148 protein-coding genes, 3 tRNA genes, 3 pseudogenes and 1 riboswitch (1 of these 155 running past the window's edge) are annotated in these 170,041 nt (G+C 67.6%); of the genes and pseudogenes, 62 read left to right on the top strand and 92 right to left on the bottom strand.

The genetic code is table 11. From position 1 onward, the window contains the following. Both BMX29_RS19575 and BMX29_RS07525 read left to right on the top strand, forming a co-directional pair. Positions 1 to 176: pseudogene (locus BMX29_RS19575) on the top strand (MerR family transcriptional regulator); the annotation flags it as partial. Continuing rightward, positions 176 to 499, top strand: coding sequence for a YnfA family protein (locus BMX29_RS07525; protein WP_092811611.1), 324 nt, complete (start codon positions 176 to 178; stop codon positions 497 to 499). The pseudogene BMX29_RS19575 and the gene BMX29_RS07525, both read left to right, overlap by 1 nt. A 301-nt stretch (positions 500 to 800) precedes the next feature. Here BMX29_RS07525 and BMX29_RS07520 read toward each other — a convergent pair whose 3' ends face one another. Then, positions 801 to 1,052 (bottom strand): hypothetical protein, encoded by a 252-nt coding sequence (locus BMX29_RS07520; protein ID WP_139196956.1) that lies wholly within the window; start codon positions 1,050 to 1,052, stop codon positions 801 to 803. 230 nt (positions 1,053 to 1,282) lie between these two features. After that, positions 1,283 to 1,546, bottom strand: a complete 264-nt coding sequence (locus BMX29_RS18780) for a hypothetical protein (RefSeq protein ID WP_139196954.1) — start codon at positions 1,544 to 1,546, stop codon at positions 1,283 to 1,285. 347 nt (positions 1,547 to 1,893) lie between these two features. Here BMX29_RS18780 and BMX29_RS18775 point away from each other — a divergent pair, with 347 nt between their 5' ends. Then, positions 1,894 to 3,084, top strand: a complete 1,191-nt coding sequence (locus BMX29_RS18775; RefSeq protein ID WP_139196952.1) for a PIN domain-containing protein — start codon at positions 1,894 to 1,896, stop codon at positions 3,082 to 3,084. A 197-nt stretch (positions 3,085 to 3,281) separates the two neighbouring features. Here BMX29_RS18775 and BMX29_RS07515 read toward each other — a convergent pair whose 3' ends face one another. The 4 genes from BMX29_RS07515 to BMX29_RS07500 form a co-directional block, all read right to left on the bottom strand. Then, positions 3,282 to 4,400, bottom strand: a complete 1,119-nt coding sequence (locus BMX29_RS07515) for a tyrosine-type recombinase/integrase (protein WP_092811607.1) — start codon at positions 4,398 to 4,400, stop codon at positions 3,282 to 3,284. A gap of 732 nt (positions 4,401 to 5,132) precedes the next feature. Then, positions 5,133 to 5,594, bottom strand: a complete 462-nt coding sequence (locus tag BMX29_RS07510) for a hypothetical protein (RefSeq protein WP_092811605.1) — start codon at positions 5,592 to 5,594, stop codon at positions 5,133 to 5,135. Positions 5,595 to 5,596: 2 nt separating this feature from the next. Continuing rightward, positions 5,597 to 6,007: a hypothetical protein gene (locus tag BMX29_RS07505; protein WP_139196950.1), complete on the bottom strand. Its 411-nt coding sequence runs from the start codon at positions 6,005 to 6,007 to the stop codon at positions 5,597 to 5,599. Positions 6,008 to 6,232: 225 nt separating this feature from the next. After that, positions 6,233 to 6,487 (bottom strand): hypothetical protein, encoded by a 255-nt coding sequence (locus tag BMX29_RS07500; RefSeq protein WP_139196948.1) that lies wholly within the window; start codon positions 6,485 to 6,487, stop codon positions 6,233 to 6,235. 266 nt (positions 6,488 to 6,753) lie between these two features. On the opposite strand from BMX29_RS07500, the gene BMX29_RS07495 reads away from it, so the two are divergent. Beyond that, the gene (locus tag BMX29_RS07495; RefSeq protein ID WP_092811599.1) at positions 6,754 to 7,488 is read left to right on the top strand and encodes a hypothetical protein; all 735 of its coding nucleotides are present in this window, start codon (positions 6,754 to 6,756) and stop codon (positions 7,486 to 7,488) included. Between the two features lie 34 nt (positions 7,489 to 7,522). On the opposite strand, the gene BMX29_RS07490 is transcribed toward BMX29_RS07495, so the two are convergent. Continuing rightward, entirely contained in the window at positions 7,523 to 8,818 is a 1,296-nt protein-coding gene (locus tag BMX29_RS07490) for a MobA/MobL family protein (RefSeq protein WP_092811597.1), read from the bottom strand. A gap of 215 nt (positions 8,819 to 9,033) precedes the next feature. Here BMX29_RS07490 and BMX29_RS07485 point away from each other — a divergent pair, with 215 nt between their 5' ends. Beyond that, on the top strand, positions 9,034 to 9,399 hold the full coding sequence (locus BMX29_RS07485; protein WP_092811595.1) for a hypothetical protein: 366 nt from the start codon (positions 9,034 to 9,036) through the stop codon (positions 9,397 to 9,399). On the opposite strand, the gene BMX29_RS07480 is transcribed toward BMX29_RS07485, so the two are convergent. The 5 genes from BMX29_RS07480 to BMX29_RS07465 are packed head-to-tail and all read right to left on the bottom strand — an operon-like array spanning position 9,374 to position 16,652. Next, entirely contained in the window at positions 9,374 to 10,576 is a 1,203-nt protein-coding gene (locus BMX29_RS07480) for a GIY-YIG nuclease family protein (protein ID WP_092811593.1), read from the bottom strand. The genes BMX29_RS07485 and BMX29_RS07480 overlap by 26 nt on opposite strands. Beyond that, entirely contained in the window at positions 10,569 to 12,629 is a 2,061-nt protein-coding gene (locus BMX29_RS07475; RefSeq protein WP_092811591.1) for a DEAD/DEAH box helicase, read from the bottom strand. Before BMX29_RS07475 ends, BMX29_RS07480 begins: the two co-directional genes overlap by 8 nt. Then, on the bottom strand, positions 12,626 to 13,162 hold the full coding sequence (locus BMX29_RS07470; RefSeq protein WP_092811589.1) for a hypothetical protein: 537 nt from the start codon (positions 13,160 to 13,162) through the stop codon (positions 12,626 to 12,628). The genes BMX29_RS07475 and BMX29_RS07470 overlap by 4 nt, the downstream gene beginning before the upstream one ends. Then, a complete protein-coding gene (locus BMX29_RS18770; RefSeq protein WP_139196946.1) occupies positions 13,159 to 13,785 on the bottom strand; it encodes a hypothetical protein in 627 nt (208 codons plus the stop codon). The genes BMX29_RS07470 and BMX29_RS18770 overlap by 4 nt, the downstream gene beginning before the upstream one ends. Continuing rightward, positions 13,782 to 16,652 carry a class I SAM-dependent DNA methyltransferase gene (locus tag BMX29_RS07465; protein WP_244889174.1) on the bottom strand — a complete coding sequence of 957 codons (2,871 nt, stop codon included), beginning with the start codon at positions 16,650 to 16,652 and terminating at the stop codon, positions 13,782 to 13,784. The genes BMX29_RS18770 and BMX29_RS07465 overlap by 4 nt, the downstream gene beginning before the upstream one ends. Positions 16,653 to 16,976: 324 nt before the next feature. Here BMX29_RS07465 and BMX29_RS07460 point away from each other — a divergent pair, with 324 nt between their 5' ends. Next, entirely contained in the window at positions 16,977 to 17,828 is an 852-nt protein-coding gene (locus BMX29_RS07460; protein WP_139196944.1) for a hypothetical protein, read from the top strand. Between the two features lie 792 nt (positions 17,829 to 18,620). Next, positions 18,621 to 18,710: transfer RNA gene (locus BMX29_RS07455), tRNA-Ser, on the top strand. Between the two features lie 283 nt (positions 18,711 to 18,993). Here BMX29_RS07455 and BMX29_RS07450 read toward each other — a convergent pair. After that, complete coding sequence (locus tag BMX29_RS07450; RefSeq protein ID WP_092811639.1) at positions 18,994 to 19,611, bottom strand: LuxR C-terminal-related transcriptional regulator; 618 nt, start codon at positions 19,609 to 19,611, stop codon at positions 18,994 to 18,996. Between the two features lie 799 nt (positions 19,612 to 20,410). On the opposite strand from BMX29_RS07450, the gene BMX29_RS07445 reads away from it, so the two are divergent. The 3 genes from BMX29_RS07445 (at position 20,411) to BMX29_RS07435 (ending at position 24,344) form a co-directional block, all read left to right on the top strand. Then, entirely contained in the window at positions 20,411 to 20,917 is a 507-nt protein-coding gene (locus tag BMX29_RS07445) for a putative pterin-binding protein (protein ID WP_092811583.1), read from the top strand. Positions 20,918 to 20,929: 12 nt separating this feature from the next. Next, positions 20,930 to 23,527, top strand: coding sequence for an ATP-binding protein (locus BMX29_RS07440; RefSeq protein WP_092811581.1), 2,598 nt, complete (start codon positions 20,930 to 20,932; stop codon positions 23,525 to 23,527). A gap of 355 nt (positions 23,528 to 23,882) precedes the next feature. Beyond that, the gene (locus tag BMX29_RS07435; RefSeq protein WP_092811579.1) at positions 23,883 to 24,344 is read left to right on the top strand and encodes a globin domain-containing protein; all 462 of its coding nucleotides are present in this window, start codon (positions 23,883 to 23,885) and stop codon (positions 24,342 to 24,344) included. A 79-nt stretch (positions 24,345 to 24,423) separates the two neighbouring features. Here BMX29_RS07435 and BMX29_RS07430 read toward each other — a convergent pair whose 3' ends face one another. Then, entirely contained in the window at positions 24,424 to 26,400 is a 1,977-nt protein-coding gene (locus tag BMX29_RS07430; RefSeq protein ID WP_092811577.1) for a 4Fe-4S binding protein, read from the bottom strand. 158 nt (positions 26,401 to 26,558) lie between these two features. On the opposite strand from BMX29_RS07430, the gene BMX29_RS07425 reads away from it, so the two are divergent. The 11 genes from BMX29_RS07425 to BMX29_RS19180 all read left to right on the top strand — a co-directional run bounded on the left by BMX29_RS07425 (position 26,559) and on the right by BMX29_RS19180 (position 36,801). After that, positions 26,559 to 27,155 (top strand): DUF3305 domain-containing protein, encoded by a 597-nt coding sequence (locus tag BMX29_RS07425; protein WP_244889173.1) that lies wholly within the window; start codon positions 26,559 to 26,561, stop codon positions 27,153 to 27,155. Beyond that, positions 27,152 to 27,871: a DUF3306 domain-containing protein gene (locus BMX29_RS07420; RefSeq protein WP_092811575.1), complete on the top strand. Its 720-nt coding sequence runs from the start codon at positions 27,152 to 27,154 to the stop codon at positions 27,869 to 27,871. The genes BMX29_RS07425 and BMX29_RS07420 overlap by 4 nt, the downstream gene beginning before the upstream one ends. Then, complete coding sequence (locus tag BMX29_RS07415; protein ID WP_092811573.1) at positions 27,871 to 28,479, top strand: TorD/DmsD family molecular chaperone; 609 nt, start codon at positions 27,871 to 27,873, stop codon at positions 28,477 to 28,479. Before BMX29_RS07420 ends, BMX29_RS07415 begins: the two co-directional genes overlap by 1 nt. A 134-nt stretch (positions 28,480 to 28,613) precedes the next feature. Continuing rightward, the gene (locus tag BMX29_RS07410) at positions 28,614 to 28,814 is read left to right on the top strand and encodes a twin-arginine translocation signal domain-containing protein (protein ID WP_043842284.1); all 201 of its coding nucleotides are present in this window, start codon (positions 28,614 to 28,616) and stop codon (positions 28,812 to 28,814) included. A gap of 93 nt (positions 28,815 to 28,907) precedes the next feature. Next, positions 28,908 to 32,054, top strand: coding sequence for a formate dehydrogenase subunit alpha (locus tag BMX29_RS07405; protein ID WP_092811571.1), 3,147 nt, complete (start codon positions 28,908 to 28,910; stop codon positions 32,052 to 32,054). 14 nt (positions 32,055 to 32,068) lie between these two features. Next, positions 32,069 to 32,662 carry a formate dehydrogenase FDH3 subunit beta gene (gene fdh3B / locus BMX29_RS07400; protein ID WP_092811569.1) on the top strand — a complete coding sequence of 198 codons (594 nt, stop codon included), beginning with the start codon at positions 32,069 to 32,071 and terminating at the stop codon, positions 32,660 to 32,662. Between the two features lie 179 nt (positions 32,663 to 32,841). Continuing rightward, a complete protein-coding gene (locus BMX29_RS07395) occupies positions 32,842 to 33,054 on the top strand; it encodes a hypothetical protein (protein ID WP_043842279.1) in 213 nt (70 codons plus the stop codon). Further along, entirely contained in the window at positions 33,055 to 34,062 is a 1,008-nt protein-coding gene (locus BMX29_RS07390; RefSeq protein ID WP_043842277.1) for a tetratricopeptide repeat protein, read from the top strand. A 52-nt stretch (positions 34,063 to 34,114) separates the two neighbouring features. Then, positions 34,115 to 35,344 (top strand): formate dehydrogenase subunit gamma, encoded by a 1,230-nt coding sequence (locus BMX29_RS07385; RefSeq protein WP_092811567.1) that lies wholly within the window; start codon positions 34,115 to 34,117, stop codon positions 35,342 to 35,344. Further along, entirely contained in the window at positions 35,341 to 36,627 is a 1,287-nt protein-coding gene (locus tag BMX29_RS07380; RefSeq protein WP_092811565.1) for a c-type cytochrome, read from the top strand. The genes BMX29_RS07385 and BMX29_RS07380 overlap by 4 nt, the downstream gene beginning before the upstream one ends. A 6-nt stretch (positions 36,628 to 36,633) precedes the next feature. After that, the gene (locus BMX29_RS19180; protein ID WP_175471151.1) at positions 36,634 to 36,801 is read left to right on the top strand and encodes a hypothetical protein; all 168 of its coding nucleotides are present in this window, start codon (positions 36,634 to 36,636) and stop codon (positions 36,799 to 36,801) included. Between the two features lie 46 nt (positions 36,802 to 36,847). Here the strand turns inward: BMX29_RS19180 and BMX29_RS07375 are convergent, their stop codons facing one another. From BMX29_RS07375 to trpA, 10 genes are all read right to left on the bottom strand, one after another. After that, the gene (locus BMX29_RS07375) at positions 36,848 to 37,966 is read right to left on the bottom strand and encodes an AI-2E family transporter (protein WP_240092143.1); all 1,119 of its coding nucleotides are present in this window, start codon (positions 37,964 to 37,966) and stop codon (positions 36,848 to 36,850) included. A gap of 132 nt (positions 37,967 to 38,098) precedes the next feature. Next, the gene (ychF, locus tag BMX29_RS07370) at positions 38,099 to 39,196 is read right to left on the bottom strand and encodes a redox-regulated ATPase YchF (protein WP_043842272.1); all 1,098 of its coding nucleotides are present in this window, start codon (positions 39,194 to 39,196) and stop codon (positions 38,099 to 38,101) included. Positions 39,197 to 39,274: 78 nt separating this feature from the next. Then, positions 39,275 to 39,895 (bottom strand): DUF805 domain-containing protein, encoded by a 621-nt coding sequence (locus BMX29_RS07365; protein WP_092811563.1) that lies wholly within the window; start codon positions 39,893 to 39,895, stop codon positions 39,275 to 39,277. A gap of 99 nt (positions 39,896 to 39,994) precedes the next feature. Beyond that, positions 39,995 to 41,353 carry an MATE family efflux transporter gene (locus tag BMX29_RS07360; RefSeq protein ID WP_092811635.1) on the bottom strand — a complete coding sequence of 453 codons (1,359 nt, stop codon included), beginning with the start codon at positions 41,351 to 41,353 and terminating at the stop codon, positions 39,995 to 39,997. A gap of 362 nt (positions 41,354 to 41,715) precedes the next feature. Continuing rightward, positions 41,716 to 42,633, bottom strand: a complete 918-nt coding sequence (locus tag BMX29_RS07355) for a nickel/cobalt transporter (protein ID WP_092811561.1) — start codon at positions 42,631 to 42,633, stop codon at positions 41,716 to 41,718. Then, a complete protein-coding gene (locus BMX29_RS07350; RefSeq protein WP_043842267.1) occupies positions 42,615 to 43,247 on the bottom strand; it encodes a DUF1007 family protein in 633 nt (210 codons plus the stop codon). Before BMX29_RS07350 ends, BMX29_RS07355 begins: the two co-directional genes overlap by 19 nt. Before the next feature lie 323 nt (positions 43,248 to 43,570). Then, complete coding sequence (locus tag BMX29_RS07345; protein WP_092811559.1) at positions 43,571 to 44,875, bottom strand: NAD(P)/FAD-dependent oxidoreductase; 1,305 nt, start codon at positions 44,873 to 44,875, stop codon at positions 43,571 to 43,573. A gap of 302 nt (positions 44,876 to 45,177) precedes the next feature. Continuing rightward, a complete protein-coding gene (locus BMX29_RS07340) occupies positions 45,178 to 46,416 on the bottom strand; it encodes a saccharopine dehydrogenase family protein (protein ID WP_092811557.1) in 1,239 nt (412 codons plus the stop codon). Positions 46,417 to 46,459: 43 nt separating this feature from the next. Beyond that, positions 46,460 to 47,554, bottom strand: coding sequence for a carboxynorspermidine decarboxylase (locus BMX29_RS07335; RefSeq protein ID WP_043842264.1), 1,095 nt, complete (start codon positions 47,552 to 47,554; stop codon positions 46,460 to 46,462). A 183-nt stretch (positions 47,555 to 47,737) separates the two neighbouring features. After that, positions 47,738 to 48,529, bottom strand: coding sequence for a tryptophan synthase subunit alpha (gene trpA, locus BMX29_RS07330; protein ID WP_092811555.1), 792 nt, complete (start codon positions 48,527 to 48,529; stop codon positions 47,738 to 47,740). A gap of 159 nt (positions 48,530 to 48,688) precedes the next feature. On the opposite strand from trpA, the gene BMX29_RS07325 reads away from it, so the two are divergent. Continuing rightward, positions 48,689 to 49,174: a hypothetical protein gene (locus BMX29_RS07325; protein WP_043842260.1), complete on the top strand. Its 486-nt coding sequence runs from the start codon at positions 48,689 to 48,691 to the stop codon at positions 49,172 to 49,174. Between the two features lie 86 nt (positions 49,175 to 49,260). On the opposite strand, the gene BMX29_RS07320 is transcribed toward BMX29_RS07325, so the two are convergent. Next, positions 49,261 to 50,037 carry a ZIP family metal transporter gene (locus BMX29_RS07320; protein ID WP_043842259.1) on the bottom strand — a complete coding sequence of 259 codons (777 nt, stop codon included), beginning with the start codon at positions 50,035 to 50,037 and terminating at the stop codon, positions 49,261 to 49,263. A 308-nt stretch (positions 50,038 to 50,345) separates the two neighbouring features. On the opposite strand from BMX29_RS07320, the gene BMX29_RS07315 reads away from it, so the two are divergent. Then, complete coding sequence (locus tag BMX29_RS07315) at positions 50,346 to 51,527, top strand: alpha-hydroxy acid oxidase (RefSeq protein WP_043842258.1); 1,182 nt, start codon at positions 50,346 to 50,348, stop codon at positions 51,525 to 51,527. Here BMX29_RS07315 and BMX29_RS07310 read toward each other — a convergent pair. Then, on the bottom strand, positions 51,490 to 52,716 hold the full coding sequence (locus BMX29_RS07310; RefSeq protein WP_175471150.1) for an MFS transporter: 1,227 nt from the start codon (positions 52,714 to 52,716) through the stop codon (positions 51,490 to 51,492). The genes BMX29_RS07315 and BMX29_RS07310 overlap by 38 nt on opposite strands. 167 nt (positions 52,717 to 52,883) lie before the next feature. Between BMX29_RS07310 and BMX29_RS07305 the strand changes: the two genes are divergently transcribed. The 5 genes from BMX29_RS07305 (at position 52,884) to BMX29_RS07285 (ending at position 56,959) form a co-directional block, all read left to right on the top strand. Then, on the top strand, positions 52,884 to 53,555 hold the full coding sequence (locus BMX29_RS07305; protein WP_043842257.1) for a 50S ribosomal protein L25/general stress protein Ctc: 672 nt from the start codon (positions 52,884 to 52,886) through the stop codon (positions 53,553 to 53,555). Between the two features lie 124 nt (positions 53,556 to 53,679). Next, positions 53,680 to 54,399 (top strand): aminoacyl-tRNA hydrolase, encoded by a 720-nt coding sequence (pth, locus tag BMX29_RS07300; RefSeq protein ID WP_092811552.1) that lies wholly within the window; start codon positions 53,680 to 53,682, stop codon positions 54,397 to 54,399. Between the two features lie 65 nt (positions 54,400 to 54,464). Beyond that, the gene (locus BMX29_RS07295) at positions 54,465 to 55,640 is read left to right on the top strand and encodes a serine hydrolase domain-containing protein (RefSeq protein ID WP_092811550.1); all 1,176 of its coding nucleotides are present in this window, start codon (positions 54,465 to 54,467) and stop codon (positions 55,638 to 55,640) included. A 4-nt stretch (positions 55,641 to 55,644) separates the two neighbouring features. Continuing rightward, a complete protein-coding gene (locus BMX29_RS07290) occupies positions 55,645 to 56,013 on the top strand; it encodes a DUF2237 family protein (protein ID WP_092811548.1) in 369 nt (122 codons plus the stop codon). Positions 56,014 to 56,071: 58 nt separating this feature from the next. Next, positions 56,072 to 56,959: a mechanosensitive ion channel family protein gene (locus tag BMX29_RS07285; protein WP_043842254.1), complete on the top strand. Its 888-nt coding sequence runs from the start codon at positions 56,072 to 56,074 to the stop codon at positions 56,957 to 56,959. 145 nt (positions 56,960 to 57,104) lie between these two features. Here the strand turns inward: BMX29_RS07285 and trpB are convergent, their stop codons facing one another. Continuing rightward, positions 57,105 to 58,325, bottom strand: a complete 1,221-nt coding sequence (trpB, locus tag BMX29_RS07280; protein WP_043842253.1) for a tryptophan synthase subunit beta — start codon at positions 58,323 to 58,325, stop codon at positions 57,105 to 57,107. Between the two features lie 152 nt (positions 58,326 to 58,477). On the opposite strand from trpB, the gene BMX29_RS07275 reads away from it, so the two are divergent. The 4 genes from BMX29_RS07275 (at position 58,478) to BMX29_RS07260 (ending at position 62,389) form a co-directional block, all read left to right on the top strand. Beyond that, complete coding sequence (locus tag BMX29_RS07275) at positions 58,478 to 59,545, top strand: hypothetical protein (RefSeq protein ID WP_051487371.1); 1,068 nt, start codon at positions 58,478 to 58,480, stop codon at positions 59,543 to 59,545. Positions 59,546 to 59,606: 61 nt separating this feature from the next. Beyond that, positions 59,607 to 60,395, top strand: coding sequence for a 3-oxoadipate enol-lactonase (gene pcaD / locus BMX29_RS07270; protein ID WP_043842251.1), 789 nt, complete (start codon positions 59,607 to 59,609; stop codon positions 60,393 to 60,395). A gap of 48 nt (positions 60,396 to 60,443) precedes the next feature. Then, entirely contained in the window at positions 60,444 to 61,781 is a 1,338-nt protein-coding gene (locus tag BMX29_RS07265; protein WP_092811546.1) for a lyase family protein, read from the top strand. Positions 61,782 to 62,077: 296 nt separating this feature from the next. Further along, positions 62,078 to 62,389, top strand: a complete 312-nt coding sequence (locus BMX29_RS07260) for an ArsR/SmtB family transcription factor (RefSeq protein ID WP_051487370.1) — start codon at positions 62,078 to 62,080, stop codon at positions 62,387 to 62,389. A gap of 57 nt (positions 62,390 to 62,446) precedes the next feature. On the opposite strand, the gene BMX29_RS07255 is transcribed toward BMX29_RS07260, so the two are convergent. Next, positions 62,447 to 64,333 (bottom strand): acyl-CoA synthetase, encoded by a 1,887-nt coding sequence (locus BMX29_RS07255; protein ID WP_092811633.1) that lies wholly within the window; start codon positions 64,331 to 64,333, stop codon positions 62,447 to 62,449. Between the two features lie 202 nt (positions 64,334 to 64,535). Between BMX29_RS07255 and BMX29_RS07250 the strand changes: the two genes are divergently transcribed. The 3 genes from BMX29_RS07250 to recR all read left to right on the top strand — a co-directional run bounded on the left by BMX29_RS07250 (position 64,536) and on the right by recR (position 67,314). Further along, positions 64,536 to 66,293 carry a DNA polymerase III subunit gamma/tau gene (locus tag BMX29_RS07250; protein ID WP_092811544.1) on the top strand — a complete coding sequence of 586 codons (1,758 nt, stop codon included), beginning with the start codon at positions 64,536 to 64,538 and terminating at the stop codon, positions 66,291 to 66,293. A gap of 69 nt (positions 66,294 to 66,362) precedes the next feature. Then, on the top strand, positions 66,363 to 66,707 hold the full coding sequence (locus BMX29_RS07245) for a YbaB/EbfC family nucleoid-associated protein (protein ID WP_043842245.1): 345 nt from the start codon (positions 66,363 to 66,365) through the stop codon (positions 66,705 to 66,707). Positions 66,708 to 66,720: 13 nt separating this feature from the next. Next, entirely contained in the window at positions 66,721 to 67,314 is a 594-nt protein-coding gene (recR, locus tag BMX29_RS07240) for a recombination mediator RecR (RefSeq protein ID WP_092811542.1), read from the top strand. 29 nt (positions 67,315 to 67,343) lie between these two features. Here the strand turns inward: recR and BMX29_RS07235 are convergent, their stop codons facing one another. Then, entirely contained in the window at positions 67,344 to 69,722 is a 2,379-nt protein-coding gene (locus BMX29_RS07235; protein WP_092811540.1) for a methyl-accepting chemotaxis protein, read from the bottom strand. 99 nt (positions 69,723 to 69,821) lie between these two features. Then, positions 69,822 to 70,601 (bottom strand): DUF1013 domain-containing protein, encoded by a 780-nt coding sequence (locus BMX29_RS07230; protein WP_092811538.1) that lies wholly within the window; start codon positions 70,599 to 70,601, stop codon positions 69,822 to 69,824. Positions 70,602 to 70,744: 143 nt separating this feature from the next. Between BMX29_RS07230 and BMX29_RS07225 the strand changes: the two genes are divergently transcribed. Then, positions 70,745 to 71,374 carry a ribonuclease T2 family protein gene (locus BMX29_RS07225; protein ID WP_092811536.1) on the top strand — a complete coding sequence of 210 codons (630 nt, stop codon included), beginning with the start codon at positions 70,745 to 70,747 and terminating at the stop codon, positions 71,372 to 71,374. 293 nt (positions 71,375 to 71,667) lie between these two features. On the opposite strand, the gene BMX29_RS07220 is transcribed toward BMX29_RS07225, so the two are convergent. Continuing rightward, positions 71,668 to 72,345 carry a VCBS repeat-containing protein gene (locus BMX29_RS07220; RefSeq protein WP_139196942.1) on the bottom strand — a complete coding sequence of 226 codons (678 nt, stop codon included), beginning with the start codon at positions 72,343 to 72,345 and terminating at the stop codon, positions 71,668 to 71,670. A 62-nt stretch (positions 72,346 to 72,407) separates the two neighbouring features. Next, positions 72,408 to 72,731, bottom strand: a complete 324-nt coding sequence (locus BMX29_RS07215) for a 2Fe-2S iron-sulfur cluster-binding protein (protein WP_092811532.1) — start codon at positions 72,729 to 72,731, stop codon at positions 72,408 to 72,410. Positions 72,732 to 72,854: 123 nt separating this feature from the next. Here BMX29_RS07215 and BMX29_RS07210 point away from each other — a divergent pair, with 123 nt between their 5' ends. From BMX29_RS07210 to BMX29_RS07200, 3 genes are all read left to right on the top strand, one after another. Next, positions 72,855 to 73,250, top strand: a complete 396-nt coding sequence (locus tag BMX29_RS07210) for an OB-fold nucleic acid binding domain-containing protein (RefSeq protein WP_425314273.1) — start codon at positions 72,855 to 72,857, stop codon at positions 73,248 to 73,250. A 67-nt stretch (positions 73,251 to 73,317) separates the two neighbouring features. Continuing rightward, positions 73,318 to 73,860: a peptidoglycan-binding domain-containing protein gene (locus BMX29_RS07205; protein ID WP_043842235.1), complete on the top strand. Its 543-nt coding sequence runs from the start codon at positions 73,318 to 73,320 to the stop codon at positions 73,858 to 73,860. A gap of 92 nt (positions 73,861 to 73,952) precedes the next feature. Next, positions 73,953 to 74,351 carry a hypothetical protein gene (locus tag BMX29_RS07200; RefSeq protein WP_092811528.1) on the top strand — a complete coding sequence of 133 codons (399 nt, stop codon included), beginning with the start codon at positions 73,953 to 73,955 and terminating at the stop codon, positions 74,349 to 74,351. A gap of 97 nt (positions 74,352 to 74,448) precedes the next feature. Here BMX29_RS07200 and BMX29_RS07195 read toward each other — a convergent pair whose 3' ends face one another. From BMX29_RS07195 to rpiA, 6 genes are all read right to left on the bottom strand, one after another. Beyond that, positions 74,449 to 75,939 carry a DegQ family serine endoprotease gene (locus BMX29_RS07195; protein WP_092811527.1) on the bottom strand — a complete coding sequence of 497 codons (1,491 nt, stop codon included), beginning with the start codon at positions 75,937 to 75,939 and terminating at the stop codon, positions 74,449 to 74,451. A gap of 227 nt (positions 75,940 to 76,166) precedes the next feature. Further along, on the bottom strand, positions 76,167 to 76,355 hold the full coding sequence (locus tag BMX29_RS07190) for a DUF2065 domain-containing protein (protein ID WP_043842229.1): 189 nt from the start codon (positions 76,353 to 76,355) through the stop codon (positions 76,167 to 76,169). A gap of 2 nt (positions 76,356 to 76,357) precedes the next feature. Then, positions 76,358 to 77,551 carry a protease modulator HflC gene (gene hflC, locus BMX29_RS07185; protein WP_051487366.1) on the bottom strand — a complete coding sequence of 398 codons (1,194 nt, stop codon included), beginning with the start codon at positions 77,549 to 77,551 and terminating at the stop codon, positions 76,358 to 76,360. After that, positions 77,551 to 78,762 (bottom strand): FtsH protease activity modulator HflK, encoded by a 1,212-nt coding sequence (gene hflK / locus BMX29_RS07180; protein WP_092811525.1) that lies wholly within the window; start codon positions 78,760 to 78,762, stop codon positions 77,551 to 77,553. The genes hflC and hflK overlap by 1 nt, the downstream gene beginning before the upstream one ends. Before the next feature lie 75 nt (positions 78,763 to 78,837). After that, positions 78,838 to 80,334: an FAD-dependent oxidoreductase gene (locus BMX29_RS07175; protein ID WP_092811523.1), complete on the bottom strand. Its 1,497-nt coding sequence runs from the start codon at positions 80,332 to 80,334 to the stop codon at positions 78,838 to 78,840. A 156-nt stretch (positions 80,335 to 80,490) separates the two neighbouring features. Beyond that, positions 80,491 to 81,273: a ribose-5-phosphate isomerase RpiA gene (rpiA, locus tag BMX29_RS07170; RefSeq protein ID WP_043842225.1), complete on the bottom strand. Its 783-nt coding sequence runs from the start codon at positions 81,271 to 81,273 to the stop codon at positions 80,491 to 80,493. 240 nt (positions 81,274 to 81,513) lie between these two features. On the opposite strand from rpiA, the gene BMX29_RS07165 reads away from it, so the two are divergent. Further along, the gene (locus tag BMX29_RS07165; RefSeq protein ID WP_092811521.1) at positions 81,514 to 82,887 is read left to right on the top strand and encodes an L-serine ammonia-lyase; all 1,374 of its coding nucleotides are present in this window, start codon (positions 81,514 to 81,516) and stop codon (positions 82,885 to 82,887) included. Between the two features lie 301 nt (positions 82,888 to 83,188). Here BMX29_RS07165 and BMX29_RS19870 read toward each other — a convergent pair whose 3' ends face one another. From BMX29_RS19870 to pdhA, 3 genes are read right to left on the bottom strand one after another with little or no spacing between them, the layout of a single operon-like run. Continuing rightward, positions 83,189 to 84,163, bottom strand: a complete 975-nt coding sequence (locus BMX29_RS19870) for an E3 binding domain-containing protein (protein ID WP_092811519.1) — start codon at positions 84,161 to 84,163, stop codon at positions 83,189 to 83,191. Between the two features lie 41 nt (positions 84,164 to 84,204). Then, positions 84,205 to 85,551, bottom strand: a complete 1,347-nt coding sequence (locus BMX29_RS07155; RefSeq protein ID WP_092811517.1) for a pyruvate dehydrogenase complex E1 component subunit beta — start codon at positions 85,549 to 85,551, stop codon at positions 84,205 to 84,207. After that, entirely contained in the window at positions 85,548 to 86,540 is a 993-nt protein-coding gene (pdhA, locus tag BMX29_RS07150) for a pyruvate dehydrogenase (acetyl-transferring) E1 component subunit alpha (protein ID WP_092811515.1), read from the bottom strand. Before pdhA ends, BMX29_RS07155 begins: the two co-directional genes overlap by 4 nt. A 249-nt stretch (positions 86,541 to 86,789) precedes the next feature. Between pdhA and corA the strand changes: the two genes are divergently transcribed. After that, positions 86,790 to 87,740: a magnesium/cobalt transporter CorA gene (gene corA, locus BMX29_RS07145; RefSeq protein ID WP_092811513.1), complete on the top strand. Its 951-nt coding sequence runs from the start codon at positions 86,790 to 86,792 to the stop codon at positions 87,738 to 87,740. Between the two features lie 335 nt (positions 87,741 to 88,075). On the opposite strand, the gene cysE is transcribed toward corA, so the two are convergent. The 6 genes and pseudogenes from cysE to BMX29_RS07120 all read right to left on the bottom strand — a co-directional run bounded on the left by cysE (position 88,076) and on the right by BMX29_RS07120 (position 94,869). Further along, entirely contained in the window at positions 88,076 to 88,885 is an 810-nt protein-coding gene (cysE, locus tag BMX29_RS07140) for a serine O-acetyltransferase (RefSeq protein WP_043842215.1), read from the bottom strand. A gap of 410 nt (positions 88,886 to 89,295) precedes the next feature. After that, a pseudogene (locus BMX29_RS19410) lies at positions 89,296 to 91,260 on the bottom strand (phage tail protein); the annotation flags it as partial. Then, positions 91,255 to 91,759 (bottom strand): annotated as a pseudogene (locus BMX29_RS19565) (terminase large subunit domain-containing protein); the annotation flags it as partial. The pseudogenes BMX29_RS19565 and BMX29_RS19410, both read right to left, overlap by 6 nt. Continuing rightward, entirely contained in the window at positions 91,677 to 92,003 is a 327-nt protein-coding gene (locus BMX29_RS07130; RefSeq protein ID WP_092811511.1) for a hypothetical protein, read from the bottom strand. The gene BMX29_RS07130 and the pseudogene BMX29_RS19565, both read right to left, overlap by 83 nt. Before the next feature lie 174 nt (positions 92,004 to 92,177). After that, positions 92,178 to 93,956: an SLC13 family permease gene (locus BMX29_RS07125; protein ID WP_092811509.1), complete on the bottom strand. Its 1,779-nt coding sequence runs from the start codon at positions 93,954 to 93,956 to the stop codon at positions 92,178 to 92,180. Between the two features lie 100 nt (positions 93,957 to 94,056). Continuing rightward, a complete protein-coding gene (locus tag BMX29_RS07120; RefSeq protein ID WP_092811507.1) occupies positions 94,057 to 94,869 on the bottom strand; it encodes a TIGR00282 family metallophosphoesterase in 813 nt (270 codons plus the stop codon). Positions 94,870 to 94,987: 118 nt separating this feature from the next. Here BMX29_RS07120 and cobT point away from each other — a divergent pair, with 118 nt between their 5' ends. The 3 genes from cobT to BMX29_RS07105 all read left to right on the top strand — a co-directional run bounded on the left by cobT (position 94,988) and on the right by BMX29_RS07105 (position 99,165). Next, positions 94,988 to 96,865, top strand: coding sequence for a cobaltochelatase subunit CobT (gene cobT, locus BMX29_RS07115; RefSeq protein WP_092811505.1), 1,878 nt, complete (start codon positions 94,988 to 94,990; stop codon positions 96,863 to 96,865). A gap of 103 nt (positions 96,866 to 96,968) precedes the next feature. Further along, complete coding sequence (locus tag BMX29_RS07110) at positions 96,969 to 98,765, top strand: aminopeptidase P family protein (protein WP_092811503.1); 1,797 nt, start codon at positions 96,969 to 96,971, stop codon at positions 98,763 to 98,765. A gap of 55 nt (positions 98,766 to 98,820) precedes the next feature. Then, entirely contained in the window at positions 98,821 to 99,165 is a 345-nt protein-coding gene (locus BMX29_RS07105; protein WP_043842205.1) for a DUF427 domain-containing protein, read from the top strand. A gap of 227 nt (positions 99,166 to 99,392) precedes the next feature. Here BMX29_RS07105 and BMX29_RS07100 read toward each other — a convergent pair whose 3' ends face one another. The 21 genes from BMX29_RS07100 to BMX29_RS07000 all read right to left on the bottom strand — a co-directional run bounded on the left by BMX29_RS07100 (position 99,393) and on the right by BMX29_RS07000 (position 123,500). Then, positions 99,393 to 101,075, bottom strand: a complete 1,683-nt coding sequence (locus BMX29_RS07100; protein ID WP_425314272.1) for a chloride channel protein — start codon at positions 101,073 to 101,075, stop codon at positions 99,393 to 99,395. Between the two features lie 167 nt (positions 101,076 to 101,242). Next, the gene (recN, locus tag BMX29_RS07095; protein ID WP_092811501.1) at positions 101,243 to 102,892 is read right to left on the bottom strand and encodes a DNA repair protein RecN; all 1,650 of its coding nucleotides are present in this window, start codon (positions 102,890 to 102,892) and stop codon (positions 101,243 to 101,245) included. Positions 102,893 to 103,015: 123 nt separating this feature from the next. Next, the gene (locus tag BMX29_RS07090; RefSeq protein ID WP_043842200.1) at positions 103,016 to 103,867 is read right to left on the bottom strand and encodes an outer membrane protein assembly factor BamD; all 852 of its coding nucleotides are present in this window, start codon (positions 103,865 to 103,867) and stop codon (positions 103,016 to 103,018) included. A gap of 140 nt (positions 103,868 to 104,007) precedes the next feature. Next, complete coding sequence (lpxC, locus tag BMX29_RS07085; protein ID WP_092811499.1) at positions 104,008 to 104,928, bottom strand: UDP-3-O-acyl-N-acetylglucosamine deacetylase; 921 nt, start codon at positions 104,926 to 104,928, stop codon at positions 104,008 to 104,010. 237 nt (positions 104,929 to 105,165) lie between these two features. Beyond that, the gene (gene ftsZ / locus BMX29_RS07080; RefSeq protein ID WP_092811497.1) at positions 105,166 to 106,863 is read right to left on the bottom strand and encodes a cell division protein FtsZ; all 1,698 of its coding nucleotides are present in this window, start codon (positions 106,861 to 106,863) and stop codon (positions 105,166 to 105,168) included. 177 nt (positions 106,864 to 107,040) lie between these two features. Then, positions 107,041 to 108,375, bottom strand: coding sequence for a cell division protein FtsA (gene ftsA / locus BMX29_RS07075; protein WP_043842196.1), 1,335 nt, complete (start codon positions 108,373 to 108,375; stop codon positions 107,041 to 107,043). A 1-nt stretch (position 108,376) separates the two neighbouring features. Then, the gene (locus tag BMX29_RS07070; protein WP_244889172.1) at positions 108,377 to 109,246 is read right to left on the bottom strand and encodes a cell division protein FtsQ/DivIB; all 870 of its coding nucleotides are present in this window, start codon (positions 109,244 to 109,246) and stop codon (positions 108,377 to 108,379) included. Then, positions 109,234 to 110,154: a D-alanine--D-alanine ligase gene (locus tag BMX29_RS07065; RefSeq protein WP_175471149.1), complete on the bottom strand. Its 921-nt coding sequence runs from the start codon at positions 110,152 to 110,154 to the stop codon at positions 109,234 to 109,236. Before BMX29_RS07065 ends, BMX29_RS07070 begins: the two co-directional genes overlap by 13 nt. A gap of 133 nt (positions 110,155 to 110,287) precedes the next feature. Then, positions 110,288 to 111,232 (bottom strand): UDP-N-acetylmuramate dehydrogenase, encoded by a 945-nt coding sequence (murB, locus tag BMX29_RS07060; protein WP_092811495.1) that lies wholly within the window; start codon positions 111,230 to 111,232, stop codon positions 110,288 to 110,290. A 74-nt stretch (positions 111,233 to 111,306) separates the two neighbouring features. Beyond that, on the bottom strand, positions 111,307 to 111,561 hold the full coding sequence (locus tag BMX29_RS07055; RefSeq protein WP_043842192.1) for a DUF2484 family protein: 255 nt from the start codon (positions 111,559 to 111,561) through the stop codon (positions 111,307 to 111,309). After that, positions 111,558 to 111,815 (bottom strand): DUF2484 family protein, encoded by a 258-nt coding sequence (locus BMX29_RS07050; RefSeq protein WP_092811493.1) that lies wholly within the window; start codon positions 111,813 to 111,815, stop codon positions 111,558 to 111,560. The genes BMX29_RS07055 and BMX29_RS07050 overlap by 4 nt, the downstream gene beginning before the upstream one ends. After that, entirely contained in the window at positions 111,812 to 113,215 is a 1,404-nt protein-coding gene (gene murC / locus BMX29_RS07045; protein ID WP_092811491.1) for a UDP-N-acetylmuramate--L-alanine ligase, read from the bottom strand. The genes BMX29_RS07050 and murC overlap by 4 nt, the downstream gene beginning before the upstream one ends. Then, positions 113,212 to 114,324 (bottom strand): undecaprenyldiphospho-muramoylpentapeptide beta-N-acetylglucosaminyltransferase, encoded by a 1,113-nt coding sequence (gene murG / locus BMX29_RS07040; RefSeq protein WP_092811489.1) that lies wholly within the window; start codon positions 114,322 to 114,324, stop codon positions 113,212 to 113,214. The genes murC and murG overlap by 4 nt, the downstream gene beginning before the upstream one ends. Before the next feature lie 64 nt (positions 114,325 to 114,388). Next, positions 114,389 to 115,555 carry a putative lipid II flippase FtsW gene (ftsW, locus tag BMX29_RS07035; protein ID WP_092811487.1) on the bottom strand — a complete coding sequence of 389 codons (1,167 nt, stop codon included), beginning with the start codon at positions 115,553 to 115,555 and terminating at the stop codon, positions 114,389 to 114,391. A 335-nt stretch (positions 115,556 to 115,890) separates the two neighbouring features. After that, positions 115,891 to 116,850, bottom strand: a complete 960-nt coding sequence (locus BMX29_RS07030; RefSeq protein ID WP_092811485.1) for a nuclear transport factor 2 family protein — start codon at positions 116,848 to 116,850, stop codon at positions 115,891 to 115,893. Between the two features lie 347 nt (positions 116,851 to 117,197). Next, a complete protein-coding gene (locus BMX29_RS07025) occupies positions 117,198 to 118,193 on the bottom strand; it encodes an alpha/beta hydrolase (protein WP_092811483.1) in 996 nt (331 codons plus the stop codon). Positions 118,194 to 118,221: 28 nt separating this feature from the next. Continuing rightward, positions 118,222 to 118,965 (bottom strand): alpha/beta fold hydrolase, encoded by a 744-nt coding sequence (locus BMX29_RS07020; RefSeq protein WP_092811481.1) that lies wholly within the window; start codon positions 118,963 to 118,965, stop codon positions 118,222 to 118,224. Between the two features lie 483 nt (positions 118,966 to 119,448). Then, positions 119,449 to 120,270, bottom strand: coding sequence for an ABC transporter permease (locus BMX29_RS07015; protein ID WP_043842186.1), 822 nt, complete (start codon positions 120,268 to 120,270; stop codon positions 119,449 to 119,451). Beyond that, the gene (locus tag BMX29_RS07010; RefSeq protein ID WP_092811479.1) at positions 120,267 to 121,157 is read right to left on the bottom strand and encodes an ABC transporter permease subunit; all 891 of its coding nucleotides are present in this window, start codon (positions 121,155 to 121,157) and stop codon (positions 120,267 to 120,269) included. The genes BMX29_RS07015 and BMX29_RS07010 overlap by 4 nt, the downstream gene beginning before the upstream one ends. 49 nt (positions 121,158 to 121,206) lie before the next feature. Next, the gene (locus BMX29_RS07005) at positions 121,207 to 122,331 is read right to left on the bottom strand and encodes an ABC transporter ATP-binding protein (protein WP_092811477.1); all 1,125 of its coding nucleotides are present in this window, start codon (positions 122,329 to 122,331) and stop codon (positions 121,207 to 121,209) included. An 86-nt stretch (positions 122,332 to 122,417) separates the two neighbouring features. Further along, entirely contained in the window at positions 122,418 to 123,500 is a 1,083-nt protein-coding gene (locus BMX29_RS07000; RefSeq protein ID WP_043842181.1) for a polyamine ABC transporter substrate-binding protein, read from the bottom strand. A 285-nt stretch (positions 123,501 to 123,785) separates the two neighbouring features. Here BMX29_RS07000 and BMX29_RS06995 point away from each other — a divergent pair, with 285 nt between their 5' ends. Continuing rightward, positions 123,786 to 124,355 (top strand): twin-arginine translocation signal domain-containing protein, encoded by a 570-nt coding sequence (locus tag BMX29_RS06995; protein ID WP_092811476.1) that lies wholly within the window; start codon positions 123,786 to 123,788, stop codon positions 124,353 to 124,355. A 55-nt stretch (positions 124,356 to 124,410) separates the two neighbouring features. Here BMX29_RS06995 and BMX29_RS06990 read toward each other — a convergent pair whose 3' ends face one another. Then, on the bottom strand, positions 124,411 to 125,682 hold the full coding sequence (locus tag BMX29_RS06990; protein ID WP_092811474.1) for an MFS transporter: 1,272 nt from the start codon (positions 125,680 to 125,682) through the stop codon (positions 124,411 to 124,413). Between the two features lie 130 nt (positions 125,683 to 125,812). Between BMX29_RS06990 and thrS the strand changes: the two genes are divergently transcribed. The 5 genes from thrS (at position 125,813) to BMX29_RS06965 (ending at position 130,582) form a co-directional block, all read left to right on the top strand. Beyond that, the gene (gene thrS, locus BMX29_RS06985) at positions 125,813 to 127,759 is read left to right on the top strand and encodes a threonine--tRNA ligase (protein WP_092811472.1); all 1,947 of its coding nucleotides are present in this window, start codon (positions 125,813 to 125,815) and stop codon (positions 127,757 to 127,759) included. A 236-nt stretch (positions 127,760 to 127,995) separates the two neighbouring features. Further along, entirely contained in the window at positions 127,996 to 128,340 is a 345-nt protein-coding gene (locus tag BMX29_RS06980; RefSeq protein WP_092811625.1) for a BufA1 family periplasmic bufferin-type metallophore, read from the top strand. Positions 128,341 to 128,427: 87 nt separating this feature from the next. Further along, positions 128,428 to 129,276, top strand: a complete 849-nt coding sequence (gene bufB / locus BMX29_RS06975) for an MNIO family bufferin maturase (protein WP_092811470.1) — start codon at positions 128,428 to 128,430, stop codon at positions 129,274 to 129,276. After that, positions 129,273 to 130,010 (top strand): HvfC/BufC N-terminal domain-containing protein, encoded by a 738-nt coding sequence (locus BMX29_RS06970; RefSeq protein ID WP_092811468.1) that lies wholly within the window; start codon positions 129,273 to 129,275, stop codon positions 130,008 to 130,010. Before bufB ends, BMX29_RS06970 begins: the two co-directional genes overlap by 4 nt. Positions 130,011 to 130,021: 11 nt before the next feature. After that, the gene (locus BMX29_RS06965; RefSeq protein WP_092811466.1) at positions 130,022 to 130,582 is read left to right on the top strand and encodes a DoxX family membrane protein; all 561 of its coding nucleotides are present in this window, start codon (positions 130,022 to 130,024) and stop codon (positions 130,580 to 130,582) included. A gap of 5 nt (positions 130,583 to 130,587) precedes the next feature. Here the strand turns inward: BMX29_RS06965 and BMX29_RS06960 are convergent, their stop codons facing one another. Continuing rightward, positions 130,588 to 130,902: an ArsC/Spx/MgsR family protein gene (locus BMX29_RS06960; protein ID WP_092811464.1), complete on the bottom strand. Its 315-nt coding sequence runs from the start codon at positions 130,900 to 130,902 to the stop codon at positions 130,588 to 130,590. A gap of 234 nt (positions 130,903 to 131,136) precedes the next feature. Between BMX29_RS06960 and BMX29_RS06955 the strand changes: the two genes are divergently transcribed. Next, positions 131,137 to 131,343: a cold-shock protein gene (locus BMX29_RS06955; RefSeq protein ID WP_043842165.1), complete on the top strand. Its 207-nt coding sequence runs from the start codon at positions 131,137 to 131,139 to the stop codon at positions 131,341 to 131,343. Positions 131,344 to 131,490: 147 nt separating this feature from the next. Here BMX29_RS06955 and BMX29_RS06950 read toward each other — a convergent pair whose 3' ends face one another. Then, positions 131,491 to 132,396, bottom strand: a complete 906-nt coding sequence (locus BMX29_RS06950) for a LysR family transcriptional regulator (RefSeq protein ID WP_092811462.1) — start codon at positions 132,394 to 132,396, stop codon at positions 131,491 to 131,493. A 99-nt stretch (positions 132,397 to 132,495) separates the two neighbouring features. Here BMX29_RS06950 and metF point away from each other — a divergent pair, with 99 nt between their 5' ends. Then, positions 132,496 to 133,356, top strand: coding sequence for a methylenetetrahydrofolate reductase [NAD(P)H] (gene metF, locus BMX29_RS06945; protein WP_092811460.1), 861 nt, complete (start codon positions 132,496 to 132,498; stop codon positions 133,354 to 133,356). Positions 133,357 to 133,457: 101 nt separating this feature from the next. Then, entirely contained in the window at positions 133,458 to 134,450 is a 993-nt protein-coding gene (locus BMX29_RS06940) for a type I glyceraldehyde-3-phosphate dehydrogenase (RefSeq protein WP_092811458.1), read from the top strand. A 10-nt stretch (positions 134,451 to 134,460) separates the two neighbouring features. On the opposite strand, the gene BMX29_RS06935 is transcribed toward BMX29_RS06940, so the two are convergent. The 16 genes from BMX29_RS06935 to metZ form a co-directional block, all read right to left on the bottom strand. After that, positions 134,461 to 135,654, bottom strand: coding sequence for a GNAT family N-acetyltransferase (locus tag BMX29_RS06935; protein WP_092811456.1), 1,194 nt, complete (start codon positions 135,652 to 135,654; stop codon positions 134,461 to 134,463). A gap of 81 nt (positions 135,655 to 135,735) precedes the next feature. Continuing rightward, the gene (locus BMX29_RS06930; protein ID WP_043842156.1) at positions 135,736 to 137,061 is read right to left on the bottom strand and encodes an aspartate aminotransferase family protein; all 1,326 of its coding nucleotides are present in this window, start codon (positions 137,059 to 137,061) and stop codon (positions 135,736 to 135,738) included. 307 nt (positions 137,062 to 137,368) lie between these two features. After that, positions 137,369 to 138,346 carry a C45 family autoproteolytic acyltransferase/hydrolase gene (locus BMX29_RS06925; RefSeq protein ID WP_092811454.1) on the bottom strand — a complete coding sequence of 326 codons (978 nt, stop codon included), beginning with the start codon at positions 138,344 to 138,346 and terminating at the stop codon, positions 137,369 to 137,371. A 9-nt stretch (positions 138,347 to 138,355) separates the two neighbouring features. Beyond that, positions 138,356 to 139,813: a biotin carboxylase gene (locus BMX29_RS06920; RefSeq protein WP_043842153.1), complete on the bottom strand. Its 1,458-nt coding sequence runs from the start codon at positions 139,811 to 139,813 to the stop codon at positions 138,356 to 138,358. 20 nt (positions 139,814 to 139,833) lie between these two features. Then, a complete protein-coding gene (locus BMX29_RS06915) occupies positions 139,834 to 142,572 on the bottom strand; it encodes an aminotransferase class I/II-fold pyridoxal phosphate-dependent enzyme (protein ID WP_092811452.1) in 2,739 nt (912 codons plus the stop codon). A gap of 61 nt (positions 142,573 to 142,633) precedes the next feature. Beyond that, a complete protein-coding gene (locus BMX29_RS06910; protein WP_092811450.1) occupies positions 142,634 to 143,593 on the bottom strand; it encodes a carbon-nitrogen hydrolase family protein in 960 nt (319 codons plus the stop codon). Positions 143,594 to 143,664: 71 nt separating this feature from the next. Further along, positions 143,665 to 144,096 carry a universal stress protein gene (locus tag BMX29_RS06905; protein ID WP_043842148.1) on the bottom strand — a complete coding sequence of 144 codons (432 nt, stop codon included), beginning with the start codon at positions 144,094 to 144,096 and terminating at the stop codon, positions 143,665 to 143,667. A 17-nt stretch (positions 144,097 to 144,113) separates the two neighbouring features. Beyond that, a complete protein-coding gene (locus tag BMX29_RS06900) occupies positions 144,114 to 146,894 on the bottom strand; it encodes a TRAP transporter permease (protein ID WP_043842146.1) in 2,781 nt (926 codons plus the stop codon). A 148-nt stretch (positions 146,895 to 147,042) separates the two neighbouring features. Beyond that, a complete protein-coding gene (locus BMX29_RS06895; RefSeq protein WP_092811446.1) occupies positions 147,043 to 148,008 on the bottom strand; it encodes a TAXI family TRAP transporter solute-binding subunit in 966 nt (321 codons plus the stop codon). Positions 148,009 to 148,430: 422 nt separating this feature from the next. Further along, positions 148,431 to 149,033: an ABC-type transport auxiliary lipoprotein family protein gene (locus BMX29_RS06890; protein WP_092811444.1), complete on the bottom strand. Its 603-nt coding sequence runs from the start codon at positions 149,031 to 149,033 to the stop codon at positions 148,431 to 148,433. A gap of 4 nt (positions 149,034 to 149,037) precedes the next feature. After that, positions 149,038 to 151,215 carry an MlaD family protein gene (locus tag BMX29_RS06885; RefSeq protein WP_092811442.1) on the bottom strand — a complete coding sequence of 726 codons (2,178 nt, stop codon included), beginning with the start codon at positions 151,213 to 151,215 and terminating at the stop codon, positions 149,038 to 149,040. Between the two features lie 7 nt (positions 151,216 to 151,222). Continuing rightward, positions 151,223 to 152,017, bottom strand: a complete 795-nt coding sequence (locus BMX29_RS06880; protein ID WP_092811440.1) for an ABC transporter ATP-binding protein — start codon at positions 152,015 to 152,017, stop codon at positions 151,223 to 151,225. Next, the gene (locus BMX29_RS06875; protein ID WP_092811438.1) at positions 152,014 to 153,144 is read right to left on the bottom strand and encodes an ABC transporter permease; all 1,131 of its coding nucleotides are present in this window, start codon (positions 153,142 to 153,144) and stop codon (positions 152,014 to 152,016) included. The genes BMX29_RS06880 and BMX29_RS06875 overlap by 4 nt, the downstream gene beginning before the upstream one ends. A 110-nt stretch (positions 153,145 to 153,254) precedes the next feature. Next, positions 153,255 to 154,703 (bottom strand): TrkH family potassium uptake protein, encoded by a 1,449-nt coding sequence (locus BMX29_RS06870; protein ID WP_043842139.1) that lies wholly within the window; start codon positions 154,701 to 154,703, stop codon positions 153,255 to 153,257. A 218-nt stretch (positions 154,704 to 154,921) separates the two neighbouring features. Continuing rightward, positions 154,922 to 156,016, bottom strand: a complete 1,095-nt coding sequence (gene folE2, locus BMX29_RS06865; protein WP_092811436.1) for a GTP cyclohydrolase FolE2 — start codon at positions 156,014 to 156,016, stop codon at positions 154,922 to 154,924. Positions 156,017 to 156,159: 143 nt separating this feature from the next. Next, positions 156,160 to 157,353: an O-succinylhomoserine sulfhydrylase gene (gene metZ, locus BMX29_RS06860; RefSeq protein ID WP_092811623.1), complete on the bottom strand. Its 1,194-nt coding sequence runs from the start codon at positions 157,351 to 157,353 to the stop codon at positions 156,160 to 156,162. Positions 157,354 to 157,420: 67 nt separating this feature from the next. Further along, positions 157,421 to 157,498, bottom strand: a riboswitch (SAM riboswitch). Between the two features lie 115 nt (positions 157,499 to 157,613). On the opposite strand from metZ, the gene BMX29_RS06855 reads away from it, so the two are divergent. Next, a complete protein-coding gene (locus BMX29_RS06855) occupies positions 157,614 to 158,564 on the top strand; it encodes a hypothetical protein (protein WP_139196940.1) in 951 nt (316 codons plus the stop codon). 121 nt (positions 158,565 to 158,685) lie between these two features. Here BMX29_RS06855 and BMX29_RS06850 read toward each other — a convergent pair whose 3' ends face one another. Both BMX29_RS06850 and BMX29_RS06845 read right to left on the bottom strand, forming a co-directional pair. Next, positions 158,686 to 161,064, bottom strand: coding sequence for an ATP-dependent helicase (locus BMX29_RS06850; protein WP_092811432.1), 2,379 nt, complete (start codon positions 161,062 to 161,064; stop codon positions 158,686 to 158,688). Between the two features lie 91 nt (positions 161,065 to 161,155). Continuing rightward, complete coding sequence (locus tag BMX29_RS06845) at positions 161,156 to 161,605, bottom strand: hypothetical protein (protein ID WP_175471148.1); 450 nt, start codon at positions 161,603 to 161,605, stop codon at positions 161,156 to 161,158. A gap of 195 nt (positions 161,606 to 161,800) precedes the next feature. On the opposite strand from BMX29_RS06845, the gene pyc reads away from it, so the two are divergent. The 4 genes from pyc to BMX29_RS06825 all read left to right on the top strand — a co-directional run bounded on the left by pyc (position 161,801) and on the right by BMX29_RS06825 (position 166,176). Further along, positions 161,801 to 165,244: a pyruvate carboxylase gene (gene pyc / locus BMX29_RS06840; RefSeq protein WP_092811430.1), complete on the top strand. Its 3,444-nt coding sequence runs from the start codon at positions 161,801 to 161,803 to the stop codon at positions 165,242 to 165,244. A gap of 85 nt (positions 165,245 to 165,329) precedes the next feature. After that, positions 165,330 to 165,743 carry a hypothetical protein gene (locus BMX29_RS06835; protein ID WP_092811428.1) on the top strand — a complete coding sequence of 138 codons (414 nt, stop codon included), beginning with the start codon at positions 165,330 to 165,332 and terminating at the stop codon, positions 165,741 to 165,743. 249 nt (positions 165,744 to 165,992) lie between these two features. Continuing rightward, a tRNA-Gly gene (locus BMX29_RS06830) sits at positions 165,993 to 166,067 on the top strand. 34 nt (positions 166,068 to 166,101) lie between these two features. Then, positions 166,102 to 166,176 (top strand) — tRNA-Gly (locus BMX29_RS06825). A gap of 67 nt (positions 166,177 to 166,243) precedes the next feature. Here the strand turns inward: BMX29_RS06825 and BMX29_RS06820 are convergent. Continuing rightward, positions 166,244 to 166,483, bottom strand: coding sequence for an Lrp/AsnC ligand binding domain-containing protein (locus BMX29_RS06820; RefSeq protein WP_043842132.1), 240 nt, complete (start codon positions 166,481 to 166,483; stop codon positions 166,244 to 166,246). 164 nt (positions 166,484 to 166,647) lie between these two features. Between BMX29_RS06820 and hisB the strand changes: the two genes are divergently transcribed. From hisB to BMX29_RS06805, 3 genes are all read left to right on the top strand, one after another. Beyond that, positions 166,648 to 167,235, top strand: coding sequence for an imidazoleglycerol-phosphate dehydratase HisB (gene hisB / locus BMX29_RS06815; protein ID WP_092811426.1), 588 nt, complete (start codon positions 166,648 to 166,650; stop codon positions 167,233 to 167,235). A 121-nt stretch (positions 167,236 to 167,356) separates the two neighbouring features. Then, positions 167,357 to 167,992: an imidazole glycerol phosphate synthase subunit HisH gene (hisH, locus tag BMX29_RS06810; protein WP_092811424.1), complete on the top strand. Its 636-nt coding sequence runs from the start codon at positions 167,357 to 167,359 to the stop codon at positions 167,990 to 167,992. Continuing rightward, positions 167,989 to 168,669, top strand: a complete 681-nt coding sequence (locus BMX29_RS06805) for an adenine nucleotide alpha hydrolase (RefSeq protein WP_244889171.1) — start codon at positions 167,989 to 167,991, stop codon at positions 168,667 to 168,669. Before hisH ends, BMX29_RS06805 begins: the two co-directional genes overlap by 4 nt. Before the next feature lie 77 nt (positions 168,670 to 168,746). On the opposite strand, the gene BMX29_RS06800 is transcribed toward BMX29_RS06805, so the two are convergent. Continuing rightward, positions 168,747 to 169,133: a DUF2147 domain-containing protein gene (locus tag BMX29_RS06800; RefSeq protein ID WP_043842127.1), complete on the bottom strand. Its 387-nt coding sequence runs from the start codon at positions 169,131 to 169,133 to the stop codon at positions 168,747 to 168,749. 139 nt (positions 169,134 to 169,272) lie between these two features. Between BMX29_RS06800 and hisA the strand changes: the two genes are divergently transcribed. Further along, entirely contained in the window at positions 169,273 to 169,989 is a 717-nt protein-coding gene (hisA, locus tag BMX29_RS06795) for a 1-(5-phosphoribosyl)-5-[(5-phosphoribosylamino)methylideneamino]imidazole-4-carboxamide isomerase (protein WP_092811421.1), read from the top strand. Between the two features lie 49 nt (positions 169,990 to 170,038). Here the strand turns inward: hisA and BMX29_RS06790 are convergent, their stop codons facing one another. After that, a protein-coding gene (locus BMX29_RS06790) for a DUF302 domain-containing protein (protein ID WP_043842124.1) crosses the window boundary here: on the bottom strand, positions 170,039 to 170,041 show its final stretch. Its footprint extends 444 nt past the window's final position; 3 of the gene's 447 nt are visible here — the last part of the coding sequence; its start codon lies off the right edge, out of view — the gene reads right to left on this strand; the stop codon is at positions 170,039 to 170,041.

Below are 170,041 nucleotides of genomic sequence, written 5' to 3'. Positions count from 1 at the left end.
CCCAGAAACAGCTGCGCGAGGTCGAGGCGCGCATCGCGCGTCTCGAGGCGCTCAGGATCGAACTTCAGCGGATGATCGGCGAGTGCAGCGCAGATCGGGTCGCGGATTGCCGTATCCTTGAGGTCTTGCGCGATCACGAGGAATGCCTATCCGATCACGGGCAGGCCGAGGCGTGATGCCGGCGATCTTGGTATACCCGCTCGCAGCGCTTGCCGAGATCGCCGGATGCTTTGCCATCTGGACTTGGTGGCGCGGCACTTCGAGCCTCTGGCTGATCCCGGGCATTGGGACCCTTGCTCTGTTTGGCTGGCTGCTCGCACAGGTCGACGCCGGTTTCGCAGGCCGGGCGTTTGCGGCTTACGGCGGCGTCTATATCGCCGCTTCGCTGCTCTGGATGTGGGGCGTCGAGGGGCAGCGGCCTGACGTATGGGATTTTGCCGGTGCAGGCCTGTGCCTCGCCGGAGCCGTCGTGATCCTGGCGGCGCCACGCGCTGGGTGACAGAAGGCTATGATCGTCCTGACAGCGCGACGTGCAAGTGTCACATGGCACACCAGTTGCGAGGTCGGTTTCCACGCCGGCGGAGCTTCAGGCCGAAAATACGGGAAAGGTTCGAGGTCCGCCCCGACTATCGGGTCGTCGCGATCAGCCCAAAGAAGACATCCAGCAGCCAGCCTCGATGCTCCGGTCGCAGCCCGCATTGCAGTCATACGTTTGCTGCGCAACAGGTAACAAAGTGGGACCCGGGGCAAGCCGATATCGAAGTCGACGAACAGGTATCGCGCTTCCGAGCCCTACATTCTCATAAGTAAGTCCGCAGCACCTCTGCAATCGACGAGAGCCCTTCCCCGTCAGTGATGCACCACATCGCATTGGCAATGCTCGCCGCCGCTTGGGGGGACGCGCAAGCCTCCTTGATGATCTCAAGCTGCTCTTCGTCCAGATCCCAATGGGCAAGGCATGCCGGGAGGTCTTCCCCCTCCTCACCACTGTCTGCCCATTCGATCAGGTAGTATTCGACTTCTTTCAGTGTCATCGTTTGCTCGTAGTTCATAACGGTCTCCATTCTTGTGATCAGGAGATCGCGCCGTTTGCCGATGACGGAAACAATTTTTGTGGATTCGTTTGCCGCGCGTCATGTTGCGGTCAGCGCCCGCGGCCAAGGTGCCTATCGGCCCTCTGCGGTCATTCACAAGATTGGCCATAGCTGAATCGCAGCTTCCCCGAACCGGTCCTCCGCCGAACCTGCATCACCGCAGTCGTGGCCAGTAGTGTTTTCCCGGTCTAAGTTTCGTGCCAGTCTTTAATGGAGCGGCAGAGATCGCTCATAGCCATCCCGGTCCGCATTCCACTACTCAGAAACGGAATGTTTTCAGTGAACATCGGCTCACTTTCGCTATCCGCAACAAAGTGAATCACACCAGTTTCGTGGTCTTCGTCCTTAATAAATGTCCAGACGCCGAGATACTCGCCATCGCGCGTCACAACGTCACCGCGCTCGACGTGGCTGTCAAAACCAACGAGATTGATTGGGTATGTCAGTTCCATGACCGCAAGATACTATGCCACAACGAACATGCAACGCATCAGCGAACTGGCCTGGGCAACTACACGTTCACTTGCGGCCCTTTGGCGACATTCATGTAAATCCTCGCGCATGTCCGCTTCGATCTCAAACCGTGCCCGCGTTTGGTGGAGGCTCCTTAGTTTGGGCTCAGCCCCGCGTGGCTGAAACCAGCTTTGAGCTCCCTCCCCATATAGTCGCGACGAAGAGGCAGGGCCGTCAAAAAAAACACAGTAAATCGCCATGACAAATTCGGGTAACACGAGTCCCGGCGCTGCTTGCATGAAGTCCTTGCATGGCCCAGTGTTCATCTGTGATGAATGGAGGCAAAATGCGCGACAAATTTCCTTGGTATTTTCTTGAGACTAAAGATGTTGACGCTGCGTGGAGCGAAGGCATCCTTACGACCGACGCTAACGTTCTTCTTGACCTCTACCGTTACAACAAAGAGACGCGCGAAGCGCTTTTGGCTGCGTTAGAGAGTTTCAAGGGAAAGTTTTGGATATCGCATCAAACCTCAAAGGAGTTCATAAAGAATCGGCGCACAGTTATTGTTGATATGGCCAATGACTTTGACAAAGCGCAGAAGCCGGTTGCTGATTTAGAAAAAGAAATCCAAGCCGCGACGAAGGCAATTCGAGCATGTCGCGTCATCCCCAAAGAGCTGTGTGAGAGCTTGGAGAAAGAAGCTTTAGAAGCTTGCAAAAAAATTAGCGAGGGAATTAACAAAGAGCGAACCGACTCCCCAGATTTCGAGAAGACCGATGAAGTTATCGAGCGCCTTGAAAGAACTTTAGGAGGCAGTATTGGAAATCAGCCGGATGACATAGACGATCACCTGAAAGAGGCCGAACGAAGGAAGGCCAATAAAGTTCCGCCAGGTTATATGGATGGTGACAAAGATGGCTGGGGTTTCGCGGGTGACTATCTCATGTGGAAGCAGATACTTTCACATTGTAGCGAGGTAAAATCTCCTATGATCCTTGTCACTTCTGAGACTAAAGAGGATTGGTGGGAAAAGAAGAGCGGCAAAACCCTTAATCCGCGGCTTGAGCTCCTTCAGGAGGCGTTCGAGGAAACGGGGCAGAAGATGTTAATTTATCATACCGACCATTTCTTAAAGCTACACCAAGACCGTTCGGGCCAGCCAGCCAACGAAAGCGTATTGGAGGAAATCAGAGAATACTCACTGGCAAGGGAGCCGGCGGTCAGTGTAGTTCAGCAAGCTGCTCACGCTGACACTGTATCGAATACAGGGCTCCTAAGAATATCAATATCTCGGCCCGTTAGAAATTTTACGGGATCGGGTCGCTTTTCTCCCGAAATGTTTAGTTCTCCCCAGGTGATTGCAAAGCTCGTAGAATGCCCGGAAAGTGCGCCTGACGTTACAATCAGGGCGAATACCGGGACGACCTTTGATTTTAATGTTCACGTTCATAGCGGTGAGCGAGGTCGCGAACTTCCGGTTGGCGAGTATCTGGTGGAATACGCGGCGTCATGCAATGCAACCAACGCAGAATAAGGTGGCAACTTACCTGCCGAATAGTCCGGTTGTGTATTTTTTCAGTGGGTTCAATCCTGCATATTTAGCGTCTGCGAGGTAGCGGTCGCTCAATCTTGGCACAGCGAATGACCGCTTTCCGCCCTTCGTGACTGCGCCTGATCGATCCATAGTCCTTTCCTGATAGCGCGCCACCCGGCGTCGGGTGGCGCAAGCTCTCACAGCTTGACCAGTTCTCCGAACTCCCATTCCTGCGTGGTTCTTGGATGGAAGTCCCATCCGTGGGCAATTAGACGGTTGTTCAGATCGGCCGGAGCCAGCTTCACGTATCGGGCGACCATACGGTCATTGGCCCAGCCGCCACGCTTCTTCAGCGTGTCCATGATACCGATCTGGCAGAGAAACCACGTGGCCCACGTGTGGCGCAGGACGTAAGGCGTGACATCGGGCCCAAGACCAGCAGCATCGCGCACGGTATCGAAGGCCCCCTTGATCTGGCCGCCGCCACGATTTCTGATGACATACGGCTTGCCCTGAGGCGTCAGGAAGACCTTCCCATTTTTTGGAAGGTCGCCCATCAACTGCCACGCGCGCGGGGGGAGATGCACCCAACGGGGGCGGTAATCAGTTTTCGCCTTTTCGATCCAGACTTCCCCACTCTCGGGCCTTAGATGTGAAGCTTCGACCTCGAGCATCTCGCCGGGCCCCGCGCCGCCTGTGAGCATGAAAACGATCTTCTTCAGTGTCTCGCGGCGCGGGTCCCATCGTCCGACGACTTCTTCGCAGCTTGCTGCAACGAGCAGTTGCTCAGCCTCTTCGGGCGTCAGCCATCGTGTCCGAGGAACATCGCGCACCTTGACCTTGGTTTCCTGCCAAGGTGTTTTGGCGAACTTGATGACGGCCTTTACTGGCGTGATGAGCTGTCGGTGAACGGTCTGATCGGCCGCTTCCGCATATAAGACTTTCCTCAGACGCTGCATCACCTCGTCATCGATATCATCGATGGAGATGTCGCTTGGTATCTCTGCATCAGCGACAATGGACCGAGCAATGCGTTCTACAAAACGCGCCTCGTGCCCTTTATCGATGTAGCGGCCCGCAGCCACGATGAATGGCTCGGCCGCCGGCGTCGTCGGTTCGGCGGGCACCGGGGTCAGTGCCTCGGCCCAAGCCTCCTCGTAGAGGCCCTTGGCTACGCGGCTTGCGAGGGTTTTGTTGGTTTTTGGAATCTCGCGCAGGCGGCGTCGAAATCGTTTCCCGCGGACGGAGAAGGAGACGGTCCAGCGACCGGCTTCTTCGTTCCACGTCGGATCGTAGGCGTTTTGAGGTTCGGGCATTTCAGGAATTCACGAATTGCTTGGATGTGTTCTGGGTAGAAGACCCGGCGAGCGCCACGCATGTCGCAGTGGTCGATGTTTGCCGCGTCCAGCGCCTTCAGCAGGTCAAGAAAAGCACGGTCACAGTGACCGATCGCGCGGGCTGCTCCCTGTTGGTTCAGGGGCTCAACAGCCCAATCTGTCCAATTTTGTGCTTTCATGGCGCGATCTCGTCCGGCGATGCTGTTTATCCCGACCGGCAGTCGGGGCGGCGTGTCCGGAATGTTGAGTCGATTGCCGCAGGCCGGAAAAACTCAACGAAGTTTTTTTCGCGGCCAGCCTTGCGGAGACTGCACCCTCCTCATCAAACAGAAGAAAGGGCGGTCGGCTGCCACTACAGCTTAGTGCCAAGCGGTTGAGCGTGTGCCTTGGCGTAACGCGCTTGCTGCCGCCATCGCGGAAGCTTCGCAGGCGGCGTTGTCAACGCTGACGTGACTTCGTCAACGATGCGGAACAATCGCTCAGCGTGGCCAACCAGTGTGCTTGATGCGGCGTGAAACCTCGGCGGGTGCCGTCCTCCGAATTCTGGCCCCGGTCCAGCGATCGACTCTTGGTCCAGATGGTCAATGGCGTGCCGATGGTGGCAGCAGTCGGAGCGGTTCCGGCACGCCTTGCCCGCGGTGATCCGGCCGCAGGTGCGGGTCCTCACGACCCTCAAGCGAGCGGCGCCCGGAGGCCGGGCGCCGACTCTTATCAGCCGTCGATCAGAGCAGCCGCTTCGCGCACCGCGCGGGCGGCAGAGAGCGCGGCAAGGATCATGTCAGCGAGCAGTGCAAGCTCGCCGGCAACCTCAGCAAGCTGACGGGCCTCTGGCTCGCGATAGACGGCTTCGTATCCGCCGCGCACGTGGTTGTCGTCTCCCTGCCAGTAGACCTGCGTGCCCGCCTCGATCTGTAGAGAGAGCGCTGCGTTGAAGGTCTCGACGTCGTGCAAAGCCTCTTCTTCCAGGACGGCGCCGCGTTCGATGCGACGCACGATGCTGGCGGCGTGTGATCTGCGTGCCGGTGGCAGGAGCGGGATGACGATGTCATGCAGCTCTTCCGCGACAATGTGCGCTTGCATGAGCGCCAGCGCCGCGAGCCGCACGATCATATCGGGTGTGATCTCCGCCCCTTCGACGAGATCGGAAAGGCGGGGCAGCGTGCCAAATCTCATGCTCATGCCGCAGCCCTGCGATCGCTTTCGCCCTCGCCCACGCCGGCCTCGCGGCACGCCTCGAGCCGATCGTTGAGCTGATCCGCCAGTAGGCAGAGCTCCTCGACGCAAGCGCTGGCAGGGTCGATCGCCGCGAAGAGTTCCGCTTCGATCCGGGAAGGATCGTGGACGTGCTCCAGCATGAGCAGGTCCATAAACTCGTCGAGCGCCTGCATCGTGCGCCGCGAAGGCCCGCCGCGCTCCGCCAATCCATCGAGGGCGGTCTGCGCGAGCTTAATACCGGCGCTGCCGCCGAGGAGGCTGGCCGCATCGAGCATTGCGTCCTGATACTCGACTGCGAACGAGCGCAGCTCGTCGAGTGGGTTCGCGGGGACAGTGCCGAATTGCACGGCGTTTGGGGTAGTGTCGAACATGTTATCTCCCGATTTCGGGGGTTTCCGGATCGATGTCCGGGTCAAGCGGTGTTCGAACACCATTGTCGTCTTCGTTTGGGCCACGTGGAGCGTCTCTCAGTGTCGGCTTTCACCCGGAGGAGCCGACACTGAGAGACCCATCGCTCGCCTGTGCATACTCACGTTTCGCCACCTTTCGGCTGCCGTGGGTGCTGGTTTCAGAATCCGCCAGTCAATCCGTCTTCTTCACCCGGGGAAGGCGCCGAGAACGTCACCTGGCGGAATGTCGTCGGACGCGGTCCCGGACACCCTGGAGAGAAGCTCCATCTGCTCGTGAGCGGACATGCCGTCTACGACCGCGAAGAGCCGGATCAGAGTGACCGTGAAGAATTCGGCGACCTCATCCGCACTCCCCGGCTCTTCGGGTGCGACCGACCAAAGCCGCGCGCTGCCGAGCCAGGCTTCAAGCTCGCGGGTCGCAAGATTAGATACGATGCTCACCTTGCACCGGGTCAAATGCGGCGCTCCACGATCTTCAATCCCATCTCTTGTGTCTCGGGGACGACCCGGTTCTCGCCAAGAGGAACCGGGTCGTCCCGGAGACACTCTTCGCGTTAGCCGCGCTCCGTCGCACTGGGGAGTGGAGAGGGGACACCCCTCTCCTCGCTACCGATGTGCCTGTCGAATTATTTCGGCCACGAGTTTTGCGGTCGAACCGAACGGTCCGAGATCCTGATCACCACGTTGAACCAGATCACGGAGCGAACATGATCACCACCGGCATCCACATCCCCGCAAGCGTTCAAAAGAAACTGACGTCTGCCGTCGCCAGCGTTCATCGAGAGACCGAACGTCTCACGTTCGCGGACTTTCGAAACCGCGCGCGGGTTTGGGGCGGGCGGGACGGAACGCATCCCACCTTCTTCAGCATGACACTCACAAAGAGAGGCGCGGTCAAAGAGTTCGATACGCGCCTGCTTTCGAAGCCCGGACAGAAGTTCACTCCGCACGGCTTTGAGGCTGACGTGCCGATGTTCGGACCGGCAGACATGGCTGTTCGGAGGGTAATGCCCGCTCTGGCAGAATATCTGATTTACTTGGAGGTTGAATACCGGAAAAGCCACGGGCTTCGAGAAATGATCAAATGGACCGACGAGGATCTTCAGGTGGCGAGTAACATGCGCTCTCGGACCCCAGCCGAAATTCTTCGCTACTCTTACGATTGCGGCACGGTCAGCGAAGTCTTGCGCTCACTTCTTGCGGAGCAGGAAATTGGGCTCCGTGAGCGCGAGTCTCACCATGGACGCGTCGAAGCAACTTCACACAACATGTCATTCTTGGAGCGGTGTCAGAAGTCGCTCTCAGACGAGCGCCGCGCCGCCCAGTTGTGGTCCGAAGACCGGAAAGCTAACGGCTGGTGGATCGACACGTATTACACATACGACAACCGCTGCGAGGACGACCGTATCCTGATCGCCTATCGAGACATGAAAGGGTGGTGAGCCGAGAACTGCACCTGGCGTGGGGGGACAGTATCTACCCAGTCCTCCCCCGCACCATGCCTTTCGACTTTCTGACTACCCTGAGTTCCTCGCGCGGCGCTTCGATTGTATCTGGGTTTTCATATGTCTCTGGATCGATCCCGCTGTCGAACTCTTCGTGGTCGGCGGGGGTCGGACTTCCCGACTGCGCCCATTCAATAATCTCTTCGAACGATATCCCGGCCAGCGGGATGTCGACCGACTGCGCCTCGACAAGAGCGACTTCCGCTTCCGCCAGTGTTGTGGCCGCTGCGACTTTTACCTTTTCCTTTCGAGCGCGCTCCTTTCGGTCGCGTTCACGATCAGCCGCGATCCGGGCCCCCTCGTTCTCGAGCCTCGATTTCTCCCGCTCCAGGTTGCGAAGCTCCAGCCACGACTTCCATCGCCTCTCGTTTCGCAGTTTTTTCTCGGCATTCCGGACTGCGGCCATCGGCATGACCGGGTCGACAGGATGTTCTGCCGCTCGCGCCTTTGCGCTGTTGCGAGGCCCCAAGTGTTCCTGTGCTTCCATCCCATCCGGCGCGTCCCCCGCCGCTGCCATGGCCTCGTAGGAGCGCAGATCGATCCGTGCTGAGGAGCCGATCCTCTTCAGAGCCGCGTTGGTTCGTTTCTCCCATTCGCTTCGGATGTTCTTGACCACGTCACGGCCGACGATCTTCTCTTCGGGCTCCAGCCCATCGCGACGTTCCTCCGCGCTGAGTTCTCGCGGGTTCGTGCGGTCGAACTCGCGCGTCTTCTCACCGAAAGTGCCCGTCTCTTTGTCCACCCGTCTGACCGTCCATCGGATGTGAGCGTGGAAATTCAAATTCGTAAGGCTCGGATCGAGAAGGGCTTTCTTATACGCTTCTTTGCCAGCATCCGTGTTACTGGCCTTCCATAGCTGCTTGCCCGTGTCGGGGGCGTGAAAGTTCGGTGCGTGGATGACCCAGTGCGCAGCAATCTGATGTTGGTCCTTCAGCCAACAGCAAAATCCATGAACAAGCCGGCGCTGTTCGTCGAGCGGCAGCTCGACGGGCAGCGCTGGACGCAGTTCACGACCGACGCGCGCATTGATCCGGGTCTCACTTGCCTCGGCCGCATTCCACAGCTGTTCCGCTGTGCCTTCCCAGTTGACGAGGTCCTCGTCGAGAAGGCCCGGCAGACGGCTGTAATTATGGACGAGACCAGTTCGATGGTCGGTCATCCGGGTTCGCGCGGCATAGGCGGCAGCCTTGACGGACGAGCGCCCATCGGACCGCGAAAACACGTGAAGCGGGCAATGGCTCGCAGGATGAAGGCGTTGAGGTTCCATGAAGCGAAGATCGGGCCCGTGGCCGATCTCCGCTTCCTAAAAGCCCGCGGCAGGCGCGCGGCAAACCCCCGGTTTGCGTAACTGCGCCCTTCGACTTCGTCTCAGGGACCGGCGGGCGAGCCCGCCGGGTGGAATTTTTCCGGCTCGTAATGGAGCGAGCCGAACAAACGGGAACGACCTCCCTTGGACCGAAGCACCGAAATGAGGCTCAACACATGAACAAAATCGATGAAGAGATCGCGCGCAAGAAGGCGAAGATCTCGCAGACCCAACAGCAACTGAGAGATTTGGAGGCTCAGGCGGGGAAGAAGAGGAAGGAAGAAGATAAGCGCCGGAACTTCATTTATGGGAAGGCGTATTTGGCCGCCCTCGAGACACTCTCCAAGGACCAACGAGAGAAAAGCTTGCGTAGGGTTCACTCGCACATCGAGAGCAAAACAGAACGGAAGTTCCTGGGACTGGCGGAGCGTTCCCCATCTGATGATGGCAGCCCCACAGAAGTCTCGGAACCAGTTGCGGCCACCGGGAACCTACCATTCGCCGAGACTGACTTGGTCAAGCCACCCCAGGGCGACGCATGATTTTTCCCTGCTCGGGGCGATATTCATACCGATGCAGCGATTTATCCTGAAGTAGCTCGACGGCTTCATGGACGACGTCCACGGGGACGATGAACCACTCTCTGGGATGCACGGGCGTCCCGAAGCGATCTTGGATCGTGATGTCGAGGCGGCCTGGTGCGAAGAAGCGATGCAAGAGGTTTTCGAGCGCAACCCGGTTGATGTCGATGAGCTCGAACTTGGCGACAAGCTCGACATCCGCCATGAGGAACGTCGGCTCCTTCGCAGCATTTGCGCACCGCCGCTCCACCTGGCCGCCCGTCACACCGATCTTGTGAATCACCTCCCTATTCGCGGCGACAGTTGGATGATCGGAGAGGCTGCGCAGGACGTAGATGGTGCCCGTTTCGCTTCCACCGCCTTCAACCGAATTGTTGAACAAGGGACCCGCATCGGGATCTGTTATCCGCCGCCCTGACGGGTCTTGGGTCAGGGCCTTCTGGAGAGACCGGGCAAGCAGGTTACTCTCGGTCCCGTTGTCGAAAATGACTCGAAGGCGGCTGTCGCGATTGCCGGACTCGTTCGTAAAGAAATCGCCGGCATGGGCAACGTAGGCTGTCATGCCGTCCACGATGAAGAAGCGCCCCGGTTCGATCTCAGACTTACGCTCAAACTTCAGCGTCTGCCGCACGCCCTCCGCGATGTCGCTTCTGACTGCCTCGAACAGAGGCTCGAACTGATCGAAGTCCTGACATGTCTGGCGGCTTGCGATGTCTTCGAGAGCGGCGCGCCTTTCGGCATGCGATCGCACGTGCTTCAGGTCTGTGAGACCTGATTCATCCGCGGCTCCGACGCCCAGAGATGCGAGCAGATCATCATCGTCGAGCTCTGATGCGTCGGTCTGATCGGTGCCCTCTTCCCGCTCGAATGAAAGGAGACCCTGGGTATCCATCTCGCCGAGAAGAGCCTTGCAATCGGCTTGGTCGCGAAGTCGGTCGAGACGCACAGCATAGAGACGCTCGAAGATATCTCGGTCTGCACCGTGTTGCGGCGGACGCCCGTGGTCTTCGACAAATTTCTGAATGTCCTCGAATCCAGCTATGATCCGCGCTTCACGCGGGTTGGTCCCGATCGTCTTTTTCTCGATCGGATCGACGCCCAGGTCTGCGAGAATGTCGAGATCAGATCGTTCAGCCATTTGCCGCCGCCTTGCGCTGGAGGAAAGCTACACCCTCGGCCATCTGGCGCTCCCACGCATCCGTCGACGTGATGGATGGGAGGCGGCCGCGCTCCTGCTTGAAGCGCACGGCGCGCTCGGCGAGCATCCGTGCTTCTTCGTAGGTCAGGTTGATGCGCTTCTTCGCGATGATGGCGGCGACCTCTTTGAGCGTTCCTTCGTCCATGGACTTCGCGAGAATGGCGCGGGCGGTCTGGAAAGGGTTGATCCGGTCGATGAGATCGATCTCGAGTTCTTTCACGTCCGTCACGTATCGCCTCACACCGTCGATTAACGCGGTGTTCGCTTTCGGCTCGTCTCCAGGCTCATGGGCAGGAGCATTCTTCTTCCCCTGCTGCGTCATCGCGATCGCGGCGACGGCATGTTGGCGCACTGCCTCCCGATCCTCGTCAGACAGTTCGGGATACTTATCGGCGACGATGCGACCCATCTTCAACTGAGTGAGATCTTCTGCCGGAGTCTCCTCGTCGAAGACACCACGCTCGACCGTCTGTCGGTCCTGGACGAAGGCCGCAAGGACCTCGTTGATGTCCCGCTCACAGATGCGTTTGGCCTCGTCGCTCTTCGGCGGAACGAGACCGGAGATCTCCATATGGAATTGACCAGTCGCCTCGTTGAAGCCGACATTGGTCTTACCGTCCTCGTAACCGCTTTCGCCGTAGTCAAACCCTTCTTTCCTGCCCGACGCCTTGGGTGTGAAAGTGAATTTGGGAGCCAGCACCTGCTCCATGAGAAGGCTTGCCGCGATGGCCTTCAACGTGTCGTTGACGGCCTCGTTCACCGTCTCTTCCGACGCGTCCGGCTCGGCGATGAGGTTCGTGAACTGTGCTTTGGCCTTCCCTGGGGCATCGCGTGTTGCGCGCCCGATGATCTGGACGATCTCGGTCAGCGACGAGCGATAGCCCACCGTGAGTGCGTGTTCGCACCAGATCCAGTCGAACCCTTCCTTGGCCATACCGAGCGCAAGAATGATGTCCACATGATCGCGGTCATCGGCATGGGCTGGATTTTTCAGGGAGCCGATGACCCGGTCGCGGCGCGCCCCATCATCGTCGACAAGGTCCGCCACCTTCAGAACCCGGCCATCCGATCGCTCGACAAGCTGAAACCCGGTCGCGGGGTCGGTGCCTTTCCATGTTCCGAGGGCTTGCATGACGTCTTCGGCCTCGCGGACCTTGTCGCCCAGGCTCTCTCGGGCGTTCACATTCGGGATGTGGACGATCGTCTTGCGATCCGGGTCCAGCACCTCGGAAATCGCATCGATGTAGCGGCCGGAATAGAAGTAGTAGCCGATATCGAGGGACTTTAGGTAATCGTAGCCGTTCAGCTGCTCGTAGTAGGTATAGGTTACGGTCTCGAACCGCGCCTCGTCCTCCGGCATGAGCACGGCTTCGGCATCGCCCCGGAAGTAGCTGCCGGTCATCGCTACGACGTGGACGCGGTCCCGTGCCATGAAGGCCCGAAGGTGCGCGCCAAGTTTGTTATCGGGATTGGCACTGACATGATGAAATTCGTCCACCGCAATCAGGCGATCATCGAAAGCTTCCACGCCCATCTCGTCCACGGCGAAACGGAAAGTGGCGTGGGTGCAGACGAGGACCTTGTCATGGCTCTCCAGAAACGCACGGACGGCAGCCACCTTGCCCTTCGCGACCTGCGGATCGTCTGCCCCGGGGGCATTGCAGAGGTTCCACTGCGGCGCCACGGTCCAGTCCGCCCAGAACCCATGGCGCGACAGCGGAGTGTCCTTGAATGAGGCTCCGATGGAACGCTCTGGCACCACGATGATCGCCTGTTGCAAGCCTTGGTTCGCCAGCTTGTCGAGGGCGATGAACATGAGGGCGCGGGACTTGCCCGATGCGGGGGGCGACTTGATCAGCAGATACTGCTCACCGCGCATCTGGTAAGCGCGCTCCTGCATGGCACGCATGCCGAGCTCATTCGATTTCTTCGAGGCGCCGGTCGCGCCATACTGGACCGAGACAGAAGGGGCGGTCTTCACGTGGTCAATCATTTGAAGATGCTCTCGGCTTTTTTGAAAGGGACCGATGCGACCGGCGGACGGCCAAAGACGCTGACTTCGCGGATCATTCTCGGGAGGACATTGGGAATCTCACTTGACGGCATTTTCTTTGACTGCGTCCCCATCGTCCGTGTGTAGTTGGGCCAAAGGCTGGGAATGATGCCTTTCATCATGGCGCGGCGCGACGGATCGGCTTCCCAGGCCTGAACGACCGGCACAGCGTGAAGGTATTCGCTATCATTGGCACGGCGCTGCTGTTCACCGGCGGCGTTGCTGTAGTCTGTCGCAAGAACCGGCTTTCGTTCAAGGCGAAGGATTCCACAGAAGCGCCCTTTCCAATCGGGATGACCGTCTTGCTGTCTGATCCAGACAACAACAAGTGCGCCATCCTCAATCTCATCGAGGAACCGATCGCGGATCTCTTCGGACGGAAACCCCATGTAGCCTTGCTCATCCGGAGCGAAATGGCCGAACGGGCGCAGCCAGACCTGGCCTCGGTCGATAGCCTCTCGCGGCGATATCACGTGGCCACCTCCTTAGCTTTCTCGGCGCGCCACGCGTCAAGCTCAGCTCTCTCCGTGTCGAACTTCTGTATCGTCTTCCCAAGAAAGGCGGCAGGGTCCCATTCCGTTGTCATGTGTATTCCACTGTTTGCGGAGATCCGAAATCTTCTGCGCAGCTCCCCAACAATCTCAAGGGCTTCAGCACCCAGCCGTGCATATCCTTCCTGACGTGCGTCGAAATAGTCTTCGTAATAAGGTGGCGAAGCACCTTCGACGGACATACCAATGTAGCGGTTCGTCCGCCTTGCTTTGTTTGGAAGGGCAACAATTCGATGCACAATACCCTCATCAAGACTACGCCATACGATATCGTCCGGAAAATCCAGTGGACTTGGTGTCTCTTCTTGCGCCTCGGCATATTCTTCGCCGTTGTCCGCCCTCCCGGCTGGCCGGCCATAGGCCGTTCCGTCATCGTAAACGATGTCGATGCATCGGTCCGCGTAAGCTTCAAGAATACTTATCAGACGGATTGCCGAGTATGAGCCTTCTTTGTAGCGCTCGCGGTAAGAGGTCCATAGGTCCTTAAAGACAGTGATGAAACTACCAACGAGGACGCCGGCGAATCCGATAATCGCCTCATTCAAGATGCCTTCTCCTTCTTCGCAGTCATCTTGGTATACATGTCAAAAAGTTTCTCGAGGCGTTCGGTGTCGTTGCGAAAGCGGCGGCCGATGTAGATGCGTTCGAGGGTTTCGTCGTTGCGGTCATGGGCGGCGCGGAGGTCGTCGGGCATCTTCTCGGGATCGTAGAGCTCGGCGATAGTGGCGGGGAAGTGCGCCTCGCGGGCGAGCAAGATGTCCTCGGCACATCGGGTGAGGTTGGCCTTGTCGGTCTCGGTAAGCTTCGGAACTGGGAGAGTGTTCCAAGCCAGATTTGCAGAGTAACGGAGGTTGTCCCCATGCCGACCAGAAGTAGCAGCTGCCCATTGCAAATGGAGCCTGGAGCTCAAGACCGCCAAGTCGATGAGTTCAGCGTTGTATATAGCGTAGGCAAGGTGAGTATAGACAATTTCCGGCCCCTCATAGCCGACAGGGTAATTCACACGATCAACCCGAGAGCGTTGCGGCACGATTATCTGGTAGCCCTGAGAGCGATTTTGATACCGGAAACGGTAGGGAATATGCGCGATGCTTCGAGCGACCTCACCACCACCGGATCGATATTCCTCAACTGCCTCAATCCTCAATCGGATTTCTGGAATCTTTTTGGCTTCTTCAACATTGTCTCGGGTAATCCAAATACACCACCTTAGTTTTCCGTCTGTGAACTCTTCTGTGCCTGAGACGCGCCGTATGAATGATTTGGCAGCCGGCGCGTTTCTAAGTAGAGACGCCCGTTCATCTGCATCAAGAAACAAGTGTCCCTGATCGTATGCGGCATTTCCTGTTATCATTGGGGATATCGTGCTGATTGGTGAACTTCTTTTCTCAACGATAACGTCGTCGGTTGGAGCAAGGTAAGCGTTGATGTTAGTTGCGGTCTGACGAACCGAGCCTTCGAACAGAAATCGATCCCTCTTCCTATCCTTGCTAACGCCTACAATATTGCAGTAAACACCGGCATTGTTCTTCGCATTGTTAGACCATTTGAACGGAAGATGCGCAAATACGATGATTGCGCCCTTATCCTGCATGAACTTCCAAAATCCAGGAACGTGCGTTCCTTGATTTATTGAACTGGTCGAAACAAGCGCGAAGGCGCCGTGAGCTCCTATATTCTGCAACGCGACCCAGAGAAATGCTGTGACGTAGTCGAGGTTCTTGTAGTTTATCGCTTTTCCGAAAACCTGCGCCATGTCCTTCTTCTGATCGGCTGTTTGCTTCTTACCGCCCAAATATGGCGGATTTCCGCAAATATACGTCTCCCACTCCTCACTGCGGCCCTCCAAGTTCAGCCGTCCCGTCGGTCCGCCCAAATCCTGCTCCTCGGGTTCGACCGTCACCGGCGGGCAGACCTCCGCCCAGTCGATCCGCAGCGCATTGCCCGTTACGATGGTCCCAGTGGCGTGGAGCGGCAGGACGAGCGCCCGCGCCTCTGTCTGACCGATGAAGCGGACGTCGCACTGAAACTCAGCGATCAGCAGCGACAGGCGGGCGATCTCCGCGGCGAAGCTTTTGATCTCGATCCCGAAGAACTGGGTTAGAGAGATGGCCGATCGTTCCAGCGCCTCACCCCGGCGGCGCATGATCTCGTCCTCGATCTCGCGCATGCGGATGTAGGCGATGACCAGGAAGTTCCCCGATCCGCAGGCCGGGTCGAAGACTCGGACGCGCGACAGCCGCTGGCGCAGATTGAAGAGCTGGCGTTTGTTCGTTTCCGCCGCTTCCAGTTGCTCGCGCAGATCGTCGAGGAAGAGCGGGTCCAGCACCTTCTGGATGTTCGGGACTGAGGTGTAGTGCATCCCCAGCTCACCGCGTTCATCCTTGTCCGCGACAGCTTGGATCATAGATCCAAAAATATCCGGGTTGATGGTTCTCCAATCGAGCTCACCCGCGCGCAGCAGGTAGGCGCGGGACGTGCGCGAGAATGTGGGACAGCCAATGTCGTCGGCGAAGAGACCTCCATTCACATAGGGAAACTTGTCGGCCCAGGAGGGAAAGCCCGGACGGGCGCCGCCGTCGGGCGCCCTGGTATTCATCGCGCCGAAGAGACGCAGCAGGACGTCGCGGGTGTTCGAGCCGTCGGCCTCGGTCATGGTTTGGACGGTCGAGGTGAAGAGGTCGTCGCCTTGGAAGATGCCCGTGTCCTCTGCGAAGAAGCAGAAGATCATGCGCGCCATGAAGCGGTTCAGGTCGCCACGCTTGTCAGCGCTGCTCCAGTCGGCGTTGTCTTTCAGGAGCTGGACGTAGAGGCGGTTCAGGCGCGAGGTCGCCTTGATGTCGATCGGGTTGTTCTTGACCTCGGCGACGGTCGAGATGCCGGCGAGGGGCAAGAAGAAGCCGAAGTTGTTGCCCAGTTCATCGAAGCGGCAAGACAGGACCTCGCCGGAACCGATTTCCTCAGCCTCCACCTGAGCGCCGTCGGTGGCCAGAATGAATTTGGCCTTCTGGCGATCAGTCAGCGGGCTGGCCTTGAGGCGGGCCAGGACCTCGACGGTCTGACCGGGATCGGCGACGGCGATGTGGATGTTGCTGCGCTGGAGGACTCCGCCGACATCCGACTTGTTCGTGTTGCCAGTGCGGAGGCGCTTGACGGTCGCCTCCTTGTTGCCGAAGGCGGCCAGGAAACTGAACGGGAACTCGCCAGGGTCGAAGGGCGCGTCGGCCAGCGCGGATACGGCTTCCTCGATCTCGACGGCGTTCATGTGCTTGATTCCCCCTGCTTTCGTTTTCCGCGAGGATTGCATCATCGCAGGGACAGATGCCATGGCTACTCGACCGCCCGCGCGTAGTTTCGGGTCAGCCGAACACGCCGTCGACGTCAGCCATCCCATGTTTTTTGCCAGCTCCAAGGGCTTCTCCCTGGGTTCTATGGTGCCATAGGTTCCGCAGGTTCCCAGACCCGGATTGTTACGCTTAAACAATGCCTTGCATTAGATCCGAGGACAGGACACCGGAAGCTCCGCCATAAAGCGCGGGCCGAGAGGCCGAAACAACGGGGTTCGAGCACTCGAAGCGCGGATTTCCGCGACGCACTCCGTGGGCGATCCAGTTCGAAAGGCGGCAGGTCAGGTTGAGACCTTGGATATCTGAGCAGAAAGTTTGGGCGGTCCTGCATTTTGAGCGGGTCGCCTCGGGGCGTAACTCCTCTTCGGATCAACCGAAGGAGACCAGAGATGTCCAGTCCAAGCCACTACCGATGCGAGAAGGATGTAGTGCACCTTCTCGAAAACAAGAAACTGAGCCTGAGCGCACTGCGTCTCGTTCATGCCACCAACCACTATCTCGACAATCATCCGGGGTGGCATGCCACGCACATGAACCTGGCCGACAACCTCGGTCAGAACCGAGTCTGCACCGCTTTGTGTTCGATATTGTGCCAGACTACGGGATCACCCGGAGCGAACGATATTGGCATGATCCATGAGGGGATGCGGGACCTTCAGGACGCCGACCTGTTCCGCGTTCTCGAGCTTGATGGTCGAAAGCTCAGGTTCCGATACAGCCACAGCCTGGCGGAAGCGGCGACAATATACAAAAAGCCGAAGTTCGCCATGCTCGACTGTTCGATCATCGCGGGTCTTCGGTCACCGTCGCAGGTATATTTCTACACCCTCGCCGAGATGGTCCAGCGTCAGCGCCAACCGACCTTCTACATTCCTCGCGTGTGTCCACAAACGGAACCGTGGAGCCAGACCAAACGGACTTGGTTGGCGGCGGCTTGCCGGATCGGCAAGCTCCTGGGTCACGACTATGTCTTCATCCCCGAACTCGACGACCAGTGCGAGCAGATCGTCGCTGTGAAAGTGAAGATCGTCCACCACGCCACGCAATGGTCGCCACTGTGCCTGTTCCCTCGTCGCGCCGTAGAACCAGTGAGTATCGTCGCCAACGGCAAGAGCAGGACCCTGACGCGTCAAGAGCTCGGCAAGCGCTCAAGGTGGACCAGCGTTTCTGGGTCAGCGCCAGTGCGGCGCCAACAGGGTGCTATCCACGGTTCAGCGGCCGCTGTGCGAACTTCTCCTTGAGCCCGATGAACTGGCAACCCTACTACCTCGTCGGCCTGAAGCTGGGTAAGGTCCTTCAGATGGGGCTCGCACCGGACCGGCGCACTAAGTTATGGCAGCATTCCGGTGCTCCTTAATTGGAATGGCGCTGTGCGGGCTTGCATTCCCGCGCAGCGCTGTATTTGCGTGCAAGAGTATAAAGCACGCAAACCCGACCGCCGGTCCAGCATCGAGACCCAACAGTTTACCTGGCTGGGGCCATGTATCCTCGAACATCTCGATACAGAGCGGTCTGTGTCCGTGCGAGGGCTTTCAAGTCCGCCGGAAGGCTCTCGTTCTTTCACACCCAATGGCCACCCTTATCGTTGCCGTGCTCAGCCGCCGCCACACGCTCATAATAGCACGCGGCGGCACTGCGCATGCTACGACATCGTCGATGCCATGCCGCCCAGGCGAACGAAGAGCGAGATGCTCCACCAGTCATAACGCGGTCTGCTTGGAAGCCGCAGCCCTCGAGAGGCAGACATGTCGGCAAGTGCGTCAAGGTCGGGCACCCGAACCTCCCCAAGCATCATACCGAGGCTCCCCGCCGTTCCCCGATGGCTGGTCCAAGCCGAGACAAGCTCATGGCTCCGTTAACTCAGGAGAGGCATCCGATGGGCAGTTGGAAAAATTGCCAGATTCTTGCCGCCGACCCAAACTTTTGCATGCTGACCGGTGCGGATTTAGCGGACGCGCCCTGATCGAGATCGTAGACATGGAGGCTCAATTTCGGCCTTGTTTCTCTGGATTCTACCATCTACACGGGTCAGCGGAGACGTGGCCGAGTGGTCGAAGGCGCTCCCCTGCTAAGGGAGTAGGCGGGAAACCGTCTCGAGGGTTCGAATCCCTTCGTCTCCGCCATCAATGCTTGACAGCGTTGCACTGAATTTCTGCGCGGTGATTACACCTCGCGAAGAGTCTGCCAAACCTTAGTCCCTTCAATGCTGCGGACTGGTCAGGCGGCGCCCTCCGGGCGGATACAAGAGTGCTACCGGACCTGCTCCGACCTCTCGTCTGCCACGCAGGATACCCCTCGTCCTCGCTTGGTCATGATACTATCCCGCCGGGTGGTCGCCCTTTCCGTAACGGAAAATGCCCGCCGAGCAGGGCGGGCGCAAATCGATCTGCGGAGCCGGACAGGGCGTCAGAACAGCCCTGCTTCCTTCGCCATCATGGCTGCCTGGGTGCGGTTGGCCGCGCCGATCTTGCGGTAGAGCGTCTTGACGTGCAGCTTGACCGTCGGCTCGCGGATGTCGAGATCGCGGGCGATCTCCTTGTTCGACTTGCCGTGGGTCAGGCCCTCCAGCACCTCGAGTTCGCGGCGCGAGAGAGACTGCGTCAACGGGTGTGCCGCCTCGACCTCCTCCTGCGCGTTCATGAACCCCAGCGGGAGGTATTGCTCGCCCATGGACATGAAGCGCACGGCGTTCACCAGGCTTCGCGCCGTCAGGGTCTTCGGCAGGAAGCCCGCGGCGCCCGCCGACAGAGCCTTCTGCGCCGTCTCGCGGTTGGCGGTCCCCGAGATCAGCGCAACCCGATGGCGGCCGGGCATGGCCATCACCCGCTCGAGCCCCTCGAGCTCGTTCATGCCGGGCATCGCGTAGTCGAGCAGCACCAGGTCAAACGGCGTGCCCGCATCGAGGATCGCGACCACCCCGGCGAGATCGGGCGCCGTTTCGGTGGAGATATCGCCCTCTCGCTGCAGGTAGGTGACCAGCGTATCGCGCAGAAGGTCGTGGTCGTCGGCGATCAGGATCCGCAACATGGACCCGCTGTCGGCGGCTTCGGATCGGGCGCGGCCCGTGGCCGTCTCAAGTCGGTTATCCATAAGCACCGCTCCATCCCTTCACATGGCACGTATTAGCAGCATTTCCGACCGTCCCATATTCGATATGCTTATCCCACGTTGGGATAGCGGCGAATTGAGGGCGTATCGCAGGACGTTAATCTATCGCGCGGGATAGCGTGTCTTGGAACTCGGGCACACCCGTTTGACACGAACATGTGCGCAAGATGCAGGATTAGGGCAACAGCCTATCCGTCGAGGTATTGCGCCTTGCAGGCCAATGCGTGGCGCAAAACACCTCACCTGTGTCAATGCAGACCCGAGGACGTCACGCCATGCCTCTCGTCGATTAAACGCCCACCGTCTCTACACCCCCTGTCCGTCCCGAAACTTGCGCCTTCCCCCGCGCGTTCCTCCGTGCCACCCCGCCCCGGACGCCCCCTCTTCGGCCTGTGACTGAGGTCGCATATCACCGGGATGGTACCTGTCCGCCATTTGCCCCCACAGCCGAGATGTGCGGTCGCGCTTCTTTAGGACCAAGTCGCCACTGTGCCGGCCCGTGATGTGGCGCATGGTGACGGGTTGCCTTGAAATGTGGCATCGTGGCGGGACTGGGCTCGGGCGGTCGCGGTGCATGCGGTGATGACACTCCACGCCACCGAAAGAGCCGACTATCCCATCGGATAGGTCGGCCCCTCCGAATCCGCTCTGTCATAGCGCTGGTCCTGTGGCATGACCGGATCAGAGCAAAAGCTTTGCACGAGAGGCCCCTGCCATGGTCGGACTTCGCACGGCCCTCTTCCTCGCGCTCTTCGGCGGTCCGCCCGCGGTCACCGCCGATCCGCTCCCTGCGCCCGAGGGCGACGTCCTGCTGACCGTCAGCGGCGCGATCTTGCAGACCAACCACGCCGAGACCGCGCAGTTCGACCGCTCCATGCTCGAGGCCCTGGACCCGGTGACCTTCGAGACGACCACGATCTGGACCGAAGGCGCCCAGAGCTTCACCGGCGTCCCGCTCGCGGCGCTGATGGACGCCGTGGGCGCCACCGGCGAAGCGATCTCCGCCACCGCGATCAACGACTACTCGATCGAGATCCCGGCCTCGGACTGGCAGGACGGCGGACCGGTGGTGGCCTTCCTCAACAACGGCGAGCCGATGTCCCTGCGCGACAAGGGGCCGCTCTGGATCGTCTGGCCCTTCGACGACGACGAGGCCTACCGCTCCGAGACGATCTACTCGCGCAGCATCTGGCAACTGGACCGGATCGAGGTCACCGAGTAGGCCTGCCGCATCATGCGCGCACGTCAGGCCACCCACACATCTGAACGGCGGCGCCGCGTGCCGGTGCCCACCTCCCGCGTCGGCCTCGCGGTCACCGGGCTCGCGCTGTGCGTGGCGCTGGTGATCGGCATGACCTTCCCGGTGCTGCGCAAGATCGACGAGTTCTCGACGGCTGCCTCGGACAACGCGCAGTACAGCCTGTCGCAGGCCGAAGTGGAGTTTCTGCGCTACCGGCTCGCGATCTCGCAGGCGGACGCGGATCGCGACCGGCTCGACGCGCTGCGGCGCCGCTTCGACATCTTCTACAGCCGGATGAACACGGTGGAACGCGGCTCGGTGTTCGCGGCCCTGCGCGCGAATCCGAAATTCGAGGCCCCCCGCGCCGCGATCAAGGCCCACTTCGCCGACACGGTTCCGCTGATCGACGGGCCCGACGACGCGCTGGCCGCCGCGCTGCCGGCGCTGGCCGTGCGCGCCGACGAGACCGGCGAGGCCGTGCGCGCGATGACACTGGAGGGGCTGGCCGCCTTCGCGCAGATCTCGGACGAGCGCCGCGAGGGGCTGGTGCGCACGCTTGCCGTGCTGGCGCTCGTGCTCGCGGTTCTCTTCGGCGGGCTGGTTCTGGTGGCCGTGTCGCTCTACCGCCTGATGCGGCAGTCGACGCAGCGCGCCCGCGCCGTGCAGGAGGGCGCGGCGCGCACCCGCACCATCGTGGATACCTCTCTCGACGCGATCCTGGTCTTCGACGCCACGGGCACGATCCTGAGCGTGAACGGCACCGCGCGCGATCTCTTCCGCCTCGGAGAGACGCAGATGGGCTTGCCGCTCGCCAGGCTCTTCGACGCGGCGGGCGACGACGCCTCGCGCGAGGGACCGCTGGGCTTTCTCTCGCGGGGCACGGCCCCGGCCTTGCAGGAGCGGCGCTTCGAGGCCACGGGCCGCGACCTCGAGGGCCGCCGCTTCCCGGTGGAGATGTCCGTCGGTCGCGCCGATGACACCGCCGAGGCGATCTACGTGGCCTACGTGCGCGACATCACCCGCCGCAAGACCGACGAGCACGCCCTGACCGAGGCCCGCGACCGCGCGCTTGCCGGAGAGCGCGCCAAGTCCGAGTTCGTGGCCGTGATGAGCCACGAGATGCGCACGCCGCTGAACGGGCTTCTGGGCTCGCTGCAGCTCCTGCGCGACCACAGCCTGACCGAGCGCCAGACCGAGCTCGTGGACCGGATGGAGGGCTCCGGACGCCTGCTGCTGGGCCTGGTGAACGACGTTCTCGACCTCGCCAAGTTCGAGGCCGGCAAGATGGACGTGACGCCGCACGCGATGTCGGTCACGCGGCTTCTGGACGGCGTGCTCGCGACCGTGGCCGCGCTGGCCGCCGAGCACGGAAACCGCATCGAATGGACCTGGGTCGGGCCGCCGCGCGACGCCTGCACCGGCGATCAGCGCCGCCTGCGGCAGGTGTTGCTGAACCTCGTGGGCAACGCGGTGAAGTTCACGCGCGGCGGCCTCATCACCGTCGAGGCCGAGGCGCTGCCCGACGGACGCAGCCTCGAGGTCCGGGTGATCGATTCCGGCATCGGCATCGCGGAGGCCGATCTCGACCGCATCTTCAACGACTTCGAGACGCTCGACAGTTCCTACGCGCGGCAGGTCGGCGGCACCGGCCTCGGCCTCGGGATCGCGCGGCGCATGGTGCATCTCATGGGCGGCGAGATCGGCGCCGAGAGCGAGCCCGGCGAAGGCAGCCTGTTCTGGATCCGGGTGCCCGTGGGGCCCGTCCCGGCAGAGAAGACCGAGACCCTGGCCGCCCCGGCGCCGCCGGCCGTCCGCCCCCTGCCCCCGCTGGACCTGTTGCTGGTGGAGGACAATCCCCTGAACCGTGCCGTGGCGCGCGAGATGCTCGAGGGCGACGGCCACCGCGTGACCGAGGCGCATGACGGCCGCGCCGGCGTGGACTGGGCCCGCAGCCGCCGCTTCGACGCGATCCTCATGGACATCTCGATGCCGGTGATGGACGGGATCGCCGCGGCGCGCGAGATCGCCCGGGACGGCGGCGCGTCGCGCGGGGCGCCGATCCTCGCGGTGACCGCCCATGCCCTGGCCGAAGAGGTCGAGGGCTTCCGCGCGGCGGGCATGGCCGGCGCGGTCTCGAAGCCCATCGACCGGACCGAGTTGACCGCCGCCCTCTCTGCGGTCCTGACGCCGGACGCGGGCGTGCCTTCCACGAGGTCGGCTTCGATGGATCCGGTTCCCGCCGCGCGCGCGCCGCTGGTGGACAAGGACCACCTCGCCTCGGTCTGGCGCGACCTGCCAGAGGCGGCACGAGACAGGTTGGTGGCCGGGGCACTGGAGGAAACCAGCCGGACAGTCGCCGCCGTCGCGGCCGCCCCGGACCGCCCGACTGAACCCGAGGGCCTGCGCGAGGACATCCACCGCTCGGCCGGCAGCTGCGCGGCGCTCGGCCTCACCGCCATGCGAACCGCCCTCGCCGAGATCGAGGACGCGCTCAAGCGAAACGGCTCCGTGCCGGGACCGCTCCGCGACGCACTCCCGGACCTCTGGGGCGCGACGCGCACCGAATTGGAGGCATGGCGGGCGGAGGCGTGAGTCGCGCGTTTCCTCGTTGGTTGCGCAGGGGTCCGCGCGAAACCGAGAGACCGGGCTCCCGCTCGCGGGCGGATCGCGTGGTTGTTCGGCTCTCACGCTTGTGCGGGAGGACAGCCATCCTCCGCGGGATCGTTCACTTGATGCAGCCGCGGCAACGCCCCCGCGCTCCCCGGTCCATCCACCGCCCAATCTACGCCCGGTAGAGAGCTTGTTCGTCTCGGCCCGACCCTTTCGACCGCATTGAACCGACCAAAAAGCGGATTGATCCCGGCACGACCGCCCACCGCCGTTCGCGCTTTAAGACCTCGTCAATCGCTGTCGTGCCAAGGTGCCCGCGTCAGCGCGGAGGCACCGGATGACCCCATCGCAGAAATCGCTCGTCGTCGGCAGCTTCGCGCGGGCCTACGCGGCCAAGCGCAACGTGGGCCGACGGTTCTATCTCGAGCTTTTCGCCCGCGCGCCCGAGCTCAGGCCGCTTTTTCCGCAGGACCTCGCCACGCAGCAGGAGCTTCTGAACCAGACCCTCGCCACCGTGGTAAAGGAGGTGCACCGGCTCGAGGTCCTGTCCCCGGCCCTCACGGCGCTCGCCCGCCGTCACGCGGGTTACGGCGCAGAGCCCGCTCACTTCGCCCTCGTCGGGGAGGCCCTGCTCGGCGCCCTTGCCGAGGAAACGCCGGGCGGACTGTCCTACGAGGAAGAGGCCGCCTGGGGCGCGGCGTACGGCGCCATCAGCGGGCTGATGATCCCCGCGCTCGAGGACGAACTGGCGCGGGCGGAGGGCGGCGCTTCGCTGGCCTGCGGCGCAGAGAGCGAGTGAGGTGAACCGGCGCCCGGCAATACAAGGAGCCTTGGCCCCGCTACCATCATGCTGGCACAAGCCACGATGGCTGGCGCCCTCAGTGATCGCGCCTCCCGGAGCCCGAAGAGCCGCCGCCCGTGGGATAGTCGTCGCTGGTCCGGACGCGGGGCCGCGGCCCGGCCGCGAACGGGTTGTTGTCGGAATGGTATTGCGCCTTAACCCGGCAATCGTCACACATGCGGATCATCCGCGCAGCGTTGCCCTCGGCGAACATCGGGTGTTTTCCGGCCAGCTGCGCGACGATGCGGTCGATGGTCGATTGTACCCCGAACAGCGCGCCGCACTCGATGCAGGCGGCGGGCTCCTCCTCGTTCAGGACGCGCTGCGACAGCGCCTCGGGCTCGAGGTTCATGCGCGGCTCGAGGGTAATCGCATTCTCTGGGCAGACGGTCTCGCACAGCCCGCACTGCAGGCAGGCCTCCTCCTGGAACAGGAGCTGCGGCAGGTCCGGGTTGTCGCCAAGTGCCCCGGACGGGCAGAGCGACACGCAGGCGAGGCAGAGCGTGCACGCGTCGGTGTCGCACAGCACGGCGCCGTAGGGCGCGCCTTTGGGCAGATCGATCACGCCGCCCTCGGGGTGGAGCGCCTGCGTCGCGACGCGGGTCACCTGACGGCGCGTGCCCATTGGCAGCGCGGGATCGGCCACGGGTGCCGCCGTCTCGACCCCGTAAAGCGCCTCGGACAGCGCGTCGGGATCCGCGGCCTCCAGCAGGCGCACCCGCGGTCCGCCCGCGAGGGCATTGGCCAGCACCGCCTCCGCGGCGGGGGTCGCGCGCTCGGTCCGCGGCGCGGGCAAAATGTCGATGGCGGCAAAGCCCGCCCCCAGCGCGGCGCTCATCTCGGCATGGCCGAAGGCCGCCAGCGCGTCGATTTCGAACGGGATCACGTCGGCGGGCAGCCCCCGCCCGTGGCGCGCGGCGAGGTGGATCATCTCGCGGCCATGCGCGCCGTCATGCACCAACAGGCGCGGGGCGCGTCCGCCGGTCTTTCGGTAGGCCGAGGCGAGCGTGTCGATCCGGCGGAAGACCGAGGCCACCGGCGGCGCATCGTAGGTGATCGCGCCCGAGGGACACACGGACGAACACGCGCCGCACCCGGCACAGATCATCGGATCCACGCGCACATGCTCGCCATCGGGGACGATGGCGCCGGTGGGGCAGATGTCGAGGCAGTTTGTGCAGCCGGTCTGGTTCGCACGCGAATGCGCGCAGAGCGCGGGCTCGGTGCGAACGTAGAGCGGCTGCTCGAAGGTGCCGATCATCTCGCGCGCGGTGGCGGCGACCTCGGCCAGCGCGCCGGGGCGGCGGGGATCGTCGCGCAGATAACCCTCGCGCTTGTGGTGGGCGGGGAACATCGGCGTGTCGCCGGTCAGGTCGATCAGGATGTCGCACTCGGACACGGCCCCGTCGCGCGGCTCGGTGAAGGCGAAGTCGCCCCGCCCGCCCGGCAGAAGCTGCGCGAAGCCATCGATGCGCACCCGGAAGTCGCCGAACGCGCCCTCGGCGCGCGACAGGGCACCCCGCACGATGTCGAAGCGGCGATCGGCGGGCGGCGTCTTGGCGTCTGTCTGGAGCACCGTCACCGCCAGCGCGTCGCAGCAGCGCGCGGCGAGGTCGAAGGCCGCCTCACCCGATCCCACGATCAGCACGCGCCCCTCGGACATCACGTCGCGCGTGCGCGGCGCCGGCACCGTCAGCAGCGCCTCGGCGGCCAGAGCGGCCTGCTTGGGTCCGGCACGGCCGGCCTCGTCGGACCAGCCAGCACGGTCGCGCAGGTCCACGTGCGGCGGCGTCTCGACGCCCAGTTCCTCGGCCAGCATCTCGAAGAAGGCGGTCTCCTGCGCGCAGGCCACGAGCGTGTCGCCGCGGCCGAGCGCGGTCGCCGCGGCCTCGCCCTCATGCATGCAGAGCGCGGTGTGCACGCGGCCGGTCTCGAGCCCGGTGGCGCGTTCGATCGCGCCAGGGTCGAGCTTCTGACTGCCGAGACAATCGCAGAGAAGAATGCGCGTGGCCATGCCGCCTCCTTGCGCCGGATGGCGCCCCTCGGGACACTCCCGCGCCGATCACGTTATTGAAGATCCGGCAATTTTGGTAACCGACCGTCTTGTCCCCGGCAAGCCGCTGGGCCTAGTATTTGATCACACTCACGAGACGCACCGGGGAGAGGCCAGGCTTGGCCAAGGACGACTCACACGCACTTCGAACTGCCACCGCGACGTCGCGGCAGGTGGGCGTGATCGTGCGCCGCCGTCCCGGCGTGACCCGCTGGGCGCGCTGGTCCTGGGCGCCGGTCGCCCTGCTGCCGGACGCCGCGCCCGCCGATTGGCGGATGCTGCGGGAAGAGGACGGCGTGACGGACTTCCACGCGGCGACAATGCCGCTCACCCTGCATCGCGGAGAGACCGAGGCCTACCGTATCGCGCTGTCCGAGCCGGTTCCGGCGGCCTATGTCGTGTTGCGGCCCTCGGCACCCGGGGCCGCGATGCCGTGGCGCGTGCACCTCGTGACCGCCTCGCCGCACGAGGCCGCGCTGTTCCAGACCAGCGGCGACGAGATCGTCGAAAAGGTCGCCATGCCGGACACCCTCGTGCCCTGGGTCGGAGACTGGGTCGCGCGTCACCACTTCGAGGAGCCGTTCGTGAAACGCCGACGCCGCCCGCAGGAGATGCCGGTCGAGGACGGCGTGGGCGACGCGCGGGTGACCCGGGCTTCGGACGTCTACCGCTCGCCCACCGGACACCGCCATGCGCGGCAGGGAGACGACGAATGAGCCGCGGCAACTTCTGGTCCCGGCGCAAGGCGGCCGTCGCGGCCGAGCGCGAGGCGGAGGCCGCCGCCGAGGAGCGGCAGGTCCGCCAGCTCGAGGCGGACGAGATCGCGGAACTGCCCGACGCGGAGATCCTGCAGCGCTTCGGCCTGCCCGATCCGGACGACCTCAAGCCGGGCGAGGCCATCGCTGGCTTCATGCGCCGCGAGATCCCCGAGCGCCTGCGCCGCCGCGCGCTGCGCAAGCTCTGGCCGTCGAACCCGGTGCTCGCCTGCCTCGACGGGCTGAACGATTACGACGTCGACTACACCGCCGCGGCGACCGACGCCCCGGGCGTGCGCACGGCCTTCGACGTGACCACCGGCAGCCTGCGCGCGCACGGCGAGTCGCTGGCGCGCGCCGCGGACAAGGCGAAGCGGATCGCCGGCACGGCCGAGGACGTGACCGCGCCCGCGGAGACGCCCGAAACCACCGCCGCGGTGTCGCCCGCCGAGGTCGAAACCGTGGCAGAGGTGCCGCAATCCGTGGACGATCAGACCGATAGCGCGCAGGGTGACGCGACGGAGGCCGAGCGCCCCGCGCCGCTTTCTGCGCCTGCATCTGCGACCAAGGTCGCATTTGAGCCGAGCGCCCATGAGGCGTCAGATCAGGATGGGGAGGACGAAGCGATGCAGCCGCGTGCCAGGCGGATGCGCTTTCGCTTCGATACGGTGACGTAATGACACAGTCCGCGACGGCGGCCTCGATCGGTGCCGAGGATCGGCTGAGAGCCGACCTCTACAATTACCTCGGCGTCATGCTCGCGCGCGAGCCCGACGAGATGATCCTGCAGCAGACGGCCGGGCTGACCGGCGACGACAGCGATCTCGGGCAGGCCATGGCCGAGTTGGCGGCGCGCGCGGCGCGGACCTCGGCCGCCGAGGCGCGGCGCGAGTTCAACCGCCTGTTCATCGGCCTAGGGCGCGGCGAGCTGCTACCCTATGCCAGCTATTACCTGACCGGTTTTCTCAACGAAAAACCGCTCGCCTCGCTGCGCCGCGACCTGCGTGCGCGCGGCGTCGCGCGGGCCGAGACGGTCTACGAGCCCGAAGACAACATCGCCTCGCTGATGGAGGTCATGGGCGCGCTGATCGTCGGCCGCTTCGGCGCGCCGTCCGACCTCGAGGACCAGCGCACTTTCTTCAATCGCCACGTGGGTCCGTGGGCCGGCCATTTCTTCGCCGACCTCGAATCCGCCAAGGGCGCCGATCTCTACGCGCCGCTCGGCACGGCCGGGCGCGCCTTCATCGAGATCGAGCGCGAGGCGTTCCGCTTGTCGCCGGAGTGATCCGGCCCGGCGTCGTCCCCGCACGGGGCGATGCACACCAGACCGCGCCCGGACCGGAAGGACCGTGCGCCCCAGTAGCCAGCCGAACCGGCGCGCGCGCCGCGCCACAGCAACGTAAAGGGGAGGACCGACCGATGTCCAAAGACACCGCTTCCAAGGCCGACGAGGGCCGCCGCAGCTTCCTCAAGCTCGCCACGACCGCCGCGCCGGCGGCCGCGCTCGCCGCCGTCGCGGCGCCGGGCTCGGAAGCCGAGGCCGCAGAACCGCAGGGCCCGCACAAGGGACTCGCCGATACCGCGCACACGCGCGCCTACCTCGCGTCTGCCCGCTTCTGAGCGGACGCACGACCAACAGGCCGGCAAGCGCTCCAAGAGGCGCGGTGACCGGCAGCCAGCGCCCGAACCTAGGGGCCAGCTACGGAGGGAACGATGCTTCGTAAAAAATCAAACGGGGTCGTGCGCCGCACGCCGACAAACGGACTGCTGTCCGAATTCGCCGGCAAGGCCGTCGACCGCCGCGCCTTCCTGCGCGGGTCGGGACTTGCCGTGGGCGGCCTCGCCGCCATCGCCGCGACCGGCGGCACCGTGCGGAAAGCCACCGCGCAGACCGCCGCCGAGGGCGCGACCGAGACCGTGAAATCGGTCTGCACCCACTGCTCGGTGGGCTGCACGGTCATCGCCGAGGTGCAGGACGGCGTCTGGACGGGCCAGGAGCCCGGCTGGGACAGCCCGTTCAACCTTGGCAGCCACTGCGCCAAGGGTGCATCGGTGCGCGAGCACACGCACGGCGAGCGCCGCCTGAAGTATCCCATGAAGAAAGAGGGCGGCGAATGGGTCCGCATCTCGTGGGAAGAGGCCATCAACGAGGTCGGCGATCGGATGATGTCCATCCGTGACGAGAGCGGGCCGGATTCGGTCTACTGGCTCGGCTCGGCCAAGCACAACAACGAGCAGGCCTACCTCTTCCGCAAGTTCGCCGCCTACTGGGGCACGAACAACGTGGATCACCAGGCGCGGATCTGCCACTCGACCACCGTTGCGGGCGTTGCGAACACGTGGGGCTACGGCGCCATGACCAACTCCTACAACGACATCCACAATTCCCGCGCGATCTTCATCATCGGCGGCAACCCCGCCGAGGCGCACCCTGTCTCGCTGCTGCACGTCCTCAAGGGCAAGGAGCAGAACAACGCGCCGCTGATCGTCTGCGACCCGCGCTTCACGCGCACCGCGGCGCACGCCGACGAGTATGTCCGCTTCCGGCCCGGCACCGACGTGGCGCTGGTCTGGGGCATCCTGTGGCACATCTTCGAGAACGGCTGGGAGGACCAGGAGTTCATCCGCACCCGTGTCTGGGGCATGGACGAGATCCGCGCCGAGGTGGCCAACTGGACGCCCGACGAGGTCGAGCGCGTCACCGGCGCACCGGCCAGCCAGCTCGAGCGCGTCGCGCGCCTGCTGTCGGAGAACAAGCCCGGCACCGTGATCTGGTGCATGGGCGGGACCCAGCACACCAACGGCAACAACAACACTCGCGCCTACTGCATCCTGCAACTCGCGCTGGGGAACATGGGCCGTGCCGGTGGCGGCACGAACATCTTCCGCGGCCACGACAACGTGCAGGGCGCGACCGACCTCGGCGTTCTCGCCGACACGCTGCCGGGCTACTACGGCCTGACCGACGGCGCCTGGGCGCACTGGTCGCGGGTCTGGGAAGAGGACGAGGAGTGGCTGCGCGGCCGCTTTGCCGTGATGGAAGGCGACGGCGAGGACGGCGCCGACCGCATGATGATCAACGAGACCGGCATCCCGGTGTCGCGCTGGATCGACGGCGTGCTGGAGGACGAGGAGAACCTCACCCAGCCGCACAAGACCCGCGCCATGGTCTTCTGGGGTCACGCTCCGAACTCGCAGACCCGACTGCCCGAGATGAAGACGGCGATGGAAAGCCTCGACCTGCTGGTGGTCATCGACCCCTACCCCACCGTGACGGCGGTGATGCAGGACCGCGAGGACGGCGTCTATCTTCTGCCGGCGGCCACGCAGTTCGAGACCTACGGCTCGGTCACCGCGTCGAACCGCTCGCTCCAGTGGCGCGAAAAGGTCGTGGACCCGATCTTCGAGTCCAAGGCCGACCACGTCATCATGAAGCTCTTCGCGGACAAGTTCGGTTTCTCGGACCGCATCTTCCGCAACATCGAGGTCAACGGCGACGAGCCGCTGATCGAGGACCTCACCCGCGAGTTCAACCGCGGCATGTGGACGATCGGCTATACCGGCCAGTCGCCCGAGCGTATGCGCGACCACATGCAGAACCAGCACACCTTCGACCGCACCACGCTGCGGGCGTCGGGCGGTCCTGCGGACGGCGATTACTACGGCCTGCCGTGGCCGTCGTGGGGCACGCCCGAAATGCGTCACCCCGGCTCGCCGAACCTCTACGACATCTCGCTTCCGGTGAAGGACGGCGGCATGGGCTTCCGCGCCCGCTTCGGCGTCGAGCGCAACGGCGAGAACCTCCTTGCCGAGGGCGTGGCGCCCGTGGGTTCGGAGATCGAGGACGGCTACCCCGAGTTCACCTACCAGATGCTGGTGGATCTGGGCTGGGCCGGCGACCTCACCGACGAGGAACGCACGATGATCGAGCAGGTCGCGGGCTTCTCCGGCGAGCGTCCGTCGAGCTTCTCGTCCAACGCGTCGAACCAGTCGCAACAGGGCCAGGGCAACGCGCAGTCCTCCAACCAGTCCGAGGACCCGCAGGCCAACGTCGCGCGGCAGTCGGCACAGGAAGAAGGTGACAGCTCGTCGTCCGAAAGCGATGCCGCGGCCGGGTTCCAGCAGAACGACAATTCGGTCGGCGAACAGTCGCAGACCGGGCCGATCGAGAGCGACTACAACCAGCAGGTCGGCACCGTGAACTGGAAGACCGACCTTTCGGGCGGCATCCAGCGGGTGGCGATCGAGCACGGCTGCGCACCCTACGGCAACGCCAAGGCGCGTGCGGTGGTCTGGACCTTCCCCGACCCGGTGCCGAAGCACCGCGAGCCGCTCTACACGCCGCGCTACGACCTGGTGGCGGACTACCCGACCTACGAGGACAAGCAGTTCTGGCGGGTGCCGACGCTTTACAGGTCGATCCAGGAGACCGACTACTCGGGCGACTTCCCGATCACCCTCACCTCCGGCCGTCTGGTCGAGTACGAGGGCGGCGGCGACGAGACCCGGTCGAACCCCTGGCTGGCCGAGCTGCAGCAGGACATGTTCATCGAGATCAACCCGCGCGACGCCAACAATCTCGGCGTGCGTGACGGTGCAATGGTCTGGGTCCACGGTCCCAACGGCGGCAAGGTCAACGTGATGGCCATGGTCACCGAGCGGGTCGGCGAGGGCGTCGCCTTCATGCCGTTCCACTTCGGCGGCTTCTGGCAGGGCGAGGACCTGCGCTCGAAATATCCCGAGGGCGCTGATCCCTACGTCCTCGGCGAAAGCTGCAACACCGCACAGACCTATGGCTACGACTCGGTCACGCAGATGCAGGAAACCAAGGCAACGCTTTGCCGCATCGAGGCCGTGTGAGGAGATAACGAGATATGGCACGCGCAAAATTTCTCTGCGACGCCGAACGCTGCATCGAGTGCAACGCCTGCGTCACCGCCTGCAAGAACGAGCACGAGATTCCGTGGGGCATCAACCGCCGCCGCGTGGTGACAATCCAAGACGGCCAGCCGGGCGAACGCTCGATCTCGGTCGCCTGCATGCACTGCTCGGACGCGCCCTGCATGGCCGTCTGCCCGGTGGACTGCTTCTACCAGACCTCCGAGGGCATCGTCCTGCACTCCAAGGACCTCTGCATCGGCTGCGGCTACTGCTTCTACGCCTGCCCCTTCGGCGCGCCGCAGTACCCGCAGGCCGGCAACTTCGGCAGCCGCGGCAAGATGGACAAGTGCACCTTCTGCGCCGGCGGCCCCGAAGAGGACACGTCCGAAATCGAGTTCCAGAAGTACGGCCGCAACCGGATCGCCGAGGGCAAGCTGCCCATCTGCGCCGAGATGTGCTCGACCAAGGCGCTTCTCGCGGGTGACGGCGACGACGTCGCCGACATCTACCGCGAGCGCGTCGTGGCCCGCGGCTTCGGCAGCGGAGCGTGGGGCTGGGGCACCGCGTACGAGCAACGGGACGGCTAATCTCTGGCTGTCTCGCGGAAACGTGATACGCTTCAACCATCCCGCCGTTTCGGCGGGGTGGTCCAAAACGGCCGCGCACCCGGAACCGGCGGATTTCCCCGGGCCTGCGCGGACCCTGCGTACCGGACCTGCCCGACTGACCGCCTGCACACTCGCGGGCCGGAAAAGGTAAGTGTACGATGAGCGAGAAGTACCGCATCGACTGGGTCCGTCCTGTCCTGGAAGACCTGCGCGATGTCCTGAAGAAAAGCGGCGCTGACGATGTCGCCGACGATCTGAACGCGGTCCTTGCCCGCCACGCGGACCGTTTCGCCACCCCGGCCAACGACGATGCGTCGATGAGCCAGACCGCAACCACGATCCCGTTCCGACGGCGATACCCAAGGATCTAGATGCAACCGCCGCGACCCATAGCGCACCCGGACGCAATTACGGCGCCGACCGCCTCGCCGGTCCATGCGGGCATCATCAACCGCAAGGCCTGGGCGATGCGCTGGGAGGATCGCGCCGAGAGCCTGCGCCTCGCCCGCGAGGTCCTGAGCCTGCGCACCCAGGACGAGCGTCCCGGTCCCAGCGCCGCGCTCGCCGCCCGCACCATCGCCTGGCAGGCCCGCTGGCGCGGCGATCTCGACGGCGCCGCCGATTTCGGTGCCCGCGCGCTCGAGGTCCTGGCCGAGACCCCGCGCATGGCCGGACCGCTGGCCGACCTGCACGCCATCTTCGCCGATCTCTACCTTGCCCGCGGCCGCAGCGACCTTGCCCGCGCCTCGGTCGAGGGCGGCTTTGCCGCACTCGGCGCCGAGGAGGCGCCGGAGACGCGCATCGACCTGCTCTGCGCGCAGGCCCGCATCCTCGAGCGCAGCCGCCACGTCAAGGAAGCCGCCGACACGCTGATGAACGCGATGTCCATCGCCGCCGGCCCCGAGATCCCGCGCGTCCACCACGAGCTGGCCCGCCTCTACGAGGCCGACGGCCGCCTTCAGGAGGCGCTGAGCCACGCCATGCGCGCGCTGTCCGGCGCACGGGCGCAGGCGAACCGGGTGATCCTGCCCCACGCGCTGGCGTCCGTCGCAGCCTGTCACCGGCAGTCCGAGGCTACCGACCGCGCCCGCACCTACATCGCCGAAGGCCTCGAGATCGCCGAGGCCGAGGGCGACCGCCGCGCGGAGCTGAACCTGCTTTACCAGCGCGCCCTGATCGACGCCGAGGCAGGCGCGTCTGGCGAGGCGCTGGAGGCCGCGCAGAAGGGTGCCCTGATCGCCGCCGAACTGACGTTTCCCCGCTGGGCCCGCCGCTTCGGCCGGCTGCTCGCGGAAACCCACGAGACGCTGGGCAACACCGCCGAGGCGTTGCGGGCCTACAAGCACCTCTACCACCTGGTCGAAGACGACCGGAGCTGACGATTTTGCCCCAACCGGGCATGGAAGACGAAGAACAAGGGGGGACCCGAAGATGCTGCGTGCTCTGACGCTATACTTCTGCCTGATGCTCGGTGCGGCGACGCTGTCGCCCATGAGCGCCGCCGCGCAGGCGGTCGATCCACCCTCGGGCGACGAGTCCCTCGCCAGCGAGCAGACCGTCGAGGACATCATGCGCCGCCAGCAAGGGCTGGCCGAGGGCGACATCAACCAGGAGCAACTGATTGGCGACCGCGCGGCGCCGCAATACGACACCGAAATACTGGACGGCGTGAACGGTGATCCGGGCGCCGACCTGTGGCGGGCCTTCCGCTTCGACGAGGACCAGATCTCGACCCAGGTGCGCGGCCCCGCGACCGACATCCTGATCCAGGATCGCGGGATGTGGTGGTGGCAGGTCCGCGAGGGGCCGCTGATCTTCTGGGGCGGCATCCTCCTGCTGGGCACGATCGCTGCGCTGGCGCTGTTCTACCTCATCAAGGGCCGCGTGCGCATCGACGGCACCAAGACCGGGCGTGTCATGCTGCGCTTCACCTCGATCGAGCGGTTCTCCCACTGGCTGTTGGCGGGCTCGTTCATCGTGCTCGCGATCACGGGTCTGCTCACGCTCATGGGCCGCAAGTTCCTGATCCCGACCTTCGGACACGAGGCGTTTGCCCTTGTCGCGACCGGCTCGAAGTGGATCCACAACAACATCTCGTGGGCCTTCATGATCGCACTGGTGCTGATCTTCGTGCAGTGGGTCTGGTCCAACTTGCCCGACAAGACCGACGTGAACTGGATCCTCAAGGGCGGCGGCCTGCTGACCAAGGGCCACCCGCCGGCGAAGAAGTTCAATGCCGGACAGAAGCTGATCTTCTGGTCGGTGATCGTGTTCGGGGCGTCGATCTCGGCGTCGGGCCTAGCGCTGCTGTTCCCCTTCGAACTTCAGATGTTCGCCCCCACCTTCGAGAAGATCAACGCCGTGGGCGTTCCCGGCTGGTTCGGCTTCGATCCGCTGCCGACCGCCCTCTCGCCGCAGGCCGAGATGCAGTATTCGCAGCTTTGGCACGCCATCGTCGGCTTTGTCCTGATGGCGATCATCATCGCCCACATCTACATCGGTTCGATCGGGATGGAGGGCGCGTGGGACGCCATGGGCAAAGGCTGGGTCGAGGAACAGTGGGCCCGCGAGCACCACTCGATCTGGGCCGAGAAGAAGCTCAAGAAGGGTGACGTCGCGCCGAAGAAGTCCGGGGCTGGCTCGGCCACGCCGGCGGAATGATCCGCGGGGCTCTGGCGCTGGCGGCGGGCCTGTCCGCCGCCGGCGCCGCCGGGGCGGACCCGCTCCTGCTCGAGGGGCACGGCGGTCCGGTCATGGATGTGACCGTCGCCCCCGACGGTCAGGTCGCCACGGCGAGTTTCGACAATTCGGTGGGCCTCTGGAACGGGGCGGACCCGCGTTGGCTCGAGGGGCACGACGCCGCGGTGAACGCGGTGGCGTTCCTGCCCGGCGGCGGGCTTGCTTCCGCCGCCGACGATTTCGACGTGATCCTGTGGCGCGACGGCGCGCCCTCCGCGCGGCTCGAAGGCCACGCCGGAAAGGTCATGGCGCTGGCGCCCGAGGGCGAACGCGTGGCGTCGGCCAGCTGGGACGGCTCGGCGCGTCTGTGGTCCGCGGCAGACGGCACGTTGCTGCAAGAGTTCAACGGCCATGACGGCCCGGTCAACGACGTCGCCTTCCTCGACGCCCGCACCCTGCTCACCGCGTCGGCCGACGGCACCGTGCGGGTGTGGGACGCCGCCACAGGCACCGAGGCGCGGCAGATCGTGACCGGCGGCTTCGGCGTGAACCGGATGGCGCTGGCCCCAGACGGCGCATGGCTGGCCTACGGCACCGTGGACGGCACCGCCAGGGTCCTGGACACCGCGACGGGTGACGAGATCGCCGACCTCTCCGCCGGACGCCGTCCCATCCTTGCGCTGACCGTTTCGCCGGATGGCAGCCACCTCGTCATTGGCGACGGCGAGGGCCACATCCTCGTGGCACGGACCGGCGATTGGAGCGTGCTGCACGACTTTCGCGCCACCGACCGCGGCCCCATCTGGTCGCTCGATTTCGCACCCGACGGCGCGCGCCTCTACGCCGCGGGCCTCGACGCGGCAGTGCACGTCTGGCCCCTCGCCGACCTGGACGCGCAGGACGCCATGAGCACGGCGGATGCGGCCTTCCTCACCGACCCGGCCACGGTCCCGAACGGCGAGCGGCAGTTCAAGCACAAGTGCTCGGTCTGCCACACGCTGACCGGCGACGGGGCGCGCCGGGCCGGGCCGACGCTGGCCGGTCTTTTCGGCCGTCTCGCGGGGGCGATCGCGGACTACCCCTATTCCGACGCGCTGGCCGACAGTGATGTCACCTGGACCGCCGAGACCGTCTCGGCGCTGTTCGAAATCGGCCCCGCGCACTACGTTCCCGGCACCAAGATGCCGATGCAACGCATCGCCGGCGCGGAGGACCGCGCCGATCTGATCGACTATCTGCGCCGCGAAACGGCGCCAAAGGAGTGAACTGACATGAAGTCCATGGCGCTTGCCTTCGTCGCGCTCGCCGTCCTGACCGTGGGGGCGTGGTTCGTCCTCACCAGCCTCGAGCACACCTCGGCCACGGCCACCGCCGACAACCGCACGGTACGGCTGGGCGAGGCCGGCCCCGAAGAGCCCGGCGACCCGATGGCCGAGTGACCGGCCGCGCCGCGCCCGGACTGTCCGAAGCGCGGCGCGCCCTGCCTCAGCGCCCTGCCCCGGCTGTCTTCGACGGCTCGGGCTCGCGTTCGGGTTCGGCCCCGGCGAGGAAGATCGCCACGGTCTGGAGCCGCTCGGCGTTCTCGCAGAAGACGCGGATCGCGATCAGCACCGGCACGGCGATGAACATTCCGATCACCGACCATGCCCAGCCCCAGAAGGCCACGGCAATGAAGACGATGACCGGGTTCAGCTCGAGCCGCCGCCCCACGGCGTAGGGTGTAACGAACTGACCCTCGATCGCCGTCAGGCCGAAGTAGACGCCCGCGACCAGCGCCGCCTGGCCCAGCATGTCGAAGGTGACGATACCGATGGCGAAGGTCAGCAGCATTCCGAGCACCGCACCGATGAACGGCACGAAGTTCAGAAGCGCGCCCATCACTCCGAAGAGCAGCGGATTCGGCATTCCAAGCACCCAGAGCGCGATGCCGATGGCCGCGCCCAGCCCGAAGTTGATGACGGTGATGGTCGCGAAGTAGCGGCTGAGCTTGCGCTCGATGTCGTATGCCACGCCGATGGCGCGCCGCTTGTCCGCGAAGGTCGGCGCCGCCTGCACGATCTTCTCGTAGAACAGGTCGCCCGATGACATCAGGAAGAACAGCAGGATCAGCGTAAAGCACGCCTGCGCCAGCACCGCGGGCGTCGACAGGATCAGCATGGTCAGCGGGTCGGGCCCGGCCACGACCACGCGCTCGGCCTCCTCGTCGCCCCCGGCGGCCATCTCGCCCACCTGCTTGCCGGCCTCCGACACGCGTTCGATCATCTGCGAGACCGAGCGCAGCTTGCTTTCAACCTGTTGGGCGATCTCGGGTCCGCGCTGCGCGTAATCCTGGATCGGGCCGGACAGCGCGAGCGCCAGCGCGCCGACGCCCACGAACAGCACCAGCACCACGGCAAGCGAGGTCAGCCCCGGCGGCACGCCGCGCCGCGATGCCCAGCGGCGCACGGGAGAGAACACGAGGTTCAGCAGCAGAGCCAGCACGATGGGCATGAGAAAGGCCTTCGCCACGATCAGCGCAGCGACGAGCGTGACGCTGGCCAGAATGGTCAACGGCCAGGACGCCGCGGGGCGCGATCCGGGCGCTGGCGACGGTCGGTCGGTCATGTCGATGCAAGTCCCCCCGGACCGCACTCCAACAGCGGAAGCGGTCTCTACTGCCTCAAGGCGAACCGGGGGTGAAAAGTTCCCGCGGCCCCGGGACGGCGCGCAGCGGACAGCAACGCGCCGGCCGCGGCCTCAGGTGTTGAAGAGGAAGTGCATCACGTCGCCGTCGCGCACGGTGTAGGCCTTGCCTTCCGCGCGCATCTTGCCGGCGTCCTTGGCGGCCTGCTCGCCGCCCAGCGCGACGTAATCGTCGTAGCCGATGGTCTCGGCGCGGATGAAGCCCTTCTCGAAGTCGCCGTGGATGACGCCCGCCGCCTGCGGCGCCAGCGTGCCCACGGGGATGGTCCAGGCGCGCGCCTCTTTCGGCCCGACGGTGAAGTAGGTCTCGAGGTGCAAGAGCCCGTAGCCCGCCTTGATGAGCCGGTCGAGACCCGCTTCTTCCAGCCCCATCTCCGAGAGGAACATCTCGGCCTCCTCGGCGTCGAGCTGGCTGATCTCTTCCTCGATCTTGGCCGAGATCACCACGTGGGCGTTGCCCTGCTCGGCGGCCATGGCGGCCACGCGCTCGGACTGCGCATTGCCGGTGCCGGCCTCGGCCTCGTCCACGTTGCACACGTAGAGTACCGGCTTCTGCGTCAGCAGTTGCAGCATCCGCCATGCCTTGCGGTCGTCGTCGGCGATCTCGACGGTGCGCGCGGGCTGGCCGTTCTCCAGCGCCTCCATCGCCATCTTGAGCAGGCGCTCCTGCTGGACTGCCTCCTTGTCGCCGCCGCGGATCTTGCGAACGAGGTTCTGCATCCGCTTCTCGATCGACTCCATGTCGGCGATCATCAGCTCGGTCTCGATGGTCTCGGCGTCCGCCACCGGGTCGACGCGGCCGTCCACGTGGGTGACGTCCTCGTCCTCGAAGCAGCGCAGCACGTGGGCGATGGCGTCGACCTCGCGGATGTTGGCGAGGAACTGGTTGCCGAGGCCCTCGCCCTTCGATGCGCCCTTCACGAGGCCCGCGATGTCCACGAAGGTCAGCCGCGCGGGGATCACCTGCTTGGACTTGGCGATCTCGGCCAGCTGCGCGAGGCGCCGGTCCGGCACCGCGACGTCGCCCACGTTGGGCTCGATCGTGCAGAAGGGAAAGTTCGCCGCCTGCGCCGCGGCGGTTTTCGTCAGCGCGTTGAAGAGCGTCGACTTGCCCACGTTCGGCAAGCCCACGATGCCCATGCGAAAGCCCATGTCAGACCCTTCCCGTCATCTCGTGTCCCGGACGCCGCGCTTCTAGAGATGCCCGTCGCCCGGTGCAAGCCGCGCCGGTCAGCCGTAGCGGTTCGGCCCCGGCTCGGGCCGCTGTGCGAACCAGTAGATCAGGACCAGCAGCCCGACGACCGGCAGCAGGATCAGAAGCTGCCACCATCCCGACCGGCCGATGTCGTGCAGTCGCCGCGCGCCCAACGCGAAGGACGGGATCAGCGTGACGAGGCTCCACAGGCTCGACCCGGTATCACCGAGGACAAACGAAACGAGAAGCGAGATCGCGAGATTGTCGAGGACCCAGAACCAGAACTCGCCGCGATTGCTGCGCCCCGAGAAGGTGGCGTAGTTGCCGAAGAACTTCTTGGCCGCGTCCACGAAGCCCGATTGCGCGGTGTAGTCCGCGTCCGGCCCCTCGGCGCCCCGGTGATTGGCCGCTGCGCCGCCCGAGGCGTGTGCCTCGCGCGGATTGCCGGGCACGCCTTCCGGCAGGCTGGTGTCGCGCTGGGTCACCGGCGGAGGCGTGACGCCCGCCACATGATCGTAGGCCGGCTGCCATTCCTGCAGCCCCGGCCGCCAGACCAGCGTGTCGCCGCGCACGATCCCGTCGCGGGCCAATTCCTCGAGGTCGGCCTCGGTGACCGGCCCCTCCTGCGCACCGTCCTTCACGTAATACCAGTCCATGCCGATCCCCGCTGCGTCGTCTGTCGCGAAAGGGTCTAGCACGCTCCGCCAGCGGGTGCAGTCCGGAATGCCCGACCCCGCGGGCGCGGGCGCGCGCGCTCAGGCCAGCGTCGGTCGCGCCTCGGCCTGAGGCACCGCGCGCGACCAGAAGCGCCACATGAGGAACACGCCCGCCGCGCCCAGCCCGATGACGAGGCCGAGCCAGATCCCCGGCCCGCCCCAGCCAAGGCCGAAGCCGAACGCCCACGCCGCCGGCAGTCCGAGGCCCCAGTAGGCGACCGCCGCCATGACCATCGGCACGCGCGTGTCCTGCACCCCGCGCAACAGCCCGAGCGCGATCACCTGCGCGCCGTCCACCAGCTGGAACAGCGCCGCAACGATCAGAAGGCTCACCCCCGCCTCGACGATCGCCGCACGGTCGGGGTCGGCGGGGTCGAGGAAGGCGCCCACCAGCGGCTCGGGCATCAGAACGAAGACAGCCACCGTGACGCAGGCCACCGCCACCGAAATCGCGATCACCGCCCAGGCGCCGCGCACCAGGTGGCCCGCATCGTTGCGTCCGAAGGCATTGCCCGCACGCACCGTCGCGGCGTTCGACAGCCCCATGTGGATCATGAACGCCGCCGTGGCGAGCTGCACCGCGATCCCGTGGGCCGCCAGCGCCACGGTCCCGATCGCGCCCATCATGAAGGCCGAGGCCGCGAACAGCCCGACCTCCGAGAGGTTGGTCAGCCCGATCGGCCAACCGAGGCGGAAGACCTGCCCGAACATCTCCCAGTCGGGCTTCCAGAAGCGGGCGAAAAGGTCGTGTTCGGGCAGCTTCGCACGGGCATACAGCACGACACCGGCCAGCGACACGGCGTGCGTCAGCACCGACGCGATCGCCGCCCCTCGGATGCCCAGTTCCGGCGCGCCGAGGTGGCCGAAGATCAGCACCCAGTTGAACCCGGCGTTCAGCACCGCGGCGAGGCCGGTGATCCAGAACACGATGCGGGTGTGCTCGAGCCCGGCGAGATAGCTCTTGAGCACCATCACCCCAAGCGCCGGCGCCATGCCCCAAAGCGCCACCCGCAGGTAGGTCTGGGCGTTCGCCGACACCCGCGCCTCCTGCCCCAGCGCCAGCAGGATCGGCTCGGACAGCCACAGGGGCGGCACCGTCAGCGCGAAGAACAGGAGCGACAGCCACAGTCCCATGCGCGTGGCGCGCCGGATGCTGACCTGGTCGCCCTGCGCGGCGTAGCTCGCGACCATGGGCATCACCGCCCACGCGATCCCGGTGCCGAGGAGGAACAGCGTGAAGAAGGCCGTGTGCGCCAGCGTCAGCGCCGCCAGCGCCTCGGCGCCGTACCAGCCCAGCATCATGGTGTCGGTCAGCCCGATCAGGAACTGCGCGAGATGCCCGCCGATCAGCGGCAGGCCGAGCGTCAGGACGGCGCGGACATGCGCGGGATATGTCATGGACCGGGGGCTCATGGCCGAGGCCTTACGCGCGGCGCTCCTGCCCGGCAAGCGCGCCCGCCGTGCGCCGCCGCACCGAGGATCGGCCCACCTCCCCGCCCGCGCACACAGCGCGCCGAGCCGGCATGAGCCCGAGACGACGACGCGCCAGTTTTCCGCGGCTCAAGCGGCCTGCGACGCTTTCCGCCCGGCCGGCCTTTACCTCCGCGCGCCCGCGTCTTCTCGGCCAGATTACCCCTGCCGCAGGCACCCGCGCTCGCCCCGTAAGGAGACCTTCATGCGACCGCGAGCGATCCGCTTCTTCTTGGTAAAATATCCCAGCCGCAGGCCCCCGACAGCACCACCCAACGGGTTGCGCGGACCTAGAGCGCGCGCAGCATCAACTGCAGCGCCAGCGCCGCGACGACCCCGCCCGCAAGCATCTCGATCCCGGCCAGAAGGCGCGCGGCAGAGCCGCCCTGCGCCAGCCGCGCGACCATGCCTTCGCGGACGGTGACGGCGGCGACGGCTGCCCCGACCGTAACGACGGCCGTGCCGAGGCCCATGGCGAAGGTCGCGAGGATGCCCGCCGCTGCGATGCCCATCTGTGCGGTGAGGATCAGCAGGAACAGCGCGCCGGTGCAGGGCCGGATCGCCACCGCGCCGACCAGTGCCGCGGCTTCCCGCAGGGAGCTCACGCGTGCAGCGGCCGCCGGGTCGGGGCCATGCACGTGTCCGCAGCTCGAGCAGACGCCGCCGGAGTGATCGTGGACCGCATGATCCCCGCCATGTCCGCCACCGCGCCGTCGCGCGCGCCAGAGCTTGCCCGCCCCGCGCAGCACGAGATAGGCGCCCACCGCCGCGATGGCGGCATAGCTCGCGGGGGCGAACCAGCTCTCGGCGGCGGCGGTCATCTCCGTCCGGCCCCAGCCCAGCAGCCAGAGCGCGCCGTAGACCAGCAGCACCGCGCCTGCCGCCTGCGCGAGGCTCGACAGGATCGCGATGCCCGAGAGCTTGGCCAGGGCCACCCTGCGGGCAACGCCGTAGCCCCCGATCAGGACCTTGCCGTGGCCCGGACCAGCCGCGTGGAACACACCGTAGCTGAAGGCCAGCCCGCAGAGGGTCGCAAGCGCACCCGGGTCTCCCGCCCGAAGCGACCGCAGCGCACCGGCCATCGCCCGCTGGGCCTGCGACTGCCCGGCAGCGGCCCATGCGGCCACCACGTCGGCGCCACCGAAGGCCCAGAGCCAAGCGGCCGCCGCGCAGAGCCCGAGCGCCGCGCCTAGGAGGAGGAGCCGCATGACAGCCTGATCTCGTCCGCGTAATGGATGCCAAGCTCGAGCACCTCGAACTGGTCCTCGCTTGCCTCTTCGAGCGCCTGCGCCAGAGCCTCTTCGCCGGCATCGGGATCGGGCGCGTCCACCGAGGCCGTGCAGGGCCCGTCGACGGCTACGGTCTGCAGCGTGTAGGCGACGTAGTAGGTCGGATCGTATTGCCGGAGCGTGGCGCCTTCGGCCGGGGCGGCATCGACCGTGCGGGTGTGCGTCGAGACGATCTTGCCGTCGACCACGTCCGCCGAAATCGAGTCGGGATGGCCCAGCGGCACCTGGGTGCCGTCCGCTGCATAAAGGTAGAGATCGCCCTCGAAGCCCTCGGGCCAGGTCTCGAAGTCGAAGTTGAGCAGAGCCGCGCGCTCGTCCTCGGTCAACTGCCCGTCCGCGTCGGCATCGAGCCCCATGTCCTCTAGGATCAGAAGAGTGAAGAACTCGTCGTAGGTCCACGTCATCCGGGTGCCGGTGATGCGGCCTGCGTCGTCAACTTCGACGGTCAGCTCGCTGTCGACGAAGACGTGCGGATGCGCGGTCAGGCTCGCGGGCACGAGGATCAGGGCGGCAGTGGCGACGGTGCGTATCATGGATGGCAGGGATACGGCGCAAGCGCTGTCACGGCAATCCTGCATCGCCCCATCGCGCGGCGCTTCGCCCATATGTGAACGGCGACTGCCGCGAGGTGCGTTTCCAGCCGGGCTCCCGAAGACCGGCGACACCTCTCTTTCGAGCAGCCCGCCTTCGCTCGCGGCATTTGGACTGCGCGGCCCTGCCGACACGAGCAGCGAAGACCGCGCTCGACGACGGTTCGGCCTGTTTCGGGCGACACCCACGATGGCAGGTGCGGCGCGCGACGCGCAGCCCGGTGTCCCGCGCCCAAGTGGCGCTTTTGTTCGTCGTCTCGTTTCGCTCAGTGGAGCTTGATTTGCGGACGCACCGCCCGCCCCAGCGGCTTGGCCGCGAGGCGCGCCAGCCCGCGCAGCCAGCCGTGCATCGAGATGATGTGCAGCCGGTAGAGCGACAGGTAGGCCGCACGCGCCAGCCGCCCCTCGATCGCGACGCGCCCCCCGGCGAGGTTGCCCATCAGGCTGCCCACGGTGGCGAATCGGCTGAGCGAGACCAGCGCCCCGTGGTCGCGATACGTGAACGGCTCGGGCGTGCGCCCGGCCTCCAGCGCCGCGATGACCTCGACCGCGTGGTCCGCCATCTGGTGCGCCGCCTGCGCCCGTGGCGGGATAGGTCCGTCCTGCCCGGGAGGCTCGCAATGGGCGCAATCTCCGATCGCGAGGATATGGTCGTCGGTCACGGTGCGCAGGTCGGGGTTCACGAGGATCCGGTCGGCCTTGGACAACTCCAGATCGCTCATGTCCGCGACTGCCGGGTCGCCGCGAATGCCCGTGGCCCACAGAACCAGTGTGGCCGGCAGGTCTTCCATGCCCTCGACCGACACCGCGTCGGCGCGGACCTCGGTCACTTTCGCGCCTGTCCGGACGTCAACGCCGATGCTGGTCAGCTCATCCTCGACCTTGGCGACCACGTCCTCGCCCAGCGCGGGAAGCAGGCGCGGCCCAGCCTCCAGCAGCGTGATCCGCATGGCGTCGGACGGAAAGCTCTCCAGCCCATAGGAATTGAGCACGCGCGCGGCGTGGACCAGCTCGGCCGACAGCTCGACGCCGGTGGCGCCGCCACCGACGATGACGATGGGCACGGTCGCATCCTCGCCCTCGGCGCGGCGTGCATTGGCGCGCAGGCAGGCGTTCAGCAGCTTCTGACGGAAGCGGTCAGCCTGCCCGCGATCCTCGAGGAACAGCGCGTGGTCGCGCACGCCCGGGATGCCGAAGTCGTTGGACACTCCGCCGAAGGCAAGGATCAACCAGTCGTAGGCGATCTCGTGGCGGTCGAGCAGCACGTCGCCGTCCTCGTCCAGAAGCGGAGACGTCGTGACCACCTGACGCTCGCGGTCGATCTTCTCCAACGCGCCGCGGAAGAAGCGATAGCCCCACCGCGCCGCGTGACCGCCGTAGCCGACCTCTTCGAGGTTGGGGTCCAGCACCCCTGCGGCCACCTCGTGGAGAAGCGGCTTCCAGACGTGGGTGCGGTTGCGGTCTATGAGAGTGACGTCGTGGGTATCTCGGAACCGCCGCGCGAGGCTGCGGCAAAGCCCGATCCCCGCGGCGCCGCCCCCGACCACCACGATGCGCTTGCGCTCGGCCATGCGGATCACCTTTGTGTCAGTTCACCTGTGACCTAGGGCCGGTACCGCCCGTTACCAACCGGCGAGGGACCAGCGCAGGCGGGGGACTTTCGCCGGACACGGCGCTTACATCCCGTGCTGCACGGCTTCGCGCAGCGTGCAGCGGTCCCCGGCTTCGAAGATCGCCGGTCCACGCCGCGCGAAGAGACACCGAGCCGGCCAGCCGGCAACCCCGCCCCCACATCAAATGCAAACGGCGACGGGGAATATCCCCGCCGCCGTCGAAAAGCGTCCCGATAGGGTCCGCATGATGTGTCAGCCGGTCATGCGTTCCAGGCGCGGTCCTCGTCGCCGATGCGGACCCGCGTGGGCAGGCCGATCCGGTCGAGCACTTCGAAGAACGGCTTGGGGTCCATCTCTTCGACGTTCTTCATGGTCTTCGCGTCCCAGTCGCCTTGCGCGATCAGTATCGCGGCGGCGACCGGCGGCACACCGGCTGTGTAGGAGATGCCCTGGCTGCCCACCTCGGTGTAGGCCTCCTTGTGGTCGGCCACGTTGTAGACGAAGACCTCGACCTCTTCGCCGCCCTTGGTGCCCTTCACCAGATCGCCGATGCAGGTCTTGCCGGTGTAGTCGGGCGCGAGGCTCTTGGGGTCGGGCAGGCACGCCTTCACGACCTTGAGCGGCACGACCTCCTGCCCCTCCGCAGTGGTCACCGGCTGCTCGGACAGCAGGCCCAGGTTCTTCAGCACGGTGAAGACCGTGATGTACCGCTCGCCGAAACCCATCCAGAAGCGCACGTCGGCCTGCGGATAGTTGGTCGCGAGGCTGTGGATCTCGTCGTGGCCGGACATGTAGGCCATCTGCTTGCCGACAACGGGCAGGTCCCATTCGTGACCCGTCTCGAACATCGACTTCTCCTTCCACTGGCCGTCTTCCCAGTAGTAGACGACGCCAGTGAACTCGCGGAAGTTGATCTCGGGGTCGAAATTGGTCGCGAAGTAGCGCCCGTGCGAGCCGGCGTTGATGTCGACGATGTCGATGGATTTGACCTCGTCCATGAACTCGTCGATGGCGAAGCGCGCGTAGGCGTTCACCACGCCCGGATCGAAGCCCGCGCCCAGGATCGCCGTCACACCCTTTTCGGCACAGGCGTCACGCTTCTTCCACTCGTAATTGGCGTACCACGGCGGGGTCTCGCAAATCTTGTCGGGTTCTTCGTGGATCGCGGTGTCGATGTAGGCGGCGCCGGTCTCGATGCAGCCGTCGAGCACGTGCATGTTCACGAAGGCGGTGCCCACGTTGATGACGATCTCGGCGCCCGTCTTCCGGATCAGGTCCGCCACGTCCGCCGATTTCGTCGCGTCGAGCGCGTGGGTCTCGAACGTGCCCTCGACCTTCATCGCGCCCTTCTCGCGCACGCCGTCCACGATGACGTCGCACTTCGATTTGGTACGGCTCGCGATGTGCAGATCGCCGAGGATGTCGTTGTTCTGGGCGCACTTGTGCGCCACGACCTGGGCGACGCCGCCGGCGCCGACGATGAGGACGTTCTTTTTCATGGGTAGGAGACCCCCTTGGTTGCCAGGGTGGGTTTCGCGGCGCTCAGCCCAGCGCCGCCTTGAAGTCGTCGTAGCCGAAATCGCGCACGAGCCGTTCGGTCCCGTCGGTCTCGCGGATGGCGATGGCCGGCATCTTGACGCCGTTGAACCAGTTCTTCTTGACCATCGTGTAACCGGCGGCGTCCTGGATCGACAGCCGGTCGCCCGCCGAGATCGGGCCGGGGAAGCGGAACTCGCCGAAGATGTCGCCGGCGAGGCAGGACTTCCCGCAGATCATCCACTCCTCGGGGCCGGCATCGGGATGCATCTTGGCGCTCTCGCGGTAGATCAGCAGATCGAGCATGTGCGCCTCGACCGAACTGTCCACGATGGCGAGGTTCTTGCCGTTGTGCAGCGTGTCCAGCACCGTGACCTCGAGCGTGGTCGAGTTGGTGATCGCCGCCTCGCCCGGCTCGAGATAGACCTGCACCTCGTTCTCGCCACCGAACCGCTTGAGCCGCTCGGCCAGACGATCGAGCGGGTAACCCTCGCCGGTGAAGTGGATGCCGCCCCCAAGGCTGATCCAGTCCATGCGCCGAATGAGCGCACCGAAACGGTCCTCGATATGGCCCAGCATGGCGTCGAACCGCTCGAAATCGCCGTTTTCGCAGTTGTTGTGGAACATGAAGCCCGAGATCATGTCGGCCACCGGCTCGATATCCTCCGGAGCATGCTCGCCCAGCCGCGAGAACGGGCGCGCGGGATCGGCCAGGTCGAAGTCCGAGGTCGAGACCCCCGGATTGACCCGCAGCCCGCGGGTGAGCCCGGCGCTCTGGCTCTCAAACCGGCGGAGCTGCGCGGCGGTGTTGAAGATCACCTTGTCCGAGACCCGCACCACCTCGTCGATCTCGTGGTCTGCCCACGCGACGGAGTAGGCGTGGGTCTCGCCGCCGAACTCCTCGGCACCGAGTTTGACCTCGTAGAGCGAGGAGGACGTGGTGCCGTCCATGTACTCGCGCATCAGGTCGAACACACCCCAGGTGGCAAAGCACTTGAGCGCCAGCAGCGCCTTCGCGCCGGACGTCTCGCGCAGGTGCGCGATCTTTTCGAGATTGGGCAGCAGGCGGGCCTTGTCGACCAGGTAATAGGGCGTCTGCATCGGGGCGCTCCTTTCCGTCTCCCGGGCCGGACCGGGGGCGTGTCCCCCGCCCCGGCGTCGGGGTCCTACATAACATGCCCGCCGTGCGGGTCACGGTCTCCGAGTCAGGGTGTCTTCCGGGGGCCGTATCGGCAGGGGCAGGTAGGGCGCCCCCGCGCCGGGCGCAACCGCCGCGGCGCCGAGTCAGGCCGAATGCGCACCGTCGGCCAGCGACCGGACGAAGGCCAGCACATCCTCGGTGCGCTTGCCGGAGGCCATCTCGGCGACGATGGCAGAGCCTACCACGCACCCGTCGGCCGTGGCCGCGATCTCGCGCGCGGTCTCGGGCGAGCGGATGCCGAAGCCCACGATCACCGGCAGGTCGGTCTGCGCCTTGATCCGTGAGACCTCGGGGCCGACATCGGTCGCCTGCGCGGCGGCCGCGCCGGTGATCCCGGTGATCGAGACGTAGTAGACGAAGCCCGATGTGTTCTGAAGCACCTTGGGCAGGCGCGCGTCGTCGGTGGTGGGGGTGGCGAGCCGGATGAAGTTCAAGCCGGCCTTCTGCGCCGGGATGCACAGCTCGTCGTCCTCCTCGGGCGGCAGGTCGACGATGATGAGCCCGTCGATCCCGGCGTCGTTCGCCTCGCGGAGGAAGGTATCCACGCCGCGCGAATAGATCGGGTTGTAGTACCCCATCAGGACGATCGGCGTCTCGCCGTCGTCCTTGCGGAAGTCGCGCACCATCTGAAGCGTCTTGTCGAGCGTCATCTTGCCGGCAAGCGCACGCTGCCCGGCCTCTTGGATCGTGGGGCCGTCGGCCATCGGATCGGTGAACGGCAGGCCCAGCTCGATCACGTCCACGCCCGCGCCCGGCAGGCCCTTCATCACCTCGAGCGAGGTCTCGACGTTGGGATCACCCGCCATGAGGTAGGCGACGAACGCCTTGCGGCCCTCGGCCCTGAGGGTGTCGAACCGTGTCTCGATCCGGGTCATGGCGGTCTCCTCGGCCTGCGTTGGCGGTCTGGGCTGTATCGGTCGCGATCACCTGCCCGAGCGACGCGGGAAAATCAATGCCGGCCGGAGGGCTGTCGGCCGGCGCGGCACTGCATTACCCTGTGACGGGAAAAAGGTTCAACCGAAAGGAACTCCGACATGAAACGTCTCGCGGCCCTAGCCCTCCTCCCGGCGCTTGCCGCCTGCGACATGCCCGGCGCAGCACCGGAGGCGCCCATGCCGGCGTCCCCCACCGCCGGGTTCGCGTGGCAATCGGGCAGCGACCCGGTCTCGGCCGCGTTCGGCCCGGCCGGCGGCGCCCCTGTCGTGAGCGCGACCTGCGGCACCTCGCGCACCGGGGTGCCCGCCGTGGTCTGGCGCGTGGCGCAGGATCCGGGCGCACCCGGACAGGGCGCCCAGCTCGGCGTCTCGGCGGGCGGCCTGCGGGCCAACATCGAAATGGTCGCAGTCGAGGAAGAGGCCCGGCCCGGCACCGTCTGGCGCGGCTCGGTGGCGGCGACGGACAATTCGCGGCAGGTGGTTTCCGGCCCGAGCGGACCGGTGACCTTCGCACTGTCCACCGGCGCCGAGATCGTCGCGCCCGACGCGGGCCCGCTGCGGTCGGTCTACGCCGCCTGCACCTGATCGCAACGACGGGGCCGCATGATTTTAGCTAAAATCATGCGGCCTGCGCCGCCCGGCGCGCAAAATATTAGCTAATATTTTGCGCCTCACCCCAGGGTCACGTCCAGGAACATCATCAGGATCAGCCCGATCAGCAGGCCCAGCGTCGCCTTGTTCTCGTGGCCGTTGCGATGGGTCTCGGGGATGATCTCGTGGCTGATGATGAACAGCATGGCGCCCGCCGCGAATGTCAGCGCGAACGGCAGAACGTAGGCCGACACCGTCGCAGCCGCCGCGCCGACCAGCCCGCCCACCGGCTCCACCAGCCCCGTCAGCAGCGCGACACCCACGGAGCGGCCCTTGCCGTAGCCCTGCCCCCGCAATGCCGCCGCCACCGCCAGGCCCTCGGGCGCGTTCTGCAAGCCGATGCCGGTCGCCAGCGCCATGCCGTTCGCCATGTCTCCGCCACCGAACCCGACGCCAACCGCCATGCCCTCCGGCAGGTTGTGGATGGTGATGGCGATGACGAAAAGCCAGATCTTCGGGATCGCGCCGGGATCGGCACCGTCGGGCCCGCTGACGAAGTGTTCGTGCGGCACGAAGGTGTTGAGCGCCCAGACCGCGGCCGCGCCGCCCGCGAGGCCAAGCGCCGCGATCGTTGCTGCCGCCCAGACCGACCCGTAGAGGGTCTCGGCCCGGTCGAGACCCGGAAGGATGAGCGAGAAGAACGAGGCCGAGATCATCACACCCGCCGCGAAGCCAAGCGCGGTGTCGGTGCTGCGCTGCGACACGGACCGTCCGAACAGCACGGGCAGTGCGCCGACGCCCGTCAGCGTCCCGGCGACGAGACTGGCCAGGACCCCCAGCAGGACGACGTTTTCCATAAGTCTCTCGTGCGGTTTCGGACCGGGCGGGACGTGCGTCCCGGCACAGTGTTGTCAAGTCGCGGCGGCGAAAGCGGCGTCGCGGATCGGGTGTGCGGGACGGTGCCCAGCGGTCTCTCGAGAGTGACGTTCCGCGGCCCCTCGACCGAGAGCGGCACAGTCCCCGGCAGGTCAGCCCCCACCGGTCCGGGGCGGCCGCACTGCCCGGTCGCGCTGCCTGATCCTCCCGGCGTTCCGGCCCAGCGCGCGATTGCCCAGACAGCGCCCGCTTGCTACGCCTGACGGGCCGACCGAGGGAGAGAGAGCAGATGCCCACCATCACCGAGATCGAGGACCTCAAGCGCCTCTATAAGCGCCGCGTCCCCAAGATGTTCTACGATTACTGCGAGTCCGGCAGCTGGACAGAGCAGACCTTCCGCGAGAACTCCTCGGATTTCGACAAGCTCTACCTGCGCCAGCGCGTTGCCGTGGATCTCGCCGACCGCAGCACCTCGGGGACGATGATGGGCCGCGACGTGACCATGCCGGTGGCCCTCGCGCCGGTGGGCATGACCGGGATGCAGCACTGGGACGGCGAGATAAAGGCCGCCCGCGCCGCCGAGAAATTTGGCGTGCCCTACACCCTCTCGACCATGTCGATCTGCTCGATCGAGGACGTGGCCGCGCACACCTCCGAGCCCTTCTGGCTGCAGGTCTACACCCTCACGGACACAGATTACATGCAGCGGCTCTTCGACCGTGCGAAGGAGGCCAAGTGCTCGGCGGCGGTGGTGACGGTGGACCTTCAGCTGCTCGGACAGCGGCACAAGGACCTCAAGAACGGCCTGTCGGCTCCGCCCAAGCTGACGCCCAAGACCCTTGCCGACCTCGCAACGCGATGGTCCTGGGGCATCGGCATGCTGTCGACCAAGCGCCGCCAGTTCGGCAACATCGTCGGCCACGTGGACGGGGTCGACGACCCGTCCTCGCTGATGTCCTGGACCGCGCAGAAGTTCGATCTGTCGCTGAACTGGGACCGGATCCGCGAGTTCCGCCGCATGTGGGACGGCCCGCTCATCGTGAAGGGCATCATGGATCCGCGTGACGCGCGCGAGGCGGTGAACGCCGGAGCGGACGCGATCGTGGTATCGAACCACGGCGGCCGGCAGCTCGACGGCGCGCTGTCGACGATCCGTGCGCTCGAGCCGATCATCGACGCGGTGGGCGACAAGGTCGAGGTGCATCTCGACAGCGGCATCCGCTCGGGTCAGGACGTGCTCAAGGCGCTCGCGATGGGGGCGAAGGCCACCTATATCGGCCGCGCCTACATCTACGGGCTTGGCGCGATGGGCCAGCAGGGCGTGACCCGCGCACTCGAGGTCATCCAGAAGGAGCTCGACGTCTCCATGGCGCTCTGCGGCAAGCGGCGGGTGGAGGAGATCGACCGCGACATGCTGATGGTGCCCGAGGGCTTTACCGGCCCGTGGGACGAGGGGCGGCGGAACCGCTGATCGCCCCCTCCCCGGTCCGCCCCGGCGCGTGGCCCGCGCGGATCAGCGCCGTCTCCCCACGCACCAGCGCCGGCAGCAGGACGGCGGGTATCGCCACGAGCAGCACCGCGACCAGCGTAAAGGCCGCGTCGAGACCGGCGAGTTCGGCCACCCCGCCCATGGCGGGCGGGCCGAAGAAAAACCCCGCGTAGCCCACGATCGACAACCGCGCGATGGCACCCTCACGTGCGCCGGCCCCGAGTCGCGCCCCGACCCAGGCGAATGTCGTCGGAACGATGGTCGACAGGCCCAGCCCCAGCGCCGCGAAGCCGAGATAGGCCAGCGGCAGCACCGGCGCCCAGGCGGCGAGCGCGGCGCCCGCGGCGGCCAGCGATGCGCCCGCTGCCAGAAGCATCCTGTGCGACCAAACCTGCGCCGCGACCTGTCCGCCGAGGCGTCCCACCCCCATGGTCAGGCCCAGCAGCGCCGGGCCGACCGCGCTTGCCGCCGGGCCCGCCGCCTGCCCCCGCTCAAGATGCAGCGCCGACCAGCCCTCGGCCGCCTGCTCGGCGAGGAAGGCAAGGCAGACGATCGCCCCGGCGGGTGCAAGAAGCGCCCAACCCGGTGGCACGGGGCGCGGCTCGGCGTGGTGGTGCTCGGCGATCAGGCCAATCCCGCGCCGCGACAGCACCGCGAGGCCGACCGTGCCCAGCCCGAGCGCGGCGAAGATCGCCTCCGGGCTCGCCCCGGCCCAGCGCGCGACCCCGGCAGCCACCGCCACCGGCGCGTAGACCAGCGAATAGAGCCCGTGATTGAGGTTCATCAGAGTGCGCCCGCTGGCGGCTTCGAGGCGGCTGACCTGTGCGTTCATCAGCACGTCCATCAGGCCCATGCCGGCACAGGCCAGCGCCAGCCAGAGCGTGAAGCCCACAGGCCCGTCCACGACCCCGAGTCCCCCCATGGTCACTCCCACCGCGACCACGCTCGCGGGCAATCCGCGCGAGCCGGTGCGGGCGGCCACCGCGGGCGCCACCGCCATCGCCGCCACCGCCGCACCGGTGGCCGCCAGAAGCGCGAGCCCGAAGCCGCCGTCCGACAGCCCGGCGCCGTCCTTCAGCGCCGGGGCGAGGGCCGCGAAGGCGCCCCAGAAGAACGCCATGGCGGCGAAGGCCGAGGCCGGACCGCGCGAGAGATGGAGATCGTGCCGCATGGTCCAAGCGGTGCCACGACGCGCCGGTGCGGTCCAGCCGCGCCAGCGCAACGCCGTCCATGCTCGGGCGAATCGGCTTGCCATACTTCGGGCGCGCGTGTAACGGGCAGCACTCGCGCGGGGTGACAGCCTTGGAGGCACCCCGCTTTGCATCAAGGAGAGACATCATGGCTGGAGAGATTCCGGATCTTGAAGCCCTGGAACGTACGGGGACAGGCAAGGGCGCCGCTCGTCAGGCTCGTCGAGAGAACCTGGTTCCGGGGATCGTGTTTGGCGGCGACAAAGAGCCCCTGCCGATCAACCTGCCCTACAACGACCTCATCAAGCGGCTGAAGGCCGGACGGTTCAAGTCCACGCTCTTCAACCTCAAGGTCGAGGGCCACGAGGACGTCCGCGTGATCTGCCGCGACGTCCAGCGCGACATCGTGAAGGACCTGCCGACGCACGTCGACTTCATGCGTCTGCGCCGCACGTCGAAGATCAATCTCTTCATCCCGGTCGAGTTCGTGGGCGAGGAAGAGTGCCCCGGCCTCAAGGCAGGCGGCGTGATGACCGTCGTGCGCCCCGAGGTGGAGCTGATCGTGACCGCGGGCGACATCCCCGAGAAGCTGGTCGCGGACGTGTCCAAGCTGGCCATCGGTGATACCCTGCACATCTCGGACATCGAGATCCCGGCGGGTGCGAAGAAGACCATCGACCGCGACTTCGTGGTTGCCAACATCGCCGCGCCGTCCGCGCTCGCCTCGCAGGACGACGAGGAAGAGACCCCGGAAGAGACCGAGGTCATGGAGCAGCACGCCGAGACGGTCGAGGGCGAGCCCGAGCAGACCGACGATTGATCGCGTCCGCTGCGGCGGACACGCGGACATCGAAGCGGCCTCGCCCCCTCGGGCGGGGCCGTTTTCGTTGCGGCCCGCGCGCCGTCGCCCTATGTCTCGGCCCGCAGGACGCAAGGAGCGGGACATGAAACTCTTCGTCGGTCTCGGCAATCCCGGCGCGCAGTATGCGGGCCACCGCCACAACATCGGATTCATGGCCCTCGACCGGATCGCCGAGGATCACGGCCTCGGGCCGTGGAAGGCGCGGTTTCAGGGCCACGCGGCCGAAGGACGGCTCGGCGGCGACAAGGTGCTGCTCCTCAAGCCCGCGACCTACATGAACCGCTCGGGCCAGTCGGTGGGCGAGGCCATGCGCTTCTTCAAGCTGGAACCCGAGGATGTCTGCGTCTTTCACGACGAGCTCGACCTCGCGCCGGGGCGGCTGAAGGTGAAATCCGGCGGCGGCCACGCCGGCCACAACGGTCTGCGCTCGATCCACGCCCATATCGGAGAGGCCTACCAGCGTGTCCGGCTCGGCATCGGGCACCCCGGGCACAAGGACAAGGTATCGGGCTTCGTGCTCCACGACTTCGCCAAGGCCGACCAGGAGTGGCTCGACGACCTGATGCGCGGCATCGCGGACGGAGCGCCCGCGCTGGCCGACGGCGATGCGGGCGCGTTCATGAACAAGGTCGCGCAGCGCACGGCGCCGGCCCGAAGCTCCAAGAGCGCGCCGCAGGACTCTGGCGGCGGGGACAAAAAACCCGGCGCAAAGGCCGAGGCCCCTGCCCCGAAGGACGCTCCCGCCGAGCCAGAGGAAGACACCCGCTCCCCCCTTCAGAAACTGGCCGACCGCTTCCGCTGAGCGCGGCGTAACGGTTGCGAAAGCCTCTTCCGGCCAGGATGCTGAGGCCAGGGGGGGACGGTGACATGCACAGGTTCTGGACACGGCTGGCCGCCGGTATCGTTGTGCTCACGCTTGGCCTCGGGGCGGTGGCGCTCTGGAAGAAAGAAGAGCTGTCCCGCCTGCTGGCGGTGAACCGGTTGTTCGACGCGGACCGGATCGTCTGGAATTTCAGCCACATGGACGCGCTGTTCGAGACCGTGACGGTCCCGCGCGACGGTGCAGACGTGATCTCCCTGTCTCTCGGCCCGCCTCTCGACCCACCGGACGGATTCCGCGACTGGCTCGACCGCCGCGCGGTGACCGGCCTCGTCGTCCTGTCGGACGGCGAGCGGGTGCTCGAGGACTATCGCCTTGGCACCGACGCGGACGACCTGCGAATTTCGTGGTCGGTCGCCAAGAGCTTCCTGTCCGCCCTTGTCGGCGTGATCGTGGAGGACGGCGACATCCCGGACCTCGACGCCCCGGTGACGGAATACGTGCCGGGCCTTGCCGGCAGCGCCTATGACGGGGTGACCATCCGGCAGGTCATGCAGATGACCTCGGGCGTCGAATTCGACGAGGACTACCTGGACTTCTGGAGCGACATCAATCGCATGGGCCGGGTCCTTGCGCTGGGACGGTCGATGGACGGGTTCGCCGCGGGGCTGGAAGACAGGGTGCGCGCGCCGGGCGAAGCCTGGGAATACGTCTCGATCGACACCCACGTCCTCGCGATGGTGGTGCGCGGCGCCACCGGCCGCGCGCTGCCGACGCTGATGTCCGAGCGGATCATGACCCCGCTCGGGGTGGAGCGCGATCCCTATTACATCACCGATGGATACGGCACGGCCTTCGCGCTCGGCGGGCTGAACATGACAACCCGGGACTACGCCCGGATGGGGCAGATGGTGGCCAATGGCGGGACGCTCGGGGGCCGGCGCATCGTCCCGGCCGAATGGATCGCGGAAAGTACCACGCCGTCGGCCCCCACCGCGCCGGGCGCCATCGGCTACGGCTACCAGTGGTGGATACCTGCGGACGCCCGCCCGGGCGAGGTCCTTGCCCGGGGCATCTACGGGCAATACGTCTACATCGACAGCGCGGCGAACGTGGTCGTGGCGATCAACGCCGCCGACCGTCGGTTCCGCGAGGACGGCGCGTTCGAGGACGCGCTCCAGATGATGCGGGCGCTGCGGGACGCCGCCGAAACAGGGGAGTGACGCCATGGAAAAGGACCCAGAGGTCAACGTGTTGGGCGACGCGCTTCAGTCTTGCTCGACCGAACCGCTCACCGGCTTCTTTCGCGACGGGCACTGCAACACCTGCGCCGCGGACGCGGGCAGCCATACTGTCTGCGCGGTGATGACGGCCGAGTTCCTGGCGTTCTCGAAATATGTCGGCAACGACCTGTCCACCCCGCGCCCCGAGTTCATGTTCGACGGCTTGAAGCCCGGCGACAGCTGGTGCCTCTGCGCCAGCCGCTTCCTTCAGGCCCATGACGATGGCTGCGCGCCGAAGGTGAACCTCGCCGCGACCCATGCCCGTGCGCTCGAGATCGTGCCGCTGGAGGTGCTGCGCCAGCACGCCGGCTGACCCTGCGGAACGCCGCCGCTTCCTGCGCGTTTGATCGCATCGCGTGGAACGGAGCGGCATGGACGAGGTCACCGACAACATTCACCCTGTCCGGATGGTGACCGAGGACCTCGCCGCCCTGCTGCGCGGCGCGGTCGATCTGCTGCCCAACATGGCGGTCGCGCTGGTCATCCTTCTGGTGACGTGGGCGGTCGCATGGGGCGTGGGCCGCGCGGTCGCCGGGGGCCTGCGCCGGTCGAAATCCCGGCCCTCTCTCGTTACAGCGCTGGAAAAGCTCGCGCGGATCGGCATCTGGTTGCTGGGCGCCGTGATCGCGGCGACGATCCTCTTTCCCAATCTGACGCCGACCAAGATGCTGGCCGGGCTCGGCCTCGGCTCCATCGCCGTGGGCCTCGCCTTCAAGGACATCTTCGAGAACTTCCTCGCCGGGTTCCTGATCCTTCTGCGCAAACCCATGCGGATCGGCGACGACATCGTCTGCGAGGGCCTCTCGGGCAAGGTCGAGCACATTTCCGTCCGCGACACCTTCTTGCGGCAGCGCTCGGGCGAACTGATCCTCGTGCCGAACTCCTACATCTTCAAGAACCCGGTGCGGGTGCTGACCGATCGCACCGTGCGGCGCATCGAGATGATCGTGGGCGTCGCCTACGGCGAGGACGTGGATGCCGCGCGCGAAGTGATCCGCACGGCGATCGAGGGCTTGGAGACGCGGGCCCCCGGCGCGGCCCCGGAGGTGTTCGCGCGCGAGTTCAACTCGTCCTCCATCGACTTCCTGGTGCGCTGGTGGGCCAAGAGCGCGCCGCCGGACGAGCATCGCTCACGGGACGAGGCGGTGGCCGCGGTCAAGCGCGCGCTCGATGAGGCCGGTATCGAGATCCCGTTCCCCTACCGCACGCTCACGTTCAAGGAGCCGCTGGCGCTGGACCGGACCGGGGACGAAACCTAGCGTGAGAGTCCGGTCCCGCGGCGTCCGAAACGGCCACCCATGCGCCCTCCGTCCGGCGCGGAAGCTTGCACATTTCCGACAATCTGACACGAAAAAGGGGCGCAACATGCGCCCCTTCCGATACATTTCCGACAGTCGTGCCGGTTCAGTCCATGTCGTGGCCCAGCGCCTTCGCGACGGTGTAGATGTCCTTGTCGCCGCGTCCGCACATGTTCATGCAGATGATGTGATCCTTCGGCAGATCGGGCGCGATCTTGGTCACGTGGGCCAGCGCGTGCGAGGGTTCGAGCGCGGGGATGATGCCCTCCGTCTCGCAGCAGAGCTGGAACGCCTCCAGCGCCTCGGCGTCGGTGATCGACACGTACTTGGCGCGCCCGCTCTCGTGCAGCCAGGCGTGCTCGGGACCGATGCCGGGATAGTCGAGGCCTGCCGAGATCGAGAAGCCCTCGAGGATCTGGCCGTCGTCGTCCTGCAGAAGGTAGGTGCGGTTGCCGTGCAGCACGCCGGGGCGCCCGCCGGTGAGCGAGGCGCAGTGCTCCATCTTGTCGGACACGCCCTTGCCACCGGCCTCGACCCCGATGATCGAGACCTCCTTGTCGTCGAGGAACGGGTAGAACAGGCCCATGGCGTTCGATCCGCCGCCGATCGCCGCGATCAGCGTGTCGGGCAGACGGCCCTCGGCCTCCTGCATCTGTTCGCGGACCTCGGTGCCGATGATCGACTGGAAGTCGCGGACCATCGCCGGGTACGGGTGCGGGCCGGCCACCGTGCCGATGCAGTAGAACGTGTCGCGCACGTTGGTCACCCAGTCGCGCAGCGCGTCGTTCATGGCGTCCTTGAGGGTGCCGCGACCGCTGGTCACCGGCACCACCTCGGCGCCAAGCAGCCGCATCCGGAAGACGTTGGGCTGCTGACGCTCCACGTCGTGGGCGCCCATGTAGACCACGCATTTCAGGCCGAACTTGGCGCAGACCGTCGCGGTCGCGACGCCGTGCTGGCCGGCGCCGGTTTCGGCGATGATGCGGGTCTTGCCCATGCGCCGGGCGAGGATGATCTGGCCCAGCACGTTGTTGATCTTGTGCGCACCGGTGTGGTTCAGCTCGTCGCGCTTGAGGTAGACCTTGGCGCCGCCGAGCCGCTCGGTGAGGCGCTCCGCGAAGTAGAGCGGCGAAGGCCGGCCGACATAGTGCTTCCACAGGAAGTCCATCTCGTCCCAGAAGCTCTGGTCGGTCTTGGCGTGCGTGTAACGCTCCTCGAGCTCGAGGATCAGCGGCATCAGGGTTTCCGACACGAACCGACCGCCGAAATCGCCGAAGCGGCCCTTCTCGTCCGGCCCGGTCATGAAGGAATTGACACGTTCGTTCATCGCCTTGCCTCCTTGTGCGCGCACCCGCGCGGGTGGCCTCACCGTCTACGCGAGGGTCTGCGGGTTTTCCAGACGAAAAGCGGCGCCCGTGGACGCCGTGCGGCGGCTTCGGTAGACCGGCGCGGACGCCGCCATCGAAGGACGCCGCCGAGATGACCAAACGCCTCTTCCTGCACGTCGGCATGCCGAAATGCGCGACGACGACGGTACAGGCCTTCCTGCAGGACCAGTCCGAGGCGCTGGCCCGCGAGAACGTCCATTTCCGCTTCCCGCCGGGCACCCGCGAACGGCACCAGGGCAACGGCGCCAAGCTGGCCGAGGATATCCTCGCCGACCGACGCGACGCCTGGCAGCGCAAGCTGGACTTCTTCCTCGAGCCGGAAGGCGACGTCATCATCTCGTCCGAAGTGCTGTTCGGGCTCTTCGCGACGCCGGCGATGAACGACGTGGCCGAGCGCATCCGCGCCAAGGGCTTCGAGACCACGGTGGTGGCCTACCTGCGGCGGCAGGACATCTGGGTCGAGTCGGATTACAAGCAGCAGATAAAGGGCGGCAAGCCGTGGACCGACGCCCTGCCCGACCTCGTCGAGAAGCGGCGCCGTCAGGGGCTTCTGAACTACGCGATGACGCTGACCTACTGGGGCAAGTTCTTCGGGCGGTCGAACATCCATCCCGTGCTGCTGCGCCCCGGCCAGCCCAAGGACCACGCGCTTCGGGCGCTGATCGATCTTGTGGGCGTGACCTCGATCCCGGCGGGCGCGACCGAGGCGATGAATGCCGCCAACGTGAGCCCGCCCACCGGCCTGATCGAGCCTGCGCGGCTTCTGAAAATCCGCCTGCAGGGCGAGGGCATGGACCCGATGCGCGTGCACCACGCGCTGGGGCGTTTCTTCGCGGAGGCGCCGAAGGTGATCGACGTGCCGCCCCGACGCTTCCTTCTCGACACGAGAACCCGGCGCGCGATGGTCAGCAAGCACCGGCGCGCAAACACCGATCTGGCCGAGCGGTTCCTGACCGGTCCGGCCTTCGACGACCACGTGGAGGCCGACCCCGCCAGCGATGCGCCCCTGGCCGAGGAGGCGAAGGCCGTTCTCGACGCCTACGTGGCCGCGCGCGGCGTGCCACGACCGCAGGTGCCGCAAGACGACGAGGCTCCGGCCCCACGCAGGGCCGGGTTCCTGGGCCGCGGCGTGCGCTGGCTGCGGGGATCGCGGGGCTGAGGTTCCCTCCGCCCGCGCCGCCCGCTAAGACCGGGACCGAGGCTTACCAAGGGAGACAGCCATGAAGATCGCCACGCTCGACGGCATCCGCCTGCACTACCGCGAGGACGGCGACCCCGACGGCCAGCCTGTGGTCTTCGCCAACTCGCTCGGAACCGACCTGCGGCTCTGGGACGAGGTGTTGCCGCATTTGCCCAAGGGCCTGCGCCTTATCCGCTACGACAAGCGCGGCCACGGCCTGTCCGAGGCGCCCGCGGCGCCCTACGCGATGGGGCAGCTGGTGCACGACGTGGAGATGCTGCTCGACCACCTGCAGGTGCGCGACGCAGTGTTCGTGGGTCTCTCCATCGGGGGCATGATCGCGCAGGGGCTCGCGGCCAAGCGGCTCGACCTCGTGCGCGCCGTGGTGCTGTCGAACACGGCCGCCAAGATCGGCACCCGAGACATGTGGGCCGAACGCATCGCCAAGACCGAGAGCGAGGGGCTGGCCGCCATGTCGGACGCGGTGCTCGAACGCTGGTTCGCGCCCGCCTTCCACGAGACCGACGCGATCCACGGCTGGCGCGCGATGCTCGAAAGGCAGCCGGCGCATGGCTACGCGGGCTGTTGCGCGGCGATCGCCGGCACGGACTTCATGACCACGACCGCCGCGCTGCGCCTGCCGCTTCTTGCGATCGCGGGTTCCGACGACGGCTCGACGCCCGCGGATCTGGTGCGCGAGACCGCGGACCTCGTGCCGGGCGCCGAGTTCGCCCTCATCCGCGGCGCGGGCCACCTGCCCTGCGCCGAGAAGCCCGAGGAATACGCCCGCATCCTGAGCGATTTCCTTGCCGCGCAGGGCTGTCTCTGAGCCCGCGCCGCCCACCATCGACCTGACCAAGACCGAAAGCCGACCTCCATGTCCGGACACGCCTTCTCGAGCCACATCTACGCGCAGCTCTTCCCCACCGGCGACGTTGCGCGCCTGTTCTCGGACACCGCCGAGGTCCGGGCGATGATGCTCGTCGAGGGGGCGCTCGCCAAGGCGCAGGGAGCACGCGGGATCATTCCCGAGGTCAGCGGCCGCGCGATCCACCGCGCGAGCCTCGAGCTGCAGCTCGACCCCGCCGGACTGGCCGAGGGAACCGGGCAGAACGGCGTGCCCGTGCCGGCGTTCCTGTCGCTGTTCCGGGCGGCCATGCAGGCGCCCGAGCACGCGCAGTACCTGCACTGGGGCGCGACCTCTCAGGACATCGTGGACACCGCGCTGATGCTGCGTCTGCGGCAGGTGCTGGGACATTACGAGGACCGGCTGACCGCGTGCCTCGGCCACCTCGCGCGACTGGCATCCGAGCACGCCGCGACTCCGATGGCGGCACGGACCTACGGACAGCACGCGACGCCCACGAGCTTCGGCGCCGTGGCTGCCTCCTGGGGCTGGCCTCTTCTGGAACTGCGCGCCGAGATCGACGGCCTGCGCGCGGCGCTGCCGGTGTCGCTTTCGGGCGCATCTGGCACCGCGGAGGCTCTTCAACCCGAAGCGGCGGCCCTGCGCGCGGACCTTGCCGCGGCGCTCGGTCTCGCCGATCCGGGGCGCACGTGGCACACCGACCGCACGCCGCTGCTTCGGCTCGGCGCGTGGATCGCTCGGGCGGCGGCCGCGCTTGGCAAGATCGGGGAGGATCTCACGCTTGCAACCCAGTCCGGGGTGGCGGAAGTCCGGCTCGGTGGCGCAGGCGGCTCCTCGACCATGCCGCAGAAGCAGAACCCTGTCGGCCCGTCCGTCCTGTCGGCGCTGGCAGCGCAGGCCACGGGCCTGAACGCGACGCTTCAGGGGGCCGGCGTCCACCGGCAGCAGCGCGACGGCGCGGCCTGGTTCACCGAGTGGCTTACCCTGCCCTCGCTCTGCCTGTCGCTCGCCGCCGCGCTGACCCGCGCCGAAGACGTGCTGGGCGGTCTTGCCCCCGCGACCGAGGCGATGGCCGAGACCCTCTCGCGCAGCCAGGGCCTTCTGGCGGCCGAGGCGCTGTCCTTCGCGCTCACCGACCGCATGAGCCGCACGGAGGCACAGGCCGAGGTAAAGGCGCTTGCGGGGACCGTGGCAACCGAAGGCGGCCACTTGCGGGATGCGGCGCTGGCGCGCTGGCCGGACATCGATCCGGCGCTGTTCGACCCGGCACAAGAGATCGGCACCGCTCCGGGTGACGCGCGGGAATTCGCCGCCGCGGTCGCGGCTATTTCGCGGTCCAAAGATTAACTTGAGCCCATCCGCGCGATGAAATTTCTCCGTGTTTGCAGGCAAATACAGAAATTAATTTTTTACTAATTCATTCCCTGAACGGAATGTAATCCCGCTACCTTCAGAATTGTGCATGAGTATCGGGCTGGAATATCCCGGAGTCGCGCGGCAATATTCTTTCAATGCAAGTAAAGCCGCATTCGGAAGTTGGTCAGTGGGATCAACTCTGCGTGGAACTCAATGCCTTGCAAACTCGTATGTGAGATACATCTTACTTCGTTTGGGTGTGCAGGCATTTGGCGTGGGAGACATTGATGCCGAGCAAGCAAGGCACGACTGTGGCCACCAGAGAATTTGAAGGTGCCGACCGTGCGACAGGGTATCTTAAAACGCTGGCGCACCGCGGACGGCTGTCGATCCTTCACTATCTTCAGGATGGAGAGAAGTCGGTCGGCCAGCTGGAGGCTCTTCTCGACACGAGGCAAGCTGCCGTCAGCCAGATGTTGGCGCGCCTGAGAGACGACGACCTCGTCTTGACGCGGCGACAGGGCAAGACGGTGTACTACCGCCTCAACGACGACCTGACCGAGCGGATGCTCGGGCTGTTGCGGGAACGCTTCCGGTGACAGAAAAGGCCGTCCCCGCGATTGCGGAAACGGCCTTGTTCCGGCGAAAAACCGGGATCACGCGGACTGCGCGTGCTCCCACGGCCGGGTGAAGGCTCCAAGGACCTGCGTGATCTGCTCGTCACTGGCGCCATTGGCCCGCACCTGGGCCACCAGCCCGCGCGATTTGTCATCCACCACGCTTTCGACCCGCGCCGGAACGTCTGCCTTTTCCAGCGCCCCGTTGTAGACCCGCGTGATGGCCCTTTTGCGCAGATCGGGCTTGAAGACCTTGCCCACCGCAGTCTTGGGCAGCTCATCTAGAATTTCCAGGTGCTTAGGTTGCGCCGCACGCTCGTGGACGTGGGTGCGGCAATGCTCCATCAGCTCCTCTTCGGTGACCTGCGCGTCGCTCACCAGTTCCACGAAGGCGCAGGGCAGCTCGCCCGCATGGGCGTCGGGCTGGCCGATGGCGCCGGCGAAGGCGACGGCCGGATGGCCCAGCAGGGCCTCCTCGATCTCGGCGGGGTCGATGTTGTGCCCACCGCGGATGATGAGGTCCTTCGCCCGGCCAGTGATCCAGAGATAGCCGTCCGGGTCCAGCCGCCCGAGGTCGCCGGTCCGCAAATAAATCCCCTCGTGGAAGAGATCGTGGTTCTTGTCTTCCTCGGTATAGGTCGAGCCCGCGTAGACGCCGGGGTTCGAGATGCAGATCTCGCCGATCTCGTCCACCGCGCATTCCTTCGGTCCCTCGTTCGTCTGCCGGACGATCTTGACCTCGGTGTATGGGAACGGAATGCCGATGGAGCCGACCTTCTTCTCTCCCTCCGGCGGGTTGCAGGACACGAGGCACGTCGCCTCGGTCAGGCCGTACCCTTCGACGATGGTCACGCCCGAAGCGGCCTCGAACCTCTTGAAGAGCTCCAGCGGCATCGGCGCCGAGCCCGAGAACGCGGTCTTCACCGTGGACACGTCCGCGTCCACCTTGCGCTGCATCAGCGCCGAAACCGCGGTGGGCACGGTGATGATGAAGGTGATCTTCCAGCGCTCGACCAGCTTCCAGAAGTTGTCGAAGACGCCGTCGCCCCGGTAGCCTTGCGGCGTGGGGAAGATCACGTGCGCGCCAGACGCCACCGCCGCCATCAGGATCACGTGGCAGGCGAAGACGTGAAACAGCGGAAGCGGACACATCAGGTTGTCGTCCTCGGAGAACAGCAGCCTGTGGCCGAGCCAGCCGTTGTAGATCATCCCCGAGTAGAGATGCTGCGCGACCTTCGGCATCCCCGTGGTGCCGCCCGTGTGGAAATAGGCCGCGACGCGGTCCTCCTGCCGGTCCTCGAAGCCCAGCGTCGTGGACTGCTTCGCCAGTTCGCGGCCGAAATCCTTGACGTCCACGTGGCGCTTGCCGTCGAGCTTCGGGCGCATCAGCGGCACGATCCACGACTTCGGCGGTGTCAGGTAGCGGTTCAGGTCGACCTCGAGCACGGTCTGAACCGACGGCGCATGGCGCACCGCCTCGTGGACCTTCTGGGCCACGTCGGTCTTGGGGAACGGCTTGAGCGTGACGACCACCTTGGCGCCGGTCTCGCGCAGGATCGCGCCGATCTGCTCGGGCTCGAGCAGCGGGTTGATCGGGTTCGCGATCCCCGCCACCGCCGCGCCCAGCAGCGTCACCGTGGTCTCGTTGCAGTTGGGCAGGACGTAGGCGACCACGTCCTTCTCGCCCACGCCAAGCGACCGGAACAAGTTGGCCGACTGGGTGACCTGGTCCTTCAATTGCCGCCAGCTAAGCGTTTCGGCCTTGTCCTTCGGCCCGGAAAAGATCTGGTAGGACACCGCCGGACGATCCGGAAATCGGGTCGCTGTACGCGACAGCAAGCCGTAGAGCGTCTTCGGCAGATCGCGGGACGCCCACGGCATCTCGGCTTCGATGGCGTCGCGATCGGCGAACGAGGCGAAAGTCACGGTCAAGTCCTCCCAAAGTCTCCCGTCCCGAATGTCGCGCGTCGCAGACCCGAAGCGCAAGGGCGCGCGACGCTGCGGCGCGCGGCCGTTACGCGACGTAGCGGCGGACCGCCGAGAGGACTTCGACGCCAGCCCGCCCGGCGGGTGGACGCGCCGCCGTCGCGGGCCTAGTCTGCGCCGCGCCCGAACCGGAGTCCCGTGCATGTCCGACAATCCCGCCTACCAGGTGCTCGCGCGGAAATACCGCCCCGAGACCTTCGCCGATCTCGTCGGGCAGGAGGCGATGGTCCGCACGCTCAAGAACGCATTCGCCGCCGACCGGATCGCGCAGGCCTTCATCATGACGGGCATCCGCGGGACCGGGAAGACGACCACCGCCCGGATCATCGCCAAGGGCCTGAACTGCATCGGCCCCGACGGCGAGGGCGGACCGACGACCGAGCCCTGCGGCCAGTGCGAGCATTGCCGCGCGATCATGGAGGGCCGCCACGTCGACGTGCTGGAGATGGACGCGGCATCCAACACCTCGGTCAACGACGTGCGCGAGATCATCGACAGCGTGCACTACCGGGCGGCCTCGGCGCGCTACAAGATCTACATCATCGACGAGGTCCACATGCTGTCGACCTCGGCGTTCAACGCGCTTCTCAAGACGCTGGAAGAGCCGCCGGCGCATGTGAAGTTCATCTTCGCCACCACCGAGATCCGCCGCGTGCCGGTGACCGTGCTCTCGCGCTGCCAGCGCTTCGACCTGCGCCGGATCGAGCCCGAGACGATGATCGGCCTCCTGCGCCGCATCGCCGAGCGCGAGAATGCCGAGATCGAGGACTCCGCGCTTGCGCTCATCACCCGCGCCGCCGAGGGGTCGGCCCGCGACGCGACCTCGCTGCTCGACCAGGCGATCAGCCACGGCGCGGGTGCGACAAGCGCCGAGCAGGTGCGCGGGATGCTGGGCCTGGCCGACCGCGGGCGGGTCATGGACCTTTTCGAGATGGTCATGCGCGGCGACGCCGCCGGCGCGCTCGAGGAGATCGGCGCGCAATATGCCGACGGCGCCGACCCGATGGCGGTGCTGCGCGATCTCGCCGAGGTCACGCACTGGGTGTCGGTGGTCAAGATCACGCCGGACGCCGCCGAGGATCCGACCGTCGCCCCCGAAGAACGGGAGCGCGGCCTCGCGATGGCGCAGTCGCTGGGCATGCGGCCTCTCACGCGGCTTTGGCAGATGCTGCTGAAGGCGCTCGACGAGGTCGCGCAGGCCCCGAACGCGATGATGGCCGCCGAGATGGCGGTGATCCGCATGACGCACGTGGCCGAACTGCCCTCGCCCGAGGAACTGGTGCGCAAGCTGCAATCCGAGACGCCCCCGGCCCCCGGTCCGGGCGGCGGCGGCGGGTCCGGCATGGCCACGGGCGGTGCGGCCGGCGCCATCGCGCAGGGCGGCGGCGCGCCGGCAGGCGGTGGCGGCGGGGCCCGCGCGCAGGACGGCTCGGCCGTGCGCGCGGTGGCCGAGGACGCCGCGCTCGCCCGCTACCCGACCTTCGCCCACGTGGTCGAACTGATCCGTGCCAACCGGGACGCCAAGCTGTTGATCGAGGTCGAAACCTATGTCCGGCTCGCCGCCTACCAGCCGGGCCGGATCGAGTTTACTCCCGCCGACGGCGCGCCCCGGGACCTCGCCCAGAGGATCGGCACCGCGCTGTCGCGCTGGACCGGCAGTCGCTGGGCGGTGATCCTCGTGAACGGGTGCGAGGCCGAGACCATCTACGAGCGCGACCACGCCGAGGAGATCGCCCGCGTCGAGGCGGCCCGCGCTCATCCTTTGGTTCAGGCGGTCATGGACGCCTTCCCCAAGGCGGCCATCCGCAAGGTGACCCCGCCCGAGGAGATTGCCGCCGAAGCCGAGGCCGAGGCGCTGGCCGAAGTCGAGGACGAATGGGACCCGTTCGAAGAGGACTGACGGGCCCGGCCTTGTGACGGCGCCGCGCCGCACGTATCTCTGGATCAAACGCGACTGACAGGAGGTCCCATGTTCAAGGGATTGGGCGGCCTCGGCGACATGGCCGGGATGATGAAGAAGGCGCAGGAGATGCAGACCCGCATGGCGGCGCTGCAGGAAGAGCTGCACAACATCACGGTCACCGGCGAGTCCGGCGCCGGGCTGGTCAAGGCCGTGGCGTCGGCCAAGGGCGAGCTCAAGTCGCTCGACATCGACCCGTCGATCTTCAACGGAGACGACAAGGAAGTGGTCGAGGACCTGATCCTCGCCGCCATCAAGGACGCCCAGGCCAAGGCGAACGAGCGCTCGCAGGAAGAGATGCGTGCGCTGTCCGAAAGCCTCGGCCTGCCCAAGGACATGAACCTGCCGTTCTGAGGCAGGGCCGCGCATGGCCGACCGCGACGACATCGATGCGCTGATCGCCCTCATGGCGCGTCTTCCGGGGCTCGGCCCCCGGTCGGCGCGGCGCGCGGTGCTGCACCTCGTGCGCCGGCGGGGATCCTTGCTGACGCCTTTGGCCGAGCTGATGGCGACGGTCGCCGACAGCGCGCGCGAATGCCTGACCTGCGGCAATTTCGATACCGCCGAAATCTGCGGCATCTGCCGCGATCCCAAGCGATCGTCGAGCCTTCTGTGCGTTGTCGAGGACGTGGCCGACCTCTGGGCGATGGAGCGATCGGGACAGTTCCGTGGGCGCTATCACGTCCTGGGCGGGACGCTCTCCGCGCTCGATTCTGTCGGACCGGACGAATTGCGCATCCCCAAGCTGATCGATCGTGTGTCCTCCGAAGGGGTTGAGGAGGTGATCCTCGCTCTCAACGCCACGATTGATGGGCAGACGACCGCGCACTACATCGCCGATCAGCTTGAGGGGCGCGTGCCGATTTCGTCGTTGGCGCAGGGTGTCCCCATCGGCGGCGAACTCGATTATCTCGATGACGGCACGATCACGGCGGCGCTGAACGCCCGTCGCCGGGTCTGACGCAAGAGCCCCGCAAAGGACGGGGGACATCATGCTGCGCGGGGGCTCTGCCGCCGGACAGGCCCCTCGGGCAATCGGAAAGCAGAGACTTGGCAAACCAGCGCCTCTGTTTCGGTTCGCAGCGTGCCGATGGCCGCATTCGTCTCCTCGAACATCGCAGCGTTGCGCTGGATCACTTGGTCGAGTTCGGACGTCGCGTCCGAGATATGGCGAACGGTGGCCTCCGATTCGGTAGCTGCCGAGGCGATCTCGACGATTCGCGCACGGGTGTCGCGCACGCCTGTCACGATGTCGGCGAAGGCTTCGCCGCTGTTGTTGACCAGCGCGACCCCCTGCTGCACCGCCACGCCCGACGAAGCGATCATCTCGGAGATCTCGCGCGAGGCATCCGAAGAACGCAGCGCGAGGGCGCGAACCTCTGCCGCGACGACGGCGAAGCCGCGCCCGGCATCCCCGGCGCGTGCTGCCTCCACGCCCGCGTTGAGCGCGAGAAGGTTGGTCTGGAAGGCAATGTCGTCGATCACCTTCAACACGCCGTCGATCCGCTTGGAGGCGGATCTGATCGTCTCCATTGCCGCGATGGCCTTTTGCACAGTGTCGTTTCCTACGTCGGCCCGACTCGAGATTTCGGCGACCAGTTTCTCCGCATCGCGCGACTTCACCGTGGAAACCGAGATCAACTCCGCCATCTGGGTCAGTGAAGCGGTCGTTTCCTCCAGGACCGCGGCGTTGCGCTCGGAGCGTTCGGCCAGGCCCTGCGCCGCCTCGCCGATTTCGCCGATCGACGTATCGATTTCGGATGTCGCGAGGCCGATGCGCGCCACGGTCTCCGCCATCGCCGTGTTCGCTTCGTTCATCGCCCGGGCGATGTCGCCGAACACGCCGTTGAAGCTGTCCGGCAGGCGGAAGGAGAGGTCGCGTTCGGCAAGGTGGTCCTGCGCCTTGCGGATCGCACCTAGGGCGGCACCGACGGAATCGCCGATTCGGTTTATGCCCTGGCAGACCGCCGCGAGTTGCCCGTCCCCGCCAGCCAGGTCTATACGGCGGGCGAAGTCCCCTTCCCCATAGGCGGTGACGATGCCGTTAACTTCGGCCGCAACCTCGGCAACGTGCGCAGCCTCCGCGGAGGCGCGGCGGGCCCGCTCCTCGGAAGCCGCCTGCTCGAACCGCGCGATTTCGGCTGCCTTGGATGCCTCGGCCTCGATCCGTGCGGCGCGCTTGCTCTGCAACTGACCTTCGCGGCGCAGAGCCTCGCGAATGGACTTTCGGAAGCTTTCGAGCGCCATTCTCATGCTGACGAGTTCGCGCAGGCGGACGTAGGGAACGGGCCCCTCGAGATGTCCCGCGGTCATCTCCTCTGCGGCGCCGACGACGCTGTGCACGTCGCCCTCGAGCAGGCGGATCGAGCGGCGGACGGCGATCGGGCTGAGGCCGATTCCCGCGATCAGGACGAGGGCGGCGAGGGCCAGTTCGACAGTTGCGGAGCGGACGAGCGCGGCGGCCGCGCCGGCGATGGAAGCGCCGACCGTTTCCTCGAGCGCCTTCAACGCGACGATCCTTTCGGTTGCCGCTGCGAAGAAATCTCTAGCCGCGATGGCACCAAGCGACCTCGTTCGCGGCCAGTCCAGCGCGACCGCGCGCATCTGCGTCAGCTCCCTCGACGCCGGCGACGCCTCGATTTCGGATAGCGTGGCGATCCACGGCGCGGAACCGATGCTGCGGAAAATGTCAAAGCAGCTGTCCTGCCGTGCTATCAAGGCGCCCATACGCATAAGCCGCGCGTCATCGAAGCGTCCGGCCGCGAAACCGCCCGCGCCGACCGCCCGCTCGATGCCCGCGCTCTCCTTGGCGCCGAGGAGGGCGAGGAACCCCACAGCGTGCGCGGCAATCCTGCCGTCGCCGGACGCCGAGCCGAGATGGCCGATCGTCGTCAGCGCGGTGGTGTTCATTTGGGTATAGGCGCCGATCGCGTCCGGCGCCTGAATGTCGAGCGCGTCGATTCTTGCACGCAATTCAGGGCGCCGAGTGACCGCCTCGGCATATCCGACGAGACTTTCGGTCACCGCCCTGGGCAGCATCCCGTCCAGCCGGGAGCGCACGGCCATCAGGTCCTTGGCGCGCGCATCGGTTCGCCGACGCTGATCGCGCAATTCCTCGGCGAACTGAGTACCGCCGCTTTCGAGATAGACGCTGGAGGCGCCGCGCTCGCGCTGCTGTTCGTGAACGACGTCGCCCAAGGCCACGGCGAGGTCCATCGACCGTTCGACCTGCCGCGCCTCGCGCAGTTCGGCCGCCTTCGACCAGACCAGCCAGCCACCCAACGCGAGGGCGGCGAAGATCGGCATGAGAACCGCTGCGTGGACGAGACGGCGCAAGCGAATCGGAGGGCCGATATCGGTCTGGGGCATGGTGAGAGACTCCGGCAACGGTTTTGCCGATGTCTCTCACCCAGCCTTCAACAAAGACTTAAGATCACCCTGCCATGCAGTTTGCCGAGGCGACGACGATCAGCCGCGCGGATCGTCGCTGTCCTCGTCCTCTTCGTCGTCATCGTCGTCGGGCAGGTTGAAAAAGCTCTCCGCGTCGGAATAGTCGGCGCTGCTCTTCTCGGTCTCGGACTCGCTCTCGTGCTCGGCGCCGCCCTCGCTGAGGCTGAACGTCTCGAGCCCCTCGATCGCCGAGGGCAGCCGGGGTTCGGGATCCATCTCGAGCGACTGCTCGGTCGACACCAGCTTGCGGCGGGCATCGTCGTCCATGACCTCACCGGTCTTCTTGGACGCCTTCTGGATCGCGGCGTCGAGCTCGGACTGGCGGCAAAGCCCCAGCGCCACCGGGTCGATGGGCTGGATATTCTGGATGTTCCAGTGCGTGCGCTCGCGGATCGACTGGATCGTCGGCTTCGTGGTGCCGACGAGCTTCGAGATCTGGCCGTCCGAAAGCTCCGGGTGGAACTTGACCAGCCACAGGATCGAAGCCGGGCGGTCCTGGCGCTTCGAGAGCGGCGTGTAGCGCGGGCCCCGGCGCTTGTCCTCGTCGCGGGCGGCGGGGTTGTGCTTCATCTTCATCGCGTAGAGCGGGTTGTTCTCCGCGCGGTCGATCTCGCCCTGCTCGAGCTGGTTGTTCGCCACGGGATCGAAGCCTTTCACCCCGGCGGCGACGTCGCCGTCGGCGATGCCCTGGACCTCGAGCTCGTGCATTTCGGTGAAGTCGGCGATCTGCTTGAAGCTCAGCGTGGTGTTGTCCACCAGCCAGACGGCGGTCGCCTTCGGGTGCAGGAGCCTGGCCATGTCTGTCTTTCTCCTATCGAATACGTCTGCGGCCTCCCCCGGGCCTCTGCCGCGAGGGGTCCCGGTCTGATGTCCGGGACGGTTGCCGTTGTCGGGAAACTGGCCGCGTATATAGTCACGCCGTCCGCCGGAGGAAAGAGAAAATGCTTGGCCGCGCCGCCCTGGCCCTGATCCTGTCCGCCACGCTGGCCCGCGCCGAGGGCGAGCCGGCGGGACGGTTCGACTACTACGTCCTGTCGATGAGCTGGTCGCCCACCTGGTGCGCCCTCGAAGGAGAGGCGCGCGGAGCGGCACAGTGCGACCGGCCGCTCGGCTGGGTGCTGCACGGCCTCTGGCCGCAATACGAGGCAGGCTGGCCCTCCTACTGCCCGACCGACGCCGCGCCGCCCACGCCGCGGCAAAGCGCCGCTATGGAGGACGTGATGGGCTCCACGGGGCTCGCGGCCTACCAGTGGCGCAAGCACGGCACCTGCTCGGGGCTGTCGGCCTCCGACTACCTCGACACCGTGCGCCGCGCGTTCGAGAGCGTGCACCGCCCCGAGGTACTCCGACGCCTCAGGGACGCGGTGACGCTGCCCGCGGAAGTGGTCGAGGAGGCGTTCCTCGAGGCCAATCCCGGCTGGGAGGCCGACATGGTGACGATCACCTGCCGCAGCGGCCGCATCCAGGAGGCACGGCTTTGCCTGACCAAATCACTGGAGCCGGTGCCCTGCGGTGCCGACGTGGTTCGCGACTGTACCGCGCGGGACGCGTTGCTGGCGCCTGTGAGATAGCGTGTCGCATGCTCGGGTGAGCGTCGGGAAAGACGTGATTTTTGAACGGTTTGCCGGACCTCCCCGAACTGCTGCCTTTGCGATCCTTGCACAGCAAGCATTGAGAATGGGTTAGCGGTTCCGCAGGCGTACCTCGTGCGTCGTCCCTCCGCCCTTGCGCGACCGCACCGACGGGCGGGCACGACCCAGACCGAAGCTTGTGCTCAAGGGCCGTTCAGGCATCGAGCGCGTTGCCGTTCAGAGCGCGACGATATCAGTGCCGCCTTCGTGCGACTGCTGCGGGCCTCCACGGATCAGCGGCACGCCAGGGCCTCTTCCGCCGCCTCCGGCGACCATGGCCGCCCGGCCCGCGCCGAGATCGCGGCGCCGTCGAAGCGCAATTCCACCACGCGGGACCAGTCCGCGTCGGCCGCGATCAGCGCCGGCCTGCTGCCGCAGGTCCGCACCCCGCCATGGATCACGTCCTCACCGAGGCGGTGATTGGTGATGCCGCCGCGCTCGGCCACCTCGACCAGCCGATCCCCTTCCATCCGGACGATCCGCAGCACCTTCAGCAGGTGCGGCCGGTCGACATAGGCGATCTCCACCCGTCCGTCACTGTCGAGATCGGTGGCGCCAAGCGGGGCAAGCCAGCGGTTGCGACGGCCGATATGGCCGGTGACGGCAAGCCGCCCGGTCTCGTCCCAGACCGCCAGCCGAGCGCCGCGGTCGAGGGCGGTTTCCACCACGACGACCTCGGGCGTGACGTCGCCGTCCACGTCCCACAGCCGGGGCGCGAGATCCTCGAACACCATGTCCTCGGGCAGGGTCGCGCGAAAGGCCGCGCCGCCCTCCAGGACGATCTCGAGCGCGCCCCATTCCAGCGCATCGCCCAGCACACCATGGTCATAGCGCCCGGTGGGCTCGAGATAGCGTGCCGCCGCGATGTCATCCGCGACGGCGCCGACCGCGCCACCCAGCCACAGGCCCACCGCCGCCACCGCGCCGTGGGCGAGCGGCCGCCATGGACGCCCCGGGCGTCGCGGCGCCCCGTTCAGATCTGCTTCTCCGGCATCTGGACGACGAGCCCGTCCAGCGCGTCGGTCACTTTCAGCTGGCAGGTCAGGCGTGAGCGCTCGGGATCGGGCTGGAAGGCGAAGTCCAGCATGTCCTCTTCCATGTCGTCCTTCTCGGGCAGCTTCGCCACCCAGTCGGGCGCCACGTAGACGTGGCAGGTCGAGCAGGCGCACGCGCCGCCGCAATCCGCCTCGATGCCGGGGATCCCGTTGTCGCGCGCGCCTTCCATGACCGTGAGGCCGGTCGGCACGTCGACCACGTGCTCGGTGCCGTTGTGCTCGATATAGGTGATCTTCGCCATGCGGAGCCTCGTTCGTCGTCTGTCCCGCCCGTCCTAGAAGAGCGGCGCGCCGGCTTCCAGAGATTTCGCGCCGCGGACTTGCCCGGCCGCCGCGTGTTCGCTATTTGTTCACTCATGTCGGATATGCCTGTCTCCAACTCCGGCGCCATGGCCGGCTGGCCGCGTCCGCCCGCCTGCCTGCGCGCTCACGATCTCGGCCGCCCCCCCAACGGCGCGCGCATCGCCGTGGCCGGGCTGGTGATCCTGCGCCAGCGGCCCGGCACCGCCAAGGGGGTGATCTTCCTCACGCTCGAGGACGAGACCGGCGCGATCAACGTGATCGTCTGGCGCGCCCTCTACGAACGCTTCCGCCGCGCGGTCATCGCCGGCCGGATGCTGCACGTCACCGGCCGTGTCCAGCGCGAGAGCGGCGTCACACACGTCATCGCCGAGATCGTCGAGGACATCTCGCCGCTGCTCGACCGCCTCCTCGCCGCGCCCAAAGAGGCCCCGCTTTCGCCCGCGCCCGTGGGGGGCTAGAGTGCCGCCATCCGGCCCGGACGCGCGTCAGACGCAGCCGGCGCCGCACGAGGATGGACGAGCGGACATGACCCGACCGAGATCGCACCTGGCGCTCGCCCTCGCGGCCGCCGCCGCAGGCTGCACCGCGCCCCCGGCTCCGGATCAGGAGGCCACCGATTTCCCCGAACTCAGCGTCCGCACCGAGACGGACGCCTCGGGCCGCTGCTGGGCGGTGGAGCCGGTGCCCGCGGTCTACGAACAGGTCCCCGGCCAGGTCCAGGTGGTGCAGGCCGAGATCGCCGACGACGGCACGGTGATCCGCGCCCCGATCTACCGCAACACCACGGTGCCCAAGGTCGTGCGCCCCCGCGGCGACCTGCGCTTCGAGGTCCCCTGCCCGCCCGTCCTGACGGTCGAGCTGGTGTCCTCGCTGCAGCGCGCGCTGCGCGTCCGTGGCGGCTATGCCGGCCCGATCACCGGCGCCTTCGACCCGCCCACCGTGGCGGCGGTCCGGCGCTACCAGGCGGCGCGCGGCCTCGACACCGGCCGCCTCTCGCTCGAGACCGCCCGCGCGCTCGGCCTGATCGCCGTCCCCCTGCCAGATACCGACTCGGATCAAGGGACCTGAGCCCGCCCTTCTTCCTGGTTGAAATATCCCGGGAGCGTGAGGGTAGAGCCATCGCTCATCCGGTAGCATCCACACGGAGCCGCGTTCGACCGATGACCAGCCGCACCCGCGCAGTGTGTCTCGCCCTTCTGCTCTGCGGTGCGGGCGCCTGCACGCAAATCCCCGAAGCCGACATGGCCTTCCTCGACCGGGAGGTTCCCGTCGGCACCGACGCCGCAACCGCCCGCGCCCGGATCCGCGACCGTCATTTCGCGCCCGCGGAGCCGCTGCCGCCCATGGTTTCAATGCCGGGCCTCGCGGAGCGCGCCACCTACGGGGTCGGCTTCGTCAAGCTCGACGGCACGCCCGACGGGGACCTCTCCTGCTTCGAGCGGCGCTACAGCTTTCCGATGCTCTTCGCGGCGGGAAAGCGTCTGATCTGCTGGACGGTCGGGCCGGAGAGCGGTCGCATCACCTGGCGGCAGGCGGGGTGGCGCGGCATCAGCCTCTGATCGCGCGCGCCCTGAAACGAAAAAGGCGCGCCCCCGAGGGGCGCGCCGTCCCGCAGCCCACCGAGGGAACGGAGAGGGCCGCGTGGATCGTGCGGGATTACTGGCCGCTGTCGCCTTCGGTCACGCCGAGTGCCACGAAGCGCGGGTTGCCGTCGCGCCGCACCAGAAGCAGCAGCGATGTGCGACCGGCCTCGCGGGCCTCCTCGATGCTGGTTTCGAGATCCGCGATCGTCTGAACCTCGCTCTGGCCGGCCTCCGAGATCACGTCGCCCTCGCGCAGGCCCTTTTCGTAGGCCTCGGCGCTTTCGTCGACGGAGAGCACCGCGAGGCCTTTCACGTCCTCGCCCAGCGACAGCTCCTCGCGCAACTCGGAACTGAGCGGCGACAGCGTCAGGCCGAGCACTTCGGACTGCGCCGGCTCTTCGGGCGCGTCCTCGCCGGGCATGTCCTGTGCCGCGGCCATGTCGGCCTGCTCGCGGCGGCCCAGCGTCACGCGGAAGGTCTCGGTCTGGCCATCACGGTTCACCATGACGCGCACGGTCTTGCCGACCGAGGTGTTGCCGACCTGGCGAACGAGCCCGCGCGTGTCCTCGACCTCGACGCCGTCGAAGCTGACGATCACGTCGCCGGATTCGATGCCCGCCTCGGATGCCGGACCTTCGGGCACGTCGGTTACCAGCGCGCCGGACGTGGACTCCAGGCCCATCGCCTCGGCCACGTCGTCGGTGACGTTCTGGATCGACACGCCCAGCCAGCCGCGGCGGGTCTCGCCGAACTCCTGCAACTGGTCGACGACGCGGGTCACCACGTTCGACGACATCGCGAAACCGATGCCGATGGACCCGCCGGTCGGCGACAGGATCGCGGTGTTCACGCCGATCACGTCGCCGTCCATGTTGAACAGCGGGCCGCCCGAGTTGCCGCGGTTGATGGCGGCGTCGGTCTGAATGTAGTCGTCGTAGCTGCCCGAGAGAGCGCGGCCCGACGCCGACACGATGCCCGCGGAGACCGAGAACCCCTGCCCCAGCGGGTTGCCCATGGCCATCACCCAGTCGCCCACGCGCATCTCGTCGCTGTCGCCGAAGTTGACGAAGGGCAGTGCCTCGTCGGCCTCGACCTTCAGCAGCGCGATGTCGGTGTCGCGGTCCGTGCCGATCACCTCGGCGGGCAACTCGCGGCCCGAAAAGAACTCGACCGTGATTTCATCCGCGGTTTCGATGACATGGTTGTTGGTGACCACGTAGCCGTCTTCCGAAATCACGAAGCCCGAACCCAGCGCAGAGGACCGGCGCATCTGCTCGTCCTCGCCCTGCGGGCCGCGGAATTCGCGGAAGAATTCCTCGAAGGGCGATCCTTCGGGAACGATGCCCTCGGGGCCGGTCTGCCGGGCCACGGTGGTGGCGGTGGTGATGTTGACCACCGAGGGGCTGATGCGCTGCGCCAGCGGCGCGAAGCTCTCGGGGGCACCCTGCGCGAAAACGTTCACGGCCTGGGCGAACACGAGCAGCGCGGACAGCGTCGCGATCCAGATCAGCTTGACCGGAGCGGCGGCAACGGCGCGCGCACGGGCGGAAGTATGAGGTTTCAAATCTCGCTCCTTGATTGGCAGGCGCACGGCTGCGGGGCGGCGCCAAGACCCGTCGTGGACACTCTGGCAACATCGCGGCTTTCCGGCAACACGTTAAACCGATGACGCCGGTCAAGCGCGCGTGAAAGGAATGCAACCTGGGAAGAGAGGGCGCGCAACCGCATGGGCAAGCGGCCGGCCAGCGATCGGGACCGGAGCTGCCGTGGCCCGATCGCGCTGCCAGCCGCTCAGAGGACCGCCCACAGGAGCATCAGTCCTGTCACGGCCGTCAGGAGGCCCAGCGTTCGGCGCGCCTCCAGAGGCATCGCGGACAATGCCTCGAGCATCCGCTCCACAAGCGAAGGGGCCAGCGCATAGGCCAGCCCCTCCACGATCAGTGCTCCGGCGAGAAGCGTCAGGATCACCTCGCCGGTCATGGTCAGTTGCCGACCACGGGCTCGTCCGGCGTCTCGGGCGCGGACTGCGCGTCATCACCGGACCCGGCGTCGTCGTCGGAGGTCGCATCCTCTTCGGGCGCCGCAGTATCCTCGGCGGACTCGTCGGTCTGCGCGTCCTCCGGGGTGCCCTGCTCACGCTGCTGGTTCGCGCGCTCCTCGATCTGACGCTCCGCCTCCTCGGCGCTGCGCTCGATCTCCTCGCGCGCGCTGTCCGGCAGGTCGGGCGAAATCTCGGATTGCGGAGCCAGCTCGCGCAGACGCTCCACGTCGGTGTCCGAGATCTCGACGGCCGAGAGGCCTTCCGCACGGATCGCCTCGAACAGCGGTCCGACGAACTCGCTGTCGGGCGAGATCACAAGGGTCGAGTTGTCCCGCTGCAGCGACCGCTCGAGCGCCGACAGCGACCGGTAGAACGAGAAGAACTCCGGGTTGTCGCCAAAAGCCTCCGCGTAGACGCGGTTGCGCTCCGCGTCGGCCTCACCGCGGATGATGTCCGCCTCGCGGGTCGCGCTCGAGGTGGTCTCGACCACGGTCCGGTCGGCGGCGGCGCGAACGCGTTGTGCCGCTTCGTTACCGCGTGCGATTTCGTCGGCGGCCTCGCGCTCGCGCTCGGCCCGCATCCGGGCGAACGTCGCGTCGAGGTTCTGCTGCGGCAAGTTGGTCTGCTTCAGCCGGACGTCGACGATCTGCAGACCGAGGCTTTCGGCCTCGGACCGCGCCTCGGCGAGGATGCGGCGCGCGAGATCGCGACGATCCTGCGACAGGATCCGGTCGGACGTCACCTGGTCCGCACCCAGCACTTCGCGGATGTCGGCGTTCAGGATCGAGCTAAGGCGATCCTCGGCCGCGCGCACGCCGCCGATGCCGACCGCCTGCCGGAACTGCACCACGTCCGCGATGCGGTAACGGGCGAAGGCGTCCACCACCAGGCGGCGGTCGTCGGCGGGCGTGACCTCGATGGTCTCGGTGTCGAGCGACAGGATGCGGTCGTCGTAGTACACGACCTCCTGGATCACCGGCACCTTGAAACCGAGGCCGGGCTCTTCGACCACCTGCTTGATCTGACCGAACTGGAGAACAAGGGCCTTCTCGCGCTCATCGACGATGAAGAGCGAAGACCACGCGACGATCACCGCGACGATGACGCCGATCACCGGGAATGCGGTCCATTTCATCAGTTCGACCCTCCCGTGGTGTTGGCCTGGTTCTGCTGGCCCTGCGATCCGGTGCTGCCGGAGTTCGAGCTGCCCGAGCGGCGGTTCAGCTCGTTGAGCGGCAGATACGGCAGGACGCCCTGCTCGCCGCCCGCGCCGGCCTCGTCGAGAACGATCTTGTCGATGTCGCCAAGCGTGCGTTCGATGGTCTCGAGGTACAGACGGCGCTGCGTCACTTCCGGCGCCTGATTGAACTCCTGCGCGACCGAGATGAAGCGCGATGCCTCACCGATGGCCTCGTTGACCTGCTGGGCGCGGTAGGCCTCGGCCTGTTCGAGGGTCTGCGCGGCTTCACCACGCGCCTCGGCGAGAACGCGGTTGGCGTAGGCGTCGGCCTGACGCTGCAGCCTGTCGCGCTCCTGCTCGGCGGCCTGCACCTCGCGGAAGGCGTCGATCACCTCGGCCGGCGGGTCCGCCGCGTCGAGGTTCACACGCACCACGTTGATGCCCGAGTCGTACTCGTTGAGCGTGTCCTGGATGTTCTGAAGCGCCGTGTCGGCGATCAGGCCACGGTCACGGTTGAGGATCGGGGCCAGGTTCGAGGCCGCGATGATCTCGCGCATGACCGACTCGGACACCGCCTGAACGGTCAGCTGCGGGTCGCGGATGTTGAACAGAAGTTTCGCCGGGTCCTGGATGTTCCAGACAACCTGGAACTCGATATCCACGATGTTGGCGTCCGTGGTCAGCATCAGGCCGTCGTCGTTCGAGCCGCCACGGCCCATGCCGACGTTCTCGGTCCGCTCGGAGGTCACGTTGACGACCTCGTAAGTGACGAGCGGCCACGGCGCGAAGTTGAGGCCCGGATTGCCGGTCGAGGAATACTCGCCCAGGAACAGCTCCACCGACTGCTCTTCGGGTCGCACGGTGTAGAAGCTGGCCAGAAGCCACGCGCCCACCAGCACCAGCGCACCGATAATCATCGTGCCGCGGGTCAGGAAAGGCCCGCCGCCGCCCGGGCCGCCGGACCCCGTGCCGTTGTTGTTGCCACGCCCGCCCATGAGGACGCGAAGGCGTTCCTGACCCTTTCGGACCAGTTCGTCGATCTCGGGGATCTGGTTGTTGTCGCCGGGCGGCTTGCGATTGCCGCCGCCTCCACCTCCGCTCGGGCGCTGCGGTCCCCCGCCTCCCGAACTGCCGCCGCCCCAGGGGCCGCCGCTGTTGCCTGCCATGAACTCTTCCCTTGATGAACTTGGTGAACTTTATCGGTTCGCTATGCGTTATAGCTGGTTGCGCCGCCGGTGAATTCAACCGCCGCGCAATGGTGTGCGCATCGTGACGATCTCTTCGGACATGGTCGGATGCACCGCGCAGGTCCGGTCGAAATCCTCTTTCGTGGCGCCCATCTTGATCGCGATGCCGGCCAGCTGGATCATTTCGCCCGCGCCCGGTGCGACGATGTGACAGCCCAGAACCTTGCGCGTTTCCTTGGACACGATGACCTTCATCAGCACGCGACCAGGGCGTCCGATGAACGCCGTCTGCATGGGTCGGAACGAGGTGCAGTAGACCTCGATCTCCTCCTGCTCGGACGCGGCCTCCTCGGTCATGCCGACAGTGCCAAGCTCGGGCTGGGTGAAGACAGCCGACGGGATCAGCTCGTGTTCGACCGGCGTGGGCTCCCCCGCGAACACGGTGCGGGCGAACGCCATGCCCTCGCGGATCGCCACCGGGGTGAGGTTCACCCGGTCGGTCACGTCGCCGATGGCGTAGATCGAAGGCACCGAGGTCTGGCTGTACTCGTCCACCTCGATCTTGCCGCCCCGACCGAGCGTGACACCCGCCTCTTCGAGGCCCATGTCATCGGTCGAGGGCTTGCGGCCCGTGGCGAAGAGCACCGCGTCGAATACATGCTCGCCGCCATTGGTCGACTTGACCCAGATCGGGCCCTTGCGGTCGACGTCCGGGTTCTCCTGCTGGACCCCTTGCGTGTGGACGGCGGAGTCGCCCGCCACCGCGCCGCCTTCCGAAACGCCGGCACCCATCTCGGCCGCACCACCATCGGCATCGGCGATCTCGCCATCCTGGGCGCAGCGCATCTCGACGATGTTCGTGCCGACGTGAAGCTCGACCCCCATCTCGTGCATGGATTCGGCGATCAGGCCGCGGGCCTCGTCATCGAAGCCGCGCAGGATTTGCGCGCCGCGGTAGTATTGCGTCACCTTCACGCCGAGACCCTTGAGAATGCAGGCGAACTCGCACGCGATGTAGCCGCCTCCGACGATCAGGATCGACTTCGGCAGGTTCTCGAGATTGAAGATGTCGTCCGACACGATGCCCAGATCGGCGTTGGGCAGGTCGGGCCGCACCGGGTGACCGCCGGTGGCGATCAGGATGTGCTTGGCCGTCACCGTCTCTCCGGTAGAGAGCTCCACGGTGTGCGGATCGCGCAGGCGTGCGCGGGCGTCGTAGGTGGTCACGTCGGACCCCGCGAGCAGCTTGCGATACACGTTCTCGAGGCGATCCAGTTCCTCGCGCAGGTTCGACGAGAAATGCGTCCAGTCGAACTCCCCGCGCCGCATCGACCAGCCGTAGTCCTGCGCCGCGTCGGCGATGTCGGCGTATTCAGAGGCGAAGACCATGAGTTTCTTCGGCACGCAGCCGCGGATCACGCAGGTGCCGCCGTAGCGGCTTTCCTCGGCGAGCGCGACGCGGGCGCCGTGTTCACCGGCCGCGACGCGCGCCGCGCGCACGCCGCCCGAACCGCCGCCGATCACGAAGAGATCGTAGTCGAAATCGCTCATGCCGGGCACCTTTTCGTCCGTCTCGAGATCATCGGGCGAAGGTATTCCACATGCATCTCGGCTTGGCCAGTCACGCCGGCGGCAGAGCCGGTGTGCGCGATGCCCGCGGGCGCCGGGCGGGACGATCCGTCGCGGCTGCGCCCGTCGCGGAGGCGCTCAGAGATCTCGGAAGAGGTTGTCGTCCTCGACGAACTCCATCCGGTCCTCGGTCACGGTGCCGGCGTTGATGTCGCGCAGCTCGATCCGGCCATCGCCATGGCCGACGATCACGCGGTCGCAGATGTCCACGAAGAGGCCGTTCTCGACCACGCCGGGCATCTGGTTGAGGATCAGCGCAAGCTGGCGCGCGTTGCCGATGCGGCCGAGATGCAGGTCGACGATGTAGTTGCCCTCGTCGGTGACGTAGGGCCGCTCGCCGTTCATGCGCAGCGTGATCTCGCGGCCCATCACGTCCATCGCCTCGAGCGTCTCGGACAGCAGCGCCTGCGTGGTCTGCCAGCCGAACGGCACCACCTCCACCGGCAGCGGGAAGGCCCCGAGATTGGCGACCTCCTTGGCGGCGTCGGCGATCACGATCATCTGGTCCGAGGCGGTTGCGACGATCTTCTCCTGCAGAAGCGCACCGCCCCCGCCCTTGATCAGGTTCAGTTCGGGGTCGAACTCGTCGGCGCCGTCGATGGTCAGGTCGAGCCACTTGGCCTCGTCGAGGCTGATGACGTCGATCCCCACGTCGCGCGCCAGCGCCGCGGTGCGCGCCGAGGTCGGCACGCCGCGGATCCGCAGGCCTTCCTCGCGGACCATCTCGCCGAGGCAGCGCACCAGCCACGCTGCGGTCGAGCCGGTGCCGAGACCCACGCGCATCCCGGATTCGACGAATTCGCTCGCGCGCTTGGCGGCCACGAACTTAGCCTTGTCGATGGGCGAAAGGTCTGCGGGCATGGGGCCTCCGGAGAAGTATCGGATGGTCGGTGCTTGGGGTCCGGGGCCTTATAGGGAATGTCCCGCGCCGGCGCGAGAGCCAATCGCGCGGGCGCTCGCGCCCCCGGATCGCGGCGCGCGTCGCGAACGGCACGCGCAAGGTCGCCTGCCCTCTTGCGCCGGTGCACCGCCCCGGCCCACGCTGCGCGGAATGCCGGGCCACGCGCCCGGCCCCGGCAGATCGCCCAGGAAGGCCCCCGAATGTTTCTCTCCGTATTCGACATGTTCAAGGTCGGCATCGGCCCGTCCTCGTCCCACACGATGGGTCCGATGGTGGCCGCCGCGCGCTTTCTCGACGCGATCCGCGCGTCGGACTACGCGCCGCGCGGCGTGAAGGGGTCGCTGCACGGCTCTCTCGCGTTCACCGGGGTCGGCCATGCCACAGACCGCGCTGTGATCCTCGGCCTCGCCGGGTTCCGGCCCGAGAGCTACGACGCCGAGGCCGCCGAAACGGCGCTGGAGCGCATCCGCGAGACGAAGAAGGTCGAGCCCGAGGGCATAGGCGCGCTGGACTTCGATCCCAAGGCGGACATCTTCTTCGACTACGACCGGGCGCTGCCGGGCCACGCCAACGCGATGATCCTCATGGCCACGGACGCGCAGGGCGACGTGATCCTGCAGGAAACCTACTACTCGGTCGGCGGCGGCTTCGTCCTGACCGAGGAGGAGCTGGCCCGCGGCAAGGACACCGACGACGGCCCCCCGGTCCCCTACCCGTTCAAGAGCGCCGCCGAGATGCTGGCGATGGCCGAGGCCTCGGGCCTTTCCATCGCGCAGATGAAGCGTGCCAACGAGTTGTCCCGGGGCACGCACGATGCGCTCGACCGGGGCGTCGCGCGCATCTGGGAGGTCATGGACGGCTGCATCGACCGGGGCCTCGAGAACGACGGCACCCTGCCCGGCGGGCTGAACGTGCGCCGCCGTGCCAAGGGCATCCACGACGCGCTTCTGGCCGAGCGCGGCACGAACCTGTCGGCGCCGCACACGATCAACGACTGGATGAGCGTCTACGCCATGGCCGTGAACGAGGAGAACGCCGCCGGCGGTCAGGTCGTGACCGCGCCCACCAACGGTGCGGCCGGCGTGGTGCCAGCGACCATCCGCTATTACCTCGACCACGTGCCCGGCGCGACGCGAAGCAAGGTGCCCGACTTCCTGCTGACCGCCGCGGCAATCGGCGGCCTCGTGAAATACAACGCCTCGATCTCCGGGGCTGAAGCCGGCTGCCAGGCCGAGGTCGGCTCGGCCTCGGCGATGGCGGCGGCGGGACTGGCCGCGGTGCTGGGCGGCACGCCCGCTCAGATCGAGAACGCCGCCGAGATCGCGCTCGAGCATCACCTCGGCATGACGTGCGACCCGGTGCGCGGCCTCGTGCAGGTGCCGTGCATCGAGCGCAACGGCCTTGGCGCGATCAAGGCGGTCTCCGCGGCCTCTCTGTCGCTGCGCGGCGACGGGGTTCACCTCGTGCCGCTCGACGCCTGCATCGAGACCATGCGGCAGGTGGGCGCGGACATGGCCGAGAAGTACAAGGAAACCTCGCTGGGCGGTCTCGCGGTGAACGTGCCGAACTGCTGAGCGCGGGCGGGGTGCGGGACGGCCGTTGATCCGGGGGCCGGCGTTCGATGCTGGCCGCGCGGATCGGGTCGGTCGGACCGCTCCGGGTCCTCGCGCGGTCAGTGCACTGCAAGCGCGCCTTTCGGGAAATGCCCCCGGGGGTTTTAGGCAATCGCAGGCCCGCGAGCGATGCGCCGCCGCGCCACGCCAAGTTGCGTTTGAATTTGGGGGGCCCATCGATCCCCCTGTGCGAGACCATGGCGTTGCCCGATCCGCGGCGCAGTCTCGCGGGTGGCACCGGACCGGGCCCGAAACGTGGACCTCAGGTATCGGCGACGGTCTCCGGCAGCCCGGCAAGCAGCGTGGCTGGGCGGGCGAGGGCCTCGGCCACCGCATCGAGCAGGTCCGCGGTGCGCGCGAGCGGCCAGTCGGCGACGCGGGCCGTGGCCACGAGATCGAGCGTCGGCTCCGCGCCATCGTCGCGGATCGCCCCGGTCACGAGTTGGAGCGACGCGCCAGCGGACAGGAGCAGATCGGCGGAGGCGAGACCGAGGAACGAGACGTCCCGGATCACGATCTCCGGTGTCGCCCCGCCCGGTGTGGCGTCGCGAAGCGTTACGAGGTCCGCCCCGTCGCCCGCCGCCGCGACAGGGCCGTCGGAGATGGCATACCCGACCGGCAGACGTTCTGCGCGGGAGACGGCGCGGGCCACGAAGACACCGGGGCCAAGCGGGCCGAATGCGTCCTCGAGCAGGCCGCGCAGGCACTCGAGACGTGCCGCGGGGACCGATCTGCGCAGGATCGCGGTGCCCTCTGCCGGGGCGGGCTGCCAGCGAGCCGTGGCAATACCGCCGTCAGACCCTTGCCTTGATTGCACGGCCCCGGCCGCGGCCTGCGCGGCTTGGTCTGGCCGTATCTTCCGGTTGCCTCCGGTGCGGGCAGCCGAATCCGGCTTGGTCACACGCTGACCGGCCTCGGAGGCCGCGCCGTCGGCCGCTAAAGGTGCCGCAATGCCGCGCGCCGCCGCTTCACGCTGGCTGCCGCTCCCACCAGTCCGGGCCGCCGAGCCTCGCGTTGCCGAAACTGCGTTCATTCCGCCCAACGCAGCGTGTGCCACGGTGTCCTCTCCGCCCGGCACGTCCGCTTCGACGATGCGGCCGCCGGGGCCGGAGCCGGTGAGGTCCGAGAGGTCGATCCCGCGCTCCCGCGCGAGGCGGCGCGCGAGCGGCGAGGCCGGGATGCGATCCCGCGCGCCGACGTCGCGGTCGGACCGCCAGTCGTGCAGATTGTCCTCCATCTTCGCTCCTCCTCGTCTCGTGGCCGCGCCGTGCGCCGCCCTCAGCGGTAGGCCACGCGCCGCGCCGCCTCGACGACCTGCGCGGCCACCGGCAACGCCGCGGCTTCAAGTCCTTCCGCGTAGGGCATGGGAACGTCCGCGCCCGTCACCCGCGCAACCGGCGCGTCGAGCCAGTCGAAGGCGGCCGCGCTCACCGTGGCGGCCACGTGGTCGCCGATGCCGCCCTGGGGCCATCCCTCCTCCACCACCACGCACCGGTGCGTGGTTCTGACGCTCTCGATCACGGTGTCGGCGTCGATGGGGCGCAGGCTGCGGAGATCGATGACCTCGGCCTCGATGCCGTCCGCCTCCAGCGCATCGGCCGCCTCCAGCACAGCGCCCATTGCGGGCCCGTATCCCACCAGAGTCACGTCCGAGCCCTGACGCCAGACCCGCGCGCGGCCGATCTCGACCACGTGGTCGTCGAGCGCCGGCACCTCGAAGCTCCGCCCGTACAGCCGCTCGTTCTCGAGGAAGATCACCGGGTTCGGGTCGCGGATCGCGGCGCGCAGGAGACCGCCAGCGTCGGAGGCCGCATAAGGGTAGACGACCTTGAGACCCGGCACGTGCGCGAACCATGCGGCGAAACACTGCGCGTGCTGTGCCCCGCCCCGGCCCATCGCACCGTTCGGACCCCGCAGGACCAGCGGGCACGTCACCGCGCCCCCGGACATGTAGTGGGTCTTGGCGGCGGAGTTGACGATCTGGTCCATGGCCTGAAGCGCGAAGGACATGTTCATCACCTCAACCACCGGCCGCATCCCGGCAAAGGCCGCGCCCACCGCCATGCCCGTGAAGCCCGCCTCGGTCACCGGCGTGTCGATCACCCGCGCCGCGCCGAAGCGCTCGCGGAGACCATGGGTGACGCGGTATGCGCCCTCATCCTTGGCGACCTCCTCACCCAGGACGAAGACGGTCTCGTCGGCGCCCATCTCGGCGGCAAGCGCGGCGCGCAGCGCTTCGCGCACGGTGAGGACATCGCGGTGCAGATCCGCCGGCCAGCCCGGCTCGAGGTGCACGCCCGCGCGCGACCGGGGCCGGTTGCGGGCCGCGGGTTTCGGCGTGGCGGGGGTGGGCGCGGACGCCGGGGCCGCCGGGGCGGGCGCCTCGAGGCCGTGCAACTCGGCGATCGGCGTGTCCACCTTCACCGCCTCCGTCCCCTCCGGCACGAGGATGCGCCCCAGCCGTCCGGCCGCCACCGCCTCGAATTCCAGCGTCGCCTTGTCGGTCTCGATCTCGGCGATGACGTCGCCTTCCTCGACGGCGTCGCCCTCGCGCACGAACCAGCGCGCAAGACGCCCTTCCTCCATCGCGGGGCTGAGCGCGGGCATCCGGATCTCGACGGTCACGACGCTGCCTCCGCGTAGACGTGCCGGTCGAGCGTCTCCACCGCTGGCTCGGAATCGCCGCGCGCGGCCTCGGCGGCGGCGTTCACCGCCTCCTTCACCTCGCGGTCGATCGCGCGCAGGCGGTCGGCATCGGCGTGGCCGGTCTCGAGCAGACGTGCGCGCAGGGTGTCGATGGGATCGCGGGTCTCGCGCACGCGGCTGGCTTCGGCCCGGGTGCGGTACTTGGCCGGGTCGGCCATGGAGTGGCCGCGGTAGCGGTAGGTCTTGGCCTCGACCGCGACCGGCCCCTTGCCCGCGCGCACCGGCAGGACGATCTCTTCGGCGAGGTCGCGCACCGCGAGGACGTCCATACCGTCGACGGTACGCACCGGCAGACCGTATGCCTTGGCCCGGTCGATCAGCTGCGGCCCCTTCGCCGCCGACAGCCCGGTTCCCGGCGGGTAGGAATTGTTCTCGATCACGAAGACGACCGGAAGCGACAAACGGGCGGCCAGGGCATAGGTCTCGGCCACCTGCCCCTGGTCGGCCGCGGCATCCCCGAAATAGATGAAGGTCGCATTGTTGGTGCCGCGCATCTTCTCGGCCAGCGCGAGGCCAGCGCCGATGGGCACCTGGGCACCGACGATGCCGTGCCCGCCCCAGAAGCGCCGCTCGGGATCGAAGACGTGCATCGATCCGCCCCGGCCCCGCGATGCGCCGGTCTCGCGCCCGAGAAGCTCGGCCATGATCGCGCGGGGGTCGAGCCCCGCGGCCAGCATGTGCCCATGGGACCGGTAGGACGTGATGCGATGATCGCCGGCGCGGGCCGCGGCCTCCATGCCCGTCACGACCGCCTCCTGCCCGATGCAGAGATGGCAGAAGCCACCGATCAGGCCCATTCCGTAAAGCTGGCCGGCCTTTTCCTCGAACCGGCGGATCAGCAGCATGTCCCGGTACAGGGCGACGCGATCCGCACCCGGATCGCCCTCGCCGCCATCGCGCGCCGCCATGGCCGCGCCCTCCCATTCGTGAAGCGGCCTCCGCGGGCCTTGCCTCCGAGATTATCCTGCGCGCAATTTTCTTTCAAGCGCGCCGGTGCGTGGCCTGCAAAGGTGCGTGTATGGTCGAACACGGTTACGCATCGCCCCCGGCGCGGGCGTCTGGAAACGGCCCCGGACGTGGTGTAGCGATCGGGGGGCGTGAGCCGCCACGGCCTCCGCCCGTTCCGATCCCCCCGCCCGAGGAGGCGCGCGCCCCCCATGATCCGCAGCTACCTGATGAACGAGGGCCGGCTCGAACGGCGCGACGCCGTGTCGGACGAAGCGCTCTGGATCGACATGATCGACCCCACCGGCGCCGAGGTGGACGCGGTCGAGCGCCTCCTAGGCTTCTCGGTGCCGGCCCGCGCCGACATGGAGGAGATCGAAGTCTCCTCGCGGCTCTACCTCGCCGACGGCGGCGCGATCATGACCGCGATCCTGCCCGCCCACACCGAAACCGACGATCCCGAGATGTCGCCGGTGAGCTTCGTCCTGGCGAAGGACCGTCTGGTGACGATCCGCTACCACGAGCCCCGGGCATTCACTACGTTCCCGGCCCGCGCCGAGCGCGAGGCGCCCACACTCGAGACCGCGGAGGGCGTGTTGATCGCGCTTCTCGAGGCGGTGGTGGACCGGCTTGCAGACATCCTCGAGCGAGCCGCACAGGAGATCGACGGACTGTCACGCCGCATCTTCCAGCGCGACGAGGCCGAAACCGACCATGAGAAGGTGCTTGGCGCGGTGGGCGCGAAGGGCGAGCTTCTCTCGAACATCCGCGACAGCCTGGTGACGCTTGACCGGCTGGCGCGATTCCTCGGCCATGTGGCCCAGGGGCGCGCGACGGCGAACGATCTTCGGGACCGGATCAAGACCCTGTCACGCGACGTGCGATCGCTGCTGGATCACGCCGGTTTCCTGTCGCAGAAGATCACGTTCCTGCTGGACGCGACGCTGGGCATGATCTCGATCGAGCAGAACGCGATCATCAAGATCTTCTCGGTGGTGGCGGTGATGTTCCTGCCGCCCACGCTGATCGCCTCGGTCTACGGGATGAACTTCCAGCATATGCCCGAGCTCGCCTGGCCCCTGGGCTACCCGATTGCGGTGGCGGCGATGGTGATATCCGCGATCCTGCCCTACTTCTACTTCAAGCGCCGCGGCTGGCTCTGATCCGGCGGAGCGGCTGCGCCGCACACGCCATGTCGTCCGACCGGCTGGCGCCGCTCGACCTCCTGCGGGCCTCCTGGCGGGCGCGGAGAGTTGGTCGGGCGTCGGTCGGTGTGGCACTGTGAGCGTCTGGGGACCTCGGCACCGTGGACGAACTACGGCGCTGCATCGCCAGCTTCGTCCGTGTTGGTGATATCGTCAGAAACCGAGAGCACGCAGCCCAATCCGACGCCGAGTTGACCCGTCGGTCCCCTGACGACGACACGAGGCACGGACCGCTCGCCCGTGCCTCGGAAAAACTGGCCTGATGCGAGGACAGCGGCGTTCGTCGCGCCGCCTCAGGCTCCGCCGTGGATGAGGTGGTCCATGCTGATCGACGGCTGCGCGCAGCCCGCCTCTCCGACGATCCGCGCCGGGACCCCGGCCACGGTCTTGCAGGGTGGCACCTCCTCGAGCACCACCGAGCCGGCCGCGACCCGCGAGCAGGCGCCGATGCGGATGTTGCCGAGCACCTTGGCCCCGGCCCCGATCAGGACGCCGTCGCCGATCTTGGGATGGCGGTCCTCCTCCTCCTTGCCGGTGCCGCCGAGGGTCACCGAGTGAAGCATGGAGACGTTGTCGCCCACGACCGCGGTCTCGCCGATGACGATGGAATGGGCGTGGTCGATCATGATGCCGCGCCCGAGCCGCGCCGCGGGGTGGATGTCGACCCCGAACACCTCCGAGCACCGCATCTGCAGGAAGTAGGACATGTCGCGCCGCCCTTCCCGCCAGAGCCAGTTCGCCACGCGGTAGGACTGCACCGCCTGGAAGCCCTTGAAAAACAGGAGCGGCTGCAGAAAACGGTGGCAGGCCGGGTCGCGCTCCCAGATGGCGACGATGTCGGCGCGGGCGGCCAACGCCAGCTCGGGATCGGCGCGGTAGGCCTCGTCGGCGATCTCGCGCAGGATTTGCTCGGACATCTCGCCCGAGGCCAGCTTCAGCGAGATCCGGTAGGCCAGCGCGCGCTCGATGGTCGGGTGGTGCAGGACGGACTGATGCACGAGCCCGCCGAGCAGCGGCTCCTCGACCACGGCTTCCTCGGCCTCGCGCATCACGCGGGCCCAGACGGGATCGAGTTCGGCGACCTTTGCGCGGGTTTCAGCCATGAGCGGCTCTCCTGTGACACGACGCGACGAGCTTATCAGATAGGTGCTCCGTTCGAAACGCAAACCCTGGAACGGGCAGCCGCGATGCCACGCACCACGCGAGCGCGCAAGACCCCGTGCCGCTCCGGATACCCTTAACGTCATCCCGGCACGGACATCCCAAGGCGCGCGAGGCGGACCCTTCGCATCCAGGCCGGCCGCCGCCACCTTCGGCCCGCCGCAAGCGCCCGTCCATCCCGGCCCCCGCATGGCATTGGCGTGCAGAAGAGACACCCTCCGGGACGCCGCCCGCACGCCAAATGCCGGCCGCAAGCGCCACGAAGCCCTGTTCTTCTCGTTTCAAGTACTCCGGGAGCACGAGTGCAGAGCCCTCGCTTTTCGGCGCGTCAGAGACATAGCGGAGCCTCCGGTCATCCCACCGGAAGGTCCAGCCGCGCCTCGGGCCCGGCCCCGAAACGCGCCGAGAGCTGGGCGACCCGCAGGGTCACCGGGCCCCCGGACAGGTCTCCGGACAGCGCCGCCGCGCCGTAATCCCAGCGCGGGCCGGACACCGTGGCCTCGCGCAGGATGGTGCCGTCCCGGATCACCCGGACGCGGTAGGCCTCGGTCTCCTCGCCGAGCGGCACCTCCGCAAGACTCCAGTCGTCGCCGTCGATCCGGGTACGGCGGACCCATGTCGCCCGCAGCCCGCCTGCCTCCGCCGCGACCCGCAGATGCGCCGGGGCGTAGGGGCGCAAGCCGATGCCGTCGAACGCCTCGACGCGATGCACGTAGGCCGGATCGTCATAGGGTCGAAGCGCCGGGCCGATGCGGTAGTGCCGCGCGATCCGGCGCGCCCCGGCGGCGAGGTCGATCTGACGCACGCGCGCGTCGAGGCGCACGACAAGGCTGCCCGCGGGCCAGATCTCGGGCATCACGCCATCGGTTCCGAAGCGCCCGCGCAGGCGGTGGGACAGACGCCAGCGGCGCGGGCCCGCCATCGTCGCGTCGCGGGCCTGAAACAGCTCCCACCCGCCGGGCGTGCCGTCACCCACGGCAAGCAGGTTGCCGCCCGACAGGAAGGCCGCGTCGGTGATGCTCGACAGCGCGCCCGAGAAGAGACGCACCTGCACCGGCGCGCCGCGATCGATCCGGCCCGAGGGCGCGGCGAAAAGCGGCGTCTCGAGGCGTCCGATCACCGCCCGCGCCGCGAAGAGTCCGTTGAGCGCGTAGTCGCCGTCCACGGGGGAGTCGTAGATCGCGACGCTCCCGGGCCAGGGCGACGCTGACAGCGCGAGATGCGGCGCGTGGGGCACCTCGTCGCCACGCATCAGCGGCAGGTCGAGGAACACCGGCATCACCGGCACGGCCGGCACGAAGGGACGCAGCGTCGCGGGCGTGTCGGGAAACGCGGCGGCCTCGTAGACGTCCGGGTCGACCCGCACCGCATCGACGATCCGGCGGTCCGTGACCTCCACGCGGTCGATGCGAAACCGGGTCGGCGCGTCCTCTCCCGGCAGGGTCACCACGTCGCCCGCGCCCAGCGGCAGCCGCGACGGCGGCAGCGCGAAGCGCGCGGAATCGCGCGCAAGCCGCGCTTCAGTGAGCCACCGTTCGGCGATCTGCCGCCCCTCCGCGCGGGTCAGCGAAAGGGCCACGTAGGTTTCGGACACGGCGTGGGTCTGCTCGTCGGGCAGGACGCTTTCCTCGGCCACGGTCTCGTGGTCCCCGTCGGCCTCGAAGAAACGCAGGCGGACGCGGCCGGCCTGCTCGGCCTCGGGGCCGCGGGTCTCGATCAGGCGCGACTCGAGGTCGTCCGACACCGCGAGGTCCGGCTCGGACAGGGCCGCGTCGCTCTCGCCGGTCCGCATCCGGAAGACCACTTGCCCGTCACGCTCGATCGCGTCGAAGCCGTAGGCCAGCATCAGCGGCTGAAGCGCCCGGCGGGCGTCGCCCACCTCGGGCACAAGGTAGCCGCGCACGAAGCCGTGCAGGCGCCGGGTGTCGATTCGGGTCAGACCCGCCCGCGCGCAGATCTCCGTGACCACCGAGGCCAGCGTCCGTGCCGAGGCGCGCCCGGTGATCCAGTGCCCGCGCCGCCAGTTGCCGCCGTCGGCCCAGAAGTGGTCGCGGGCAGGAAACCACGGATAGGGCCGTGCGTCCCAGGCCCAGACGAAGGCGCGCGACATGTCGAGCATCCGGCCCGCGTATTCGGTGGCCTCGGGGTTGTTGTCCGGGTCCGACCAGTAGCCATGCAGGGCGCGAAGATACTGGTGCTGGATCAGCTCGTCGCGGCGCCCGTCGGAATGCCGCGGCAGGAAGCTTTCGGACGATTTCGGGTCGAGAAACACGTTCGGCTGGTTGCTGCCCTTGTCCACGGCGGGGCAGCCGAGTTCGTCGACCCACGCCCCGTCGAATTGCGGGCCTCGCAGGCCCTCGGGCTCGTGCGCCGAGAATGCCATCGCCTCGGCCCCGTTCGGCCAGACAAGGCACTTGCGCGCCGCGTGCCATTTCGGGCGGCGAGCAGGCGAGGATTCCGCTTTCGCCGAAGATCATCACTTCGCGCACCTGGTCCTGGGTCTCGCCCACCAGCGCCAGCCGGCGACAGCGCCCGGGATCGAGCGGCCGCGGCCCCTCGACCACCGAGCGCACCCACTCCGCGCCGGCCCGCGTCTTGCCGGCTCCGCGTCCGCCGAGGATTACCCAGGTCCGCCAGTCTCCTCCGGGCGGCAGCTGGTGCGGCATGGCCCAGAACTCGAACAGGTGAGGAAGCGCGATCCGCGCCCCCTCGTCCATGTTGCGGAAGAACGCCTTACGACTTGCAGCAGGCGCGGATGCGATGAAGACGGCACCGGATGTCAGCCCGGGCTTTATCGAGGTCGAGTCCGTAGTCATGTGCGATCCCCGCGCGTGCCTTGTGAACCTTCTGGATTTCCGTTTCGGTCTCGCGCGCGGCTTTCAGCCAGTAGCGCACATCGCCAAGGAGCTTGCCCGCCTCCGTCGGCGAGCCGAACTCGCCCGCCTCGACCCGGGCGCGCAGATCGTGCAGCTCCGACCGGATGCCCCGCAGCGTCTCGGCGATCGCGTCGCGATCGGCCTCGAGCTCGGACATCCGGTCCTCGATCGTGATGAGACTCATGTCTTGCCTGCCTTATCTCGTGGGCGGCGCATCGCTGCGCCCGAGAAAAGGAATACGGTGAAGTCATCAAATACCGCTTGCGGCGCAGGACCGGCGCATAAGCCCGCCTTTACCGCCGGAAACGCGGGGCAAGGTCTTGTTAAGCGGGCCTGCGAAAGCGTTCCGGCCCGCCCTCTAGGACAGCGGCCAGATCAGCGGGATGACAAGCGCCGAGATCACGCCGATGGACACGTTCAGCGGAATACCGACCTTGAGGAAATCGGTGAAGCGGTAGCCTCCTGGGCCATAGACCAGCGTGTTCGTCTGGTAGCCGATGGGGGTGGCAAAGCTGCACGAGGCGCCGATCATCACCGCCACGACAAGGCCGCGCGGGTCGATCCCCAGCGCCTGCGCCAGCGCAATGGCTATGGGCGTCAGGACCACCGCGACGGCGTTGTTGCTCACCATCTCGGTCAGGATCGAGGTCATCAGGAATACCGCCCAGACGATGAAGACGCCGTTCAGCCCGTCGATCCAGGGAACGATGGCGTTCACGATCAACTCGACCGCACCCGAACTTTCCAGCGCCGCGCCGATTGCCAGCATCGCGAAGATCAGCGCGAGAAGCTGCCCCTCCACGAAAGAGAACGCCTCCTCGGCGTCGACGCAGCGTGTGAGCAGCACGATCGCAACGGCAACGACGGCCAGGGCCAGAATCGGTGCGACGCCAAGCGCGGCAAGCACCACGATCCCGGCCAGCGCCGCCAGCGCGATCGGCGCGTGCCCGCGGCGGAATGCGCGGGCGGAGGGTTGCGAGACATCAACGAGCGCCATTTCGTCCGCAAGGCGCCGGATATCCGCCGGGGCGCCTTCCAGCAGCAGCGTGTCGCCCACGCGCACCACCAGTTCGTCAAGCTGACGTCCGATATTCTGGTTCCGCCGGTGCACCGCCAGCGGGTAGACGCCGTAGCGCCGCCGCAGACGCAGCGCGCCGAGACTGCGGCCCACCATCTTGCATCCCGGCGTGATCAGCACCTCGACCGTCGTCGTCTCGACCGCCGAGACCTGGTCGACCCGGCGCAGCGACTTGTTGTTCTGCAGGCTCAGAAGCTCTGTCATCTGCGTGCGCAGGACCACCCGGTCGCCGACCTGCAACTCGACGCCCTCGAGGTCGCGACGCAGCGACTGGTCGCCGCGCACCACGTCGATCAGGCGTACGCCCTCGCGCTTGAAAAGCTGAACGCCCAGCACCTCGCGCCCGATCAGGTTGCTGTCGGGCGGGATCACCGCCTCGGTGAAGAACTTCATGCGGCTGCGGTCCGAAAGCATCCCGGCCATGCTCGCCCGGTCCGGCAGCAGCCACGCGCCGAAGAGATAGAGATAGCCAAGGCCCCAGACCACGAGGATCAGCGCCAGCGGCGTGACCTCGAAGATGGTGAACGGCTCCATGCCCCGGCTCCGCGCCACGCCGTCGACGAGCAGGTTGGTGGAGGTCCCGATCAGCGTCGTCGTACCCCCGAGGATCGCGGCATAGCTCAGCGGAATCAGTAGCTTGGACGGCGACACGCCGAGGACCTTGGAAAGCTGCACGAAGATCGGCAGCATCACGACCACCACCGGCGTGTTGTTCATGAAGGCCGAGGCCACGACCACCAGAACCACGATTCCGGCCATCGCCGTCCGAGGCCGCTTCTGCGCCCCGCTCTGAGCGTAGCTCGTGAACGCCTCGAGCGCGCCGGTCCGCACCAGCGCCCCCATCACGAGGAACATCGTCGCGATGGTCCATGGCGCGGGGTTCGACAACACGTCCAGCGCGTCCTCGTAAGGCAGGACGCCCAGTGCCAGCAGGACCGCGACGCCGCCGATGGCGACGACCTCGGTCGGGTAGAACTCGGTGACGAAGAGCGCGAACATCACAAGGATCACCCCGATCACGATCAGGGCGTCGCCGTTCTGCGCTATCAAGGTTTCCATGCTGCTGCCTGCCTGCCGCATTCACTTGGCCGGTCCACGGACCGCCCGCCATTTTGGAGAACGCCGTGCCCCGGGACAAGCGCGACCGAAGGCGAGGATCTCACGGCGCCGTTGATTCCAGCCGGCCGCCGTCGCGGACCATGCGCACCGCCATCGCGTGGCCGGTGCGGTCGTCGGTCTCGATGAAGAGGCCCGACAACGTCGCCTCGCCCAGAGCGGGCTGGAACCGGCCCTTGGGCATGCCCGTCACGAAGCGGCGCATGGGCTCGGTCTTTTCCATGCCGATGACGGAATCATAGTCGCCGCACATGCCGGCATCGCTCAGGTACGCCGTACCCCGCGGCAGGATCTGCGCGTCCGCCGTCGGCACATGTGTGTGGGTGCCCACCACGACGCTTGCGCGGCCGTCGCAGAAATGACCCATCGCCATCTTCTCGGACGTCGCCTCGCAGTGCATATCGACGAGGATCGCCTGCGCCTGCCCGCCCAGCGGATGTGCGCGCAGGACCGCGTCCATGGCCGAGAACGGATCGTCGAAGGGCCGCTTCATGAAGACCTGGCCCAGCACCTGGGTCACCAGAACCTTCCGGCCCCGCTTGTCGCTGAACAGCCGATGCCCACGGCCCGGCGCATCCTTGGCGAAGTTCAGCGGGCGCACGATGCGGCTGTCGGCCTCGATCGCCTGAAGCATGTCCTTCTGGTCGAAGGCGTGGTCGCCCAGCGTCACGCAGTCCGCTCCCGCTTCGAACAGGCCCGCCGCGTGGGTCGCGGTCAGACCTGCGCCGTTGGAGGCGTTTTCTCCGTTGATCACGCAGAAGTCGACCTTCCACTCGGCCTTGAGTTTGCCCAGACGCGCGGCGACGGCCTCGCGGCCCGCCCGTCCCATCACGTCGCCCAGAAAGAGTATTTTCATGCGCGACAGCCCTAGTGCGACGGTCCGCGAATGCAACGAAAAAGAGTGGTCCCGCGCGGCGCTCCGGGCAACCCGCGTCCCCCTTGCCAATCGCGCGCGTTGGGTGGACAAAGGCGCCATGGCATCAGGCTCGGACAATCCCGCGGATCCGTTCAAGAAGGCGCTCGCCGAGGCCACCAAGGTGATGGCCCACGACGCCGATCTCACGGTCAGCTACTCGGTCGACCCATCGGGCGTGTCGGGCGACGCGATGCGCCTGCCGCAGGTCTCGCGCCGGATGACACACGACGAGGTGCTGCTTGCGCGCGGCACCGCCGACGCGCTGGCGCTGCACCGCCGTTACCACGACGCCGGGACCCACGCACGCTATGCCCCGCAGGGCGACATGGCGCGCGAGATCTACGAGGCGATGGAAACCGCGCGGTGCGAGGCGATGGGCGCCCGCGACATGCCCGGCACCGCCAAGAACGTGGACGCCAAGATCGGCCACGAGGCCGCGCGCAAGGGCTATGCCGACGTGCGCGACGCCGCCGACGTGCCGCTGGCGACCGCGGCCGGCTACTACGTGCGCCACCTCGCCACGGGCCGCGACCTGCCCGAGGGCGCGCGGAACGTCATGGAGCTGTGGCGCGGCCATCTCGACAAGCAGGCCGGCGGCGCGCTCGGCGACATCGACGCCGCGCTCTCGGACCAGACCGAGTTCGCCCGCCTGTCGCGCCGGGTCATCACCGATCTCGGCTACGGCGATCAGCTTGGCGACGACCCCGACCAGCCCGACGAGGACAGCCAGGACGACGCCGAGGAAGGCGTCGAGGACGAACAGGATCCCGATTCCACCGGCAACGACGACGACGGCGAGGAAGACCCTGACGCGTCGCCCGAGCAGAGCCAGGACGAGACCCAGGACGCCAGCCAGGCGCAGGTCTCCATGGACGACATGGCCGACGAGGAGATGGGCGAGGAGACCGAGCTGCCCGAGGGCGAGGCGCCGATGGATCCGCCGCCGCCCCCGCCGGTTTCCGACGCCGATCCGCTCTACACCGTCTACGACGACAGCCACGACGAGGAAATCCGCGCCGAGGACCTCGCCGATCCCGCCGAGCTCGAACGCCTGCGCGCCTATCTCGATCAGCAGCTCGACCCGCTCAAGGGCGCGGTCTCGCGGCTGGCGAACAAGCTTCAGCGCCGGCTCCAGGCGCAACAGAACCGCTCGTGGGAATTCGACCGCGAGGAAGGCATCCTCGATGCGGGGCGCCTTGCGCGCGTGGTCGCCAATCCCACGACGCCCCTGTCCTTCAAGGTCGAGAAGGACATGGAGTTCCGCGATACCGTGGTGACGCTCCTGCTCGACAATTCCGGCTCCATGCGGGGCCGACCGATCTCGATCGCGGCAATCTGCGCGGACGTGCTGGCCCGCACGCTGGAGCGGTGCTCGGTCAAGGTCGAGATCCTCGGCTTCACCACCCGGGCGTGGAAGGGCGGCATGGCCCGCGAGGCCTGGCTCAACGAGGGCCGTCCGCAGCAGCCCGGCCGTCTCAACGACCTGCGTCACATCATCTACAAGGGGGCCGACGCGCCGTGGCGCCGGACCCGCTCGAACCTCGGGCTGATGATGAAGGAAGGCCTCCTGAAGGAGAACATCGACGGCGAGGCGCTGGAATGGGCCCACCGCCGGCTGGTCGGACGGCCGGAGGCGCGCAAGATCCTCATGGTGATCTCCGACGGCGCGCCGGTGGACGATTCGACCCTGTCGGTGAACCCGGCGAACTTCCTCGAGAAGCACCTGCGCGACGTCATCGCCATGGTCGAGCGCAAGAAGGCGGTGGAACTCCTGGCCATCGGCATCGGCCACGACGTGACCCGCTACTACGACCGTGCGGTCACCATCACCGACGTGGAGCAGCTCGCCGGCGCGATGACCGAGCAGCTGGCGTCGCTCTTCGACAGCGATCCGCGGGCACGGGCGCGCGTCATGGGCATGAAGCGGGCCTCTTGAGGGCGGTTTCGGACCGGAATACCGCCGCCCCGACCCGGCGAGGGGCGCTGCCCTCCGAACACCCCGGGATGTTTTCACCAAGAATAAGGAGCGGCGCGGCGCCATGACCGAAACGGAGTTCCAGAGCTTCGAGGACACGGCGCGGCCCGAACAGGGCCCGCCGCGACTGGCTGCACTGCGCGCCGCGATGGACGCCGAGGGGCTCGACGGGTTCCTCGTCCCCCGCGCGGACATGTACCAGGGTGAGTACGTGGCGCCCCGCGACGACCGGCTGGCGTGGCTCACCGGCTTCACCGGATCGGCGGGCTGGTGCGTGGCGCTGCACGACACCGCGGGCGTATTCGTGGACGGGCGCTACCGGGTTCAGGTCAAGGCGCAGGTGGCTCCGGAGTTCACCCCCGTCGACTGGCCCGAGACATCGCTGTCGGAGTGGATCGGACAAGAGTTGCCGCAGGGCGGACGCGTAGGCTTCGATCCTTGGCTGATGTCGGTCGAGGGTCTGCGCAAGCTCGAGGCCGGGCTGGACGGTGTGGTGCTGGACCGCTGCGAGAACCTCGTGGACCGGGTATGGGACGACCAGCCCGACGCGCCGATGGGCTCGCTGCGCACGCACCCCAAAGACCTCGCCGGACGAAGCGCGGAAGACAAGATCGCCGCGCTCGCGGACGAGCTTGGCGACGCGCGCGCGGCGGTCCTCACCCTGCCCGACAGCGTCGCGTGGCTCCTGAACGTGCGCGGCAGCGATATTCCCCGGAACCCGGTTCCGCACGCGACCGCGATCCTGCACGCGGACGGACGCGTCACGCTGTTCGTCGCGGCGGCCAAGCTCGACGGACTCGACGCGCCCCTGCCCGACGTGGTGGACGTGGCCGCGCCGGATGACTTCGCCGGGGCGCTCGCCTCCCTCGAGGGACCGGTCCGGATCGACCCCGCCTCCTGCCCTGTCGCGGTGGCCGACATACTGTCGGACGCCGGGAGCAAGATCGTGGAAGCCGCCGACCCCTGCCTCCTGCCCAAGGCGCGCAAGACCGAGGCCGAGCTTGCCGGCGCCCGCGCCGCCCACCTGCGCGACGCCGCGGCCATGGTGCGCTTCCTGTCCTGGCTCGACGCGCAGGCCCCCGGAAGCTTTACCGAGATCGACGTGGTCCGCCGGCTCGAAGCCGAGCGCCGCGCCACCGACGCGCTGCGCGAAATCAGCTTCGAAACGATCTCGGGCACAGGTCCGCACGGCGCCATAGTGCACTACCGCGTGACCGAGGCGACCGACGCCCGCGTCGAGGACGGACACCTCCTTCTGGTCGACTCGGGCGGGCAATATGCCGACGGCACCACCGACATCACCCGCACCATCGCGATCGGGGCCCCGGGCGAGACCGAGCGCGCCGACTTCACCCGCGTCCTGCGCGGCATGATCGCGATCTCGCGCCTGCGCTGGCCCGCCGGGCTCGCCGGACGCGACCTCGATGCCGCCGCGCGCGTTCCTCTGTGGGAGGCCGGCTGCGACTACGCCCACGGCACAGGCCACGGCGTCGGCGCCTATCTCAGCGTCCACGAGGGACCGCAGCGCCTGGCGCGCACCGGCACCGTGCCGTTCGAGCCGGGCATGATCGTGTCGAACGAGCCCGGGCTCTACCGCGAGGGCCAGTACGGCATCCGGATCGAGAACCTCGTGGCGGTTCGGGACGCTCCGGCATTGCAGGGAGCGACGCGGAAGGACATGTTGTGCTTCGAGACGCTGACCTACGTGCCGATCGACCGCCGGCTGATCGTGCCCGAGATGCTCACCCCGGCCGAACGCGACTGGCTCGATGCCTACCACGCGACCTGCGCCGCGCGGCTCGCCGAGTGGCTCGACGACGAGGCACGGGCTTGGCTCGAACAGGCGACAGCGCCGCTATGACATATTCCCGTGACCTGCATCTGGTCATGGAGACGGAACACATGGGGAGATACGCATGAGCGACGACATCAAGATCCGGCAAGCGGACGGCACATGGGTGGTGCGCGCGGGCGGCGCGGTGCTGGGCGAATCCGCGAACGCGCTCGAACTCAGCGAGGACGGCTATCCCGACGTCATCTACTTCCCCCGCGACGACATCGCGATGGCGTTCCTCGACCGCAGCGATCACGTGACCGAATGCCCCAAGAAGGGCACAGCGAACTACTACTCGATCATGTCCAAGTCCCGCACCTACCTGAACGCGGTCTGGACCTACGAGGACCCCAAGGACGACGTCGCCCGCATCAAGGGCTACCTTGCCTTCCATCCGCAGGACGGGGTGACGGTCGAGCAGCTCTGAGCGGCCGAAAGGGGCCTGCGCGGCCCCTTCCCTCCGGGTCGGCGCCCAGAGCGCGCCGGCTCTGCGATCCGGTTCCAGGCCGGACGCACCGGTGCATCAGCAGAGCCTGGTCGAAGCGCGCAATCAACGCGTTGCGACCGGATGGCCGGGACCGGTCGCGGCAAGCTGGGCATCGGAACGCGCGCAGTGCTGTCCCAGGCGCAACGGGCCCGACGCCCCCACCCCGGTCAGCTATGCTCTTCCTCGGCGGTCGCGGCCAGCGCCCGGTTGTAGGCCTTGAGCGCGTCGACATGGAACAGCGCGCCCTGCAATTCCAGCGCACCGGTCTCGGCCGAGCGGCGCACCACCGGCAGGAAGGCCACTCCGCTTTCCTCGAAGCGCGGCAGCGCGGTCTCGAGCGTCGCTGTCTCGTTCACCGACACGCCCTTCTCGATCATCTCGAGGCAGACCTCGGTGTCCGCGGCGCCGAGGTCGGTGGGCTTCCGCATCAGACTCCTGACCCGGAACATGCACAGAAGGTAGGCCTGCGGTCCGGCGGCGAGGTGGACGTTGCGCCGCTCGATCTGGCTGAGGAAGAACGACCGGTCCACCAGCCGCGAGGCCAGCGCCGTGGACATCGACACCGACACCATCACGGCGAGTCCGGTCTGCCAGTCGCCGGTCAGCTCGAACACGATCAGCGTGGTGGAGATCGGCGCGCCGAGGACCGCCCCCGCGACCGCGCCCATCCCCGCCAGAGCGTAGAGCGTGTGCGATCCCGACTGGTTCGGGAACAGGCCCGTTGCCAGCAGCCCGAAGGCCAGCCCCGTGAGCGCTCCGATCATCAGCGAGGGCGAGAACACGCCCCCGCCCATGCGCCCGCCCAGCGTGATCGACACCGCGACCACCTTGACCACCACGAAGAGGATGGCCGTCCCCACCCCGAGACTTCCGGTGAGCGCCAGCGACGTGGTCTCGTAGCCCACCCCGATGATGTGCGGGAACTGCACGGCGATGAGACCGAGGAGAACCCCCGCCACTGCCGGACGCAGGAAGTGCGGCAGCCCCATCCGCGCCTGCACCGCGTTCGCGGCGTCGTCGGCCAGGAAGATGGCGCGCATGGTCGCAACCGCCACCAGCCCACAGACGAGCCCGAGGATCAGGAAGGCCGGCAGCTCCAGGTAGAACTCGACGGTGGTGGTGCCGGGCAGGCGGAACTCGGTGACGTCGCCAAAGGCGAGGCGGTTGATGACGGTTCCGGCGGCGCTTGCCACCACGATGGGGGCGAAGGCATGCAAGGCGAAATGCCTCAGGATCACCTCGAGCGCGAAGAGCGCACCGGCGATGGGAGCGTTGAAGCTGGCCGAAACCGCGGCCGCCACGCCGCAGCCCAGAAGGTCGCGCCCGGTGATCCCGTCGGCGCGGATGAGGTTGGCCGTCCAGCTCGAGATCATCGAGGCGATGTGGACCACGGGGCCTTCCCGCCCCGACGACCCGCCGGTCGAGAGCGTGATCCATGAACAGAGCGCCGAGGCGATGCCGGCCTTCTTCTCGACCCGGCCGTCGTTGAGCGCGGCCCCCTCGATCACGTCCGCGACCGAGCGGATTCGGCCATCGGGCGTGGCGAAGTGCACGATGCCGCCCACCACCGCCCCGCCGATCGCGGGGATCGCCACCACCCAGATCCACGGCAGATCGGCGGCAAAACTCGCGAGCAGGTTCGGATCCTCGACCCCGTAGAGCAGGTTCTGCAGCCATTCGATGGCCACCCTGAACACCACCGCCGCGGTCCCCGCCGCAGTCCCGATCAGGAGCGCGATGAACCAGAACTGGATTTGACCGGGGCCGCGATGGCGCAGCATGTCCCAGCCGCGCTGAACGCGGTCGAGCGTCCCCCGGACGCGGGGTGTGAGAGGTGAATCCTGGGCCATTCGATCTGCGGTCGGTCGCGTCTTCCCGGGGATAGGGGATCCGGGCGACCGCGCCAAGCGATCCGGCCGCAGATCGCCCATCTTCTAGTGCAATCGCAAGGCGGCCACAAAATCGTGTCCTTTTACCCGATTATGAGGCCTCGGAAGGGAGCCGGCCGCTCTTTTGCCTAGCCCGCCAGCAGAGCCCGCGCCGCCGCGCGGGCTTCTTCCGTCACCGTGTCGCCGGCCAGCATCCGCGCGATCTCGCCCTCGCGCGCGGCATGGTCGAGCGAGACCACGGTCGAGGTGGTGACCTCGTCGGCCACGCTCTTTTCCACCCGCCAGTGATGCGCGCCGAGCGCGGCCACCTGTGGCGAGTGGGTGACCACAAGCACCTGGCCGCCCTCGGCCAGCTGCGCGAGCCGCCGGCCCACCGCGTCCGCCGTGGCGCCGCCGACGCCGCGGTCGATCTCGTCGAAGATCATCGTCACGCCACGGTCGCGTTCGGCCAGGCAGACCTTGAGCGCGAGAAGGAAGCGCGACAGCTCCCCGCCCGAGGCGATCTTGTTGATCGCGCCCGCCGGCGCGCCGGGATTGGTGGCGACGGTGAAGGATACCGCGTCACGTCCCTCGGGTCCGGGCTCCGCCGGCTCGATCGCGGTCCGGAAGACCGCGCGCTCCATCTTCAGCGGCGCCAGCTCGGCCGAGACGGCCTTGTCCAGACGTCCTGCCGCCGCCGCGCGCGCCGCGCTGAGCGTAGCGGCCGCGGCGTCGAAGGCAGCGTCGGCTTCGCGGACCGTGGCGCGCAGCCCGCCGAGGCCCGCCTCGCCCGCGTCCAGAGCCTCGAGCCGTGCGGACAACTCGGCCCGCAGCTTGGGCAACTCGTCGGACTCCACCTGGTGCTTGCGCGCCATCGCCCGGATCGCGAACAGCCGTTCCTCCGCCGCTTCCAGTTCGCCCGCGTCGAAGCTGAGCCCGTCAAGACAGGCTTCCACCCCCGACACGGCCTCGCCCAGTTCGACCATGGTGCGGTCCACTGCGGCCAGCGCGGTGTCGAGCGCACCCTCGGCGCCGTCCGCTGCCCCTTCCAGCCAGCGCGAAGCATCGCCCACCGCCTGTTCCGCGCCATCGGTCAGCGCCGCATGGGCGCGCGCGATGTCCTCTCGGATGCGGGCGGCGGCCTGCATCCGGCGGCGCTGGATGTCGAGGGCCTCTTCTTCGCCCGGCTCCGGCGACAGGTCGTCCAGTTCCTTGACCGCGAAGCGCAGGAAATCCTCCTCGGCCCGCGCGGCCTCAACCGCCGCCTCCGCCTCGGCCAACGCGCGCGCAGCCGCACTGCGCGCGGACCACGCTGTGCGCACTGCGGCGCGCTCCTCCTGCGTCTCGGCGTAGTCATCGAGGATCGCGCGGTGCCCCTTGGGGTTCAGCAGGCCCCGGTCGTCGTGCTGCCCGTGCAGTTCGACCAGCGTATCCGACAGACGGCGCAGCACCTCGCCCGAGGCGCGCCGGTCGTTGACCCAGGCGGTCTTGCGTCCCTCCTTGGTGTTCACACGCCGCAGGACCAGCTCGTCCTCCTCGGCGTCGAGGCCGGCCTCTTCCAGCACCTCGCGCGCGGGATGGCCCGGCGGCAGGTCGAAGACGGCGATCACCTCTCCCTGCCCCGCGCCCGAGCGGACCAGCTCGGCCCGGCCGCGCCAGCCCAGCACGAAGCCGAGCGCATCGAGCAGGATCGACTTGCCCGCGCCGGTCTCGCCGGTCAGCACGTTCAGACCCGGCTGGAAAGCGAGGTCCAGCCGGTCGATGATGAGGATGTCGCGAATTTCGAGCGCACGGAGCATGGGCAGGATGTAGGCCTGTTTCCGGTCCGGCTGCAACGGGACAGAGGCCCCCGCACCACGCTGCGGCACGTTTCGTCCCGCGACGCGTCGTGGATCAGGCGCCCGAGGCCCGTCGCACCGGCCTCAGAGCCATTCGCCTTTGATGGTCTGGCGATAGATCGCCGACAGCCAGTTGTCCCCGACCGACCGCGGCTCGAGCCCCTGCCCGGTCAGCAGCGCGTAGCTGTCCTGGTACCATTCCGTGGACTGGTAGTTGTAGCCGAGGATCGCGCCCGCCGTCTGCGCCTCGTCCGTCAGCCCCAACGAAAGATACGCTTCGACCAGCCGGTGCAGCGCCTCGGGGGTGTGCGTCGTGGTCTGGAAATCCTCGACCACCACGCGGAACCGGTTGATCGCCGCAGCGTAGTGCTTGCGCTTGAGGTAATAGCGCCCGATCTCCATCTCCTTGCCCGCGAGGTGATCGAAGGCGAGGTCGAACTTGAGGATCGACGACCGGGCATATTCGCTGTCGGGATACTGCTCGATCACCGCGCGCAGCGATTGCAGCGCCTGGAAGGTCAGCCCCTGATCGCGGCCCACTTCCTCGATCTGGTCGTAGTAGCTCAGCGCCAGCAGGTACTGCGCATAGGCCGCATCGTCCTCCAGCGGGTAGAAGTCGATGTAGCGCTGCGCGGCGGCGCGGCTGTTCTCGTAGTCCTTGTCGCGATGGAACGCGAACGCCTGCATGATCAGCGCGCGCTTGGCCCATTCCGAATAAGGATAGAGACGTTCGATCTCGCCGAAATATTCGGCCGCGTCGTCGGGCCGATTGCGGTCCAGCTCGAACTCGCCCCGTTCGTAGATCTGCTCTGCCGTGAAGCTTTCGAGAGGCACGCCGCCCGGACCGAATCCGGGCCGTTCACGTTCGCCACACCCCGAGAGCGCCACTGTCAGCGCAAGCCCGATCGCGGAGATCCGCACCCTGCCGCTTGCCATGCCCGATGTCCCTCAGTCCGTCATCTGAGGCATTCGCCCCGTCTTGCCCACCGGCTCTAGCACAGAAAATTCCGGGGCAAAACGGCTTTGGATCACATCGGCGCGCATGGGCGCTGACGCGATCGCGCCCTCCGCGCAGGTCACGCGACCGCCGGAATTTCCTCGGGCTGAATGTTCACGCCCGGCAGACGCGCGCGCGTGCCCGCATCGACCTCGACAAGGCGCGTCGCGCCCTCGGTCTCGAACAGCGCGTGCAGCAGCAGGTTCGTCATCGAGTGGCCGGCCTTGTGGCCCTCATAGTGACCGATAATCGGGCAACCGGCGAGCGCGAGGTCGCCCACCGCGTCGAGCATCTTGTGACGCACCGCCTCGTCCGAGTGGCGCAGGCCACCGGGGCTGAGAATGCGGTCGCCGTCGACCACCACCGCGTTCTCGAGCGTGCCGCCGAGGGCGAGGCCCTGCGCGTGCATCGCATCCACGTCCGACTGGCGGCAGAAGGTGCGGCTGTCCGACAGCTCGCGCACGAAGGTTCCGTTGGAGAGGTCCAGCTTCTTGACCTGGGTGCCGATCGCCGCGTCGTCGAAGGCGATGTGGAACCCCATGCTGAGGCCTCGGCCCGGCGACAGGCGCGCCCACCCGGTGGCGGTCTGCACTTCCACGGCGGTCAGAATCTCGATGGCGCGCACCGGCGCTTGCAGGCGGCGCAAGCCGCAGTCGAGGAGCCCGCGCACGAAAGGAGCGGCGGAGCCGTCGAGGATCGGAACCTCGGGGCCGTCGATGTCGATCAGCGCGTTGTACACGCCGCAGCCGGCAAGCGCGGCCATCACGTGCTCGATCGTCTGCACGGCGACGCCGGCATCGTTCACGATGCGGGTGCAGAGCGGCGAGCGTTCCACGTAATCCCAGCGCGCCGGGACGATGGTATCACCAAGCGAGATGTCCGTGCGGCGGAAGCGCACGCCGTGGTCGGCGCCCGCAGGGCGGATTGTCAGCCGCGCCGGCCGGCCCGAATGAAGGCCGGTTCCGTCGAAGGTGATCGGGGCTCGCACTGTGGTCTGCACGGTCTCACTCCAGTCTCGACGCGGGCTGGACGTGGGGCGTCCTGCGTCTGACCGAGGATGTAGAGAGCGTTAACTTCTCGCTCAAATCAAAGATTGCAACCGGATGAAACAGACCTGTCACAGAACCGACCGGTTTCGACATGCCTGAAATTCAGATCACTATCACCTTGATATAAAACGAAAAACGCCCCCTCTTGCGAGGGGGCGTTTTTGCACCGGATCACGTCCGGATTTCGATCAGTTCGCCTGGCGCCGCAGGAAGGCCGGGATCTCGATGCGATCCTGATCCGCATCGGTCTCTTCGTCCTGCACCGGCTCGGGGCGCCGAGCGGCGGCCACCGGGGGCTGGCGACGGGCGGCTGCGGCCTGCTGGCCTCCGCCCTCGTGGCCGTGGCCGGTCATGCGGTTGATCAGCGAGTTGATCCCGAAGCGCGTCTTCTCGGCCTCGGCGGCCCGCTGCGACTGGGCCGGCTGGGGCTGCGGCTGCGCCCGGCCCGCCTGCGGTTGCTGGGCGCGCGGCGTACCCTCGGGACGCGACCGGCCAGCGGCGGCCTGAAGCCGGGCGAGGGCCTCGGGCGACGGGGTGCCCGGTGCCGGGGCACGCGGCGCGACGTAGGCCTCGGGCGCCTCTTCCGGCTCGGGCTCCACCTCGGCGACGCGGGGCTCGAACTCGGCGACGCGCGGCTGGTAGGCGGGCGCCGGAAGACCGTCCTCGCCGGTTTCCGGCTCGTCCTCGAAGATGGCTTCCATCTCGTCCTCGGCCGCGGCGCGCTCGGCATTCATGTCCTCGAACAGCGTCGGCTCCTGCTGGGCGCTGCGCGCGGCGGGGGCCTGCGCGGCGACCGGGGTGGCGCGCGGCGCGTCCGCGGCGGGACGCGGTGCCGCGTGTGCGACGTCCTCGGCTTGGACGTTCTGCTTGAGCGGCTCGCGCAGGCTGCGGCGCGGGACCGGGATCTCGGTGTTCACATCGGTGGCGTCGATGCCGGTCGCGACGACCGAAACACGCATCCGGCCTTCCATGCTGTCGTCGAGGGTCGAACCGACGATGATGTTGGCGTCGGAGTCGACCTCTTCGCGGATCCGGTTCGCCGCCTCGTCCAGTTCGAACAGGGTCAGGTCGTGGCCGCCGGTGATGTTGATGAGCACGCCCTTGGCGCCCTTGAGGCTGATCTCGTCCAGCAGCGGGTTGGCGATGGCCTTCTCGGCGGCCTGGATGGCGCGCTCTTCGCCCTCCGCCTCGCCGGTGCCCATCATGGCCTTGCCCATCTCGTCCATCACCGCGCGGACGTCGGCGAAGTCGAGGTTGATGAGGCCCGGACGGACCATCAGGTCGGTCACGCCCTTCACGCCCTGGTAGAGGACGTCGTCAGCCATCGAGAACGCCTCGGTGAAGGTCGTCTTCTCGTTCGCCAGACGGAACAGGTTCTGGTTCGGAATGATGATGAGCGTGTCCACGACCTTCTGGAGGGCCTCGACGCCATCCTCGGCCTGGCGCATCCGCTTCACGCCTTCGAACTGGAACGGCTTGGTCACCACGCCCACGGTCAGCACGCCGAGCTCACGCGCGGCCTGTGCGATGATCGGCGCGGCGCCGGTGCCAGTGCCGCCGCCCATGCCGGCGGTGATGAAGCACATGTGCGCACCGGCGAGGTGGTCGACGATCTGTTCGATCGATTCCTCGGCCGCCGCGGCGCCCACGGTCGCCCGTGCGCCGGCGCCCAGTCCCTCGGTCACTTTCACGCCGAGCTGGATCCGATCGTCCGACAGGGACTGCTGAAGCGCCTGCGCGTCGGTGTTCGCAACCACGAAATCGACGCCGTCCAGCGCCTTCTCGATCATGTTGTTGACGGCGTTGCCGCCTGCCCCTCCGACGCCGAAGACCGTGATCCGCGGCTTGAGTTCGTCGTGTCCGGGCACCGAGAGGTTCAATGTCATCGCTTTTCCGCCTGCTTGTCCTTCAGGGCGGTCGAGCGCCCCGGGTTTTTTACCAATTGCCCCGATTCTAGCGGTCCTGCGCCTCTACGTCACGCAAAAAACCGGAAATCCATACCAAATCTGGCCGATTCTCGGCCCGAATCCGCCGAGTTTCGGATCTGTTCCCAAGTTTTGGGCTCACCAATTGTCCTTGAACCATCTGACAGCCTTCTGCAGCGTCTTGCCGCTGAGGCGATCGACCGGAATCTCGAAGTCCCACCACTCGTCCTGGGGGTGCGCGGCGAACAGGCAGAGACCCACGGCGCTGGCGAATCCCGGCCCCGTGGCAGCCTGCGGCAGGCCGTGGACGCGCATCGGACGGCCCAGCCGGACCTGCTGGCCGAGGATCTTGGAGGCGAGCCCGTCGAGCCCGGGAATCTGGCTGGCCCCACCCGTGAGGACGATCTGCTGCGAGGGCAGGTACTCGAACCCGGCCGCGTCGAGACGGGCGCGGACCTCCTCGAGGATTTCCTCGACCCGCGGGCGCATGATGCCGATCAGCTCGGCGCGGCTGACGGTCCGGCGGTCGTGTTCCCAGTCGCCGGTGTCGCCGCCGGTCTCGATCATCTCGCGGTCGTCCATCCCGGTGGCCACGACGCCGCCGTAGAAGGTCTTGATCCGCTCGGCGGTCGCCATCGGCACCTGAAGGCCCATCGAGATGTCGCCGGTAACGTGATCGCCGCCCATCTTCACCGCGTCGGCGTAGATCATGTGCTTCTTCATGAAGATCGACACGCCGGTCGCGCCGCCACCGATGTCGATGCAGGCCGCGCCCAGCTCCTGCTCGTCTTCCACCAGCGAGGCGATGCCGCTGGCATAGGCCGAGGAGGCGAGGCCGGCGAGTTCGAGGTCGCAGCGCTTCACACAATGCGCGAGGTTCTGGATCGCCATGCCGTCGACCGTCAGCATGTGCATGTCGGTCGCAAGCTCCTGCCCGATCTGGCCGCGCGGGTCACTGAGGCCGGAGCGGTGGTCCAGCGCGAAGTTCACCGGCTGGGCGTGCAGCACCTCGCGGTCATGGCCGAAGTCCGGCACGTCGCAGGCCGACAGAACGCGGGCGATGTCCTGCTCGCTCACGTTCGCGCCCTGCACCGCGACCTTGCCGGTCAGACCGTAGCTGCGCGGCTCGGCGCCAGAGAAGCACGCGATGACGTGGTCGACGCGGATGTTGGCCATCTTCTGCGCCGCCTGGACCGCGGTGCGGATCGCCCGCTCGGTCTCCTGCATGGCGTTGACCTCGCCGAAGCGGACGCCCCGCGAACGGGTGGTCGCGGCGCCGATCACCCGGAAGCCCGACTGCCCGGCAAGGCTGCCCACGCCGTCGCCGTCGCCCACGCGGTCGTTGCCGTCGAAGCGCAGGATCAGGCAGGCGATCTTGGAGCTGCCGACGTCGAGGATCGCCACGACACCGCGCTGCATGGCGGCCCGGCGCATGTTGCGCATCGCCCGCTGGGATTCATAGAGCTCGATCATCTCAGTGCGTGTCCCCCGCCTGTATTTCCTTGATCCGCCAGAGTTCTTCCAGCGCGTAATCCGTCATCCGCAGCGTCGGGCGGCGCGGCAGCCGCAGGTCGACCGTCACCAGATCGCGTCCGAGCAGATCCACCGCGTCGTCCATGGCGATGGCGCGCTCCAGCGCCCGCACCGCGCCCGTCTCGGGCAGCATGATCGTCTGGCCGCGGTCGAGAACCACGTCCCAGCGCCGCTCGCCCTGGCGGACGAGGCCACGCAGCCGCTTCTTGATCGGCCCCGCGGCCTCCATCAGCGCCATCGCCTCGGACACCGCGCGATCGGCGCCGTCGCCCACCACCACCGCAAGGTCTGGATGCGCCCCGCGCGTGGCGGCGCTGCCCACGGTGACGCCCTCGTCATCCACGAGCCGCAGCTCGCCCCCGTCGCGCCAGAGCACCGCCGGAACCCGCTCGACCACCTCGACCTGAAGCACGCCGCCCTGACGGACCCGGACCTGCGCGCTCTTGACCGCCGGCAGCGCGACCGCCGCGGTCTTGAGCGCGTCGAGATCGAGGTCGAAAGAGGAGACCGGCACATTCACGGCGAGCCGCGCACGGACCTGCTCGGCCAGCGCGTCGCTGGCGCCGTCGACGGCCATCAGCTTGACCATGAACTCGGGCCGTTCGTGGACCATCGCCTCGAGGTCGGCGTAAGTCATCGCGATCCAGTCGCGGTTGTCCTCGGACGACAGCCACAGCGCCGCGCCGCCCACGACGACGGCCAGCGGCAAACCCACACGCAGGAGGATCCGGTAGACCGGCGTGAGCATCATCCGCTGGATGCGGTAGCGCAGGCGCGACGGCGCCGGATCGTTGCGGCTCACCTGTTGCACGAGGCGTCCTCCACCAGCATCCGGCACATTGCGCCGAACGGCACGCCCACGGTTTCGCCCTGCTCGGGCGACAGCGAGGTGGGCGTCATCCCCGGCTGGGTGTTGGTCTCGAGAAGATAGAGCCCGTCCAGCCCCCGCGCCTCGTCCCAGCGGAAATCGGTGCGGCTGATGCCCCGGCACCCCAGCGCGCGGTGCGCGCGCAGCGCGTAGTCCATGCAGGCATCGAAAATCTCGGCCGGCAGGTCGGCGGGCACCACGTGCCGCGAGCCGCCGGGCTTGTACTTGGCGTCGTAGTCGTACCAGCCGTCGGTGACGATGTCGGTCACGGTCAGGGTGCGGTCACCGAGGACGGTCGCGGTCAGCTCTCGACCGGGCACGAAGGCCTCGACCATCACCGTGTCGGGCATCTCGTCGGACAGGGCCGGCGGGCCGTTCGCCGCGTCGTGGACGAGGTAGACGCCCACCGAAGAGCCCTCGTTGTAGGGCTTGACCACGTAGGGGGGCGACAGGACGTGCCCCGCCATGACATCGGCCTTGGAGGCAAGCCGGCTTTCGGCCACGGGCAGCCCCGCCGCGCGGTAGGCCGCCTTCGAACGCTCCTTGTCCATCGCGAGAGCCGACGCGAACAGGCCGGAGTGGGTATAGGGCAAGCCCATCCACTCGAGCAGCCCCTGCACCGTGCCGTCCTCGCCCGGAGAGCCGTGCAAAGCGTTGAAACAGATGTCGGGGGAAATCTCGAGCAGTCGGGCGCCCAGGTCGCGACCGCAGTCGACCTCGATCACTTCAAAGCCTTCGTCCCGCAAAGCAGCTGCGCATTCGCGCCCGGTCGACAGGGACACCTCCCGCTCGGCCGAGAGTCCGCCCATCAATACCGCCACTTTCGGGTTTGTCCTGCTCGACATACCCAAATCGCCTCGTGCCCCGTCCCTCCGTCGCCAGTTTCGGCGTCCGGGGTCGGATTATCGTTTTCTGTGCAACCTGCCTGTGGTCGCGTGATCTGCCCGGGGTGGTTTGGTCAGGTGCACGTCCGTGCATCCACCCTCAGTCGCGGGATCGTTCGCCGATCCGCATTACTTCCCAATGTAGCGTTATTCCACTGGATTGAAAAACCTTTTTTCGCACATCTTCACCAAGATCCTCGAGGTCCGCCGCGCTGGCCTCGCCGGTGTTGATGAGGAAGTTCGAATGCTTCTCGGACATCTGTGCTCCGCCACGGCGCGCGCCGCGCAGTCCGGCCCCGTCGATCAGCGTCCAGGCCTTCATCTCGTGCGTATCGTCGGCCTGCCCCGTCGAGGAATGACCGGCCGGGTTGCGGAAGGTCGAGCCGGCGGTGCGCTCCTTGGTGGGCTGGGTGGCGTCGCGCTTGGCGAGCTGCTCTTCCATCCGCGCCGCCAGTTCCTCGGGGTTGCCCTCGGGACCCTCGAAGGTGGCTTCGATCAGCACCGCGCCGGGGGCGAGGTCTGTCTGGCGATAGCGGAAGTTCAGGTCGTCGGGGCCCAGCGTGACTATGCGTCCGTCACGGGTCACCGCCCGCGCGGACACGAAGCGGTCTGCGACATATGTCCCGTAACAGCCCGCGTTCATCCGCACCGCGCCACCGATGGCGCCGGGAATGGTCCGCAGAAATGTCAGGTCGACGCCCGCCTCCGCCGCCTTGCGCGCCACGTGAGCGTCGAGCGCGGCGGCCCCGGCGGTCACCCGCGTGCCGTCGACCTCGATCCCGTTGAAGCCCCGGCCCAGCCGGATCACCACGCCCCGCAGACCGCCATCGCGCACGATCAGGTTCGAGCCGACGCCCATCGGGAACACCTCGACCTCCGGGTCGAGCGCGGCGAGCGTCGCGGCGAGGTCCTCCGGGTCGGCGGGCTGGTAGAACCAGTCGGCCGGGCCGCCGACACGCAACCACGTCAGGCCGGAAAGGTCGCGGTCGCGGCTCACGCGGCCGGCGGTGTCGGGAAAGGTGAAAGTGTCGGTATCAGCGGTCATGCTGGCCTCCTGCCCGCATTCTCCCCGGCCGTAAAGCCCCGGCCGGGCCCGGCGCAGGTCGGCGATCGGCGCGTTCAGGCGTTGACGTCGAACTGGCGGCGCCCCCAGCGCATCAGGTAGCGCACGGGCCAGCGCAGCACGCTCATGCCCGCGGCGAGCGCCAGGAGTCCGACCCAGGGGCCGTTCTCGAGCGTCAGGTATCCCAGCAGCGGGATGCCGAGCGCGATCAGGATGTAGGCGCGCGTCCAGTGATTGTCCCGCGAGGGCAGCATGGCCAGCACGTTGGCGGCCAGCGCCCACACGAGGGCGAGCACGAGAGAGAGGGTCATGAGGGGTCCTCCACGACGGGTCGGCCAAGGGCCCGGCCGACAAGGTGAACGAGAGGCCGGCGAAACAGCGATGCCGCCCCGGCAATGGCAATCAGCGTCCAGACGACGCCGTGGGTCCGGCCGATCCAGACCAGAAGCACCGGAAGGATCAGCAGCAGCGTCACCCCCGGCACATATTGGCGGCGCATCGGCAGGCACGCCGTGAGGCAGGCGCCGAGCACCCAGAAGCAAGCCGCGACGAGCGCCGCGCTCACGCGGCCGCCTCCAGCCGCGCAGTCAGCCCGTGGGCCCAGGCGCTGATCGTGCCTGCCCCGAGGCAGACGACCATGTCGCCCGGCTGAGTCTGTTCGCGCACGAGCCGCTCGAGGTCGTCCTCGTCGCGAATGCCGCGCGCGTGGCGGTGACCGTGGCGGATCAGTCCGGCCACGAGATCGTCGCGGGTCGCGCCCTCGATCGGGTCCTCGCCCGCCGAGTAGACATCCGCGATCGCGACCACGTCGGCCTCGTTGAAGCAGGCGCAGAAATCGTCGAAGAGGGAATGCAGACGGCTGTAGCGGTGCGGCTGGTGAACCGCGATGACCCGGCCCTCGCAGGCCTGCCGCGCGGCTTTCAGCACCGCGGCGATCTCGACCGGATGGTGCCCGTAATCGTCGATGATCGCGACGCCGTCGATCTCGCCCACGCGGGTGAAGCGGCGGTTCACGCCGCCGAACTTGGCCAGCGCCTCGCGGATCTCGGCCCGCTTCATGCCCAGATGCCGCGCCACGGCCACCGCCGACAGCGCGTTCGACACGTTGTGGTCGCCCGGCATCGGCAGGGTGCAGCCCTCGATCATCGCGTCCTCGGCCTGCAGCGCGATGTCGAAATGCGCGATGCCCATCTCGTAGCGCAGGTTCACCGCGCGCACGTCCGCCTGGGTGTTGAACCCGTAGGTCCGCACCTTGCGGTCGGTGATCTTGCCGACCAGCCGCTGCACCTCCTCGTGGTCGGTGCAGCACACGGCGAGGCCGTAGAACGGGATGTTCGACACGAAGTCGAGAAAGCCCTGCCGCAGCGTGTCGAAATCGCCCCAGTGATCGAGGTGTTCGGGATCGATGTTGGTCACGATGGCCACGGTCGCCGGCAGCCGGTTGAAGGTGCCGTCGCTCTCGTCGGCCTCCACGACCATCCACTCGCCCTGCCCCATCCGGGCGTTCGAGCCGTAGGCATGGATGATGCCGCCGTTGACCACGGTCGGATCGTAGTCGCCCGCGACCAGAAGGGTCGCCACCATCGTCGTCGTGGTGGTCTTGCCGTGGGTCCCGGCCACCGCGATGTTGGACTTCAGCCGCATCAGTTCGGCCAGCATCTCGGCGCGGCGCACCACCGGCAGGCCACGCGCCCGCGCGGCATCCAGCTCGGCGTTGCCCGGCTTGATCGCGGACGAGATCACCACGACCTCGGCATCGGCGAGGTTGTCCGCCGACTGGCCGACGAAGATGCGCGCGCCCAGGCCCTCCAGCCGTTCGGTCAGCTTCGAGGCCTTCAGGTCGGAGCCCTGCACCGTGTAGCCCAGGTTCAGCAGCACCTCGGCAATGCCGGACATGCCGATACCGCCGATGCCGACGAAGTGGATCGGCCCCACGTCGGTGGGAAGCTTGGTCGCCGCGTTCATCGCGTCTCTTTCCTTTCTGCCAGGTCCTCGACCAGCGCGGCGAGGTCCTCCGCCGCGTCGGGGCGCGCGACCGACAGGGCCGCGCGATGCATCTGAAGCGCGCCGTCCGGGTCGTCCAGGACAGCGCGGATCGCCTCGGCCATGGCCTCGACGGTAAGTTTTGATTCGGGCATCCGGATGGCCGCGCCGGCCTCGGTCAGCTGGCGCGCATTGGCCGTCTGGTGATCGCCCGCGGCCGCCGCGAACGGCACGAGGATGGCCGGCCGCCCGATCACCGACAGGTCCGCCACCGACGACGCGCCAGAGCGCGAGATCACCAGCTGCGCCTCGCTCATCCGCGCCGGAATGTCCGGGAAGAATGGCTGCACGTCGGCGTCGATGCCGTTCTGGGCGTAGAACTCCGCCACCCGCGCGCCGTCCTCGTCGCGGGCCTGGTGGCTCACGCGGAGGTGGCGCAGCATGTCCATGGGCAGCGCGGCAATGGCGGGCGGGACGACGTCCGACAGGATGCGCGCGCCCTGGCTTCCGCCGATCACGAGGATCGACATCGGGTAGTCCCCTGGCACGATGTAGCCCGCGCCCGCCCGCTCGCGCACCGCCGCGCGCACCGGGTTGCCCACCGGCACGCCCTCGACGCCCTCCGGCAGCTTCGTGGGCCAGGTGCCGCAAGCCACGACATCCACGCGCTTCGAGAACAACTCGTTCACCCGTCCGAGGATGCCGTTCTGCTCGTGGATCATCCGCGGCAGGCCCAGCATCCACGCAGCGCCCAGCGCCGGGATCGAGGGGTAGCCGCCGAAGCCCACCACCGCCGCCGGCCTGTCGCGCCGCATCCGCGCCGCCGCTGACAGGACGCCCGAGCCGATCCGGAACGGCACCGCCGCCTTGGCCAGCGGCCCGCCGCGCGCGAATGTGGCCGAGGCGACCTCCTCGATTTCCACTCCCTCGGGGAACCCGCCGGTGTAACGCGCCCCGCGCGCGTCGGTCGACAGCTTGACCCGCCAGCCGCGCGCCAGCAGCGCCTCGGCGAGGGCCTGCGCGGGGAACATGTGCCCCCCGGTGCCGCCCGCGGCCATCACGATCAGGTTCTGTCGGTCGGCTTCGGCCATGATCGGCTCGGGCCCCCTTCTCGGTCTTGGCGGGCTCCCGGCCCGCGCCGCGTCGCGTGCAACCCTAGCGGAAGCGCCCCCGCAGGATGTCGCCTATCTCGCCCTGAGGACGGCTGCGTGTAAAGGCCAGGAGCATACCCACGGCGATGCCGCCCGCGATCAGGGACGAGCCGCCGTAACTCACGAAGGGCAGCGTCATGCCCTTGGCCGGCAGCAGCCGCACAGCGACGCCCATGTTGATCATCGCCTGCACGCCGAACATGCAGGCGAGGCCGGTGCCGGCGAGGCGGATGAACGGGTCACGCTCGCGCGTCAGCCGCTGAAGCGACCTCAGGACGATCGCCGCGTAGAGCACGATGATGCAGATCACCAGCACGAGGCCGTATTCCTCGGCCGCCACCGCGATGATGAAGTCGGTATGCGCGTCCGGCAGCGACCATTTCACCTGCCCCTCGCCAACGCCGACGCCGAAGAAACCGCCCTCCTGGATGGCGTTGGTCGCGTAGCCCAGCTGGGTGTTGGGATCGACCTCGGGACTGAGGAAACCGTCGATGCGGCGCGCGAAGTGCTCCGAATTCTCGTAGGCGATGGTGCCAGCGAAGATCACCGCGCCCGCCATGCCGATCAGCAGCAGCATCGGCGCGCCGGCCACGAAATACATCACGCCCCAGCCGAAGAGAACGAGACAGGCCTGTCCGAAGTCCGGCTGCATCGCCAGCATCAGCACGATCGCCACCGCCAGCGCGAAGGACCACAGCTTGCCCGGCGGGCCGCCGACCTCCTGGCTCGCGGCCATCATCCAGGCCGCGACGATCATGAATGCGGGCTTGAGGAACTCCGAGGGCTGCACCGAGGCGAAGCCCAGGCTGTACCAGCGCACCGCGCCCTTGCCGAAATCGGTCCCGAGGACCGGCAGCAGCGCCAGCGCGACGAAGGCGCCGAGAAACCCGATCACCGCAAGCCGTCGCACCATCACCGGGGACATCAGCGAGGTGAGGAACATCGCCACGAGGGCCAGTCCGCCAAAGAACGCCTGTCGTCCGACATAATGGAACGGGTCCAGCCCGTTGCGCTCGGCCAGCGGCGGCGACGCCGCGAGGCCCAGCAGGATCCCGATCCCGAACAGGATCAGGATGAAGCTCAAAGTCCACGTATCGACCGTCCGCCACCATTTCGGCAGAACGGGTTCGCCGCCCTGCACGGGGGCCGTGCCATACACCATCTCCGTCATGGGAGTCCCGCCTCGATCCGCTCGATCTGAATGTAAATGCCTGCGTCGCCCGGTTGTCCGGGTCTGATCGTGCAAGCGTAGCGGAAATGTCGCGCCCAGGCCAGCGCGAATGCCGCCCGCCGAGGTTTTCGGTTGCGTTTTCCGCCCCTGCCGCTCCGCCCGCCTGCCGCGACACGCGCGCCACGGCACGGCCGCGCGGCCAGCCGCCTCGGCCCGACCGGACATCGCGGTCCGTCGGGGCACGGGCCCCGGCTTCTTCTCGTCCGCAATACTCCGGGGGTCCGGGGGCAGCGCCCCCGGTCGTCTCGGCCGCGCCGCGCCCTTCCCGGACCGCGTCACCCCCGGCCAAGCAGGATCTGCATCCACACCGCGCCCGGATCGTAGAGCGTCCATTCCCGGCGCACGCCCTGCGGCCCGAACTCGGCCTGGCTCAATCCCGTCAGGTGAACCTCCGCCCCGGTCGGCGCGCCGAAGGCACCCCAGCCATCGTGGCGGCCGGTGAGGCTCCAGCGCAGCGCCGCCCGTGGCGGCATGAGCGCGGCCTCCACCCCCATGCGGTGGGCGATCTCGAATCGCGCCGAGGGGAACGCCCCGCGCAGACCCAGCCAGAACGACCGCGCGGCGCGGGCGCCCTGCGCCGCCGTCCCCGGCAGCGCGAGGTCCGCCGCGGGGTCGTACTGGTCGTCGATCAGTCCGAACGCCCCTTCCATCGCGCGCTCGATCAGGTCGGACCAGACGGCCCCCCAGCCGTCGCGATCGCCGGGATCGGAGAACATCGCCGGCTCGTCGAGGACGGGCATCAGCGGCTCGGCCTCGGCGTCGCGATGCGCCAGCATGTCCGCTGCCCAGCGCTCGGGGTCCAGACCCAGCGCCGCGAAGATCGCGGCGCGGTCGGTGACCCGCCAGATCTCGGTGAGCCGCCCGTCCTTGGACGCCGCCGTCCAGAGAACGCGGGTCCGCAGACGTCGCCCGGTCGCAGGCCCGTAGAGGCCCGCTCCGTCGTGGCGCGCCTCGATGACATGGCGCGCGGCCGAGACGCGGACGCCACCGCGTGCGCGCAGGCTCATCGAATCCTCGCGGAACCACGTCTGGCCGCCCAACGCCGACAGAGGCGCAAGCGCGTCCGTCGCCACCGCGACGCGCCCCTGCCGGATACCCTCGGGCGCACGCAGAACGACATTGCGATGCAGCGCCGTCTCCACCGGGGCGCCGAAATCGGCGTCACGCCAGATCGCCTCGACAGTGTCCGGAAGGAGGGTGTCGTCGGCCTCCACCTGATCGAGATTATCCTTCACGCGCACCTCCGCCTGCCGGCCTGCCTGGCCCGAGGCTAGGTCCGCTCGATTAAGCCGCGGTTAACGTTAACAAGGCGGACACCCGGGAAGCTGGTCGCTGCGTCCGGCATACCGCCGGCACGGACAACTTACGGTGCACCTGACCACCGGTACGGCCAGTGCCGGGAGCCGCTGCCAGTGCCGGCACCGGCCTCCCCGCGCTCGCACGGGTCAGCGCAGGAACTCGATCGAACGCCGGAAAATCGGCTACACGCGTTTGGTCGGTCCGGCCCTGTCGGCTTGGACGTATGGGTCGGCGTTTCCCGGCGCATGGGGAACGCCCCGAAGCGCGCCGCCAAGGTAGCCCCTCAGCCGCCGTCGGCCCCGGGCAGCGTATCGATCCATCCGAGAATTCGCTCGGTGACCGGGCCGGTGAGAGACGGCGACAGGATGTCCCCCGCGATCACGTGGTTGGACGGATCGGCCTCCGGGCCCGGCGTCACGGCCTCCACCGTAACTGGACCGCCCCAGTCGGCGGCGACGGCTTGCGTTGCGGACGGGTCCACCACCTTGTCGGTCGGCGCATAAATGAAAAGCGCCGGCACCCGCAGCGCCGCGTGATCGACCTCGGCGGCGGCGCCGACCGCTTCGGCCATCGGCAGGACGGCGGCGAAGGGGTAGTCCTCGGTCCAGAACTTCGCGTGCAGTTCATTCGCGGGCGTGAAGCCGCGCCGTTCGCCCGCGATGAGCGGCCCCCACCAGCGCACCCCGGGCCAGCGCAGCACCCGGGCCACGGGATTGCCGACGCGGTAGTTCGGCGACAGGAGCACCATGCCGGCCAGGCCCTCGGACATCTCGGGATCGGCGGCGGCGATGGTCGCGAGCGTACCGCCGGTCGAGGTCGACAGGATCAGCACCCGCTCGCCGATGGCACGGCCGATGGCCATAGCCTCGGCCACGTCGCGCATCCAGTCGGTGAGGCTCGACTCGCCCATGGCCTCGGCGTCCCGGCCGTGGCCCGAAAGCCGCGTGTAGTAGAGGTTGGCGCCCAGCGCGTCGGCCACGTTCTCGGGCACCGGCCGGATCTCCTCGGACGAGGCCGAAAAACCGTGCAGGTAGATCACCGCCCAGTCGGTCGGCGTTCCGGTCTCGCCAGCCCAGCGCACGCGCTTGCGGGTTCCGGGCACGATGTCGTCGAACCGGGCCTCGGCCTCGCGCAGGTAGGCATCCACGCCCACGTCCAGCCGCGCGGGGTCGAACGTGACGTCCACGTCGTCGGGCTCGTCCGGCAGAACCAGTGCGACGACGACCAGCACCAGCGCCAGGAGGCCCAGCGCAGCCGCGATACGCGCGATCAGGCGCACGTGCGCCCCAGCAAGCCGCCCGGCCCGCTCATCCGCACACCTCCGTGACCGCCGCCTCGATCAGCGCGAGGCAGTCCGGCGCAGAAAAGCGGTGATCGGCGTGCTTCACCAGCGTCAGGCGCACGTCATCGCCCTCGATGTGATCGAGCAGGCGAAGCGGTACGCTGCCGTCCACCGCCTCGTCTTCGGTGCCCTGCAGCAGGCGCACCGGGAACGGCATCTTGAGCGGGCGGCGCAGCACGAGATTCTCGCGCCCGTCCTCGATCAGGGCGCGGGTGACGATGTAGGGATCGTCGAAGGCCGAGGGCAGTTCGACCTGCCCCTCCTCCATGATGGTCGTGCGGGTCTCCTCCGAGAATCCCGCCCAGAAGCTGTCCTCGGTGAAGTCGGGCGCCGCCGCGATACCGACGAAGCCCGCGACCCTCTCCGCACCGAGGCGCTGGCTCAGAAGCAGGCCGATCCAGCCGCCCATGGACGACCCCACCAGCACCAGCGGGCCGTCCGTCGCGGCCTCGATCAAGCGAAAGGCGTCGTCGGCCCACGCGCCGATCGTGCCCTCCTCGAACACCCCGCCCGAGATGCCGTGGCCGGAATAGTCGAGCCGCAGGAAGGCGCGTCCCTGCGCCTTGGCCCAGGCTTCGAGGTGCACGGCCTTGGTGCCTTCCATGTCGGACTTGTAGCCCGACAGGAAGACGATGCAGGGGCCGGCACCCTCGGTCTTGGCGTAGGCGAGGCGGCCGCGGGGGCCGTCGAGGTGGGAAATGTCGGTCATCAAGCCTCCGGATCGCGTCGCGCCGGAGACTGCCCCACCGGCGCGCGCGTTTCCAGCCCCGACGCGCGGCGGGCGTTGTGCCCGGGGCCAGTGATCTCGCCGGGGGCGGTCCCCGGCGGTAGACGGAGCACGACACGGGCCGACGCCTAACACTGGGGCGAAAAGTGCCGGCCCCAGAGAGACCGGCACCATACGTCTGCTTCGCGCCCACCGCCGCGGCTTCTCAAGTCCCCTTCGACTCCGTTCGGTGGATCAGACATACGGCGACCCCGGCACCTTGACCCGCCGCCGCCACCACATGTCGGGAGGCGCCTTTCTCACGTGCGGGACCGGGCCCATCCTGCTGCTTACATCATGCGTGTCCGGCGGCAGCGAACGCATACACCCGGGCACCTCTCGGTCCGAGAAAGCGCCGCTTGCCTCGCGTTGCAGCAAGGCGCAGATCGGCGCCTCGCCGTCATACGACGCGCCGACCGGTTCGCCTCAGCCCGCAGCACGTTCGGCGGCGCGGGCGTCCTTGTCGGCGCGGACCGCCGCGCGTTTCGTGGCGAGCGACGCCGCGATGACGCCCACCGCGACAAAGGCGATCAGGATGGTCGAGAGCGCGTTGATCTGCGGACTGACCCCGAGGCGCACCGCCGAGAAGATCTTGATCGGCAGCGTCGTGGCAGACGGACCCGTGGTGAACGACGCGATCACGAGATCATCGAGCGACAGGGTGAACGCGAGCAGCCAGCCCGAGATCACCGCCGGCGCGATGATCGGCAGGGTCACCAGCCGGAACGCCTCGAAGGGCGAGCAGCCGAGATCGAGCGCGGCCTCCTCCAGCGCAGTGTCGAAGGTGGCGAGCCGCGACGACACCACCACCGAGACGTAGCACATGGAGAACGTGGTATGCGCCAGCACCACCGTCAGGATGCCGCGGTCCAGCCCGATGCCGATGAACAGCAACAAGAGCGACAGACCGGTGATCACCTCGGGCATCACCAGCGGCGCATAGATCATGCCCGAGAACAGCGTCCGCCCCTTGAACCGGCCGGCCCGCACGATGACCGTCGCCGCCATCGTGCCGAGAACCGTCGCGATGGTGGACGAGAAGACGGCCACACGCAGCGTGACCCAGGCCGCGTCCAGGAACTCCTGGTCGCGCAGAAGCTCGCCGTACCACCGGGTCGAGAAGCCTGCCCACACCGTCACCAGCTGCGAGGCGTTGAAGCTGTAGATGATCAGGATGACCATCGGCAGGTAGAGGAACGCGAAGCCGAAGGTCAGCGAGGTCGCGTTGAACAGCGAAAAGCGCCTCATGTCCCGGCCTCCCGTTCCTTCTGCTCGTTGCGCTGGAACAGCACGATCGGGATGATGAGGATCGCCAGCAGGATGATCGCCACGGCGGATGCCACCGGCCAGTCGCGGTTCGAGAAGAACTCCTCCCACAGCACCTTGCCGATCATGAGCGTGTCCGACCCGCCCAGAAGCGACGGGATCACGAACTCGCCGATCGCGGGGATAAACACGAGAAAGCAGCCGGCGATGATGCCCCCGCGCGACAGCGGGAAGGTCACCAGCCAGAACGCCGAGAGGCGCGAACATCCGAGATCCTCGGCGGCCTCGAGCAGCGACTCGTCCATCTTTTCCAGCGTGGCGTAGATCGGCAGGATCATGAACGGCAGGTAGGTGTAGACGATGCCGATCTGCACGGCGGCCGTGGTGTTGAGGATCTGCAGCGGGCTGTCGATGATCCCGAGCGCCAGCAGCGTCTGGTTCAGCAGGCCCTCGTTGGCGAGGATGCCCATCCACGCGTAGACGCGGATCAGGAACGAGGTCCAGAACGGCAGGATCACCAGCATCAGCAGCGTCGGACGCCATTCCGGCGCGGCGCGGGCCATGCCGTAGGCGATGGGATACCCCACCGCCAGCGTGATGAGCGTCGAGACGAAGGCGATCCAGAGCGAGCTGAGATAGGCCTTCCAGTACAGATCGTCCTGCGTGAGGAAGACGTAGTTCTCGAAGTCGAGCGCGCGGATGAACTCGACGAATCCCGCCCAGCCGGCCGAGAGGTCCAGCTTCGGCGAATAGGGCGGGATCGACAGCGTGATGTCCGACAGCGAGATCTTCAGGACGATCAGGAACGGCACGAGGAAAAGCGCCAGCAGCCACAGGTAGGGAACGGCGATCAGGGCGAAGCGTCTCATCGGCGGATCCTCCGTGCGGCGGGCGCGGCGGTGTGGGGCGCGGTGCGGTTCATCGCGCCAGCATGACGCCGGCGGTGTCGGTGAACGACAGCCACACCTCGTCCTCCCAAGTGATGCCCCGATTGGCGAGACGGCGGGTGTTCGCGCTCTGCGCCTTCATCATCGTGCCGTCGGCAAGGCGCACGTGATAGGTCGAGATGTTGCCGAGATAGGCGATGTCGATGACCTTGCCCTGCAGCACGTTGGGACGGCTGTCGTCGCGCTCCTTCGAGATGTGCACCTTCTCGGGACGGATCGCGAAATAACACTGGGCGTCGCGGTCGAAGCGCTTCTGCGTCGTGGCGTGGATCGGCGGCTGGCCCTCGGCCCAGGCCACGTCGACCTTGTCGCCGGTCTGACTGGCGCGGCCCTCGACGATGTTCACGTCGCCGATGAAGTCGGCCACGTAGACCGAGTTCGGCGCCTCGTAGATCACGTCGGGCGTGGCGACCTGGATCAGCTTGCCCTCGTCCATCACCGCAACGCGGGAGGCCACGGTCATGGCCTCCTCCTGGTCGTGGGTCACGATCACGAAGGTGGTGCCTGTCTTTTCCTGGATGTCCATGAGCTCGAACTGCGTCTCCTCGCGGAGCTTGCGGTCGAGCGCGCCGAGCGGCTCGTCAAGCAACAGGAGCTTCGGCGCCTTGGCGAGACTGCGCGCGAGCGCCACGCGCTGGCGCTGGCCGCCGGAGATCTGATGCGGTTTGCGGCCGGCGAACTTGGTCAGTCGCGTGAGGCGCAGCATCTCCTCGACCCGTTCGTCGATCTTGGCCTTGTCCTTCGACTCGCGGCGCAGACCGAAGGCGATGTTGTCGCGCACGCTCAGGTGCGGAAACAGCGCGTAGGACTGGAACATCATGTTCACCGCCCGCTTGTTCGGCGGGATCGGCGCGATATCCTGCCCCGACAGCAGGATGTTGCCCTCGGTGGGCGTCTCGAAGCCCGCGAGCATCCGCATCATCGTGGTCTTGCCGCAGCCCGAGGGACCGAGCAGCGCAAAGAATTCCTGCGCGTAGATGTCGAGCGTCAGGTCGTCGATTGCGGTGAAGTCTCCGAACCGCTTCGTCACGTTGCGAAACTGGATCAGGGGCTTTTCGTCCGGATCGTCCCAGGGGGCGAAGACCGTCTGGTTCATGGAGGCTCCGAAGGCGGCGCGAAGTCAGGAGGGCGTACGTCGGCGAGGCCCGCGCTGCGTCGCGCGGGCCCCGTTTGCGGTATCGATCAGACGCCCGACTTGATCGAGGTCCACAGCCGGGTGACCGTGCGCTGGACGCGCGGGTCGTAGGGCGTGGTGGTGTAGAGGTTGTCCAGCGTCTCCTGGTCGGGGTAGATCGCCGGATCGCCGATGACATCCTCGTTGAGGTATTCCTGCGACGCCTCGTTGCCGTTGGCGTAGTAGACGTAGTTGGACGCCTGCGCCATGTTCTGCGCGTCGAGGATGAAGTTCAGGAAGGCGTGCGCCTGCTCCGGGTTCGGGGCATCCGCCGGGATCGCCATCTGGTCGAACCACATCTGCGCGCCCTCTTTCGGGATCGAGTACTCCACGGTCACGCCGTTGTCGGCCTCGGCCGCGCGATCGCGCGCCTGCAGGATGTCGCCCGACCAGCCCACGGCCACGCAGATCTCGCCGTTCGCCAGCGCGTTGATGTATTCCGAGCTGTGGAACTTCTGGATGTGGGGACGGATCTCGGAATAGACCTCGCCGGCCTTCTCGATCACCTCGGGATCGTGGCTGTTGGGGTCCTCGCCGATATAGTTGAGCGCGGCCGGGATCATCTCGGCCGGAGCGTCGAGGAAGTGCACGCCGCACTCGGCGAGCTTCTCCATGTTGGCCGGATCGAACACCAGGTCCCACGAGTTCATGGGCGCGTCCTCTCCGAGGACCTCCTTGACCTTGTCGACGTTCACGCCGAGCCCGGTGGTGCCCCACATGTAGTTGATCGAGTACTCGTTGCCCGGATCGTAGGCCTCGGTGCGGTCGGTGACGACGGACCACAGGTTGTCGATGTTGGGCAGCTGCTCCTTGTCGAGCTTCTGGAATGCGCCCGCCTGGATCTGGCGCTGGAGGAACGTGCCGGTGGGCACCACCACGTCGTAGCCCGAATTGCCGGCCAGCATCTTGGTCTCGAGCACCTCGTTGGAGTCGAAGACGTCGTAGATCAGCTCGATCCCGGTCTCTTCCTCGAACTGGGTCAGCAGGTCCTCGTCGATGTAGTCGGACCAGTTGTAGACGCGGACCTCCTGCGCGGAGGCCATCCCCGCGAGCAGCGCGCCCGCGGCGGTCAGGGTAATCAGCTTGGTCATGTGGTCGCTCCCGTTGGTCTTTCCGCGAGGGGCCGGCGCGGTCGTTCTCCTGTCGCGCACGCGTCCCCCTGCGTCGAGGGGATGTTTCCATGCCCCGCACGCCCCCGCAAGGTGCGCTTTGATCCCTTCGGGGCGGTTCACGGGTAACAGGCGAAAATTTGATCACATTTTGCGCGCGATCCGGGCCGGCTTGCCTCGACGCCTGCGCGCCGTAGCTCTTACTCCACGCGCGCGCAGGCGCGAGACGTTCGAGACCCGATACGACACGACCCGGAAGGACAGTTCATGGACCGCAGACATTTCCTCGCCGCCCTCGGTGCCACCGCCCTCGCCGCCGCCTGCGCGCCGATCCCCTCGGACACCGCGCTGACCACGGCGGAGCGCCGCGCGCTGCGGATTTCGAACGTGCAGGTGGTGAGTTCGGGCGCGAACTTCCTTAATTCCGGCGCGCAGGATGTCCGCAACGTGCTCGCACCCGACCTGCAAGGCGTGCTGCGGCGCGAGTTTTCGGACCGGATCGTGCAGCAGGGCGGCTGGACCATGCAGGTCGAGGTCGCGAACCTCGCGGTCGCGTCGGCCACCAGCACCGCGCTCGGGCGCGACCAGTCGCAGCTCGAGGGGACCGTGCGGCTCATCGACCCGCAGGGCACGCTTCAGGCCTCGGTGCCGATCGCGGTTACCGCGGGCGAGGCGGCGGAAAGCGTGCTGGGCGGCGCAGCGTCGGCCATCGCCGGCAGCCGCTCGCGTTTCTACCGCCAGCTGCTCGGCACCTTCGCGCGGGATGCGCGCACCACGATCCTCGGCCGCGACCTGCCGGGCCAACGCATCGTGCGCCAGACGCAGAACGCTCTCTGATCGGACCGCCTGCCGCGCCCGGCCGATCCGGGCGCGGCCCCCAAAGACCCCGGGATCAGTCCCGCCCCTCCGAGACCTCGACCTCGTTCAGTCCCACGGCGATCAGTGCTCCGACGCACGAGAGAACCGCAAAGCCCGAAAGCGCCCAGACCGCGCCGCCCGCGCTCAACGCGCCGCCGAACGCGCCGGCCACGAGCAGAAGCACCCCTATCGACGTGTTCGCAAGCGCCGCGTAGGTCGAGCGCTTGTCGGCGGGCGCCATGTCGACGAGGTAGGTCCCCCTGCCCTCGCGCACGCCCTGGTAGGCGATCTGCATCACGAAAAGGATCAGCGGTGCGATCACCACGCCGTCGGTCCAGCCCATCGCACCTGCCAGCGCGGCGACAGCCATGGCAATGCCTCCGGACAGCCCCGAAAGCATCAGGACCTTGCGCGACGACCGGTCCGAGAGCCGCCCCCAGACATAAGAGGACACGAACGCCGCCGCCGCCGAGGCCAGAAGCAACGCGCCCAGCCTCTGCAACGCACTGTCCCCGCCCGACAGGATCACCAGATAGGGCGGTGCCAGTGCCGTCGCGGTGAGCGCGCCCCGCGCCGCGATGAAGCGGCGAAACTGCGCGTCCTCACGCAGCGGCGACAGGTCGAGGCCGCGGCTTTCTCCGGGCTCGGAGGGCTTTTCCTCGAGCGTCGCGAACACCGCCGAGGCCAGGAACCACAGCGCCGACGCGATCAGGATCGCCACCACGAGCGGCCCTTTTTCCTGCAGGAGCCCCGAGATCAGCAGCAGCGCGAAGACCAGAACCGCCGCCGACGAGGCGGACCCGGCCACGCCCTTCACCGCACCGCGGCGCGTCTTGGGGACCGTCTTGCCGAGGATGTCCTTGTAGCTGACCGAACAGGCGGCCCGCGCGCAGGCCAGCACGGCGAGCGAAAGGCAGATCGCGACGCCCGCGGCCGCCCCGTCGAGCATGAGAGCCGACAGCGCGATGCCCAGCGCGCCGACCCCCTGCACCGCGCACCCCGCGACCCAGACCCACTTGCGGTGCCGTAGCGCCTCGGTCGGCCCGGCCAGCAGGATTTGCGGCAGAAGCGCCCCCGCCTCGCGGATCGGCACGAGGAACCCCACGAGGTAAGCCGGTGCGCCGAGCACGTTCATCAGCCAGGCCAGCACCAGCTTGGGATCGATCAGACCGTCCGCCACCTTCTGGACCGACAGCGACACCATGTGACGCAGCCCATTGCGGGCCTCGCGCGCCGAGGCGTCGCCATCGTCGTCGGTCAGCGTACCGTAGACCTCGCGCAGTTCGTCGTTACTCGCGTCACTCATTACCGTCTCCTGGGGTGTCAGCCTGGGATCGCGCCGGTTGACAGTTTCGGCGCCAGACGCGAGATAGCGCGCACGACATAACCCGCAACCGGGCGTTCCGTGGGCGCCGAACCGACGAGGAGCTTGGCCGATGAGCCAGATTTCCCTGACCTTCCCCGATGGCAATGCGCGCGAGTTTCCCGCCGGCACCACGCCGGCCGAAGTCGCGCAGTCGATCTCGACCTCGCTGGGCAAGAAGGCCATCTCGGCCAGCGTGAACGGTGCGCACTGGGACCTGCAATGGCCCATCGACGCCGACGCGCAGATCGCCATTCACACCATGCAGGACGAGGATCAGGCTCTCGAGCTGATCCGCCACGACTTCGCGCACGTCATGGCGCGCGCGGTGCAGGAGATCTGGCCCGACACCAAGGTCACCATCGGCCCGGTTACCGAGCGCGGCTGGTTCTACGACTTCGACCGCCAGGACCCCTTCACGCCCGAGGATCTCGGCCGCATCGAGGCCAAGATGAAGGATATCGTCGCCGCGAAGGAGCCCGTGACCACCGAGGTCTGGGATCGCGCGCGCGCGATCGCGCATTACGAAGAGCTGGGCGAGCCCTATAAGGTCGAGCTGATCGAGCGCATCCCCGAGGACGCGCCGATCCGGATGTACTGGCACGGCGACTGGCAGGATCTCTGCCGCGGCCCGCACCTCCAGCACACCGGGCAGCTGCCCGCGGACGCGTTCAAGCTGATGGGGGTCTCCGGCGCCTACTGGTTCGGCGACACCTCGCGCCCGATGCTCCAGCGTGTTCAGGGCGTGGCGTTCAAGAACCGCGATGCGCTCAAGGCGCACCTGACCTTCCTCGAGGAGGCCGCCAAGCGCGACCACCGTCGCCTGGGCCGCGAAATGGACCTTTTCCACATGCAGGAAGAGGCGCCGGGCCAGGTGTTCTGGCACCCCAACGGATGGTCCGTCTACACCACGCTTCAGGACTACATGCGCCGCCAGCAGCGCGCCGGCGGCTACGTCGAGGTGAACACGCCGCAGGTCGTCGACCGCAAGCTCTGGGAGGCCTCGGGCCACTGGGAGAAATACCAGGAGAACATGTTCATCGTCGAAGTCGACGAGGAACACGCCCGCGAGAAGGCGATCAACGCGCTCAAGCCGATGAACTGCCCGTGCCACGTCCAGATTTTCAACCAGGGGCTCAAGTCATACCGCGATCTTCCCCTGCGCATGGCAGAGTTCGGGTCGTGCAATAGATATGAGCCTTCCGGTGCCCTGCACGGCATCATGCGCGTCCGCGGGTTCACCCAGGACGACGCCCACATTTTCTGTACAGAGGAGCAAATCGAAGATGAAACACGCAGGTTCATTGACTTCCTCGCCCGCATCTACCGCGACCTCGGTTTCGAAGGCTTCAAGGTCAAGTTCTCCGACCGGCCCGATGTGCGGTCGGGAAGCGACGACGTCTGGGACAAGTCCGAACACGCGCTGCGTGCAGCCACGACTGCCGCGGGTTGCGACTTCGAGTTGAACCCAGGCGAAGGGGCCTTCTACGGCCCCAAGCTGGAATTCGTGCTGACCGACGCGATCGGCCGCGACTGGCAGTGCGGTACGCTACAGGTGGACTTCGTCCTGCCCGAGCGGCTCGACGCCACCTATATCGGCGCCGACGGGGCCAAGCATCGCCCCGTCATGCTGCACCGCGCGGTGCTTGGCTCGTTCGAGCGGTTCATCGGCATCCTGATCGAGGAACACGCCGGCAAGCTGCCGTTCTGGCTCGCGCCGCGGCAGGTTGTGGTGGCTTCGATCGTGTCGGAGGCCGACGACTACATCCGCGAGGTCGTGGCCGAGCTGCAGAAGGCCGGCGTCCGCGCCGAAGCCGACCTCCGCAACGAGAAGATCAACTACAAGGTCCGCGAACACTCGGTCGGCAAGGTGCCGGTGATCCTCGCCATCGGCCACCGCGAGGTCGAAGAGCGCACCGTAACCGTGCGGCGTCTCGGCGAGAAACAGACGGCTGTAACATCGCTGGCGGACATCGTGAGCACGCTCAGGGCCGAGGCCACATCGCCCGACCTTCTGTAACATTCCGCAACGGCGGTATTACAAAACCCCGGCCCCGGCCGGGGTTTTTCGCGTTCAAGTCCCTGAAATTCCGGTTTTCGGATGCTGCGGTGCGGCGCACACGCTGACCCCCGCGTGAAGCACGCCCGTGTGTATGGCGCGGATTTGTCGCACCGGCGACCCTTGGATCACGCCGGGCGCTGTTGCCCGGCGGGCCGCCCGAGGCGGCCGAGATCACGCACCAGGGAGACGATTTCATGTCCACCACCGTCAAGACCGCCGCGCTTCTGGGCGCCGTCGCCACCGCGCTTGCCACTGTCGGCACCGCCGCCAGCGCGCAGGCCCAGGAAAAGTGCTACGGCGTGTCGCTCGCCGGCGAGAACGACTGCGCCGCGGGCCCCGGCACCACCTGCGCGGGCACGTCCACCGTCGACTACCAGGGCAACGCCTGGACCCTCGTCGAGGCCGGCACGTGCACCGAGATGGAACTGCCCGGCGACCGCATGGGCGCCACCGCCGCGATGCTCGAGGAAGAGGGTTTCCAGGGCCTCGCCCGCGACCTGCCCGAGGGCGCCAACACCGAGGCGCTCAAGCCGGTCTGATCCGGGTGCAAAGGCCGGGGGCTCTGCCCCCGGACCCCCGGAGTATTTTCACCGAGAAGAAGGGCGCGGCGCGCCCGGGAGGACGGGATGTTCGACTGGAACGGATCGGAATTGCCGGCGGCCCCGGGCGTCGGCTTCAAGGCGCGGCACTTCGAGGCGCTGATGGCCGATCCCGGCGCGGTGCGCTGGGTCGAGGTGCACGCCGAGAACTACATGGGCGCCGGCGGGCGGCCGCGGGCGCAGCTGGCGGCACTGGCCGAGAGGATGCCGGTCTCGGTCCACGGCGTGGGGCTGTCGATCGGCGGGTCGGGCGCGCTCGACGCCCGGCATCTCGCCCGCGTGGCGCGGCTTTGCGCCGAACTGGGTCCGGCAAGTTTCTCGGAGCACCTCGCCTGGTCCACGCACGAAACCGAATTCCTGAACGACCTGCTGCCCCTGCCCTATACCGAAGCGACGCTGGCGCGGGTCTGCGCGCATGTCGACGCGGTGCAGGACGCGCTCGGGCGGCGGATGCTTCTGGAAAACCCGTCGAGCTATCTCGCCTTCACCGAGAGCACCTGGTCGGAGCCGGACTTCCTGGCCGAGATCGTCCGGCGGACCGGCTGCGGCCTGCTTCTCGACGTGAACAACGTGTTCGTATCGGCAGTGAACCTTGGCTTCTCGCCCGAGGCCTATGTCGACGCCTTCCCGCTGGGCGCGGTGGGCGAGATCCATCTTGGCGGCCACGACGCGGACCGTGACGAGCACGGCGCGCCCCTTCTGATCGACAGCCACGGGCGCGAGGTGGCGGACCCGGTCTGGGCGCTGCTCGACCGGGTGCTGGCGCGCACCGGGCCCGCGCCCGTGCTGATCGAGTGGGACACCGGCGTGCCGGACTGGCCGGTGCTGGCCGCCGAGGCGGCGCGTGCCGGCGCGGCGCTGGAGCGGGTGGCATGAGTGCCGCGGCCGCGTTTCGTGCGGGCCTGCTCGACCCCGCCGCACCGGTTCCCCCGGGCCTGACCGACGGCGCGGGACGGCACGCCGCGCGGCGCTACGCGGTCTATCGCAACAACGTCACCGCCTCGCTGGTCGAGGCGCTGCGGGCCGGCTTTCCGTCGGTGCGCGCAGGTCTCGGTCCACGCGCCTTCGACGCCCACGCGCTGGCCTTCGCTCGCGCGCATCCGCCACGCTCGCCGGTGCTGGCGCGCTACGGGGACGGGTTTCCAAGCTGGCTGGCCACGTGCGCGCCAGGTTGGGCCGGCGACCTCGCGCGCCTCGATCTGGCCCTGCGCGAGAGCTACCACGCCGCCGATCACGTAGCCGCCGATGCCTCGGTCCTGGCCACCGCCGACGGGCCCACGCTGATGGGTGCACGCCTGACCCCCGCGCCCTCGCTGCGGCTGCTCACCAGCCGGTGGTCGCTGCTCGCCTTGCGTGACGCGGCGCTCGGCGGCGGCGGCGTTCCCATGGCCGCGGCCGAAGACGGCCCGCCCGCCGAGATCGCGGTGCTGCGCCACGGCTGGGACCCGGAGCCACACCTCCTGCCCGAAGGCGGGGCCGCGACGCTGGCCGCGCTGAGGGCCGGACGGTCGCTGGGAGAGGCCGCCACGTGGCTCCGCGATCCGGACGCGTTCGGGGACCTGCTTTCGACACTGCTTTCTGCGGGTGCTCTCGCCGCCATCGAACTCTGAGGAGACGTCACATGCTGCATGACCTGCTGTTCCGCCCCGCCGACCGCCGGGACCTCCTGCTGCCGCTCGTGGCGCGGATCGTCTTCGCGGCGACGCTGCTGGGCTATTTCTGGACCTCCGCGCTCACCAAGATCGGAGACGGGCCGCTGGGGCTCGTCAGGCCGGCGTCCGGCGCCTATGCGCAAATCTTCCCGCGCCAGTTCGAGGCCGCGGGCTACGACGCGGCGCAGCTCGGCCTGCATCACTGGGCCGTCGTCGTGGCGGGGACGTGGGCCGAGATCCTGCTGCCGCTGGCGCTGGTCCTCGGGCTCTTCACCCGGCTCGCGGCAATCGGCATGGCGGGTTTCGTGGTGGTTCAGTCGCTGACCGATCTCTACGGCCATGGCGCCATCGCCCATGCCGAGACGGTCGGCGCCTGGTTCGATCACGTGCCCGACGCGGCGATCCTCGACCAGCGCGCGTTCTGGATGTTGCTTTTCGCCATTCTCGCAGTGAAGGGCGGCGGCGCACTGTCGGTGGATCGGGGCCTTGCCCGTGTGGCCGACCCGCAATCCGCGACCCGCACCGCCTGAGAGGCTCAGACCCCGAGCGCGGTCCGCGTGGCCTCGGTCCAGCCGAGGTAGAGCGTCTCGCCCTGCGCGATGAGCGGCCGCTTCATCAGCTTGGGATGCGCGGTCAGAAGGTCTTCGGGCGCGGCGGCGCGATCCTCGTCCGAGAGCACCCGCCAGGTCGTGGAGCGCGTATTCACGAGGTCCGAACCGAAGGTCGCGAGCGCGCGGTCGCGCACCTCCGCCGGCAGCCCGTCCACCGACACGTCCACGAAGTCGGCGCCGGGCAATGCCTTTCGCGCCGCGCGGCAGGTGTCGCAATTCTTCAGCCCGTAAACGATCATTTCAGGTGCTCCTTTTCGGACGGCGCCGAACGCCGGTCGAACGGGCGCATAGCTGTCGCGAGCGCCGAAGACGAGCGTGTTTCTCTTGCTTTTTACAATCGGCATGTAATCGTGGACGTTGGGGAAACCGCAACTGGCATCCGACGGACCGAGGGGTCCGCGCGCCGATCAAGGCAGCCCCGGGAAGGCCCGCGCGGCGGGCGGGACTGAAAGACGACAAAGGAGACACGGGTCATGCCGAACGGCACCGTGAAGTGGTTCAACACCACGAAGGGATACGGGTTCATCGCCCCCGAAGACGGCGGCAAGGACGTGTTCGTGCACATTTCTGCGGTGGAACGGTCGGGACTGACCGGCCTCGCCGACAACCAGAAGGTCGAGTACGAACTGAAAGAGGGACGCGACGGCCGCATGATGGCCTCGGACCTCAAGACCCTCTGATCCCGCGATACCGGCCAGCGGCCGCCCGGACCGACAAAGCATCGCGCGCGCAGGCGGGCGTAGCGGTCGTGCCGTGTGCGGCGAGGCTGTCCCGAAGGAGACGCTGACAGTCGGCGCGGCGGCGCCCGTCGACGGATCGGCGGCGGCTCAGGCTGCCTGCATCGTCCGGGCCTCGTCGCGGGCCAGTGCGATCAGGTCGGTGACGAAGCCCTTGCCGGCATCCGCCGTGCGCGTCGCGGCATAGAGGCTGCGCGTCAGCCCGCCCTCGGTTAGGGGGCGGGTGACGTAGTCCGAGCTGTATTTCACCTCGCGCACCACCCAGTCGGGCAGCACGGCCACGCCGCGGTTCGACGCGACGAGCAGCAGAATCACCGCGGTCAGCTCCACCTGCCGGACCGAGGCGGGCTCCACCTTGGCCGGGGTCAGGAGCTGGCTGAACACGTCCAGTCGCGAGCGCTCCACCGGGTATGTGATAAGTGTCTCGCCGCGGAAATCCTCGGCATCGACCCATGGCCGCGAGGCCAGCGGATGGCTCGACGCCGCCACGAAGACCGGCGCGTAGTCGAAGAGCGGCGTGAACGTCACGCCCGGCAGGTCCTCGGGATCGGACGACACCACGAGGTCGACTTCCTCGCGCAGAAGCGCCGGCAACGCGTCGAAGGCGAGGCCGGGCTTGATGTCCACGTCCACGTCCGGCCACGTCTTGCGGAAGCTTTCGAGCACAGGGAACAGCCATTCGAAGCAGGCGTGGCACTCGATGGCGATGTGCATCCGGCCCGACGAGCCTTTCCGCAGGCCTTCGAACTCGGCGGCCAGCGCCTCGACCTGCGGCAGCACCTGGTCGGCGAGCCGCAGCAGTCGCAGGCCCGCGGGCGAGAGTTTCATCGGCTTGGAGCGGCGCACGAATAGCTCCACTCCGGCCTGGTCCTCGAGGTTCTTGATCTGGTGGCTCAGCGCGCTTTGCGTGATGTTCAGACGCTCGGCGGCCCGTGCGACGCCGCCCAACTCGTGGATGGCCTTGATCGTGCGGAGGTGGCGGAACTCGATATGCATAAGCGGGTTCGCCTCATGATGGTCTTGAGATTTATGAGTTTGTCTCACGACCCCCGCATGTGGCACAAGACACCTCATGCCGACGAAGGAAGACTCCCGATGACGCCGCCCGACATTTCGCTCGAATTCTTTCCGCCGAAGTCGCTCGAGGCGTCGTTTCGCCTGTGGGACACCGTGCAGAAGCTCGCTCCGCTGGAGCCGCGCTTCGTCTCGGTGACCTACGGCGCCGGCGGCACGACGCGCGAGCTCACCCGCGACGCCGTCAAGACGATCCACCGCCATTCCGGCCTGCGGACCGCGGCGCACCTGACCTGCGTGAACGCCACCCGCGAAGAGACGCTCGATATCGCGCGCGGCTTCTGGGACGTGGGCGTGCACGACATCGTGGCGTTGCGCGGCGACCCGCCCAAGGGCGAGGATCGCTTCACCCCGACCGATGGCGGCTTCGCCAATTCCTGCGAGCTGATCGAGGCGCTGAAGGCCGAGCGCGACTTCACCGTGCGCGTCGGGGCCTATCCCGACATTCACCCCGACGCGGGCTCGATGGATGCCGACGTCACCTACCTCAAGCGCAAGTTCGACGCCGGCGCCGACGAGGCGCTGACGCAGTTCTTCTTCGATGCGGACGCGTTCTTCCGCTTCCGCGACGCCTGCGTGGCGGCCGGCATCGACAAGCCCATCGTGCCGGGCATCTTCCCGGTCGAGAACTGGAAGGGCGCGCGCCGCTTCGCCGAGGGCTGCGGCACCCGCATTCCCGACGACGTGGCCGCGCGGTTCGACGCCGCCGAGGCCGACGGGTCGTCCGAGGCCTTCGCCCGCGACTTCTGCATCGACTTGTGCGAACGGCTGATCGCCGGCGGCGCGGACAAGCTGCACTTCTACACGCTGAACAAGCCCGAGCTGACGCAGGACGTCTGCAAGGCGCTCGGCGTGACCCGCTCGGACCGCATGGTCGCCTGAGCCGATCGCGGGCGCGCGCCTCGGGCGCCCGCATCGCCTTGCACTCCCCCGAAAACTCGGAAACCGTCGCGCCGAAATCGGCGGCAGGCGGAGAGGATGACATGCGCATCGCGATCAACGGGTTCGGGCGGATCGGACGGACGGTCCTGCGGCAGATCCTGACTCGCCCCGACTGCGCCGATGTCGAGGTCGCGCTGCTCAACGACATCGCCCCGCGCGACACCGGTGCCTACCTTTTTCGTTACGACAGCGTTTACGGCCCCTATCCCGGCGCGGTGACCTTCACCGATGGCGCCCTGCACGCGGGCGGGCGCACCCTGCCCTTCCACGCCGAGCGCGACCTCGGCGCCCTACCCCTGTCCGATGTCGACGTGGTGATGGACTGCACCGGCACCGTGAAGACCCGCGCGCAGGCGGCGCGGGGACTGGAGGCCGGCGCGCGCAACGTGCTGATTTCGGGCCCCTGCGACGAGGCCGAGGAGACCATCGTTCTCGGCGCGAACGAGGATCGGCTTGGCGCGGCGCGGATCGTGTCGAACGCATCGTGCACGACCAATGCGCTGGCGCCGCTCCTCCGTGCGATCCACACAGCCCGCCCCATCGCCCACGGACACATGACGACCATCCACTGCTACACCGGCAGCCAACCGACGGTGGACGCCCCGCGCGGACCGTTCGCGCGCAGCCGGGCGGCGGCGGTGTCGATGGTGCCCACGACGACAAGTGCCACGCGGCTGGTGGGCGACGTCCTGCCCGGTCTCGCCGACCGGATCAGCGGCGCGGCGGTCCGGGTGCCCACGGTGTCGGTGTCGGCCGTGGACGCGGTGCTGACCTTCGAGGAGACCGCGCCCGACGACCCCGCTGAATGGCTGCGCGGCATCGCCGCGGAGAGCGACGGCATCATCGGCTGCACGGACGATCCCGTGGTCTCGACCGACATGCGCGCGCGGACCGAAAGCCTCGTACTGGCCCTGCCCGAGACCATCGCGCAGGGGCCGCGCCAGCTGCGCGTCTTCGGCTGGTACGACAACGAATGGGGCTTCTCGGCGCGGATGATCGACATGGCGCGACGGATGGCGGCGCCGCGCGGCTGATCCGCCTGCCCTAGCGCACGAGCGCCGCGAGCTGGTCCGCCGCCGCCTGCGCGCCGCTCACATCGCCGGCGTGCAGGAGTGCCGACACCGTGCGCAGCCCATCGCCCAGGCACGTCCGGTCGAAACCTGCCTGCGCCGGATCGGCACGCCGCAGCGCAAGGTCCGGCGCGGTCCGGTCCCGCGCGCCGAAGGCCTGCCGATAGCCGCTGGCCCCGCGCCCGAAATCGTAGGCCGCGAAGCCGTGCGCGATCGCCCAGCGGATTGCCTCGGCGTGCAGCAGGATCCCCACGGAGGAACCGGTGTCGGGATCGAGCGCCCCGCCGACGATGGCGTGCACCCGGTCCATCTCGTGATCGAGGACATGCGCCAGCGCGCCAAGCGGCCGGTCGCCCTCCCACACCACCACCAGAAGCAGCGCGTCGGCCTTCCGGGCGTTGGCCAGAACCGTCCGGGTATCGGCAGGTGCGCCCTCCAGCCCCGCCACGAGCGAAGCGTCACGCTCGAACGTCGCAGGTGTCGTCACCTCGACCCGCCAGCAACCAGCGTCGAGCTGTCGGCGGGTGAAATGGCGGATGCGTCGGGCGAGCGACGGCTTGGCGGCGGTCTGAAGCCATGTCTCGAAGCTGTCGGGCAGCGCGATGGTCGGGCGCTGCGCCGCGACGCCGCCGGTCTCCTGCATCGAGAATCGATCTGACGGGAACGCGCCGAGCAACCGCCGTGCGCGGTAGGGCGCGACCTCGGCGTGCAGGACCAGCTCGGCCCAGGGCCGCGCGGCGATGGCCCGGGCGAGCGCTGCGAAGACCACCCCGTCGGCCTCGGGGTCGAGCAGGAGGCCGCCGTAATCGCTGCGAATGAGCCGGCCGGCCGAGGTCAGGACGGTCTCGAGCCGAGCCTCGGCGGCGTTCCACCGTCCCAGGGCTGCGAGCGGCAGGATCGCCAGGGCGCGGCCGCCCTCGCCGCGGGCGCGGACGACAAAGATTCGCCAGCGGCCGGGATTGTCGCGAAACGCCCCGTCCAGCCACGCCCAGCTGAGGAAGACCGTCATCTCCGGATCGCGCTCCTGCAACGCGGACCACGCCGGGCGCAGGCGACGGAAACCCTCGTAGCTTTCGACCACCTCGACGGTGACCGCCACCGGAGCCGGACGAAGCGGTTCGGACGGGTGCGGGGCGGCGTCCTGCCGGGGCGGGAAATCGTCGAACATGAAGCGGCTCGTGCGAGGAGGTCGGGGCGGTCTGGGCCCGGTCTCCCCGAAAAATCGGGCAATTTTAGGGAAATGTGCCGATCATGCCGCAAGCGCGGTGGCGATGGCGCCGTCGAGCTTCTCGGCCAGTTCCTCGATCTGCGCGTCCTCGATGATGAAGGGCGGGGCCAGCAGAACGTGGTCGCCGAGACGCCCGTCGATGGTGCCCGACATCGGATAGCAGATGAGTCCCGCCTCGAACGCCGCCGCCTTGATCCGCCCCGCGATGCCGCGCGAGGGATCGAACGGCGCCTTGGTGGCACGGTCCGACACCAGTTCCAGCCCGAGGAAAAGGCCTCTGCCCCGGATGTCGCCCACGTTGGCGTGCTGGCCGAAGCGGGCGTCGAGCGCGGCGCGCAAGGCCTCTCCCTGCCGCGCGCAGCGCTCGACGAGGCCGCGCTCCAGGATCGAGGAGACCACCGCGTGCCCCGCCGCGGCCGCGGTCGGATGGCCGATATAGGTGTGGCCGTGCTGGAAGAAGCCCGAGCCGTTGGCGATCGCATCGTAGATCGCCCCCGAGCACAGCATCGCGCCGATCGGCTGGTAGCCCGCGCCGAGCCCCTTGGCGACGCAGAGGATGTCCGGCCGGACACCGTCCTGCTCGCAGGCGAAGAGCGTGCCGGTGCGGCCCATCCCGCACATGACCTCGTCGAGGATCAGAAGGATGCCGTAGCGGTCGCAAATCTCTCGGATGCGCCGGAAGTAGCCCGGCGCAGGCGGCACCGCGCCCGCGGTCGCCCCGACCACCGGCTCGGCCATGAAGGCCATGACGGTCTCGGGCCCGACACGCAGCAGTTCCTCCTCGAGCGCATCTGCGGCGCGGCGGCCATAGGCCTCGGCCTCCTCGCCCTCGGCGCGTAGGCGATATTCGTAGCACGGGTCGATATGGCTCACGTCCAGCAGGAGCGGGCCGAACTGCTTGCGGCGCCATTCATTGCCGCCCGCCGAGAGCGCGCCGATGGTGTTGCCGTGGTAGCTCTGCTTCCGCGCGATCAGCCGGCCCCGCTGCGGCTCGCCCTTTTCCACGAAATACTGACGCGCCAGCTTGATCGCGGCCTCGGTCGCCTCGGATCCGCCCGAGACGAGGTAGACCCGGTCGATCCCCTCGGGCGCGTTTTCCACCAGCAGGTCCGCGAGCGCCTCGGCCGGCTCCGACGTGAAGAATCCGGTATGCGCGAAGGCGAGCCGGTCGAGCTGTCCCTTCACCGCGTCGATCACCGTGCGGTCCCCGTGGCCGAGGCACGACACCGCTGCCCCTCCCGACGCGTCGAGATAGCGCTTGCCGGAGGCATCGATCAGGTAGCACCCCTCGCCGCCCACGGCGACGGGCGGCTGCTTGGCGGTGTGGCGGGGAAAGATGTGGGACATGGGGGCATGGGCCTTCGTGATGCTCGGACGCAGGGTAGACGAAGCGGCCGGAGCGGAAAAGACGGCGCCGGGTGGCGCGCGTCCCACCCACGGTCCATTTCCGGCGACGAGAAGACCGGGCGCGGTGCGCTGCGCGAGCGGCGTGCCGGGCGGGGACTCTGCGCCCGCGCGGCCGCAGGCAGTCGAAAGGTGCGGTCCGGGAGCGGACTGGTATCGAGCGGACGGCGATGGGTTGATAGGACACAGCAGAGGCACGCCAGCGTTCAGATCCAGTCAGTCTGTAATCGACAGGACCCGGAGCGGCGGCTCAGACCGCGACGCCGGGCACCTCTACGTGCCGGACGCCCTCGGCAAAATCAGACAGGCTCTGGGTCCAGGTGGTGCCGGGCCAGCGCACCTCCATCTGCCCTTTCCGTGGCCGGTAGACCGCGGTGTAGAGCGTGCCGAAGCCGTAGGCGAAGGCGGTGGAGTAGAGCGGCGGCTTGAGGAATGCGCCGATGAACTTCTCTTCCGGGTCGCGGTGCAGGGTCAGGCGCTGGAGCAGAAAGCGCTCGCGCTCGACCGTGGCGGTGAAGCGCGCATGGCTGACCCACTCGACGTTTTCCTGGTGGTTGGTCGCCACCGCCGCATGGGTCACGATGGTCGGCCGGTCCGGAGACAGCATCGCCGTGAGATAGCGCCGCTTCCGGTCGAGCGCGGTGACGTTGTAGCTCATGTGCGTGGGGATGCGGGCGAGCGCGGCGCCGGCTTCCTCGGCGGTCGTGCAGGTCTGCAGCACGTAGCGCAGGATGATCGGCACGCCGAAGCCCTCGCCCACGATACGCCGACCGCCGAAGGTCAGCGACACGGCGAGCCCCGCATCGTTCACCCCGTCGACCAGCCCCCAGAGCCCGTCCGAGACGCCCATGACCGTCCGGCCCTGCCACCGCGTGCGCAGGATCAGGCTGTCGAACGCGTTCGGAGCATAGTCGTAGTTGCGCACCATGACCGGCTCGCGCCCCGGCCAGATCGCCTGCGAGCACCCCGAGAGGTAGGGCGGCGGGATGTGGAACGACAGAAAGCGCGCCGCCTGGTCGCCGCCGCCCGCGAGTTCGCACAGGTGGTCGTAGATCGGCACGATCTCGGGCATGTGGGTCGCCAGCGCACGGCGGCTGTCGAGGTAGCTCGGGCGCGCGGCATCGCCCTCGCGCAACCACCACCGGCGATAGTCGGGCCAGTATTCGTGGAACAGCCCGGCCCATTTCGGGCCGGGCTCGTCCTCGGAGATTGCGCGCCAGAGGGGCATCGGGCCGGCTTAGAGGATCTTGAAGGCCGGGTCCGCCAGCGCGGGGCCCGCCTGCGCCACCGGCAGGGCCTTGCCCGACACCTGCGTCTTGATGCCGTGGATCCACTTTTTGGCGCGCTCGTTGAGCTGGAAGCTCTTGGTCATCGAGCGCCCGCGGGTGACGAGGATGCCGAGATCCGCGCCCTCGTAGCGGTAGTCGCCGGGCCGGATGATGCGCAGGAAGAAGGCCTCGTTCTCCGATTCCACCGCGCGGCGGTGATAGTCGAAGCGGTCGAAGACCACGCGGCCGTCCTCGAGCATCTTGTAGATGCCGGTCTCGGGCGCGGCTGTGCAGATATCCACCGTGTCGTCGGTGTGCTTGATGACCATTTGACTCCAGGAGTCGATGTTGTCGGAATCGGCCCAGCGCGCATTCAGCTCGTCCACGTCTAGATCGAACTTCTTCTTCGAGAACTCCAGCAGGTGGAACAGGAAGAGCGGCGCGTCGGCATGGGCGAAGGCCGCGTGGTTGGTCATGGACGAGGCGCCGGTGATGCGCGGGTTCAGCTCGCCCAGCCAGAGCTCACCGGTCTTCTTGTCGATCAGGAAGTCGAGCTCGAAGTAGCCGCGATAGCCCTCCTTGCGGAGCTGCTCGCCGAACTTGAAGGTCAGGTCGCGGGCCTTCTCGCGGACCTTTGGCGGGAAGGCGGTCGAGAGGATCTCGTTGCCGCACCAGCCGCCGCGATAGGGCGTGAGATCCTTGAAGCCGACGAGCTCGGTCATCAGCGGGCCGACGATGGTGCCTTCCTTGGTGGCGCAGGCCTCGATCGCCGAACCGCGGCAGTCGATGCGCTTCATGATCTTGATCTCGCCCTCGCCGACGATCTCGTGCTCGTGGCGGCGGAAGTCGGCTTCGGACTTGATGAAGAAGGTGGTGTGACCGCTGTCGCCGAAGGCCGATTGCAGGACCAGATCGTTGCCGAGGTCATGCTTCTCGCAGGTTTTCTTCAGATCGGCGTAGTCCTTCACCTCCGCGAGGGCGTTGGGCACGGAGGGCACGCCGGCCTTGTTGCCGATGCGGACGGTCTCGATCTTGTTGTCCATGCTCTGGCGCAGGCTGGCCTTGGGGAACCACACCTCGCCGCCCAGCTCCTTGGCGAGCCGCTCGGTCTCCTCATCGAACATCAGGAAGACGAAGCGGGGCTTGCCACCGCGACGCTTGACGTAGTCGACCACCTCCTTGTGCTGCAGGAGGTAGTTGTTGATGTCCTCGATCGACTGGAACTCGGCATGGGGCTGCTCGGAAGGGCAGAACACGTTCGGGTGTCGCCCGTCATAGCAGTCTATGTAGCAGATATACTTGAAGTTCTTGGCCCACTCGTCGAGTCCGAGCAGGTTGAAGTTGGTCGCCGACACGAAGTAGATCGGCTCTTCGTTGCGGTGGAAGAACCGCCGGATCTCCGAGATGTTCCTGAGCGCCTTGGCCATGCGTTTTCACTCTCCCTGCATTATTCCGCCGCGTGGGACAGTCCCGTCCCCGCGTGCTTGTCGAGCGCCTCCTGGGTGAAGACGCGCAGGCCCAGGTCGGGCCGGTATCCGTGGATTTCGTTGACATCCAGCGCGCGCATGAAGTCGAGGATCTCGTTGGAGATCACCTGACCCGGCACGAGGATCGGAAAGCCCGGCGGATAGGGGATGATGAACGACGCCGAGACGATTTCCTCGCCGCGTTCCATAGCAGCCTTCAAGCTGCCGTTCAGTTCAAGGTAGTCGCAGTTCTCTTCCCCGTAGGCGAGGAAGAAGGCAGACCGGATGTCGCCCTCGGGCGTGCCGTTGTCGGCGCGGAAGGCGTCATGGAAGCGCGAGAAGTCCGGCAGCGGCGGCAGGTCCTCCATCAGACCTTTCACCCGGCGCTCGAAGGACAGCTTCTCCATCCGGCTGGCATCGTCGATCAGGTCGTCGAGCTCCTTGGCGATCTCGACCAGGACCTCGATCAGGTAGGCGACCGAGCTGCGCGTCGTGCCGATATTGGTCATGAACAGCACGGTATTGCGCGAGGTCTTGTTGATCTGGATGCCATAGCGATCCATCAGGATATCGGTCTTGAAGGTGTCGCCGTCCCAGCCGGTGCCGCCGACCGCGAGGGTCACGCGGGTGGCATCCAGCACGAATTCGTCGCGTTCCCACGCGTCCCAGATCTCGGTCCAGCCCTGGTCCGTCGAGTAATAGGCCGACACCCCGCTCTCGCGATATTCCGAGGGGATCATGTCTCCCGCCGTCAGGACCTTGAAGTACTTCTGCAGCAGAGGATGGGTGCCGATGGCGCGGCGCATCGCCATCGCGGCCTCCACCTGGCGCTGGACGAACTCGAAGCCCTCCAGTTCGACCTGTCGCCGGCCCACATCGAGCGAGGCGATGATCTGGTAGTTCGGGCTCGTCGAGGTGTGGGTCATGTAGGCTTCGTGAAAGCTCTGCTCGACCTCGCCTTTGAAGTCCTGATCGTTGACGTGGATCATCGAGCCCTGCCGCAGGGCGGTCAGGGTCTTGTGTGTCGACTGGGTGGCGTAGGTCCGCACCCGCGCAGTCGGCGGCGGGATCAGCCGCGTGTTCAGCAAGGTCTCGTCGTCCGCGTCCTTCAGCTCGGCCTGCTGGCGTTCGTAGGCTGCCGCGTGCTCGTCGGACCGCAGGCGAACCCGCAGCGTGTTCGCCGCGTTCATCGCCGTGCGGTGCCGGTAGGTCGGGTTGAAGCGGGCGAAGGCGAACCATGCCTCGTCCCAGAGGAAGATCAGATCGGGCTTGATCGCCAGGCACTCTTCCATGATGCGCTCGACGTTGTAGACGATGCCGTCGAAGGTGCAGTTCGTCAGCAGCAGCATCCGCACCCGGTCGAGCTTGCCGGCGGCTTTCAGCTCCAGCAGCCGGTGCTTGATCTCCTTGATCGGCACCGCGCCGTACATCGAGAACTCGTCGAGCGGGTAGCTGTCGAGGTAACTGACCTGCGCGCCGGCCAGAACCATGCCGTAGTGGTGCGACTTGTGGCAGTCGCGATCGACCAGAACGATGTCGCCCGGCCGGATCAGCGCCTGCACCACGATCTTGTTGCAGGTCGAGGTGCCGTTGGTCGCGAAGAACGTCTGCTTGGACCCGAAGGCCCGGGCCGCCAGCTCCTGCGCCTGCTTGATCGGGCCGTGCGGCTCCAGAAGCGAGTCGAGTCCGCCCGAGGTGGCCGAAGTCTCGGCCAGGAAAATGTTGGGCCCGTAGAACGCGCCCATGTCCTGGATCCAGTGCGACCGCGTGATCGACTTGCCACGGCTGATCGGCATGGCGTGGAAGACACCGGTGGGCTGCTTGGAATACTCGGTCAGCGCCGTGAAGAACGGGGTCTTGTAGCGCGACTGGACACCCCGAAGGATGTTCAGGTGCAACTCCATGAAGTCTTCCTGATTGTAGAAGACGCGCCGGCAGATGCCGAGGTCGAGACCCGCGATGTCCTCGACCGAGCGGTCCGTCACCAGGTAGGCGTCGAGTTCGGGGCGCACCTCGGCCACAAGCCGGCACAGTTCGGGGCCGTAGTTGTGCGGGTCGATCCCTTTCAGGTCGTCCTGCCCGCCCGCCCCGGCGAGGTAGCGTTTCAGGAGCGGCATGTTGAACTTGGACCGCAACGTCAGGCCGGGCCGCACGACGATGGCCTGGATGTTATGGTTGAAGAGCACGCCCATCAGCGCGTCCTCGAGGCTCGAAACCACGACGCTCTCGTAGAGGAACGGGTCCTCGGGGCGGCGCATCCGCTCCATGTTGTGCTTGAGCCAGCGTTCCTGCTGCTCGTTCACCTGATCGACGATCATCACCTCGAAATAGGGCTTGGTCAGCGCCCGCGCCTCGGGCGACAGCATCGCCTCGTCGTCGTTCTCGTCCGGTTCGAGGGAATCGCGATCCAGCGGGATGTGCCGCCGGCGGTAGGCGCCGGTGGTCAGCGCCCGAAGGATCCGATGCGTTGTGTAGGACAGGTCGTCGTAGCTGCCGTGCTCGAACTGGCGGCGCATGTGCTCGAAGGCGGCCATGCCGGGAAAGGCCCAGTAGGGCTCGATCACCGACAGGCTGTCGAGCAGCGCCTGCACCCGTTCGCGCAGCTTGAGCATCTGGCGCTCGGAGCCACCGAGGGTCAGCGCCTCGGTGGCCTCGCGCAGCGCCGACCAGCGGTCGGACCGCAGCTGGATGGCGGAATAGTAGTCGTTGACGGACTCCATCGCGTCCTCCTCCCGTCTGTCATGGGCGGTGGATCGAACGGTTGGGAGTCCGTCCGCGCCCTTATCTTGTGCCCGTCATGCCCTCGGCATGCTGGGCGGCATAGACGCCTTCCGGCTGCGGCGCCTCGGCTTCGGTCTCCACGTCGACGCGCAGACCGCGCGTTGTGCCCTGCTTGGGCATCTCGAGCGGCCCGAGCGTGTGCAGGAAGGCATCGGTGCCGGAGGTCCGGTCGTAGACCGGGAAATCGTTGCCGCGGTCGCGGAACGACTTGAGCACCTGACCGAGACCCTTGAGACCGGTCTCGCGCTGGCGGCGCACCACGTCGAAGTCGACCTCGATCGGGAACATGTCCTCCTGCCCGGCGGACTGATGCAGCACCATGGACGACGGGTCGACCACGCAGGACTTGCCGACGCCGCCGGCACCAAGACCGTTCACGTCGATCACGTAGCACTGGAACTGCGCAGCGGTCGCCCGCGCGATGGCCAGCTCGGCATCACGGTCCGTGGTGCCCGTGAGAACCGGGTGCAGCAGCACCTCGGCGCCCATCGAGGTCAGCTGCCGCGTGGTTTCGGGGAACCAGATGTCGTAGCAGATCGACAGGCCGAAGCGGCCGACCTCGGGCACGTCGAAGACACAGAAGTCGGTGCCCGCGGTGATGCCCTGCTCGTAGGGCCGGAACGGGAACATCTTGGAATAGGACGCGACGATCTCGCCGTCCGGGTCGATCACGAACGCGGTGTTCCGGATCGCGCCGTCTTCGTCCTTGATGAACATCGAACCCGGCACGAGCCACACGCGGTTGCGGCGCGCGGCCTCGCGGAACTTGTCGAGCGCCTCGTTCTCGGACGGCAGAGCGTACTTGTTCAGCGGACCGAACGGCGCCAGCTCGGAAAACAGGACCATCTGGGTCCACGGAAAGCGCGCGAGGCACACGTCGAGGCGATGGATCATGCCGTCGACGTTCGATTGCAACGGGTTCACGTATTGCTGGATGCCAGCGATGGCGAACGGGGTCATGTAAAGAGATCTCCTGATGCGTCGTCCTGCGGGCGGAGCCGCCCGGCGGGGACGTGTGCGTCCGGCATCCTTTACGCTCTCACGACGAGGACTGAAACCGGGGATCTGCGCACGACCTTCCCGGCGTGCCCCCCGATGAGGAAGTTCTGTGCAAGATCCGGGTCATGGCTGGCCATCACGATGAGGTCCGCGCCGGTCTGTTCGGCCGTTTCGACGATTCGCTGTGTGATCTGGCCCAGCGCGACATGCTGGGTATGCGGCGTATCGGCCGGAAGCGAGTCGCGCGCCAGTTGGTCGAGCCTCTCCTTCGCGGCGGTCAGCGCCTGCTCCTCGTAGTGGGCGGGGAAGAACTCCTCCACCAGCGGCATGCCCATATCGGGCACAACGGTCATCAGATGGAGTGCGCCTCCCGATGCCTTGGCGAGCTCGGCCGCCTGCGGCAGGCCCTGCTCCCAGGACATCGGATCGTTGAGGTCGATGGCGACGAGGATGGACTTGAACATGGCTCCGATCCTCCCGCTTACGCCGTCGCCGCGCGCTTCTTGCGCCGCTCTGCCTCGTCCCGCTCGCCCCGGCCGCGCTGAGCCCAGATCACCAGCGCGAGCAGCAGGAAGGCCGGGATGAACATGAGATACTTCGACGGCTGCCATTGCGGTTGAAGCACCCGCAGCACCTCCTGGTCCCAGTCGAGACCGGCGTCCTGCGCAGGGCTGTCGAAGGCCACGTCGTCGATGATCATGCTGTCGCCGTCCTCGCGGAACATCAGGCCCGCGTTCTCGAGACGCTCGGCCCCGGTCTCGCCCTCGGGCATGTTCAGAAGCGCGGTGAACTCGAGCGGCTCGCCGATCTCGTTCACGCCCGAGATCCGCAACCGGAGCGGTTCACCCACCGGCGTGCCCTCGGCCGCCTGCTCGATCTGCGTTGGCGGCACCGGATCGTAGGGCGGATAGACCATGTCCATCCAGAAGCCCGGCCGGAACAGGGTGAACGCGATCAGCATGAGCGCAACACCCTCCCAGATGCGGTTCTTCGCGAAGAACCAGCCCTGCGTCGCTGCCGCGAAAAGCAGCATGGCGATGGTCGCGATTATGAAGACGAATATTCCCTGTATCCACGTCACGTCGATCAGCAACAGCTGCGTGTTGAAGATGAACAGGAACGGCAGTGCCGCCGTGCGGAGGGAGTAGAAGAACGCGACCGCACCGGTCTTGATCGGGTCGCCGCCCGACACCGCCGCGGCGGCGAACGAGGCAAGGCCCACGGGCGGTGTCACGTCCGCCATGATGCCGAAGTAGAACACGAAGAGGTGCACCGCGATCAGCGGCACGATCAGTCCGTTCTGCTGGCCCAGTGTCACGATCACAGGGGCCAGAAGGGCCGAAACCACGATGTAGTTGGCCGTGGTCGGCAGGCCCATCCCGAGGATCAGCGACAGGATCGCCGTCAAGAACAGGATCGCGAGGATGTTGCCGCCCGAAAGGACCTCCACCACGTCCGCCAGAGCAGAGCCGACGCCGGTCTGGCTGACCGCGCCCACGATGATGCCCGCGGTCGCCGTGGCGATGCCGATGCCGATCATGTTGCGCGCGCCGGTCACCAGACCGTCGAGCAGGTCGAAGCACCCGTTGCGGAACGCACGCCCGAACTGCCCCTGCCCCCGGAACATCGCCAGAAGCGGACGCTGGGTGAGCAGGATGAAGATCATGTAGGTCGCGGCGTAGAAGGCCGAGAGGCCGGGGCTGAGCCGGTCCACCATCAGGGCCCATACAAGGACGACCACCGGCAGGATGAAGTGCAGGCCCGAGCGCACGGTCGGTCCGGGCAAAGGCAGGGTCTGCTGGCCGCTGCTCTCGGTCTCGAGCTCGGGGATGGTCTCTTTCGAGGCGATGTAGACGAGGCCCACGTAGACCGCCGTCAGCAGCACGAAGAGGATCCAGCCCGCGGTGTCGGGGAACGCGGCGCGGATCCAGCCCATGCCGTAGTAGACGATGAAGCTCAGCGCGCAGATCGCCGCGATGATGAAGGCGGTGCCGATCAGGCGCTGCACGATGGGCTTGGGCGTGTAGGCGCGCGGCAGGCCCTGCATCCCCTGCTTCAGCGCCTCGAGATGCACGATGTAGACCAGCGCGATGTAGGAGATCACCGCCGGCAGGAAGGCGTGCTTGACCACGTCGAAGTAGGGAATGCCCACGTACTCGACCATGAGGAACGCCGCGGCGCCCATCACCGGGGGCATGATCTGGCCGTTCACGGACGAGGCCACCTCGACGGCGCCGGCCTTCTCGGACTTGAAGCCCACCTTCTTCATCAGCGGGATGGTGAAGGTGCCCGTGGTCACCACGTTGGCGATCGACGAGCCCGAGATCAGGCCGGTCATCGCCGAGGAGACCACCGCGGCCTTCGCCGGGCCGCCCTTGAGGTGGCCCATCAGGCTGAATGCGACCTGGATGAAGTAGTTGCCGGCGCCGGCCTTATCGAGCAGCGAGCCGAACAGCACGAAGAGGAACACGAACGAAGTCGAGACGCCCAGCGCGATGCCGAAGACGCCCTGCGTCGTGATCCACTGGTGGTTCATCACCACGCCCAGCGACTTGGACGAGTGCGCGATGAGCTGCGGCATGTAGGGGCCGAGGAACGTGTAGGCGAGGAACACCGTCGCCACGATCATCAGCGCGGGCCCGAGCGAGCGGCGCGTGGCCTCGAGCAGCAGCAGGATACCCACCACGCCCACGACGATATCCTGCGTGATCGGCGCGCCGACCCGGCTCGAGATGCCATCGTAGTTGAAATAGATGTAGAGCGAGGCCCCTGCCCCGCAGATCGCCATCGCCCATTCCCAGGGCGCGACACGGTCCTTGGGCGAACCCAGCACGACGCCCGCGATCACCAACGCCCCGATCAGCAGGACCCACCAGGCGGACCCGCCGGAGCCGATCCAGAACAGCGCCGTCAGCAGCGCCGGCACGACGACGCCGAGACCCAGCTGGAACGGTGTGCGCGCAGCCGGGAAGGCCATGAATCCGAGGAATATGGCAAAGGCCAGGTGGAAGGCCCGTGCCTCGGTGTTGTTGAACACGCCCACGCCGATCATGAACGGCAGTGGCGACGCGATCCAGAGCTGGAACAGCGACCACATGAGGGCGACCGCGGTGATGAACAGGCCGACCGGACCGCTGGGCGATCGGCCGCCCGCGTCGGTGGACGCGACGAGTTCGTCCAGCTCCTCCTGGCTGAGGCCCGCCTTTCCGGAGGCCTCGTTCTCGACAGCCGCAGCCTGGAACTGGTCCTTGTCGTCGCTCATCTGTCCATTCCCTGTCCTGTGAGCCGGGACTTTGCTGTCCGGTCTCGGGGCCGTCGGGCCCGGCATTTTTGGGGAGGGCGGACCCGCGCGCATTGCGCGGAGCCGCCCGTGTCACAAGGTCCGGTCAGCGACCGTCAGGCAACGGCGATCAGGAGCCGCCGTCCATCCAGCCCTGCTCCTGGTAGTACTTCTCGGCGCCCGGGTGCAGCGGTGCGGAGAGACCGGCCTGGATCATCTCTTCCTGGTCGAGATTGCCGAAGGCGGGGTGCAGGCGCTTGAAGCGGTCGAAGTTGTCGAACACGGCCTGGACGACGGTGTAGACGGTGTCTTCCGGCACGCTCTCGGCGGTCACGAAGGTCGCGCGCACACCGAAGGTCGTGGTGTCTTCCTCGATGCCCTCGTAGAGCGACGCGGGAATGGTCGCCTCGGCGTAGAACGGGTTGTCCGAGATCAGGCTGTCGATGTAGTCGCCGGTCACGTCCACGAAGACCGCGTCGCAGCTCGAGAACGCTTCCTGGATCGAGCCGTTCGGGTGTCCGACCTGGTAGACGAAGGCGTCGATGTTGTTGTCGCAGAGCGCCTGCGCCTGCTCGGTCGCCTGAAGCTCCGAGGCGAGCGAGAAATCGTCGGCCGTCATGCCGGCGGCTTCCATCACCACGTCCATGGTGGCGCGCTGGCCCGAGCCGGGGTTGCCGATGTTGACGCGCTTGCCGGCGAGATCGTCGAAGGTCTCGATACCGGCATCGGCACGGGCCACGACGGTGAAGGGCTCGGGGTGCACCGAGAATACCGCGCGCAGGCCCTCGAACGGCTCTTCGAAGCTGCTCTCGCCGTTATAGGCGTAGTACTGCTGGTCCGACTGGGCGACGCCCATGGTCTGGTCGCCGGCCTTGATCGCGTTGATGTTGGCAACCGAACCGCCTGTGGACGGCGCGGTGCACTGCAGGCCGTGATCCGACGTGCCGCGGTTCACCAGGCGGCAGATCGACTGGCCGACCACGTAGTAGACACCCGTCTGGCCACCGGTGCCGATGGTGATGAAGTTGTCCTGCGCGTAGGCGCCGGTCGCGGCGAACAGCGCAGCAGCGGCGGTCAGGCTCTTGAGGTGGGTCATGTCTGGATCGTCTCCCTGTCGATTTCTCCGGTCACGCCCGACGAGACCGCCCAGCGCGACACGTGGCTATGCGAGGCTGAGAAGCCCCGAGCGGGTAACGTGGGGGGACAGTTTCGGTTCCGACGCAGGCGCACGGCACTGCGGAACGGCATGTCTCGGACCGTGCAGCCCCGCCGGCCTGCAAACGGTCCTCCAACCCCCATTGATTGAACGTTAACAAGAAGCGGAATCGGATCAAGGTTCATAATCAGCGCCTTAGCGCACCGATTTCGCCTTCGGAGCGACTCGCTTACTGAGGGGAAAGATCAACTTGATCAAATGTTAAAGCCTTGGCATGTCGCGGAAAATGCCGCACACGACCGGTCTTGGACGGCAAGCGAAACCGGAACGGCGCGCGCGGCGCAAGCCCGCCATTGCGCCGACTAGAGGACGCTCAAAACCCAGCCGGCGAACTCGGTCAGCAACGCGTCGGACGCCGAATCGAAGGCGCGCATCAGCGTCGGGGTGTCCGTCGCCGGCGCCTGCGCGCGCGCTTCGAAGGTGCGGCTGGACAGGATCGCCACGTCGGTTTCCCGCACGAGCTGCACGCGAACGCGCAACACCACCTCGGCGCCCTCGCCCTCGGGCGCGGCGACGGCATGGAAGTCGATGACGTCAGAGACGATCGCGACGTCGCCCGAGAGGCCCAGCGGCTCGCGGGCGACATAGCGGAAGGCCTCGGTCTCCTGCAGGGTGCGCAGCATCAGCGACTGCATCATCACCGGCATTTCCTCGCCCCAGCGCGCGTCGTCGAGATACTGCGCCTGAAGCTGCGAAGGCTTCACCATCACCCGGTCGGTATCGAGCGCGCCCGTGGTCGTCGGCAGCTCCACGATGACGTCGAGCGACCGCGCCCCGCCCTGCGGCACCGCGTCAGGCGCCTGCAGCTCGTAGACATCGAGCACCGTCGTCGCGTCCGACAGCGCCGACAGTGCCGAGCAGCCGCTCAGGGCCAGGGGAAGAAAGAGGATCGCGAGAAGGCGCATGGGATCACCTGCGGAACGTGGGCGTGTCGGGCGACAGCAGGAAGCGCGCGGGGTCGCGTGCGATCTGCTCGGTCAGCTTGTCGAGATTGCGGATCAGCGCACGGGTCTCGCCCGCGAGCGCGGTGTATTGCGGCAGGCCCCCGGCGGCAAAGTCCGACAGCGGCGCGCCGGTCTCCTGTACAAGCCGGCGGATGTCGCGGAAGAGCGCCTCCGCCTCGGTGGCGGCGTCGCGCACGTCGCCGCTGATCTCGGGGATATCCTCCGAGACCTGAGCCACCGCGCCATTCAACCGCGCGATCGCGTCGCGCAGGTCCGTCGTGATGGCGCCGATATCCTCATTGATGACGCGGTCCGCGCCTTCGAGCACGGGGCCGGCCTTGGCGAAGACATCCTCTGCCGCGATCAGTGTGCGCTCCCCGGTGGCGAGGGCCGAGTTCACCGCGGCGAGCGTCGTATTGGCGTTGGAGAACGTCGTCGTCGCCGCTTGAAGCGCGGCTTGTGCATCCTCGGACAACCCGTCGATCCGGCCGGTGGCCTCTCGCAGGTCGGCGCCCACCGAGGTGATGACGTCGCGCGCCTCGGAGGTGGTGGCGCGGACATCCTCGACGATCACCGGCAGGTCGGTCTCGGCCACCTCGGACACTTGCGCGATGGTCCGCGCCGCGTCCGACACCATCGTGCGAGCTTCGGCAACGAGCGCCGCGCCGTCACCCGTGACCAGGGTGTCCACCGACTCCATCACGCCGTCGACAGCCCGAGTGGTGGCGCGCAGGTCGGCCACGAGGCCCTCGACCTCGCCCAGAACCGGGCCGACCTCTTCCAGCCTGGCGTTGACCGAGGCGCCGACGCCTTCGGCCTCGGTCAGCACCGCCTCGGCCCTTTCCGTCAGGCGGGCAAGGTCGGTGCGGAGCGCTGCAACGGTGGTCTGCACCTCGGCCGTCAGTCCCGGCAGGTCGTTCGACAGCAGCGCGTCCGCGCTCTCGAGCGTGGAGGTCGCCGCGGCCACGGTGCCGCCGGTCGCGTCGATGAAGCCGCGGCCATCCTCGGCCAATGCCTGAAGGGTGGCGACCGCCTCGGTGACGTCGCGCAGGGCGGCACGGCTCTCGACGATGACGGCCGTGAACTCGCCCTCCATGAGGTCGTCGAAATAGGTGGCGGCGTCATCGATATTCGCGGTCGCCACGTCGAGATCGGCGACCAGCGCCAACGTGTCGTCGATCAGCGGTTCGGCCTCGGCGAACCGGTCACGGGCCGACGCCGCGGCCACGTCGAACGTGTCGAGCACGCCGCCCGCCTGCCGCGCGATGTCCAGCGTTTCGCGCCGCAGGTCCGACACCGCCGCCTGAAGCTCCACCGTCAGCGACGGCAGATCGTTCGACAGGAACCCGTTGGCACTGTCGATGGAGCGCGTCGCGGACTCGAGGGTCGTCTCCCCGCGCGCCAGCAAGGACTGGCCCTGCACTGCGAGGTCGCCCACGTCCAGAAGCGTGCCGTTCGCCGTGTCGAGCACGGTGACGAACTCGCCCGAGAGCGTTTCGAGAGTGGTGTTGAAGCGGTCCACCTCGCGCGCGAAGCCCGAGATCTGGTCGGTCACCGTCGAAAAGCTGTCGAGCACCGCCGAGAAGTCCTCGGACGCCGCTTCCACGTTGACGAGGATGTTTGTCACCCGGTCGCGGTTGTCGGGCGACAGGATCTCGTTGATCGAGCGGACGGTGTTCAGCGTCTCGTCCAGCAGTTCCGGCGCGTCGCGGGTCAGGGCCTGGAAAACCGACGTGCCCGACGGGATCTCGGGGATGTCGTCTTCGGCGGCCTCGTCCAGCAGCGGCGTGTCGGGCTCGCCCGCACTGATGCCCACGTAGGACACCCCGGTGACGCCCTGGCTCTCGACGGTCGCCTCGGAGGTCGTGCGCACCGGCGTCTCGGCGTCCACCTCGAGCCGGACCAGCACCGTGCCGTCGCGATCCGGCGACAACCGGATATCGGCCACCTTCCCCACCGGCAGCCCGGCAAAGCGCACGTCCGCGGCCTCCGACAGGCCGGCGACGCTTTCGAAGCGCACGTCGTAATAGGCGAATTGACGGTCCAGCTCGACACGGGCGAACCACAGCACGAAGCCCGCGATCGCGGCGATCCCGGCCAGCGTGAATGCTCCGATCAGAACGTAATTGGCCCGCGTTTCCATGGCCCGCCTATCCTTCGTCCCCGCCCGCCTGCGCGCGCGCCGCGCGTGCCCGCGGCCCGTGGAAGTAGTCCCGCACCCAAGGGTGATCCACGCGATCCATGTCCGCCATCGTCCCCGATACCAGCACCCGCTTTTCGGCCAGCACCGCGACGCGGTCGCAGACCGCGTGCAGCGTGTCGAGGTCGTGCGTCACGAGAAAGACCGTTAGACCGAGGGACCGGCTGAGTCCATGGATCAGCCGGTCGAAGGCGGCCGCACCGATGGGATCGAGGCCCGCGGTGGGCTCGTCGAGGAACACGATCTCGGGATCGAGCGCCAGCGCCCGCGCGAGGCCCGCGCGCTTTCGCATCCCTCCCGACAACTCCGAGGGATACTTTCCCCCCGCGTCCCAAGGCAGGCCTGCCATCGAGATCTTGAGATCGGCGAGATCCGCGCGCCGGGCGCGGTCGAGCCCCGCGATCCGGCGCAGCGGCACCTCGACGTTCTCGCGCACGGTCAGAGACGAGAACAGCGCCCCGTCCTGGAACATCACTCCGATGCGGCCCTCGAGCCGCTCGCGGTCGGCCTCGGTCTGCGCCGGCACCGGCGTGCCCAGGACCTCGATCCGTCCCTCGGCCGGCCGGTTGAGGCCGACGATCGTCCGCAAGAGCACCGACTTGCCGGTGCCCGACCCGCCGACGACACCGAGGATCTCGCCGCGATGGACTTCGAGGTCGAGGCCGTCGTGCACCACCTGCGGGCCGAAACGCGTGACCAGCCCCTCGACGGTGATGACCGGGGTTTCGGTCCCGGCGCCGCTCATACGCCCACCTCCGCCAGCAGCACCGAGAACACCGCGTCGGCCACGATCACCGCGAAGATCGCCGTGACCACCGAAGCCGAGGTCTGCCGTCCGAGGCTTTCGGCGTTGCCGCGCACCCGCATCCCGGCATGGCAGCCCACCACCCCGATGATGAGCGCGAAGACCGGCGCCTTGCCGATGCCGATGATGAGGTTCGCGACGTCCGTGCCCTCGACCAGCCGCGTCGCGAACATGGGCGGCGAGATGTCGAGGACCGCCCACGCCATGATCGCGCCGCCGATCAGGCCGGCGGCATCGGCGATCAGGGCGAGGATCGGCAGCATCAGCAGCAGCGCCAGCACCCGCGGCAGGAACAGCATCGCCGCCGGGTCGAGGCCGAGCGTCCGCATGGCGTCGATTTCCTCGCGCATCTTCATCGAGCCGATGGCCGCGGTGAAGGACGACGCCGTGCGCCCCGCCACGATGATCGAGGTCAGCAGCACGCCGAGTTCGCGCAGGATCGAGATGCCCAGCAAGTCCACGACGAAGACCTCGGCTCCGAACTGGCGCAGCTGCACCGCGCCCTGGAAGGCCAGCACGATACCGATCAGGAACGACATCAGCGCCACGATCGGCACCGCCTGGAAGCCCACCGCCTCGGCGTGGTGCACCAGCGCCGTGACCCGCAGCTCGCCTGGCCGGACGATCACCCGGCCGAGCCGCGCGAGGATCATTCCGAACATGTTCAGCAGCTCGAGGCTCATCTGGCCGGCATCGGCCACCGCACGTCCGACCCCCTCGACCCTGTCTTTCAGCGACCGCCGCGCCGGTACCGCGTCGACCTTCTCGGGCATCGACCGCTCGACGGTCTCCAGCACCGCCTGCATCCGCGCGTCCGCGCCGGCGATCTCCAGCCCCTGTCCCGCCGCCTCGAGCCGCGCGCGCAGCCGCAGCAGCGCGAAGGCCCCCGCGGTGTCGAGCCGCGCGACCTCGGAAAGATCGGCGCGCGCGGGCCGGTCGGCCGGCACCTCCGCGAGCGCCCGATCGACCCGCGGCAGTGCAGCCACGTCAAGATCGCCCGCAACCGAAATCTCGGTCCGGGTCCCGGAATGGGTGACGTCGATGGTGGGGCGGGGCGGGCTCTGCATCGCGCGCAGGAAAGCCGCAGCGCGGCACGGAACGCAAGGCCCCGTGGTGCAACGGCGACGGGAGGGCGGGCGGGGCGACACGCACGGCAATGCGGTAGCGACGTCCGTCCTCAGCCCCGCCAGAAGCGGACGGTAAAGATCACCAGCACCGCCATCAGCTCCAGCCGGCCCAGCAGCATGGCGAAGATCAGGATCCATTTCGCCGCGTCGTTCAGACCCTGGAAATTGCCCGATGGCCCGATCTCGGGGCCGAGGCCGGGTCCGATGTTGGCCAGAGCCGTGGCCGCCCCGGACAGCGCGGTGATGAAGTCGAGCCCGGTCAGCCCCAGCGACACCGAGATCAGGCCGAGGGTCACCACGAAGAACACGAAGAACGACATGACCGAGGACAGCACGTCGTCGCCGATGGGCCGGCCCTCGTAGCGGGGGGTGAAAATGCCGTGCGGCGCGCGGATCTTGCGAAGCTGCGTGCCGATCGAGGCGAACAGCAGCTGGTAGCGGAACACCTTGACCGAACATGCGGTCGAACCCGCGCAGCCCCCGATCAGGCCGATGAAGAAGAACATGCACACCAGGAACGGCCCCCAGCGCATGTAGTCCACGCTGGCGTAGCCCGTCCCGGTCATGATCGAGGTGATGTTGAACAGCGCCTCGCGCACCGCCTGCTCGGGATGGTGCGGGAAGATGGACACCAGGATCGACACCGTCACGAGGACCAGCACCGCGATGATCGCGAGGAACGTCCGCACCTGGCTGTCCCGGAAGATCGCGACGGTGTTGCCGTTCACGAGCTGCACGTAGCGCACGAAGGGCAGCGCCGCCAGCACCATGAACACCGCGGCCACGTATTCCGCGGGCCCCTGGAACACCCCGAACGAGGCGTCGTAATTCGCGAAGCCGCCGGTGGAGACCGTGGTCAGCGCGTGCACCGCCCCGTCGAAGGCATTCATGCCCGTGCCGATGTAGATCAGCGCGCAGAGCAGGGTGAGCGAGACATAGATCGTCGAGATCTGCGCGCTGATCTGCGTGGCCCGCGGCAGGATTTTCCCCATCGTGTCGAAGGCCTCGGAGCGGAAGATCTGCATCCCGCCCACGCGCAATTCGGGCAGGAAGACCATCGCGACCACGATGATGCCGATGCCGCCCAGCCATTGCAGCAGCCCGCGCCACAAGAGGATCCCCTTGGGCAGCGTGTCGAGCCCGGTGAACACGGTCGAACCGGTGGTGGTCAGCCCCGACATGGCCTCGAAATAGGCATTGGTGATCGTCGCGTCGGGCGCTCCGATCACGAAGGGAATCGCGCCGAACATCGGCAGAACGACCCAGACCAGCGTGGTCAGCAGGAAGGTCTGCTGGAGCGACAGCCGCTCGGTCTTGGACCCCGAGGCCGCGATGGCCACGAGCGCGCCGGACATGATCGTCACCACCGAGCTTTCGAGAAACACGTCCCATTCGCCCCGCCCCTCGGCGATGTCCACGAGCAGAGGCAACAGCATGGTAAGGCCCAGGCAAGTCACGAGGATGCCGATGACGTGGGCGATGGGCCGGAGGTCGAACATGGCGGCGAGCGTTGGCGCTGCCCGCGCGAACTGTCAAGCGAGCCGCGGCGGCGGCCGCTGCGGCGTGCGGTAAGCGTGGTTCGGGGCCTGCTGCCGCTGCGGGCCTTGCTCGCCCGCAGCGGTGCTTTCCTCCAACCGAAAACGCGCGCCAGACGGCGCGCGTTTCAGGTCCGAACGATGGGAAAGGTCTGGTGGCGGCAGGCGCCGCTCCCGTCGCCTCAGCCGCGGTGGATCAGCGTCTCGAAGAACTTCGGATCAAGGCTCTCGGCGTCGAACAGCTCGCCCTCGGACAACACGGACACGGCGTCGTGGCTGTGCAGGCTTTCCTGGTGGCTTGCCGCGACGCGGAAGTCGCCGATGCGCGCATCCGACTGTAGCGCCTCGGCAAAAAGACGCGCCGCGTCCTCGACGAAGATCGGGTTCGCGCCGTTCAGCTCCGCGAAGGCCTGTTCGTCCTCGCGCTTCACCATGACCTGCGTCTCGGTCGGCACGGCCTTGCGGCACAGCTCCACGAGGTCCTCGATCCACAGCACATCGTCGCCGATCAGTTCGACCGAAATGCGCGCGACGGAACGCTGCGAGTGCGGCGTCGCGAGCACGTTGCGCTCCTGCCGGGCGTGCTCGGACAGCTCCAGCGAACACGGGCACGTGGACGAATAGACGTAGTCGAGGTGCATGACCTTGCGCCGCACGCCGTCTCGCTCGACCAACTCCATCGCCACGTCGTAGTACTGCCAGCCTTCGAGCCCCGAACGCAGGCTTTCCACCCGCATCGGGAAGCGCAGCGCGAGCGCGATCCGGGCGTCGAAGCTCTCGAGGTCCTGCTTGTAGTCGTCGAGCGCGGCTTCGACCGTGCCGATGCTGAAGGTCTGTTCGGCATGGGCATAGAACGACCGGATGATCCGGCTCATGTTGATGCCCTTCTTGTCCGCATCGAGACTGACCGACCCGGTGACGCTGGTCTCGAGCACCAGGGCGCCGTTGTCGCGGGTGCGGTAGCGCAGCGGCAGGCGGAAGTTCGAAATACCGACATGTTGGATCGACCGCTTTGCGCCGCGGATCAGCGAGGCCGGACCGTTCTGCAGATCGGGCAGCGTGCGGCGATAGGCGTCGTCGGCGTCGAACTCGTGGTCGTAGCGGCGCTCCAGCGCGGGGTAGTCGACCTTGCCGGACAGCAGACGCGCGATGGCGGGGTCGAGCGCATCGATCTCGGCGGACTCCGCCGTGTCCGCCCAGTGCCGAAGCAGCCGCAGGGCCGCCTCGGCCTCGTCTCGGCTGGGCTCTCTGTCGAACTCTGGCAGATGAACGTTCATTGAGGGGCCTCCAAGGCTCGTACCGTCGTGCATCTAGGCGCAGCGGCCGAAATTTCCATTTTCGAGGCTCTTACGCACGGGGACGTGTTCCGGATGAAAATACCCCTGCACCGGCGGCCAGGCCGCCGGTGCGACGGATCGCCTCAGACCCGCGAAAGGGCGCCGAGAAGGTCCTCGGCGAGGTCCTCGGCATCCTCGAGGCCCACCGACAGCCGGATCAGCCCGTCGGTGATTCCCAGCTCCTCGCGGGTCTCGGGAGCGAGCCGCGAGTGGGTGGTGGTGGCCGGGTGCGTCGCGATGGACTTGGCGTCGCCGAGGTTGTTCGAGATCAGGATGACCTCGAGCGCGTCGAGAACGGCGAAGGCCGCGTCCTTGCCGCCGGCGACCTCGAAGGCAAGCATGGTGCCGCCCGCCCCCATCTGCCGGTCGGCCAGCTCCGCCTGCGGGTGGGACGCCGAGCCGGGATAGATCACGCGGGTCAGCTTGGGGTGCCCTTCGAGCCGTGCGGTCAGAACGCCCGCGGTCTCGGTCTGGGCGCGCACGCGCAGGTCCAACGTCTCCATGCCCTTGAGCAGCACCCAGGCCGTGAACGGGCTGAGAGATCCGCCGGTGTGCTTCATGTAGGGTTCGACCGTGCCGCGGATCATCTCCTGCGTGCCGAGGATCACGCCACCCAGTGTGCGCCCCTGTCCGTCGATATGCTTGGTCGCCGAGTAGACGACCACGTCCGCCCCCTGCGCGATGGCCTTCGAGTAAATCGGCGTCGAGAACACGTTGTCCACGACCACTGTCGCGCCCACGGAATGCGCGAGGTCCGACACCGCTTCGATGTCGACGATCTCGAGCGTGGGATTCGACATCGACTCGAAGAACACGCACCGCGTGTCCGACCGCAGGGCCTTTTTCCACTGGTCGAGGTCGGTGCCATCGACCAGCGTGACCTCCACGCCGTATCGCGGCAGGACGTCCTGCAGGATGTAGAGGCACGACCCGAACAGCGCGCGCGCCGCGACCACGTGGTCGCCCGCCTTCAGCATCGACACCAGCGCGCCGTTTACCGCCGCCATGCCGGAGGCGGTGGCGAAGGCATCCTCGGCGCCCTCGAGCAGCGCGATGCGCTCCTCGAACATCCGCACGGTGGGATTGCCGTAGCGGGCGTAGATGTATTCGTCCTCGCCCGCCTTCTGGAAGCGCGCCTCGGCCTGCGCCGCGCTGTCGTAGGCGAAGCCCTGCGTGAGGAACATCGCCTCGCTCAGCTCGCCCCACTGGCTGCGCTTGGTGCCGCCGTGCACCAGCTTGGTGCGGGCGCGGCGGGTGTCCTGTCCGGTGTCTTTCATGATCGTCTCCTCTGCCGCGATCCCGGCCGCGGCATGAAAAAAGCCCCGTTCCGCGGTCACGCAGAAGGGGCTCTTCCGTATGACCTCTTTAGCGGCATGTTTAACGTGGCCCGCAATCCGGTAACAAATCGCCACGCGGCGGTCGGTAGTGCCAGATTGTCGCGCCGTCAAGGTGTTCATCGCCCTGTCACGTCACCGCAACGTTACCGTCACGGTGCCACGATAGCGCCCACACACAAGATGTAGTGGAGCTGTCGACCATGCCCGTTCTTCGCATCACGGTCCGGGACGGCGCGCCGGTCCCCGAGGCGGGCGGCCCGCTCGACGCAGCCATACGCACCGCGCTGCGCGACCCGCGGGTGGGACACGGGCCGGTCACGCTGATGGTCCACGGCTTCAAGTATGCGCCCGGGGTCGCCGGCCATTGTCCCCACGACACCATCTTCTCCGAGGCACCGCGCGCTGCCGGCGCCGATCCGCGGCTGGTCAGCTGGCCGCGGCACCTGGGCGCGGCCCGGGCCGACGCGAACCGCGGCTTGCACGTTTCGGTCGGGTGGCCCGCCCGCGGCTCGATCTGGCAGGCCTATCGCGGGGCGGCCGGGGCCGGCGCGGCACTCGCCAGCCTCGTCGCGTCGTTCCGTGCCGCCGATCCGGTCCGGCCCGTGCATGCCATCGGCCATTCCCTCGGCGCGCGGGTGATACTCGACGCGCTGGCCCGGTCCGAACGGCCCAGCCTCGACTGGGCGATCCTGCTCGCCCCGGCCGAGTTCGCCGCCACCGCCCGCGCGGCGCTCGCCAGTCCAGCCGGCCGCAGCGCGCGGGTGCTGGCCGTCACCAGCCGCGAGAACGACCTCTTCGACCTGTTGCTGGAGCTGTTCGTGCCGGCCCCACGGCGCGGCGATGCGGTCATCGGGCGTGGCGGGCTCTCCGCGCCCAACGCGCTGACCTTGCAGCTCGATCACCGCGACACGCTCGCGGCCCTCGGGCGGGCCGGGCACCGGGTCGCACCGGCCACGCGACGGGTCTGCCACTGGTCGCCCTACCTGCGGCCGGGGGCCTTCCCGCTCTACCGCGCGCTTCTCGAAGCGCGGCTGTCCTTCGACCGGCTCCGCACGATTCTGCCCGAGGACACCGATCCCCGCTGGGCCCGGCTCCGGCCCCGCCGGGCCGCGACCGCCGGGTCCGGCTGGGTGCCCAGCCCGCAGAACTGACAACTCAACACGCGCCGCTCACCACCGGCTCACGTCACGCCGCCACGGGCGCCGAGGCCGCGGCCCACAGGGCCGCGGACGAGAGGGACGGCGCGCGCCCGACCGGGCGCGCTCCGCGGGATCAGAAGGGCACGTCGTCGGCGGCGCAGATGAAGCGCGAGACCACCTTCTTGGTGCCTGCCTTTTCGAAGTCGACCTCGACCTTGTCGCCCTCGATCGCGGCGACCGCGCCATAGCCGAATTTCTGGTGGAACACCCGCTCACCGATCACGTAGGCGGCGACGGCGTTCATGTCGATCACTTGGGTCTTGCTCTCGCGCGGTTGGCTCACCGGCCGCTCGCCCGACCGGGATTGCAGCCGCCGCCAGCCCGGCGAATTGTAGACGTCCGCGCGGCTCGCGCGGTCATGCAGGTCGCTCTGCTGGCGCGCCATGATCTCGGGCGAGGCGCTCGCCGCCATGCCCGCCGCCCCGTAGCCGCCGCCATAGAGCCCCGGCGGGGTCAGCACCTCCACGTGCGCCTCGTCGAGCTCGTCGATGAAGCGCGAGGGCAGCTGGCTCTGCCATTGGCCGAAGACCCGGCGGTTACCCGCGAACGAGATCGTGCAGACCTCCTCGGCCCGGGTGATGCCGACGTACGCGAGACGTCGCTCTTCCTCGAGGCCCTTGACCCCCTGCTCGTCCATCGAACGCTGCGAGGGGAACAGCCCGTCCTCCCAGCCCGGCAGAAACACGGCGGGAAACTCAAGGCCCTTGGCCGCGTGCAGGGTCATGATCGACACCTTGGCGCCCTCGGCCTCGGTCTCGTTGTCCATGACCAGCGCCACGTGCTCGAGGAAGCCCGACAGGTTCTCGAAGCCCTCGAGCGCCTTGATCAGTTCCTTGAGGTTCTCCAGCCGGCCCGGCGCCTCGGGCGTCTTGTCGTTCTGCCACATCGCGGTGTAGCCGCTTTCGTCCAGCACCTGCTCGGCCAGTTCCATGTGGGTCAGGTCCGGATCGCCGGTCAGCCGGCCCCAGCGGTCGAGATCGTCCACCAGCACTCGCAGCGCCGCGCCGCCCTTGCCGCGGATCGCTTCCTCGGACACCGCGATGCGCGCGCCCTCCACGAGGTTCACGCTGCGGTCCCGGGCGATGCGCTGGATGGTCTGCTGGGCCTTGTCGCCGAGGCCGCGCTTGGGCGTGTTGACCACGCGCTCGAAGGCGAGGTCGTCATCGGGCGACACCACCAGCCGGAAGTAGGCCATGGCGTCGCGGATCTCCATCCGCTCGTAGAACCGGGGGCCGCCGATCACCCGGTAGGGCAGCCCGATGGTCAGGAAGCGGTCTTCGAAGGCGCGCATCTGGTGCGAGGCGCGCACGAGAATGGCGCAGTCGTCGAGGCTGTAGGGCCGCATCCCGCGCGTGCCCTGCTGCATCGCCTCCAGTTCCTCGCCGACCCAGCGGGCTTCCTCGTCGCCGTCCCAGTGGCCGATCAGGCGAACCTTTTCGCCCTCGTCGGCCTCGGTCCAGAGCGTCTTGCCCAGACGGCCCTGGTTGCCTTCGATGACCGAAGACGCTGCGGCGAGGATGTGCGGGGTCGAGCGGTAGTTCTGCTCCAGGCGGACCACGTGGGCGCCGGGAAAATCCTTCTCGAAGCGCAGGATGTTGCCCACCTCCGCGCCGCGCCAGCCGTAGATCGACTGGTCATCGTCCCCCACGCAGCAGACATTCTTGTGACCCGCCGCCAGCAGCCGCAGCCACAGGTACTGCGCGACGTTGGTGTCCTGGTACTCGTCCACGAGGATGTAGCGGAACCAGCGCTGGTATTGCGCCAGCACGTCCTCGTGGGTCTGGAAGATGGTCACGCAGTGCAGCAGCAGGTCGCCGAAATCGACGGCGTTCAGCTCGCGCAGGCGGGCCTGGTATTCCGCGTAGAGCCGCGGGCCCTCGTGGTTGAACGCGCCGGCCTCGGCCGCGGGAATCTTGTCGGGCGTGATCGCGCGGTTCTTCCAGCCGTCGATGACGTTCGCCAGCTGCCGCGCCGGCCACCGTTTCTCGTCGATGTTGGAGGCCGCGATGAGCTGCTTCATCAGCCGGAGCTGGTCGTCGCTGTCGAGGATGGTGAAGTTCGACTTCAGCTCCACCAGCTCGGCATGGCGGCGCAGGAGCTTGACCGAGATCGCGTGGAAGGTGCCGAGCCACGGCATCCCCTCCACCGTCTGGCCCAGCATCCGGCCCACGCGGTCCTTCATCTCGCGCGCGGCCTTGTTGGTGAACGTGACCGACAGGATCTCGTTCGGACGCGCCCGGCCGGTGTTCAGCAGGTGCACGATTCGCGCGGTCAGCGCCTTGGTCTTGCCCGTCCCTGCCCCGGCCAGCATCAGCACCGGTCCGTCCAGTGTCTCGACCGCCTCGCGCTGCGCGGGGTTCAGGTCGTCCAGATACGGGGTCGGCCGGGCCTGCATGGCGCGCGAGGCGAGCGACGCGCCCTCGAAGGCGTCCATTTCGTCGAAGCTGCTCATGGCGCGAAGATAGCGCCTCCGGCCGCCGAGATAAAGGCGGCGTTCGGCAAATGTTCGCACGATCTTGCGGCGGTTTAGCAGCCGGGCCTTCTCAGCCGGAGGCGGGCGGCATGTAGCGGGCGAGATTGCACAGGCCGCGCGCCGGACCCTCCTGCGGCAGGTCATGGGTGCCGCCGTCGAGGCTGCGCCACGGCTGCGTCGCCCGCCACCGGACCACCATGTGCTCGGCGCAGCGGACATATCCGACGCCCGCCCGCTCGGCGATCCGACGCATCTCGAACTCGGTGCGGCCCTCTTCGCCGTCACGGTCGATCAGGACGACCAGCGGGATCTTCCCGGTCAGCTCGGCGGCAAACAGGGCCTGGTGCAGGCTGTCGCGCGACGACGTCTTGTCCAGCCCCACCTCGATCACGTGGGTTTCGGTCTCGCAGTCCACACGGATGCCCCGGCGTCCTCCGAGATTGTCGAAATCGTGCGAGACCTCGGTATCTCCACCGGCAAGCAGGCCGCAAAGGAGCAACGCGATTTCGGTTTCGGACATGCAGGCGTTTCCGGGATTCGCAAAAGTTAACGAAAGGTTAACACGAACTGGCCCGCCGCCAACCCGAACCTGCCCACCCGACAGGCGGACAGCGCCCTACCCGCCCGGCAACAGTCTCCCGACCATTTGCCCGAGTTGAGGATCTCGCTGCACCGCCCTAATCTTGCTGCACCGCGACATAACCGAGGACGTCCCATGCCCGAATTCCAGAAGATCCTCATCGCCAACCGCGGCGAAATCGCGATCCGCATCATGCGCGCCGCGAACGAGATGGGGAAACGGACGGTCGCCGTCTTCGCCGAGGAGGACAAACTGGGCCTGCACCGCTTCAAGGCGGACGAGGCCTACCGCATCGGCGAGGGGCTCGGGCCGGTGCAGGCGTACCTCTCGATCCCCGAGATCATCCGCGTCGCCAAGGAGTGCGGTGCCGACGCGATCCATCCGGGCTACGGCCTGCTGTCGGAGAACCCCGAATTCGTCGACGCCTGCGACGAGGCCGGCATCACCTTCATCGGTCCCCGCGCCGAGACCATGCGCGCGCTGGGCGACAAGGCCAGCGCCCGGCGCGTGGCGATCGAGGCCGGCGTGCCGGTGGTGCCCGCGACCGAGGTCCTTGGCGACGACATGGAGGCTATCCGCAAGGAGGCCGCCGAGATCGGCTACCCGCTGATGCTCAAGGCATCGTGGGGCGGCGGCGGCCGCGGGATGCGCCCGATCCGGTCCGAGAAGGAGCTGGCCGACAAGGTCAGCGAGGGCCGTCGCGAGGCCGAGGCCGCCTTCGGCAACGGCGAGGGCTACCTCGAGAAGATGATCGAGCGCGCGCGACACGTGGAGGTGCAGATCCTCGGCGACAAGCACGGCCAGATCTATCACCTCTACGAGCGCGACTGCTCGGTCCAGCGCCGCAACCAGAAGGTCGTGGAGCGTGCGCCCGCCCCCTACCTCACGCAGGACCAGCGCGAGGAGCTGTGCGAGCTCGGCCGCAAGATCTGTGCCCACGTCAACTACGAGTGCGCGGGCACCGTCGAGTTCCTGATGGACATGGATTCGGGCAATTTCTACTTCATCGAGGTGAACCCCCGCGTGCAGGTCGAGCACACCGTGACCGAGGAGGTCACCGGCATCGACATCGTGCAGGCGCAGATCCTCATCGCCGAGGGCAAGAGCCTTGCCGAAGCGACGGGCATGGACAGCCAGGACGAGGTCGAGCTGTTCGGCCACGCCCTGCAGACCCGGATCACTACCGAGGACCCGCAGAACAACTTCATTCCCGATTATGGCCGGATCACCGCCTACCGCTCGGCCACCGGCATGGGGATCCGCCTCGATGGCGGCACGGCCTACGCGGGCGGGGTCATCACCCGGTTCTACGACTCGCTCCTGGTGAAGGTCACCGCCTGGGCGCCGACGCCCGAGAAGGCCATCGCCCGCATGGACCGCGCCCTGCGCGAGTTCCGCATCCGCGGGGTCAGCACGAACATCGACTTCGTGAACAACCTGCTGCGGCACCCGACCTTCCTGTCGAACGAGTACACGACGACCTTCATCGACACGACGCCCGAGCTCTTCGACTTCAAGCAGCGGCGCGACCGCGGCACCAAGGTCCTGACCTATCTCGCCGACATCACCGTCAACGAGCACCCCGAAACCAAGGGCCGGGCGATGCCGCCGGTGGACCTCAAGACGCCCAAGCCCCCGGCGGTCGAGGGCAAGGCGCCCGACGGCACGCGCACCCTGCTCGACCGTGAGGGACCGCAGGCGGTGGCCGACTGGCTCGCGGCGCAGAAGCAGGTCCTCATCACCGACACCACCATGCGCGACGGCCACCAGTCGCTTCTGGCGACGCGGATGCGGTCGCTCGACATGATCAAGGTGGCGCCGGCCTACGCCGAGACGCTGCCGGGCCTTTTCTCGGTCGAATGCTGGGGCGGCGCGACCTTCGACGTCGCCTACCGCTTCCTGCAGGAATGCCCCTGGCAGCGTCTGCGCGACATCCGCGCCAAGATGCCCAACGTCATGACGCAGATGCTGCTGCGCGCCTCGAACGGGGTCGGCTACACGAACTATCCCGACAACGTCGTACAGTTCTTCGTGAAGCAGGCGGCCGAGTCGGGCGTCGACGTCTTCCGCGTCTTCGACTCGCTGAACTGGGTCGAGAACATGCGCGTGGCGATGGACGCGGTGCTCGACAGCGGCAAGGTCTGCGAGGGCACCGTCTGCTACACCGGCGACATCAACGACCCCGACCGCGCCAAGTACGACCTCAAGTACTACGTGGAGACTGGCAAGCAGCTGCGCGACGCGGGGGCCCACATCCTTGGGCTCAAGGACATGGCGGGCCTGTTGAAGCCCGCCGCCGCGGGGCCGCTGATCCGGGCGCTGAAGGAAGAGGTCGGCCTGCCCGTTCACTTCCACACCCACGACACGTCCGGCGCGGCGATCGCCTCGATCATGGCCGCGGCCGAAGCCGGGGTCGACGCGGTGGACGCGGCGATGGATGCGCTCTCGGGCAACACCTCGCAGCCGACACTGGGCTCCATCGTCGAGGCGCTGCGCTTCACCGAGCGCGACACCGGCCTCGACATCAAGTCGATCCGCGCGATCTCGACCTACTGGGAACAGGTGCGGATGCAGTACGCCGCCTTCGAGAGCGCGATGCAGGCCCCGGCCTCCGAGGTCTATCTCCACGAGATGCCGGGCGGGCAGTTCACCAACCTTCGCGCGCAGGCGCGTTCGATGGGTCTCGAGGAGAAGTGGCCCGACGTCGCCCGCACCTACGCCGACGTGAACCAGATGTTCGGCGATATCGTTAAGGTCACGCCGTCCTCCAAGGTGGTCGGCGACATGGCTCTGATGATGGTCAGCCAGGGCCTGACCCGGGCCGATGTCGAGGACCCGCAGAAGGACATCTCGTTCCCCGATTCCGTGATCGACATGATGAAGGGCAATCTCGGCCAGCCCCCCGGCGGCTGGCCCGAGGGCATCCAGAAGAAGGTCCTCAAGGGCGAGACACCGCTGACCGACCGTCCCGGCAAGCACCTCGATCCGGTGGACCTCGATGCCAAGCGCAAGGAGTTGCAGGAGATCTTCCCCGAGGCCGAGTTCGATGACGAGGACCTCGCCGGGTACCTGATGTATCCGAAGGTCTTCACCGACTACGTCTCGCGCCACGAAACCTACGGACCGGTGCGCGTGCTGCCGACGCGGGCGTTTTTCTACGGCATGGAGCCGGGCGAGGAGATCACCGCCGAGATCGACCCCGGCAAGACGCTGGAGATTCGCCTCGTGACCGTGGGCGAACCGCACGAGGGCGAGGTGCGTGTCTTCTTCGAACTGAACGGCCAGCCCCGCGCGGTCCGCGTTCCCGACCGCAGCGCAACCGGCGCGGCGGCGGCACGCCCCAAGGCCGACCCGGCGAACCCGGACCACGTGGGCGCGCCCATGCCCGGCGTGGTCAGCCAGGTCGCGGTCGAGGCGGGCAAACCGGTGAAGGACGGCGACCTGCTGCTGGTGATCGAGGCCATGAAGATGGAAACCGGCCTCTATGCCGAGCGCGACGCGACGGTGAAGGCGGTCCACGTTCAGGCCGGCGGCCAGATCGACGCAAAGGATCTGCTGGTCGAGTACGACTCCGAGTGACGGCGGCCCAAGCGGCCTTCGCCGTTGACCTGACGCGGCGCGATCGCATTAGATTGCGCCGCCTCAGGGACTGAAAGGCCGAGCGATGTGCGACCCCGACCACCGGGTCAAATTGTGTACCTGTAGCGGGCCCGGTCCGATCAAACGCCCGTACTGGACGCTGACGCGTCGTGACCCCGACGATATCGACGACGACATCAGAGCCGTCGGAAGCATCGAAGTGATCGACCCGCCGTTTGAAGAAGCCGTGCTGACGGCCAAGCTGCGCGACGACCTCAACCGGTTCGATGCGTTCGACACGGATATGGGACTGACCGAGGGCGACGTTCTGGACCTCGCCCTCGAGACGATGGACCTCACGTTCGAGTTCACGGAGGGGCGCTTGCAGTCCTCCGACGGCTTCCCGCCCCGTCACAGCCGGGGCGACCTTGTCGGCACCGGTGGCTTTCGGCACGGAGCGCGTTTTCGGAACGGGTCGGACCGGGATCGATTTGCCTGACCGCCTGTGCGGTCGCGCCCTGCTCGCGCGCTCGCATGTGGCGATGACGGACGCCTCGGGCCGGAGTATTTTCGACGAGAAGAAGGGGGACGCGGCGCGCCGGTGCCGGGGCGTCGGATGCGGGCGCGAAGGTCTCGGTCGGACGCGCGCGGCCGGCCCGTGCCGCCCCCGCTTTCCGTGGCGAAATCGTCGGAAATTTCTTCTTGCAGACCTCCGGGCGAGACGATACATCCGCCGACACCCAAGGACGCGGGCGTAGCTCAGGGGTAGAGCATTACCTTGCCAAGGTAAGGGTCGTGAGTTCGAATCTCATCGCCCGCTCCATTTGGGTCCAGTCCGGGACGGCCGGGCACGGAGCGCGGGTGTAGCTCAGGGGTAGAGCATTACCTTGCCAAGGTAAGGGTCGTGAGTTCGAATCTCATCACCCGCTCCAATCTTCCTCACATCGACGACACGACGGTGCGGAGTCCGCCCCTCGCGGGGCGTGTCTGCGCGTCGGCTCAGAACGCGTTGAACGTCAGCGTGGTGAGCGACCGTTCGATCCCCGGAATGTCCAGCAGGTGCTCGTTGATGTACTTGCCCACATCGGCATCGGCCGGGATGTAGAGTTTCATCAGCAGGTCCCATTCGCCGCTCGTCGAGTAGAGTTCGGAATGCATCTCGCGCAGGACGATGTCCTCGGCGACCTTGTAGGTGCGGCCGGGGGTGCAACGGATCTGGACGAAGACGCAGGTGGTCATGGGCGCTATTCCTTGGCGGTCGACTTGCGCCGACGCTGGCACAGCCGCCACGGAAGCACAACGGGCGGCGCCCGGCCCTTGGCCTCGGCCCCTCGCCTGCCTATAAGTCCGACCGACCCCCGCACCGCGGGACGGACCGAACCACAGGACCGCACAGAAACGCCATGCGCAGCGCCCGGATCACCCGCACCACCGCCGAAACCGACATCTCGGTCTCCGTGTCCCTCGATGGGACCGGCACCTATGACAACCAGACCGGCGTGGGCTTCTTCGACCACATGCTCGACCAGCTCGCCCGTCACGCGCTGATCGACCTCGAGGTGCGTTGCTCGGGCGACCTGCACATCGACGACCACCACAGCGTCGAAGACGTGGGCATCGCCCTGGGGCAAGCGCTTGCGGAGGCGCTCGGCGACAAGCGCGGCATTCGCCGCTACGGCGCCTGCCTCCTGCCGATGGACGACGCGCTGGTACGCGCGGCGCTGGACCTCTCGGGACGCCCCTACCTGGTGTGGAGCGTGGACTTCCCGACGCCGGCCATAGGCCGCTTCGACACCGAGCTGGTGCGCGAGTTCTTCCAGGCCTTCGCCACCCATGGCGGCATCACGCTCCACGTGGACCGTCTGCACGGGATCAACAGCCACCACATCGCCGAGGCGGCCTTCAAGGCCGTGGCCCGCGCGCTGCGCGAGGCCGTCGAGACCGACGCACGCAAGGCCGACGCGATCCCGTCGACCAAGGGCGCGCTCTGACACCGCCCGTCCGGCGGCGCGCACCCAGCGCGCCGCTCACGGGTGCCCGACCGATCCGACCGCGGCGCGCCGACCCGCCACGCCGCGCACCGACTGACCAGACCGAAGACCCGAGGCAGCCATGCTGACAGCGATCATCGACTACGAGAGCGGCAACCTCCACTCCGCCGACAAGGCCTTCCAGAAGATGGCCCGAGAGACCGACGCCGGCGAGGTGGTCGTCACCTCCGAGGCCGACACCGTCGCCCGCGCCGACCGCCTCGTCCTGCCGGGCGACGGCGCCTTCCCGGCCTGCGCCCGCGCGCTGGCCGAGAGCGGCGTACAGGAGGCGCTGATCGACGCGGTGGAGAACCGCGGCGTGCCCTTCATGGGTATCTGCGTCGGCATGCAGCTGATGGCGCGCAACGGGCACGAATACGAAGAGACCCGCGGCCTTGGCTGGATCGAGGGCGAGGTGATGAAAATCACGCCCACCGACCCGATGCTCAAGGTTCCGCACATGGGCTGGAACGACCTGATGATCGACATTCCACACCCGGTGCTCGAAGGCATCGAGAGCGGCGACCACGCCTATTTCGTCCACTCCTATCACATGCGGATGTCGGGACTGGACCAGCGCCTTGCCCGCGTGGACTACGGCGAGGACGTCACCGCCGTGGTCGGACGCGACAACTGCGTCGGACTGCAGTTCCACCCCGAGAAAAGCGGCGCGACCGGGCTCAGGATGATCGCCAACTTCCTCGCCTGGGCGCCGTGAGCGCGTTCCCCCGCGCCGCACTGAGCTGGTCGTCGGGCAAGGATTGCGCCTGGTCCCTCCATGCCTGCCGCACCGAAGGGCTGGCCGATGTCGCGACGCTGCTGACAACGGTCAACAGCGCCTTCGACCGGGTCGCCATGCACGGCACGCGGCGCGCCCTGCTCGAGGCCCAGGCGGCGGCACTCGGGCTGCCGCTCACCGCCGTCCCCCTGCCCTGGCCCTGCTCGAACGCGGACTACGAACGCGCGATGGAAGGGGCCGTCGCGGCGCTAGTCGCGGACGGGATCACCCACGTGGTGTTCGGGGATCTTTTCCTCGAGGACGTGCGCGCCTACCGCGAAGCGCAGCTTGAGGGCACCGGGCTGACGCCGATCTTCCCGCTCTGGGGCCGCGACACGCGCACGCTGGCGGACGAGATGCTGTTGGGCGGGCTGCGCGCTCGGATCGCCACCTGCGACCCGTCGCGCGTACCCGAAAGCTTCGCCGGGCGGATGTGGGACGCGGACCTTCTGGCCGACTTGCCGCCGGGCGTCGATCCCTGCGGAGAGAACGGCGAGTTCCACACCGTCGTGGTCGATGGACCCGACTTCCCCGCGCCGATCCGCCACACGACCGGCGAGGTCGTGACGCGGGACGGCTTCGTCTACGCGGACGTCATTCCCACGGCACGGGTCTAGTCGGGCGTGGACGGCGCGGACGCGGTATCCCCGCGCGGCCGCCGCATGGTCCGGGCGCCCGCGCGAAAGTTGCTGATTTACTGCAGACGGCTCCAGGTCTGGCTCGAGCACAGCAGCCCGCCCGCGACGCAGCCCTGAAGCTTCAGGGAATTGCCGGCAAGCTGCATCTTGCCCAAGTAGACCTTGTCGTTCGACGGGCGCCAGACACGGCCCTCGTAGGCGCCGCCGCCCTGCGGGACCATGTTGATCACCAGCACCTTGCCCTTGTTGGGCGAGTCGTATTCGCCGTTTGAGTCGAAGGTGCGCTGGATCACGCCGCAAAGCTTGTCGCCGCACGGGGTCATGCGGACATGGGCGTAGGAGCCGTCGTCGGGCTGCGTCTTCCACATGCCCTCGACCGGATCGGCCGCGGCGGCACCTGCTGCCATCACGAGGCCCGCGATCATCGCGCTGATACGTTTCATCTGTTGTTCCTCCTCCCAGAGATGGGCCGAAGCCTGCGCGGCGGAGCGGCGCCCGATCAAGACTGACGCAAGGTCGCGTTGCATGTGCCGTTCCGTCATGGCAGAGCCGAGCGGCCTGTCAGACCACCGGAGCCCGGCCATGATCCTCTATCCTGCCATCGACCTGAAGGACGGCCAGGCCGTGCGCCTGCTGCGCGGCGACATGGACAGCTCGACCGTGTTCAACGACGACCCGGCGGCGCAGGCGCGCGCCTTCGTCGACGCCGGCTGCACCTGGCTGCACCTCGTCGACCTCAATGGCGCGTTCGCCGGACGCCCCGAGAATGCCGCGGCGGTCGAGTCGATCCTCGCGGCAACGGACATGCCCGCGCAGCTCGGCGGCGGCATCCGCGACATGGCGACGATCGAGGCGTGGCTGGACAAGGGGCTGGCGCGGGTGATCCTCGGGACCGTGGCGGTCGAAAACCCCGGCCTCGTGCGCGAGGCCGCACGCGCCTTCCCCGGACAGGTCGCCGTGGGCATCGACGCGCGCAAGGGCCGCGTCGCGACGAAAGGCTGGGCCGAGGAGACCGACGTCCAAGCCACCGACCTCGCCCGCAGCTTCGAGGACGCCGGCGTCGCCGCCATCATCTACACCGACATCGACCGCGACGGCGCCATGGGCGGCCCCAATGTCGAGGCCACGGCAGACCTCGGGCGGGCGGTGTCGATCCCGGTCATCGCCTCGGGCGGCGTCTCCTCGCTGGCGGACCTCACGGCGCTGCGCGATACCGGCGTGATCGCGGGCGCCATCTCGGGCCGCGCGCTCTACGACGGTGCACTGGACCTGCGCGAGGCTCTGGCGGCGCTCGGCTGAGGCCCGCGCCGCCATCCATGCGGCCCCGTCCTGCGGGGCCGCGACCGCATCA

The sequence above is a fragment of the Roseivivax marinus genome (genome assembly GCF_900109705.1).
Lineage (GTDB): Bacteria > Pseudomonadota > Alphaproteobacteria > Rhodobacterales > Rhodobacteraceae > Roseivivax > Roseivivax marinus.
The sequence above is the reverse complement of the archived record's forward strand: the minus strand, read 5'-3'. Positions and strand labels throughout refer to the sequence as shown.

What these genes read in the sequence shown, in the direction of transcription:
- BMX29_RS07320 (WP_043842259.1), bottom strand. Translation starts at nt 50,037, where the DNA reads ATGGAAAACGTCGTCCTGCTGGGGGTCCTGGCCAGTCTCGTCGCCGGG.
- BMX29_RS06920 (WP_043842153.1), bottom strand. Translation starts at nt 139,813, where the DNA reads ATGGCCAAGGCGCTCAGGAACATCTCGGAGATCCGGCGGTTCTTCCAC.
- BMX29_RS07190 (WP_043842229.1), bottom strand. Translation starts at nt 76,355, where the DNA reads ATGACCGGCGAGGTGATCCTGACGCTTCTCGCCGGAGCACTGATCGTG.
- BMX29_RS07275 (WP_051487371.1), top strand. Translation starts at nt 58,478, where the DNA reads ATGACCAAACGCCTCTTCCTGCACGTCGGCATGCCGAAATGCGCGACG.
- BMX29_RS07000 (WP_043842181.1), bottom strand. Translation starts at nt 123,500, where the DNA reads ATGACCAAGCTGATTACCCTGACCGCCGCGGGCGCGCTGCTCGCGGGG.
- bufB (WP_092811470.1), top strand. Translation starts at nt 128,428, where the DNA reads ATGTTCGACTGGAACGGATCGGAATTGCCGGCGGCCCCGGGCGTCGGC.
- BMX29_RS07410 (WP_043842284.1), top strand. Translation starts at nt 28,614, where the DNA reads ATGTCCAAAGACACCGCTTCCAAGGCCGACGAGGGCCGCCGCAGCTTC.
- BMX29_RS06965 (WP_092811466.1), top strand. Translation starts at nt 130,022, where the DNA reads ATGCTGCATGACCTGCTGTTCCGCCCCGCCGACCGCCGGGACCTCCTG.
- BMX29_RS07390 (WP_043842277.1), top strand. Translation starts at nt 33,055, where the DNA reads ATGCAACCGCCGCGACCCATAGCGCACCCGGACGCAATTACGGCGCCG.
- BMX29_RS06895 (WP_092811446.1), bottom strand. Translation starts at nt 148,008, where the DNA reads ATGACCCACCTCAAGAGCCTGACCGCCGCTGCTGCGCTGTTCGCCGCG.
- BMX29_RS06800 (WP_043842127.1), bottom strand. Translation starts at nt 169,133, where the DNA reads ATGAAACGTATCAGCGCGATGATCGCGGGCCTCGTGATGGCAGCAGGT.
- BMX29_RS07360 (WP_092811635.1), bottom strand. Translation starts at nt 41,353, where the DNA reads ATGACATATCCCGCGCATGTCCGCGCCGTCCTGACGCTCGGCCTGCCG.
- BMX29_RS06835 (WP_092811428.1), top strand. Translation starts at nt 165,330, where the DNA reads ATGTGCGACCCCGACCACCGGGTCAAATTGTGTACCTGTAGCGGGCCC.
- fdh3B (WP_092811569.1), top strand. Translation starts at nt 32,069, where the DNA reads ATGGCACGCGCAAAATTTCTCTGCGACGCCGAACGCTGCATCGAGTGC.
- BMX29_RS07375 (WP_240092143.1), bottom strand. Translation starts at nt 37,966, where the DNA reads ATGACCGACCGACCGTCGCCAGCGCCCGGATCGCGCCCCGCGGCGTCC.
- BMX29_RS19870 (WP_092811519.1), bottom strand. Translation starts at nt 84,163, where the DNA reads ATGGAGGACAATCTGCACGACTGGCGGTCCGACCGCGACGTCGGCGCG.
- pyc (WP_092811430.1), top strand. Translation starts at nt 161,801, where the DNA reads ATGCCCGAATTCCAGAAGATCCTCATCGCCAACCGCGGCGAAATCGCG.
- BMX29_RS07010 (WP_092811479.1), bottom strand. Translation starts at nt 121,157, where the DNA reads ATGAGACGCTTCGCCCTGATCGCCGTTCCCTACCTGTGGCTGCTGGCG.
- BMX29_RS07265 (WP_092811546.1), top strand. Translation starts at nt 60,444, where the DNA reads ATGTCCGGACACGCCTTCTCGAGCCACATCTACGCGCAGCTCTTCCCC.
- BMX29_RS07460 (WP_139196944.1), top strand. Translation starts at nt 16,977, where the DNA reads ATGTCCAGTCCAAGCCACTACCGATGCGAGAAGGATGTAGTGCACCTT.
- BMX29_RS07485 (WP_092811595.1), top strand. Translation starts at nt 9,034, where the DNA reads ATGAACAAAATCGATGAAGAGATCGCGCGCAAGAAGGCGAAGATCTCG.
- BMX29_RS07430 (WP_092811577.1), bottom strand. Translation starts at nt 26,400, where the DNA reads ATGGCCACGCGCATTCTTCTCTGCGATTGTCTCGGCAGTCAGAAGCTC.
- BMX29_RS07510 (WP_092811605.1), bottom strand. Translation starts at nt 5,594, where the DNA reads ATGAGATTTGGCACGCTGCCCCGCCTTTCCGATCTCGTCGAAGGGGCG.
- BMX29_RS18780 (WP_139196954.1), bottom strand. Translation starts at nt 1,546, where the DNA reads ATGGAACTGACATACCCAATCAATCTCGTTGGTTTTGACAGCCACGTC.
- BMX29_RS07325 (WP_043842260.1), top strand. Translation starts at nt 48,689, where the DNA reads ATGAAACGTCTCGCGGCCCTAGCCCTCCTCCCGGCGCTTGCCGCCTGC.
- BMX29_RS07475 (WP_092811591.1), bottom strand. Translation starts at nt 12,629, where the DNA reads ATGATTGACCACGTGAAGACCGCCCCTTCTGTCTCGGTCCAGTATGGC.
- BMX29_RS07120 (WP_092811507.1), bottom strand. Translation starts at nt 94,869, where the DNA reads ATGAAAATACTCTTTCTGGGCGACGTGATGGGACGGGCGGGCCGCGAG.
- corA (WP_092811513.1), top strand. Translation starts at nt 86,790, where the DNA reads ATGATCCGCAGCTACCTGATGAACGAGGGCCGGCTCGAACGGCGCGAC.
- BMX29_RS07505 (WP_139196950.1), bottom strand. Translation starts at nt 6,007, where the DNA reads ATGTTCGACACTACCCCAAACGCCGTGCAATTCGGCACTGTCCCCGCG.
- BMX29_RS06925 (WP_092811454.1), bottom strand. Translation starts at nt 138,346, where the DNA reads ATGCCCCTCTGGCGCGCAATCTCCGAGGACGAGCCCGGCCCGAAATGG.
- BMX29_RS07305 (WP_043842257.1), top strand. Translation starts at nt 52,884, where the DNA reads ATGGCTGGAGAGATTCCGGATCTTGAAGCCCTGGAACGTACGGGGACA.
- BMX29_RS06845 (WP_175471148.1), bottom strand. Translation starts at nt 161,605, where the DNA reads ATGTCCGAAACCGAAATCGCGTTGCTCCTTTGCGGCCTGCTTGCCGGT.
- BMX29_RS07350 (WP_043842267.1), bottom strand. Translation starts at nt 43,247, where the DNA reads ATGATACGCACCGTCGCCACTGCCGCCCTGATCCTCGTGCCCGCGAGC.
- hflC (WP_051487366.1), bottom strand. Translation starts at nt 77,551, where the DNA reads ATGAAATGGACCGCATTCCCGGTGATCGGCGTCATCGTCGCGGTGATC.
- BMX29_RS06915 (WP_092811452.1), bottom strand. Translation starts at nt 142,572, where the DNA reads ATGGAGTCCGTCAACGACTACTATTCCGCCATCCAGCTGCGGTCCGAC.
- BMX29_RS06850 (WP_092811432.1), bottom strand. Translation starts at nt 161,064, where the DNA reads ATGAGCAGCTTCGACGAAATGGACGCCTTCGAGGGCGCGTCGCTCGCC.
- thrS (WP_092811472.1), top strand. Translation starts at nt 125,813, where the DNA reads ATGAGCCAGATTTCCCTGACCTTCCCCGATGGCAATGCGCGCGAGTTT.
- BMX29_RS07250 (WP_092811544.1), top strand. Translation starts at nt 64,536, where the DNA reads ATGTCCGACAATCCCGCCTACCAGGTGCTCGCGCGGAAATACCGCCCC.
- hisB (WP_092811426.1), top strand. Translation starts at nt 166,648, where the DNA reads ATGCGCAGCGCCCGGATCACCCGCACCACCGCCGAAACCGACATCTCG.
- BMX29_RS06820 (WP_043842132.1), bottom strand. Translation starts at nt 166,483, where the DNA reads ATGACCACCTGCGTCTTCGTCCAGATCCGTTGCACCCCCGGCCGCACC.
- BMX29_RS07520 (WP_139196956.1), bottom strand. Translation starts at nt 1,052, where the DNA reads ATGAACTACGAGCAAACGATGACACTGAAAGAAGTCGAATACTACCTG.
- rpiA (WP_043842225.1), bottom strand. Translation starts at nt 81,273, where the DNA reads ATGCCCGCAGACCTTTCGCCCATCGACAAGGCTAAGTTCGTGGCCGCC.
- BMX29_RS07435 (WP_092811579.1), top strand. Translation starts at nt 23,883, where the DNA reads ATGACCCCATCGCAGAAATCGCTCGTCGTCGGCAGCTTCGCGCGGGCC.
- metF (WP_092811460.1), top strand. Translation starts at nt 132,496, where the DNA reads ATGACGCCGCCCGACATTTCGCTCGAATTCTTTCCGCCGAAGTCGCTC.
- BMX29_RS06870 (WP_043842139.1), bottom strand. Translation starts at nt 154,703, where the DNA reads ATGTTCGACCTCCGGCCCATCGCCCACGTCATCGGCATCCTCGTGACT.
- BMX29_RS06885 (WP_092811442.1), bottom strand. Translation starts at nt 151,215, where the DNA reads ATGGAAACGCGGGCCAATTACGTTCTGATCGGAGCATTCACGCTGGCC.
- BMX29_RS06890 (WP_092811444.1), bottom strand. Translation starts at nt 149,033, where the DNA reads ATGCGCCTTCTCGCGATCCTCTTTCTTCCCCTGGCCCTGAGCGGCTGC.
- BMX29_RS07295 (WP_092811550.1), top strand. Translation starts at nt 54,465, where the DNA reads ATGCACAGGTTCTGGACACGGCTGGCCGCCGGTATCGTTGTGCTCACG.
- BMX29_RS07090 (WP_043842200.1), bottom strand. Translation starts at nt 103,867, where the DNA reads ATGGCAAGCGGCAGGGTGCGGATCTCCGCGATCGGGCTTGCGCTGACA.
- BMX29_RS07205 (WP_043842235.1), top strand. Translation starts at nt 73,318, where the DNA reads ATGACCCGACCGAGATCGCACCTGGCGCTCGCCCTCGCGGCCGCCGCC.
- BMX29_RS07490 (WP_092811597.1), bottom strand. Translation starts at nt 8,818, where the DNA reads ATGGAACCTCAACGCCTTCATCCTGCGAGCCATTGCCCGCTTCACGTG.
- ftsA (WP_043842196.1), bottom strand. Translation starts at nt 108,375, where the DNA reads ATGATCGAGCTCTATGAATCCCAGCGGGCGATGCGCAACATGCGCCGG.
- BMX29_RS07260 (WP_051487370.1), top strand. Translation starts at nt 62,078, where the DNA reads ATGCCGAGCAAGCAAGGCACGACTGTGGCCACCAGAGAATTTGAAGGT.
- BMX29_RS07285 (WP_043842254.1), top strand. Translation starts at nt 56,072, where the DNA reads ATGGACGAGGTCACCGACAACATTCACCCTGTCCGGATGGTGACCGAG.
- pdhA (WP_092811515.1), bottom strand. Translation starts at nt 86,540, where the DNA reads ATGGCGGCGCGCGATGGCGGCGAGGGCGATCCGGGTGCGGATCGCGTC.
- folE2 (WP_092811436.1), bottom strand. Translation starts at nt 156,016, where the DNA reads ATGAACGTTCATCTGCCAGAGTTCGACAGAGAGCCCAGCCGAGACGAG.
- BMX29_RS06930 (WP_043842156.1), bottom strand. Translation starts at nt 137,061, where the DNA reads ATGTCCCACATCTTTCCCCGCCACACCGCCAAGCAGCCGCCCGTCGCC.
- BMX29_RS06960 (WP_092811464.1), bottom strand. Translation starts at nt 130,902, where the DNA reads ATGATCGTTTACGGGCTGAAGAATTGCGACACCTGCCGCGCGGCGCGA.
- recN (WP_092811501.1), bottom strand. Translation starts at nt 102,892, where the DNA reads ATGCTCCGTGCGCTCGAAATTCGCGACATCCTCATCATCGACCGGCTG.
- BMX29_RS07290 (WP_092811548.1), top strand. Translation starts at nt 55,645, where the DNA reads ATGGAAAAGGACCCAGAGGTCAACGTGTTGGGCGACGCGCTTCAGTCT.
- BMX29_RS06855 (WP_139196940.1), top strand. Translation starts at nt 157,614, where the DNA reads ATGCCCGTTCTTCGCATCACGGTCCGGGACGGCGCGCCGGTCCCCGAG.
- BMX29_RS07525 (WP_092811611.1), top strand. Translation starts at nt 176, where the DNA reads ATGCCGGCGATCTTGGTATACCCGCTCGCAGCGCTTGCCGAGATCGCC.
- BMX29_RS06980 (WP_092811625.1), top strand. Translation starts at nt 127,996, where the DNA reads ATGTCCACCACCGTCAAGACCGCCGCGCTTCTGGGCGCCGTCGCCACC.
- BMX29_RS06995 (WP_092811476.1), top strand. Translation starts at nt 123,786, where the DNA reads ATGGACCGCAGACATTTCCTCGCCGCCCTCGGTGCCACCGCCCTCGCC.
- metZ (WP_092811623.1), bottom strand. Translation starts at nt 157,353, where the DNA reads ATGAAAGACACCGGACAGGACACCCGCCGCGCCCGCACCAAGCTGGTG.
- BMX29_RS07415 (WP_092811573.1), top strand. Translation starts at nt 27,871, where the DNA reads ATGACACAGTCCGCGACGGCGGCCTCGATCGGTGCCGAGGATCGGCTG.
- cobT (WP_092811505.1), top strand. Translation starts at nt 94,988, where the DNA reads ATGGCATCAGGCTCGGACAATCCCGCGGATCCGTTCAAGAAGGCGCTC.
- BMX29_RS07310 (WP_175471150.1), bottom strand. Translation starts at nt 52,716, where the DNA reads ATGCGGCACGATCTCCATCTCTCGCGCGGTCCGGCCTCGGCCTTCGCC.
- BMX29_RS07445 (WP_092811583.1), top strand. Translation starts at nt 20,411, where the DNA reads ATGGTCGGACTTCGCACGGCCCTCTTCCTCGCGCTCTTCGGCGGTCCG.
- BMX29_RS07315 (WP_043842258.1), top strand. Translation starts at nt 50,346, where the DNA reads ATGCCCACCATCACCGAGATCGAGGACCTCAAGCGCCTCTATAAGCGC.
- BMX29_RS07210 (WP_425314273.1), top strand. Translation starts at nt 72,855, where the DNA reads ATGCCTGTCTCCAACTCCGGCGCCATGGCCGGCTGGCCGCGTCCGCCC.
- BMX29_RS07055 (WP_043842192.1), bottom strand. Translation starts at nt 111,561, where the DNA reads ATGACCCTCTCTCTCGTGCTCGCCCTCGTGTGGGCGCTGGCCGCCAAC.
- hisA (WP_092811421.1), top strand. Translation starts at nt 169,273, where the DNA reads ATGATCCTCTATCCTGCCATCGACCTGAAGGACGGCCAGGCCGTGCGC.
- BMX29_RS07175 (WP_092811523.1), bottom strand. Translation starts at nt 80,334, where the DNA reads ATGAGCGATTTCGACTACGATCTCTTCGTGATCGGCGGCGGTTCGGGC.
- BMX29_RS07405 (WP_092811571.1), top strand. Translation starts at nt 28,908, where the DNA reads ATGCTTCGTAAAAAATCAAACGGGGTCGTGCGCCGCACGCCGACAAAC.
- BMX29_RS07165 (WP_092811521.1), top strand. Translation starts at nt 81,514, where the DNA reads ATGTTTCTCTCCGTATTCGACATGTTCAAGGTCGGCATCGGCCCGTCC.
- BMX29_RS06910 (WP_092811450.1), bottom strand. Translation starts at nt 143,593, where the DNA reads ATGACCCCGTTCGCCATCGCTGGCATCCAGCAATACGTGAACCCGTTG.
- BMX29_RS07420 (WP_092811575.1), top strand. Translation starts at nt 27,152, where the DNA reads ATGAGCCGCGGCAACTTCTGGTCCCGGCGCAAGGCGGCCGTCGCGGCC.
- BMX29_RS19180 (WP_175471151.1), top strand. Translation starts at nt 36,634, where the DNA reads ATGAAGTCCATGGCGCTTGCCTTCGTCGCGCTCGCCGTCCTGACCGTG.
- BMX29_RS07495 (WP_092811599.1), top strand. Translation starts at nt 6,754, where the DNA reads ATGATCACCACCGGCATCCACATCCCCGCAAGCGTTCAAAAGAAACTG.
- BMX29_RS07005 (WP_092811477.1), bottom strand. Translation starts at nt 122,331, where the DNA reads ATGAACCAGACGGTCTTCGCCCCCTGGGACGATCCGGACGAAAAGCCC.
- BMX29_RS06935 (WP_092811456.1), bottom strand. Translation starts at nt 135,654, where the DNA reads ATGTTCGACGATTTCCCGCCCCGGCAGGACGCCGCCCCGCACCCGTCC.
- murB (WP_092811495.1), bottom strand. Translation starts at nt 111,232, where the DNA reads ATGACCGCTGATACCGACACTTTCACCTTTCCCGACACCGCCGGCCGC.
- BMX29_RS06880 (WP_092811440.1), bottom strand. Translation starts at nt 152,017, where the DNA reads ATGAGCGGCGCCGGGACCGAAACCCCGGTCATCACCGTCGAGGGGCTG.
- pth (WP_092811552.1), top strand. Translation starts at nt 53,680, where the DNA reads ATGAAACTCTTCGTCGGTCTCGGCAATCCCGGCGCGCAGTATGCGGGC.
- BMX29_RS07215 (WP_092811532.1), bottom strand. Translation starts at nt 72,731, where the DNA reads ATGGCGAAGATCACCTATATCGAGCACAACGGCACCGAGCACGTGGTC.
- BMX29_RS06905 (WP_043842148.1), bottom strand. Translation starts at nt 144,096, where the DNA reads ATGTTCAAGTCCATCCTCGTCGCCATCGACCTCAACGATCCGATGTCC.
- murG (WP_092811489.1), bottom strand. Translation starts at nt 114,324, where the DNA reads ATGGCCGAAGCCGACCGACAGAACCTGATCGTGATGGCCGCGGGCGGC.
- ftsZ (WP_092811497.1), bottom strand. Translation starts at nt 106,863, where the DNA reads ATGACATTGAACCTCTCGGTGCCCGGACACGACGAACTCAAGCCGCGG.
- murC (WP_092811491.1), bottom strand. Translation starts at nt 113,215, where the DNA reads ATGAACGCGGCGACCAAGCTTCCCACCGACGTGGGGCCGATCCACTTC.
- BMX29_RS07015 (WP_043842186.1), bottom strand. Translation starts at nt 120,270, where the DNA reads ATGAGGCGCTTTTCGCTGTTCAACGCGACCTCGCTGACCTTCGGCTTC.
- BMX29_RS06875 (WP_092811438.1), bottom strand. Translation starts at nt 153,144, where the DNA reads ATGCAGAGCCCGCCCCGCCCCACCATCGACGTCACCCATTCCGGGACC.
- BMX29_RS07335 (WP_043842264.1), bottom strand. Translation starts at nt 47,554, where the DNA reads ATGCAGACGCCCTATTACCTGGTCGACAAGGCCCGCCTGCTGCCCAAT.
- cysE (WP_043842215.1), bottom strand. Translation starts at nt 88,885, where the DNA reads ATGGCTGAAACCCGCGCAAAGGTCGCCGAACTCGATCCCGTCTGGGCC.
- BMX29_RS07395 (WP_043842279.1), top strand. Translation starts at nt 32,842, where the DNA reads ATGAGCGAGAAGTACCGCATCGACTGGGTCCGTCCTGTCCTGGAAGAC.
- BMX29_RS07480 (WP_092811593.1), bottom strand. Translation starts at nt 10,576, where the DNA reads ATGGCTGAACGATCTGATCTCGACATTCTCGCAGACCTGGGCGTCGAT.
- recR (WP_092811542.1), top strand. Translation starts at nt 66,721, where the DNA reads ATGGCCGACCGCGACGACATCGATGCGCTGATCGCCCTCATGGCGCGT.
- BMX29_RS07380 (WP_092811565.1), top strand. Translation starts at nt 35,341, where the DNA reads ATGATCCGCGGGGCTCTGGCGCTGGCGGCGGGCCTGTCCGCCGCCGGC.
- BMX29_RS07110 (WP_092811503.1), top strand. Translation starts at nt 96,969, where the DNA reads ATGACCGAAACGGAGTTCCAGAGCTTCGAGGACACGGCGCGGCCCGAA.
- BMX29_RS07235 (WP_092811540.1), bottom strand. Translation starts at nt 69,722, where the DNA reads ATGCCCCAGACCGATATCGGCCCTCCGATTCGCTTGCGCCGTCTCGTC.
- BMX29_RS18775 (WP_139196952.1), top strand. Translation starts at nt 1,894, where the DNA reads ATGCGCGACAAATTTCCTTGGTATTTTCTTGAGACTAAAGATGTTGAC.
- BMX29_RS06990 (WP_092811474.1), bottom strand. Translation starts at nt 125,682, where the DNA reads ATGAGTGACGCGAGTAACGACGAACTGCGCGAGGTCTACGGTACGCTG.
- BMX29_RS07345 (WP_092811559.1), bottom strand. Translation starts at nt 44,875, where the DNA reads ATGGCCGAGCGCAAGCGCATCGTGGTGGTCGGGGGCGGCGCCGCGGGG.
- BMX29_RS07365 (WP_092811563.1), bottom strand. Translation starts at nt 39,895, where the DNA reads ATGGACTGGTATTACGTGAAGGACGGTGCGCAGGAGGGGCCGGTCACC.
- BMX29_RS07125 (WP_092811509.1), bottom strand. Translation starts at nt 93,956, where the DNA reads ATGGAAACCTTGATAGCGCAGAACGGCGACGCCCTGATCGTGATCGGG.
- BMX29_RS06950 (WP_092811462.1), bottom strand. Translation starts at nt 132,396, where the DNA reads ATGCATATCGAGTTCCGCCACCTCCGCACGATCAAGGCCATCCACGAG.
- BMX29_RS07225 (WP_092811536.1), top strand. Translation starts at nt 70,745, where the DNA reads ATGCTTGGCCGCGCCGCCCTGGCCCTGATCCTGTCCGCCACGCTGGCC.
- ychF (WP_043842272.1), bottom strand. Translation starts at nt 39,196, where the DNA reads ATGGGCTTTCGCATGGGCATCGTGGGCTTGCCGAACGTGGGCAAGTCG.
- hisH (WP_092811424.1), top strand. Translation starts at nt 167,357, where the DNA reads ATGCTGACAGCGATCATCGACTACGAGAGCGGCAACCTCCACTCCGCC.
- trpA (WP_092811555.1), bottom strand. Translation starts at nt 48,529, where the DNA reads ATGACCCGGATCGAGACACGGTTCGACACCCTCAGGGCCGAGGGCCGC.
- BMX29_RS07020 (WP_092811481.1), bottom strand. Translation starts at nt 118,965, where the DNA reads ATGACCGACATTTCCCACCTCGACGGCCCCCGCGGCCGCCTCGCCTAC.
- hflK (WP_092811525.1), bottom strand. Translation starts at nt 78,762, where the DNA reads ATGGCAGGCAACAGCGGCGGCCCCTGGGGCGGCGGCAGTTCGGGAGGC.
- BMX29_RS07385 (WP_092811567.1), top strand. Translation starts at nt 34,115, where the DNA reads ATGCTGCGTGCTCTGACGCTATACTTCTGCCTGATGCTCGGTGCGGCG.
- BMX29_RS07105 (WP_043842205.1), top strand. Translation starts at nt 98,821, where the DNA reads ATGAGCGACGACATCAAGATCCGGCAAGCGGACGGCACATGGGTGGTG.
- BMX29_RS06955 (WP_043842165.1), top strand. Translation starts at nt 131,137, where the DNA reads ATGCCGAACGGCACCGTGAAGTGGTTCAACACCACGAAGGGATACGGG.
- BMX29_RS07100 (WP_425314272.1), bottom strand. Translation starts at nt 101,075, where the DNA reads ATGGCCCAGGATTCACCTCTCACACCCCGCGTCCGGGGGACGCTCGAC.
- trpB (WP_043842253.1), bottom strand. Translation starts at nt 58,325, where the DNA reads ATGAACGAACGTGTCAATTCCTTCATGACCGGGCCGGACGAGAAGGGC.
- BMX29_RS07230 (WP_092811538.1), bottom strand. Translation starts at nt 70,601, where the DNA reads ATGGCCAGGCTCCTGCACCCGAAGGCGACCGCCGTCTGGCTGGTGGAC.
- BMX29_RS06900 (WP_043842146.1), bottom strand. Translation starts at nt 146,894, where the DNA reads ATGAGCGACGACAAGGACCAGTTCCAGGCTGCGGCTGTCGAGAACGAG.
- BMX29_RS07245 (WP_043842245.1), top strand. Translation starts at nt 66,363, where the DNA reads ATGTTCAAGGGATTGGGCGGCCTCGGCGACATGGCCGGGATGATGAAG.
- BMX29_RS07130 (WP_092811511.1), bottom strand. Translation starts at nt 92,003, where the DNA reads ATGAGTCTCATCACGATCGAGGACCGGATGTCCGAGCTCGAGGCCGAT.
- BMX29_RS07355 (WP_092811561.1), bottom strand. Translation starts at nt 42,633, where the DNA reads ATGCGGCTCCTCCTCCTAGGCGCGGCGCTCGGGCTCTGCGCGGCGGCC.
- ftsW (WP_092811487.1), bottom strand. Translation starts at nt 115,555, where the DNA reads ATGACGGAGATGGTGTATGGCACGGCCCCCGTGCAGGGCGGCGAACCC.
- BMX29_RS06970 (WP_092811468.1), top strand. Translation starts at nt 129,273, where the DNA reads ATGAGTGCCGCGGCCGCGTTTCGTGCGGGCCTGCTCGACCCCGCCGCA.
- BMX29_RS07340 (WP_092811557.1), bottom strand. Translation starts at nt 46,416, where the DNA reads ATGAAAAAGAACGTCCTCATCGTCGGCGCCGGCGGCGTCGCCCAGGTC.
- BMX29_RS07440 (WP_092811581.1), top strand. Translation starts at nt 20,930, where the DNA reads ATGCGCGCACGTCAGGCCACCCACACATCTGAACGGCGGCGCCGCGTG.
- pcaD (WP_043842251.1), top strand. Translation starts at nt 59,607, where the DNA reads ATGAAGATCGCCACGCTCGACGGCATCCGCCTGCACTACCGCGAGGAC.
- BMX29_RS07200 (WP_092811528.1), top strand. Translation starts at nt 73,953, where the DNA reads ATGACCAGCCGCACCCGCGCAGTGTGTCTCGCCCTTCTGCTCTGCGGT.
- BMX29_RS07515 (WP_092811607.1), bottom strand. Translation starts at nt 4,400, where the DNA reads ATGCCCGAACCTCAAAACGCCTACGATCCGACGTGGAACGAAGAAGCC.
- BMX29_RS06940 (WP_092811458.1), top strand. Translation starts at nt 133,458, where the DNA reads ATGCGCATCGCGATCAACGGGTTCGGGCGGATCGGACGGACGGTCCTG.